The sequence below is a fragment of the Maribellus sp. YY47 genome, assembly GCF_023111095.1.
Classification (GTDB): Bacteria; Bacteroidota; Bacteroidia; order Bacteroidales; family Prolixibacteraceae; genus Draconibacterium.
The window spans coordinates 7,446-238,131 of sequence record NZ_JALGYW010000003.1 but is presented as its reverse complement, the minus strand read 5'-3'; the positions used below and the strand labels follow the sequence as shown (position 1 = coordinate 238,131).

Genomic DNA, 230,686 nt, shown 5'->3' with positions numbered 1-230,686 from the left:
TTGTTGAGCAACCCCGAGCGCGATTCGTATCCCTCGCAATTGCAGAATTTATTGGGCGACGCTTACGAGGTGCAGAATTTCGGGCACAGTGGAGCCACACTTTTAAGCAAAGGGCACCGTCCGTATGTGGAAATGCCCGAGTATCCCGAGGCCCTGAAATTTGATGCCGACATTATCGTTATTCATCTTGGTTTAAATGATACCGACCCACGCAACTGGCCCAGCTACCGCGATGAGTTTGTGCCGGATTACATGGCGCTGATTGATTCGTTTCGCACACACAGCTCCAACAAACCACAGGTGTACATTTGCAAAATGACGCCTATTTTTAATACGCATCCACGTTTTAAATCGGGTACACGCGACTGGTTTTGGCAAATTCAGGATGCCATTGAACAAGTGGCCAAAAACAGTAAAACCGGGTTAATCGATTTGCACCCGGCCTTGTACGGCCGTCCCGGATTATTTCCCGATGCTATTCATCCGAATGAGGAAGGAGCCGGAATTTTAGCGCAAACCGTTTACGAAAATATTACGGGCGATTTTGGAGGATTGAGCCTGGCGCCGGTTTTTATGAACCACATGGTGCTGCAGCAAAAAAAGCCCATTCCGGTTTACGGAAAAGCCAACAGCGGAACAAAACTTACGCTGACTTTTGCAAAGCAAAAAAGAACCTGTACGGCCAACGAACACGGCGAATGGTCGGTTACTTTCGATGCGGTAGCTGCCGGGGGGCCTTACGAGCTAAAAGTGAGTAGCGACAGTAACGAATCAATTTTGCTTGAAGATATTTTAGTGGGCGAAGTGTGGCTTTGTGCCGGGCAATCGAACATGGACTTTGAAACAAAACACGCAGTTAATGCTTCAACGCTGATTGACAATGCCGCCGACTTCTCCAATCTTCGTCTGTACAAGTTAAAAGGCCTTGCCCGTACCGATAATAAAAACTGGGACTTAACCACGCTGGTAAAAGTAAATCAGCTCGATTTTTTTGACGGCGAATGGGAACCGAGTAGTTCCGATGATGCAGCCGAATTTTCGGCTATTGGTTACACATTTGGCCGACAGCTGAATGAAAAACTGAACGTTCCGATTGGGCTGATACAACTCAGCGTTGGTGGTGCACCGGCCGAAGCGTTTATCGACCGCAAAACGCTGGAGTTCGACCCGTACATGGTGGACGTGCTGAATAACTGGAAACAGAACGATTTTATCCAGGGTTGGTGCCGCGAGCGGGCAGCTACCAATACCGAACTGGCCAAAAACAAACTGCAGCGTCATCCCTACGAGCCGGCTTACATTTACGAGGCTGGTATGTCCTTGGTGCAAGGAATTCCGGTGGCCGGAGTCATCTGGTACCAGGGCGAATCGAATGCCCACAATGCCGAACATTTCAGGCATGCTTTTTCGGCGCTGGTAAAATCATGGCGCTCGGCGTTTAACAATGCTGAAATGCCTTTTTATTTTGCGCAACTTTCAAGTATCGACCGTCCATCGTGGCCGTATTTTCGCGAAACCCAGCGGGAACTGGCACTCAGCATTCCCAAAGCGGCAATGGTAGTAACCAGCGATTTGGGCGATTCGCTGGATGTGCATCCGAAGCATAAAATCGAAATTGGCGAACGTTTTGCCAACCTGGCCTTGTCGCGCAATTACGGGATGCAAGATGTTCCGGATGGCGGACCACAAATTAGCACGGTAACGCAGGAAAAGGATAAAGTGATTCTTACTTTTTCACATGCAGCGCAATTAAAAACATCGGATGGCGAAGTGCTTCGAGAACTGGAAGTGGCCGGAGAAGATGGCCTGTTTTATCCCGTTGCAGCAACCTTGAAAGACAATAAAATTATTATCAAATCAAAAGATAAAAAGATTGAACAGGTTCGCTATGGCTGGAAACCTTTTTCCAGAGCTAACCTGGTAAACGAAAACGGGTGGCCGGCATCTACTTTTCGGGTAGCCTGTCCACTTTAGCTTGACTTATACAGAATTATTGAATATAAAGAGAAGTATCTCGAAAGAGATTTTAAAAAAAATGAAAACATGAATAGATTTAACGGCCTTATCGCAGCACCCTTCACTCCAATGGACAACAAAGGAGAAGTGGTTTATGGCAAAATTCCGGATTACGTCGGATTACTGGAGAAGAATAAAGTGGTTGGCGCTTTCGTAAATGGCTCAACCGGTGAGGGAGTTTCCTTGTCGCAAAAGGAAAAGATGCAAATTACAGAGGAGTGGGTAAAAGCGGCTTCTGGTAAAAAAGAACTTAAAATTATTAACCTGATTGGCGGTACTTCCTACAAAGAATGTATTGAAAACGCCAAGCATTCGGAAGAGTGTGGAGTAGATGCCATTGCTATGTTGGCACCTTATTATTTCAAACCCGGTTCGGGTGGTCAGTTGGCCGAATATTGTGCAAAAGTAGCAGAAGCGGTTCCTGATGTACCTTTTTATTTTTACCATATTCCGGTACTCTCAGGGTGCTTTGTGCCCATGTACGATTTCCTGCAGGAAGCTTCAGGTATGATTCCTAACCTGGCAGGTATCAAGTACACACACGAAGATTTTATGGATTTTCTGAGTTGTATTCACTTTGCAGACGGAAAATACGACATGCTTTGGGGACGCGACGAGAACCTGTTATCGGCATTGGTGCTGGGAGCACGCGGTGGAGTAGGAAGTACTTACAACTATGCAGCGCCATTGTATTATCAGCTGATTGATGCTTTTGATAACGGCGACCTGGCAAAAGCACGTAAATTGCAACAACAATCCATCGATATGATTCGCTTGCTGGGCAAATACGGCGGTATCGCAACCGGTAAAGCCTACATGCGCTATATTGGTTTTGAATGCGGAGAATTCCGTTTACCTATAAAAAATATGAGCAGTGAAGCCTACCAAAAGTTTGAAAAAGATGTTCAGGGACTACAAATTCAGGAACTTTTCAGTACGCTTTAAGCGAAAAGCAAGAATATTTTCAATCATCATTTTAGGGGGAGCGCTGTTTCAATGCTCTCCCGTTGAAAAAAAAGAAGCTATGAATATCAAGTGGGGAAGTTTGCCGGATATTCCGCCAACTGCCGGGCAGCAGGAACAAAAAGGGCTTGCAGGTGCATTGGCCGGAGTATCTTCAGAGATGTTGGTTGTTGCCGGAGGTTCCAACTTTCCGGATTCCTTTCCCTGGCAGGGAGGGACAAAAACCTATTACGACGATATTTTCTTTTTTAACCTGAAGGAAAAGGACGCAGCATGGCAGGTGGCCGATCAAAAACTTCCGGCTCCCTTGGCCTATTCAGCCTGTGTGTCGGTGAATGACGAGGTTATTTGCATTGGAGGTGAAAACGTGAACGGACCGGTTTCCGACGTTTTAAAACTGAAGTTAGAACAGGGCGACGTGCAAATCAACAGCCTGACCGATTTCCCGGTTGCCGTTTCAAATTGTGGCGCGGCAACTATCGGATCGGTGGTTTATGTGGCCGGAGGCTCAGGAACTAATGGAAATATCTCGTCGTTGTATTGCGCCGATGTGGCTAAAGCTGATTTCGAATGGGAAGCACTTCCCAACATGCCCGGCCCGTTGTCGAATGCCGTGGTGGTAAGTCAGAACGACGGAAACGAGGAGTGTATTTACGTTTTGGGAGGCCGCAACAGAGCCGGCGAACTAAGCACATTTTTTAGCTCGGTGCTGAAATATTCACCTTCGAAAAAAGCGTGGGAACAGGTTGGAGATATAACCGGTGCTAAAAATAAACCGGTACCTCTTGCGGCCGGAACAGGCGCTGCCGTGGGTAGAAACCACATCCTTCTTTTCGGAGGAGACGATGGACTGCTGTTTAACAAAACCGAAGCGTTTCTGAATGCAGTAGCTGCAGCCGAAACTCCCGAAGAAAAACAAACAATAAACAACCAGAAAATAAAGCATCTGGAAGGACACCCGGGGTTTAGTCGTCAATTGTTTTTATACAACATGCTTACCGGAGAATGTGTGCAAGAGGGAGAACTTCCTTTTCCAACACAGGTGACTACCCTGGCGGTAAAATTCAATAACCGGATTTACATCCCCAACGGAGAAGTAAGACCAGGGGTGCGTACTCCAAAAGTTACTTTTGCCGAGATTTCTGTAAACGAACAGGAATAATACATTAAACTGAAAGAAATGGATTTTAAAGTTTTATCGGAACAATATAAAAACGAGCTGTTAAACAAAGTGGTTCCCTTTTGGGAAGCCAATTCGCTCGACAAGGAATTTGGCGGTTATTTCACCTGCTTAGACCGTGAAGGAAAGGTGTTTGATACCGATAAATTTATTTGGCTGCAAGCCCGCCAGGTGTGGATGTTTGCCAAACTGTACAACGAAGTGGAACAAAAGCAGGAATGGTTACAGATTGCCCTCGATGGCGCTGCCTTTTTGCAAAAATACGGACACGACGGTAACCTGAACTGGTATTTTTCGCTTACCCGCGAAGGACAACCGCTGGTACAGCCGTACAATATTTTTTCTGACTGTTTTGCTACAATGGCATTTGGTCAGCTGAGCAAAGCCACCGGAAGCGAAGAGTTTGCCGCTATCTCAAAAGATACCTTTCAGAATATTTTAAAACGAAGCGATAATCCCAAAGGCAACTACAACAAGCTGGTGCCCGGCACACGTCCGTTAAAGAGCTTTTCATTGCCCATGATTATGTGCAATCTCGCGCTGGAAATCGAACACCTGCTGGAGCCCGAACTGGTGAACAGTACGGTTGAAAAAGTATTGCACGAAGTAATGGAAGTTTTCTATCAGCCCGATTCGGGATTGATTCTGGAAAATGTAAATCCCGACGGAAGTTTTTCCGATTCGTTTGAAGGACGCCTCTTAAATCCGGGGCATGCCATCGAAGCCATGTGGTTTATCATGGACCTGTCAGAACGCTTAAAAAGGCCGGAGTTGGCGCAAAAAGCAGTTGATATTGCCTTGCGAACGCTGAAATATGGCTGGGATGAAAAATACGGCGGAATTTTCTATTTCCTCGATATAAAAGGAACCCCGCCGCAACAACTTGAATGGGACCAGAAACTTTGGTGGGTGCACATCGAAACATTAATCACACTGATAAAAGGATACGCGCTTACCGGCAACGAAGAATGTCTGGCCTGGTTTGAAAAAGTACACGAATATTCGTGGGCGCATTTTGCCGACGCCGAGTTTGGCGAATGGTTTGGCTACCTCAACCGTCAGGGAGAAGTACTGCTTAACCTGAAAGGCGGCAAATGGAAAGGATGTTTCCATGTTCCGCGCGGTATGTTCCAGGTTTGGAAAACGCTCGAGAAAATACATAATTACGGATAAACATAACGGATACTAAATATCTAAAAAGAATCAAATCGAAATAAAATGAACCAAAGCAAAATAAAATCAATATATCCCTGGGTGGTAGTAGGACTTTTATGGGTGGTTGCCCTTTTGAATTATATGGATCGTCAGATGTTATCGACTATGAAGGTGTCGATGATGATCGACATAAAAGAGCTGGAAACGGCTGAAAATTTTGGCCGTTTAATGGCGGTGTTTCTATGGATATATGGTTTTATGAGTCCGGTCGCCGGAATTGTGGCCGACCGGGTAAACAGAAAGTGGTTGATTGTTGGAAGTTTAGCCGTTTGGTCGGCGGTAACGCTGTCGATGTGCTACTCCAATAATTTCCAGGTTTTATATGTACTCAGAGCCCTTATGGGAATTAGCGAAGCCTTGTATATTCCTGCTGCTCTCGCACTGATTGCCGATTACCACGAAGGGCGAACGCGTTCGCTGGCCATTGGTATTCACATGACCGGTTTGTATCTCGGTCAGGCCATCGGCGGCTTTGGAGCTACCGTAGCTCACGAGTTTTCGTGGCAAACCGCTTTCCATTCTTTTGGATTGATCGGGATTTTGTACAGCGTGGTGCTCATCTTTTTCCTGCGTGAGAAAAAGGACCGTTTTGCTGCTCCGCCGGTCGAGCAGAATACAAAAACGGAAAAAATCAGCGGTTTTGCGTCCATTACCCAAAGTTTGGGAATGTTGCTCGGGACAATGAGCTTCTGGGTGATCCTCTTCTATTTTGCTGCGCCGAGCTTCCCCGGATGGGCGACCAAAAACTGGCTGCCTACCTTATTTTCTGAAAGCCTTGGTATGGATATGTCGAAAGCAGGACCATTGGCTACCATTACGATTGCAGCATCTTCGTTTATCGGTGTGATATTTGGCGGTATCCTGGCCGACCGCTGGATTGGGAAGAACGTCAGAGGACGAATTTATACCGGCGCCATTGGGCTTTCGCTTACTATTCCTGCCTTGTTGTTACTGGGCATGGGACACGGCTTTGCCGGTATTATTGGTGGTGGAGTTTTGTTCGGAATCGGATTCGGAATGTTCGATGCCAACAATATGCCTATACTCTGTCAGTTTGTGTCGCCACGCCATCGTGCAGCGGGCTACGGATTAATGAACCTCACCGGTGTTTTTGCTGGTGCTTTTGTAACCGAATTGCTGGGTAAATCAACCGATTCAGGCAATTTGGGCAGAGATATGGCCATGCTGGCTATTCCTGTGGCAGTGGCAGTAATCCTTCAGCTGGCGGTATTGAAACCAACTACAGCAAACAAGGAAAACGATTAAAGAGGATAGCGCATTCAATCTAATTAATAGTAAAATATAGAAAGGAAGGATTAGCTTAAAAACGATTTTTTTAAACCATATCATTCCATAAAAAGCACAAAAGGTACGACCAAGATTTACCAATAAAAACAAATAGAACGCTGATAACGATTCTACTGATTTTCGCTGTTTTTTCGTGACTATCGGTTAAAATCAATGTGATCAGCGTTCTGTTTTTACGTTTTATGTGTAAGTACATAACTTGTATATTTCAAATAGAAAACATCCCCATTCTGAAGCCTAATTGAAGATATTATCCGAATGGTATTACTTCATCTTCTCCACTTTTGCATAAACCTGGTCTTTGAAGTAGTCTTTCACAACCTCGGGCATGGAGTCTGCCACACTATTGAAAGCTTCGCTGTCGTGAATTATTTTATAGTTTTCCGCATTGTTCCAATTGCCTTTGATGAAATAGTTGTAGGTGTCGTTGCTGTTTTCCTCAATATTGAAAAGGGTATAACCGCAATTCCAATACCCCATCGATGAAATGGCGGCATTCAGTTTTTCGATGTTCTCCTTAAGTTTCTCAATACTCAGGTCTTCGGGAATTTTTAGCATATGAACGCTGGCATAACCTGTATCTTCCGGATTGGGTAGATGCGAGCTGTGGAAATAATTGAGCAACCACTTGCCGTTTTCTTTTTTCAGGACATAATTTTCATAGGTTGTAAAATGAATCACTGCCGGATCTTTGGTAAAATGAGCATCAAATTCAACCACCGAAGTGGCCATATTGCCGGACACCTCTGTTTTTACAAAATTCAATTTCATGTCAATGGTAGCTCCTTCCAGCGATTTGAAAACATCGATAAATTCGTTGATGTTGTTGAAAAACATCCCGTCTTCAAAAGCTGTAAAGTCAGAGGTGCAAAAAGTCGGGATCGCTTCGTAATCAAATTTCTGGGCAGCAGCATAAAACTCGTTGATGGCTTTTTCCACGTTTGCTTTCTCCGTTTCAGGATCGGGTGTGGTACATCCCAACACAAAAAGTGCAAGAACGGCAATAAAATACAGTCTTTTCATATCAGTTTTATTTATGGATTAATACTAAAAGTTACAAAATAAAGAGCTGATATACAAGTTGGTATAGGTGTGTTTGTGTTGTGCAGCGAACACCGGTTGGGAGTTGGATAGAAGGGCGATAAAAAGCAACAACACTTTTCACGCAAAGTAGGCCGGGGTATAAAACAAAGAATTCAAAAACAGATGCAGAGATGAGATTCTGTGCCGTTTACGCTTCTCTATATTATATCAAGCAGCTGACTTTCTCAACGTTTTGAACAACCTTATTTGCCAAATTCAGAAATGATTAGCGGATAATATTTCCAAAAAATACCGAATTGGTAAAAAGCTTGGTGGTTCCCAGCCACGTTCCTCTGAAATTCATGTTGTCGTAATAGCTGATCAACTTTCCTTTGCCAACTGACTGAACCGACACTACGGGAGCGTTGGCAATACGTTCCAGGTTTTTTCCCGACACCCAGCCGCTCAAATACGGAGATGCGGTAAACTGAACCGGTTCAACAAATTTTCGATCGAGCGAATTCGCAACCCGTGTGGTTGATCAAAACGTTGATCAAACAGGTGCCAGATTTCGCCTGCATCCAAACTGCTGGTGCTGCCGCCAACAAAAAGCAAAATTTGGGGGCACGAAAGTTTTTCGAAATTGTTGCTGCCCAGGTCAATTCCCTGCGGCGATAATCCGGTAGAAAGCGCATAAAAGTCGATCCCAGAATTTTGAGCCACCGACGATACCAGGCTTTTTAGTTGATCAGGTGATTTTGGCTGATCATAAACCGAAACCAGGATGGTGCCGTTTTCAAATTTTTCTTCCTTGCTGTCTATCTTAAAACTAAATTTGGCGGAGGCAACTTTGGTGGTTAATCCTGCGGCCTGTAACTGGTACAATGCTTTTGGTGCCGAATATTCGTTCCACCTGAAAACATAGGCAACCGGATGGCCACTTCCAATTATTTTTCCTTCGGGTTGAAGTGATTTAACCGGGTTATTTGACAGGCTGATACCGGACAAACTGTTTAACGATGCACTTGGCAGACCATAGGCGCGTGTGAACGTCCAGGTAGAGACATCGTAAAACGTAGTGTCGGTAAAATCGTGGGCTTCTCCGAAAATAGAAGTTAACAGCCGATACTGCTTTTGCCCGACAGGAACAACAAAACTGCTTCCGGCCTTGAATTCTTTTCCATCAACGGTGGCATCTTTGGTATTGGCATAAACATCTATTTGATGACGATTTAGCAGATCGACAAACAGTTGGGTTTTCACCTTGTCGGTTTCGCTTCCAAAAATATAGGCTTTGGTTTTGCTTTGTTTTCCCAGTTTTATCGCATCGTTGTAAAAATCCTTTTGCATGTCGAGCAATTCATCGTGCAAATTCATGGCTGCGTCGAGTGTTGACAAAGAGACAGTGAACTGGTTGCGAATGCCGTAGGCCAGTTTTCTGATTCCGTTGGATGTTTCGCGCACTCTTCCCTTGAACCCGGCCTGTTCAAACAAAATGCCGATGCTTCCATTGATGTCGGGATAAGAGGACCCTTTTCCAAAATAGAAGTCGTCGAATTGTTCTTCTGAAAAATAGGGAGCTCCAATTTTATCCAGGTATCTGGCATGGTACGCGGCAATTTTACGAGTCAGCTCATAATTGCTTTCCGGCGTAAGCGGATTGTTTCGCGTGTGAACTCCGGGCTGAAAAAAGAAGGTGGAGTTGGCTCCCATCTCATGGTGATCGGTAACAATATTGGGTTTCCATTCGTGAAATTTCTCCACGCGTCCTCTGCTTTCGGGGTGAACAAGCAAGAGGTAGTCGCGGTTCAGGTCGAACCAGTAGTGATTGGGACGCCCGCCCGGCCAAACTTCATCAAATTGCCGCGAGTTGGAATCGCCATCGGATACGTTGCTTTGGTGCATATTGGCCCAGGCGCTGTGCCGGGTAAATCCATCGGGATTTAAACAAGGATCCACAATCACAATCGTATTTTTTAATAGCTCGTCTATCTTTTCTCCTTCGGCTGCGGTCAGGTAATAAACAGTAAGTACCGAGGCATTTCCGCCGCTCGATTCGTTGCCGTGAATATTGTAGGTAAGGCTAACCACCAATGGAACATCTTCTGTTGTGATTTGGCTGCCCGGTTCGGAATATTGATAATGGCGTTCTTTTAGCTGATCAAGATTTCGCTGGTTCTCTTTCGATGTAAATACCACGTGAAACAATGGACGGTTTTCGTACGAACGGGCATATTCATAAACAATTGCACGGTCAGAAAGCCGCGCGATTTCTTTTACGTACGAAAGAAGCTGATCGTGCGAAAGATGCCATTCTCCGATTTGCTGATGAAAAAAATCTTCCGGTGTCGGAATTGCCTCGTTGTACGAAACATCGTCGGGTAAAAAATAGGAAAGTTTTTCCTGCGCCACCGAAAATAAAAAGCCGGCAGCAAGAACAAAAGACATCAGCAATTTCTTCATAAGAGACTTTTTAGGTTTTGTATACAAGAAGTATTAAAAACCTAAAGGTTGTAAAAAAGTTTTTTGGATGATGGAATTGCAGGTAAAAAGTTGAGCCTATCGAATTTATTCCGGCTCTTTTCAATAACTCGGTTTATCGTTTTTCTATGATTCGGGCTTTTCATGCATGTCGTTTACTTCTGAAATAGTGGCGAAAAGACCTTTTGACGCTTTTCATTCGGTACTTTTAGCAAGGTTCAGAACATTTGTTTGCAATTAGGCGTTTCAGAGGTAACGGGTAGCATTTTACTTTACAACTTTTAGCTATTCTTCAACAGGTGTTATTTCTGAATGCAAATTATTTAGTATATTGATAATTCATTGATTACTTAACTAGTAGAACAATCCTATGGCAATTTTCAATCTTAAAATCAACAAAAAAGAATACCAGGTCGATGTTGATCCTTCTACGCCCGTGCTTTGGGTGCTTCGGGATCATTTGAACCTGATGGGGACCAAGTTTGGCTGCGGAATGGCACAATGCGGTGCCTGTACCATTCATCTCGACGGGAAAGCGGTGCGTTCCTGTATTACGTTTGTCGATTCGGTGGGCGACAAGGAAATCACCACCATCGAAGGCCTTTCTGAAAATGGTGATCACCCGGTACAAAAAGCCTGGCTCGAACACGACGTGCCCCAGTGCGGGTATTGCCAGTCGGGGCAGATTATGTCGGCTGTGGCTTTGTTGAATGAAAATCCAAATCCAAGCGACGAGGAAATTGAGACGGCAATGAACGGCAACATTTGCCGGTGCGGAACCTATACCCGGATTAAAGCGGCCATCAAAACTGCGGTCAATTCGTAGTGTTTTTTCAGAGATAACTGGTTAAACTAAAATCACAAAACATGACACTTGTAAAAACGACATACAACCGACGTTCTTTTTTTAAAACTTCGCTGGCAGCGGGTGGTGGACTGCTGATCGGTTTTAACTGGCTGGCTTCGGCCTGCACCTCCGACACGCCCAAAGGTCTGGTGATACCCGACGAGTGGTTTGACGTGAATGCGTACCTGAAAATCGGTGAGAACGGTGTGGTGACGATTCTGTCGCCCAACCCTGAAATCGGGCAGAACGTAAAAACTTCGATGCCCATGATCGTGGCAGAGGAACTGGATGTGGACTGGAAAAATGTAATCGTTGAGCAGGCGCCGCTTAATACCAAAAAATATACGCGGCAATTGGCCGGAGGAAGCGATTCCATCCGAACTACCTGGACACCGCTCCGCACGGCAGGGGCTTCTGCTTGTTACATGCTGAAGAAAGCAGCTGCTGACGCCTGGAATGTTCCGGTAGAGGAAGTAACCACCGAAGTGGGGGTTATTCATCACAAAGGAAGTGGTAAAAAAGCCGGTTATGGCGAATTTGCTTCGGCTGCCGCAGCGGTTTCTGTTCCGGAAGAAGTGGAACTAAAAGACCTGAAAGACTTTCGGATTATCGGAAATTCCCAGAAAAATGTGGACGGGCTTGGGATTGTTACCGGAAAACCATTGTTTGGCCTCGATTACAAAGTGGACGGTATGTTGACCGCCATGATCGTTCATCCGCCGGCATTTGGTATGACGCTGAAATCGTTTGACGCAAGCGATGTAAAAACCATGCCCGGCATCAAAGATGTTTTTGCGCTGAAAGTGTACAACGACGATTATGCCCGTCAATGGTGCGATACCTCTTCGTTCACCGAACTGGTGGCCATTGTGGGGAATTCTACCTGGGAAGTGATGACGGCCAAAGTAATGCTGACGGCGGAATGGGAACCTTTTTCCGAACAAAAATTCGCTGCAGCCGGGTGGGGCGGAAATACGCAGGATGTAACCGTACCCGGAGGATTGGAGAGTACCACTGAGCATAAGAAAAAGATGATAGCCGAAGCTGCCAAAAGCGCCCGCGTTGTCCGTAAGGATGGTAACCCGGAAGAAGCATTTAAAAAGGCAGCTAAAATAATTGAACGTACTTATACTGCACCATTTCTTGCACACAGCCCGATGGAGCCCATGAACTTTTTTGCCGATGTAAAAGAGGACAGTGCATTATTGGTAGGCCCCATTCAGTCGCCCGAATACATGGCAAAAACAGTTGCCGACCGGCTGGGATTTCCGCTTGAAAAAGTAGAGGTGCAAATGACCCGGATGGGAGGAGGTTTTGGCCGGCGTTTGTACGGTCATTTTATGGTGGAAGTGGCGCTGATTTCGCAAAAAATGAAAGCACCTGTAAAACTGATGTACTCGCGCGAAGATGAAATGACTGCCGGTATTTACCGTCCGATGTACCACGCCATTTACCGTGCTGCATTGGATGGCGATAATAAACTCACGGCTTTCCATGTAAAAATGGGAGGAATACCGGAAAGTGCGCTGCACGCGAACCGTTTTCCGGCAGGGGCATTGGATAATTACCTGGCCGAAAGCTGGGCGATCGAATCGAATATCAGCGTGGGAGCAATGCGCGCTCCGGCGTCCAACTTTAATGCGGCAGCTGAGCAGTCGTTCCTCGATGAACTGGCCGAAGAAATGGGAGTGGATCCGATTCAGTTCCGCCTCGACCTCTTGAAACGTGCGCAGGAAAACCCGGTGGGCGAGAACAACGATTACGATGCAGCCCGTTATGCCGGAGTGCTGGAATTGGTGCGCGAAAAGTCGGGATGGGATACGGATAGCCAGGGAAAGCACCGCGGAGTGTCGGCTTATTTCTGTCACAGAAGTTACGTTGCACAGGTGCTCGACATTGTGATGGAGAACGGAGAACCCAAAGTGGATCATGTATATAATGCAGTTGATTGCGGAATTGTGGTCAATCCCGACGCCGCGGTGAACATGACCGAAGGATCGGTGGTTGACGGAATTGGTACCGCCATGTTTGGTGAGCTTACATTTAATAATGGTGAACCCGAACAAAGTAATTTTGATGGTTACCGTTTGATCCGTCATGCGGAGGCCCCAAAGAAGATTGATGTTGCTTTTGTTGAAAACGACATACATCCGACAGGATTGGGCGAACCGCCTTATCCGCCGGTGATGGCAGCGCTGGCCAATGCGCTGTACAAGGCAACTGGAACACGGTATTATCATCAGCCGTTTATCAAAAATACCTTTGAAGTTTAAAGTCTACTTTAACTAAAGACCAGAAAATGACACACGAACTGAAACTTCTTTTCCATACCCTCGCTACCTGGCAAGAGATGGGGAAAAAAGCCGTTTTTGTTTCGGTGGTTGCGCTTGATGGCACTTCGTACCGCCGGCCCGGAGTGCGGATGCTCATCGATGAGGACGGTGAAACGGTGGGAGCCGTAAGCGGTGGTTGTGTGGAGAACGAGATCGTGAGACAGGCAGCCAATGTATTCCGAAGCGGCAAGCCAAGAATCATGACCTACGACGGCCGTTTGCGTATTGGTTGCGAAGGAATTATTACCCTGCTGATCGAACCGGTGTTTATCTCCGATGAACTGCTTCACGATTTTGAAAAGCAACTCGAAAGCAGATTGCCTTTTGAAATGGAATCGTATTTTAATACCGAAGTAGGAGAATACGAAAATGCGGGATCGGTTATCAGCCTGGGCGGAAAGAAATATACACTTCGTCCTTCTTTTGAACCCAAAGATGATCTGCAGGTTTTCAAACAGACTTTTGAGCCCTTGTTTCAGTTGTATATTTTCGGTGCCGAACACGATGCGGTAGAACTGAGCAAGGCTGCCAAATTATTGGGTTGGGAGGTAACCGTGGTCGCTTCACCCGATGAGCAGAAATCCTGTGACTATTTTCCCGGAGCAGGTGCCCTGATTACTCCTGCCTACGAAGAAATCAACCGTCTCAGAATTGACGGGCAAACAGCCGTTGTGTTGATGACACACAGCTTTAACAAAGACGTTCAATACCTGATGGCTTTGAAGGACAAGCAACCGGCTTATCTTGGTTTACTTGGATCGGTTAGCCGCCGCGAACGGGTGCTTTCGATGGTGCTGGACTATATGCCCGGTATTCCACCCGAATTTCTGGATCAGATCCATGGCCCGGCGGGGATCAATATCGGTGCCGAAAGCGCTTCCGAAATATCGGTTTCTATTTTAGCTGAAATCCTAAGTGTGATCCGTCAGCAGCAACCCGTTTCCCTCCGTGATAAGGTAGGGGCGATTCATGGGTAATAAGTTGAAATGAATAAAAGCAAAAACCGGGGCGCTCCCGGTTTTTTTTGTATCGTTTTTACTGCGGAAACTAAAGCATTGATATGGTCTTGTTGATGTCAAGGAAACGATCGGCGATTGGAGTGTCCCTGGCTTTGCGAAACCGTTTGGTAATAAGAATCCAGAGGATTCAAATGTATGTAGCTGGAAAATGTGCCAAACGAACATCCGACTCCGGCCGGAGTCGTACATAGAACAAATGCATTTTTTCTACAAACATTTAATCCCGCAGGGATTTTGTTATTTGGCTATGCCTAGTGTCACTATAAACAAGAACAGAACGGTGCTCTGCACCTTCACTTTTTCTTATGCTACCTGCAACTACAAATGTTGGTGGTGCGCTGCACCTACCTGCTTTTATCTTGTTTTTTTCGAAACGATGGATGCTAACGGTGCGCTGCACCTCAATATCCATTCCTGGATAAAAGGTTGGTTTTAGCAGCAGCGCTGCCAAATATTTATAGCTCTGGAAAATGTTCCAAACGAACATCCGACTCCGGCCGGAGTCGAACCGGCAACGGGCGATTCTGTCTTTACAGACATGCAATCCCTCAGGGATTTTAACAAGCTCATTTTATAGAAGCATTCGCTAATGTGTTTGTCAGCGTTTAGTCAATAGCCATCATTTTACACTTTTTTTGTTGTTCCATTTCAGGATAACGATCATCAGCAAAAAGATAAAAGGCAAGTTGAGCAACAGCAATACCTGCCAGCCCACAGCAAAAATAAACCACCCGGCAGAAAGCGAGGCAACCGCCTGTGTTCCAAAAATCACAAAATCGTTTACCGCCTGTACTTTGAAGCGCTCGCCGGCACGATAGGATTGCGGCAAAAGCGTAGTACCGCCAATAAATAAAAAGTTCCAGCCAATGCCCAGCAGCACCAGCGATACCCAGTAATTCATCAGATCGTGCCCGGAAAAGGCAACGACAATGCAGGCCAGATAAGCCACCAATCCAATCAGCATCATTAAGGGGATGCCCAGTTTTCGGATGATCCAGGCTGTAATCAGCGAGGGCAGAAACATGGCGATAATATGACTTTGAATCACCCATTTGGTGTGTGCGAGCGAATGGCCTTCCATTACGTGCATGTGGACCGGTGTGGCGGTCATAATAAAACTCATTACCGCATAACCAATAGTGGCGCTCAGCAAAGCCACCCAAAAAATACGCTGCCGGAAGATGGCTTTCAACGGGCGTTGCGGACTTTCAGATTTCTCCTCTCTCATCACCGGATTTTTAAATCCGAGCAAAAACAACATCGCCACTACAAACAAACCACTCAGCATGATAAATGAACCGGCGAATTCAACATCCAGCAGGTCTTTCCCAATTACTGCAATCTCGGGGCCCAGAAAAGCCGCCGCAATTCCACCCACCAACACCATGGAGGCTGCTTTGGGAATCAGCGCCTCGTCAACGCTTTCCATCGATGCAAACCGAAACTGCATGACGCAGGAGTAGGTTCCGCCAAATAAAAAGGTGCTGAAACAGAAAAGGTAAAAGTTGGATAGGAGGATGGAATAGCCCGCCAGAAAAGCAACAGCGACTGAATACGAAACCATAATAAAGAATGATCGCCGGCGGCCGATGGTATTCATCAGTAAAGTAACCGGCGGAATGGCAACGGCTGTCCCCACTACAATACTTGCCACCGGAAGCGTGGCCAGGTTCTCTAATGGTGCGAGTTTGGAGCCAACCAGTCCGCCCACAAATACAACCAGCGAACTTACCGATAAAATTAAAGCTTGTGCAACTGTCAGTATCCAGACATTGGAAGGGAGGCCGGCAATTGTTCTTGAGTGATTCATTGGGTGATGTTATGATCGAAAGTTGTTTTGTTCAATATTAAGCTGAAGAACAAACGGGAACCGGTAATGTTTGAAAATCAGAAAAACGGAATTTATTTCCCTTACTGGTTAAATTGATCAAATGCCCGGGAATAAATTTTCGCTATTGGAGGGGATGCGTTTTAATGATTTTTATGGTTTAACTTTAATTGTTTGAATATTAGATATGTATGTGTTTGGGGTGTGTCGCTCTAAGTCGTTTGGAAAAAGTGTATCACTTGAATCAAAGACAAATCTTTTGTAAATTGAAATGTTTCGCTCCTGAAATTAGATTATAAGCAGTGATTATGATAGTATGAAATCTATAAATATTGATTATTCTATCTTTAGATTAAACAAATTTTAAAACATCGAAAATGGAAAATTACAATCATCCTGAATCTTCTGAAGCTAATGAAAGCAAGTGCCCGTTTCATGGTGGCGCAGCAAAACACAGTGCCGGTGGCGGAACTTCAAACCGCGACTGGTGGCCCAATCAATTAAAAATAAACGTACTTCGTCAGCATTCAGCTTTGTCTAATCCGATGGGCTACGATTTTGACTATGCCGAGGCGTTTAAAAGTCTTGACCTGAAAGCTGTAAAGAAAGATCTGCATGCTTTGATGACTGATTCACAGGACTGGTGGCCGGCCGATTTTGGGCATTACGGTCCTTTGTTTATTCGTATGGCCTGGCACAGTGCCGGAACCTACCGTACTGGCGATGGTCGCGGAGGAGCAGGCGCCGGTCAGCAGCGTTTCGCGCCGCTTAACAGTTGGCCCGATAACGTGAGTCTGGATAAAGCACGTAGGTTGATTTGGCCGATTAAACAAAAATATGGCAAAAAAATATCGTGGGCCGATCTGATGATCCTGGCCGGTAACGTGGCGCTGGAGTCGATGGGATTTAAAACCTTTGGATTTGCCGGGGGACGCGAAGATGTTTGGGAACCCGAAATGGATGTTTACTGGGGGAGTGAGAAGATCTGGCTTGAAGACGAACGCTATACCGGTGAAAGGGACCTGGAAAACCCACTGGCAGCCGTGCAAATGGGCTTGATTTATGTGAATCCGGAAGGCCCGAACGGCAACCCGGATCCGCTGGCCGCGGCTAAAGATATTCGCGAAACTTTTGCCCGGATGGCCATGAACGATGAAGAAACAGTGGCATTAATTGCGGGAGGACATACTTTCGGAAAAACCCACGGTGCGGGAGATGCTGCACATGTAGGCCCGGAACCCGAAGCAGCACCCATCGAAGAACAGGGTTTGGGCTGGACAAGCAGTTTTGGAACCGGAAAAGGAAAAGATACCATCACCAGTGGTTTGGAAGTTACCTGGACCAATACACCCACGCAATGGAGCAACTATTTCTTTGAAAACCTTTTTAAATACGAATGGGAATTAACCAAAAGTCCGGCTGGCGCTCATCAGTGGGTAGCCAAAGATGCAGGAGATGTAATTCCGGATGCTTTCGATGGTTCAAAAAAACACAAACCGACCATGTTGACGACCGACTTGTCGTTGCGTGTTGATCCGGTGTATGAAAAGATTTCCCGTCGTTTTTACGAAAATCCGGATGAGTTTGCAGATGCTTTTGCACGGGCATGGTTCAAGCTGACACACCGCGATATGGGACCCCGTGCCCGTTATTTAGGCCCCGAAGTGCCGGCTGAAGATTTGATCTGGCAGGATCCGATTCCGGCTGTTACCCACGAACTGGTAAATGAGCAGGATGTTGCTGATTTGAAAGGAAAGATATTAAGTTCAGGTTTGTCGGTTTCACAATTGGTATCAACTGCCTGGGCATCGGCTTCTACTTTCCGGGGTTCAGATAAAAGAGGAGGTGCGAATGGAGCCCGCATTCGTTTGGCACCTCAGAAAGACTGGGAAGTGAATAATCCGGCAGAGCTGGCCAAAGTATTGGAAACGCTGGAAGGAATTCAAAAGGAATTTAATGCGCAGTCGGGCAGTAAACAGGTTTCGATGGCCGACCTGATTGTGTTGGCAGGATGTGCCGGAGTGGAGCAAGCCGCCAAAAGTGCGGGTATTGATGTTACCGTTCCGTTTTCTCCCGGACGAGGAGATGCACTGCAGGAGCAAACCGATGTGGCGTCATTTGAAGTATTGGAGCCGCTTGCCGACGGATTCAGAAATTATATGAAAAAGAAATATACCATTTCGGCAGAAGAAATGCTGATCGATAAAGCTCAGCTTCTGACGCTTACTGCTCCGGAACTAACGGTTCTGGTTGGGGGTATGCGCGCTCTGAATGCTAATTACGATCATTCGCAGAACGGAGTATTTACCAAAAATCCGGGTGTTCTTACCAACGATTTCTTTGTAAATCTGCTGGATATGTCAACCGTTTGGAAACCTTTATCAAAAGAAGGCGACTTGTTTGAAGGCCGCGACCGGAAAACCGGAGAACTTAAATGGACCGCTACCCGCGTTGATCTTATTTTTGGATCGAACTCCGAGTTACGCGCTTTGGCTGAAGTGTACGCATGTGCTGATTCAAAAGAAAAATTTGTCAATGACTTTGTTGCTGCCTGGAATAAAGTGATGAACCTGGATCGATTTGATTTGAAATAAATAATACAGAAAGAAGAGAGTAAAAAGAGGTGGTTCGAAAGGGCCATCTCTTTTTGTTTGGCTATAAAAGTGTACCGTAAGGAAAGAGTTTGTAGCGAAATTAGCGTATTTTCGGCGTCCAATAACCAACTATTGTATCCGATGAATAAAATCAAACACCTGATTCTGACTGCCGTTTTTGCCTTGCTGGCGGTTTCTTTTTGTTTTGCCCAATCGATCATTCTGAAACAAAGCAACGAGAGTGGCATTTACGATAAAGGCGAAAAGGCAAAAGTAACGCTGCTGGTCAGTGAGGTTGATGGCGACTCAATCCAGGTAAAAATCGATAAAAATTTTTCGAACAAAGCGGAATGGAAATGGATCGCCACTCCGGCCAAAGAACTTGTTTTGCTGGATGAGAAATTTGATGAGCCGGCTTCAATCGTTATTAGTGTGAAAGCGGGCGGTGAGGTCGTATCCACCGGGTTGGTGGCCGATATAAAAGACTATACTCCCGGCACGAAACGTCCGGCTGATTTTGACCGGTATTGGAAACGGCAAAAGAAGGAATTGAGGGCCCTTCCGTTGGAAATCAAAAGTGTTCAGGCAGAAACGCAGGCTGATGGTTTTGAATGTTCGGATGTAGAACTCAATTGCGTGGGCCCGAAACCTGCGCGCGGATATTTTGCCAAACCCGAAAATGCTGCTCCGGGATCTCTTCCCATTGTGCTGAATTTACATGCTGCCGGAGTAAAAGGCCACTGGTGTCTGGCAAGAGCCGAAACTGCGCTTAAGTATGCTCAAATGGGGAAAGGAGCTTTGTCGTTCGACTTAAATGCACATGGGATGCTTAACGGGCAGCCGCAGGAATATTACGACCAGTTGGAAGAAGGAGAGTTAAAGAACTACCGGGAAATAGGAGCTGAAAACCGCGAAGAGAATTATTTCAGAGGAATGTACCTTCGTCTTTTGCGGACGCTCGATTTTTTATGCAGCCAACCCGAATGGGATGGAAAACGAATTCTGGTGATTGGAGAAAGTCAGGGCGGGGGACAGGCGCTGGCGGCTGCCGGATTGGATCACCGGGTGAGCGCTGCCGTGGCAATTGTTCCTGCAATGTGCGATTTTGGCCGCACCTTGAACGGCGAAAAAGGAGGTTGGCCCAATCCGTTTGCTCTTTCAAAAAGCAAAGAGAAAATGTTGGAAACATATCCGTATTTCGATGATGCTCATATTTTAAAGGGTTCAAAAGCCACATTGGTAGTGGAAATCGGTTTGGTAGACTATACTTGTCCGCCCCCCGGAATCTATGCTGCACTTAATCAGGCTAAAGGTGAAAAGGTCATGCTGGTAACACCTTATCGCGGGCATCAGCTGGAACAAAAGAAATTTCAGCAACAGTGGGAAAAAACAATATACCAGCCCCGAATCGATTTTATAAGCGATTATTTGAAATAAGGATAATCAGGAGTGTGATTTTGGGAATTTTTGAATTGTTCCGCAGGAATAATTGAGGTGATTGCCCGCCATATGAATGCAAGCTTTTCGCAAGATACAACCGTCGATGGATGGAACATCGCGACCATATCCCGGAATTAACGGTGTAGCTGAATCATTATTACCCTATCAAAGGCGGTTTACAAAAAGAGAGGTCGAGTGTGATACCGGCCTCTCTTGGTGTGTAATTCTCTTTGCTTTAAACTGATTTTAGTCCGCAGTTATTTTGAGGGATCAATAAATATTTCTTTCATCTTGCTGATTTGTTGGGGGATAAAAGTTATTTCAAATGTATTTTATGCTAACTTCGTTCAAAACTAAAATCTCCCTTTTAATCATGAAAAAACTTAATCTTCTCCTAATTATCGTTTTTCTCAGTTTGATCTCTTGTTCAACCCGGGAAAAAAGCGATGAAAAACTCTCCGTTCCTTACGAACAGTATCAGTTGGATAATGGCCTTAGTGTTATTCTGCATCAGGATAAGTCTGATCCGATTATTGCCGTTGCCATTATGTATCATGTTGGTTCAAACCGCGAAGTGCCCGGGAAAACCGGATTTGCCCATCTTTTTGAACACATGATGTTTCAGCAGTCAGAAAATGTGGGGCAGGATGAATTCTTCTCAAAAATTCAGTCTGCCGGTGGTACGCTCAACGGAGGTACCGGAAACGATCAGACCATTTATTACGAGGTGGTTCCGCGCAATGCCCTGGAAATGGTTTTGTGGATGGAATCAGACCGCATGGGCTATCTGGAGAATACGGTTACAAAATCGGCTTTCGCCAACCAGCAAAACGTGGTTCAAAACGAAAAACGGCAATCGTACGACAACCGCCCTTACGGATATAACAGTTGGTTGATTGCTAAAAATCTTTACCCGGAAGGACATCCTTACAGCTGGACCGTAATCGGGGAAATGGAAGACTTGTTTAATGCTACGGTTGACGATGTAAAAGCGTTTCATTCAAAATTTTATGTTCCAAACAATACGACCATCGTACTGGCCGGCGATTTCGAAGTGGCAGATGTGAAACCTTTGCTGGAGAAGTATTTTGGCGAAATACCGGGCGGCGAAAAAGTGGAAGACATGGAACCTCAGCGGGTAAGTTTGTCCGAAACCAAAAAGTTGTATCACGAAGATAATTTTGCGAAAACGCCCCAGTTAACCATGATTTGGCCATCGGTTGAGGAGTTTTGTGACGATGCATATGCACTCGATTTTCTGGCGCGTGTTCTGGGCGATGGGAAAAAATCGCCGTTTTACAAGGTGATCGTAAAAGAAAAGAAATTAGCTCCGCGTGCCGGGGTGTACAACAACTCGATGGAACTTGCAGGACAGTTTACCGTGTCGGTAAATGCCAATGCCGGAACAAGCCTGGCAGAGGTAGAAAGTGCCGTTTTTGAAGCATTTAAAAGATTTGAAGAGGAAGGAATAACGGAAAGGGATCTGGAAAAACACAAGGCCGGACTTGAAACTCAGTTTTATAACGGCATGAGTTCGGTATTGTATAAGTCGTTCCAGTTGGCGATGTACAACGAATTTACCGGCTCGCCCGGTTATATCGAGCAGGACATTGAGAAGATAAAAGCGGTAACCATCGACGACATTAAACGGGTGTATGAAACCTATATAAAAGATAAGCCTTACCTGGCAACCAGCTTTGTGCCGAAAGGACAGGTTGAGCTGATTGCTGAGAATTCTGTTGATGCCGGTATTGTGGAAGAAAATGTACTAAACGCCACACAGGTCGATCAGTCGGCAATTGCAGAAGAGGAAATAATTGAAAAAACACCTGCCGGTTTCGACCGCTCGGTTGAGCCCGCAAAAGGTCCCGATCCGGAGATTACGGTTCCTGCAGTTTGGACCGGTGAAACGACAAATGGAATAAAAGTTTATGGAATCGAGCAAAATGAGCTTCCGTTGATTCAGTATTCGATGGTTATCGACGGAGGGCATTTACTGGAATCAAAAGATAAAGCAGGCGTTGCCAGTTTTCTGGCCAGTATGCTTACCGAAGGCACCGCAACAAAAACGCCCGAAGAACTGGAAGAAGAAATTGATTTGCTGGGCGCCAGTATTAACGTTTATGCCGGAACTGAAAACCTTACGGTGTCAGTCAACTGTTTGACCCGAAACTACGAAAAAACGCTGGCATTGGTCGAAGAAATTCTGTTGCAGCCGCGTTGGGACGAAGAACAGTTTGAACTCACAAAACTGCGGATGATCAACAACATTAAAAGCAACCAGGCAAATCCGAATTATTTGGCCAGCCTTGCTTTGGACAAGTTGATTTATGGCGACGAAAATATATTGTCGGTTCCCGGAAGCGGAACCATCGAGTCGCTCGAATCAATTACCATGGACGATTTGAAAGATTTCTACAACAAAACCATATCGCCTTCGGTAGCGAAAATGCATGTTGTAGGAAAAATAGGACAAGACAGGGTTTTGGCCGGACTCAATGAAAGTTTGGTCGCCAACTGGAAGCCATTTAATGTGGAAATTCCCCGGCTCGATGCTCCTCAGCTACCCGAAAAGTCGGCCATTTATTTTGTTGATGTTCCCGGTGCCAAACAATCGGTTATCAATATCGGGCAGTACGCCGTTCCCCGGTCGTCAGACGATTTTGAACGGGCAACCGTCGTGAATTATAAACTCGGGGGAAGTTTTAACGGAATCGTGAACCTGATTCTGCGCGAAGAGAAAGGCTACACTTATGGGGCAAGAACCTATTTCTCGGGAGGAAAGAACTTCGGAACCTTTGAAGCCAGTTCAAGTGTGCGGACTTCGGCTACCGAAGAATCGGTTCAGATATTTAAAGACGAAATCGAAAAATACAGAAAAGGTATTTCAGATGACGATCTGCAGTTTACCAAAGATGCATTGATTAAATCAAACGCCCGCGAATTTGAAACGCTTGACGCACTTCATTCCATGCTGGTCAATATCAGTGCTTACGATCTGCCTTTCGACTATGTGAAAAGAGAGGAAGCCTTTATAAAATCGTTAACGCCCGAAAAGCATCAGGAGCTGGCGCAACGTTTAATCGATCCGGATCATATGTACTATGTGGTGGTGGGCGATGCCGAAACTCAGCTTCCGGTCTTAAAATCCATCGGATTGGGCGACCCGGTTCTTCTGGAACTGTAAACAAAAGAACGTTTACTGGTTAGTATAAACAATCAGTAAGGTTCGACAAAATAAGTAAGCATAAAAGAATAACAGCCTGTTAGGTTGTTTGAAGCCAGGGAGAGGGTGGTTTGGAATTCTGCAGCCAAACCATCCTCTCTCAAATTATAGCCACAAAAGCCTGTCAGCCCGATGCTCGCAGCTCGATACTCGTAGCTTGCAGCTTATCCCTTGTCGCTCAAAGTTCCATACTCTTTGCAATTTACCAGTTTTACAATTTAGCAATAGCTTGCAGTTCTGTATTGCCGTGCTGCTGTTTTTTACTCGTAGCTCGCAGCTCGCAGCTCGATACTCTAAACTTTGAACCCTGAACTCTAAACTCTCTGCTCCCTGCTCTCTGCTCTTTTCTCCGCGCAGTTATCTTATGTTTAAAATTCTTTTGCTACATTAGAGCCTGTAATGTGGTGACACCCCGGGACGATCAGCAGCGATAGATATTGCCACCCCAGAAAATAATAAAGGATAATTTCCGATTGTAAGTGCTTGTATCCGTTTATAATTAATTGAAAACGGATATGGCTGTGAGCATGAATAAGTTGGAGATATAACTAAACATTATTGCTAATAGCAAAATAAATGTAATACATATACACGTACGTTAGCACCAATTTTAATGAAGACTGCGATTATCATAGGAATAATAATTATTGGAATAATCTTATTAAGATTCATTTCCAAGAAAAATGCCGACAAGAAAAAACTAGAAACGGTGATGAAAAAATTGGTAATAACAGAGTTTGTAGACAATTACAATAAAAAACAAGGACTGAAAGAAGGTGGTTCACTATGTTTTTATGGACATTGGTTTGGCAGACCTTATGACAATTTCCACCAACTTGAACTCGTGTCCTATGACAATTCAACAAATACATTGACTTTGACTTTCGATGAAAAAGAAACTTTGACAATTGTAAACCCAAATGACATTGCTGAATCTGAGTCTAAGTTGACAATAAATTCCGCAGACAAAATAATTTGGAATTGGTTTTCTTATGGAAAATCTCAAACTGGCGAAAATTTATATTTCATTGAGATTAACAGAAATGGAGACGAGTTAATTGGAAAATCAAATGTTGACTGGTATAAACCAAACTTTAAAGATTTGACAGTAAAAAGTCCAGCGTTATTATGGGCTTAACCGAGAAAATAAATGTAAGGTGAGTAAAATAAAAATTCTAATAATATTGATTTCAATGGGACTATTTTCATGCTTCTCTAAAAAGGATTTAGACAACAATTTGATAAAACCTGAGATTAATGAATCGTTCAAAGAATTGATAGAAATCTCATATGATTATTTAAACGCACAACAAGACTCATGTAAAACCATTTATGATTTAGGCTCTTACGCACGATGGGATTATAATCAAGAAACAGGATTCATTGAGTTCTCAGATAGCGGAGTAGTCAAGATTAAAATAAAATATGAGGAAGTTGGTTCAATTTCGACAACTTCAAATACATGGCTTTGGGCTTGGAACAACGAATCTTTACTTCCTCAAGTCAAAAGTGAGATTGGAAAAATAAAAGAATTTGGAATTCAAAATCAATACCGACAGTTATTTAAACCTAAATGGTATGGAGATGAATATGATGGATGGGCAATGACCGCAATTGCAGCCAAAATCATGAAAGCTAAAGGAGCATACCGAATTCCAACAGAAAATTTATACTCGTTTGTAATTTTTAAAGAGATTGAGGATTTACGAAAAAAATAAAAAAAACTGGTGCTAACACATTGTATATGGCAGGCGGGGGTTTTAGCGGTCTGACAAGTCAGACCTTGCGCCCACTCTCCTGCGGGTCTGACACGATTTCTTCCAGAAATCCCGCCCGACCACATACAAGTGACCGTTAGCCACAACCATAAATTAAGAAAGTGCATATACAAGAAATCAAACTGAAAAATTTCAAAGGGTTCAAAGAACTTGCTTTTGATTGCAACGATAAATTCAATGTAATTATCGGAGAAAACAATATTGGTAAAAGCACAATTTTTGAGGCATTATTAATATGGGAAAGTTGTTTTAAAAGGATTATTAATTCAAAGAGAACTGGTTTCTACAAAGCAGACGGAGGCAATACTTACATACCTTTTGGTGACTTAACATTCATTAGATTGATAAATGATACTGATTTATTTTTTGACACACCAAATCAAGCTCGAATTACTGTAGTAATTGCAAAAGGAACTAATCAGTTTTCATTGACTTTTGAACTTAGCAAACCCAAATCCATTAATAATTCATATTTAAGATTTAAAACAGTAAACCACAAAGAGTTTGAAAAGTTTGCTGTTTACCTGAAAGCAAATCAAATTAAACTTGACGAAGTAATTTTCATATATCAAACAAAACCTGTGTCTAATATTCTTAGTAAAGAGCCGTTTATGAATAAAGGACAGGTATTAAAGAAAATATCTTTGGGTAAATCTGGAGAGGTTCTTAGAAACAAAATAATTCAAAAAAAATTGGACAAGAGGAAAAATCTCGAAACCCAAATTTCAAAAGTTTTAGGGAATAACATTAAGTTTATTTGCTCAAATGAATCAAAATCTAATGTAGAAGAATATATTAATTTAAAAGTAAGTAGTGCTCATCGAAATTTAGATATTCATTTGCAAGGCAGTGGTTTTTTGCAGGTTGCTGAGATATTTTCAACAATTGATTATTTGGAAAATGCAATTAACATTTTATTAATAGACGAACCAGATTCTCACATTCATGCAAAACTGCAAAAAAAATTACTCCAAGAATTAAGACAAATCAGTAATACACAAATCTTCGTAATTTCTCATAATGACAATTTTGTGAGCGAGTTAAAACCCAAAGAATTATTCTATTTAAACCAAGAAGCTAAAACCCAAGGACGAATTCAGAAATTGAGTATAGAAAACTTTGACAAGATTAAAAAGGAGCTTGGCGGTATAATCATTGCCCTTGACAAATTGAACTATACTGATAAAATTTGTTTTGTAGAAGGTGATGATGATATTCAATATATCAAATCATTACTTCAAAAACATTTAGAATTTGAGCCTGAGAATTTACCAAAATGTGAAATTGTTTTTTACTATTTACGCGGTAAGGATTATATCATAAACAAATTAGACTACAACAAAAGACTACTAAGTCAACTTTTTAAGGATAAAAGGTACTTCGTTATTTTTGATAAAGATTTTTCTACTCTAACTTCCTCGGCTGGATTTGAAGATTCTATGAAAGCCAAATTGGGTGGAACCTCAGCAACATTTAAACATGATGGTTATTGCATAGAGTCTACATTGTTTGGAGAGACTGATAAATTAGTGGATTTTCTCAGTGATTATTATAACATTCCAAAGCTAAAAGTAAACTATTTTGTGTTAGACTATTTTGACACAATACTAAATGATATTAAAGTTCATACATCAAATTTATATCAAGACTTTGAGAATAAATTTAAAGGGCAAAAAAAAGAATCAAGACCGGAATTACATCCAGTTGAGTATAATGACTTCTTAAGAGAAGCGTTAACCCCTGGAAATGTAAAAATTGCATACCTATTCAACAAACATTTAATCGCCTCATTTATTAAAGACATTGAGAAATATTTTGATTTAAGCTTTATTTATTCGGATGACTCAGACGAATTCTATGCTTCCAACATTTTCAATAAATACATTGAATGGATTAAATCTGTGGATGATTTTCTGTTAGATAGCATTCATTTGTTGAAAGAATTATATGAAATAAACTAAATGGCAGTGGCTAACACGTGGTATAAGGCATGGCTGGGTTTGTGCGGATTCGACAAGTCGAATCTCGTCCCAACCTCAGTTTTCGGTCGGACACTAAGACCCCGCTCCCGCGCGATTGCATCGCGTGGTAATGAAGTAGCAAGTATTTTTTTATTGTTTAACCATACTAATCCCAATAAATTATGAACCTGATATCGATTGTTTTGTTCCTTGTTCCCTTTGTTTTCCTTATTGCATTTTTCATCGGACTTGTAAAGAAAAACAAACGACTTTGGATTACCGCTTTGATTTTATTTACCGTGATTTTACTGGCAGAAATTGCCTACTTTAACTTTACGGTGTAAACGCGCTAACATCGCGTGGTAAAGAAAAAAGCTACAGGCCACACGCTACCATCGTTCGGCAGCGAAGGAAGCTTTTACCGGTCTATTTTTTTTGAAAGATTCTGAAGGGAGTTCTGTATTATTTTATTCCATTGCGGCTTTAAAAACCACGCATCCATATAGTTGCCAATAATGGGAGTTGAAATTGAATATTCAAGTCCATAAGTAAATTTCGTTTTTCCGTCGATTACTTCAAAGTTCCAAAAGGATTTATAGGGTGGGCCTTTTATTCCAACAACTTTAAAGCCCACATTTTCGGTATATTCATAAACCTCCGCCTCTATTTCGTATTTAAACATCATCATTTTTGCCTTATACCTGTATTTTGCACCCTTCCCTTTTTCAACTTCGCTTATTGATTGAAAGTCAGATACTCCTTCAAACCATTCCTCCCATTTCTTCCAGTCAGAGGCATATTCAAAAACTTCTTCCAAAGGAGTGTTTAATAAAACACTATGAGCGATTTTGGTCATGACACATGGATTTTAGTTTTAGAGAAAGGTACAAAAATGGGGGTAAAAAACGAAGCTGCGAGTTACGGGTATTGGGAGTTCAGAGTTTAGAGTTCAGAGTTCGGTGACCAGTATTCAGTCGCAGTATTCAGTCGCAGTAATCAGTCTCAGTGTTCAGTCACCGCGCTGTCGTGCGATTGCATCGCGTGGTAAAGAAGTTCGGAGTTCAAAGTTCAGGGTTCGGTGACCAGTTTTCAGTCGCAGTGATCAGTCGCATTGGTTGATCCATAATTCAGTTTACTCTGTGTGTTCTCTGTGTCCTCTGTGGTTAAACTGATTACGACCGAAGTCAAGAGCTTCGGGTATCAGGTGCCGGTGCATGGTGCTGACGACCGGGACTAAGCTTTTATGTTTTTCCGGGGCGCTGTGCCTGAAACTATCTTGCGAAAATTAGTTGTTGGTCAAATACATTCCCACGCCCAAACTAACCGTATTTAACAAGGTGGATACACCGGCTTCTTTGAAAACCGTTCGGTAAACCCGTAAATTGGTGAAAAGGGTTTTATTATTGAACATCTTGTAGTCGCATCCTGCCTGTATTACGATTCCAAAAATATTGGAAGCCAAAGGTGTTCCCTCCAATTCATATATAGTTTCAGGAGTATCGCTAACCGTTCTTTTGAAGACCTCCTCACTGGTCGAAAAGATATAGTTCATGCATAGTCCGGCCGATAGGGTTGGTTTTATATCGTTTTTCGAGAAAGTGTATTTCAAGGAAATGGAGGGCTGAAAGGCCCAGAAATTAATATCTGCATTATAGTATTCGGTTTGAAAGCTGGAAACCTTGGTATAGGTTCCATGATTTTTTAGTTTACTAAAATCAGTTTCAATGTCAAACGATAGTTTTTGGTTCCAGTAGGGAAGGGAAATACTAAAAAGCATCCCGGCGGTAGGAAAATAGCTTTTATCAAATTCGTAATTAGAGAACAGCCCTTTGTCAAAATGGAGTTGCCCAATTCCTCCTGATATAACCGGTGCAACTCTCAATTTGGCTTTAGGAGCAGATTTCTCGTAAATAATACATGCGGTATCAGAACATACACAATCGTGGTATTTGTTGGTAATATCAATTAACGATTTATGATTGAGTCCCACTTTATTAATTTCACTTTGTATTTCGTTACAATCAGAAAAAATGGCTTTTAATAACCCGATGTGTTTCGAAATTATTATACCGTTATTGTCTTTTACATTTTTTGTTAACTCATGAATTCTGCCGTCTTTTTCAACCAGGTACATGTAGTTATTCACGTCGCGGTAGAAATAAAGATTTATAATCCCGCTTACCAGGAATTCGACAAAAACCGGTTTTGAACCTTCGTTGGGAAGCTGCAGTGTTTTGGATACATAAAACTTATCGTCGATAAATCGGTAAGATTGAATTTTATCCGCTTCCAGTTTTATGATCTCTGCATTTTCATTTTCCCTGAATTCGCATATTCTTGAATTTCGGATTTCTCCACGGTAATCAATCAGGCCATAGACTGTATCATTATCCCAGGTGATGTAATACCCCGGGCGAAAGTTAGTTTGTCCGTTTAAAGGGGTACTGCTAATGAGTAATATAAGAATGAGAAAGTTAAGAAGTTTAGTTCGTGGACTTCTGGTTAGCATAATTGAGGTGTTGATTAAGTTGTTTTATTTTGATGTTGAATATACAAACAATCAGTATGGTGTTGATATGAAATAATATGTTAAAAAACAGTGGGTTCGGAAATGTTCCGCGCTGCCGCGCGATTGCATCGCGTGGTAAAGAAGTTCGGAGTTCGGAGTTCGGAGTTCAGGGTTCAGGGTTCAGTGACCAGTTTTCAGTCGCAGTGATCAGTCTCAGTGGTTGATCCATAATTCAGTTTACTCTGTGTGTTCTCCGTGTTCTCTGTGGTTAAAGGAAAAATGAATTACGACCGAAGTTACGAGCATCAAGCATCAAGCATCAAGTATCCAGTATTCAATTCAAACGGATAGTACAGTTCTTTGTAACTCAACCCATACATGAATCTCACGAATGCACTAATGACCATTGACCGATGGCTGATCGCCAACAAGCTGGTGGCTCTCAGCTCATAGCTTGAACTCTAAACTTTGAACCCTGAACTCTGAACGAACTTACCCTTTTGGAACTTTTTCTCCGGGGAAACGCTCGGCGTATTCTTTCCAGAACGATTTTACTTCGTTTTTCATTTCTTTCGACAGCGCCAGGATTCCAAACAGGTTCGGGATGGTCATCAGTGCGATGGTGATTCCCGAGAGGGTCCAGATAATGGTGGTGTCGGTGAATGAAGCGAGAAAAAATCCGATTACATAAATAATATGGTAGTAAATTACTTTGCCCGAGCCAAAGAGATAAGTAATGGCGCGGTCGCCGTAATACGACCAGCTGATGGCGGTGGAAAAGGCAAACATCAGCAAGCCAAACGAAACAATGTATTTTCCGTAATCGCCAAACCAGCTGCGGGTAAAGGCGACAGTGGTAAGTGGTGCACTGTGTAACAGCGACTGCCCTTTTAGAACGAATTGCTGGTTATTGACGAGTTTACCGCTGTTGAATTCGATTGGTCCGGAATAAAGTTGGTTGTTCACCCAAACTTTTACGTCTTCGGCTACCGAACGGGCATGAAGCATGGTGGGCTGGTCGGCAATCACCCCATTTTCAACGGTCAAAGTTCCCGAAAATAAAGGCAGATCTGCTTCTCCCACGAGGTAATTGTGCAGCTTATCAACGTCCTGCTGATTTTGTTCCGAGTAGGTTCCGTCGAGCATTACCAGGTCGGCCTCCTGAAACTGGTTTTCGTGTTTTTCGGTCCACACTCCCGACGAAAGCAGCACCAGTCCGGTAAGCGTACAGATAATGATGGTATCGATAAACGGTTCGAGCAGGGCTACCAGTCCTTCCGATACGGGTTCGTGGGCGCGGGCTGCAGCATGGGCAATCGGCGCCGATCCCTGTCCGGCTTCGTTCGAAAACAAACCACGGTTTACACCCCGGTTAAAGGCAAAAGCTATGCTTCCTCCAAGGAAACCTCCGGCAGCAGCGGTTCCGGTAAATACATCGCCGAAAATGGCTTCGAGCGACGGGATAATGTTTTCGTAGTTATAGAAAATGACGGCAATGGCCCCGATAAAATAAACGATGGCCATAAAGGGTACCAGTCGTGAAGTGACCTGTGCAATACGTTTGATGCCCCCGATAATCACAAAGCCAAGTAAAAGAGCAAGTATCCCGCCGGTAAGCATGTGGTTGATGCCAAAGGTTTCGAATAGCGAGTTGGATATGCTGTTGATTTGCGGAAGACTTCCGGTGCCAAACGACGACAGAACGGTGGCGACCGCAAAAATCGCGGCCAGCCATTTCATGTTGAGGCGGTTTTTCATGTAGTACATGGGGCCCCCGGCAATGGAGCCGTCTTCGGCTACTTCGCGGTATTTATGCGAAAGGGTTACTTCCACAAATTTGGTGGTCATACCCACGGCTGCGGTAACCAGCATCCAGAAAAGTGCCGCCGGTCCGCCCAGGTGAATGGCCAGTGCCACGCCCGCAATGTTTCCGGTACCCACCGTTCCCGAAAGCGCAGTGGTTAAGGCCTGGAAGTGGGAGGTATCTCCCTGGTCGCCTTCCTTGTCGAACTTTCCGCGAACGATATGCAGCGAATGTTTCAGGTAACGAAATTGAGGAAATTTCAGGTAAAGGGTGAAAAAAATACCGGTTCCCAACAGGAAAAATACGAACCATTGCGATCCGCCGATATAGCTGTCGATCACCGAAAGAATGTCATTTAATTTGTGCATCAATGTCTGTGTTTTTTCATAATGTTAAACCTGCTTACCCAATGCGGGCTGATTTGGTCTGCCTTCGTTTGCCGGTAATCAGGCCGGTCGACCATAAGCTGATTTTTTTGGTTTGTTTCGGATATGGTGTTAAAATTAATAATCTCATTCAATTTGCTAAAAAAAGAGGATTTTATTTTTCAATTTATTACCAAAAGGTGATTAATGTCAGTGTCGAGGTTCGAGTCGGAACGAGAATATTGACTTTTACAGTGTGCAATTTCTTGCTTTAATTCTCAAATTCTACGCAAAACTTTTTTTGATGAGGGTTAGTTAGATGCGTTATTTAAAGTTGTAAATTAGCGAAGTAAAACTCAAAAGCAATTAAGCATGTTACCAAAGTTTTTATTAGCCGACAACTCGTTGGAAACACCCGATACCATTTTTGTGGTTCATACTGAAACTCCGCGTTTTATTGTTGAAGCTGACCTGGATGATTTCTGGAACAATCAGCAGGTACACTGGATCGATGGAGAGCCGGGAGACGAAGAGCTTATCTCGGAACTGATTGACGCAGCCGAAGAATTTCTGGAAAAGGAGTTTGAAAACGAGGAGCGTCTGGCGGAAGAAGACGACGAGGAATAGGACCCGAATATTTTTCGAAATTCAGGATAATTAGCAGCTGGAAAGTTTCTGAGAAGTGAACGATTTCCTGTTGCAAAGTAAAAGATGCCATCTTTTTAAAAGGTGGCATCTTTTTTTTGCAGACCGCTTATCGCTGAATGACTACTGTCGTTAGTGGTGCGGAATTTTTACCTCATTGAAAATCAATTTCTTTAATCCTCACGCAACCTTTTTGCTGGCTGTAACATCATTAAACTGTTCAAGTTTGACAATTGCATGGAATGGAGTTTTTAACCCCCGCACCAATGTTGAGTGAGTAAGAGGTGTCATCTTTTTTTGATGGCACCTGTTTTTTTGCTTCTACTCCTGATTCATCCCTTTCATTGAAAGCTGAATACGTTTTCGTGGAATATCCAGTTCTTTTACCCGCACTTTTACATGTTCGTGGAGTTTTACAACTTCGTTGGGATCGGAAATAAAACGGTCGGCCAACTCTGAAATATGTACCAGGCCCGATTCCTTAATGCCGACGTCGACAAAGGCACCAAACTTAGTGATGTTGTTGACAATTCCCGGTAAAACCATGCCCACATGTAAATCGTTGATCGAGAAAATTCCATCGGCAAACTCAAAAACTTTAATCGGTTTTCGCGGGTCTCGCCCGGGTTTTAGCAGTTCGTTTTTAATATCGTTGAGGGTGGGGAGGCCCACTTCTTCGGTAACATATTTCTGCCAGTCGATTTTGTAAACCAGTTCCTCGTTACGAACCAGGTTGCTGAGTTCGCATTTCAGATCTTTGGCAATTTGTTTGACTATTTTGTACGATTCCGGGTGTACGCCCGAGTTATCCAGCGGATTTTTTGCATCGGGAATACGCAGGAAGCCTGCAGCCTGTTCGAAGGCTTTTGGCCCCATACGGGCTACTTTCTTTAACGCATCCCGCGATTCAAACGCCCCGTTTTCTTTCCGGTATTCCACAATGTTCTCAGCCAGTTGCGGCCCCAATCCCGAAATGTAGGTAAGCAGGTGTTTGCTGGCGGTGTTCAGGTTTACACCAACCGAGTTCACACTCAGTTCTACCACCGAATCCAGACTACTCTTTAATTTTTTCTGATCCACGTCGTGCTGGTATTGTCCCACTCCAATGCTTTTCGGGTCGATTTTAACCAGCTCCGCCAGCGGATCCATCAACCGGCGGCCAATCGAAACGGCTCCGCGAACCGTAACATCGTATTGCGGAAATTCCTGCCGGGCCACGGTAGAAGCGGAATAAACCGAGGCTCCGTCTTCACTGACCACATAAACACGTACCTCGCGGTTGTAGCGCAGGTTTTTGATGAAGTGCTCGGTCTCGCGGCTGGCGGTTCCGTTTCCGATGGCAATTGCATCAATTTTGTAAATCTCCACCATCGATGTGATCTTTTTGGCGGCCATTTTCTTTTCTTCCTGCGGCTTGTGCGGGTAGATGGTTTCGTTGTGAAGCAGGTTGCCTTGTTCGTCGAGACACACTACTTTACAACCGGTGCGGTAGCCGGGATCAATGGCAAGCGTACGTTTTTGTCCGAGTGGCGGCGCGAGCAACAATTGTTTCAGGTTTTCGGTAAAGACTTTTATTGCTTCTTCGTCGGCCTTTTCTTTTGAAAGGTTGGAAAATTCGGTTTCAATCGATGGCTGAATCAGGCGCTTACACGAATCTTTTACGGCCAATGCCACCTGCTCCGAACTCGGGTTGTTCCCTTTAACAAAAAAGCGCTCGAGGTTTTCCAATACCCGGTCTTCGTCGGGCGTCACGCTTACACGCAAAAAACCTTCGTTTTCGCCACGGCGCATGGCTAGTAAGCGGTGCGAAGGACATTTCTTCAGCGGTTCGTTCCACTCAAAATAATCGCGGTATTTGGCAGCTTCCTCTTCTTTCCCTTTTACCACTTTGGAGGATATAACTGCTCCCAGTTCAAAACCACGGCGGACAATGTTACGGGCGCGTTCGTTTTCGCTTACCCATTCCGCAATAATGTCGCGGGCACCCGCAAGTGCATCTTCGGTGCTGGTAACTTCTTCGTTCAGGAACTGCCCGGCGCGGAATTCGGGATCGCGTTCCATCTGTTTCATCAGGATTTTTGCCAGCGGTTCTAGCCCTTTTTCACGCGCCATGGTGGCTTTGGTGCGGCGCTTGGGTTTGTACGGTAAGTAGATATCTTCCAGTTCCACCGGATCAAAGCAGTTTTCGATGCGTTGCCTTAGTTCAGGTGTCAGTTGCTCCTGCTCTTCGATGGTTTTCAGAATGGTTTCTTTTCGCTTTTGCAGTTCGTTGAATTTTTCGTTGAGCTCCTTAATCTGCAGCACCTGCACTTCATCGAGACTGCCGGTGCGTTCTTTCCGGTAACGCGAAATAAAAGGAACCGTAGCCCCTTCGTTCAGCAAGGCAATGGTGTTGCTTACCTGAACCTGTTTAATCTGAAGTTGCCCGGCGATTAGATCTGTTATGTTGTTTTGCATGGTATTAATTTTTGCGGAACGCAAAGGTAATAAACATCCAGAGGGTGGCATAAAAAAGACCGGTTTAAAGGCCTTTAAAATATCTGGTTTTTTATTTAAAAAACAATCAGTTGAATCCACCCCTGAATGATTTCTCCGGTTTCAGGGTCTAACTCAGAGCCGTACATGCTGTGCGGAATGGAGTAAACCAACAACATAACCAGCGCTGCCAACACCGTATAGCCGGGGCGTACTTTGTTTCGATTCATGGCGAAGGCCAGGAGCCAGAATAAGAAAGCCACCAGCGTTTTGTTGTCGGTAAGGTCCCAGGCAAAAGGAACTCCGGCCCATGCTTCACAAAAAGCGTATAATTGAACCAACGGGCCCAGAATCAGTCCCCCGATAAATAATGCGATTAGGGTAACTGTGGTATAAAACTTAACCTGTTTGTGACTAAATATTGCCATTATTCCGGCCAGGTTGCCCAGCAGCATCGCAAAAAACATCAGGAATATATGCGGAATAAGAATTCCGGCCGGAACGTCTCCTTTAAATCGAATTATAACGGGCATTCCGCCGTTTAGCGGAAAGGATTGATCATTTGTGGTTAGCGTGATTTTGTACTCGTATTTTCCGGCCGGCGGCAGGTGGGGCAAAGTGGCAACAAGGTGTTCTCCTTCACGAGTCAGCTCTTGCTCAGTCCAGGAGTTTTTTGTTGGATATAATTTAAAAAACATTGTTCCGGTAACCTCAGCGTCGTTTATCGGTAACGAAATTTTGCAGTCGCTTTCTCCTCCGTGACTGCGCGTAAGTTGTAAATTGTATTCGTTGTTGTTGATATTGATTTTGTCCCGTAGGGGATAAGTTGGGCCCGTAGTGCGCTGGTAAACCATTGCTGTGAGCGTAATAACAACGGCAATCAGCCAGTAATAGACAGTTTTCATAAAGTTAAGTTAGATTCTGTTATAATTATAACCAGATTCCAGGACTCTGCAAAACAATCCTGTTTTTTCAGGAGTTGAAACTCATTGATTTAATGCATTATTTTCGTGCTGAAGGTTTAACTTGTCATGGAATGTTAATCATGTAAATAGAGAAGGGAGAATGGAATTCTTTGTTTTATGAGCAAGAGATTTCTATTTTTACGATGAATTGACGGGATAGATAATTATCTTCATCCGCATACAATGTCAGAGAATTTACAATAAACCGTATGGCTTTAAACTACCTCTTTATATTCTTCTTTTTAATTGCGTTTGTTATTGGTTTGGTCAAGTTGATATTTATGGGAGATACTGGTGTTTTCCCCGAAATGGTGACCGCCACTTTTGATATGGCCAAGACAGGGTTCGAAATTTCACTTGGATTAACCGGCGTGCTGACGCTCTGGATGGGAATCATGAAAATAGGGGAGAAAGGTGGAATTGTACATGTGTTTTCAAAGCTGATCGGGCCTTTTTTTAATAAGCTGTTTCCGGAATTGGGGAAAGAACACCCGGCACACGGTTCCATCATGATGAACATTGCTGCGAATATGCTAAATCTCGATAACGCGGCAACGCCCATGGGGCTTCAGGCGATGAAGGAAATGCAGGAAACCAATCCGCATAAAAGTACCGCTTCAAACGCGCAGATTATGTTTTTGGTACTTAATACTTCGGGACTTACTCTTTTGCCTATCAGTATTATGGTCTACCGGGCTCAGCTCGGGGCTGTAAATCCTTCCGATATATTTATTCCGATTTTGCTGGCAACTTATTTTTCAACGCTTGCCGGTTTGATTTCTGTGGCGTTTTACCAAAAAATCAATCTGCTCGACAAAGTCATCCTTTCTTATCTGGGAGGACTAACCGCCATTATTGGCGGAATAATCTGGTATTTTTCGAAGCTCGATCAGGAGGCGATAACCAATATATCCAACATTGCGAGTAATTTTATTTTGTTCTCGGTGATCGTTGTTTTTATTCTGATGGCACTGTTTAAAAAGGTAAATGTTTATGAGGCTTTTATCGACGGGGCCAAAGACGGATTTAAAACAGCAGTGAAGATTATTCCCTACCTCGTGGCGATTTTGGTTGCCATTGGTGTTTTTCGCGCATCGGGCGCAATGGATTGGGTAGTTTCCGGATTCTCGTGGACTTTTGAGAAAATGGGACTGAACACCGACTTTTCTGCAGCGCTTCCAACTGCACTAATGAAACCACTTAGCGGAAGCGGCGCACGTGGAATGATGGTGGATGCCATGACCACTTACGGAGCCGATTCTTTTGTCGGGCGCGTTGCAAGTACAGTTCAGGGGGCCACCGATACCACTTTTTACATTCTGGCCGTGTACTTTGGTTCGGTGGGAATCAAAAACACCCGTTACGCAGTTGTTTGCGGATTGTTCGCGGATTTTGTCGGTATTGTTGCGGCTATCTTAATGGCCTATCTATTCTTTCACTAAGCGAAAGGAATTATTTGATCGGTTTATCTACCGAGTCGTAGACCACAACTTTGTTCCATAAATGCTGGTTCTTTTCCACAAAATTTAAATGGATAGGATCAACCTGGTAGGCGTCTTGCCCGGCCTGGTCGTCGAACATAACCATGTACGAAACGGAATAGGAATGATCTACCACATCACGGTTTTCAGTGCCTGCCGGAAAACCAATATGGCTCATTTTGATGGTTTTTACTTTTAGCAATTCCTGCAATGCAGCCACCAATTGCTTTTTGTGGGCTTCGTTATTCGGTTCTTTCAGCCAGAAAAAAACGTGGTGGATAAGCGCACCGCTTATTTTAACTTCACCGGCCGAGGCTGTTTTTACAAATGGTAATAATCCGGCCAGTGTTGCTCCGGCTACTGCTTTTTTCAAAAAAGATCTTCTGTTTTTCATTTTTTATCAGGTTTTAGTAGTTCTTCAATTTCTGAAAGATGTAATCTGAAATGTCTCGGAAAATCATCGACCATATCCCGGAGGCTTACTTTTTGATCTTTATCGGCCACCCATTCATTCTGCAATTTCTCCGGATTGATCTGCTGAATGACATAAATGATATGCAGGTGCAAATATTTCCAGAGATTTACGAGGTTTTCCCAATTTTCATTTTCATAATTCTGAATCGATATCCAGCGGTCGTTGTTTCCGTGAGTTGCATAATTCGGAAATATCAGCGGTATTTCGTTGTATTGCAGATGAACGATTCGGTGTGTATTGTTTGAGGCAGAATCGACCATGTGTCCCACGATCTGGCGGATGTTTCGACTTTGTCCGTTACAGGGTACAGAAACTTGTTCTTCGGACAGAAGAATTAGTTTGTTCTCCCATTCAACGAGCAAGGTGTTCAATTCATTGGCGATTCGATCAAACATACAGTAAGTTTTAATGATTTTTATCTAAAACCGTTCACCGTTTTTCTGATGGCAACTAACCTGGTCAGAAGTGATTCGAGTAAATCCAGTCTCAGCATATTGGCGCCATCCGATTTTGCTACAGCCGGATTCGGGTGTGTTTCAATAAAAATGCCATCAACACCTACGGCGATTGCTGCACGTGCCACTGTTTCTATTAATTCGGGTTTGCCTCCGGTAACACCGCTCGATTGATTGGGTTGCTGCAGCGAATGCGTAATGTCCATCACTACCGGAACATTCATAGCCTGCATTTCAGGTATTCCGCGGTAATCCACCACCAGGTCCTGGTAACCAAAGGTTGTTCCCCGTTCTGTAAGGACAACTTTAGTATTTCCGCTATCGATTACCTTATTGACCGCAAATTGCATGGCTGCCGCCGAAAGAAACTGGCCTTTTTTTATGTTTACTACTTTCCCGGTTTGGGCCGCTGCTACCAGAATATCAGTCTGGCGGCACAAAAATGCCGGAATTTGAAGCACATCCACATATTGAGCTGCCATGGCTGCTTCTTCTGCGCTGTGAATATCGGTTACCACCGGAATATCAAAAGTGTCAGCTACTTTTTTAAGAATCTTCAGGGCTTTTTCATCCCCGATACCCGAGAATGAGTCGATGCGCGACCGGTTCGCTTTTCTGTACGACCCTTTAAAAATATAGGGAATCTGAAGTTTATCAGTAATGGTCTTTATTTTCTCTGCAATTTCCATTGCCATTTCTTCACTTTCAATGGCACATGGGCCGGCCATCAGGAAAAAGTTGCCGGAATCGGTATGTTTAAGTCTTTCTATCGATGGAATCATACTTCGTTTATTAATCGGAGTAAATGTAGTAAGAATGTTTGGTTTCGATTTTTAGCAGGGGTATAAAAACACAAATGGGAACTATTCTTTGACAAATAGTTCCCATCCACTTCCAGACAACCGAAGTTGTCGTTGGTGCCAGGCTACGGTTATTACGACTGGCCGCTGCTTGTTCTTTCGAACAAACCCTGACCCTTTACCTCCCGGTTTAGCTTTCTACGGCTGAACCTTTGGGTAGTTCATTCGGCATTCGCGTTTACCTTCCTGAACGAAGTGTCTACAGTGTCTTCCTGTCTTCTTCCTTGCGGATTTGTACAGGTTCATCAGTAAACTTCGGTTTCCCGGTTGTACTGAGCAGTGCTGCATTGAAAAAACCGAGGTTTTTTTGGCATTCTGCCTGGAGACCCAATCTTGAAAGAACTTCTGGAAATTCTCTCAGATGATTGCCTGAACTTTGACATTCCAGATTATCTTGTTCAAACTTCGGCTTTCCATTGTGCCGTCCCGAAGGTCGGTTCGAATTGGCTCCGGATTCAGCTAAGAAACTTTTGCCTTTTCCACAATTTCCGGCGGTCATTTATCGCTCACCTGATATTTCAAATTTACAACGAAAAGCGAAAAAAGCAAGTGATTTACAATGGTTTATATTCACCTTGAATCAACCGGAGATATTAACAATTGTTGATAACTGGTCTGTTCTCCGAAGGACTTATTTTATCCATATCCATTGGAAATTTAGCGGTTCATTTGCGACTGGTTCTACTTGCATTTCTATTTCATAAAGGCCCGGTTCCGGAAAATGAATGCTGCCGAACCGGTGCGATTTGTAAGATTCTACATGCCAGTTTTCGTTTGGTTCACCTACGGTTAGTCCGGTGGGGTGTATGTTTTCTTCAAGGGTTGATTCGGATGCGAGAATAGAGATCTTTCCCTTTGTGTCTTTTCCCTGAAAACTATAGGAAACATCCACTTTTTTTTCTCCCGCTTCATCCACAAATATTTTCCATTTGAAGGTTTCTGGTTTGGAGACCATCACATGTGCGGGTATCGTTTCGTATTTCGATGGAGCTACAATTTCAACATTTTGCGGTTTTGGACTTTGATTTCCCGGAAGCAGGGAGTAACCGCCATCAACGGTTTTGGCGACAATGCCGTCTACCGTTGCAGGGCGCTGTTTGTATTCGAGCACTACCACCGAAACATACGGATCGGGCTGGTCGTAGGGTAACGAAATTTCAGTGTAAACACTGTTGTGGGAGAAGCTCAGCGATGCTTTGTTTTTATCGGCCAGAAGATAGGCATTCTCCGGATTTCCGCTTACGTCGGTCAAATAAAGCTTTTTGTTCAGTGGCCAGTTGTAAACGTGCAGGTAAAGTTTGAATACATCGTCTTGTTGTTTACACGTGATCTTTCCCCAATCGTGCTGCTCTTTGTTCAAATCAAAAGCCTGGGTGCCATAAACTGCTTCACCGTTCACTTTTAGCCATTCGCCCATTTCGAGCAGGCGTTGAGAAATTTCGAAGGGCACTTCTCCGTTGGCGCGTGGACCAATATTGAGCATGAAATTGCCGTTGAGGCTGGCATTCCCAATCAGTGCTTTTAGCAACGATGAGGTTGATTTCCATTGCGTGTCGGAAGAATGAAAACCCCACGAATGTGCTACGGTGCCGGGCGATTGCCACGGAAAGTCTTCTTTCTTGTCACCCAGTTGATTGTCGCCGAGTGTTTTAAAATCAATGTCGGGATCTTCTTCCATGGATAACCCAAGTCGGGAATTGACCAAACAATTGGGTTGAAGTTCGCGGATCATGGTTTTTAGCTGTACGAGCTGCTCTTTGGTAACGATCGATTGCGAGTGGTTGATCCACATGTCGAACCAGATCAGAGATATTTCACCGTAATTGGTAAGCAATTCGCGTATTTGCGGTATTACCTTTTCCTGCCAGTAGCGGTCGTATTCTTCTGCACTGATGTTGTAAATTTCTTTGCTGTGATCCCAGCCTCCGGGATGTTCCCAGTCTACCCAGTGCGAATAATAAAGTCCGAGTTTAATGCCGTGTTTTTTACAGGCTACCGCCATTTGCTTAATGATATCACGTTTGGGAGAAGTATGATCACCCAGGTCATAATCACTCACCTGGCTGTCCCATAATGCAAATCCGTCGTGGTGTTTGGCCGTGATGGTAATGTATTTCATCCCGGCATTTTTGGCCAGAATCACCCACTTTTCCGGATCAATGCTGTCCCAGTCGAAACGATCGAGCAATTGCACATATTCGTCGCGGTTGATCTGATTCCGGTAATAAATCCACTCAGCATAATCGTTTGCGTGACGGAGTTTTTCACCTTTCCAGTAACCTTCCGCAGCACTGTAAAGTCCCCAGTGAATAAACATTCCAAATCGGGCATCGGTAAACCATTGGGCACGTTCGTTGGTATCCTTTTGCGCCAAAAGCTGAAGACTAAAAACAAATAGTAGTCCGGTTATAAAAGCGGTTTTCATTGGTTTTGGTTTGATTGTTTTATTGGTTTTACGAAAGCCGGGATTTAAAATCGTGGTAAGAAAATTTCCGAACAATTTTCAACTCATCGTTTTCAGTCCAAATAGCAATCGCCGGGTGATTCACCCCATTGAACATCGTGGTTTTTACCATGGTGTAATGAATCATATCAAGGAACACCAATTGTTCGCCTATTTTTAGCTCGCGGCCAAAATCATACGCTTCCATAAAGTCTCCGGCCAGACAACTTCCACCACCTAAGCGGTAAAGATATTTGCTTTCATCTGAAGGCTCGCTTGCGCCGATTATTTTTGGACGGTAAGGCATTTCCAGGGTATCGGGCATGTGTGCGGTAAACGAAACATCCAGGATGGCGGTTTTTACGCCCTTGTGTTCCACAATGTCCTGAATGGTGGAAACAAGCACCCCGGTTTCCCAGGCAATGGCACTTCCCGGCTCCAGAATAACTTTTACATCGTATTTTTCGCGGAAAGCTTTCATCAGTTTGATCAGGTGTTCGTGATCGTAGCCCTTCCGTGTCATTAAATGGCCGCCGCCCATGTTTACCCACTTCAGTTGGTGGAGGTATTTGCCAAACTTGGCTTCGAATTTTTTCAGCACTCTTTCCAGACTGAACGAATCCGATTCGCACAACACATGGAAGTGAATTCCGTCGATTCCTTCGGGCAGTTCTTCGGGCATATTTTCGATGCCCACTCCCAATCGTGAGCCTGCTGCACTTGGATTGTAAAGATCGGTGGCAACATCCGAGAATTCCGGATTTACACGAATTCCACACGATATTTTGTGGTCGGCCTGAGTGGTTTTGGTATAGTATTTTTCAAATTGCCTGAAGGAGTTAAAAACAATGTGGCTGCTGTAGTCCATCAACTCGTCAAACTCTTTTTCGAGATACACCGGCGAATAGGTATGCGCCCGTGTCTGCATTTCCTCAAAACAAAGCCGTGCTTCGTTGAGCGAACTGGCAGTGGCGCCTTTCAGGTATTCTCTGACCAGAGGGAATGCACTCCACATGGCAAAACCTTTAAATGCAAGGATAATTTCAATCCCGGCTTCGTTTTGCACCCGGTTAATGAGTTCGAGGTTTTTCCTCAGTAATTTTTCGTCCAGCACAAAAGCCGGGGAAGGAATTTCTTGGTAGTTCAATGTTTCAATTTAAAAGTGTAAAGTAAAAAGGCAAAAGTATATTTGTTCAGAATGGAGAGAAAAAAGCCCCAAGCTTTTGACTCGGGGCTCGAAGCTTCTATCTTAATTAAAGTTCCAGATCGCCGTTTATTTCTTCCTGCCACGGAAGTCCGAATTCTCCGATGCGTTCCATGAATGGATCCGGATCGAAATCTTCAACGTTAAATACGCCTTCACCTTTCCATTTTCCGGTAAGCACCATCATGGCGCCTAACATGGCCGGTACTCCGGTTGTATAAGATACGCCTTGTGTTCCGGTTTCTTCGTAAGCTTTTTGGTGGCTGCAGTTGTTCCAAACGTAATAGGTTTTTTCCTGTCCGTCTTTAATCCCTTTAATGCGGCAACCAATCGAAGTTTCGCCGGTGTAGTTATCGCCCAGATCGCCCGGGTTTGGAAGTACTTCTTTCAGGAATTCCAGCGGAATAATGTCAACTCCTTTGTATTTAACAGGGTCGATGCGCGACATGCCAATGTTTTGGATTACGCGAAGATGAGTTAAATATTCGTCGCCAAAAGTCATCCAGAAACGGGCACGTTTCAAACTCGGGAAATTTTTCGTCAACGACTCCAGCTCTTCGTGATAAAGAACATACGAATTACGTGCGCCGATATTCGGGTAATTCAAGGCTTTCTTGATTTCAAATGGTTTGGTTTCCACCCATTGGCCGTTTTCCCAGTAGCGGCCGTTCTGCGTAATCTCGCGGATATTGATTTCAGGATTGAAATTGGTGGCAAATGCTTTACCGTGGTCTCCGCCGTTGCAGTCAACGATGTCGAGATAATGCATTTCGTCGAAATGATGTTTGGCTGCATAAGCGGTGTAAATGCTGGTTACTCCCGGGTCGAAACCGCAACCCAGTACTGCCATAATTCCTTTTTCCTTGAAGCGGTCGTGGTAAGCCCACTGCCAGCTGTATTCAAATTTGGCTTCGTCTTTGGGTTCGTAATTGGCGGTATCAAGATAGTTAACGCCGGTTTCCAGACAAGCATCCATAATAGGCAGGTCCTGGTAAGGAAGCGCCACGTTAATAACGAGTTCCGGTTTGAAAGATTTAATCAGGGCAACTGTTTCAGCTACATTGTCAGCATTGAGTTGCGCAGTTTGAATCCGGCCTTTCCCCACTTCTTTTGCAATTACATCGCATTTCGATTTAGTACGGCTGGCCAGCAAAATTTCTGAAAAAACTTCCGGATTGTCGGCGCATTTACTGGCAACAACACGGCCAACACCCCCGGCTCCGATTATTAATACTTTACTCATTTTAATTTCCTGTTTTAAAAATTCCTTTAAAAATACTGAACTTTAGTTGAATGCCGGAATGATCCTCACGATTTATTCCAACAGGGGGCAAATTAAATATTTTTTTTAATGCCAAATTCATCTGTTTTTGAATGAATAGCATAAATTAGACATGGAATTAAAATGTAGCTGAAGTTGAACCGGGAATGAAGAGGCTGCGATTTATTGAAATATGAAATGTGAAGTTTTGGTTGTTTTTATTTTGTGCTGAACATCAGGTTTTTATCTTTGTGTGAGGCCGTGTTTTCCGATTGTAATCTACAGTTTTCAATTTTTAAGAATTCACATAATATTTCTCGGAAAAAAATGATTTAATTTGCGGTCAAAATAAAAACGAATAAACTCTTTATGGTTACGTAGAATGAAGAATAGCTATTTTGATTTGATTGAACAAAGCTACTACTTTCCGCAGGAAGGCTTTGATTTAAGAGACAATTACCTGACGTTTCACGGCATCTCTTTAAAGTATCTGATTAAAAAATACGGAACGCCGTTTAGGTTCATATACCTGCCTAAAATTGGCGATCAAATCAAAAAGGCGCGTAACCTTTTTAATAAAGCCATAAAGAAGAGCAACTACAAGGGGCGGTATTTTTATTGTTACTGTACCAAATGTAACCACTTTTCGCACGTGGTTGCCGAGGCTTTGAAACATAACGTAAACCTCGAAACTTCCTCTTCGTACGACATCGATCTGATTCTGTACCTTTTTCACGAAAAGAAAATCGACAAGAACCGTATCATCGTTCATAACGGCTATAAAACCGAGGAATACCTGACGAAAATTCTTTCGCTGCAAAAGCTGGGTTTTAAAAACAACATCATCGTACTCGACAGTATCAACGAGTTAAGCCGTATTGAAAGACTGGCTAACGGTGAAAAAGTAAAAATCGGTATCCGAATGGCGATCAACGAAGAATCGCAGTCGGCCTACTATACCTCACGTTTGGGAATTCGTAATACCCAAATTCTCGATTTTTTCAATGAAAGCATTAAAGGAAAGAAGAACATCGAATTAAAGATGCTTCACTTTTTTGTTGATTCGGGAATCAAAGACAGCCTTTATTACTGGGGTGAATTCCAGAAAGCGCTGAAGTTGTACATCGACCTGAGAAAGCAGTGCGATACCCTCGATTCGTTCAACCTGGGCGGAGGTTTTCCTATTCGTAACCACCTTGGCTTTGAGTACGATTACGAGTACATGATCAAGGAGATTGTGTCGAACATCAAAACCGCCTGTGAGAACGAAAATCTTCCGGAGCCTGATATTTTTACCGAATTCGGGAAATATACTGTGGGCGAAAGCGGTGCGATTATTTTTGAGGTGCTGGAGCAAAAACAACAAAACGATACAGAAAGCTGGTACATCATTAACAACAGTTTGATGAACACCATCCCGGATGCTTGGTCGATTTTCGAGAAGTTTATCCTTCTGCCCATCAATAAATGGAACAACGAATACAAGCGGGCAAACATTGGCGGTATCAGTTGTGATCACTCCGATTACTACAACTCTGAAGACTTTAACCAGGAGGTTTTGCTGCCTTCGTATTCCGATAACGACAAAGAACCGCTTTACGTTGGTTTCTTCCACACGGGAGCTTATCAGGATGCCATTAGCGGTTACGGCGGTATTAAACACTGTCTGATTCCTTCTCCGAAGCACGTAATTATCGATCGCGACGAGAAAGGAAACATTATCGACTTTGTTTACCGGAATGAGCAATCGGCGCAGGATATGTTTAAAATTCTGGGATACGCTAAAGAAATCGAGGAAAAGAAGGGCTCAGACAAGCCAGCTTAAGGTTTCATTCGGGTAATATTCATTCAGTTAGTTGAACAAGGAAATAGTTGGGCAAAGAAAGGTCCTGACCGGGTGATGTTTTGTCTTTTTTATACAACTTTTTCACGGGTACTGTGTTTTTCTGTTTTCAACTAACTTTATTATGAATTACAAATCTATTTCTGAAATTATAAAGGCACGAAGGGCTACACCTCCCGGGATGCTGATGAAAAAAGAGATCTCAAAGGAAGTCATTGAAGAGCTGCTGGAGAATGCTTCGTGGGCGCCTAACCACAAGAAAACAGAACCCTGGCGTTTTAAAGTTTACACAGGGGAGTCGAAGCAAAAAATGGCGGAAGATTGCCACCGGATTCTGGAAGCAAAACATGGGGAAGGTTACCCGGTTGCAGAAGATAAAATTGCCAAGTTTGTGGGAAACCTGCAGAAAGTGCCGGTTGCTATTGCTATTATCGTTCAATTTGATCCTTCTAAGCGATTACCCGAGTGGGAAGAAGTTGCGGCAGTATCGATTGCGGTTCAAAACATGTGGTTAACGGCTACCGAAAAAGGTCTGGGCGCATTTTGGGCAACACCCGGTTTTATGGAGTTGTTTGATGAGGTACTCGACATTCAGTCGGGACAGAAAATACTCGGTTTCTTTTATGTTGGCGAAATCATGATGGAGTATCCTTCACCGGGAAGGGGAGATGTGCGTGCCCTGACGGAGTGGAAATAATAAAATTATGGTATGAAGAAGCTTGTTTTTGCAATATTGACGTTGTTTTGTCTCTTTCATGCATCAGCACAAGATCAGGGAAAAGTGGATGTTACTGTTTTTTCTGATCCCGTTTTTGTAGCGCCGCAACCTCCCAAAGCTATTAAGGGATGGACTTTTATTGAGAATTCCCCATCAGTAACCGGCAATGGTATAGCAGGAGCTGTTTTGGTGGGGGAGTATCCCGGTAAAATCGTTAAATTTCAATTCAGCGGAAATGCTGTGGGCATTTCGGTTTCAGAACGGAGTGAAGGTGCAATGGAGTTTAGTGTGGATGAGGCCGATTGGGAACGACTCGATTTGAAGAGCGAAAGGACTTCTGAAAACAAACTTTGGTATTTCACGCTGGAATCCGGCTTGAAAAACAGAAAGCATACCTTGCAAATCCGGATGGTTCCGGGAAATAACTCTGGAAAGTCAAAATGTATCTTGCATTCGCTTTATTTCAATAAACCGGATTAAGATTATTTGGCTTTCACAAGCTCCCCGTTTACCACTACATTTTTCATTTTCAGTCCTTCAAAAACCGAGGTTTCTATCTGAGGATCTTCTGCGTCGATTGTCATGTTTTCAAAAGTAAAATTTTTGAGGTGGTCGTTTTCGGTCATCCCGATTTTGGTAAAGCTTTTAACCTTCATAGTAATGTATTTGAAGGTGATATTTTCGGAAACCGATGGTGGTGGTGTTTTGCGGTCCTTCAAATCGTAAAACTGAGTCCACGGTCGAATGTAGATGCAATTGTCACCACTTCCCGTGATCCGTTCCAGCGTAATGTATTCGTACAACTGTGGCGTGTCCGGCCTCATTTTTAAATGAATTAAACGTGCAACGTCCTCCACTTTGCAGTCGCGCATGATAATGTTCCGGTTGTGAATCGATTCACTTCCGCAGGTAAGCGCTGAATGGCAAAATCCAAAGGTGTTGTTTTGAATCAAAATGTTTGTATTGGGTCCGTTGTTGGGATCTTTATCGGCCCACGGTCCTTTCCCGCCTTTTAGCGCAATGGCATCGTCGTTTACCGACATGTAACAGCCGTTGATCAACACATCGGAGCAAACATCCAGATCGATGGCATCTGAACTTGGTGCAGGAATGGGCTCGCGTGGTGCAAAAATATAAGCGCCGAGTATTTTAACGCGATTGCACTGGTAAAGATGTGCCGTCCAGAACCCTGAGTTTACCAAATGTACATCTTCAATTCTCACATCATCACATTCGCGGATAAAAACCAGTCGTGGCCGCGAAACTTCGAGGTTGGTGCATTGAGGATTTTCCTGTCGGCGTTGCCAAAAAGCTTCCCAGTATTTTTTCCCGTTTCCGTCGATCGTCCCTGCTCCGGTAATCGTGAAGCCCGGAACTTTGTATGCATTTACCAGTGCCGGGTAGTAATCCAGGTTTTGGCCTTCCATCCGCGATGCTTGTATGGGGTAATCTTCAATATTGTCAGAACCCTTGAGCACAGCGCCTATCTCCAAACGCAAATGCGTATTGGGCTTGAAAAACAGCGCCCCGCTTTTGTAGACTCCCGGAGTGAACACAATTACTCCACCTCCACTCGACGAAACACTGTCGATGAGTTGCTGAATGATTTTGGTGTTCATGGTGAAATCGTCACCAATGGCGCCGGCGTCGCTGATGTAATATCTTCTTCCCAGGCCAATGGGATCGGTTTTCGTTGTATCGGCCAACCAGGCGGGAATCACTGTCCCGTCCGGAAAAGTATCTTCCATCCGGCACGACACTCCAATGATTGTCATGAAAATTATTGAAAGAATGAGGGGCGTCCGAAAGATTCCTGGTTTTTTCATCTGTTTAAATTTTTAATCTTTACACGGTAACAGATGGAATTCGCATGAGATTTAATCATGTAGTTTGGTGTGAATCTCATTATCATGCTCATTTCATACTATTAAAATTGTTTGTTTTCAACGGCCCGTCAGCTGACGGACGGGACTCGTGTGTATTTTTAATAATTCTCTAAGATGTAGTTGTTTAACATGCTCGTTTCATTTGTTTCTGGTTTATATCATGCAAATCATCGTATTGTACTTTAAAAATAAGCAACTTTGTTAAAAACCGGTAGTTTGTGGGTTACGATTTTCTACTTTTGACCGTCCTTTCGGTGTAATGAATTCTCGTTTGGAGGTACTAAAAATGCATGGATTGGTAGTTTTAGTGTATGTGCTGGCAAATGAATGTTTATTATGATCAGTATTATTTTATTCTGTAAATTGCCTGTTATAGTTTTAACATAAACTCAAAAAACACTCAAAAACCAAGATTAACTTATGAAAAAGAAAATCATTCTGCCCGTTGTCATTATTCTGATTGTTGTCGTTTTTGTCGCTAACGGAATTTACGGGAACAAAATAGCCAAAGAGATTGATACACAACTAAAGGCTAAAATTTCGCAAAGCGAAGCTCCGGTATCAGTCAGTTATGCTAAAGTGAAAGTAAATCCACTGTTTTCAAAGGTGAAAATGATCGATGTTTCAGTTTCTGACCTGAATAGAGAAAATATGTTTCGATGCAAAACTATAGCCATTGATATTCCGTATGGTGAGGCACTTAGTATGCTGGATAGTACCGAATTTAAAGAGATCAATTCATTTGGATTAACCCTGGTTCAGCCTGAAATTCTGAGAAATGATTCCGTTTTACTGGCCATGCTTGATGACATCACAATCGATTTTAACGGGCATCTGACAAAAGCTGATTTTCAAAATCTGGCAGAACGTTTTCCTGATCAAAATCAAGAACTGCAACTTTCATTTTCGGGATTAAAAGCTCATATGCCCGGTGATTTATACAAGCAGCCCGCGGTTTCCGAATTGCTGAATCAGTTTACTGAGATTGATAAGGGAAGTTATACAATTGTTTATATGGCCGATTCGGGAGAACTGGATATTAAGGAATTTTCGATTAAATCGCCGGTTCTTTCCTACACGGGAAACGCGACTTTTAAATTTGATGGGAAAGGCATGTCGGATTTTATGCCCGAAAGAACTAAAATGGAGGCCAGCTTGATTTTGCATCCAAAAGATTTTGAATGGGAAGATAAAAATGGGAATAAGGGGAAATTTAGCATGGATAAACTGCGGTTCGACACAAATTCAACGGTTTTATTCGCGAATAAAGGTTTTCCGGAAGGTGAAATGAAACTGGAGGTTGTAAACTTAAGTGTACACAATAGTGGAGGAAAGGAAAATAAGGGTGCATCCCGGTCGAAAATATCCTTCAATAATTTTGATATTGAAAAGCTGGATGTCAATTATCGATTAAACGATAAAAAACTAAGCATAACAAATACTCAAATAAAAAGCTCCTTACTGGACGCGGATGTTTTTGCCGATGTGGATATGGATCCGTTAAATCCGGCCAATTCTGCGATAAAAGAGGCAACCGTAAAAGTAAAAAACCTGGCGCCCGAATTGGAAGAGATGCTGAAGACTTTTGAACAGTATGTGGGCAAAGATGTTCCGCGAGAAGACGATGTAATCGTTTTGGAATTAAGCGGAAAACTTGCCCGACCTACCATAAAAGGGTTTGAATTTTAGATTATTGAAGTGGTTGGGAGTTGGTAAATAAGGTTTTTCAATATATGGAATAAGCGCCTGGCGGCTTTAAGCCGCTAAGCGCATTATGAAATTCGGTTTTATTTCAGGCAAATCATTGAATGTTTCCCAATACATCCACCAGGTGTTTCCAGAATTTGCCAGTGGTTTCAATGTCCAGCCGTTCGTCGGGCGAATGGGCTCCGCGAATGGTGGGGCCAAACGAAACCATGTCGAGATGCGGGTATTTTTCGAGGAATAAACCACATTCCAAACCGGCATGGATCGAGCGCACGATGGGATCGGTGCCGAATAGTTTTTTGTAGGAATCCACGGTAATCTTTAACACTTCAGAATTCGGGTTGGGAGCCCAGCCCGGATAACCATCGGAATGACTAACCGTTGCGCCTGCCAGTTTGAAAACCGCTTCGATGGTCTCTGCGGCATAGTATTTCCGGCTTTCCAGTTCACTGCGCTGGCTGGTCGTCACTACAATTTGATGGTTTTCCTGAAATTTTACAGAGGCCAGATTGGTTGATGTTTCCACCATTCCGTCCATGCGCGAGCTCATTTCCAGCACGCCGTGCGGACAGGCATAAATCGCATTCAGCAGGTTCGATTGTGTTTGGCTGTCAATCACGCTTTCTGGAATACTAACATCTTCGCATTTGATCTGAAGCTTGCTTTCCGCAAATTCAAATTCATTTTTAATAGCTGAAGAAAGATTTTCAAAAGCTGCAAGCACATCTTTTTGCTGACCTGCAGGAATGGTTACAATTCCGAAAGCCTCACGGGCAATGGCGTTCCGCAGGTTTCCTCCATTAAAATCGGAAAGCCGGGCGTTAAACGCATTGGAGAACTTCCACAAAAAGCGATTTAGAATTTTATTGGCATTCCCGCGGTTTTTATGAATGTCATCTCCCGAATGTCCTCCGAGTAGTCCGGAAACGGAGATTTTTAAAGCTACCGAACCTGTGGGGACTTTTTCCGGCTGGTAACTGAAAACAGCCAGGGTGTCGACACCACCGGCGCAACCGATAAAAAGTTCGCCTTCGTCTTCCGAATCCAGGTTGAGTAAAATATCGCCACTCAAAAAGCCCGGTTGCAGCGCAAAGGCACCGGATAAACCGGTTTCCTCGTCAACCGTGATCAGGCACTCAATCGGGCCGTGTTGAATGTCGGTGGAAGTCAGCACCGCCAACTGAGCGGCTATTCCAATGCCGCAATCGGCACCCAATGTGGTACCGTTGGCTTTTACCCATCCATCTACTACCATGGGTTCAATGGCATCGTTATCGAAGTCGAAAACCTTGTCAGAGTTTTTTTCGCAAACCATGTCCATATGAGTTTGCAGAATTACCGTTGGTGTTTTTTCTCTTCCGGGAGTCGCCGGTTTCAAAATCAGCACGTTGCCAATAGTATCGGTTTTACTTTCCAACCCGTTTTTCGAGGCAAAGTCGAGCAGGAATTGCCTGATTTTTTCTTCTTTTTTTGACGGCCGCGGCACCTGGCAAATCGCTTCGAAATAATTGAACAGCGGTTGCGGTTCTAATTGTGACAATGTTTTCATGAATGCGTTTTTTCGTTCTGTTAAAAATCAGTTGAAGGTACAATAAAATGGGCAAAAAACAGGATGATTCAGATAACTGAGTTTGCTGTTTTTATCCGATAATCAAACCAACGGAACTGAAAGCCAACTAGTTTGATTTGATTGTTTGAAGTAGGAAATTCTATTGTGTGTCGTTTGCCGTTCCGTTCTGACTGAGTAAAATGGCGAAGGGCTTTGTTCCCGGAAATTCAGACATAATGATGATTAAGATTACAGTTATCGGAACACTGAGCAACATCCCCGAAATTCCCCAGATCATGCCCCAAATGGCCAGTGTAAGGAAAACCACCAGCGGACTGATGTTTAATGAATTACCCATCAGGCGAGGTTCCACCACGTTTCCGATTACCATCTGGATGACACCAACCACGGCCAAAACCCACAAGCCGGGACCCAATTCTCCAAATTGCAAAACCGCAAAAAGTGTAGGGAAAGCTGTCGCGATCAGCGAACCGATGGTGGGGATAAAATTCAGTACAAAAATCAGGAAAGCCCAAAAGAGCGGTGCATCTACACCGATAAGCAGAAGTGCGACGTAACTCATCACACCGGTCATGATACTGGTAAGTGTTTTCAGTGCGATGTAATTTCCAATCGAATGATCTATTTTATTCACCAGTTCGTTCATGTGTTGGTACCTTTTTTCGTCGGGATACATGGCCCTCAACTTTTTTGGGAAAATGGGCTCTTCGAGCAACAAAAAGAGGAGGTAAAGCAACACCGTAAATGCGTTGCCAAACAGCGATGTCAGCGTTGAAAGCAACGACGATAACATGGTTCCGAATTTTATGTCTTTCGAGAAATCGCCAAGTAACGAAACCAGGTCAATATTAAACGTCTGGTTGATAGTTGCGGTGATTTGTTTTACGTTGGCTTCGTATTGCGGAAGCGTTTTTGATAATTCGGAGATATTGCTTGAAATCATGGTAACCGTGAGAACCAAAAAGCCGATCAATACCAGCGATGAAAAAAGCGTGAGGATCCATCTTGGCAGGCGGCCAATAAATCTTACTCGTGAAAGTAGCTTTTTGATCACCCGAATCAGGAACCAGAACAAAATGGCAAGCACAAACGGGATGATGATCGATTGGGCATAAATACACACAATCACTGCGATGACAAGAATCAGAAAAATGTAAATCTTTTTGCTGGTTTCCATATAAAGTTGTTTAGAAAGCCCAAAATACGAATGATTTCTCAAGAAGTAGAGTGGCTTTCTATAATTTGTTTTTTGTTGGGGAGAAACGGAAAGTTTAAACGGACAGTAAGGACTAAAATCGATGGACGAACTCCTGTTCTTCCTTGCCGGTTTGTTTCATCCGGAAAGGCAGGAGTTCGACACAATTTTATTTGTGAAAATCAGGAATTCAGTGGTTTAGATCTTCCTGCCGATATAAAAAACATAACCGTAAAACGCTTTGTATTTATTATATAACACGGTTTCGTGCCGCTGGTTAGCAATAAACTCTTCTACAGGTTTACTTCCGGCGTGTTTTTTCAGAAAATTCTTCTGAGCTTCAACTTGCGGTGCAAAGAAATGATCCGTCCAACAGTTTTCGGGTAAAATAAAGGTTGCAACAGGAATGTATCCGGCTTTCTGCATTTGCATTACTTTTTGCGGGATAGTGTCAATTTCAGGATAAGCATCCATCCAGAAATCTTCGATTTCCTGCGGACGGTGGTCGGTAAACCACGTTCCTTCCGATACTGCGATGTAACCACCTGGTTTGAGAAATTTGCGCCATTCGTTAATTCCCCTTTCAAAGCCAATGTTGTAAATCGATCCTTCAGCCCAAATAAGGTCTAACTCCTCGTTCTGAAAAGAAAGATTGTCCATTGAACCCACTACACCTTTCACTCTGTCGTGAACGTTGTTTTTTTGTGCGTTCTCGTTAAAAAGCTGAATGAACAGGGGAAATAAGTCAACTCCTGTGATTTGTCCTGAGGTGTTTTTAGCTAGTGTCATCGTTTGTCCGCCTGTTCCACAGCCTATGTCGACGATACGCGATTCAGGTGTAAGCCCTTCTATGAAACTCAAAGCTTTTAAGGTAATTTCCGGACTACCCGGACCCTGTCTTTCCACAGTGGCGTAATATTCGCAGATGATATTTAAGTCAAACTCGTGAATTGATTTAATTTCGTTACTCATGGTATTTAAAATTAATTGGTACCCGAAGCATTCTATTTTCTTAATTTTATTATTGCTTCGTGTTTGTTAGAAAATATATAAAATGAAAATAGTCCGGGGCAAGAATATGCCCGGATAAAATAAGTGATAACTCCTGATTATTACCCGGAGTTATTTACTTCACCAGATCCGAATTAATTTTAAACATCCAAAATTTTTAGATGGTGCAAAGATAGAAATAATATCCTTAGGAATAAGATCCGTATTTTGATTATATGTTCGTTTTGTTAAGTCGATTTAGAAGAAGTGATCTTTTAACTTTTGATTTATATCCTAAATATCTACTTTGTCAGGAAGTCTTCCGGTATCTCCAGATAGCCAGGCTTAGGAAAGTAGTTCCCAAAATGAGTAATGAAACAAATTCCTGGAGCAAATCGAAAAATCCGGAGCCTTTCAACACCACATGCCGCATAATCCGCATGAAGTAGTAAATGGGGTTTGCCCGGTCGAGCATTTGAGCCCAATGTGGCATGCTTTCTACCGGTGTGAAAATTCCACCCATCAAAATAAATATCATCATAAAGAAAAAGCTGATAAACATGACCTGTTGCTGAGTGTCGGTAACAGTGGAGATAAATAAACCAAGTCCGAGTACACTGATGAGGTATACGCTGGCCAGCCCAAACAAAAGCCATAGACTTCCGACAATCGGCAGATCAAAAACCAGCCAGGCAATGAATAATCCGAAGGCAAGATCGAAAAGGGCGATTACCCAAAATGGCACCAACTTTCCGATGATAAACTGGTATTTCTTTACTGGTGTTACATTAAGTTGTTCGATAGTGCCAATTTCTTTTTCGCGCACCAGGTTCATGCCCGACATAAACATTCCGATAATGGTAACCAGAATGGCTAGAATCCCCGGCGCCATGTACCATTTGTAATCAAGCTCGGAGTTGTACCAGTAGTTTTCTGTTATAGTGACTTCAGTTGGTGGAGTGAATTTTGGCAATCCTTTCCATTCCGCAATCAGATTTTTATTGAAGTTTCCGATAATTTGGGATGAATATGAAAATATGAGTTGCGCGGTATTTCCATCGATGGCATTTACCAGCAGCTGAATTTGCGCTTTATCGTCACGTACCAGGTCTTTCTCCATGTTGGGAGGGATGACCAATACTACATCAGCATCGTCAGTGAGCAGCATTTCTTCTCCAAACGTCGCATCCGGAACAGCTGTTTCAAGATGATAAAAGGGAATGCCATCGAATTTGGCAATTAGTTCGCGTGAGGTTTCCGAGAGATCTTTGTCAACCACGACCATGTCGATTTTTTTCATGTCGAAGGTGGCTGCAAAAACCAGCACCAGCATTTGTAACAAAGGCACTCCAAAAATCATCGGCAGCATGGTGCGGTTACGGAAAATCTGCCTGAATTCTTTTTGTAATATGTATTTAATTGTTTTCATAATTAAAGCTTCAAGTTATTAGCTTCAAGCTACAAGCCTATTTTATACTTTTTTGTAAACCTGTAATCATTTTTTGTTCTTCCTGAATATCATCAGTCAGTTCTTTAAATTTCTCGTCGTTAATGAATGATAGCTTGTGCGCAATGATGATTTGTGTTTCAAGCTCAAATGATGATCCCAAGGAAATATCAAGAAATCTGCTAAAATCTTTGTCTGAATTTCTTCCGGAACCTTCTGCAATATTTGATGGTATTGATACAGCTGAACGTTTCATCTGAGATGTCAGACCGTATAATTCTTCTGTTGGGAAATTTTGAGATGTCTGGTAAATATCAACTACGAGATTGATTCCTTTTTGCCAAATTTTGAGATTTTTAAAGTCTTTCATCCTATTTTGTTTTAAGGTTCATTATTCATGTTTACTTGCAGCTTGTAGCTTAATTCTTTTAGCTATTCTACTCTAGTCTAATCTTAAACTTATTCACACTTAGTGCAATAAAAAATAAGGTCATTCCGATTAGAACCGCTGTTTCTTTCCATACAAACAGAAGTCCCGTACCTTTTAACATGATGGCACGAACAATTGAAATGAAATACCTTGCCGGCATAATATGGCTGACAACCTGCAGTACTTTTGGCATATTCTCAATCGGGTAAATAAAACCGGAAAGAAGAATGGTGGGTAGCATCAGTACAATCATTGAGATAAACATGGCTGCCATCTGGCTTTTGGCAACTGTCGAGATAAAGATGCCCAGACAAAGCGCCATTGTTATAAAGAGAATGGTTTCGAGCATCAAAAGAACAAAGCTTCCAAGTACCGGAACTCCAAATACAAAATGTCCGATCAGCACAATTACAAAAGCATTGGCAACCGACAACAATAAATAGGGAAGTACTTTCCCGACGATGATCTGACTTGGGCGCAAGGGAGATATAAGTAAAATTTCCATGGTGCCCAGTTCTTTTTCACGGGTAATGGAAATAGAGGTCATCATGGCAGAAATCAGCATCAGGATCAGTGCCATTACTCCCGGAACAAACATATAAGCGCTTTTCATTTCTTCGTTGAAATACATGCGAATTTCCGGCTCGATTTGCAGGGGCATCTGAAGATTTGGGTGCATTTTTTTTACATAGTCATTTATAATTCCGGAAGTGTAGGAAATGGCCAGTCGGGCCATGTTCGGATCCGATGCGTCGGCAATCAGTTGCAAGTTCGCTTTGCCTTCTTTTATGAGTTTATCACCAAAATTGCTTTCGAAAACAATTACCTCTTTTACTTTCCCTTTTCTGAATATCGACTCTATATCGTTGATGTTTTCAAGGTTCTTGTCGAGAATAAAATAGCCCGAAGAGAGAATCTTGTTGGTAATTTTCAGGGTGGTTTCATCTTTCGCCTGATCGTAAATGGCGATGTGCACATCCTGTATTTCGTTTTTGATAACGGTACCAAAAATCAAAAGCTGTGCAATGGGAATAAAGAAAAGTACCATGATCGTTCGCGGATCACGAAAAATGTGGTAAAATTCCTTTTGTATAAATGACTTTAGTTGTTTCATATTTTTAGTTTTTAGCTTCTGGCTTCAAGCTTTTTTTCTTGAGGCTCGCAGCTAGAGGCTTGCAGCTCACAGCTATCTTGCTATTTTTAAAAACACCTCATCCATATTCTTTGCACTGTACCTTTCCTTTAGCATTTTGGGGGTATCAAGCGCTTCAATTTTTCCGGCATCCATAATGGAAACCCGGTTGCAATATTCTGCTTCGTCCATGTAATGAGTGGTTACAAACACTGTAATTCCGTTATTTGAAGCCTCGTAAATCAGATCCCAGAATTTTCTTCGCGTAACCGGATCCACTCCACCGGTGGGCTCGTCGAGAAATACGATTTTCGGTTCATGGAAAATGGCTACCGAAAATGCGAGCTTTTGTTTCCAGCCGAGTGGTAGTCCGGCAATTAGTTTTTTTCGGGCGTCACTCATTTCCAGTTTTTCAAGAAGTTCTGCTTCTTTTTCTTTTGCCTTTTTTAGCGGAATTCCATAAATGCCGGCATACAATCGTATGTTTTCAGAAACGGTCAGGTCCTCGTATAACGAGAATTTCTGGCTCATGTAGCCGATATTCTTTTTGATTTTTTCTGTCTCGTTATAAATGTCGTAACCTGCAATTTTTACTTCGCCTGAAGTAGGTGCTGAAAGGCCGCACAAAATCCTAATGGCTGTTGTCTTTCCGGCGCCGTTTGCTCCCAGGAATCCGAAAATCTCCCCTTTGTACACATCAAAAGTGAGGTTGTCGTTTGCTATAAACGATCCGAATTTCTTCACCAGATTCCTGACTGTTATTATTGGCCCCCTTTCCCTTCCGGGATTTCCCCCAAAGGGGGCAAGATCGTTATTTTGTTGTTTGTCGTGCATTGTATTTTACTTCTTTTCTTAAGAGTCGTTTTTCAGTTCCCCTCTTTGGGAGGGGGCAGGGGAGGCTCATACTCATAAACACATCTTCAATTCCGGGATGTATCTCTTCCACAATAATATTGGTGTGTTTCCGGTTGGTCAGGAATTTATCCAGTTCCGTTATTTCCACCTCGTCATCGATGCCTGTAAAATGCACAAACTGCCCGAATGCAAATACTGATTCCGCTTTGGGAAATGACCTTAAATCCTGAATCAGCCGGAACATTTCTTCGGAATGTACCTGGATGATTTTTCGCGGGAATTTTTCGGTAATGCGGGAGGGTGAATCCACATCTAGCATAACTCCTTTTTGAATCAGTGCAACGCGATCGCAAAGCGAAGCTTCGTCCATGTACGGTGTTGAAACCAAAATGGTAATTCCCTTTTGCTGCAACGATTTCAGCATTTCCCAGAATTCCTTTCTCGAAACCGCATCCACCCCCGTTGTTGGTTCGTCCAGTATCAGAATTTTGGGTTTGTGAATGAGTGCGCAGGATAAGGCTAGTTTTTGTTTCATTCCGCCCGAAAGTTTACCGGCCCGTCTGGTTTTAAAAGGCTCAATCTGATAATAAATATCGCGGATGAGGTCGTAGTTTTCTTCAATTGTCGTCCCAAATACGGTTGCAAAAAAGTTGAGGTTTTCTTCAACACTCAGGTCCTGGTACAGAGAAAAACGTCCCGGCATATAACCTACAATATGTCTTATCTTTTTGAAGTTTTTCACTACATCCAGATTGTCCATTTTTGCTTCTCCAGAATCGGGCAGAAGCAGCGTCATCAAAATGCGCATGAGGGTTGTTTTTCCGGCGCCGTCAGGACCAATTAACCCAAACAGTTCGCCTTTTTCAACGGTAAGTGAAATCTCCTTCAGTGCCTGGATGTCGTTGTAGGATTTTGATATGTTTTTTATTTCTATCATAGCCTCCCCTAACCCCTCCAAAGGAGGGGAATTTGAAACTTTTATCTGTTCATTTTTCATTGAATAATTATCTGCGCTTTCTAGAATTACTCCTCCCTTTTGGGGAGGTTGGGAGGGGCTTGCCAACTCACTTCTCCCGGCATTCCAATTTTTAATGTTCCGTCGTTTTTCACTTCCACTTTTACCGCGTAAACCAGTTTTACCCGTTCTTCTTTTGTTTGAATGATTTTGGGCGTGAATTCTGCTTCCGAAGAAATCCAGGTAATTTGTCCTGAAAGTGTTTGATTTTCAGTTGCCAATTTGTCAATCAGAACATTTACTTTCTGGCCGATTTTGACATTTGGGAGTTGTGCCCCGCTTACATAAACTTTTAGTGTCAAAACATCCAGGTCAGCAATTTTGAACAGGGGTTTCCCGGGGGTAGCCAGTTCTCCCTGCTCCACATATGTTTCCAGGATTGTTCCGCTCACAGGCGATTTAACAGTACACCTGTCCCGCAAATCTTCAGTAGTTACCTTTTGGGTTTCCAATACTTCCAGTTCTTTGTTCACCGAAACAAACTGCGTTTTGGTACTTTCAATCTGCTTCTGAATAACACTGATCTGGCCGCTAATATCATCCAGTTGTTTTTGTGTGGCTGCCTGGTCTTTTACCATTTTTGCCACGCGCTCCTCATTTAATTTCAGGGTTTTAATCTGTTCTTCATAAACACCGATCTGCGACTGAATCGTTTGACGTTTGGCGACCACAGCTGCTTTCTGTGCCTCCAGCTGCTGGAGCTTTAAATGAACCTGAACAGTATCGATCACAGCCGAAATAAAATCCTTGTCGATCTTCTGACCTTTTTCAATATTTAACTGTAGAATTTTACCTGATGATTCGGAAGAAACAATTACCGGATCGGCTTCAAAATTGCCGAAAGCGTCCGATTTCTCGTCGTTGCTGCTGCAACCGAAGAGCACGACTGAAATCAATATCATTAATAAATTTCGTTTCATATTATCCTGATTTATTTTGTTTTTTATTATTCCTGAAAACTGCAATAGAGAACTGTGACTGAAAACTGCGACTGCTTACCAAAGGTTTTTTCCCAGAATAAGTTGATACTTCTCTTTGGCTTCGTTCAGCTGAATTTGATGAAGTTCCCGATTCAGTTTGGCAATGGTTTCGGCCTGCACATCCTGGATATAATCTGATATTGTAATTGTTTCGTTTTCCAGCTTTGAGGCGGATGTTTGTGCAATTTCAGTACGTAGTGCTACAATTTTTGAATCGGTCTCCATCAATTTTTCCAGCTTGTTAATCTGTTCATTCTGCAGAACAATCAGCAACTGAATATTTTGATTAAATGTTTCTTCCTGGAGAGCGATCCTGTCGGATTGCAACACGAGCATCTGTTTTTCGCGATTGGTTTTCTTCCAGTCGAAGACGTTCCACGACATACCAACACCGACCATGTAGTAGGAGTCAAATTTATCGTTCAGCATATTTAATCCGGGGCGTCCGTAACCTGCCTGTCCAAATCCGAAAAGTTTTGGATTCCGGGTTTTGGAAAGAAAATCCGACTGTTTATCCAATTGGTTTTTTTGAGCCATAAAAAGCGCCAGTTCGGGCCGCGTTAGTTCTCCGTTAAATTCAACCGGGGCAGAGTTGTGCAAAAGTTTTGAGTCATCGGGGATGGTTTTTCCGGTTAAAACGGATAACATTCGGATAGCCGTTTTTTTTGCTGCATCCAACTGTAAATCATTTTGATCAAGGTTCAGGATTTCTGCTTCCAGTTGCAGAGCAGCCGATTTTTCAATCACCTGGTTTCTGACACCCGATTCAACCTTTTTTAGTTTTTCCTGCAACACTTTCTTTTGTTGGGCCAGCACTTCTTTTTGCTTTTCAACCGCAAGCGCAGTAAAAAATGCTTGCGAAACCTGCTCATTTAGTTGGTACACCTCCACTTCCACCTGGCTAAGATTACTTTGCAGAATTGCATCTACCAACTCAGCGTTTGCTTGTGTAATTCCACCATCCCAGATACTTTGCTTTACTTCAGCATAGGCTTTGTACTGGTCTTTCGCTACTGTTGGTATTGATACATTGGGCAGCGAAATGCCAATGTGGGGCACATCCGATTGATAAGTGGCCTGACCGTTCAGCGTTACGGTTGGCAGGTAGTTGGTTTTGTTATTCTCCTTCTTAAGCGAAGTAATTTCCGTCCATATTTCTGCCTGCTTCAGATTCGGGTAATTCTCGCGGGCCCAGCCGTAGCAATCGTTCAGCGAAACCTCATTCTGTGCAAAAGCAAATTGTACGGGTAAGAATAATAAGATGATCAGCTTCTTCATTTTAATAAAATTGAATCTAATACAAACTCGGTGATTGTTTTTTTCCGCTTTTCAATGAATTCGTTGTAAGCGGTTTTATCATTTTCAAAAAACATAACGGAGATGAGTGGCCCTGCAGCAATCGGGAAAATGCTCAGCGCGATAATGTTTATAAGAACTTCCCTTGGATCCATCCGCTTGATTTTTCCGGCCTCCATTTCCTTTTTGAACATATTGGATATTTCCTGCGGATTTACTCCGCTACCTTTGATTACACTTGCCAGGAAATCGGGATTCCGGTTCATTTCCTTTAAAATAAAAGTGGGTAGAAACGGATTTTTTTGCAGCATATCGATGTAGGTTTCAACAAAAGCGCCAAGTTTTTCTTCCAGCGGTAAGTCAGAAAGAACCATTGTCATCAGGTTCGGGAAAATTTGCGAGAATACTTTTATGAAAATCGCATTAAATAGTTTTTCTTTTGTCCTGAAATAGTAGTGAAGTAAGGCCTTGTTGATTCCGGCTTCGTCGGCAATGGCCTGCATTCGGGCTCCATCCATTCCTTTTTCGATGAATACATTTTGAGCGGCAATCAGAATTTTTTCTTCGGTATTGTCTTTTTTAAGGTCGTTCATTGCGAAATTTGTTTAACTGTTTAATTTAACCAATTGGTCAAAATTAGATTAAATATTTATATTGACCAAATAATTTAACCAAATAGTTAATTTCGGTATTTTTAAAAATCTTATACCTTTACTCAATAAGTAATCTAACAAAATCAAGCGAAAATGAATTCAATAAAAAAATTGGGAGTTTTATCAGTGGTGGCATTGGCAGTTGTGCTTGCTGCTTGCACCTCGAAGCCGAAAGTGCAGAAGGTTGAAGAGACAAAATCGGCTGAAAAATGGATACAGTTGTTTAACGGGAAAGATCTGAACGACTGGGATATCAAGTTTAAAGGTGAAGAACTGGGTGTAAATTACAACAATACTTTCCGGGTTGAAGACGGATTACTTCGCGTTTCGTATGATAACTGGGACGAGTGGAATGGCAAGTTTGGTCATATTTTTTACAAAGGCGAGTTTTCGCACTATAAGCTCAGGGTTGAATATCGTTTTGTTGGCGATCAGGTAAAAGGAGGCCCCGGTTGGGCTTATCGCAATAATGGTTTGATGCTTCACGGACAAAGCGCCGAATCGATGGAGCTGGATCAGGATTTTCCAACTTCTATTGAAGTGCAATTGCTGGGGGGAAACGGAACGGATGATCGCCCCACACTGAATGTTTGTACACCGGGAACCAATATTGTAATGGATGGAATTCTTACCGAGCAACATTGCATGAGTTCGGACTCCAAAACTTTTCATGGCGACCAGTGGGTTACGGTTGAAGTGGAAGTGCACGGAGGCGATGTAATACGGCATTTAATTGACGGACAGGAAGTGCTTTCATACGAAAAACCACAATACGATCCCAAAGATCAATACGCGCAAAAACTGATTCCGGATAGTGGCGATCTTATCATCACCAAGGGAACAATTTCACTTCAGGCTGAAAGTGGACCCACTGATTTCAGAACAGTGGAATTGCTGATGCTGGAGGAATAAAGATATTGTATACAACGTGGAAGCCGGTTTCGTCAGGAGCCGGCTTTTTGTTTTTGTGCCCGTCGGTTGGCATAGTTAAGCGACAACAACGATAAGGCGATAATGGCCATTCCGGTTAATGAAAGGGTATCCGGATTTTCGTTTTTCATGATTATCCAACTGAGTGTCGCGCCCGAAACAGGAATAAGGAATTTCCAGACATTAAGAAGGGATACTTTTACGCCCGGTCGTTTTAAAAGCGAATTCCAGATGGTAAAAGCGGCAGCCGATAAAAAACTAAGCCAGGCCAGTGCATACCAGTATTCGGGTGGAAACGGTCCTAAATGAATGCCTTCCACCGGCACCGAAACAACCGACAACAGTACTCCGCCAATCATTAATGAAGTGGAGCTTATTACGGCCGGCGATATGCCCTGTGAATGTTTGGCAACCATGACGTTGGAATAGCCCGCTACCATGTTGTTGACCAGCAGCAAGGCAATTCCCAGGTATTCAAGACTTCCTTTCATTTCCACGCCCGATCGGCCAAGTGTAATCACTGCAATCCCTGCTACTCCTATCAAAATACTGCCTGTTTTCAAAGGCGTCATTTTATCGTTATGAAACGAAAAGTGTGCAACCAGTGCAATGAACATGGGTTGCGAGCCAATTATCATGGCAGCAAGTGAACTGGGGACCAGGTTCAGACCGCTGTAAAAAAGCGAATACTGAATAAAGGTTTGCACCAGCGAAAGCTTGAGAATGAATTTCAGGTTTGCTTTCAATTCCGCGAAATACCTTGCAGGTTTGCCGAAATACAGAAAGATGAGTATTCCGGAGATAAAAAAACGTACGCCGGCAAACTGTAGCGGAGTATGATAGGTAAGCCCGATTTTAACACCGACAAAAGCTGTTGACCAAAGCCAGCACGCCAGAATCGCCAGAAATGTGGTGCTTTTTATAATATTTCTCATATAATTTTATGAAGCGCAAAGATTAGAAAATTAACAGAATAATTGGGTTTATGTTTAAAATTAGAACATGGAGTAAAAATATTCTATAAAATGAGAGGGCGTGATTTTAAAATGTGTGGATTCGTGAGGTAAATCTTTTCTTACGCTTTTAAAAAAATTTAAATTGGCAGCTCAAATTACAGATATGGCAAAAAGAATCATCAACAACTACGAAGAATTTGAAGCCCTCCTCGGTCAGGTGATCGGGGTATCAGACTATGTTCAGATTACACAGGAGCAAATCGATAAATTTGCAGATGCTACCATGGATCACCAGTGGATTCATACTGATCCGGAACGTGCAGCCAAAGAATCACCATTTGGAAGTACCATTGCACACGGTTATCTGTCGTTGTCGATGTTAACGTATTTGTGGTATAATGTAGTGGATGTTCGTAACGTAAAAATGATTGTGAATTACGGCATCGAGAGTCTTCGTTTTCAGGCGCCTGTGAAGGTGAATGATCGCATTCGGGCGACAGTTTCGCTAAACGATATTAAAAACCTAAGGGGAATTGCCCGTATCCAGGTGCAAATAGTGGTGGACATTGAAGGAGAAAAAAAGCCGGCTTACGATGCTTTGGTAAATTTTCTCTACCATTTCGAATAGCTAGAATATTTTAATTGACAGCCTATAGACAATGAGATCTAAGCTTTATGCCTAGATCTCATTCTTTTTTATGTGTGCCAGCAATCCTTCGCAAGAATCTTCCAGTAAATCCAAAACCAGCTCAAAACCATCGGCGCCACCGTAATACGGATCGGGTACTTCGTCGTAATCAAAGGCTTTGCTAAAGTCTGTCATTTTGTAGATTTTACTCAGGTCGGCAGTCCCATTGGCCATTCGTTTCAGGTTTTCCACGTTGCTGTCGTCCATTCCAATAATCATATCGAAATAGTCGAAATCGGTTCGTGGATCAAACTTGCGGCTAAGGCTGGTTAGGTTAAAACCGCGTTTTATGGCATGCGACTGCATTCTTTGGTCGGCAGGCTCACCTGCATGCCAGCCCGAGGTACCGGCCGAATCCACTTCGAATTCAGCAGTCAAACCTTCGCGTTTGATAAGGCCATTGAAAACTGCCTCGGCACTGGGCGACCGGCAAATATTCCCAAGGCAAACAAATAATATCTTTTTCTTTTCCATTTTTTTGAGCTACGTGCTATGAGCTATGAGCCGCGAGCTTTTTGAAAATTTAGTTTTTACACACTGTGACTGTATACTGTGACTGCACACTAATCTTCCGTGTTCCAGATTTGGTATGAACGGCGGGCCTGCCCGAGTAACATATCGTACCCGTTTTTCACCGTCGCGCCTTTTTCCTTTCCTTTGGCCATAAACTGCGTTACTTCCGGATTATAAACCAGGTCGAAAAGAAGGTGTTTATCGGTGATGAATTCGTAAGGAATGCTGGGGAAAGTATCCACTTTCGGGTAGGTGCCCAGCGGAGTGGCGTTAATGATGAGTAAACGTTCCTGCATCATTCTTTCGTCGATGTCATCGTAACGGATTTCATTTTCTTTCAATTCCTCGATAGAGGCGGAAATATATTCTATACCCAGTTTATTCAGCACATATTTTAAAGCTTTGGAAGCTCCACCAGTGCCCAGGATCAGCGCTTTTTTATGGTGTTCTTTCAGCAAGGGCGATAATGAAGATTCGAATCCGTACGTGTCGGTATTAAAGCCTTTCAGGTGCACCGAATCGCCGCTTCTTGTTACTTTGATGGTGTTAACGGCGCCAATTTCGCGGGCTGCGTCGTTCAAATCATCGAGATAGGGAATTACCTGTTCCTTGTAGGGAATGGTTACATTGAAACCAATCACTTCCGGATTGTTTTTTACCACTTCCGGAAATTTGGTAATGCTGTCGATCTCAAAATTATCGTAAGTAGAATCGATCTTTTCGGTTTCAAACTTTTCTGTAAAAAAACGTTTTGAAAATGAATGGGTAAGTGGGTATCCTAGTAATCCGTATTTCTTCATGTTCTTACTTTTTAATTTCCAATTCAGAATATTCATTTATCAATGTCCAACATAAAAAACGAGTTTGATCTGAATGTTGGATATTCATTGATTGAGCATTGAATATTGGTTATTAATATTTTTCAGGATCAAAACTGTCAAACTGAAAACTGCAACTGCTTACTTCGAAAGTTTTTTTCCGATTCCTTCCACTACAAATATCAGCACAAAACCAACGATCACCAGTGCAAAGGCTCCCAGCATCCATGCTTCGTGCCCGGTAATCTGTTCGTAGGTTCCCGGAAGGATATTTCTTTCAGCAATCGGTTTTAGTTCTCCATGACGGTCGATAATGGTTTCTGTCACTTCTTTCCACGGCCAAACCTTGTTCAGCGAACCCACCATAAAACCTGCCAGCATCGCAATTGTCAGGTTGTGGTATTTTTTGAGTAGCCATGAAAGAACGTTGGAGAACGAGATAATGCCGATGGCTGCACCTACCAGAAACGTAAAGATCACGGCAATGTTCATATCGCCAACCGCCCCCAAAATAAATTTGTACATGCCGAGTAGTACCAGGATAAAGCTACCTGAAATTCCAGGGAGGATCATGGCGCAAATAGCGATCATTCCCGAGATAAAAACAAACCAGTAAGCGGTGTTGGCTTCGGCCGGGCTGATAACGGTAATGGCATAGGCAATTGCAATCCCGATCAACCCTGAAATAATGGTTCCGGCATTCCACGTTTTAATCGAGCGGGCTACATAAATGGCAGAAGCTACAATCAATCCAAAAAAGAACGACCACACCAAAATCGGGTAGTGGGTGAGTAAAAACTCGAGCCCTTTTGCCAGCGAAAAAACGCTGATCCCGATTCCGGCAACCACACTCAAAAGGAAGGTGCCGTTTATGGCTTTCCAGAATTCGGCGAACTTGCCGGTAAAAAACAGTTTCACTGCTTTCAGGTTGATTGATTTTATCGAGTTGATCAATTCTTCGTAAATTCCGGAAATAAAAGCAATGGTTCCGCCCGAAACACCCGGTACCACATCTGCTGCGCCCATGCCCATTCCCTTGAGCACTAAAAGGAAGTAATCTTTTGCTGTTCTGTTCATTTTAAAACATGATTATTGGAAATTGAACATTGGTATTTCACTATTCAACAATGAATAATCCGTATTCAATGCACAATTTAAATGAGGTGCCAAAATACAAAATATAGGGTATATGGAAAGGGGAAGCGGCTATTTTTCTCCCTTTCTGAATTCGTCGACTACTTTTTTCAGTCGTTTGCTTTTTAACGATTTCGGATAAATGTCGAAGAGATAGTTGATGTTGCCAAAATCCTGCTTCATGGCAACCTTTAACCAGGAAAAAGCTTCTTTTTGGTTTTTATCTTCGAGCAATAAGGCTACCAACCGGTATTTCAGCATGGAGTCGTCGTTTTTTGCGATGGCTTTCTTAATTACCTCGATCGACTGTTCTTTTTCGCCCTCTTTCCGGTAAAGTTCGGCCCATGTTAACCAGATCTCAGAATTTTCCGAATCGATCTTTGCCCCTTGTTTAAAGGCTTTCACGGCTTCCGGAACTTTTTTTGCGTCGGTGTAAACCTTGCCCAGCGTGAGCCAGTATTCTGAGTTGTCTTTATCGAGTTTGATGGCTTTCCGAATAAAGACGATAGCTTCGTCAAACTTTTGCTCGATCCACATAATCAACCCGATCCCAAACCACGCAGTATCGTTTTCGGGGTTCATATTCACGGCTTTCTGGTAATAATACTCCGATTTCTGACTATTGTCGAGGTTCAGCCAGCATTCGCCAATATAGCAATAGGCATCGTCGTTATCGGGCTCCAGCTCAAGGTATTCGTGGTATTTTTCAATGGCCTCTTCAAAGCGATTGGCGTTGGCCAGTGCATTTCCGATATTGAAAAGTGCCATGTTGAAACTCTCGTTGATCGCCAGAGCATACTCATAAGCTTCGATTGCCTTATCGTGCATGTCGGCTTTATTGAACACAATCCCAAGGTTAAACCAGGCCGTGTAATTGTAGGTATCGTTATCGATAAAACGATTGTAGAATTCAATACTGCGGTCGTAATCGCCCATCTGATCACAGAAAAAAGCAAGGTCGTACAAAACCATTTCGTTGTTTGGATTGTATTCCAGCGCTTCTTCAAAATAAGAAACCGCTTTTTTCATTTCGCCGATCTGAACATAAGCCGATCCAATGTGATACAAAATCTCATCTTCTTCGCCATCAGCAAATTTTACGGCTTTTTTGAACGATTTCTGAGCCCTGATTTCATTGCCGGTGATCAACCACGCTGATCCTTTCAACAGGTGAACGTCCGGATTTTGGGTTTCGACCCGTTCTGCAAAGTCGAGGTACTGGTGAGCCAGGTTGTATTTTCCTTTGCTAATCAGTATTTGTGCATATTTTAGCTGAAGCGGAATGGCATTCGGATGGATCTGAATGCCTTGCTGTATCGCTATTTCTGATGAATTGAGGTCACCTTCTTCCATTAGAACCTCTGCAATTCCTTCGAATTCAGCAACATCAAAATATTTTTTTCTTCCGGAAATAAGTGAGCTTTTAAACTGCTGAACAGCTTCGCTCATATCCTCTTCCCTGTAATTATCTCTTTCCTCGTTCATTGCTCCAAATGAGTTCGCGAAATTAATAATTAAGCCGTAAACACAAAAACAGTATTAAAGATGTTGTTCGCGCAACAAATCGTTCACTGTTTTTACGGGGTTAAATGTTTCAATCGGTACTTCAACAAACAGCGTGTTCCAATTGCTCATGGCGCCGTTCCAAAGTCCCGGAAGCTCTTGCGCTTTCAGTTCTTTTCCGTCTTTCGATTTTTTTGAAATAAAACCGGTTTCCGGATCAGTATAGTTTCTGAGATCGTACTTTTCGCCTTTGTAATCTTTAACCGCACAAACCAAATCAACCGGATTAAAGTGTGTGGCATTTTTGGCAATGCTTTGTTGCTGTACACTATCGGGATCGATCTGCGAACTCTCCACCACCTGCAGCGAAACGGTTCCGTCGGGGTTCATGGCCCAGAATGGCCCTCCTCCGGGTTCACCTTGGTTGCGTACCATTCCGCACACGCGCAACGGACGATTTAGTTTTTCTTTCAGGTAATGGTATAACTCGTCTTTTTCGGTGTAGTAATGATTGGTCTCCGGCTTGGTGTTCAGCGTGTTCTCCAAAAAATTGGCGACTTCTGCCAGGAAGCCACTTTGTAAGGCTACCGGGTGTTTTTCGTTTAGCTCTTTTTGGTAGATAAACAGTTTTTGCTGATGTTTTAACAGTACACCTGCCAGCGCTTTTTTGTAGTCGATCGTTGCCTGTTTTAAGCGGTCGGGCACCACATTGTCGATGTTTTTGATGAAAATGACATCTGCGTCGAGATCGTTCAGGTTTTCGATCAGCGCTCCGTGTCCCGCCGGCCGGAAAAGTAAACTGCCATCCGGATTCAGGAACGGTTCGTTTTTTAAATCAACGGCAATGGTATCGGTAGCCGGTTTTTGCTGACTGAAACTAATGTCAAACCTTACTCCGAGTTCTTCTTCGTACTTTTCTTTTACATTGTTCAGCAGTGTTTCAAATCCTTCCTGATGTTCGGGCGAAACCGTAAAATGTATTTTTACCTTGCCTGTTGCATCGCAGGCATATTTTGCACCTTCCACCAAATGTTCTTCAAACGGTGTTCTGGCTCCTGATTCGTACGAGTGAAATTTCAGCAGCCCTTTGGGTTTTGATCCGTAATCAAGCCCCTTGTCCGAGAGCAGGTACTCCACTTTTGTTTTGGCGTTTAATGCTGCTCCGTCAGCTTCAATCGCTTCTTTTAATTCATCGGCAAAAGCAAATTTATCCAGTTCTTCGAGGTATTGCTTTACGTCTTTGTTGTTGGCTGTTACTTCTTCTTCCGATGCTGTTTCAAACGCTTCCAAACCTTCGAAAAGCGCTTTGAACATGCGGCTGGCAGCTCCCGACGCAGGTACAAATTTTAAGGGTTTGATACCTTTGGCTACTTTCTCGTCGTATAATTCGATTCGTTTTGCCAGGTTTTCCGGAGTCAGCTGTATGATGCCGTTGCCGACAGAAGCTGCTTCCCTGATAGGAAGAAAGGGAAAGCCTTTTTTGAAATTTTCGATTTGTGTCAGAACGGTATGTAATTCACTCCCACGTTGCCTGATCTGTTGTTTATCCTTTTCTGAAAACATAATCCTTCAATTAACTTAAAATAAAAATAGGCATAAGAATTTTGAAACAAAACGGAATTGGGAGAAGAATGGTTTAAAGTTTTCAAGAGCTGTTGATAAGTTTTTCTCTTGTGGAGGCTCCTCCCAAATTTTATCTACTTTTGCGGCATCAATCAACTGCCAATGGGTGAAACAGTTTATAGTTGGGGGCACGGGCGCCGGTACAACGATTTTCCTACATATTTCAGAATGCTTTTTTCGGAGCGGGTGCAGAAGGTATCGATCGATGCCGGATTTACCTGTCCCAATCGTGATGGCTCAAAAGGGTTGGGCGGATGCACGTATTGCAACAACAAAACCTTTAAGCCTACCTATTGCAATCTGGAAAACAGCGTAAGCAGCCAGGTGCAGAAAGGAATCGATTTCTTTGCACAGAAATACGAGGCCATGAAGTTTTTGGCCTATTTCCAGGCCTACACTAACACTTATGCGCCACTCGACGATTTAAAACGTTTGTATGAAGAGGCGCTGGAGCACCCGAAAATTGTGGGTCTGGTCATTTCAACCCGGCCCGATGCGGTTTATCCTGAGTTGCTGGATTATTTGGCCGAATTGAGCAGGAAAGTATACGTAATGGTTGAGCTTGGACTGGAATCGCATCTCGACCGTACTTTGGAAAGCATCAATCGTGGACATAGTTTTTCTGAATCGGTATGGGCGCTGGAAGAAACCGCCAAGCGGGGAATTAACAACTGTGCACACATGATTCTGGGACTTCCGGGCGAAAGCCGCGATGAACTGCTTGATCAGGCGCGAACCGTCTCAGAATTGCCGGTAAAAAACCTGAAGTTACATCAGCTTCAAATTCATCGCGGTACTATTCTGGAACGGCAATACAACGAAAACCCCGGACAGTTTAAGCTTTACACTGCAGAAGAATACATCGAACTGGTGGTGGATTACCTCGAGTTGCTGAATCCGAAAATTATTGTAGAGCGCTTTATCAGCCAGGCGCCGCCCGACATGCTGATCGCACCCAAGTGGGGGCTTAAAAACTTTGAATTTGTAGCCAAAGTTGAAAAACGCCTTGCTGAGCGAAATACCTGGCAGGGGAGGTTGTACACGTCATAAAAAAATCATGATTCCGGGGAATCACCAACAGGAATGAAAGTGAAGATGGTTACTCTTATCCAGAACATCCAATGTAGAATTCCCAAATTCCAATTTTCCGGATTTTGTTGGATATTTTACATTCAAAATTGAGAATTGGATATTTTTAAAAGTTGACTTTCAGAAAAAAACGGCTCCATTTTTAGGTGAAGCCGCTTTTAAAGTATGTTAAGTATCTTTTAGATCTTTGGTTTGTCGCTCATGTAAAACTTCAAGTCGCCTCCATTCACAATATCGCTATGTTTGATCGAAAGGGAGTTTAAAAGCTGACCATTCAACTCTACTTTTTCAACATATACATTTCCCGGGCTTTGATTTATGGCTTCAATTTTTAGAATCTTTCCGTTGTCAAGCTTGAGTGTTGCCGATTTAACCATGGGGCTTCCCAAAGCGTATTCGTCTGAACCTGGAAGTACTGGATAAAAGCCCAGCGAACTAAAGATGTACCAGGCACTCATTTGTCCGGCATCGTCGTTTCCGCAAAGTCCGTCCTCCTTGTTTTTGTACATGGTATCCAGGATCATCCGTACCCGCTCCTGTGTTTTCCAGGGCTGGTTGGTCCAGTTGTACAAATACGGAATGTGATGTCCGGGCTCGTTACCGTGTACATAATTTCCGATCATTCCATCGCGGGTAATGTCTTCGTTCTTTTCAATGTATTTATCGGCTACCTCGGTAGTAAAAAGCTCATCAAGTTGAGCTGCAAATTTGTCTTTCCCGCCCATCATTGCCACCATGGTGTCAATCTCTTGCGGAACATATAAACCGTAGTTCCACGCATTGCCTTCAATAAAACCCTGGCCTTCGGTGTCCATTGGGTCAAATTCTTCTCGCCAGCTTCCGTCGCGGTGTTTGGGCCGCATAAAACCGATCTGGCTGTCATATACATTTCTGTACGATTCCGAACGTTTTATGTATTCGTCATAAACATCGGTTTTTCCGAGTTTTTTGGCAAGCTGTGCAATGCACCAGTCGTTGTAGGCATACTCGAGCGTAAGTGAAACCGAATACGGACTACCTTCTTCAGAAACATAACCTTCCTCCATGTACTCACCAATTCCATTAAAGTACGCCACTTTTGAAGTGCTGATGCAGGCATCGAGCGCTTTTTCGAGATCGGCGTCGGTGGTTCCTTTGGCAAAAGCATCGGCAATTACCGAAACCGAATGGTAGCCGATCATACACCAGTTTTCGTTGGCATAATGGCTCCAGATCGGGAGCATGTGATGAACACTTTGTTCCTGGTGGGCCAGCATCGATTTTACCATGTCGCTGTTACGTTGCGGATCGAGGATGTTAAACAGCGGATGCAGCGCCCGGTAAGTATCCCAGAGCGAGAAGATGGTGTAGTTGGTAAAACCATTGCTTTCATGGATATTCTGATCGAGGCCGAGGTATTGTCCGTCCACATCTTCGTAAATAATCGGGCTGAGTTTCGAGTGGTAAAGCGCGGTGTAAAAGGAATACATTTCTTCCTCAGTAGAAGTCTCCACTTTCACTTTTGCCAATTCTTCATTCCACTTTTGGCGTGCTTCCGTTTTTACTGCTTCAAAATTCCATCCGGGTATTTCGGCAGCCATATTTTTCAGGGCACCTTCAGTGCTTACAGATGAAAGCGCAAATTTTATCTTGATTTTTTCATCCTGTTTTGCATCGAAATTGAAGTAGGCACGAATATTTCTGCCGGCCATTTCGGGGAAGTTTTCATCCTCTTTAAAGCGGCGGTAAAATCCGTTGTAGCTGGCCGGATCGTATTTTTTGTGCCCGTAACTTTCAAAAGGCTTTGAGAAAGCCATGGCAAAATAAACTTTGCGGTTGCGGGCCCAGCCTTTTGTTTGCCTGAATCCGGTTACCAGCGAATCATTTTCAACGCGGATAAAGGTCCACACATTTTTCTCGGGATAATTGTAGATGTTGTACACAAGATCGAGCAGAATGTGTGCATCACCCGGTTTTTCAAAAGTATATTGATGAAATCCCACGCGGTCGCTGGCGGTTAATTCTGCTTCAATATTATAATCGTCGAGGTAAACCTTGTAATAACCCGGCTCGGCAGTTTCAGTGTCGTGCGAAAATTGCGAGTGATAACCACTTCCCGGTTCAACGGCTTTTCCGGGCTCGAGGTTCAGCTGACCGGTGGTCGGCATCACCAGAAAATCGCCCAGATCGGAATGACCGACGCCGCTAAAATGTGTATGGCTGAATCCAAAAATTGTATTATCGTCGTATTGATAGCCCGAGCAATAGCGGTAAGCTTCTCCATTGTACTGGCCGTCGATTGAATAAGGTTCCTCATTCGTGTCAGGACTGAGCTGCACGCCGCCAAATGGCGTGGTAACACCGGGATAGGTATGTCCCATATTTTTGGTGCCGACCATCGGGTTGACGTATTTTGCAAGGTCGGGTGCGGGTGTATTTTCTTTTTCTGGTGGCGATTGCGTAGGTTGGCAGGAAAACAAGGTAATTACTGGAATAGTCAGCAGTGCAATTTTCTTAATCATAAGATTTGTTGTATCAGGTTATTTATTCGAAGCTATTTCGAAACGCCTGTAAAGCTATCAAATTTAGGGGAAAGGTATGATTTGAAGATTCAAAAATTCCGGAGTTTTGATCCGGAGATATACTTCAGTCAATCTTGTTTTTTACTGTCCGGTCGTCAATCACCATCAGGCGGTATTTGTGTCCGTCCATCACCACCCGATGTGCATCGATGTGCAGATGCTTGGTTTTTACCTGGTTTTTAATTACAAAATCGCGAATCAGTTCCACTTCCGAAAGGTTGGAGCCCGAAAGCAGATCGCGTAACTGGCAATGACTGCACAGATCTTCTTTCCTGTCCAGCATTTTTTCACGCTGCGTGCATCCCATAATCTCACAAAATTCATGATCAAGAATGTCGCCCTTGCTACTTTCGGTAAGTACCTGGAACGATTTGTTGTAATACTTCACCCTGAAATCATGATCGGTCAGGAAAATAGCATGGGGATGATGTTCAATAAGCTGATTTAACAAGCCGTTGGCTTCTTCCACTTTGCAAAATTCGAGTCGCATGGCGTTTATGTTTTAAGTTTATACCAGCCTTTGCTTTTTTGAACCTTCACTGCGAAAGGCATATTTAATTTAAGAATTATTCATGTAAAACTCAATTAAATATGTCGAACAAAATAAAAAGAAACGATCGTTTATGCATCAACCGAACCGAACACGCGTTTCAACAGGCTGGTAACCCGTGCCGCCGGATCTTCCCGAATCAGTTTTTCTTCTCCTGCAATTTTTAGGAAAAGGCCGTCGAGTGCTTTTGTGGTCAGGTAGTCTTCCAACTCGGTGTTAACCGGTTTTAATCCGGCAATTTTACCGGCTACACTGTTGGCAAGGGTGTTCCATTTTCTGGTCAGGCTATCCCAACTTTCTTTTGTGGAAAGTCCGCCCACCAATTCTTTTTCTACCGAACTTTTAATTTTGGGTTGGTAAAGTGCAAAAAGCTGGTCGTAAGTCGTTTTGTGGAGGTATTGCGTAGCGGCATTGTCTTGTCCTTTTAAAATGCCCACGGCATCAGAAATGGTCATGCTTTTAATGCTGTTCACAAAAATGGGAGCGGCTTCTTTGGCTGCATCTTCCGCAGCGCGGTTAATGGTCAGCAGAACGTCTTCCACCAGTTTATCTCCTCCCGGAATTTTGTTCAGGTTGTCGACAATTACATTGGCTTCGGGGGGAAGCATGATTTTTACCAGCTCGTCTTTGTAGTAGCCGTCGGTTTTCCCCAGCAACTGAGCCGATTTATTGGTGCCGGTAACCAGGGCTTCTTTTAGTCCGGCTACTATTTCATTTTGAGTTAGCGGAGCGTTTGCATCGAGGGTTTGCTGGGCCAGTTGGGTCAATTCGGCACAGCTTGTCAACAAAATCAGTAACAGCGGTAAAAGTTTTTTTCGGATCATTTTTTTGTGTTTTAAAGTGTGTTATTTTTTGAACAGTTTTTTTACAAGATCCTCACGCCCTTTAGCTTTTAAGTCGTTAATGATCTTGTTTTTGAATTCTTTTTTGTACCAGAAAAAGAACTGGCGTTGTTTTTCCTTGGCGTCACTGTTTTTGGCCGTGTAAATTTCTTCCATGGTATAGGGGTGGTAGCCCGAATAATAAACGACGGTGGCCAGTGTCATCGGCGTGGGCGTAAAATCCTGCACCTGCTCCAGCCTGAAATCCATATTTTTTGTCTGAATGGCCAGATTAGCCATGTCTTCCGATTTACTGCCGGGGTGGCTCGAAATAAAATACGGAATCAACTGCTGGTTTAAATTTTCTTCTTTATTGATGCGTTTGAACTCCTCGTTGAGTTCCTCAAACAATTTGAATGACGGTTTTCGCATAAATTTCAGCACTTCATCCGAAGAATGTTCAGGCGCTACTTTTAAACGTCCCGAAACATGGTGTTTGATCACCTCGCGCAAATATTCGCGGTTGGCTTTGTTCCATTCCTCGTTGTTGGTTTTTTCGAGGATCATATCGTAACGGATGCCACTGCCCACAAAAGCTTTCTTGACTTTAGGATGCTGACGCACCTTTGCGTACAAATCGAGCATTGGTTGGTGATTGGTATCCAGATTTTTACAAATCGAAGGAAAAATACACGAGGGGCGTTTACACTTTTTGCAAATTTCTTCGTGAATGCCTTTCATTTTGTACATGTTGGCTGAGGGGCCGCCCAAATCGGATATGTAACCTTTGAAATCGGGCATTTGCGTTACCTTTTCCACTTCTTTCAGGATGGATTTTTCGGAACGGCTGGCAATAAATTTCCCCTGGTGGGCCGAAATGGTACAAAAGGTACATCCCCCGAAACAACCCCGGTGAATGTTAATCGAATGACGGATCATTTCGTAGGCCGGAATGGTTTCCTTGTTGTGGTAACGCGGATGAGGAAGGCGGGTATAAGGCAGGTCGTAGACCCGGTCGATTTCACTTTCCTTAAAGGTTGGCCATGGCGGATTAACGATTACTTTTCGTTTGCCCACACGCTGAACGAGCTTTTTGGCTTCCATTTTATTCGACTCTTCCTCGATGTGCATGAAGTTTCGTGCATACTCTTTCTTATCGGCCAGACAGGTTTCATGAGAAGCCAGTTCCAGTTCATCCCAGCCTTTTTTTGTGGCGTAGGCTTCATCGGCCCCGACCATAAAGGCGGTTTGCGGAATCGATGTAAGACTTTCTACCGGAATACCTCGTTTTACCAGTTTGGCAAATTCCACGATTGTTTTTTCCCCCATCCCGTAGAACAAAAGATCGGCTTTAGTGTCCTCCAAAATCGAAGGCATCAGTTTATCCGACCAGTAGTCGTAATGCGTAACGCGTCGCAGCGAAGCTTCAATCCCTCCCAGTATAATCGGAACATCAGGGTAAAGTTTCTTCAGAATATTGCAATAGGTTATCGAGGCATAGTCGGGGCGCTGTCCCGATCTTCCTCCGGGCGTATAAGCATCGCTCGAGCGTTTGCGCTTTCCCGCAGTATAGTGGTTGACCATCGAATCCATGTTTCCGGCGGTAACTGCAAAAAACAGGTTGGGTCGTCCCAGCTTTTTGAAATCGCGCAGATCGTCTTTCCAGTTGGGTTGCGGTACAATGGCCACACGCAATCCTTCGTGCTCCAAAACTCTTCCAATAACGGCGGCGCCAAACGACGGATGATCGATGTAGGCATCGCCCGTAAAAAGGATCACATCAATTCCATTCCATCCCAGCTGCTGTACTTCTTTTTTCGATGTGGGAAGCCAAAGGCTTGTATCTGTTTTATTTTCCAATGTTTCTTGTTTTTCTCCACTTATAACAAATCGAGGGCAAATATGATCAAAAAAAAGCACTCGATTGTACTATCGTGTTGTTTATCTGATGAATGATGAAAAGGCAGTGTTGCCGCGGTAAAAAAACAGGTATCCAAAATGAAAAATCAAAAAACATCCTATTTTTGTAAGTGAACTACTTGTGGTTTTTATACCGTTAGCAACAAAAAATGGACTTACAAAATCCGAAAGATCTGTTTAGTGATCGTCCTGCCATTCTGGCCAGCGGAGATTATTTCGCTAAATTTCTCATGTATATTCTTCGTTTTAACAAACTCAATAAAATGTACCGTCAAATTGCACAAAAGCAAGGAGTTGGTTTTATTGACGAGTTGATAAAAACGTTGGAAATTAACATGGTCTTTGATGAAAATGAATTGAAAAAGATTCCGAAAGAAGGCCCGCTGGTAGTTGTGGCCAATCACCCGCTGGGAGGATTCGATGGCTTGCTGCTGATCAAGTATCTTTCGATGGTGCGGAGCGATGTAAAAGTGTTGTCGAGTTTCCTGTTGAAAAAGATTGAACCGGTTTCGGAGTATTTTTTATCTGAAAATCCTTTTGAAAGGAAAGAGGAAAATATGGCCGGTTGGCAAGAAGCGGATACCCATTTGAAAAATAACGGGGTGTTGTGTTTGTTTCCGGCGATTGATGCCAGCGTGAAAGATTCGTTTGCCGGAGTAACCGATACCGTTTGGCAGATTCCGGTGGTTAAGTTTATAAAGGAGGCGCAGGTTCCGGTAGTACCGGTTTTGTTCCAGGGCACCAATAGCCGCTTTCTTCATTTTGTTGCAAAAATTCACCCGTCGTTGAAACATGCAAGGCTTTCTTCTGAATTGCTGAGCAAACGGCACAAGAACATTAAGGTGAGGATCGGAAGCGCGATTTCGGTAACCGAACAGAATCATTTTCGCGACATTTACCAGTTTGGCCGTTTCCTTCGTGCAAAAACCTACAGTATGGAGTCGGATATTGAAGTGCGGCGCTTTTTTAATTACTCGCTAAAACCCGAGGTAAAACCGCAGCCGATTATCGATCCGGTTCCAAGAGACGTGATCATGAAAGAGATTCAGTCGATCAAATCGGAATATACCCTGTTTAAACTTAAAAACTATATTTCGTACTGTGTCCCTACGAAGTTGATCCCGAATATTCTGAACGAGATTGGACGCCTGCGCGAGATTACGTTTCGCGAAGTGGGGGAGGGAACGAATCTCAGCATCGATATCGATGAGTTTGATTTGTACTACAATCAAATGTTTATCTGGGACGAAGAAGAAGAACGAATTGTTGGCGCTTATCGTATCGGGCAGGGAAGAGATATAATGGAGCAGTACGGGAAGCGGGGATTTTACCTGCAAACATTGTTTCGCCTCGATGACAAACTGAAGCCGGTTTTGGAAGAAAGTCTAGAACTCGGGCGTTCGTTTGTAATCAAGGAATACCAGCGAAAACCAATGCCGCTGTTTTTGCTGTGGAAGGGAATTTTGTACTTCCTGCTGAAAAATCCGGAGTATCGTTATCTGATCGGACCGGTGAGTATCAGCAATAACTATTCAAAGGTTTCGAAAGATATGATTGTTCGTTATATTCTGCGAAATCATTTGAACTGGCAACTGGCAAAATATGTCCGCTCCCGAAACAGCTATACTTTCACGAGCGACAATACCGATCTTAACCTGCTGATGGAAAACATGGACAGCATCGACCGGCTCGACAAAACCATTGGCGATGTGGATGAGCTGAATTCGGGCTTACCAGTTTTGCTCAAAAAATACATTAAACTGAATGCCAAGATCATCGGTTTTAATGTAGATCCGAAATTCAACAATTGCCTCGACGGACTAATTGTGCTGGATGTGTACGATGTTCCGAAAAATACGATCGAATCACTATCGAAAGAAGCAAACGACGGTTCTATTTTGGATCGTTTTTATGGCAACCGGGAATAGCTCGTACGTTCAGAGTTCAGGGTTCAGCGAAATGAGCGTATTGAATGCTTTTCGGATTTTTAGAAGCAATTTATCAGTCACAGTTTTCAGTTTATTTTTCGGAGGCTAATGACCGATGACTTTTAGCTGACAGCTGGTACTTCAGTTTGTCTGTATAAAAAAAAGGATGGCATCCGTTTCTGAATCGACTCAGACGGATGCCATCCTTTTTTCCGGACAGAGAATAGCTCGTACGTTCAGCGAAATGAGCGTATTGAATGCTTTCAGATTTTTAGAAGCAAGTTTCCAGTCACAGTTTCCAGTTTAATTCTCTGATGACTAATGACCGATGACTCTTCGTTCGAAGTTCAGAGTTTGTTCCTTGACCGAAAGCACAGGTCGACGGAGAATCATCATTTATTATTACCTGACTCGTGGCTCGAAGCTGATAGCTCTTAGCTCTCTTCTATAATATTTTTAACGCGTCCCACTTGTCCGTCATCCAGCATCACTTTAATGCCATGTGGATGATTCGGAGATTTGGTAAGAATTCGTTTTACAAATCCTTCGGTCAATTCCCCGGTGCGCTGGTCTTTTTTTAAAACTATTTCGACCAGCATTCCTGGCTGGATATTTTTACGTTGCCTGCCGTCCATTAAGTGTTGTACATTTTAGCACGTTGATCCCTGATCTTTTCGTCGGTGATGTAATCGTCGTAATTCATCAGCTTGTCGATGATTCCGTTGGGTGTAAGTTCGATCACGCGGTCGCAAACCGATGAAATAAAAGTGTGGTCGTGCGACGACATGAAAATATTCCCCGGGAATTTAACCAGGTTGTTGTTGAAGGCCTGGATCGATTCGAGGTCGAGGTGGTTGGTCGGTGTATCCAGTATCAATGCGTTGGCATCGAGTAACATCATTTTGGCGATCATGCAACGCATTTTTTCGCCTCCCGACAGTACACTTACTTTCTTGTAAATTTCTTCTCCCGAAAACAGCATCTTTCCAAGGTATCCGCGAATGTAAATCTCAGTGGTATCGTTGGTAAACTGACACAGCCAGTCGAACAGGGTCATGTCGCCCTGGAAAAACTCTGAGTTATCGATAGGCAAATAAGCAGTAGTAATGGTTTGTCCCCACTGGAATGTTCCTGAATCGGCATTACGATGTCCGTTGATGATCTCAAAAAGGGCAGTCATTGCACGGTGGTCGCGCGAAAGGAAAATGATTTTTTCATTTTTCTGAGTAGAGAAAGTAACATCTTTAAACAAGGTAGTTCCGTCAACACTTGCGCTCAGGTTTTCAACATCCAGAATACGGTCGCCGGCTTCGCGCTCGGGTCTGAAAATAATACCGGGATACTTACGGGTTGAAGGTTGAATTTCATCCACATTAAGTTTTTCCAGCATTTTTTTACGGCTGGTCGTTTGTTTCGACTTGGCCACGTTGGCACTGAATCGTGCAATAAATTCCTGTAATTCTTTTTTCTTCTCCTCGGCTTTCTTGTTTTGAGCCGCCTGTTGCCTTAGGGCAAGCTGGCTACTTTCGTACCAGAACGTATAGTTTCCGGCAAACAGTTTTATGGCTCCGAAGTCGATATCGATGGTGTGGGTACTGATGGCATCAAGGAAATGTCGGTCGTGGGAAACTACCAAAACGGTGTTTTCGTAATTCGACAGGTAGTTTTCCAACCAAACAACGGTTTCAAGGTCGAGGTCGTTGGTCGGCTCATCGAGCAAGAGGTTGTCGGGATTACCAAAAAGCGCTTGTGCCAGCAGCACTCTCACTTTCTGATTACCGCTCATGTCTTTCATCAGGGTGTAATGAAATTCTTCTTTTATCCCCAGGTTGCTGAGCAGGGTCGCGGCATCGTTTTCTGCGTTCCATCCACCCATGTCGCCAAATTTTTCTTCCATTTCGGCCGCTTTAATGCCGTCTTCTTCCGAAAAATCAGGTTTGTTGTAGAGCTCGTTTTTTTCCTGCATCAGGTCCCACAACTCGGAGTGCCCTTTCATAACAGTATCGAGCACAGTAAAATCATCAAATGCGAAGTGATCCTGGCGTAACACCGAAAGCCGCTCTCCTGATCCCAGAGTAACTGAACCGGAGGTGGCATCTATGTCTCCTGAAATGGCTTTCAGAAAAGTTGACTTTCCCGCACCATTGGCGCCAATAACTCCGTAGCAGTTTCCGGGTGTGAACTTCAGGTTAACATCCTGAAACAACACTCGCTTTCCAAATTGAATACTTAAATTCGATACTGTAATCATATTCTAATCCATTTTTCCATTATACCCCACAAAAAGGGCTTGCAAACCTAACTAATTATTTCTGAATGTTTTCAATGAATTTTAGTCGAAGGTAAAACCAAAACCTAAACTTAATAAAGAGGTTGGCTTGTGTTTATTTATTTGTGTTTCAGGTACAAATTACTGTCTCCGTAACTCAGGAAACGAAAATTATTCGCCAGTGCGTATTTGTATACCTTTTTCCAGTCATCACCTAAAAATGCACTGATCAGTAAAAGCAGCGTACTTTGTGGTTGGTGAAAATTGGTAAACATGCCGCTGATCAATTTAAAGTTGTAACCCGGCAGAATAATGATCTGGGTGGAAAAACGAATGGCTTTTTCGTTGTTTTCTGCCAGAAAATAGATGATGTTTTGCAGTGCTTTTTCAACGCTGATGCTGGCTTTATTTTCGTAAGGTTCCCATTGTTTTACCTCGGGACGAAAGGGATCGAAGCGCTTTTCTTCGAGCTGCAATCCAATCCAGTATAAACTTTCAACTGAGCGCACCGATGTGGTTCCCACCGCAATGATGTTGCTTGTGTCCTCCAGAAAAGCTCTCAGAATTTCGATCGGAATTTCAACCTGTTCGTGGTGCATGGTGTGCCCGTCGATGGTTTCCGATTTTACAGGCTGAAAAGTACCGGCTCCCACATGAAGGGTCACTTCACGGGTTTGGATATTCTTTTTGCGGAGGTTCTCAAAAACATTTTCGGTAAAGTGCAGTCCGGCAGTTGGTGCAGCCACCGAACCATCGATTTTGGCATAAACGGTTTGATAGGTTTCTTCGTCCGAATCTTCCGTTTCGCGGTTCAAATAAGGCGGAATCGGCAATTGCCCGATGTGCTCAATGATCTCTGAAAAATGAACGCCGCCGTTCCAGATAAACCGAATGTGAAAAGTGTTTTCCTCCTGTGCAATTTTTGCGGCAGTCAGGTTGATTGTTTTGCCTTCCAGTTCAAACGTATGTGTTAGAAATCCTTCTTTCCATTTTTTTGAATTTCCCACCATGCATTTCCAGGTTACTTCTTCGGTTTGCTGAAAAGCGAGCTGGTGATCACCGGGTTCAACCGGCTCCAGGCAGAAGATCTCAATTTTGGCCCCGGTTTCCTTGAAAAAGAATAAACGGGCGTGAATAACACGGGTGTTGTTAAATACAAGTTGTGCATTGTCAGGAAGATAGGAGATGCAGTTTTCAAAGATATCTTCTCCTGTTTTGCCATCTTTCCAGGTAAGTAATTTCGACTTGTCGCGCTCCTTTAACGGGTATTTTGCAATCCGTTCATCGGGCAGATCATAAGTGAAATCACTGATTTTTATGTCTTTGTATGAAGTCAAACCAAAAATTATTTGCGGTGCAAAAGTAATATTTTCTTTGGTAGTGCTGTTCTTACTTTGAAAACCAAAAACGCAAAAGTGCTGAGAGAAAGTTTACCTTTGCACAAAACGATGTAACATGATTAAAGTAGGAGACAGAGTAAAATTCCTGAACGACGTAGGTGGCGGTGTTGTAACCGGTTTTATCAGCAAGAGTATGGTGAATGTGGAGGGCGACGATGGTTTTGAGGTACCGTACCCCATTTCGCAACTGGTAAATGTAAATGCACCTGAGCTAAATGCCAAAGGCACTGTTTCGCAAGCTGCTCCTGTTGTTGAGACAAAAGTTGTTGAGCCGGAATACATCGAGCCGGAAGGCGAAGTGATCAACGGGAAAGATGCACCAGATTTTTATTTTTGCTTTGTTCCGAAGGATGCCAAAAATCCGTTGTCGGGAGAAATAGAGGTTTTTCTGATTAACGACAGCAACTTCAAAATTCTGTTTACCTATTCGTATTTAACCGAAAGTGATGTAAAAACGGTGGAAACCGGAAACCTGAAATCAAATTCAAGGCTAAAGATCGATTCGCTGACGCAGGAAGATTTAAGCAGCCTGCCGGATTTTGGATTTCAGATACTGCGTTTCAAAGACACGGGAAATGAGTGGTTTCAGCCGGTAATCAAACGTTTTAAAGTAAATCCGGTAAGGTTTTACAAGGCTTCTACCTTTCAGCAAAGCTCTTATTTTAAACGGCCTGCAATGGTTTTAAAAATTACCGCCAATCCGTTAACCGATAATCTGGATGCGATTACCGAAGCTGAATTCAAGCAGTTGGTAAAAGAAAAATCAGAGGTTGAAACTCCTGTAAAAATTCAGAAAAAGAAACCTTCTGATGAGGTAGTTTTTGATCTGCATATCAACGAATTGCTGGATCAGCCGGAAGGTTTGAGCAACCGCGAAATTCTGGAAATTCAGCTTGAAAAAGTGGAATCGGAAATGAACAATGCCATTCGCGATCACGTAAAGCGGATTGTATTTATTCACGGAGTGGGACAGGGCGTTTTGAAACAGGAAGTGGCCAACGTCCTAAACCGCAAATTCAAAAAGTATTACTTCCAGGATGCTTCGTTTAAGGAATATGGCTATGGAGCAACTATGGTAATTCTGAGAAGGTGATGCAATAACGCTGAAAATTAGTTTCGGTCGCAATTTATTCCCTCCACTTATCCTTTCCTGTTTGCAGCTGCGCTGTAGACATCTTTTTTTCATTGGAATTTGAAAAAAACAGAAACGGTTTTAAATAAGAAACATGAAATAAGGAATAAAAATCAGGAAATATTGGCTCAAATTATTCCTTTTCAACACTTTTTTATTCGTTATTCCTTATTCTCTATTTTTTATTTCAGACTCAATTATGTTTTAAAAAATAGCATAGGGAGAAGAAGGAACCGTCCCGACAAAAACCGAAGAGAGTAGTTATCTGAGAGTTAAGACATTTCATTTCTGTGAATGTAGCCAGGAAATGATGTTTTGCTTCTTCAGAAAATAATTTTGCGGTACTTGTTGTAAAGAAAAGAAACCACTAGCAGCAGGGCTCCGACTAAGACAAACACAATGGTTTTTGGAATGGTTGCCAGATTGGAAAGATCGTAAACAAACAGTTTGACGATGGTTCCGCCAAATAAAATAATCGATGTGAGCCGCAGGTGTTTCTTCTTTTTCCATATTCCGTAAACAATCAGCAAAAAGGAGAGGATGCCCCACAAAATGCTGAGACTGTAGTTATATACATTGACAGAATCGGACAAGTTTAGCCAATGGATTAGTTCGCTACTACAAATTACGATCAGGGTGATACTCAGAAATACCTCGAATGCATTCACAATGCATTCCTGGTTAATTTGTAAGAGTGAAAACTTATAGATCGAATAAAAGAGCAAAGCCAGGAACAAATAAGCCACGTATCTGATCAGCAGGTAATAGGTCGTGACATGGTAATTGTCGGCCAGATCGGTTGCCAGGTAGCTGTCGCGAAGCGATCCCAGCGCATTTAATCCGCCAGACAGAAATATCAGGATAACTAAAAAGCCCATCACCAGAATGAATCCGTTCAGGAGCATGTTTTTAATGCGTTTAAAATTGATAGATGCCAGGGCTGAAAAGAACAATATGGTATAATTCATCATCCAGATCGTCTTAAAAGTGGAAATGTCGTTGTTGAGATTTTCGTATGTCTTTACCCAGGTTCCGTCGTAGCTCATCTCATAGGTGGTGTAGATTTGCCGGTTGTTCCAGTAGAGATCGATTTGATTATAAAAAGAGAGGAAAATAGTGAGGAGAAACAGCCCTCCGAACAGGATGTTAAACACTTCGAGCCAGCTTTTCATCTTACCTTCTTCCGGCGACCATTTGTTGTTGATGTAGTAAACAAATGCATATGATCCGGTAACGATCAGCGAAGCCAAAAATGTGAGATTGAGGAGTGGGGTGAATACTTCTGAGATCGAGTCCGGATAGAAATTGTAGGACACCGAAAACCAGTTCACCGTAAGTGCAAAAAAAGTCAGGAGCATCAGCGATGCCGAAATATAATCGAACAATTGAATTTTCTTACTGCGCCCCAACCAAAACAGGAAAGCTGCTTCTGCTGCCCAAAGCATGGTTATAAGGTGAGATTCAAACTGAATGCCGATAGCGATGGTAACCAGTAAAATGACCAGTCCGATGGTCCAGTAAAAAAGTTCTTTCTTTTCCGAGCGGTAAACAAGATAAGCCGTGCTCCCGTGTACAATGGCATTGATGAACGTGAAAAGTCCTCCGTATGTCTGGCTAAGATCGTTCATATCGAGCGCAATCATGCCAATGGTAAAGTACATTCCTGCATTCAGTATAAGAAAAATGATATCGTCGATGGCAAATTTTTCCTTCAAAATGAGTTTGTAGGATAAAAGTACCAGGTAAAAGATGACGAAAAAAAGTGAGGCAAAGGTAAGTGCCGTGCCGATTTGATGACCGTAATCTTTTGAGGCAAACCATGAAATAAAAATACCCCAGGTAGCGAGAAAGGCAATGTAGTTGAGCGGCTTCCATTGTTTCTTCGTGGAAATGAAGAGTATCCCCAGGTTAATAATTGCCATGTAAGTGAACAGAACAAGCGCACTCGAAACAGGGCTGTGTAGAATAAAGGGCACAATGTAAGCGCCGGCCAGACCAAAGTGTGCGATCACCTGGCGGTCGTAATACAGGGCAAGTGCCACGGTGAAGACGGTAAACAAAACCATAAGCAGAAAAGCTACTACATACGGGAAGAGGTTGTAGTAGGTGTAGGCGGCATAACTGATAAAGTAAAAAATGGCCATTCCGCCGCTAAAAAGAACTGCACTGAAATTGAAATATTTTTCTTTTAAGCGAACGGCAAAAAAAGCCAGGATTCCCCCAACGAGGTAGCCAAGGGCGATGCGCATTAAAGGAGAAATCAGGTTGTTGTCGATAGCATATTTCGCACCGATCCCCACTCCGATGATAACTACGATCATTCCTATTTTGTTAATGAGGTTAGTCCCAATAAACTGCTCAAATTCGGTGGTAATGCCACTTTTCCCCCAGAAGCTTGAAGCTTTTTTACTTTCCTTTTTTATGAAATGCTCTGCGTGTCGAGGTTGCTCTTTTGGTATTTCCGGTTTTTGAACAGCGGTGGGTTGCTGGGGCGTGAACTCCCGGGTTTCTTGGGTAACAGGTTTCGGTTCTTCAACTTGTAAACGGATAATGTGCCGTTGCAGCTCATTTATTTCCTGCTGGAAATCTGATTGCTTTTTTAGTAACTCGTTTAATTTTTGGAGGAGTTCCTGTTTTTCCGATTTTGATACATTCATAAGGAATGGTTCTTTGGATTTGACTTTTGGTTTAAACAGCAGTTCCGGTTTTCAATGTAAACGGTTTGATCAGAACGGCAAGGTAAAAATCAATTTACGAAAATATACGCCAGATGAAAAACATATTGATTACTTTTGCAGCGGCAGGCCGCTTTATCGCTCTCCCGAGTTTTCGGGAGGGAGGAAAGTCCGGGCAACACAGGGCACCGTGCTTCTTAGCGGGAAGATCTTTGAAAGGGGATAGCAACATAACAGAAAATAACCACCTTGCAGTGGCGTGTCTGCAGCAGGGTACGGGTGAAAAGGTGCGGTAAAAGCGCACCGGTGGTGGTGGCAACATCGCCAGCCGTATGTCTCACGGGTTGCAAAGCCATGTATATCCCGGTTGTTTGCCGCTGTTGCGGTACAGCAGAACGGCCCGTTTTGTTCCTAACGCACAAAGGAACCGGGAGGGGTAGGCTGCAGGACCCAGGTAGTGATACCTGGGCTAGATAAATGATAAAGCTTTCCCGAGTAATCGGGATTGACAGAACCCGGCTTACAGGCCTGCCAATTTTTCTTTATTCTAATCGATAACGCTTTCTGGAAAATTTAAATGATTTTGTAGGGCATGCATGGTTGTTGCTCCGTTAAATTGCAGTTGTCTATTTGGAGAACGTAAATGGTTTTCCCATTTTTGCCCTCACAATTCGAATGAGAAAAAAGAAAGAAAATACGGATGTTGAGATTCTGAAAACGAGGGAAATAAGAAAAACCTTTGTGATGAATCAGCCATTTGTGCCTTCGTACAGTGCGCTGTTGGCGGTAAAACAAGGCATGTTAACAGTTCGGTACCGTTTTCGTGAATACGTTGTGCAAAGTAACAGCGTGATGCTCCTGAACCGGCTGGTAGTATTTGAGTTTTTAGAGATTTCTGAAGATGCGGAATTGTTGATGGTGGTGATCGATAACGATTTTCAGAACAGGGTGCCTATGCGGTTTAGTAAGCTTGATATGATTCAGTACTTTGCAACATCGCCCATTTTGCAGATCTCCTTTCCCGAAAATGAATTTGAAGAAGTTTGGGAAATTGTCCGGATTATGGAAAAAAGGCAGCATCAAAGTCAGTTTCCTTTTACGATCGATTTGTTGCACACCTTGTTGGTGGCGGTTTCTTATATGATGGCCAAGCAGATCAACGAGAACATGCCGTTGAAGAATCCGAACGAATCGAGACGCGAAAAGTTGACCGTGGAATTTATTCGTTTGTTGCATGTTCATTTCCGCGAACAACATAATCTTAATTTTTACGCCGAGCGTTTAGGGGTGACATCAAAACATTTATCGGAGAACCTGAAAAAAGTAACCGGGTTTACCGGTCGGGAGCTAATCAATATGGCGTTGGTTTGCGAAGCAAAAGTGTTGCTAGTAAATGATAATGTGAAAGTTGCAGTGGTTTCCGATCAGTTGAATTTTTCCGATCAGTTTGCCTTTAGTAAGTTTTTTAAGCGCTTAACCAATAGTAGTCCCACCGAATATAGCAGCAGTTTTTCATCGATTTAATCCGTAATTCAGACATGCTTTCCCGAACATAGTCTATTCTTAGACCATTTCAGAATATGGATCTTTGTGCCTTGCCGAATGAGCAGCAATTTAAAGTCATGAAAACAATTAACCGCGGCAGAAAATGTAAGACGCGATAGAAAAAGAAAAGTGCTGTTGGCTCATTACTGGCTTTCTGAAATCCGCGTTTTTATGTCAGATTGGTTTATTTTAGATTTTTTGTTTTAGTGGCTGGTGTGTAATGTGTTGGATATCATATTGCTAAAAAAAGTACTTTATGTTGAATTGGATAATAAATTGTATTTTTGAAGCAGGAAGGTAAAACAGCAAAGTTCACCAGATGAGCCTGGTAGTTATTTTTGTGAAGATACCGGATCTGTCGGGTGATTTGAGAAGAGAGATTAGACAAAGGGAGTAAAGAACAATCGACTTGATATGGGAAATATTTACACGCAGGGAAGCAAAAGAAAAATCAGTAAAATGATTGAAGAAGTAAAAGGTAAGCAGATTCCCCTTAGCGGAAAATGTTAGGTACATTTCTCTTAATTGTACTTTTGAAGTTTTGAAAATAAGTACAACAAGTTGCACTAGGATTATTATATGAAATATTTGGCTGGCCTTTTATTTGTCATTTTATGGATTAATTCATCATTCGCACAGGAGGAACAAAGTGCCCGGTATAATATATGGGTATTTGGGATGAATATCGGGGAGTTCTCGGTAACTCAAAAAGAAAAAAACGGAAATATAGACATACAAGCCGTAACTGATGTGGAAGTAAAACTAATTGTTCCGTACCGGGTAAAATTTATCCAGAATAGTGCATACAAACAAGGAAGTCTGGCCAATTTTCATGTGCAGACCTTGAAGAACGGAAAAATAAATTCAGATACCAGGCTCGAGCGGGAAGGGAACGCCTATGTGTTGGTGAAAGACGGTGATTCGACCGTGGTGAACGAAAACATCACCTTTAGTGGTAGCCTGCTGTACTTTAACGAACCCAAAGGAATTTCAAAGATATTTAAAGAAAGGAGTGGCGAGGTTCAGAAAATTGAAAAGATAGCAGACCATTCCTACTTAATTACCGACGAGAAAAACAAGAAAGCACACGAGTACAGTTACAAGGATGGAATTTTGCAACAGGCAGAATTAAAACATCCTTTGGCAACGATTTATTTAAAACGAGTAATATAGACATTGGTACGAATGATTGTATATTCTGACATAGAACCTGTTTATTACCTGTTGCCGATAATCGGCTTTATAGTGGGGTTGTTCGGGACCATGCTGGGCGGCGGCGGAGGTTTTATTTTTCTTCCGGTGCTCTCCATTTTAATCGGTGTTCCGATGCAGACGGCCGTCATTACCTCGTTGGTGGCAACCCTGCCAATTGCTATAGTCGGAACGGTCGGGCATTCGCGGAAGTCGAACATCGATTTCAGAACAGGCTTTATGTTTGCCGTTGCCGGAATTATCGGGGCTTTTATTGGCGCCGGAATTACCAGCCTGGTTAGTCCAGATCAGCTGAGGATCAGCTTTGGAGTATACTCGGTTTTGATTGCCGTCCATATTGCCTATGGCACTGTTAGGAAGGATGGATCGAACGGACAGAAGCAGGAAGAGGGGCAGCACCTCGATTTGAAAAAGAAAGCCAAAGGATCGTTTTTCGGATTGTTTGCCGGCATTATAACCGGAACATTCGGAACGAGCGGAACAGCGCCGGTAATCGCCGGACTTTTCTCGATGGAAATTCCTTTGAAATTAGTAATCGGAACCTCTTTGCTGGTTATTCTTGCCAACACGGTTTTTGCTATTGGGGCTCATTTCCTGGTCGGACAGATCGATTTTACTTTGGTAATGTTTCTTACCGGTGGTTCAGTGATTGGTTCTTTACTGGGACCCAATCTTTTGTCAAAAATGAAAACGGATAAATCAGAAAATAAAGCGAGATACATATACGCAGCAGTAATGGTGCTGATTGGCGTATTGATGATCGCAGGGTTGAAAAAATAAATTTATGTATAGAAGATGATTCAGGCTATTTACTATATTATCCTTATTTACTTCCTGCTGGGTGGGATCGGATTCTATTTTATTAACCGAAAGAAAGATCCGGCGGTTGCAAAAGAGAGTTATACCAAATTTGGTGTTTACTTTCTGATCATTAACGCCTTGTTTTTTAGTATCACCATCAATTCGTCCATTTTTCATCTCCTGACAATAGTTATTACCGTTGGCGGACTTTTCGAACTGCTGAAATTATTTAGAAACAGTGGTTTTCAGAAGAAAGAATTCTTTGCAATATCGTTGCTGATTTTTGCTATTCTATCTGCAGGATTCATTGCTTTTGGCGGATTGGAGAAAGGCTTGATTTTATTTGCCTTCCTGGTGCTTTCCATCTTCGATAGTTTTAGTCAGATTATCGGTCAGTTGTGGGGGCGGAAAAAACTGTTCCCCGAAATAAGCCCTAAAAAAACAGTCGGTGGACTGGTTGGCGGTGCTTCGGTAGCCCTGGCGAGTAGTTATTTGCTGAAAGATTTGTACGCAGGAGAAACATTGGATGCACTTGTTTTAGCTATTGGTGTGATTGCATTTGCTTTTGCCGGCGATTTGTCGGCTTCATTTTACAAAAGAAAATTTACTGTAAAAGATTTTAGTCGCCTAATTCCGGGGCACGGTGGACTGCTCGATCGGTTCGACAGCCTGATTGCCGGCGGAGCTTGGGTGGCATTATATATTCTGGTTTTTAATTTTTGACAGGAACTATAAAAGATATGGGAAATATTATTGTTTTATCGGTTGTTTACCTCGTCGGGATTGTGTTGTTGCTGGCTTTTAATGAGTTAAATTACAGAAGGCTCAACCTGAAAGGCGAATTCACACGTAAGTTTGCTCATTTTGTAGCTACATTGGCCGTGGTGCCTTTCCCCTACATTTTTCCGTCGCACTGGTACATTTTGGTACTGGCCTCGCTGTTCTTTTTAGCGCTTTTTGTTACCCAGTACAGTAAACAACTAAAATCAATTCACGATATCGAGCGAAAATCTATAGGCAGTTACTTGCTTCCCCTCTCAATTTATGTTACCTTTTTAATAGCAAACTTGCTTGACAATAAGTTCATTTACATTTTGCCCATGCTGATTCTGGCCATTTGCGACCCAATTGCGGCTATACTAGGGATCAATATTAAAAACTATAATGGTCGCATAGTATTATTTGGGCACAAATTGAACAAAACATGGTTGGGATCGGGGAGTTTTCTGGTGACCAGCTTTGTAATCAGCTTGATCGCACTGTATTTTCACAGACATGTGTTTGATCTGAAAACATTTTTATTGGCGCTTTCGGTTGCTGTGGCAACCACAACCGGCGAACTCGTTAGCTGGCGCGGATCTGATAACCTAACCATTCCACTTAGTGCGGTGTTGATATTGGTATTATTTCTTTAATCGGATAATTTGGAAAAAATAGATATACGGTAGTAGATATTCTCAAGAGAAAACAAGAAACATGAAAACGATTGTCATTAACGGAGCAAATGGCTATGTAGCGGCCAATTTTATTAACGAGCTACTTTTGGAGGATTTCAAGATCATTGCCCTCGTGCGAGCGGGAAAAATCCCGGCGCAGGAGAGAATGATCAATATGCTTTCCGATCTAAATGATGGGAAGGAATTTAAATCTGACAAACTTAAAGTATACGATTACTCGCTGGTCGACGAAAATTTTTCAATTGCTGAAGAGCAGCTAAACGAGATCTTTGGCAGCGATGTGGATTATTTTCATTTTGCAGCAAGTTTGAAGTACGATTTCAAAGCAAAAGATGAGATTTTTCAGACAAACCTCGACGGTGTTCAGAATTCAATGCGGGTATTCTCAAAATTTGCATCAAAGAAATCGCGCTTTTTCTTTATCAGTACAGCGTATTCGAGCGGAATAATGGAAGGAAAATTTGAAGAGAAATTCTACGATAATGCCGATATCTCCATGTTCCGCAATTATTACGAGCAGTCGAAACGTTTTGCCGAAAATCTGATCAGAAAACAAATTGAAGAGGAGGGACTGAATGGACATATTTTACGTTTATCGCAAGTAGTTGGGAACAACAAAACGGGAGTAACCAAAACCGATTATGGCATTTTCGACTTTGCGCGCCGTATTCAGAGCATGGCCAACCGGCATCCGTACCGCAAAGTGCGTGTAAAGGTAAATCCCGAAACCACACAGAACCTGATTCCGATTGATACTGTAGTAAGCTACCTGATGCAGGTTGTTAAAATTTCGGAGATCCCCGTAATTATGAATGTGGTAGCTAAGCAGGGAATTCGGAATGGTTTTATATTAAGCTGTTTGAGCGAGTTGGTCCCGATTTCACTGTTGTCTCTACCTGAGCTGGAAGTTTCGGAAATGGATTCCTATGAAAGGATCATTTCTATCGGGATGTCTTTTACGGCCAGTTACACCGATACAAACATGAATTTTGATACCACCAAACTGGATGAAGTGATGCAGTTGGAAGCAAATGAAGCCAGCGAGGAATCGATTCGGAAAATGTTGGAATATTTTTTGGATAAGGCATCCGATAAAAAGGCGCGGATTGCCAGTTAACAGAGAATGAAAAGCAGAATCAGATAAGGCGTGATTGATTCTATCGGAACGGGCAATTATATTGCCGGAGGATTGAATCAATCACGCTAAAACACCCGGTTTAGGCCGGGAATTAACAATTTTTACAAATGAAACAGATTACAGTAAGAGGGGAAAAAATAATAAACGTGCCCAATTTTATTAGCCTTTACAGGCTTTTGGCATTTCCCCTGATATTTTATTTTGCACTTACCGGACAGGAAAAATACTACGTTATTTTCTTGTGCATTAGCCTGGTGAGTGATGTGCTGGATGGAAATATAGCGCGTTTCTTTAAACTTCAAACCAATTTTGGCGCAGCGCTTGACAATCTGGCAGATATATGTACATATGCCATGGCATTGCTGGGATTATTTCTGTTCAAATGGACAGAAATTGAACCGCATGCGTGGATCTTGTATTTGTTCCTGACGGTTTTTGTATTAAGTTACATTATTTCATTTTACCGTTTTGGTAAAATACCGGGATTGCATTTATACTCGGCTGTTTCGGCCGGATACATTCAAAGTATATTCTTTTTTGTACTCTTCGTTTTTGGCTTTTATACCTGGATGTACTACCTCGCAGTAGGTTGGGGAGTATTTGCCTACATCGAAAAGATTTTTGTATTGCTTCGGCTTAACGACATTCGGATTGGAGTAAAAGGACTGTACTGGTTAATTCAGAGTGAAAAAAGGCAGTCTTTAAACTAACCAAAATGTTGAGAAGGATATTTACAACTGCCACGCTTTTGCTTGTGGTAAGTTGGTGGGGTGCCGCTCAGGAGATTTCCGGAATTGTGCAGGATGTGGATACAAAAGAAGCCATTCCGTTTGCCAATATCTGGATAAAAGGAACCATGCAGGGGACCCAGTCAAATGCGGAGGGGCGTTTCATCCTGAAAAAGACACAGGGAGACACTCTGGCGATATCTTCGGTTGGCTACCAGCAAAAGGAAATAGTACTTAACGGTAAAAACGAGCAATTCACGGTTGAATTAAAAAAAGTAGTTCAGAAAATCGAAGAGGTTACCGTTAAGTCGGATATTCCTTTTGCCAAAGTTGTTTTCAACCTGATACAAAAACACAAAAAGGATAACCACGACAAGCTGCATCAGGTTCGCGATTACAAACAGCTGGAAAACACTACCGTTTACATTGCGGTAGATACCACGGCTAAAATCAATCGCTTTTTTGATAACATGGAAGAGGTGACCATGGAAATGGAAGGACAAAATCTCCGTTTCTCTCCGATTTATCTGTTGGAGGAAGCGGAGCTTGTTTCGCCCGATTCGATGAGTGTGGTTTACACGAAAAAAGATGGAATATTCCCGCGTTTAAATCCTGCCATCGAAAGTCTGATTCTGAACAACGTTGTGGTGGATCTGGATTTCTACAAGGAGCAGATTCGCATCCTCGATCGTGGTTTTATTTCGCCGATTGCCAGCACGGCCTGGATGTACTACAACATCTTTTTTAACGACAGCGTTTACGAAGGTGATCACACCTACTATCATATGACCTACACCCCAAAGAACCCGCTGAATCCCTTGTTTTCGGGTAGCTTTTTGGTCGATAGCGAAACATTTGCCCTAAAGAGTATTGAAGCCTTTATTTCGGGTAAAGCCAACCTGAATTTTGTTAACGGTTTCAGAGGTACAGTAAACTACAAAACATTACCCGACGGACAATATTTTTACGATGCACAGAACATTGGAATCAATCTTTCGATCAGGCTGAACAAGGATTCTACCTCGTACAGCTCGCGGCGAATGGACCAGATTGCCAGTGGAAACTGGCTGATCAATAAAACCACACAGTATTCGAATGCCGAACGCTTAGGTGAAATAAAACCGGGCGAATGGAAAAATCAGCCCGAGTTTTCAGTCGATCATTTGGGCGAAGAAACCTATTTTACCGTAAATAAGCTCAAAGAGCAGAAAGTGGTAAAGGGGATTGATAAAGTGGGAGGAATGGCGCTTTCCAGCTACTATAACGCGGGAAAACTCGATGTGGGGCCGGTGTTTGATATTTACACCACCAACCGCATTGAGGGAACACGACTGACAGTGCCCCTGCGAACCAGCGAGCAAATGTTTAAGCGCTTTTCGGTGGGCGGTTTCCTCGGATACGGTTCCATGAGTAAAGAGTTTAAGTACGGTGGAAACTTAATCTACCAACCCGGCACTACCGATAAGTTTTTGTTGCGCTTCAGGTATTACAACGATTACAACCTGATTTCGCAGGATAAGTTTTTGCGGTTCATAAAGAATAATCCCAACAATAAAGGAAATGCCAACTTTATTGCATCTTTTACTACTCGCGAAAAAAATCCCTATCTGAAAGAGGAAAAATATGTAGAATTCCGTGTGGATTATAACGGTGAAAAAGATGTGCATCTGGAAGCCTCGCCTTATGTGCTTTGGAACCGAAATACGCCTTTTGTTCAGTTTGTCAGGGATGGAATTTCGTATCCGAAGTATAATAACTATGGTGTGTTGTTTGATTTGCGTCTTGCATTTCGCCAGCACTACGACAAGTATTTCTTCGAGCGTGTTTATTACATCACCCCGGTGCCGGTTATTAACTTAGGTTGGGATGTGGGAACAACCACCATTCCCGGCGTAAACAAAAGCGATCTGGGTTATTATTCGCATTTCCACGGATCGATTTCAGGGCGCGTGTTGCTGGGGCAGCTTTTTGTCAATTATATGCTGAACGGCGGTTATTTGTTTGGCGATGCCCCTTACGATTTGCTTGATCAACCGGTGGGTTCCATGTCGCTCGGATTTGCCAAGTACCGGTTTAACCTCTTGCATCATGCGTCGTTTGCCCACAATGCGTACACCAACTTTCATGCACATTTAAATGGTGGCGGTTTTATTTTGAACAAGATACCGGTAATCCGGTCGTTTAAATTGCGTGAAATTGTTTCGATAAAGGCCCATTACGGAAGCCTGACCAAAGCGTACAACCCGATTTTTGATTTGCCTGGTTTTTACGACAACAGCAAAAACGCGCCGTATGCCGAAATCGGATTCGGGGTAACCAATGTGTTTAAAGTGCTTCGCGTGGAATACGTAAGACATTTGGGCGGTACATACCGCAATGCCCATTTCACCGACAAAAACGGTATATTCTTCCGGACTGAAATGAGTTTCTAAATCGATAATAAAGAACCGCAACCAGGAGCATAAGCTGTTTTTGCTTGCGGTTTGTGTTTTGAAAAGAGATGTTGTGCGGAAAGAAATCAGATGCTGTAATAGCCGTTTTTAATTGCAAAAACAACAAGGTTCGCTGTATTTTTTGATTGCGTTTTCAAGAGCAAATTCTCCCGGTGTTTGTCAACGGTTCTTTTGCTGATCGATAAAATATCGGCAATTTCCTGGTTGGAGCAACCTTTACAAATCAGGCTTAGTACTTCCGTTTCACGTTCGGTGAGTTCGTAGTCGGTTTTCCCGGCAGATCTGTCATTCATGCGGTTTACGATCGACTGAAGGATCTCCATCGAAAAATAGTTCCTTCCTTCCAATACATCGGTAATGGCCTTTTTCACTTCCGTGAAATTGGAATTTTTCAGAAGAAATCCGTTTGCTCCCGCTTCAATCATGGTGGCATAATAGCTTTCGTCGGAATACATCGATACTGCAATGATTTTTATTCCGGGATGAATTTCGAGTGCTTTTTTAGCGGCTTCGGTGCCGTTCATTCCGGGCATTTCAATGTCCAGAAGCGCCACGTCAACATTCTTTTCTTTTATGCCTTTCAGGAAATCCAATCCATTTTCGGCTTCATAAATTTCATCGACAAAATCGAGCTGCGAAAGCAAAAACTTTAATCCTTCGCGAAACAGCGAATGGTCGTCAATCACATAAATGTTTATCTTTTTCATTTCAGGGGAATTTGAATCGTCATGTTCATTCCTTTTCCCGGTTCCGAATCGAGGTAGTAAACACCATTCATCGATTTTATGCGCGAACGGATATTCTCGAATCCCATACCTTTGCCTTTCAGTGAGTTGGGTTGATTGTTCATTTCGAAACCCACTCCGTTGTCGGAATAAGTCATTTTTAAAAGATCTCCGGTTTCAGTTATATTCAGTGAGATTTTATCAGGGGCGGCGTGTTTTAGGCTGTTGTTCAGAAGTTCGGAAATTACCCGAAACAAGCCAATCTCGATATCGTAGCGGAAACGTTTTGCTTCAATATTGCCACTCAGGTTAAAAGCGATGGTAGAGTTGGCAAGCATTTGACTGCTGATGGTTTCCAGCGACTTTGTCAATCCATAATTTTTTAAAAGATGAGGGCTCAGGTGGTTCGATATTTCCTTTAGGGCAACAATGGCTTCGTCGGTTGCTTTGCAGGTGAGTTCAATCATTTTCTGATTCGATTGGTCCATTTTGTCCGAATCAATTGCGCTCACCGTCATTTTTATGGATGAAAGAACGGGGCCCAATCCGTCGTGCAGATCACGTGCAATCGATCGTCGAGCTTGCTCTTCTCCCTGGATCACAGCTTTTAGTAAGCGCGATTCATTCTCTTTTCGAAGCAGTTCGATCCGGTCCTGTAAATTGAAAATCTGACGGATAAAAATTACACCGGCCAGCATAAGGATGGAGATCATAACTCCGATCCAGCTGCTGAATTCAACTTTTGTGATCAACTGTGTTTCCCAGAAAAGAGATGAAAATTCAAACAGTCGGCGCAAAGCCATCAATACGAATCCTGCAGAAATAAGGATCCACGAGATATTAAAACGCGTACGCCGAATGAGACTGACGGCTGTAATGGCTGCTCCCAGCTGAATCAGCATCGAGAGCAACAGGGCTATCTTGAGTACCATTTGGTTTTTTGGTAAAGGTAAGGTTTTTGGACGTTGGGTATTCTGGAATTTCGGCTAGTTTATTGGCGATAAAATTGAAACGAATAATATCCCAATTTATGGGGGTTGTGTGTGCTGACAACGTCCCCTTATTTTGTAAAATAGGTTCAAATCGTCAACCATGACCTGTCTTATTGATAATATCCCGATTCAAAAGTTTAGTGACTATAGCAATAACTCACACGGATTTTTTATTCGCAGTATAGAAGATATTCGGAAAAAAGCTAAGCAAAACCTTTCAGTTCCAAGAAAACTGGAATTCTATAAAATAGTTTATGTTATCTGAGGATATGGTTCGCATAAAGTAGATCAGGATAATGTTCAGCGTTGGCCGGAAACATTCTTGCTGATAAGCTAATCACAATTTAATCCCTGATCCTACTTTGTCCAGATGTTAGGTGGATATGCGTAGTTTCAATAGGTTGGGAAGATGCAAATGCACAGGATTATTGAGAAGAGCAGACCAGGAAAACTGAAAGAGTAAACAGAGCAGAAGGATGGGACAAATAGCAAAAAACTACATGAGGATATACAGGGGTTTGAATAACAACCCGATGTAATGGATAGAAATACATCGGGTTATAATTTATAAGCGTGCCCAGAACCGGATAAATCTTTAAAAAAAGCGGGAAGATATCCCCGCTATTTATTTATTTTCTTTTTACAGACCATCCTGTTTTCAGCCCAAATACAAACCAGCCAAGATACAATGCGCCCACCGCAAATATTGTATCACCGATTACCCGTAACCAACGAACTGTTTCCAGCGTTGGCGTTTCCAGAAATTCGGCCGAACGGGCGTACCACAATCCGTGTTTCACACTGGCAACGGTTTGAGCCAAGCCAACAGGAAGCACGCTTAAAACAACCATTAACAGTAGTCCAACATTCAGCATCCAAAATGAAAGGCGTATATTTTTTTCTTTCCACGTTACATTCAAATCCATATCACGCAAAACAAAGAGCATAAGCCCGATCCCCAGCATTCCGTAGACCCCAAACAAGGCTGTATGTCCGTGAACCGGTGTTGTATTCAGCCCCTGCATGTAGTAAAGTGCAATGGGCGGATTGATAAGGAAACCAAAGATACCGGCGCCCAAAAAGTTCCAGAAAGCCACCGAAACGAAAAAGTAAATCGGCCATTTGTAGGCTGAAACCCATTCCTTCGCCCTGCTCATTCGTATGTTATGGTAGGCCTCAAAACCCATTAGTACCAGCGGCACTACTTCGAGCGCACTAAACGTTGCCCCAAGAGCGAGCACCGCGGTTGGAGTTCCTGTAAAATACAAGTGATGAAAAGTCCCTAAAATTCCTCCGGAAAGGAAAATAATGGTCGAGAACAACACACTGGAAGTGGCTATTTTTGCCTGAATCAACTGCATCCGAACAAACAGGAAAGCAATGGCCACGGTAGCAAACACCTCGAAGAAGCCTTCCACCCAAAGGTGCACCACCCACCAGCGCCAGTACTCGGCAATGGCCAGGTGCGTTTGCCGACCCCACATTAAACCGGCGGCATAAAAAGCTGCAATGGCTACTGAAGCAATCAGGAACATCGTCAGCAAATGACGGTTCTCGTTTTTTGCCTTTATGGCCGGCCAGATCGCTCGTCCCATCAACAACAACCACAAAACCAGTCCGATAAACAGGAATATTTGCCAGAATCGTCCGAGGTCAACATATTCGTATCCCTGATGCCCAAACCAGAAGTTTTCGATCAGGCCCAGTTTCTGCATTACTCCCATCCATTGTCCGGCCAGCGAGCCCACAACAATAATCAGCAATGCAATAAACAAGAAGTTAACTCCGAAGCGTTGAAATTTTGGTTCTTTCCCCGAGATTGCGGGAGCAATAAACAAGCCGGTAGCCAGCCACGAAGTGGCGATCCAGAAAATGGCTAACTGAATGTGCCAGGTGCGGGAAATGGAGTACGGTAATACATCCGCCAGTGGCAGCCCGTAAAAACCGAGCCCTTCCACTCCGTAGTGTGCCGTAATAACCCCCATTAATATCTGCACCAAAATAAGGGCTGTTACTACCCAGAAATATTTTAAGGTCGCTTTCATTGAAGGGGTGAGTTGGGTCCCCGATAAAGGATTCACCTTGGGTACAACATGGTCCTCTTCCTCCTCGCGGTTGGTGGCGTAATACCAGCCAAGCAGGCCAATGCCAAACAGCAAAATAATCACACTAAAGCCAGTCCACAGAAGCAGCGCCCCCGTTGGTTCGTTGCCCACCAGTTTTTCGGGCGGCCAGTTATTGGTGAAGGTGATTTCCATGCCGGGCCGCTCGGTTACTGTTGCCCACGAAGCCCAAAAGAAAAAGGCGTTCATTTTCCGCATTCTTTCCGGGTCTTTTATTGTGTTGGCCGGAATGCTGTAGGCTTCACGTAAATGTGCAAGCTCCGGATCGTTCATAAACAAACCGCCATAATGCGCACTGTTGCTTTGGATAGCTTCTGCGCGCACCTCCGAAATGATCGTGTTCTTCGACTGCGTGTCGTAAGTATTTTTTCGTAATTCGTTTTGCAAACGTTTTTGCAACTGGGCCTGGTTTTCATCCGGCAGGTCGTCGTACCTTTTTGAAAAATCGTCCAACGACCACTTATTCAGAATAAAAACAGCCTCGCGGTGCAGCCAGTCGGCGGTCCAGTCGGGAGCTTTGTAGGCGCCGTGCCCCCAAACAGTTCCGACTTCCTGCCCTCCCATCGATTGCCAAACATTTTGGCCATCCTTGATATCTGCAGCAGTAAATACCACCGTGCCATCTTCGGTGACCACTTTTTCAGGAATGGGAGGTGCTTCGCGATAAATTTCCCGGCCATAGTATCCAAGTATTCCAAACGAAATAACCATAACCAGGATAAAACCGATCCAAAGTTTCTTTGAATTCATAAGATTGATTTTTATTGTTTCTGGGAGCAAATATAAAATAAAATCATAAAAGGACCCTGCTGTCCTTTTATAAAAAAAATTATACCTTTGACAAAAAATAGAATTATGGAAATTAATTTGAATACTTCAGTGGGCGAAATTGTAAAAGGAAACTACAAAACAGCCCGGATTTTTGATCAGCACAAAATTGATTTTTGTTGTGGCGGAGCCATCAGTGTTAAAGATGCCTGTTCAAAGGCAAATGTTTCGCAGGAGGTTTTACTTGAAGAGCTGGAAACGGTTTTTCTTACGGATGATCCCGATTCAAAATACATCGACAGTTTAGGTCTCGATCAGCTAAGTGATTATATTGTGGCACGTCATCATTCGTATGTAAGCCAGAATATTCCCTTTCTTCAGCAAAAGCTTCAAAAACTTTGCGATGTACACGGCGAAAATCATCCGGAGCTTTTCAAAGTAAAAGACTTGTTTAGCACAGCAGCCGGCAACCTGACCATGCACATGCAAAAAGAGGAGTTGGTACTTTTCCCGTACATCCAGAAAATGGTTCAATATAAAAACGGCGACACTAGCATTGCGAACGAATTTGGAGGCGTTAACGGCCCGATAGAAGTAATGTTGCAGGAACACCAGGCCGAGGGCGAGCGCTTTTTTGAAATAGCGGACCTAACTTCTGACTATACCTGCCCGCCCGACGGATGCAACACCTATCGCATTACTTATCAGACGCTAAGCGACTTCGAGCAGGATCTGCACCGACATATTCATTTGGAAAACAACATTTTATTTTTGAAAGCATTAGCTTTGGAAAAAGAAATTATTTCCAAAAACTAAAGACATGTTAGCAAAAAGTACCGAATATGCCATACGGGCACTGGTTTATGTTCAGCTTAAAAACTGGGAAGGAAAGCGACCCGGAGTAGTTGAAATTGCACGCGAGATTGAAGCGCCCGAGGCATTTTCGGCCAAAATTCTGCAAACCCTTACCCGGCATCAGTTGCTCGACTCGGCAAAAGGACGAGGCGGAGGCTTCTTTTTCAACGACGAACAAACCGAACTTTCGCTATATAAGATCATTCATGTAATGGAAGGCGACGGCTGTTTCCACCGCTGCGGATTTGGGCTGAAATCGTGCAACAACGAAAATCCATGCCCACTGCACGAGCAGTACAAAGTGGTTCGCGACAGCTTTTACGACATTGTTCGAAAAGAAACCATTCAATCTCTCTCTGAAAAAATTAAAAAAGGCGAAGCTGTTCTAAAACGCTCGATTACTTAAACCCAAAAAATAACCGTTTTGAAAACAATTGGAATAATCGGGGGCCTGGGACCCGAAGCAACCATCGATTACTACAAGGAAATCATCCACCATTTCAATCTGAAGAATCAGACCGGAAATGCTGTTTATCCCGAAATTGTGATTTACAGTGTGGACATGTGGAAACTGGTGGGGCTTTTGGGACAGAAGAAATACGATGAGGCCATTGACTACCTGGTTCTCGGCGTTAACAGCCTTGGAAAAGCAGGAGTTGATTTTGCTGCCTTAAGCGCCAACACTCCACACCTTTTATTCGATGAAATTCAACAAAGAGTAAGTGTCCCGCTCATTAGTATCGTAGAAGCCTGCGCAAAGAAAGCTCAATCACTGTCGGTAAAAAAGTGCGGACTGATCGGCACCAAATTCACCATGCAAAACGATTTCTACCGTAAAGTGTTTTTCAACTATAATATGGATATAGTGGTGCCCGGCCCGGAACAAATCGAGTACATCAATCAGAAAGTATTCAACGAAATTGAACTGGGAATTTTTAAAGAAGAAACCAAAAACGACTTTCTCGAAATTGTTGGCAACATGAAAAAGGAGCACGAAATTGAAGCAGTTATCCTGGGGTGCACCGAATTTCCGCTTATGTTCAGGGAAGAAGCTTATTTGGGAATGCCGTTTCTGAATACCACAAAAATTCATGTGGAGGCTATTTTAAAGGAATGTTTGAGTGGGAATTAAACGAGTTTGGAGAGACGATAGTGTGAACCAGTGCATAGCCTGCAAAATTTGCCAGGCATTTGCCCCGAGGGTTTTCAAGGTGTTTGATAAAATGATTGTAGTGCCCTGGCCCGACTACGATTTATACGAACAGGAAATCAAAGAAGCGGCAGAAAACTGCCCGGTACAAATTATAAAATTTGAGGAACAGAGTAATTGAGTTGATTACGATTATGTCAGAATTCACAACAACCAACGAAAAAAGACTGGCGAAATTACGGGAAGTTTCAAAAATGATTCTCGAAACAGGAAATGCACATTCTTTTGTGATGGCCAACAAAAGCTTTATTCCAACCGTTGTTCCCTCCGATTTTATTGCGCTGTTCGATTTTCTTGTTCAGGAAGAAATTCCGGTTGACAAACTGAAAATGCTTGCCAACAAGGTTTTGAATATTTTTCACATCCCGATTGAAAATTATCTGCGGATAGAGCCACCCGCCGGTTCATTTTTGGATGTTCTGGAACAAAACAACCGCCATATGGTGCAGGTTCTGGATCAGATACGGCCCGTTTTTAAGGCCTTCGCCAAAGATACTCGGGATAAGACTTTGAGGGCAGAATTACTCCAACACTTCAGGAAGCTCGAAGTATTTGTAAAGCACTACACCATCAAGGAAAATGTTTTGTTTCCGGTAATTGAGAAAACCTGGCCCGATTACCGCTGTCTGCAAATTATGTGGTCGATTCACGACGACATCCGCAAAAATCTGAAAACAGTTACACAACAACTGGAAAGCGGACAGGTGGATGCCCGGCAATTTAACCGCTGTGTGGGGGATATCTACTTCAACATGCTGGCCATCAAATTCAGGGAAGAACACATACTGTTTCCGGCTATTCTCTCTACCATCAGCGACGAAGAACTGCAGTCGATGAATCGACTGGGCTTTGAAATGGGTTACCCCTATATTCACCCCTCCCACGCAACAGCAGGGAAAGAGGAAGTAAGCAGGGGCGATGGTTTTATCAACCTGGGAACCGGTGTTTTAAGTGTCGAACAAATCAGCTTAATTTTTAACCACCTGCCGGTTGACATTACTTACGTGGATGAAAACAATAAAGTGCAGTATTTTTCGACTCCTCCCAAAAGGATTTTTCCGCGCACCACAGCCATCATCGGGCGTGAGGTAAAAAACTGCCATCCGCCTGAAAGTGTTCATGTGGTAGAGAGAATTGTTGAATCTTTCCGCTCCGGTGAAAAAGATCAGGCTTCTTTCTGGATAAAAATGAAAGGCGAATTTATTCTTATTCGCTATTTTGCGGTGAGAGATCAGGCGGGACAATACAAAGGCGTAATTGAAGTTTCGCAGGAAATATCCGATATCCAATCATTGGAAGGGGAAAAAAGGTTACTGGATTGGTAATTTAGATTTGCTTTTCAGCTTTTTGCAGTTTCATAGAACATTTCCTCAATAGTACTTTGTCCAGATGTTCGACGGATGCTATAAACGAAAAAAGCAGTTCGTTAGAACTGCTTTTTGTTTGGTGACTCAGCTGGGGCTCGAACCCAGGACCCCATCCTTAAAAGGGATGTGCTCTACCTGCTGAGCTACTGAGTCATCCTTTGTATGTTCCTTTGTTTTTCAAAGGCGGGTGCAAAGGTAGTATTTATTTTTTCACAGTAAATTATTTCATGCAAAACTTATGCTTTATTTTTCGATTGGCTGATAAAAACAAAAAAGCTCCGAATTTCTTCAGAGCTTTTGTTTGGTGACTCAGCTGGGGCTCGAACCCAGGACCCCATCCTTAAAAGGGATGTGCTCTACCTGCTGAGCTACTGAGTCATCCTTTGTATGTTCCTTTGTTTCTCAAAGGCGGGTGCAAAAGTAGTATTTATTTTTTTCCACACAAACGCATCTTCAACTTTTTTGATTTTTTTTGATGCTTCGTTCTTTTTGTCTCACGGAAATTTAGCTCTTTTTTAGAAATAAACCACTGATTTTTAGTTTTTTGAATATTTAAAATTAGTGTGCCGGCCGATATGAAGAAAAAATCAAAGATTTGAAGGGAAAAAATTTAATTGTAGTTTTGAGTCATTCTAAAAGTAAACTTTCGTTGAAGGAGCCGGTATATATTTCAATTTAGCTTGGTTAGTACAGAAGGATATATTGTTATTGCGGTCGTGGTACTCACGATCGTTGCCCTGGCGAAAGAACTAATGCGCCCCGGGCTGATTTTATTTTCCGCGTCTACCATTTTGCTGGCCACCGGCATTATCTCAAGCGAAGAAATGCTGGCTGGATTCTCCAATAAAGGGATGCTCACTGTTGGGGTACTTTTCCTGGTTAGTGAGGGCGTTCGACAATCCGGCGTTTTAAACCGGGTGGCTCAAACCTATCTCCCGCGAAAAAGACGAAAGATGGTGTCGATGATTCCACAGATTATGGTGCCGGTTTCCATTATGTCAGGCTTTTTGAACAACACTCCTGTGGTGATCATTTTTGCTCCCATTATCAAAAAATGGTCGGAGAACCTGAATCTATCTTCGAAGAAATTTCTGATTCCGCTATCGTACGCTACAATTTTTGGAGGGATGTGCACCTTAATCGGCACATCGACCAATCTTGTGGTGCACGGATTGATTCTCGAAAATGGCTATGAAGGTTTCAGTATGTTTGAGTTGGCTAAAGTGGGTGGTTTTATTACGGTAGCAGGTACCATTTATATCATACTCTTTGGGAATCTGCTTCTGCCGGGTGAAAAAATTGTTTTCAACTCCAAAAGTTCGACGGAATACAAAGATTACTATTACGATGTGATTGTTACTGAAAACAGCAGTCTTGTCGGGCAGGAGATTAAAAACGGGCGAATCAAAGAGCTGAAGGGACTTTTTATTCAGTGCATAAATCGTGGGGGAAAGGTGATTGAGGCCCGCAAAGGAACGTTTGAGCTGGAAGCCAACGATAAGCTTTTGGTGGCCGGTAAATCCGATCGTCTAACCTACATTCTTGGCAGCGATAGTATCAAGTTAAGTGGAATAGATCTGTTAAAGGGAATCTCAAAAGATAAGTTAAAGCAATACGAGGCGGTTATTGCTCCGCGTTTTCCTGCAGTTGGGAAAACGATCCACGAATTTAATTTCTATGAGCATTACCAGGCTGTAGTTTTGGCCATACATCGAAATGGGGAACGTATCACCTCGAATATGGATAACCTAAAGCTGAAAGCCGGGGATAATCTGGTGTTGCTTACCACCGAAAAATTTGCACAGAACTGGGGCGAATCAAAGATCTTTTATCTTACATCCTATATCCGGGATTACAGAACTACGGGGTCTTTCTGGAAAAAGTGGTTAGCTTTTATCATCCTTTTGCTGATGATATTGGGAACTACGTTTGGCGATTTTTTGCAAAAACCGGGCAGGATTGAACCCGATATGTTCTATTTTGCTTCGATAGCTGCCGTATTACTGGTTTGGATGAAAATTATGCCCCACCAAAAATACACAAAGGCCATCAGTTGGGATGTGTTGATCACCATCGCCTGTGCCTTTACCATTAGCAAAGCGATGCAAAGTTCCGGAGCTGCAGAAGGAATTGCGCGCACCACCATCGAATTTTCCAAAAGCTTTGGCCCGGTGGGGGTGCTGGCAGCCCTGTACATTATCACCACTATTTTTACCGAAATTATAACCAACAATGCCGCCGCTGCTCTGGTCTTTCCGATTGCATTGTCGGCGGCACAACAAATGGGGATCGATCCAAAACCTTTTTTTGTTGCCATTGCCATTGCAGCTTCAGCCAGCTTTTCTACTCCTGTCGGTTATCAGACAAACCTTATTGTACAGGCGATTGGAAACTATAAGTTCATCGATTATGTTAAAATTGGCCTTCCGCTTAACATGATTGCTTTCCTGCTTTCAATGTTATTAATTCCTTATTTCTGGAGTTTTTAGTCCTTTATTTTTGGGTTCCTCGAAGCTACAAATCGGTGAACGGAATAAAATTCTATCTTTGCCACACTATTGAAAGTTTATAGCAAAAAAAACGAACAGCTACATAACCATTCCATCTTCGTGGTATGCCTTGGTAGCTGCTGAAATAAGATTATTGACATGAATGAATATTCGTTGACCAACCTTCGTGAACTGGAAGCTGAAGCCATTCATATTATTCGCGAAGTTGCTGCCGAATTCGAAAATCCCGTAATGTTATATTCCATTGGAAAAGACTCTTCGGTGATGGTTCGTCTCGCAGAAAAAGCCTTTTATCCGGGCAAAGTTCCCTTTCCGCTGATGCACATCGATTCCAAGTGGAAGTTCAAAGAAATGATTGAGTTTCGCGACAATTACGCCAAAGAGAACAACTGGGATCTGATCGTTCATTACAATCAGGAAGGATTCGAAAGTGGTGTGGGACCTTTTACGCACGGAAGTAAAGTGCACACCGATATCATGAAAACACAGGCCCTTTTGCAAGGCCTGAACAAATACAAATTTGATGCTGCATTTGGTGGTGCACGCCGCGATGAAGAAAAATCGAGAGCAAAAGAACGTATCTTTTCTTTCCGCGACCGGTATCACCAGTGGGACCCCAAAAACCAGCGTCCCGAGCTTTGGAACATCTACAATGCGAAAGTTCACAAAGGTGAGTCCATTCGTGTATTTCCTATTTCGAACTGGACTGAACTAGACATCTGGCAGTACATTCGTTTAGAGAATATCCCAATTGTTCCGCTCTATTATGCAAAAGAACGTCCGATTGTTGAAATGGACGGAAGTCTGATCATGGTAGATGACGAACGCATGCCTCAGGAACTTCGTGATAAAGCCAAAATGCGCAAAGTTCGTTTCCGTACCCTGGGCTGTTATCCTTTAACCGGAGCCATCGATTCTGATGCGGATACCATCGAAAAGATCGTTGAAGAAATGATGACCGTGACCGTGTCGGAACGTACCACACGTGTGATCGACTTTGACCAGGAAGCCTCGATGGAGCAAAAGAAAAGAGAGGGATATTTCTAGAATCCCGGTTTTGGACGTTTGATTCCCGAGCCATGAAGTATCGGGGATCAGGTATCAAACATCAAGTATCAAAAAAAGATGACAACAGATAAATTAAACATACAGGAATTCCTGGATCAGGACCAAAAGAAAGACTTACTGCGCTTATTGACTGCCGGTTCGGTGGACGATGGTAAATCGACCCTGATAGGCCGTTTGATGTTCGACAGTAAAATGTTGTACGAAGATCAGCTGGCAGCGCTTGAACGCGACAGTAAACGTGTGGGGCATGCCGGAGAAGACATCGACTATGCCCTTTTACTCGATGGCTTGAAAGCCGAACGCGAGCAGGGAATCACCATCGATGTGGCTTACCGTTACTTTTCGACCGCCAAACGTAAGTTTATTATTGCCGATACGCCCGGACACGAGCAGTACACCCGTAACATGATCACCGGGGGATCAACGGCAAACCTGGCTATTATTTTGATTGATGCGCGTCATGGGGTGATTACCCAAACCAGACGGCATACTTACCTGGCTAATCTGCTCGGAATTAAGCACGTAGTGGTGGCTATCAATAAAATGGACCTGGTGGATTTCAGCCAGAAACGTTTTGAAGAAATTAAAAATGAATATGCTGCTTTTGTTACGCAGCTTGATGTGCCGGATGTAAATTTCATTCCATTGTCTGCCTTAAAAGGCGATAATGTGGTGGAAACATCTGATAAAATGCCCTGGTATCATGGTCCAAGTTTGCTGGAGTTCCTGGAAAACGTGCATGTAAGTTCCGACCGGAACTTTGACGATTTGCGTTATCCTGTTCAGTATGTGTTGCGTCCCGACACTAAATTCCGTGGATTCTCCACTTCGGTAGCTTCAGGTATCATCAAAAAAGGTGACGAAGTGATGGTGTTACCGTCGTTGAAAAAGTCGAAGGTAAAATCAATCATCACCTACGACGGAGAGTTGGATTATGCTTTCCCTCCGCAGTCGGTGACGGTTACTTTGGAACACGAGATCGATATTTCGCGGGGAGACATGTTGGTTCATCCCGATAACCTTCCGCGAGTGGAACGTCAGTTCGAGGCGATGCTGGTTTGGATGGACGAGAAAGACATGAACCTTTCCACACAGTTTTACATCAAACACGCCAACAACACCACGAAAGCGCGTATCGACGATATCCGTTACAAAGTGGATGTAAATACGCTTGAAAAATCGAACATCGAGAAATTTAAGCTGAATGAAATTGGCCGGGTGGTTATTACCACTACCAAGCCGCTTTTCTTCGATCCTTATAAAAAGAACAAACAAACCGGTTCGTTTATTCTGATCGACCCGGTTACTCACAATACCTGCGCGGTGGGGATGATCATCGACAAACTGAGCAGCAAGAACTTGCCTTCGCGTATCACCGATACGGACAAGGAGCGGATCGCAGCCGGAAAATCGCTGATCAAATCAGACGAACGCCAGCAGAAACTTAACCAGAAAGGTGAAACCATCTGGATCACAGGCTTGCACGGATCGGGCAAAAACGAGCTGGCTTTCAGTCTCGAACGTAAACTGTTTGATGAAGGCGCATCGGCGGTATTGATCGATGGAAGTTCGCTGCGTTCAGGATTGAGTCGCGAGCTGGATTATTCTCCGGCAGACAGAGCTGAGCATTTGCGCAGGGTGGCACACATTTGTAAAATGCTGAACGACCAGGGCGTGATCACCATCTGTTCGTTTATTTCGCGTAATGAATCGCTGCGCGAGCAGGTTGCCGAGGTGATTGGCAAAGATCGTTTCCACCTGTTTTACATGGATGCTTCGCTCGAATTCTGTAAAGAAAATAAACCGGAGCTGTATGTGAAAGCAGAAAACGGTGAGGTTGAAAACCTGCCGGGTGTTGACCTGGAATACGAAGTTCCGCAAAATGCAAAACTGGTATTCAAACCCGAAGAAAACGAGAATAACCTCGACGCGATCCTCGATTACCTGGCCAATAATAAAGTTTTCCCTATTCATTAAAATAGAAAATGAAGATACTGGTAACAGGTACTGCAGGATTTATTGGATTTCATCTGGTTAATCAACTGGTGAGACAGGATGTAGAAGTGGTGGGAATCGATAATATCAACGATTACTACTCTCCAGACCTGAAATTCGCACGGTTGGCTGAAGCCGGTGTTTCTGATGAAGCAGCTGCCTGGAATAAAAAGGTCGCCAGTTCAAGGTATCCCAATTATTCGTTTGTTCGAATGAAGCTGGAGGACCGCGAGCAGCTTAACCGGCTTTTTGAAACCGAAAAGTTTGACCTGGTTTGTAATCTGGCTGCTCAGGCTGGAGTGCGTTACAGCATTGAAAATCCGCAGGCTTATATCGATAGCAACATTGTTGGTTTTGCCAATATACTGGAAGCTTGTCGGCACCATAACATTCAGCATCTGGTGTATGCCAGTTCTTCGAGTGTTTACGGCAACAGTTCCAAAATGCCGCTTTCAACTACCGATGCGGTGGATAATCCTGTCAGTCTTTACGCTGCTACCAAAAAAAGCAACGAGCTGATGGCGCATACTTACAGTCACTTGTACGGTTTTGCAACCACCGGATTGCGCTTTTTTACGGTGTATGGACCGTGGGGAAGACCTGATATGGCCTATTTTTCATTCACAAAAAATATTCTGGATGGGAAACCCATAAAGGTATTTAACCAGGGGGAACTCTACCGCGATTTTACCTACATCGACGATATTGTGGATGGGATCATTAAAATTCTGAATTCAAAGCCAAAAACTCCCTATAAAGTATACAACATTGGAAACTCGACTCCGGTGAAACTGGTGGATTTTATCGGGACCATTGAAACGGCGTTGGGGAAGGAAGCTGCTAAAGAATACGTGGAGATGCAACCCGGCGATGTGTACAAGACTTTTGCCGATGTTAGCGACCTGGAGAACGACTTTGGCTACGCGCCCGATACACCGCTCGAAAAGGGTATTGGCCAGTTTGTAAAGTGGTACGTGGACTACTACCGTTAACGATTTGAATTCTGATCTTCAAATAGAAGTTTTCAGAAAAACATAATTTTATTATACCGAAGACGATGGCTTTTAAAGTACATCGTCTTTTTTTATAGCTTCCGGATAAAAAGTGCCCCGCGAATAATTTTATACGTCCATTTAACTTATACCTTTATTATTCTAAATTGTGAAGTGATATTATTGGCTTGATTAGCTGCGAATCAAAAGAGCTTAATTCATTCGTTTTTGAAATATTCAGATACTAAATGAGATAACTAAACTGTATGAAAAATCTGTTTCTTTTGTGTGTTCTTGCTTTGATCGTGTTTTCATGCAAGAATGAAAAAAATTTCGATCCCTGGGTGGCAATTTCACCTGCAGGAAGTCGTTTTGTGGAAATCAATCAACAGGGAGAAACTGTAATTCCAAACGGAAGAATCCTGACGCCGACAGGCAAAAGTATTGTAGTGGCGCCGCATCCGTTTGGACTGACCTTAAGTCCCGATGGAAATACCGTGGTAACAGCCAACTCAGGAATCAGTCCTTTGTCGATCACGATTATCCGGGATGTTTTGTCGGAAAATCCCGAGGTTCAGCAAATTCCGCCCGGACCGGCCACCGACCGGGGAGTACTGGCCTCTGTTTTTATGGGGCTGGCGGTTTCGAAAGATAACAGCGTAGTGTATGTTGCCGGCGGACAGGAAAACAAAGTATTTATTTTCGATCTGAAAACGGGCGATAAAAAAGGAGAATTCAATTGTTCTTTTGTGAACGATTCGGTTGATTACTCGCACGGATACATTGGCGACCTGGTGCTTTCCAGCGATGGCAAAAAATTGTATGCAGTCGATCAGATCGGTTTCAGAATGGTAATTCTGGATACAGAAACGGGTGAGCTGGAGCAAAATGTTCCGGTAGGCCGGTATCCGTTTGGCATTTGTCTTTCTCCCGATGAAAAGAAAGTGTATGTCGCCAATGTGGGGATGTTTCAATACCGCATGATCAAAGGGATTACCGGAGAAAATGCCATTGAGAAAGCCATAAAATATCCGGCTTTTGGCTATGGAAGCGAAGAGATGATAAAAGGAACCACAGTGGACAGCATGGAAATCCCGGGTCTGGGAGAGATGAATTCGCCCGAAGCTTTTTCGGTTTTTACGGTCAGTCTTGAGAATCCTGAACAAGCTGAGGTAACAGCCAAAACGAAAACAGGCCATTTGGTAGGAGCGATGGTTGAAGATATTCCGGCAGTAGGCGGCGCAAGTCCCAATTCGCTGGTGGCAACCGACGATTATGTGTTTGTGACCAACGGGACCAACGACAATATTTCGGTGATTTCGATGGAAAAAGATACGGTTGTCAGCACTATTTACCTGAAGCCCGATCCGCGAATGAAACAATTCAGGGGGGTAATTCCCTTTGGACTGGTATTGTCGCCCGATCAGCAAAAGCTTTTTGTGGCCTGTTCCGGAATCAATGCAGTAGCCGTAATTGATGTCAAAAGGCTGAAAGTGGCAGGTTATATTCCCACCGGATGGTTCCCGGCAAAATTGAAAGTGAGTAACGACGGCAAAAAACTGATTGTTACCAATGCCAAAGGATTCGGAAGCGGTCCGAACGGGGGAGCCGATTTTCAACGTGGTCCCGAAGGAAGTTACATTGGTTCGCTGATGAAAGGTACAGTGCAGGTGCTTGATATTCCCAACGATGAAGAGTTAAAGTCAATGACCGAACAAGTTGTTGCAAACAATTTTGACTTTGAAAAAGCGTCTTCCGAAAAATTTGCGTGGCGAAAAAATAACCCGGTTCCGTTGTATCCGGGAGAAAAAGAAAGCCCGATAAAACATATCGTTTTTATCTCGAAAGAAAACCGAACCTACGATGAAATTTTCGGACAGGTTGAAAAGGGAAAAGGAGATCCCACTTTGGCGCGTTACGGCAAAGGTGTTTCTTTTCATAACCGCGATAAAAGTGCGGAGGTTGAGAATGCGGACGTGATGGTGAATCATCTGAAATTAGCCAGCGATTTTGCAATTTCAGATAATTTCTATGTCGACTCGGATGTTTCGGCCGACGGACACCGCTGGCTGGTGAATACCTATCCAAACGAATGGACCGAAACCTGCACTGCAGCCAGCTATGGCGGAAACCGCAGCTTTAAGTTCGATTCAAAAGCTCCCGGTGTTTATGCCATGAACGGCGCTGCCGGCGCCATTTATCCGGAGGATTACAACGAAGCCGGCTCGATGTGGGATCACCTGGAACGGAACGATATCGACTTCTACAATTTTGGCTTTAGCATTATGTTTGAGCCCGGGCTTTACGAGCAGAAATACAAATACGAAGGAATCAGACATTACATCAATTATCCGTTACCACAACCCATCTGGGAACGCACTTCGAAACGCTACCCAACATACAACACTGCTATTCCCGATCAATTCAGAATCGATCAGTTTCAAAAAGAATTTAACGAGAAATGGATGAACGGACAGGATACAATGCCTTCGTTGATCACGGTAATTATTCCGAACGATCATGGAGCAGGGGAGCGTCCCGATGCCGGGTATCCGTTCCGCGAAAGTTACATGGCCGACAACGATCTGGCAGTGGGTCGGATTGTTGAGTTTTTATCGCACACACCGTATTGGGAAAATATGCTGATCGTAATTACCGAAGATGACGCGCAAAATGGCGTGGATCATGTGGATGCTCACCGGAGTGTTTTAATGCTGGTATCGCCCTGGGTAAAACGCGATCATGTGAGCCATGTGCATTACAGCTTTGGAAGCATCTTTAAAACTTTCTGGAATATTCTGGATTTACCCTACCTGAATCAGTACGATGCGGGCGCCAACGATCTGGCTGAGTTCTTTACCGAAACACCCGACTTTACTCCGTACAATGCGCTTCCGGTGGATTCGCGCTTTTTTGTGCCACAAAAAGCGCTCGATCCGTTTGATGAGAATTTCGACTGGAAAGCTTTGGAAGAATCGCCGGAAATGGACAACAAGGAAGACATGATCCGCGAAAGCAAAGAACGCGATGAATACCGGCTCGAAAACCGGGAGACGAAAAAGTAAAACGAATTATAGAAGAAAGGCTGTCGGTGTATTTCCGACAGCTTTTTTATCAATTCAGGTTAATTGGCTTTAATTACATAGCGTTTGAATCAGGCGCCACAGATTTTTTATTATTTTTCGAATCGCAATTTAAACGAATATCTGATACCTAATCCGACGGACTTGACGCTCGTGTTACATGTATAGGAGCTGCAGTTTTTAGTCTGATTCTGTTGATGAAGAACGCTGAATTTGCGGATTGATAAGCTAAAACTACTATGATTACATTTTCTGTTTCTCTGATAATTTTAATCCTTGGATACATTTTATATTCCCGAATTGTCGAAAGAATAGGCGGCATTGATCCGGCCAGGGAAACTCCTGCTTATTCGATGAAAGACGGGGTGGATTACCTTCCGCTTCCGTGGTGGCGTATCTTCCTGATCCAGTTTCTGAATATTGCAGGTTTGGGGCCCATTTTCGGAGCCATTGCAGGCGCCATGTGGGGACCGGTTGCCTTCCTTTGGATTGTGTTGGGATCGGTATTTGCCGGAGCTGTGCACGATTATTTCTCAGGAATGTTGTCGATCAAACACCGGGGATTGAGTATTACCGAGATTGTCGGAATTTATCTGGGAACAGGAGCGAAACAATTCATGCGCGGATTTACCGTGATTCTGATGATTATTGTAGGCGCTGTATTTATTATGGGGCCGGCAAAAATCCTGGCAGGGTTAACTCCCGGTGTGCTTTCCATGACATTCTGGGTGTGGGTGGTATTTGTGTATTACTTGCTGGCCACGATGTTACCTATCGATAAGATTATTGGCCGGCTTTACCCGATCTTTGGTTTTGCCCTTGTATTTATGGCGCTGGGATTAATCATTGCACTTTTTGTGAAAGGCTATCATATTCCGGAATTGAACCTGGCGAGTATTACCAATTTTCATTCGGAATCGGATAAATTTCCGATTTTCCCAATGTTGTTCATAACCATAGCCTGTGGTGCGATCTCCGGATTTCATGCAACCCAGTCGCCATTGATGGCTCGATGTCTTACCAACGAAAAATACGGAAGAAGGGTTTTTTACGGGGCAATGATCACCGAGGGAGTTGTTGCCTTAATCTGGGCTGCCATTGGTATGAGTTTCTTTGGAGGAATCAGGGAGCTCAACGATGTTATGAATGCCAATAACGGTAATGCTGCTTTTGTGGTGAACGAAATATCCAATTCGCTGCTCGGTACTTTGGGTGGAGTGCTGGCTTTGTTAGGCGTAGTGGCAGCTCCTATCACCTCGGGAGATACAGCGTTCAGAAGTGCGCGTTTGATTGTTGCCGACTTCCTGAATCTTAAACAGAAATCGATCGGGAATCGCTTGCTGATCAGTATTCCCTTATTTCTAATCGGCTTTTTGCTGACTCAAATCGATTTCAGTATTATCTGGCGGTATTTTGCATGGTCGAACCAAACGCTGGCAACAGTGGTGCTTTGGACCATAACCGTTTATCTGGCAAAAGAACAGAAATTCTACTGGATGACCTTGATCCCTGCCGTTTTCATGACCGCAGTAATTACGACTTACCTGATGTTTGCTCCGGAAGGATTTTCGCTTTCAAAAGAAATCTCCTATTCGGTTGGAATGTCCATCTCAGTAATTAGTTTGGCTGCGTTTTTTGTTTACCTGCGAGCGCTTAAAAAAGAAAAAGTGAAACAAACTGCGTTTTAAACAGGTTGTTTCACTTTGGTAATTATTTCAACTAAAAATTGAGGCTTTTAGGAAATTGGTGTGATACCAATTCCGGGCTGGTCGATCAAGGTGATTTTTCCATCAACCACCTGAACGCCGCTAAATACGTCGTTACTGATGAGCAGATTACCGTCAAGATCGGCCCAGTCTACTTTTGGAGCGAGTTGTGCCGCGGCAGAAACTGCGCACGACGTCTCGGTCATACAACCGATCATTACTTTCATGTCGAGTGCGCGGGCCAGGGTAATCATTTTATGAGCCTCGCGCATACCTGTGCATTTCATCAGTTTAATATTGATCCCGGAATAAATTCCGTGGGCTTTTTTTACATCGGGTAAACGTTGCAAAGCTTCGTCAGCAATAATCGGCAGCGGACTGTGTTGCGTTAGCCAGGCAATATCGTCGATGGCGGTTTTGGGCATGGGTTGCTCCACAAATTCGATCCCTTTTTCTTTCAGCCACTGCGTCATTTCCAGCGCGTGTTTTTTGTCGGTCCAGCCCTGGTTTACATCCACACACATCGGCACATCGGTCACCGAGCGAATGGTTTCGATCATCTGTTTGTCGTTGTCACGTCCAAGTTTTACTTTCAGGATTTTAAAACCTGCGGCTTCTTTTACTTTCTGGCGAATCACTTCATCGGTATCAATTCCAATGGTGAACGAAGTATTTGGTGTGTCTTCAGCATTAAAACCCCAGATTTTGTACCACGGTTGGCCCATAATTTTCCCGAGCAGGTCGTGCAACGCAATGTCTACCGAAGCCTTGGCAGCGCAGTTGCCTTCGGCTTTCTGATCGACGTATTCGAGTATTTCATCCAAACGGAAAGGATCGTTAAACTGGCTTAAATCGAGTGAACTCAGAAATTTTGTAGCCGTTGCATGGCTTTCACCCAAATAGGGCGGCATCGAAGCTTCTCCGTAACCAACAATACCGTCGTACTCAATTTCAGTTAACATCACCGCTGTGGTGGTACGCGAACTTCCGGCAAGCGTGAAAGTGTGTTTCAGTTGCAGATCGTAAGGTTTAAACCGAAGTTTCAACCCACTTTTTATTGCTTTTGACTGATTTTTGCTCATTGCTGCAAATGTATTAACTCCTGTCATTCCGGCAACCGATAATAAACCGGCTGAACGAATAAATGTCCTTCTCGATTGTTCCATGATAAAATTAAAGTTTTAGCTCGGTTTTCTTTATGAATAATCTAATTGTACCAGGGGTGATCTTTTATCGGGATAATGTGCCCGGTATTTAATGAATTCAGAACGCGGCATGCTGCCACCAGGCTCTTTTTTCGTCCCTCCTCGTAATCTTCATCATTCGGATTGAAGCTGTTGATTCGAACGCGTCCCGATGAGTGAATAAAGTGATCGTCGCCGATGTACAATCCCACGTGCGTGATTCGGTCCTTGCTTCGGCCAAAAAACAATAAATCGCCCGGTTGAAACTGAAAGTTGCTCACGTTGAGCTGTTCGCCATAAAGTGCCTGCTGCGACGCATCGCGCGCCAGCATAACCCCTTGCGAGAAGTAAGCTGTTTTGGTAAAGCCGGAACAGTCAATTCCTTTGGTGGAAGTTCCTCCCCACAGGTAAGGACTTCCCAACATTTTCTTAGCTGTTTCGATGATATTGTTCGCTTCCGGTATTCTGGTTTTCCATAGGTCAAAATCCATACAATCAGCAGAGCGAACAAAGCCTTTACGCCCGTCCGGAAGCGTTATTTTCAGAAAACCGTTGGCAGTTTGTTCTGCTTCAAAGATATTCCCAAGGACAAGGTCTGAAACCACTGTTGCATCGTTTTGCGGAGCTTCCACTGCTGATCCGTTCATGGAAATAAAAATATACCGGTTGGAGGATTTCCATGCATTCAATTCTGATTCGGTCAATGCAACAATTCCGCTACTGTATACCCAGCCAATGTATTGATCGGGAGTTTGAACCAGGTACCAGCCACCTTTTTTATCCAGCAATTTTATGGGTGTTCCCATAATGGTTTGCGAAACCATCTCAGCTGAATATGCATGGTTTTTGCGCATCGGAATGACCGAAAGCGTGACCAGGCCCCAGGTTTTATCTCCCAGTTTGGCATCGGGAAGCAGCCGGATTGAGTCGGTCACCGAAACATTCATCGAAGCAAGTTTATCAAGCAAAAATGTGTGCGCTTCCTGCAGGTTTGTTTCTCCTTTCAGAATAACTGTTCCCTGTTTCGGCGTTTCAATTTCAAGATTTAAAACCGCCACTCGCTTGTCTGGTGCAAATTGGGTGGATGTTTCGTTCACTAAGGTATCAAATGATTCTTTTTGCTGCGGAGATTGGCAGGAAAAAACAATCAGGCTTAGCCATGCAATAAAAGACGCCAGGCTTAAGAAATTGCATTTTTTTGAAAACTTGTGATTCATCTTTTTTTCGTTTGGATCAATACCAAAATTATTTAATTATCAGATCAATATTTTAAACACACGATTTTTCCATCCAGCAGCGAAACCAACACCTGGTTATTTTCGATCGGAAGAATGTAATTTACCAGCGCATTTGATGCTTTGTATTTCCAGGCCACTTCGTGTGTTGTTTTGTCAACCGCACACACAATTCCTTCAGTGGTTGGCACAAACACGAAATTTCCGGCCTCGGTAATCGGAGAGGGGGCAATTTCATAGCCCAGTTCGGCTTTGCATTCCCACGCCAGTTTTTGTTCATCAGCCGAAGTATAAAAGGCATCCACATTTCCTTCGTGCATGTTCTTGATGTACACCAGTTCACCGTCTTTTGAAATACCAATCGATTCGCGGCAGGAATATTCTTTTGAATCCCAGATTTCCTTTCCGGTTTGGGCATCCAGTGCGGTCATGCGCTGATCGGGCGCTACAATAAATATTTTTCCGTTGGCAGCCACCGGCCAAACCGCGGCAGGCGACAACATCCGGTTGCTGTATTTTTCACGCTTCCACTTCAGCTTTCCTGTTTTGGCATCCAACGCATAAAAAGTGTTACCCCACGATCCGAAATAAACTTTGCCTTCATAAACCAGCGGTTTACTTTCCACAAAGTTGTTTACTTCATTGAATTCCCAGTTAAGTTTGCCTGTTTTCAGGTTAAGGGAACGGAAGATTCCTTCAGATGATCCGATAAAAAACGAATTTTTATCGATTGCTGGTGAAGCTACGATTGATTTCCCGGTGGCGAAACTCCAACGTTTTTTACCGCTTTTCAGGTCAACACAGTAAATATTATTGTCGGTAGAAGCGCAAACTACTTTGTTTTTTGTAATCGCCGGTGTTGAATAGATTTTTCCTGCAGTCTGGAATTGCCAAATGGTTTTGCCCGTGTTCTTGTCGAGAGCGACAATGGCTCCGGCAGCATTCCCGTAAACCGCGATATTCCCTTCGGCAGTAAGTCCGGTTCCGATATCGCTAACATCCTGAACCTCCCAAACTTTAGAAACGTCGGGATATTTGTCATTTATCGAATAATCCGGACGAGGGTATTCTGTTTGGTCAGTAGCAAAATGGTGATTAACCAGAGGTATTTTGCACCAAACTTCGTTGGTTTTTATGCCCGGAGTTCGTTCTGCATAAAACATGGTGTCCTGTTGAATGGTAACAAGGTTGTACCCGCCAATTTCTTTTTTTGCCCGCAGATTGGAACGTCCCATTACTCCGGGGATTCCTTCAAAATCAAATACCTTGTTACTGTGCCCATGTCCCAAAAGGTCAGCCTGAATGTTGCGGGTCTTAAGCAGATCGATGATTTTGTACCAATTGGATAGTGAATTGTCGAGCGGGTAATGATTCACAAAAATGATCGGCTGATCGGGATCTTTCATGTTGTTTAGAACCGAGTCGAGGTAAACGATTTGTTCGTGCGGAACCAGGCCCGGAGCCATTCGCATGTTGGGGCCGCTGGCAGTTCCGATAAACAGATAGCCGCCGGCTTCGAAGGTAAATTCTTCGCACCCGAAAATGCGGACAAAACTGTTGTTCCCGCTTTCCGACCATTTGGAATCGTGATTCCCCGGCACAATGTACCATGGTTTATTGAGTTTTGAAATGATTGATTTCGCTTCGTTTAGCTCTTCATCAGAACCGAATTCCGTAATGTCTCCCGAAAGAATTACAAAGTCGATGTCGTCCTGCGCATTGATATCGTTCACGGTGATTGTCAGGTCTTCGGCACCGGTGCTTCCTCCCACATGAGTATCGGTAACATGCGCAAAACGAAATGTTTGTGCTGAAAGTATTCCTATTTGAAAACACAGGAGGAAGAGGATTGCAATTTTTCTCATCGATTGAATAAAATAGAAATGTTTATGATCGTGTTTCATTGGTTTACCGGTTTTCTTTTAGCCAGTCGATTATTCCTTTACGAATTTTTTTCGCAGCTTTCTTTTGAAAATGTGGATCGCTTATTCGTTCTTCATCCGCCTCGTTGCTCATAAAAGCCACTTCAACCAGGCAATTGGGAAATTCCGTAGGGCCGTTCAACGAAAAGTTAAAACTGCCAATATTGCCGAAGTCATTTAGCCCGAGCTCAAGCATTCTGTTCAAAATGGTTACTGTAAGTGGCCTAAATCCGATATAACGGTAGTAGGTGCTTGCCCCGCTTATCGTTGGATTGGAAGAGGCATTGTGATGAATGCTGATTAAGAGATCCGGATTTTCTTCCCGTAACATTAATGTTCGATCCGTCATGCTTATATCTTCATCTTTATCCCGGGTCATAAAAACATCTGTTCCGCGGCGTTTCAAATAGTTTTCAAGTTCTTTGGCTACCTGGAGGTTACAATCTTTTTCTTTAATACCGGTTTTTATTCCAACCGCACCGGTGCTTGAGCCACCATGCCCGGCATCTATCGCAATTTTCATGTTTTTTAATGCAAGGCGAACCGGTTGGCGCTTTATCGAAATTCGTAAGGATTTATCTTTATAGGCGATCGAATATCCCCAGATTTGTTGATGTTTTAGTTCGATAATAACGCGGAAAACATCGTCTTCTATCTGTTCGTAAAACACATTTTTTATTTCAGTTGCGGTTTGGTGTTGCGTTATCCAGTTCGAGTTGTTGGTTGCGCCGTAAATATCTACAACTATCCGCGAGGGATTAATCATCTGGATACTTTTGTAGGGGAGCCTTTCGTCCAGTCGTATCGCTACAACGTCATTTTTATCGTCTCCACCAACATTCCAGGAAGATGTAAGGTAGTACGAAGGTTTGGATTCCATCCCCGAAAGTTGAACATTTTCTTTTGGTATAAGCGCTTTATGATTTTTTGATAGTTGTACAATATAGTCATCACCAAGACTATCAATAACCTGTAAAACAACCGCAGTATCCAGATAAGTCATCTTTGCCCCGCCCAGACGGTCAGCCCCGGGGCCATATTTAAGGTAGGGCAAATCTCCAATGCTTGTACCTTTCAGAACAAGGTTATTATTGTTTGTTTGAACACTGTCGGTTTGTGCATGTAGCCCCGAAAAGCAATAAATACCAATGAGGAATAAGAATCTAAATTTCACTTGAATATATTTTAGCTAATATTTTGTAATTCAAACAACTATAGTGTAAGTCTTAATTTTGTGCCTTGATGCCCATGGAACTCGCATGGATAAATTATTCGTATCTATTGTGTTTGCGTGGCTATGCTCCTTTCATCGTATAAAAGATAATTTTTACGCATTAGTTTATACTTGTCCAGATCTTTCTGCCAACTGGCCCTGATTTGTTCTTCTGTTTTTCCTTCGATGATTTGTAAACGTAACTGGTCAGTTCCCGCAAGTTTATCAAAAAACGAGGTGAAGAAATTCTCTTTGTCGTCGCATTTATTGTAGAAATCGATTACGTATTTTATTTCGAGCTGTTTGATGTCCTGAAGTTCTTTTAACGACATTCCTGATAAGTCGTAACCGTAACAGGTTTCACCTTCGAATTTTGGATGAAGTGCAAGTACCGGTATTGACTTTGGAACATAGGAAAAATCCTGTGGCGTATAATACGGCGCCCCAAACTGTTGAAAAGGTTTGTAGGTTCCGCGACCTTCGTTCACATCGGCACCTTCGAACAAACAAATAGACGGATAAAGATAAATCGATTTCATTTCTGCCAGGTTTGGCGACGGGAAGACAGGCAGCTGGTACTTGGTTTCATGCGTATAGTTTTCAATTTTAATAACTTCAAGATCGCATTGAATACTATCCTTTAACCAGCGTTCGCCATTCACCATCATTGCAAACTCACCAACGGTTAAGCCGTGCACTACCGGAATGGGATATAAGCCTATGCCGCTTTCAAATCCTGGCTTTAGCATTGGTCCATCGACGTAATAACCAATAGGGTTAGGACGATCGAGAACCAGAACTTTTATGCCATTTTCGGCAGAAGCTTCCATTACCCTGGTCATTGTATAGATATAAGTAAAGAATCGAACACCAACATCCTGCATATCAAAAACCATCACGTCAATATCCTTGAGTATTTCAGGCGAAGGTTTATGGTTCTTCCCGTATAAAGAGTATACCGGAATTCCGGTTTCAGGATCGGTTGTTCCATCAACATGTTCGCCTCTTTCAACATTGCCTTTATATCCATGTTCAGGGGCGTAAATACCTCTTACATCAACGCCTTTACTAACCAGAAAATTGATTAAGTGAACTGAATCAACCATTGAACTTTGATTGACTACCAACCCGACTTTTTTCCCTGCAAGCATCGGAAGATAAATCTCAGAGCGTTCAGCACCAACTTTTAATTTTGGTTCTGAACGTTCAGTTGAACTGCTGCATCCGCTTGTTAAAATATAAGCCAGAAGTAATGAACAGAAAGTTAAACTCAGTTTCATATGTCAAATTTATTTGTATTGTTGAAAAGCGAAAAATATTGGATTAAAATTAAGAGAGGCTGCCATGCTATACCAGCAGCCTCTCTTTTATGGATTATAATCTAACGTTTTTAATTAGTTCCAATCCGGAGATTGAGTTAATGTATATCCTTTATCCAGGTATTCATTAATTTGAGCATTTCCAATTGGGGCCAGATAAACGCGCTCGGTAAAGTTATCACGTTCTGCAATACTTTCCGGAACATAATAACCCACCATTTCAGCACCGTTGGTGCCATTGTAGGTTACAATTGTTCCGTTTTCATTTTCCACTTTTAGTACACCCTCTTTTTCTTCGACCAACCAGGCAGGGAATTCGGTTGGGAAATCAATCCAAAGACCACGCAAGATATCCGGGTTTTCCGATGCTTTCATGTAGTCTATTTTATTCCAACGCTTAATATCAAGCAAACGGGTGTGTTCAAACACAAATTCCATTCTGCGTTCACGTCTGATTTCCCATATCAATGCAGGTACGTCGGTGTCGCGATCAGGGTCGTCAGGAATAGCATTGATCATTAATGGATCTGTTGGAGTGATACCTTTTTCAGTGGCAACAGCATCGAGCGGACGTTGGCGAATGGCATTAATGGAAGCATCGAGGTCGGCCTGTGTTATCGCAGTCCCACCCATGGTCGCCATTTCTGCCTTGGCCTCAATCCAGTTGAGAACGACTTCTGCCAAACGCATAACAGGAGCGTCATTGGTATTTGTATTCGATCCATACATCGCAGGGTAGCTTGATCCATAAAGGGTCGGACCAAATCTGTCTATAAATTTGTCTGCATACAGCAAAGTAGCAGACTCTTTCATTGGAGCATCCCAGAAAGTAGCTTCAAAACGCGGGTCGCGGGTGGCAACCATATTTTGAATGTCTAATTTATCAGCATCTGTAACGGTTGAAAGTTTATATGGCTTCCCGTCGATGCAAATAAAGGCTTTTGCCAGCGAAAGGTTCGGAGCAGTAGCCTGGCCTTCAGTTAAGTTTGAATAAGAAGCAACATGGTGTGTAACTCCAAGGGCTCCATCGTAGTGCCGGTACATAATCACTTCTTTGTTGCTTGCCAAGTCCTGAGATCCGAAAAGAGAGCGGAAATCACTGGTAAAAGAGTATTTACCGGAGCTCATTACAATATTGGCAGCTTTCACTGCTTGTTGCAGGTATTTGTTGGCTTTTGTGGTGTTATTCAGGTGATATTTTTGCCAGGTTCCTTCAAATAACATGAAACGAGAAATAAAACCCGCAGCGATGTAACGGTTGAGGTACTGCGCATTGCCGTCCGAAGTTCTCATATTCTCCAATACGTATTCAAAGTCTTCGTATACCTTGTCCATCACCATGGTACGATCGTCCCTGTCTTTGTACAATGTATCCAGTTCTGAGTCTTCAATTACCCTGCCGTAATAAGGAACGTCTCCGAAAACACTAACCAAACGACTGTATTCGTATCCTCTGAAGAAACGAGCAACTGCGCTCCAGTGATTGTAAGACTCTTCATCCAGAACACTTCCATTCATTCCATCTATACGGTCGAGATACAGGTTTGACTTTCTAACCCAGGAAAAATTCCAGCTCGGACCAGCATAGGTTGTTTCCATATAGGGAGTTGTGCTGGTACTTGCTCTTGTAGCTGGTGCTTGAGTTTCGAAACCACTTTGTTTTCCTCTTGAGGTAAAATCGTCAGAGAAATAATATCCGCGTAGGGGAGCATAAGCAGTTCCCCAGGCTGAATTATATCCGACAAAATAATTTTCGTAAAAACCATGAGAGAACAGGCGTAGGTTATTTTCTGAAGTCCAGTAGTTCTCGTCGTTCATCTCGGTCAGCGATGGCCTGTCCAGAAAATCGTCGCAGCCAATAAATACAAGCAGGACCAAGGTCATTAAAATTAAATTATACTTTTTCATGATTGTGTCGATTTTAGAAATTTAACTGTAGGCCGATTGAAGCACTTTTGAAGGTAGGAGTTCCAACCCCTGTGCGGCTTAAATTATAGTTACTGCTGTTCCACATGGAGTAACCGGCAATTTCTTCGGGATCGATTGGCAGGTCGCGCAAATGATCAAACGTAAAGAAGTTCTCAAGCGATACATAAACCCGTAAGCTGCTTAAGCTGGCTTTTTTAACGAGTTCTGTTGGAAGGGTATAGCCAAATGTGATATTCTTGATTCTCAGGTAAGACATATCAAGCAAATATCTTGATTGAGGTACCATATTGAGGGTTGTATTGCTTCCTGCCAGGTTATATGGACGGGGGTAGAAAGCGTCGGTACGGTCTTCCTTCCAGAAATCGCTGGCCATTGCTTCCGGCATTGCACCATCAGAGGCTTGAAAACCTGGAATTGCCAGGAATCCACTACCCCAAACATCTCGTTTTCCAACACCCTGAATAAATACAGATAGATCAAAACCTTTATAATCCGATCCAACTCTAAAACTATATTCGTAGCGAGGGGTGCTGTTCCCGATTATTTTTAAATCACCATGGTCATCCAATGATCTTTTTCCGTCATTAATAACCCCATTTCCATCCAGATCTTTGAATTTTACATCGCCGGGGCCAAATGTGAAATTGCCTGACTGCAGGTATCCCTGAGTTGCGGCTTTGGGATCAGAAAGCTTATAAATTTCCCGTCCTTCGGGCGAAGTTGTTTTTACCAACTCTCCGTTTTCATATACAAAATCCTCTTTTTGGTACAAGCGATCGGTTTCGTAGCCCCAGATATCACCATATATTTTACCAACATAGTTTTCGCTAACAATTTGAGTAGTTCCATATTTGGTAATTTTTGTTTTTGCGTCGGCCAATGTAGCCACTATGTTAATTCCGATACCATTTCTGAAGCGGTGGTTGAAATCCAGTTGAACTTCATAACCGTTGGTGCGCAACGAACCAAAGTTTCCTTTAGGTGCTAAAGTTCCATATGTAGTGGGTAATCCTTCCTGTGGAACGATCATGTTTTCAGTATCACGTTGGTACCAGTCGAATGTAAGTCCCAGTTTATTGTCTACAAAACGGGCGTCGAATCCTAAGTCAAGGGTGGTAATATCCTGCCAGGTGATAGAAGCTGCTACCGATGCAGGAGTTCCAAATTGATAAGGTTTTGCCCCTCCGATGATCCAGTTATTGTATGCTCCGCTCATGGTTGGAACATATAGCGAGTTATCAACGGTCTGGTCTCCGATTGTACCCCATGAACCTCTTATTTTTAAAGAGCCGAGTACGGGTTGCAAGTTTTGCATCCATTCTTCTTCACTAACTCTCCATCCTGCAGAGAACGATGGGAACCAGCGCCATTGAAGGTCTGATGGAAATTTTGATGTTCCGTCGTAACGAATGTTGGCTTCCAAAAGGTATTTTTCTTTCAGGCTGTAGTTTACACGACCAAAAAAGCCGAGTTGAGATTCCCAGTATTCGTCGCCTCCGGATGTTTGAACTCCAGTAGCCAAATCAAATTGAGGGTTACTGTAGTCAATCAACGTAGTCTTAGTTGATTCATTTTCTGCCAAATCGTAGGTTACCCTGTTCATCCCTGCCATGAAATTAAACTTATGAATCTCATCGAGAGTAAGCGCATAAGTAGTGTTTAGGTTGATTGTAGACCATTTTTTGTTCTGAGCAATACGATAAATATGGTCGGGGTTTGATCCTACCCCGGTATAGGTTAGCAAGTCAAGCTGATATGCCTCCATTGCTCCCGCCGCTGTTGAAGATACCTGTTCTCCTGCACTGTTAACGTAAATTCTATCCCCGTTCTCATCGTATTTTGGTAAAGCTGCACCCCAGCTGTTACGCGCGGTATAGCGTGTCCCTGGTCTTTTATTCATATATTCCTGATTGGCATAGGTATAATCAAAGTTGATATCCCAGTCTTCAACCGGAGTAATCACGAATCCACCGTTCATACTGGTATAGTTGGTTTCCTGAGAAGCTGTGTTTGCCTGGGAAGTTTCAGAAACGGGGCTTCGTACAGGATCACCATCTTCAGTCGTTAACGGATAAATTGGTGCCCAACGGTACAAATACAACCAAGGGTCGGCAGTTGTTGATGATGTTGCGTACGGATATCTTTTTATCCTTTTTGAAAAGATGGATCCGGCATGAACTCTCAACCAGCTGTTCACTTCTGTTCCAACTCTGATTGAACCATTGTAGCGTCTGAAATCGTCTTCTTTTGCTGTTTTCATCATACCAGTCTGATCCAGATATCCAAAACCGATGTTATAATCTGTCTTTCCTGATTTTCCGCTAACTGACAGGTTGTGTTGATGTGTTGGAGTCCATTCTTTGATCATGTATTCGTACGGATCATAAGTACGCAAACCCAGTTTGAAATTGTTGGCATCAACGTACCAGTCACGTCCGTAAACCATCGGATCATTTGGTTTTACCACGTCGCCATATTGCTCTTCCCATTGGACAGCTTTTTCATAGCTATCACGAGTAACTTTCCAGAATGCACCGATTGAAGTGGAACCGACTCTTTCAGCAGCCAGAATAGAATATTCCAAAGCGTCAACTCCTCCCATTTCAATTTTTTTGGAGATGTTCTGGAAAGAGAGGTTGGCGGAGTAGGAAACATTTACGCTTTCAGTAGAAGCACCTTTTTTAGTGGTGATAAGGATTACCCCGAAAGCACCTTTTGCGCCGTAAATTGAAGCAGAAGCTGCATCTTTTAAAATAGAGATAGATGCAATATCGTCAGGGTTAACCAGCTGTATTGACGGAATTTCCACGTTGTCCATCAAAATCAGAGGTGCACTTCCTCCTTCGATCGAAGCCAACTGTCCACGAATTTTCAGAATGGGATCTGATCCGATTTCACCACTGGGAACAACAACGTTCAACCCGGGTGTCAAACCTTGCAGTCCACGACCAACGTCCGGAATTGGACGGGCTTCCAGTTCTTTCGTATCAACAGAAGCAACAGCTCCTGTTAAGTTAGTCTTTTTCTGGGTTCCGTAACCAACTACAACTACCTCATTCAATTCCGCAGAAGTCGATTCTAATAAGATATTGTAGTTAGATGAACTGCCTACAACAACCTCCTGAGACTCCATTCCGATGAAACTGACCAATAAAGTAGCATTGGCTTTGACAGTAATAGTGAACTTACCATCAATGTCGGTAACCGTTCCATTAGTGGTTCCTTTTTCAAGTACTGATACCCCCGGCAACGGTTCATTTGTCGACTTTTCCCGGATAGTGCCGGAAACTTGACGTTCCTGTGCAAAAACCATGTTTAAGCCCAAGCACAGAAAGAAAATAAGTAATAAGCCTTTTTTCATAATAGATGAGGTTTAGAAAATTAATCTAATTTTACGTTTGAATTCATAATACTTTAGTTTACTGAGTGTACAAGTCGAGCTACATCTCCTGTTTGTAGACGTATTTCTATTTGTATACAATTATTAATTGCATATTAAAGTTTTTAATGCAGTGGCGTTCTCTTTCCTATTTCATCATAAAACACCTGTAGAATGTTGGTGCGAACATTTAGTTTCCCAAGCATATTGCTTTCACGCGTTGGATAAACACGATTACTCAGGAAGATGTAAATGAGGTTGTGAGAGGGATCGGCCCAAACAAATGTTCCGGTAAAACCGGAATGCCCGAAACTTTCGGGGCTCGCCCCCGGACACGGATAACTTTGTGCCGGGCTTATTTCGTTGTTATTCAGTAGAGGTTTATCAAAGCCCAGTCCCCTTCGGTTGTTGTTGTCGGGGAACTGAACACGCGTAAATTCTTCCATGGTTTCCCTGCTCAGGTATTGCATCCCGCCGTAAGATCCCATTTGCATGTACATCTGAATCAGCTTAGCCAGATCGTTGGCATTGGCAAAAAGTCCGGCATTGCCTGCAACACCGCCAAAAACAGCCGCCGCTTCGTCGTGTACCGTTCCCTGAATTTGCCGCTTCCGGTAGTAGGAATCATATTCGGTAGGAACAATCTGGTCTTTGGAAAATTTGTTGAGCGGATTGTAGGTGATTTTGGATGCTCCGAGAGAGCGGTAGAAATTATTGTCCAGAAACTCAGTGTACGACTGTCCGGAAAGATTCTCGGTGATTTGTGGAATGAGCAGGAAGGAAAGCCCGCTGTACACATATTTTCCGGGAGGATTTAATTTTGATTTCCGGATGTCTTTGTATATTCTGTTTTTGAATTTATTCTTGAGGAAAAGCCCGGGCGCTACTTCCAACGGGTAATCATCTGTTTTTTGAACAGAATACCAACGGTCTTCCAATTTTCCGTCTTTTACGGTTTCTGTCCAGTAATTGAGGTAAGGAATCAATCCAGACTGATGGGCCAAAATTTCGCGCCAGCCTATTTCTTCTTTGTCTGAGGGATGAAACAATCCCTTTTTCCAGTCGGGCCAGTTTGCTGAAAATTTGTTATCAAGATTAATTTTTCCTTCGTCGGTCAATTTAAGGACAGCAGCCAAAGCACCGGAAACTTTGGTGACCGATGCCAGGTCGTATAAATCGTCTTCCGAGACCGGAATTCGTTGATCGTACGTATGGTAGCCATAGGTTTTTCTGAATATAATTTTCCCGTCTTTTGCAGCCAGAACACTGCATCCGGGTGTGGCTTTTTGATGGATGGCATCCGACACAATTGAATCAATCTTTTGATTCAAACGCTGACCGTTCATCCCCACTTCTTCCGGAATGGTGTATTTCATACGAACATTTCCATCGATTTTTAGCCCGTCGCCAATTTTATAGTAATTGCCAATACTCACAGGTAATTTTCCGGATGCGCCCACTCCGCCGCAGATGAGCTGAGCCGATAGTTCCTGCACCAGCGAATCGTTTTGATAAGCCATGATCAAACCCGCAGATGGTGTAAAATTGTTCACTTCAGCCAATGCGTACGGACTAGAGAAAAACACTACTATTGATCTGTTCTCTTTTGCCAGGTAATCCAATAAATTCTCGGTCTCATGGGTTAAACCATAGGGCCTCTGAGGTCTGACTTTCTGCATGTTGCCTACCTGCATCGAATGCCTTGTTTTACTTTCGTACAAATGAAGGCCGGTTACTACAAGGTTGTAGTCCTTGAGTTTTATTTTGATTTCATTAAGTTCATCAGCCGTAAATTGTTCCGGAAGGAAGAAGTTATCGGTTGGTGTATATTTTGAAAGCATCGACTGAAAAGGTGTTGTTTCAGTGCGACCAACAGCCAGACAAGCCACTTTCAAGGTATCCAGTCTTTGAAGAGGGATTAATTCGTTTTTGTTCTCAAGTAATGTTAGAGAGGCTTCTATCATTTTTCGTTTTACAAGTTCTGCCTGAGGATTATTCAGGTCCTGTTTGAGGTTAGTACGCGAAAGCGGCTTAATTTGATTCAAGCCCGCCCAATATTTTGCCGCAAGAACTTTTTTACATTTGATATCGATCTCGTTCTGTGAAAGGAATCCGGATTCCACGGCATTCTTGATTCCGGCAATGGCTTTTTCCACGTCTTTGGGAAATTCAACCACATCGTTACCGGCTTTTAAGGCCAAAGCTTCAATTTCTCCCGGTTCGCCAAACGATTTGGCGCCGGCCATGTTCATGGCATCGGTTATGATTAGCCCGTCGTAATTCCATTTGTCGCGCAATATCCCGTTAAGTATTTTTGACGAAAGACTGGAAGGAATACCTTCCTGGTCGTCCAGCTCCGGGACATTGAGGTGCGCGCTCATTACTCCGGCAATTCCTTTTTCAGTTAGTTTCTTAAAGGGATAAAGTTCAACAGATTCAAGTCGTTCGATTGAATAGGGGACAATCGGCAAAGTGTGATGCGAATCCGTTTGTGTGTCACCATGTCCCGGAAAATGTTTGGCAACTGCCAATATATTATTTTCCTGTAAGCCCTGCATGTAGGCCAGTCCGCATTGGGTAACCCACTCCGGGGATTCGCCAAACGAACGCATCCCAATGATCGGATTTAATGGCTGCGTGTTAATGTCGACCACTGGCCCGAGGCTTACCTGAACCCCCAATCGTTTCATTTGAAGGGCCATTTCGCGGGTGGTTTGTTTAATCAGCTCAGGATTGTATGAAGCTCCCATCATCATATTATATGGAAAGGAAATGACTCCCGGTAGTCGCATGCCAACGCCCCATTCTGCATCCATAGCCACAAATAGCGGTGTTTGAGCAGCAGCCTGGTAAATGTTGGTAAGATCGACCTGTTTTTCGGGGTCGCCGGTAAAGAAAATTACTCCTCCGAGGTTATACTTTTTGATCAGCTCGGTCACTTTCAGCTGACCGGCAAGATCGTTGTTGGCTGCTGTGTTGACCCAAACCAGCTGGGCAATACGTTGATCGGGGGTTAAAGACTGAAATACAGAGTCAACCCAGGGATTTTGAATGAACTCATCCATCCTGAACTGAGCCATAGATTTTCCCCACGAAGCCAAAAATATAAATAGAAAGAGGAACGCTTTTTTCATACGATTAAAATTGTTTATTTATAAGGCATCGTATGGAACTCGCATGAATTTTAATTATCCTCTTAGGTGTAAATATTTTACATGCTCGTTTCATACTACTTGTCATTACAATAATTCGTTTAATGAGATCGAAAAGGGATGAATTAAATTTTAAACTTTTATAAATATTTTTTTGCGGTATAAAATCCAGCCAATCAGCCAAAACAGGCATACGTGTGCCACTGCGAAAAGAAGGGACCCATTTAGCGGACCCGCGATCGGTTCAAATATATGGTGGTAAAGCCAACTGTAACCATTGGTCATTTCTCCTTCACCGTTGTGGAATCGGATAATACGCGAGATCGTGATTGCCCATAAACCGGATAAGGCAAATATGAAAAGTGGATTCATCCCAAACACGACAAAAAACGAGGTCCACTTTTTATACAATTTAATATCGATTATCCAGATTAAAGCAGCTAATACAACCGAGGCCCAGCCTGCGCTGTATAATACGTATGAACTGGTCCACAAAGGTTTGTTGATGGGAAAAAACAGCCCCCATATAAATCCGGCGGCGATGGCGGCAATCCCCCCAACTAAAAGTCTTTGGGGAATTTTTTGTTTTTCCATTTCTTTGATCATCGCGCCGGCCATGTAACCGAGCAAAGCAGTAACAATGGCAGGAATTGTACTCAATAAACCTTCCGGTTCGAACGGAATTCCAAATCCTTTGTACATATGGTTTTCTCCCAGTATCATCCGGTCGAAAGCGACGGTGGCATTTCCGTTCAGGCTGTAGGGATCGTCGGAACCAAAATAGGCGAGAATACCCCAGTATAATAATAGTATAGCAGCAGAGATGTACGGTAACCATGTTTTTCTTACCGATAAAACAATCAGCGAAGCAATACCATATACAATAGCAATGCGCTGAAGCACGCCAAGTATCCGTAATTTTGAAAAATCCTTAGCCCATTGAGGAAAAGAATTCAGGAAAAGACCAATGGCAAAAATCAAAATCGTTCGTTTTGCCAGCCGAATAAATGATTCACGATTCAAAACATTTCCGTATTTTGAAAACGAGAAAAACATGGAAACACCAACAACAAACAGAAAAAACGGAAATACAAGGTCGGTGGGGGTGCATCCGTGCCAGGCAGAATGTTTAAACGGTGCATAGATATGCGACCAACTGCCCGGGTTATTCACCGTAATCATGGCGACAATCGTAAGTCCGCGAAGAACATCAAGTGCCAGGTATCGATTCGCTGTTTTCATTCGTTTTTAAGTTTTCTCTGTGATTCTCGGTTATAATCGAATTTGTCAGTTTCAATGTAAAAAGCACACTTCCAAATATAAAGTATTTTTGTAAGATGTATGACATCTTTAGTTGATAATGTTTCTTTTTAATATTCTTTTCATAATTACATTAAAACAGATAAAATATATGCAGGATGATCTATTTATGGTTGTAATTATAGATTAGTTATCGAAATATAGCCAATAAAAAATCAATATGAATTTGTATGATAGGTTTTGTTTTAGAGGAGAATCATATGTTGTACAGAATAAAAAGTAAGATGTATTACAAATTTGGGAGATATTTACAAAAAAAACTGGAATTAAACACAGCAAATGGAGTTATATATTGGAATCATGTCGGGGACAAGCATGGATGGTGTTGATGCCGTTGTAGTTGACTTTGGTAAGGAACAAATTAATAGCGTTCAGATGAATTCTATGGATTTCCCTGAGGACCTCAAAGCAGATTTGACAGGATTAATAAATGGATACCACACAAATATTGAGAAGATAGGGGAGATTGATCATCGGCTTGCTTTGTGTTATGCGGAAGCAGTACAGCAACTTATCCGGAAAGCAGGAATAGAAAAGGAGAGGATTGCAGCCATTGGCTGTCACGGACAAACGATGTTTCATGCTCCGGTTTCCCGATATCCCTTTACCATGCAACTGGGCGATGGTAATTTACTCGCATCAAAAACAGGAATACCTACAGTGGCCGATTTTCGGCGGATGGATATGGCTTTTGGCGGGCAGGGGGCGCCGTTGGTTCCTGCCTTTCATCAGGCTTTTTTCCATAGTGAACAGGAAAAGCGTGTGATTCTTAACCTTGGGGGAATTGCGAATATTACGATTCTTGCCGATGATGATGAAAAAGTTCTTGGCTTTGATACCGGTCCGGCCAACTGCCTGATGGATTCATGGATTCAACGGGTAAAAGGTGAAAAGTTCGACCGTAACGGAGACTGGGCTGCTTCCGGAAAAGTAATTCCTGCTTTGTTGGATGAAATGCTTGGCGATAATTATTTTAGCTTGCCGGCCCCGAAAAGTACGGGGCGTGAATTGTTTCATCCGGAATGGATAAAAAAGCATCTCAATACTACAAAGGAGTTCAAAAACGAAGATGTACAGGCGACTTTGTTGGAACTAACCGCTGTGAGTGTTGCAGAAGCGGTTCAGAAATATGCACCCGAAACTGAGGCCATGTATGTTTGCGGAGGTGGCGCTTTTAATACATATCTGATGAAAAGACTGGAGACCCATTTATCTAATGTCCGGGTTGCAGGTACAGATGATATCGGAATGCCTCCACAACAAGTTGAAGCCATTGCCTTTGCCTGGCTGGCCATGCGCAGGGTCAAAAATTTACCGGGAAATCTTCCTCAGGTTACCGGCGCTCGTAAAAAGGTTTTGCTGGGTACTATTTACGATCCGAAAACATTTTAATTACTGTCCGTTTTTTTATGCGACAGAATTAACAGGCCGGTGAACATGATCATTCCATTCAGAAGCAAAAGTTCGAACCCAAATTTGTAGCCGCCAAACAACACTTCTGAATACGCATTAATAATGTAGGTCAGTACCGGCGACATGAGTCCAACTAACGGAACAAAGCGGTCTTTTACCAGTCGCTTGGTAAGAATACCGAATGCAAACAAGCCCAGCAGTGGGCCATAAGTATAACCGGCCACTCTGAAAACAGCCGAAACTACGCTTTCGTTATTGATAATTCGGAATACAACAATTACCAGAAACATCAGCAATGAAAAACCTACATGCACCAGCATGCGGGTTCTTTTGCTTTTGGGCGCCGCCGGATCGAGGTTCAGAAAATCGATGCAGAAAGATGTTGTTAGTGCAGTTAATGCTGAATCGGCGCTGGAGTATGCAGCTGATAAAATTCCCAACAGAAACAAAGCTCCTGCAAATGGTCCGAAATATTTAATAGCAAGCAGCGGGAAAAGATCATCGGTGCGCGAAGGCAGGTCCACGCCTTTTAGCGCTGCGTAGTAATACAGCATCACTCCCAGCGAAAGGAAGAAAATGTTGGCAATAATAAAGGCAAAACTAAACCAGAAAATATTCTTTTGTGCATCTTTTCTTGTTTTACAGGTCAGGTTCTTCTGCATCATGTTCTGATCCAGTCCGTTCATGGTCAGTACAATTCCGACACCTGCCATAAATTGTTTAAAGAAATTTGTTTTTGATTTCCAGTCCCAGTCAAAAATGCGGCTAAACGGATGATGGTCAATCACCGTAACCATGTCGGCAAAGTTTAAATCGAGTTGGTTTAAAATCACCCAAATGGTAATACCGACAGCTCCCAGAATAAAAAACGTTTGCAGAGAATCGGTCCAAACCACGGTTTTAATTCCCGCACGATAGGTGTAAATCCAGATCAGGAAAAGAGTAATCAAAACGGTGAGCCAAAACGGGATTCCAAAATCATTAAAAAAGGCGATTTGTAAAACTCCGGCTGCAAGGTATAATCTGAATGAAGCTCCGATGGTTTGAGAAACCAGGAAAAAGAAAGCTCCTGTTTTGTAAGAACGCAGCCCAAAGCGCTGATCGAGATAGGTGTAAATGGAAACCAGGTTCAACCGGTAGTAAAGCGGAATAAGTACGAGTGCAATCACCCAGTAACCCACAAAGTTTCCGAGAAGGAATTGGAGGTAAGTCCAGGCCGAAGTGCCCACCTCGCCGGGTACCGAAATAAAGGTAACACCCGAAATGGTCGATCCGATCATCCCGAACGCCACGAGGTACCACGGAGAGCGACGGTTGCCGGTAAAAAAAGTTTCACTGTCGGCGTTTCGCGAAGTAAACCACGACACACCCATTAATACTGCAAAAAACGACAAAATAATGATAGCAATCAGCAATGTACTCATTTCAAAATCAGTTTTCAGAAGCGTTCGTAAAGATGTAAAACTTAAGTGAATAATTTATTGATAAGTAACATCCATGTCCCAACTCCATTGGTCAAAATATAGGTTTCCTCCGTTCCATTCCATTTCGCCGCGTTGAAAATCATAAGGTTCGCTGCGCGGATGTTTTTTCTCCGGATATAGTTTTCTTCCGTAATCGTCGTTGACTATCAGGCGATAGGCATCGATTCCATGAAAATAAAAATTGTGAACTTGTGGGTCGTCTGTTGGCTGCAGTTTAAACGACTGATCGAGCGGCACCCAACCAATTCCTTCGTAATATACTTCGGCCCAGTCGTGCAAATTCTCGAACCCGGGATGAAGCATAAAACCGCTTTGCCATTTTACCGGAATACCCTGTGATCGGGCCAAAGTCATAAAAAGGAGGGTATGCATTCCGCAATCGCCATGACGGTTGCTTAACACATAGTGCGGAATGTTCGGAATAGTTCCGTATTCCAATGCACTTGCCCAGGGAATGGAATTGCTGATCCAGGTATAAATCGCCTCTGCCTTTTTTAGTGGATTGGTTTCATTGCCAACGATTTGCCCGGCGAGCCCGACCATCTCAGGTGAGAAAACAATATGCGGTGGGCGTTCGGCCGTATTATTCCTATAAACTTCACTTGTAGTGTCGTAAGGCTGAATATTTTCGGGTTTCAGATCGAAATACTGTGCCCGGGTTTCCATCGAAAATTTAACCGAAAATTCCGTTGGCTCATCTTTTACCGCTTTTTTCTCCATGTAAAAAGTACGTTGCAGGTAGTTGTTTGGAGCCAGCGTGCAGGCTTCAGGATTGGATTCCAACAGTTGAAAATTAATTTGCCGCGGATTTCCTTCGCGTGGTGCAGGCAACCAGCAACGAACCGTTTCTCCATCAGGTACAGCATTGGGTCTTACAGTAAGGGTGTAGGCAAACGTAACGCGTTGCGGAAGAACCGTGTTGGTATTTTCGTTACAGGCTTCGATAACCTGTTTCGTATGCGCCAGACGAAAAGCAGTGAGCGAATTTGGCTCGACAGTAAATAGGGTATCCTTTTGGGCTTTCAACTCATCGAACGTAAGTAAACGCTGTAAGTTGGGTACTGCATTTCTGAAGTAACGCTTTTCTCCGTCGATTACACGCATTTCAAGTTGGCCCGATTTTTCCCAGTTGATGATGTCTGAATCGGTAGCCAACGGGAAGTCAATCTGGAGTTGCTTTTTAATTTCCTGTTCGCTTCGCGAAAAATCACGGCGGATGGCGTGGATTAATAACTCTAAAGAATCCAGCTCAAAATTGGTCCACTGAGGTGATCCCGATTTTTTTAGCGAATCGATCTTTGTCTGAAGCTGGGTGAAATTTCCATCATTCAGGTATTGTTCAAATGAAATCTCGTCAACCCGCGAAGAACAAGAACAGATAATCGTTGCAAGCACCACGATTAAAAGAAGGCTCAGTTTGTTATATTGGTTTGATTTGTATGACATGTTACAAATATATAAATTCGGTTTACTTTCAACGAAATAAAATTAAATAATGATCAAAAAAATGCTCATCAGGTTTTTTATGCCGAGATCAACCAAGCGATGAGGTTTTGATGATGTGTTTTCACTCATGAATTACAATCGCTTGAGTTGGTATCCTTTGTTTTCCAGAAAATTGATGAGGTCATCGAGGCGGTTGTATAACTTATCGGTACGTTTCTCGCTGGTTCCGAGATGAACCAGAATCAGGCTTCCGTTTAGTTTTCCCGGATGGGTATTTTCTTTTTCTTTCAGATCGTTCAGGATCCACTCCGATGATTTGTAATTCTTCATATCTGGTGTAGTATAATCGGCATTGGTTCTGATTCCCGGGGTAAAATTTACAAGCGACAAGCCCAGTTGTGCCGACCAATCGGTAATACTTTGGTTATGCCACTCGTAAGGCGGTAAAAAGTAGTTGGCTGAAGTTATCTCTATTCCCGCGTCTTTCATTTTGCTGTAGTTGGCCTTTAAGTCCGATTCAAATTCGTTGCGGCTAACCAAAAGCGAATCGCGTTTGGTCCAGTCGGCATACAGTAAATGTTTATCGGAATGTGCGCCCAGGTAATGGCCGTCGTTGATTAATTTTTGAATCAGCTTCCGGTTGGCTGGATTTTCATAAAAAGTTCCGGTGAAAAAAAACGAGGCTTTTACCTTGTGCCTATCCAATGTTTTGGCGATGATTTCGCCTCCGTCGTTGTAATCGTGCGCCGAAAAGATGAGGTATACATTCGGCTGATTTGTATTCATTTGTATGATGGCCCCTTCACTGTCTTTCACGCCATTCGATAGCGATTCCTGGTTTTGGCCATCCTTTTCCAGCGATGAAAGCAGAAAACTCAAACTGGCGGTTCCATCCATTGTAGGTTCATTGGTTGAATAGTCTCCGATGTCGTCGTGATAAACGGCTTTACCCTTTTGGTAATTGGCATACACGTCTTCTTGGGTCAGTTCTATTCCCCGCAGATTTTCGAATATGTAGCGATATACTGGTCCGTCAACTAAGCCGCCGGTAGTTGTTTGGTGCATTAGCACGGTGATGGATGAATGGGGATTCTGCGGATTATCGCCTCCTTCGGGGAAGCCACAGATCATACTCGTGCCCCACGGATTACAGCCCCAAAGCCAGTCGATAAGCGCCGCTTCCATTTTTTCGAACGACCTGTCGCCGGTTAGTTGGCGGTAAAGGCGTGCCTGCGTGGCTGCTGCCACAACAAAATTATTGGAGCACCACACGAACGGAATCCCCATCTGAAAAGGATCATTGCCGGCGTACCGTTTGATATCCTCCAGTCCCTGTTTCATTAAAGCCTGGTATTTTTTTGCAACAGCCGAATCTTCGGATTGGGCCAGCAGATAATGTCCCAGGTTGACAAAGGGGTAATACTGATAATGCCGGGCTCTGTGCAACTCCATCCATGGGGTTACCGGTTCCAGTTCGCCCCAGTAATCTGCCTGCCGGCGGAAGGTTTTATCTCCCGATTGGTTGTAAAGCGAGGCAGCAGCCAGCTCCATGTCGTCGATGTAGTTTCCTTCTTCATAAAAATAGGGCGAAACAACACAGGCGGTTTGGCATTCTCCCGGATCTGACATGGCAAATTCCCAGGCATCGGTGGCTTTGGTGTCTAATTTTTCTGCAAAACCGGAATCAATGTTTTTGAAAAGTTCAGAACCTAAAGCAAAAGCCGAAGCATATTTAGCGGCAGTGGAGGCTACCCCGGTACTGCGGTTCTTGTGTTTTCCAAGCCCCTGTGGTTTCCCTGTTACGAAATAAACCGGGCGGGCCTTTCCCAGTCCGTACGAAACGGTGTCTTTGGTCGGAAGGCGATATCCCCGGTGGTCACGGTCGTCGGCTATCTGGTTGTACATTTCATTTTTTGCCGGATTCATTTTTACGAGCCACTCCAACCCCCAGCGTGCTTCGTCAAGAATGTCAGGGATTCCGTTTTTGCCGGGTAAGCCGTTGGAATTGTAGAAATCACCAAAAACGCCTGGATTCTGCCGGTAGGCGAAAAGCATTTGGTAAGTGGCATTTGCCGATGTGGTGACGTATTGAAGATAATCAGAAGCATCGTGCCAGCCTCCTGTTACATCAATTTGTTCACCGCTTCGCGTTGGATGGTCAACAATAACTCCGTCGTGTACATGGCATGAATCGTTGAAAAAGGGATTAAAGCCACACCGTTGCTGGCGCATATAATTTAATATATAGTCTGCTGTTCCTCTGTAAATGTCGTTGGCGATCCTGAACGACGGTGATTGTGTGGAACCCGCTACAATGTAATAACCTCCCGTTTTTTTGAAATCGGAGAAGTCAAGTTGGTAAGCGGTTTGTTTTCCCCATAGCTCAGCGTTAGCGGCGATTGCTTTCCCTTCAAAGACCACCTCGTTGGACAATGCATGATAGATCTTGAAGGTTTGAATGTTCTCTTTTTCATCACTGAGGAATACGGCTGTTTTAGCTGCTTCGGGGAGATATCCCAGTTGGTTGATGCGGATCGTATTTTCAGCGTTAGCTTGAAAAAAGCTGCAAAAGAAACTCAGAATTACGAAGGAAATGATCGATATTTTCATAAAATAGATGTTATTAGGCTCCTCAAAATTAACTTTTAGAAAAGAGAAAAACAATATTTGTAATACATGTTACATCTTGTGCAGTGAAAATATTATATTTGTGGTATGACAATTTTAATTGCTGATAGCGGATCTACAAAAACAGATTGGTTGTATACCGATGCTGAAGGTAATTCCTTGTTGATTCAAACCAAAGGATTAAATCCGTTTTTTAGATCGAGCGACGATATTTATCAGGAACTTAAAGGCACATTGTTTTCAAAAGTACCTGAAGTTGACAAAGTGTTTTTTTATGGCGCGGGTGTCATCAATGCCGAACGTGGCGATGTAATAAAAGCCGCGCTGGCTCCTTTATATCCTGATGCGAAAGTTGAAACAAACAGTGATTTGCTGGCAGCTGCAAGAGCCTTGTTCCAACATTCGAAAGGAATCGCCTGTATTTTAGGCACCGGATCGAATGCCAGTTTATATAATGGCGAGAATATCGAATATGGAGTTCCTCCACTTGGATTTATTCTGGGGGATGAGTGCAGTGGTTCGGCATTAGGTAAAAAGTTGCTGGGCGATTATTTTAAAAATGTAATGCCGGAGGACCTGAAGGAACGCTTTCAACAAAAATATAAAGTAACGCAGGCAGAGGTGTTGGACAAAGTTTACCGTACCGAACGCCCCAATAAATATTTGGCCGGATTTGCACCATTTGTTTCCGAAAATATTTCAGAGAAATACTGTGAAGATTTGGTGAAAGCTAGCTTTTGTGAGTTTGTGGATCGAAATGTATTACAAATTCCGGATGCGACACAATACCCTATCGGTTTTTCAGGATCGATTGCCTGGAATTTCAGGGCAATCATTGAAAGCACGGCCAGGGAATACGGATTTCAGGCTACCGTAATTCTGCAAAAACCAATTGAGCATTTACACGATTACCATACTAATCCCAAAAAATAATTTTACAGAAATGACCAATCAAAGCATAACCGAGTCGGAATCGTTATATAATGACCTTGACCAAATGTCTGTCAGGGAGCTGTTGGAAGGAATTCATGAAGAAGATAAAAAGGTATTGCCTGCCGTTTATAAAACCATTCCGCAGATTGAAGAGTTGGTGTTGAAAACGGTTGAACGGATAAAAAAAGGAGGACGGCTTTTTTATGTAGGCGCCGGTACCAGCGGGCGTTTGGGTATTTTGGATGCTTCTGAAATTCCGCCTACTTATGGCGTTGGTTACGACGTGGTAATTGGTTTGATAGCCGGTGGAGACCAGGCCATCCGAAAAGCGGTGGAAGCCGCTGAAGACAATGTTGAACTGGGCTGGCAGGAACTTCAGGCATTTGATATCAATGAATTGGATACCGTAGTTGGGATTGCTGCGTCGGGCAGAACGCCTTATGTTGTTGGCGTGGTGCGCCAGGCCAGAGCACATGGGATTCTCACCGGATGTATTACCAATAATCCGGAGAGTGAATTGGCTCAAAATGTGGATATTGCCATTGAAGCCATTGTGGGACCCGAGTTCGTGTCGGGGAGTACGCGAATGAAATCGGGAACGTCGCAAAAACTAATTCTCAACATGATCACTACCACTTTGATGATTAAATTGGGCAGGGTAAAAGGCAACCGGATGGTAAACATGCAGCTTACCAACCAGAAGCTGGTTCAACGGGGCACGCGAATGATCATGGAAGAACTCGGCTTCGATGAAGAAATGTCAAGACGCTTACTGCTCGTTCACGGTTCGGTGAACAAAGTCCTGGAAAATTACAAGAAGTAAGTAAGGCTTACGTATTTGAATTTTTAAGAAATTTATTGTATACCTGCATGTTACGTCCGATGTGGGCCTGCATCTTTTCGTAGGCACGGTCGGCATCTTTTTCGCGAATGGCATTCACAATTTCTTTGTGGTAACCCAAAGTGATTTCCTTTTCACCTTCAACGTTGGCATAAATATAATTACGCATACGTGGCAACAAATTGTGCACGGGTTCCATCGTAACAATTACAAAAGGATTGCCGGTAGCACGCGCCACGGTTAAATGGAATTTGTTATCCAGGTCAGATTCCAACTGGGTGTTGTCGGGATCACAGGCCGCAAATTCGGTCAGGTTTGTGGTCAGATTTTTCAGATCGTCTTCGGTACGGTTCACAGCAGCCATTCGGGCAATTTCCGGTTCAAACGCCAAACGCAGTTCAATGATCTGGGTAATCAGATCCATATCAAACTTCAGGTCGTAATAAAGATTCAGCGAGTCGATCGCATCTTTCATGTTGATCTTTTTAACGATCATGCCGCTTCCTTTACGGATCTCGATCAATCCGCGGGCGCTCAGCCGGCGAAGCGCTTCGCGTAAGGCTGTACGGCTTACGGCAAACATCTCGCAAAGTTCACGTTCCGAAGGTAATTTCGAACCTACAGGTAGTTTCTTCTCCCTGATGGCACGTTCAATGTTTCGCTCAATCTTTTGACTAAGCGTTTGCGTAGTGCCAATCTTTTGAAAAATATTATTCATTTCTGCCATATGCGTATCCGTCAGATGCGGCAATTTAAGCTTATTTTTCGGGTTATCGTTTGATCGATCCGGGGTTTTTGCATTTTCGCTGCCCAATTCGTTTCCGGTAATACGAAAAGCCGCTGGATTTGTGGCCTTTTTAGCTGTCCACTGTACAAAACTTCGAATCATTTAATAGTTGAAGTTAACGCTTTTGGGAGACCTTTCAGTTTTATAAGCCAGTGTGATTAGGAAAGAAATTGACCCCAATTGCCAGTTATCAGGATAGTTATTGTACTGATGAATCATATTGACAGCGCATAGAGACTTGTTTTTTCAGCTATGTGACCCATTCAAAATCAGCAGCCTTCCGGAATTACAGTTTGAGCTGAAATTCAATACATAAGAAAGGTCATGTTCAACAGAAATATCAATAATATAAAAGTCAATCGTATTAAAATTTGCTCAACGAGTGTTTAGAAGTTAATTGATTTCGGGGTTGAATGAGCGAAAAATCCTTTGCGAAGTAACTATGCCGGAAAATGAAAATCCCCATTTATGGGGATAGTCCTCAGTAAGTGAAGATCTATTTTTGCCTTCAGAAAACAATAATAAAAGAAGCTGTTGCTTAAAAACCAAAGCAAAAAACCTGGAGGACAGTAAATGTTCATAAAAATATGTACCCAAAAAAGAAAGACGACAACTACAATGAAACCTGGCGGAACACGAATGATACCAATGCGAAACTTCAAGGTTAACCGGATTAAAAATGAATAGTAATCATTCCTAAACCATCGTTGAAAAGAAGGTATTTCTATCCCCAGTCTCTTAGACTTAATCTTAATTAATATAATATTAAAAATATTTTGAATGGGCAAATATTCCCTGATCTTATTCTTTTTGGCTGTAGTATCGGCATACGGCCAGAACACGAAAAACAGTTCGGTTTTTGGCAAAATTGTAGCAGAAGATGGTAGTCCGTTGGTATTTGCTTCGGTAGTAATAAACGGAACAAAACTTGGAACACTAACCGACGAACAAGGAAAGTTTGAAATTAGCGCTCCCTTTGGCGAACATACAATTTCTGTTTCGTTTGTTGGGTATGCCAAAACTTCGAAAACCATTAAAACAAACCCCGCCAATAACAGGGTAAAACTTGATATTGTTTTAAAAGAAAACACCGAAAACCTGAATGAAGTAACAGTAAAAGGGAAAACAAAAAAAACGGAGCTTGAAACACAGGGGTTTGCCGTAAATGCTGTGAAAACAAAAGAAGCGAGCCTGCGCAGCATACAGGCAAACGAGTTATTAAACACTACTGTGGGTGTTAAAATTCGTCAGAGCGGGGGACTGGGATCAAGCGTTGAATATTCATTGAACGGGTTATCCGGAAGCGCTGTTCGTATTTTTATCGACGGCATTCCCATTTCAACCTACGGATCTTCATTCAACTTAAACAGTATTCCCCCGTCGATGATTAAGCAAATTGAAGTGTACAAAGGAGTGGTACCCGGGCATCTGGCAGACGACGCGCTGGGAGGCGCCATTAATATTCAGCTTCATAAAGAGGCAAAAAACAATTTTAATGCTTCTGTTTCCTACGGGTCTTTCAACACTTTTCAGGCAAGTGTAAACGGTACCTATCGCTCTGATAAATCAGGACTTACTTTTAAAACCTCCTTTTTTCATAATTATTCTGATAACGACTATAAGGTTTCGGGCAGAAGTGTTGTGGTTACCGGCATTGGCGGAGTGCAAACACCCATTACCGCCCGAAGGTTTAACGATGCTTACAGATCTTCCGGCGGCATGGCACAAATTGGTTTTACCGATGTAAAATGGGCCGATCAGTTTTTTATTGGCGTAACAGGATCTGACGATTACAAAGAAATTCAGCACGGTGCTTTTATGACCATTACCCCCTACAAGGACAGGTTTATGGAATCGGATGCCTTGCTGGCCAGCCTCACCTATAAAAAAACAGATCTTTTTATGAAAGGACTGGAAATGGATGTGCACGGCTTGTTCGGAAATCGTAACCGTGCCGTAACAGATACCCTGGCCTGGGCATATAGCTGGAATGGACAGAGAGCGGTTGATTTCAGAGGTAATGAGTACAAGTATTCCTGGGGCTCGCAACAGGAAGGAGGCCCTACACTGTCTAAAATTAACAGGAACGTATCGTCTGTTCGTACGGGTTTATCATACGCCATCAACAATAATCACCGGATTTTGCTGAACCACGTTTTCAGCAGAGTAGACAGGGAAGATAGTGATGAAATGAGATCGGTACTGGAGAATACATTTAGTGGAACAAGAGATCTGCGTAAAAACATCTATTCTTTGACGTATGAATTTAATGCTTTTGACAATAGGCTAAAAACCAGTGTATTTGGAAAACACTACCAGCAAAAAACAATTAGTGTTGACCCGGCCATTGAAACGGATACTGATGGAAACAATAAAATAATAAATGAAGTGGTAAGCAGCAATAAGGAACACAACGGATATGGTTTTGCTTTGTCGTTTGCCCCTTTTTCAAACCTTACGCTGTTAACATCGGCAGAAAAAGCGATACGGCTTCCGAATGAAACCGAAGTGTTCGGTAACGACGGGGATAACGTAGTTGCCAACTCAAGCATTAACCCGGAACAAAGCAACAACTACAACCTTGGCTTTCGGCTGGGAACTTTTACTTTCAGAAAGCACAATTTTAGTGTTTCAACCAACTTTTTCACACGAAATATTAAAGATAGGATTGGCCTGCCCATTGAAACATCGCTTAATATTAATGACGAACTCATTCTGTATGTGAACCAGGGAAGTGGCACGTCAAAAGGCGTGGATGCGCAGTTGGATTATTCCTACAACAACAACCTCGGCCTTAATTTTAACATCTCGCGCTTCGACTTAACCATCGAAAACAGAGGCGTGCAAATTGATGTTCCCAACACGCCATTTTTCACCATGAATGGTAGCCTGAGGTATTCTTTCAAAGATTTGATACAAAAAAATGCGAGAATGAACCTCTTCTATACCATGTATTTTACAGAGGAGTTTTCATACCTGGTTCCGCAGGGGTCGAACACCGTAGGCGACGACTTTTTTAAAGTGCCCGAACAATTAACACAGGATATCGGGCTGAGTTATACCTTCCCCGGCAACACGTTTACCATGAGCTTTGATGTCAAAAATATATTCGATAAACCGGTTTACGACAATTTATCGGTACAAAAAGCAGGGCGGGCCGTTTACCTGAAATTGAATTACAGAATAAATACATTTTAATTACTTAAATATTTTATAACATGAAAAGTAACTTCTTAAATATTCGAATTTTATCCTCCGTGTTTATGATTGCCGGACTACTGGCCTCTTGCAGTAGTAGCGATGACGATGATATAATTTTACCGCCTGAACCGGCAGAAACACGATGGATTACCGTGGCTGCAGCCAGAATGGGTGAAGATCCCGGAGATGGAAACGGGGGAACATTAATTTATGCAATTGACAGCGAAAAAGCAAAAGACCCGACAGTGTCTATCGCTCCTTTTGATAATGGTTTTATCGTTCCTTCAAACAGAACAGCCCGCTTGCAGGCTTCTGAAGACGGTAAAACAATCTTTAATATAAGTTATGCCGGGGATACAGGCGGTAACTATACCAAATATACCGTAGAAGGTGGACAAACCTTCACGAAAACAGGTACCGAAATCAGTATTGCTCCCTACGTAGGAGCTGCTCCCAGATGGATTAAACTATTTGACGGAGACAAAACAGGCGCCGCGGTATATGTTTCTACAGAACACGAGTTTGATGAAAACAACAACTATATTCGTACCGAAGCTACCATGGGGGTACTAACCTTAGATTTGGTGAATTCACAAATTAAAGAATTTCAGGAGCACAGCATTGCTTTAAGCGAAGAGGAAGAAGCCAAAGGTTATTATATTTCCAGAATCGATATGCCCGTGTTGAACGCTGCCGGCGATAAATTGTATATCGGGGCCCGTTTAAGCAAGGTAAATCCAGCAACTGCAGAAAGCGACAAAGGCTATGAAATCCTGGGTTCAAAGACCATCATCCTGGATTATCCATCGTTGTTGAACCCTTATGTAATCACTTCAACCGCAGGACATGGTAACACTAACGGTTACCGCAGCATCAATGCTTTTCTTTATAACGGTAGTGTTTATCAGGCCAACCAGGACGATCCGGAAGGTTCACACATCCTTAAAATTGATGCGGACAACGAATACGACAATTCCTATGACTTTAACCTGGACGATGCTTTAGGTGTAGAAGGTGCTTACGTTTTGGCCTGGAGGCCTGCAGCAAACGGGAAAGCCGTTTTAGCATACCGCCATGCCGGTTCTGAAGAAGGAGCAGCAGGAGCTCAGGGCTTTTTTGCTTTGGTGGACCTGGAAGCCAAAACTGCAGTGCGTATTGACGAAATTCCGTATGACCCCGATTTTTATTTGTTCCAATACCAGGGTTTTGCCGTTGATGGAACAGAAATCTATGTAACCCAGGCTCCTGTGGGCGAAAACGGAAATATCTATGTAATTGATACCGAAACCGGAAAAGTTACCAAAGGCGCCGAATTGGTGAACGTGGCAGGAAGTCATTTCATAGGGACATTCTAACCCTTTGAAAAATGATGATATGAAGTAAACTCTGTGGGAAATTTTCTCTCACAGAGTTTACTACTGTAAGAAGATTTTATTCAGGAAATTCAACAGAATTAAAAATGAAAACACAGACCATAAAATTTATCTTTCTCTTTGTGGTTGCCGCACTCGTTTCTGTAACAAGTATGGCACAACCGGAAAACAGTGAAAATCCGTTTCTGGACAGGCAATATTGGGCTTCACACCCCAGCCTTGAGGAAATTGACGCCAGAATTGCCGAAGGGCATTCCATAACAGAATCCAACGGGGCCGGGTACGATGCCGTTACCTTTGCTATTTTTAGCGAAAACCCGGCAGCCACCATCGATTATCTTATTGAAAAAGGAAACGATGTGAACAAACGTACACACGATTCAAGAACCTATATCTTTTGGGCAGCGTCGCGGGGAAACCTTGAAGTTGTAAAGCTTTTGGTAAAAAAAGGCGCCAGAACCGATTTAAGAGATTCTCACGGAAATTCGTTAACCCAGTTTACTGCTGCATCGGGGCAGGATAACACAAAAATTTACGATTTCTTTATTGAAAACGGAGCCGACTTAAAGAATGAGAAAGACCACGATGGCCGTAATGTGCTTTTAGCAGCTGCCCCAAGGGTAAAAAACCTCGGGTTAATTGATTATTTCATCAGCAAAGGGCTTAGTTTAAATGCTACTGACGACCATGGCAACGGCATATTTAATATTGCAGCCCAGGGAGGAAATATTGAAGTACTGAAAGCTTTGGCCGCCAGAGGGGTTTCTACCAAGAAAAACACCAACACCAACGAAAATGCCGTTCTTTTTGCCAGCAGAGGAGGAAGAGGCAGCAGCAATAGTTTGGAGGTTTTTCAATATTTGGAAGGATTAGGACTTGAGCCGAATATTACTTCAAACGATGGAGTAACGCCGCTGCACAATCTTTCGCGCTCTACCAACGATTTGGCAATTTTCCAGTATTTTATCGATAAAGGGGTAAATCCAAATTCGGTTGACAAAGAAGGGAATACGCCTCTTTTAAATGCCGCATCGCGCAACAAACAGGAGGTTGTAAAATATTTGGCCGAAAAAACAGAGAACATCAACCATACCAATAACGAAGGACACTCAGCATTAACTCTTGCTATTCAGAACAACAACGGAAATGTGGTAAATTACCTGATATCAGAAGGCGCCCAAACGAATATTCTGGATAAAAAGGGAAATAACCTGGCTTATTATCTTTTTGACACACGTGGCAATCCCCGCGATTTTGATGAGAAGGTAAAAGCATTGCTTGCGGCTGGTTTTAATTTCAAGACAAAACAGCCCGACAATAGCACCATCTGGCATTTGGCCATTGCCAAAAACAATTTGGAACTGCTTAAAAAAGTTCTGGATTTTGGGGCCGATATCAACGCAAAAGACAAGCAGGGAAATACTGTTTTGCACTACACTGCCATGAAATCGAGCAATGCGGAAGCCCTTAAATTTCTGATTGCCAACGGCGCCGACATCAAATCAACTACTGAATTTGGTGAAACCGCTTACGACTTGGCGCAGGAGAATGAACTTTTAATCCAAAACAACGTGAATTTAGACTTTCTAAAATAAAGCCCAATGAACAGAATAATAAAACGGACAGCTTCAATTTTTGGCCTTATCCTGGTTCTTTTTTGCACCTCTTCTTTTGTGCAAACACCTTCAACCGTGTCCTACAAGTGTATGATACAAATGGCCAACTATTCAGGAGAAAAAGCCTATGTGGCTGTTTCTTTGATGGATGCCAGCGGTAATTATGTAAAAACCCTGTATGTGCAGGGAAATGACCCCGAATGGTTTCCGGATTTAAAAAACTGGTGGGCTTTCAGCCATGGTAAAAAAGAGGACATTGATGCGCTTACCGGCGCAACAGTTGGAAATGGGGAAAGAAACATTATTTCGCTGGTGTTTGATTCTTCACAAATTGACAAAGGCTATAAAATACGTTTCGAATCTGCTGTCGAAAATCAGAAATACTACTCTGTTGATGCAGAGCTTGAGCTGAACTCAGCCACTATCAGTAATAAAGTTGACGGAAAAGGATATGTCCGGTATATCCGAATGATACCCAATTAGTAAAACATGGTTCTTTCGATATGGCGTTACAGCCATTTAATTCTTGCAGTAGTTTCCTCCTTGTTCTTGTTGGTCGCATCGGTTACGGGGGCGATTTTGGCTGTTGAGCCTATATCGAACAAGGTGCGCCCCTACAGCATTAAGCATGCAAACGAACTTCGGTTAAGCGAGACATTAACAAATTTGAACGCGAGATACGACGAAATTCTTTCGGTATCAAACAACCGCGACGGATTTGTTAGTGTCTCTGCAATTGTTAACGGAAAAAACGAGCAGTTTTATGTGAATCCTTTTACCGGCGAGAAGTTAGCGGCACTGATTGAAAAAGCGCCGGTTTTTCAGTTCAGCACCAATTTGCACCGTTCGTTGTTTCTTAAAACACCGGGGCGTTTTCTTATTGGCCTTGTTTCTTTATTGCTATTTTTAATTGCGGTATCGGGTGTTGTACTGATTGCTAAACGGCAGGGCGGCTTTAAATATTTTTTTGCGCCTGTGGTTCGCGAAAACTTTTCGCAGTTCAACCACGTAGCGTACTCCCGCATTACTTTATTGCCCATTATTGTGTTGTCATTAACTGGAGTATATCTGTCGCTGCTGCGTTTTGGCCTGATTCCTGAAAAACAGATTGTCCACGAAGTGGATTACGATTCATTAACAGACGAACCGAAAATACCTCTACACAACTTTGAATTCCTCAATAATACCAGGTTGGGAGAATTGCGGGAATTGGAATATCCTTTTTCAGAATTTGCGGAAGATTACTACACCATTCGCCTGAAAAACAGGGAAGTTTTGTTGAATCAGTTTAATGGGGATATTATTACAGAAAAAGAATATCCTTTAGTAACTCTTGCCTCATCCTGGGCAACGGTATTACATACCGGCGAAGGAAGTATTGTTTGGAGTGTAATTTTGGCAGCCGGAAGCTTGGCCATTCTTTTTTTAATGCTTACGGGCTTTGTTATTTATTTTAGAAGACCACGGATTCGTATCCAAAATAAATACTCCCCAAATGAATGCACTCATATTATTTTGGTGGGTACCGAGGGAGCTAGCACCCTGCAATATGCCCGGGAATTTCATTGCCAGCTGCAAAAACTGGGTATAAAAAGTTATTTAGGGCTGATGAATGATTATGGCCGGTTTAGGAAGATGGAACAACTCATGATTTTTACTGCCACCTACGGACAGGGAGAATCGCCTGCCAGCGCCAACCGGTTTCAGGAACTGATAACAAAACATCGTCAACTTCAGCTATTTTCCTATTCGGTTGTCGGATTTGGTTCTACTGCATATCCAAATTATTGCCAGTTTGCCTACGCGGTTTCCGAGCGGTTAAAGGAACTTCCAAATGCCGAAAGCCAGGGAGAAGTTCACACGGTAAACAACCAGTCTTTTGAAGCTTTTTCGAATTGGGCCAATACCTGGGCGCAGGCGACGGGACTAAACCTTCAGCTTGAGAAACCCAAAATGGCCCTTACTAAAAGTCATATTTCTGATTTTGAAGTGTTGGACCGGGTTGATATTGAAAAAGAAGATACTTTTTTACTCACACTAAAAAATACGAATGGAACAAGTGTCGTTTCAGGTGACCTCTTGTCGGTTATTTCCGCTGAAGACGGATGCGAGCGGTTATATTCTATCGGAAACTTAGCGAACAACACACTGGCCATAAGCGTAAAAAAACATCCTAACGGGATTTGTTCAAATATGCTGGGACAACTGGAAAAAGGGAAAATACTATCTGCCGGGATAGCCCAAAACCGGCATTTTCATCTTCCCAAAAATAAAAAGGATGTTGTACTTATTGCCACAGGAACGGGCATCGGGCCTTTTTTGGGAATGACGGCAACCAACACTTCCCGAAGAAAAATCTACCTATACTGGGGCGGTAGAACACCAAAATCTCTTGAGCTTTACAAAACCTACATCAACGAAGCACTCTTTCAGAAAAGGCTTCATCAGTTTACTCCTGCGTACTCCCGTGTGCAAGCGGAAAAAATATATGTACAACATCTGATTAAAAAAGACGGAGGCAAAATTGCCGATGTTTTAAGCAGGGGAGGGTGTGTAATGATTTGCGGATCGATTGCTATGCAGCGTGAAGTAATGCAGGAACTAAAAAACATTTGCAATACCTATCTGAAAAAAGACCTGAGCCACTATCAGAATCGCAATCAGATTAAGATGGATTGTTATTGAAATATTTTGGTCAATAGTTACAATAAGGTATTATATCATTCAAAATTCCCGACGGGACTCGTGTTTTGTACATAGCTGTTTTATTGTTGATTGGTGTTTTTTTGTTGAGAAGTGTTTCGTTTTAGTTCGAACACAAAAAAGCCCCGCAATATCTATAATTACGAGGCTTTTGATTTCTTAACGTGACCCCTACGGTACAAAATTCGAACCATTTAATAACAGAATTAAAGTTACTGGGAGATGTTGGATTCGATGAAATAAGCTAGACAATCTTTTAAACTGTCTTTAGGTACACTACCTTCATTTATATTAAAATGTTTTTTAATAGCCACCTTGTTTCCTAAATTGTTATTAACCGAGCTTACAAGATCAGTCATTTGCTGATGAATCGTTCCGTCTGGATTAAGTGGATCAATCAAAACAATTTTAATCTTGTTCTTTGGGTATGATTTTTCGGTAATGGCTCACGCTTTAAATGGCTTTTGCTAATAGATGTTCCGCAATGGTGGTTTTATACAGATACCTATTCTTATCATAGAGGTATACTGATTGTACTCCAAGAGTCTTTCTCCATATCCGTTATACCATTGCACAAATAGGTACTGATTGAATTTAGGAGCGATTTTAAAATTGAGTTCTAGCTGCGTATTAAAGCTGGTAAGATTATTTAACGGATTGACGATGGCTGAAATCCACAAGCGGTCACTCTTGCTACGATAGTTAACTGCTACCAGTCCATAGCCCCGATAGGCCAGTAAGTCCGGATTATCGTCACTAACCCCCCCAGCCCACACTTTTGCCTGAACAGTAAAATACATATTATAGAAATAGGTGCCTGTAAACACAAAATAGTTCCAACTGCGGGATTTCAAGCTGTCTCCTATACCGTTAGATTCATGTTCAAAGGCTAATATCCCAATACCTCCCAATTTGTTATTGACAACTATAGGTTTTGCCAGAGCCAGTCCCGGATTATAGTTGTTATCGGCAAACGGATAAGAATCCTGATAAATATCCCAGAACGACTTTTGAGTATAAGTCAGCATTAAAAGAGAATTAAACGGCAGTACGGTTTTGGTTAACCGCTGACGGATACTGATCTGAAACTTGGCATCAGCCGAATATTGGTCTATCTTTTTATTGGTCGGAACCCCAGTGGTAAAGTAATTATCCTTGTACATACCAAAACTGGGTTGCCGGTCCAATAAATCCAATACCTGCTGCTCGTTAATCTCCAGGTACATCGACTTTGTAAAAACAACTCTTCCGGTATCGATTTGATTTTTCCAAAGTTCCTCTACTTCCTTATCCTGTGCATGCAAATTGCTCACCGAATAAATTGAAACCAAAAAAAGTGAAATTATGTAGTTTCTCTTTCTCATTGTCCTTCCTTCTCTTGCAAAAGATTGGCCTTACCGGTTAAAGCAGTAAGTACGAAGCTTACTGAATTAACCGATATTGGCGTTTATCTAGGTTCTTCCCTGAACTTTTCAAAATTACACGCCCTACTAACAGGCACTTGTTGTAAAAATCATTTATCTGGCTTCAACATATATCAACCCGTTCTTTTCAATAAATCCTATTTTTTCGTTATTCATCAGCCACCTCAGGGCCTTGAAAACTTGCTTTTCATTGTAACCTGTAAATTCTTCAAGTTTCCCAAAAGTCATTAATCCATTGGTCGAAAGTGTCAAGCAAATTACATCTGCGCTATTCTTGATATCTTCCTCGCACATATCCTTTTGTTTTATGAGTTAGTTGTGAATACATGTTATGCAAATATCGTTTTATACAAAATCGGACTCTGAGCATCGCCGTTACTATTATTTCGATGTTTCTTATGACAATCGAAAAAAATGAACGATGAACTCCTTAATATGTTTTGAGACTCTCCATCCGGGGTTATGCGCCCGGAGTAGCCCCCATGCCGAACACCATGGTAAGCAGCGCAACGGTTTCGATAACGCCCATGGCTGCAATGTACATACCTGCTCCTTGTTTGTCATCTACCGCTAAGTTTGAACAGGCAGCTGCACCAACTTTTCCCTGCATGATCGCCGAGGCAGCTATGGCAACCCCAACAAAAAGGGCGAAAATCATTTGGTTCAGATAACTGTCCGGGTTCAGTTCAGCCCCTTTTAACGAGTTCATAAAAATCATCCCGTAAATAACCTGGCTTAACGGCATACCAACCATGGCCAGCGCCAACGACGGAAGCTTCTTTTTCTCTTTCAACGACTGTTTCCAAAGCCCTAAAGCTCCCATTCCGGCGATTCCTGTTCCGATGGCAGAACCGACTCCTGCCATACCTAAGGCGATGGCATGTCCGCCAAAGCCTGTAACTGTTGTTGCTAAAATTGTAGTTAATGTCATTTTTAAACGCTTTAAATCTTTTTATTATTCATTTTCAAATTCATTGTATTTCAAAAACATACCCGGTTTCGTGATGGTCCCTTTGCACAGGAACAAACCAATGCTTTTTGCCGATGGTTGACACGAAATTGCATGCTGTACTGTTATTGGCTCATCGCTTCAGTTTCCATATTTTCTCGCAATAGTCGCTAATGGAACGGTCGCTAGAGAATTTCCCCATCCGCGCCACGTTCAGGATCGCTTTTTCATCCCACACGGAAGTATTTCTCCAGGTTTGAGATACGATTTCCTGACAAGCCACATACAGCGGGTAGTCAGCCAGCAGCAGATAAGGATCGTTCCACAGCAGATTATCGACAAGGGGGCGGAACAAGTTGGTATCGCCATGCGACAATTGCCCGGAATAAATAAAGTCGATGACTTTGCCCAACTCTTCATTGTGCGAGTAGATAAAGTAAGGACTATACCCGTTGCGTTTGGTTTCTTCCACCTGATCGGCGGTGAGACCAAACAGGAAGAAATTATCTTCGCCCACTTCGTTTCTTATTTCAATATTGGCGCCGTCAAGCGTGCCGATCGTCAGGGCGCCATTCATGGCAAATTTCATGTTGCCTGTTCCGCTGGCCTCCATTCCTGCTGTCGAAATTTGCTCAGAAAGGTCGGCGGCGGGATAAATATTTTGGGCATTGGCCACATTGAAGTTTGGAAAGAAAACCACCTTGAGCCTGCCGTTTACATCCGGATCGTTATTCACCAATTCGCCTACCGCATTAATTAACTTGATGATAAGCTTGGCCATGTAGTACCCGGGCGCGGCTTTACCGCCAAACACAAAGGTGCGGGGAACCATATCGATAGCCGGATTGGCCTTAATGCGCAAATACAGGGTAAGGATGTGCAATATATTCAGGTGCTGGCGCTTGTATTCGTGTATGCGTTTAACCTGCACATCGAACAGGGAGGACGGATCGGTTAGGATGCCGGTGCGTTCTAGTATGAGGGCTGACAGCTGTTTTTTGTTTTCCAGTTTTACCTTTCGGAACTGTTCGCGGAATGCTGCATCGCCGGCAAAAGTCTCCAGTTTGCGTAGTTCGTCGAGTTTTCCGGGCCATTGGTCACCAATAGTTTCGGTGATGAGCTGGCTTAAGCCCGGATTACTTAAAACCATAAACCGGCGCGGGGTAACCCCGTTGGTAACATTGAAAAATCGTGCGGGGTACATATCGACCCAGTCGGGCAGGACCAGCTTTTTCAAAAGTTCGGTATGCAAGGCGGCCACCCCGTTGATGGCGTAGCTGCCCACACAGGCCAGGTTGGCCATGCGAACATATTTTTCGCCCGACTCCTCAATGAGAGACAGCCTCGACAGTTTTTCCGTATCGTTCGGGAACTGCCGTCCGACTTCCTGAAGAAAGTGGAAGTTGATTTCGTAGATGATTTCCAGTATGCGGGGCACTAAATATTGCATAAGCCCAACCGACCATTTTTCGAGCGCTTCGGGCAGAAGCGTATGATTGGTGTAGCTAAAGGTTTTACGGGTGGTACTCCAGGCCGTATCCCAGTCCAGTTTATATTCATCCAGCAGCCGCCGCATAAGCTCGGCCACGGCAATACTCGGATGCGTATCGTTGAGCTGTATGGCAAAGCGTTGATCAAATGTTTCCGGTTTGCCGCCATAGCGCAGGTGCATCCGCATCATATCCTGAAGCGAGCACGACACGAAGAAATATTGCTGTTTCAGGCGCAACTTTTTCCCGTCGATCATTTCATCATTCGGATATAAAACCTTGCTGATATTCTCAGACTTCACATTGTTTTCCACCGCTTTATAATAGTCGCCCCGGTTGAATGACGAAAAATCGAATGATTCAACAGCCTCAGATTTCCACAAGCGTAGAAAGTTACAGGATGATACTTTGTATCCCATTTCGGGGGTGTCGCAAGGAATTCCTTTGACCTCATAGTCGGGAATCCAGCGGTAACATGTCCGGCCTTCGTCATCGGTGTATGGTTCGGTGTGGCCGCCAAAGTTGACATTTACCGAAAGCTCGGGCCGCTCGATCGCCCAGGGGTTGCCTTTACGCAACCATTTGTCTGTTTTTTCAACCTGCCAGCCATCGCTAATTTCCTGGTCGAAAATACCAAACTCGTAACGGATTCCATAGCCAATGGCCGGTATGCCAAGGGAGGCCATCGAATCGATATAGCAAGCGGCCAGCCGGCCTAATCCGCCGTTGCCCAGCCCGGGCTCCACTTCCTGGCTAATCACTTTATCAAAATCGAAGCCCAGCTCGGTGACGGCCTGTTTCGTTTGGTCGTAAATATCCAGGTCAATCAGGTTGGCGCCCAGTTGCGGTCCCATCAAAAATTCGGCCGACAGGTAGCTTACCAGGCGGGCATCACCTTTCATCAATACCGATTCCATGGTGATCAGCTCCCGCAGCTTAAGCCGGTCGCGGATGGCTAACGCAACAGCCAGATAAACGTCATTCAGCGAGGCATCTTCTATTTTTCGCCCCTGCTGGTAGAATAAAATTTCAGCAATGTGGGTCTTCAGGGATTGAACATCCATTCCGGTCCGCACTTTATTTTCTAATATTGAAATGTTGGGACGGGAACCTTGAACTGTTTGATTATTTTTTGCCATAATTTGTTGTCTTTTGTGAAACACTTGAACGCTCTTGAAAATTAATAGCCATTTTATTTTCGCTATTTTTGAGTTGTTTCCCGGTTAAAAAGATTGCTTACAAATCGGTGCTTTACGACTTCGTAAAGCGGTAACGTGCCTGTTTTAGCCGTTGAAGTTGTTGTTTGAAGCCATTGTTGTTTAATCAATTTTACTGTTTATTGTTTTGTTAGTTTGAAGGGTTTGTATTCATTTCCTGAAAATTCGACTCCCGCGTGCCCTGCATATTCAAGCATATTTAGGCGCACCCCATGGACCAAAACCGCCATGGCAGCCAAAACCATGTTCAAGCCGTGTCCCAAAAACAGGATCAAAGCGGCACCAATTCCGGAAACCAGCGTGGTAATGCCGTCGCCGATAGCCATCTGATTGAAGCTGGAAGCCATTAAAACGGTGGAAAGACCGACGGCATAGAGCCGGATATAAGAGATAATATCGGAGAATCCGTTGATGATACTCAGCGGCAAATTTCCCAGCGAGGAGAGCATGCCTTTCAAAAAGCTGGCTCCCGGGTTCGAAAATAAGCCAACGAGCAAGATGCCGCCAATAAACAGCCAACTCATTATTCCCGGGGCTGCAATGCCCAGGAGCATTTGATTGACAACCAGATATAAGCCCCAGATAATGGCAACCCAGCCCTGCTGGCCCATGGCTTTCACACTGTTACTATATCGCCAGGCCACTTGCAAATGCCCAATGGTTAGATGAATGGCGCCAACCAGGAACATAAATTTCTGCACAAATACATTATCGCCCCCAAAGCTGGCCAGTTTTTCAACCTTCAATTTATTCAGGAACGAAATGTTGGCGATCGATTCAGCGCCAAAATAGGTTCCGGTAAGGATTCCCCAAAAAAGAATGGATGCTGAAAGTGTGTACATTAACTGGAATTCGGTTTTCCTGGCAAAGCCCGTTTTTCGATGTACAAAAAAGGTAATTACCAGGAAGATAAGCCCGTAGCCGGCATCGCCAACAAGAATCCCGGTGAAAAAGGTGAAGAAAATCATAAACACCAGCGACACATCCAGCTCTTTGTAACCCGGTACAAGCCCCATGAAATTCATCACCGGGCGGATACGTTCAACCCATCGTGATGTGCGCAGAAGCGTTGGCACTTCATCTGTTTCCTCGGCTGAGGGCTCTTCAATAATGTAGCCCCAGCTATTCTTTTCGGCTTCCTTGATAAGCTTTTCAACGGCATCTTCAGGGATAAAACCTTTCCAGCAACGTAGCTGCTTGTCGATCGAAACGCCACTATATTGAATATTTCGAACGTTAAGGCGCCGGATGCGTTCATCGAGCGCTTCCTGCAACAAGCTTTTTTGGGCGCAAAGTTGCGTTAACTGGTTTTCGCATTCCCGGTGCCCGTCTATCGCTTTTGCCAAGTCCGACCGTAGTTCATGCAATTCCGCCTGCGGCAGCGAGACTTCCGTACAATTTAACCGGTTATCGCTGTCGGTAGATACCAGCACTGCCTGCGTCAAATTGTTTATTTTGCCAACAATATGAATATCATCGCGTTTGTTGATATTTTTTAATTCCTGTTCGCTAAGCAGGTAGAGTTTCACAAATACCCCGGCTTGACGAAGTTCGTCGATGTCGCCGGCCGAAACCTGCCCCCAATTGGCGTAACTCGCCAAGGCTGCATTTAGTTCGGCCTTGCGTTTTTCAAGTTGAGCACATTTTTTATCCAGTTCGAGAACCTTGTCCATCAGCACAATTTCGCCCCGGTCGATGGTTCGGTAATCCACAAAATCAGCCGAGGCCGATTGTTGATCGTCATCCTTATCCAGAATTGAAATTGCTTTTCTCAGCTGCCCAATCCGGGCATCAACGCGCTCAATAGAACTATCTTTGGGCGTTTGAAACGGTGTGACATGCAGCACCCCCAGTTGCCCTAAAACAGAAAGATTGGCATCCACCTCTCCATCCGGGCCTGCCATAAAGAGCAACAGTTTTTTCATTTTAGTAATCATACGCCACCTCCATTTGTTTATCTGTTTTTACAACTTTGGCGGTCGCGATCGTCAGGCGATCATCATCCTGCAGTTTTTGCCCGATTTTTCGGATCGCGATTTTCGCGTTCGGAATGCGCCGGTTTTCAAACAGTTTCACCCGGGCACGAACATCGAGCAGTTCTTCCTCGAGCAGCTCAATCTGATCCAGCAAGCATTTAATTTCGGCCTCCAGTTGCAGCTGCTCGGCTACCAGCTCAATGGCGTCGTCGACCCAAAGCGGCGTGTTGGCCGAGGGTTCCACGATATTGAAATCGACACGCTCGAACTGTTGCACCCGAACACCCGCTACATCCACAGGCTTCGTGATCACTTCATTCACCGAAATAAACTCCGCCAGCGATCCCCAGGAGTCGCCCATCACAGCGAGCCAGGATTTGGAAGCTTCCCGGTTCTTCTCGATGGTTTGCCGAATGTCGTCAATCCGCTCAGCAATGGTATTAATCGTCGACATCAACGATTTCTCCATCGCTTCGAAAAGCGGCAGCATCCGTTGCGAAACCTTCAGAATCTTCTTTTGCTTTGCCCGCTCGGTTTTGGTGTATTTAATTTTTATTCCTGCCATTTTTTAACCTTTCCTTTTGGCATCGTTTATCACCGATTCAAAAACTTGTTTCCCGCTTTCCGTCTCCATCGACTGAAGACGATGCAGAATCTGCAGTTTCAGTTTGTAAACGAGTACATTCACCAGGGAAAATGTGTTCCCTGCTTCCAGATCATCCAGTCTATCCCATTGCCAGCGCATGATTTGCTTTTCGCGTTCCAGCGGATTCCCGTCGGCCAGCGATTTGGGCAAATGAGCCAGCCGCACCGGACGTTTCTCCGTTTTGGCCGTTCTCAGTTCCGTCATGTCGCCGAGCAAATCAGCATAAAGGCGGGCAAAGTGTTTCAATTTACCGTGTTCATCAGAGTCCATTTTCCGGAGATCTACCGTTTCCAGCATGCCAAAATCTTTCTTCGACAGCTGTTTCTCTGAATCCTGGTAGAACTCGTCAAACGAAATGGGTGGCACCTGTGCGAAATTCAATGATGGTAAACTGCAAAGTAGGTATACCATATTCGACATAGGCTAATTCTCCGTGGTTTGAGTAATTCGTTTTACAAGATCCTTGTTAACCAGCGAGAACAGGCCTTTCTCCACATCATCCGAGCTCAGTACAAACTGCAGCCCGTTATTCCCGGTTGGTTCAATAATGATGGTGGGATGCGATCCTGCCAACGGTTTCAGCTCTACTTCCTTGTTCAGCGACTCACTGATCAGGAATTCCTGCATATCCTTCATAATAGGCTCAGGTACAGTTACTTTTTTCTGACCGGAAATACTCTCCAGAGTCGTTTTTAGCAATACCTCCATGTATTCTTTCTGTGTGAACAGATTTTTACCTTGCTCGCCAAACACCGACTGCAGATGTTTGATGATCGCCACTTTTGTGGCTTCGGTGATATCGCGCGAAGCCTGTGCCAGAGCGGTGCGGGCGTTGTTTCCCAACTGCTCCGTTTTTGCTTTGGCCTCGTCAATAATATCTTTCGCTTGTTTGCGGGCCTCCGCCAGAAGAACTTCAGCTTGCTTTTTAGCGTCTTCTATAATGCGTTGCTTTTCAGCTTCGCCGGCCTGAATACCGTCCTGCTTCAGCTTCGAAACAATATTCTCCAGGTTTTCTTTATGATTATTCATAACTCTTTGTTTTTAGTTTTGATTGTCCCAATACTCCTCGATCAACTTTTTACTCAACCCGGTTTCGGTTGGTTCGAAATGTCTTTTCAGAATTTCCCAACACCGGTCTAAAGCGGCATCCAATTCAAGTGGGTCTCCAAAGGGCTCTTCCATGTTCGCAATAAAATCACTGCGATAAGCGAGCAACTTTTGCGAGAAGGCATCGTTGGCGGCACCTACTTCGGCGGCTTCATACGCTTTCTCTGCATCGGCCAGCAAAGAGGCCATGGCGGTCATAATCGGACGGTGGTCACTACGGGTATTGCCATTCACCTGTTGCTTCAAGCGCGACAGCGAACGAGCCAGCTTCAGTTTTCCGTTTTCCAGGAAGAACTGTCCTTCGGTAATATAACCGGTGTTATCCGGCACAGGATCTTCCAGCGACTCGAGCGTGGTAGCCCCAATAATGGTAATGGAACCGGCGCCCTCAATATCGGCAGCCACCTCGTAACGACGAGCCAGTTCGGAGTAAAGCGACCCCGGGTAACCTTGCAGCGATGGAATCATATCCTGGTAGTTGGCCACATTCCGCAGAATGTTCGACCAGTTGGTCATGTCGGTCAACAGCACCAGCGCATCTTTTCCCTGGTCGGCAAATTCGCGGGCCACACTCAGGGCTACATCCGGCAACGTCAAACCTTTAATCTGCGACTCACCCGCCAGGTGAACAAACATGATGGTTTTGTCGATATTTCCCGATTGCGACAACTGATCTTTGAAGTAGTGGTACTCGTCGAATTTCAACCCAATACCGGCAAAGATGATCACGTCGGCCTGTGCTCCCATCGCAATTTGCGACAACAAGCGGTTGTACGGCTCTGTTGGCGAAGCGAAAATTGGAATCTTCTGCGACTTCACCAGCGTATTAAACACGTCGATCATCGGAATCCCCGTCCAAAGCGGTTGCTTAGGCACCAAACGTACGGTTGGGTTCAGGGTATCCAAACTGGTTTCCAGTTGTTTTTCGAAAATAACTTCCGGACCATTGTCGGCTACCTGGCCAATACCGTCGAAGGTACGGCCCAGCATGTTGTATGAAAAACCAGCCGTGAGCGGCACTTCGTGCATGCGAAGCTTGGTTTTTGTTGAAAGGCCCCCGGTACCGTTAAATACCTGGAAGCGTGTTGAATTTTCGCTAATGTTAATAGCTTTCGCGAACGAAAGACTTTGGTTGGTATCAGTGTCGAGCAACTCGACCACGTGGTTAAGCGCTACGCCTGGATTCCCTTCTACCGAGATCAGTGCTTTCCCGACTTCGCTGATTCTGTTTATCTCTTTTTTAATCATAAAACAGGTTCTCCTTCAAATACAAATTGGTCAATATGGCTTGGTAGCGCAGCGATTTGCTCTTCGGTTTCGGCGCTCATGTTCCAATCGCGCCACCATTGCCGAAGCTCATCAAATTTCGCACGGATCACTTCCTTCAGTTCATCGTCGTCCATATTCGGATCAGGAATGGCAATTTCACTGTTAATCAGCTTTTGAACCGCTTCGTTAATCACATTCAAACGTTCCGGACGCGTACAGGCATCCAGATCGTGGAAAGCATTTTGCTGCAAGACACAGAAGTCGATGGTTTGTCCTTTTTGAAACAGGATGTACTTCTCAATCGGCACTTTTTTCAACCCGATGGTGCTGATTGTTTGATCGATACCATTGGCCTCGTGCAGGGTCGACAGGATTTGTTCCCGGTCTTTCCACGGAATGAAGCTATCGTAAACCGAAGTCGTGTAAGCCAATGGATCAATGGCCGGGTATTTTTTCGCATCGGCACGATCCTGGGACAAGCCCCAGAAACCACCGGTTGCATCCATGGTTGCCTGTGTTACCGGCTCCTGGAAGTTACCACCTGCCGGCGACACGGTTCCGATAAAAGTCAATGAACCACCCGAGCCACTGTCGGCACCGGCACGTTGATACATCCCTTTAATTTGGTCCGGAATATCCATTGGGAAGGCTTCGGGGCCTGGAATATCGCCCTGCCGTCCGCTACGCTCGCGGAGCGCCTGCGCCCATCTCGACGTAGAGTCGGCCAACAGAATGACGTTGTAGCCCTGGTAGCGGTAGTATTCGCCAACAGTCAGCGCAATAAACACACTGGCCTCACGCGCAGCTACAGGCATGGAACTGGTATTTCCGAAAATACACATCCGGTTCATCAGCGATTCGCCAGTTGATGGATCTTCCAGCTCGGCAAAATCTTTGAATACTTCCACGGCTTCACCGGCACGTTCACCACAAGCTGCCATGATAATCACATCGGCAATAGCGTATTTACACAGCGTGTGTTGCATCACTGTTTTTCCGGCTCCGAACGGTCCCGGGTTTCCCACAGTACCCCCGTAACTAACCGGCGCTAACAGGTCGATTACCCGCACACCTGTCGAGATGGTTTTTCGTGGGATAGAACGCTCTTTAAATGGAATCGGCTGCTTCACCGGATGGCGGAAAGCCAGTTTCAATTCCTGTTTTTGATTATTCTCATCGGTCACAATCGCCACCACTTCAGTGATATTGACTGATTTTTGACCGATTATTTCGTTGACGGTACATTTTTTAATTCCGAACGGTACCAATATTTTATGCTCGAAATGTCCTTCGGGAACCGAGCCAATCGTATCGCCACCTTTGAGCACATCGCCCACCGAAACGGCGGGGGTGAAATCCCACAGCTTTGTTTCGTCCAGCGCCGGAGCATGCATACCCGGTCGCAGGTACGGATCCTGTTCACTAAGTTTGTAGAGTGGATTTTGCAGCCCGTCCCAAATACTGGTGAGCAAACCCGGGCCAACCAATACCGACAAAGGAGTGCCTTTAAATTCGACTGAATCGCCAATTCTCGCACCGGTTAAGTCCTCAAAAACCTGCATCTCGGCGATGCCGCAGCCCGGATTTTTAAAGTCGGGGCTAATCTGCAGTACTTCGCCTTGCAGAAGTTTACCTTCCACCGAAATTTCGGCCGTTTCTCCCATAATCACATCATCTTTAAAGCGGACTTTAACCAGCGAGTCCTGGATGCTTATGAGATTTCCTGTTCTCTCTTTATTCCGAATATTCATCTTTCTTATTTTATCTGTTTTATAGCCTGATTGATTTTATCATAAGTTAAATATTTCACATGTATCCTTGTTCATTCTTCAAATTTCGACTGATTATAGAGGCGTTGCATCCGCAAATCAGTCTCGGCAATAATTTGGGCGCAATCTTTTAATTCTTGCGCAATTTTTTGGTTTTTCCTGCTAACCTGTTTATAATTCAAATGGTGTTCCAAAGACGCCCAAAAATCCATCGCGATGGTTCTAAGCTGAATCTCAACATTCACATATTCTATCCCTGTTGAAAGAAAAACAGGAATCGCCACAATTAAATGATAACTGCGATAGCCATTCGATTTGGGTTCTTTAATATAGTCCGATATGCGGACAACTTTTATATCCTCGTCAGACGTAAGTAGGCTGGCTATAAGATAGATATCCTCGATATACGAACAGATAACACGTACGCCAGCAATATCAGTAAGATAGAGTCTTGCTGAACGAATGGTGGGTTCATATCCTCTTCTAACTAATTTTTCTATAATGCTTAGGGGAGATTTAACTCTTGTTCGTATCTGATGAATTGGATTATGTTGCCTATTATACGTAAAATCATCGTTTAGATTTTCAAGCCTTGTTCGGATTACTCTTGTTGCTGCCATGTACAGATTCTCCGTTTTCAGGAAAGTATTCATAACCTCAATTAAATCTTCGGGTATATCTATTAATCTATAATCCTGCACGATATATGATGTTTCTATAGTTTTCCTATCCCTTTTTGTTGTTCTTTTCATAGCTTTCCTTTATGTTCGTCACTATAGTATTGAAATGTTAGGCGAGTAAATACAAATTGGATTCAGCCTTTAATAAACGTTGTACACAAGTGTACTAAAAATGAACAAGACAGTCTGCCGGTTACCCTAAACCCAAATTGGATAGAATTTATTCGCCGTGAAAATTTAACTGCTCCATGTTTAATGCCGGAATACGCTTTACTCTTCTTAAAATGATAACACATATTCCGGGTTTATCTAATGGCCTGACTTATCCAGCAATTGTGTTATTTCGTGGTATGCATGGCCAGAGATTTCCGGTATTTTCTATCATAGATTTTCTTAGTCAGTTCATCGAGCTCCTGCCCATAATCGATCATGATCTTCTTGTATTCTTTGTCGTGTAGAGATTCCTTAGCTTCCCGATCTATCCCTTTTGCTTCAGGGGTGAGGATATTTTTTCTAAAATTTGCATAATTGTCGCGGATGGAACAAGGTATCATCAGATAGTCGCCCTTGTGTTCTTTCTGGTCGAATCCTCTCTCTCTTTGCCAATTTCTTCCATTCTTGAAGAATTGAGATTGAATGGCATCAGCCAGATTTCCACCATTGTCGTAAATATCCTGTATTTTATCTACGTAATACGGAACAAACACACAAGGTGCCACTTTCCCGTCGAAATCAATATAGAAATATCCATTCCATCTACCATAGGCAATACATCCGGTACAAAGCGAAGACGAGTTCCAGAAATCTGCCATTGGATACCGTAATTCCCGTGTTACATATTCCCCCTTTTTATAAAATTCAACCCGTTGTTGCGGAGTTATCATCAGTTCCATCACATCTTTCCCCTTACCGATGGGCATCAGCTGAAACTGCCACATATGAGTAGCCCCCATTTCATCAAAATAGTATTTGTAGAAATCATCAGTAAGGAGGATTTCGTAATTTTTAGTTGTAGCTGTTACCGAAATTCCAAAGGGCACTCCAACCTCACGAAGATTGGACATAGCCTCTCTAATTTTTTTATGCACTCCTTTTCCCCGTCGTTCATCCGTTTCTTTTTCATAACCTTCTACCGAAATTAAGGGTACCACATTACCTAATTCGGCGAGCCTGGACGCAATTTGCTTATTGATTAATGTACCGTTGGTGTACATCAGGAAAAACATATCGCTGAATTCCTCAAAAATATCCAGTATAGTTTTTCCCTGACTGCTGTACATAAGGGGTTCGCCACCACTGATAGTAATAAATCGGCTTCCAAGTATGTCGTGTGCTTCCCGAACGATTCGTTGTGTCAACGTAAAATCAAGATGGGTTCCCTTTCCAGGCGTACAGGAAGCATAACACCCTACACATTCAAGATTGCAGGCTTTTTCCGGGGAGAGTACCAGGAACTTGGGCGGATATTCGTTATATTTTTCCTTATATTCACATTTTACATCGGTCAGGTGAGCTTCCCTGTTAACTTTAAACGAATCGCTCATAAATACCTTAAGCATTCTGCGGGCTACATTCTTACTAATATAACCTTTGTCAATACAATTACTGACCTGTTTAACCACGTTGCTAACAAAATAATAGCGATCCAGTTTCTCTTCTTCAAAAAGAAGAGAATTGTCTTCTAAGATTGAATCGTGGATTTTTTTGTCCAGTTGTCGAACAGCCAGTTTTCTAACTGTTTTATTTGAGATTGCCTGATTGATCACTTCGGGAATGAGATTTTGAACTAAACTTTTCATAACTAATCAAAATTTTGTTGTTTTTCTGTTTTTCTGTCTTTATACCCTGATTTACTATGCTTTAGTGATAATTTAGGCTCTTTATGCTTCCATGCTTCGACATTAAAAAAATACCATGCTCCAACCAGCATTTTCATCAATTTGTAAGTAGTCCTTATCTTTGCGAGCAAATTGGCTCACCATCCTGCACAACTCTTTTTTAGTAAAGTATTTATCATGTAGTAAATCCAAAACCGCTACGATTACTTCCGGAGTATGATGTATTCGCCTGGATTGATTTATGTTTTCTAGTCGCATTCCTATATGGTATTTTAAATCTGTAATATTTCGTATTAGCAATGTCATCATGGCTTTTAGTTTAAAAATTATAAAAATATTTTAGAGCAGTAGGACATTAGCCTTACCGGTTAAACAGAAAATCCAAAATTTCCTGAAAACCGGTAAAGGCTTCTCTCTGTCCTTCCCCACAAATATTAAACTGATGTCATTAAGTATCTCATTTAAAAATACATTTCAGAGTAGTCACTTTTCAATGATTCAACATACAGAATACCATGTTTTTCTGTAAGAAGTATCTTGTTTTCTTTTAATAGCCATCCCAGCGCCATGTAAATGAACTTTTCGTTATAGCCGGTAAGCTCTTCTATTTCCTCAATACTTAAAGCATTTACATCTGATAGCAGATTCCATATGAGGTCTGAATTAATTTTAATATCCTGTTTATACATTGTTCTATTATATTTTCATGACTTTGTGAACAAAATTCGCGTTAACTATTTTCTTTCATAGCAAGAAAGAAATGCTGACAGCAATAATCAGTCATTCTAAAACTGCTTCGGATCTATTTCGGCAATAGCATTAAAATGCTTCAGGTAATAGATGTTAATCTTTCTGCCCACATCCACACTCCTGTAAATTCGTTCCTGAGTTTTAATTAACCGGATACTATCGGCAGAATTAACTATTGCTGCTGGAAGTGGCTTTTTAGTTACATATATAGCATCATACCCTTTATTTTCAAACTGTTCTATTCCGGGCCAGAGATCAAACTGATTCATTCTCCGTCCCACATTTACACAGTATGTTTGGGGATTTCCATTAACATAAAAAGCCAAAGAGGATGCCATCTGGTAACTATCGCTGAAAATAAAAATTGGGGCTGAATCCGTTTTATTTAGTATGTTGGTTACACTTTCGCCAAGCTTGTCTAGTCCAGCCTGTTTGCTATACATATCAATAGAAGGGGAATACAATGCTGTTAAGCCCATTTTATCAAAAATTTTAGGTTGCATAACCAGAAAAACTAATAAGGAGGTAATTCCGATATAAAACATGCCTTGTTTTGTATTAAAATAATTAACGATTGAGTAAGCGATTAAAATTGGTAATGAAGAGAAGGCAAAGAATGTCCAGTTAATTTCATTTTTTTGAATAGAAAGAATCAAGAAAAATCCCCAAACAAATAGCAACGGCAACAATAAATATGTAACCGCATTGTGGTGTTTGCCAAGTTCCTTATTTTTCCAGCTCCTGTATAATTTAGCCAATGCAGGGAGGAAAAAGGGGGATACACAGAGCAACTGTCCACCTAAAAATTCGAAAATCCGTTCGATGGAACGTTGCCAGTTCCCATGCGATTTATAGGCACCTGCCAGGCCAAATATATGTTTAGCTCCTACAAAATCCTGAGATACATTCCATAATAAAACAGGTAAACAAATTAAAGAAGCGATAACCAGTGTAATATAAAACTCTCGCATTTTCAGCAAGTTCTTTTTTTGCGATCTCGCAATCAACAACCAAATAGGAATCCATAGTATCATCACATATTTACTGATAATTCCTAATCCTAAGGTAATCCCTGAAAATATCCAGTATTTTAATTTGTTCCGTTGAAACGCATATAGACAAAACAGCATATTGGCTGACCAAAACAACAAAAGAAGGGCATCTGTAGTAAAAACTTTATATATGTAGTTGTAGTGAGGCAATACAAAGAGAACTATTGTTGACCAGAAAGCTATTCTTTTATCCTTAAACAAATGCTTTGCCAGCAGATAATTGATAAACGGTAATATAAATCCTACTATCAGAGAATTAATCCTGATACCGATAACTGTATCTCCGAGCACCATTGTCGACAAATAATTCATCCACGCAATAAGAGGCGGTTTTGAATAGTAAGACCAATCGAGATGTTTCGACCAGAGCCAGTACTGTGTTTCTTCACTATTAAGCGGAATCGGCGTGTTAAGTATGTCGATAAAGTGAAAAAGTAATATCGCAACATTGATTAATGAGAGGATTATAATGGGTGATTCAACTAAAATGTTCTTTTTCGCGAAATTGTTTTTAAGTAAAACAACACCAGATGAATCTCTTAATATTTTGATTTTTGACTTAAACATAATGTCAGGTTTTTAGACTTTCAAAACCAAAGTCCAACATTTGCTGAAAATGTTGGCTTCTCATATTTTTGTGCGTATCCAACTTCTATATCAATAGGCCCTATTACTGTTTTTATAGAATATTTTATGCCTCCTCCTCCTGTAGTTTCAAAGTCATCTAAGCTATTAATATCTTCACCCTGTGCCATCATATTATATAGCAGTGAAACATACTGGTTTTTGTTTATCCTTGTGCGAACACCCAACAATGCAATATTTACATAACGATCGCCAACAGTCACAGGTGGAAGACCAACAAAAGGTAGATGATAATCAAAATATTGCGAATAAGATTCACCTCCTACAAACGTGGTTTTCAAAAGAGGAAAATCTTCGGTTAGGTGCATTCGACTATAGTAATCAAAAAGGACAGCCACATTTTGCTTAAGCGGAATAATTTTATTTAACTTAAACAGTAAAGCAGGATGCATTCGACTAAAATTTTTAGTTTTTGTATATGCCGAAACCCGCACATCTAGGCGAGTACCCTTGCTGGGAAAATAAAAATCATCCCAATCATCAAAAGTAAAATACGCGTAAGTCGCAGTTATTAATTCATTGGTTTCAATAGAGGAGATTAAAGAACTGCTATTCCTTGAAAATACATCACCATCAAAATACTCTTCCTGAATACCGACTCCAAGATTAAGCGTATTCAAAAACGATTTGTAGATATAACAATCGAGTGCCGTATAAAAGAAATCCGCACTATACAGCTTCTTTCCTTCTTCGTAAATACTATATTCTTGATATTTTCCTTTCAATTCAATTCCCAGCCTGGGAAAATCACCTCGATTCGTTTCCGCTACAATATTTCCCCCAGGATTTGCAGACAATTCAATACTAGCTGACAGATAGTCAAAGGGTTTTTCAAAATTCTTCCTAGTAAAATTAAGTTGGATTGCTGCAGCATCATTAGTATTCACCTTAAAACCGATACGCTGCACAAATTCTTTTTGTGGATTAATATTTAAGTGCAAAATTTTACCGTTTTCACTATCTGTCAAATAGAAATAAATGAGTTCAAAGCCGCCATAACCATACAGATGGTCGATTGCATCTTTTATTTGCTCGTAAGAATAGTCTCCTGGAATATCCATATTAAGCTTATCCATTAGAAAAGTCTCGTTAAGAAAGCAATCGCTATGGAACTTTACTTCTGAAACCAACCATTTGCTTATAACTACAAACTGCCTATTGTATTCTCGGGGTTTTAGATTATATTCCTTTTTTAAAGTGTGAATTTGCTCTATAACGTTTCTCGTAGCTTCTTCTCCTCTTAAAATTAATGTATCAGCCGCATCTCCTGAGAAGCTTCCAACAGAGTACCCAGTTATATTTGGTCGAATAGAAATATCACATAAGCTTTTATTCACTGCATTCTTTTCCTTGCCCATGAACCCAATAATTTGACTGGCTATTTCATCAATTGAATTAAGCTGATCCTGAGATTTAAAGTCTCCTCGAAGATCAACGCCAATAATGATGTCAGCTCCCATTTCCTTAGCCACATCCGTCGGAAAATTGTTTACAATACCTCCATCAACCAAAAGTAATCCATCACGACTTATAGGTTGAAATACTCCGGGGATGGCCATACTTGCAAATAATGCGGTAGGGAGAAATCCATTCTTCATTATTACCTCTTCACCTGTTTCCATATCTGCTGCAACACAAGCATATGAAATAGGCAATTTGCTAAAATCAGTATCTGGATCGAAATTACCGGATAGTCCACAAAATAAGTTCATTACATTTTGTCCTCTTATTATTCCCTGTGGTAAGCCCACCGATTTTATATCGGAAAACGAAAGACTAAACAAATACCTTTGTTTTAACTGTTGTTCATTGAACGATAGCTTTTGTCTTTCAACTTTATCAGAAAGTAACTGTTCCCAGTTTTGAGCTTTTACCAGTTTCTCAATCTCGTCAGCGTTATAACCTAATGCGTAAATTCCTCCAATCAAACTTCCCATGCTTGTCCCAACAATAATATCTATAGGAATACCTTCTTCTTCTAAAACCTTCAAAACTCCAATATGAGCAAAACCTTTCGCTCCTCCGCCACTTAAAACTAAAGCAATTTTGGGTCGACTCTCGTCTGTTTTTCTAGCATAAGTTTGTATAGGAAACATGTTTAGACCTATAATAATTACTAACACAAAAAGTATTTTCGGTGACACCCGAATCGTTCTTTTTAAACCTCTTACTCTAATCGTAATCCTACTATGTTCTTGCATTGCCTAGAGAGTTATTTTTTAAAAATATCTGTGCTACATCGTGTAAATTGCCGTACAAATAATTAGAATGGTTCGATTATTTTATAACCAAGCCGTTTAATTTTGCAGAATCTACGTTCAAAAATACCCCCTGTATCCATTCCAATGATGATTTTATAACAGGGGGTCACTCTTATCCCGATTCCAAACACTACTGTATGCTATTTAAATATTGGGGTATTTATATACGTCTCAATCCTCAATCAAATGCGATCAAAACATTCCATCCTTACATTAAAATCAATGATCTTCTTATTCCAAAGACTGAATTAATTTCATCTTGATTAAAAAGTTTCCATACTCGAAAGCATTTTTACAACCTTAGGTTTTATCATTCCTATTATCTGTATATTTCATAATTAGCTTTTACTGTAAATCATCAAAAAATGGCTTATAACAAAATACCAACATTAAAAACCAAACTCTTATTTCGGAAATCATTATCATAATCAGCAATTTTACTCAAACCCATATCATAGCTGATTGATAATTGTAATTCTGTTTTTGAAAATATTATTGTACTATAACCCATTTCGAAAGTTAATCCAAAATCGAAATCATCTATTTCGTCATTTATCTTAGTTCGGATGCCATTCAGTTTCTGATTGGCATATAATAATATACCTGTATATGGTCCCGCTCCAACGAATAGCTTGTCTTTTTCCAACGGTATATAATGTTCTACTTCAAAAGGAATCACCAAGTAGCTTAGCTTATTCTTTTGCTCGGAAAATTCACCATTTTGTTTAATATTAAAAGTTCTGCCTTTTGCTGCATATAATAGACTTGTCTTTAATGAGAAGTTTTCAGCAAAATAATTCCTTGCAAATAGTCCTGTGTTAAAACCTATTAGCACGTCATCATTATCGTAAACATTTCCAATAGCAGACTGAGTCGCTCCGCCAACACCTCCTGTAATTCCAATACGAAATTGAGCAGAGGCAACTTTAACCGATAGACAAGCAACGACTATAAGGATTATTTTTATTGTATTCTTCATATCTTCCGTTTTTTAGCTTTTTTAGTCTGATACGAAATTTTGCGAGTATCCTTAATGTTTTCTGAACATTTATGATCTGTATTATAAAATGCCACACTAAAAATTAATACTCATTTCGATTGACGACCCAGTATTACTTACATGCATTTAAATCAATCTTGAAAGTTTTCTTAATCAAGCAATCTGTACCCCAATTCTGATAGAATTTATTTACAAAATTGTTCCCACATATTTGTTATTTTTCTGTTTATTAATAGATTAGATTGTTAACAGCAAATATAAGGGGTTATTTTTGTCATTAAATTGTCAAAACAACTTCAAATATGTTCAAAAAGGCACTTTTTAGAATAGAAACTTATATAGTCGAATCAAGGACTATATTGTAGAAATAGAAACTCATTAACTATGAGTACTCAGGGGTTAGGGCACTGCGACTATCAATATATATATAACCGAAACAGTGTCGAATAGGATGGGAGGGAAAGTGAGAATGAATAAAAATTATAACTCTCGGTATTGTAGTGGAGACAAATTAACTCGTTTTTTAAAATAAGCACCAAAAAAAGAGGAACTGCTAAAATTCAAGTCATCAGCAATTTGGGCAGCGGTCATATCTGAACCTTTTAACAGAGCCTTGGCTGTCATGACGACCATCTCTTCTATCCATTCTGAAGGCTTTTTATTGCTAACTTCAAGAACTACCCTGGAAAAATACTTTCGAGTGAGGTGTAACTGATCCGCATAAAACTGAACGCTTCGTTCAATTTTGTATTTCTCAAATAGCAACGTCATGAATTTCATATAAATATCTTGTTTCCGACTGAATGCCTTTTGCTGACCCTTGTTAGCATTGACAACATATTGCTGTAAAAGCTGATATACCAGCGCATATAATAAATTTCTGACGATTTCGTCCCTGTAGGAATCACTGGATCCGTATTGAAGATTGATGAGTTGCTGAGTCGCAAGAAGTTTTTCAAAATCGGGTTTGCTTGGGTATAGGCATGGTTGTGTTTCTATGGTCTTTGCAATGTCTCCTAATTGTGTCGGCAGTCTTATGCTGGAGAAGAAATCAAACGTAAAGAAAAGAAAGCTGATCCTGAAGTCGTCACTATGGTCCAGAATCTGAACAATATTATTATGCCCAAGGATTGTAACCGAGTCTTTGTGCACCTCATAATCGATGAGGTTTATTTTGATTTTGGCATTTCCCTCTAAACAAAATACAAAAGCGATTTCTTCTATTATGTTAGGGAACTGGTAATTGATTAAAAGTTCGCCAATGTCCATCTCTTCTTTTGAAGAAATGAATCCACTTGTTGCATCTATTATTTTTTCATGCTTCTGTTTGGCGATATCATTAACTCCAACCTTACTCTGAATATCGTTTTGCATCTAACTAGTTTTCTGTTCTATGACAAATGTATAAAAAAAGGGACTTTTTGACCATTCTTGTGGACTAATTAATTCCTATTACATAAACTTTTACCCCGAAATTTGTCCAGTCATAAATTAAACAGTATAAGAAGATGATGAAACTATTATTCACATTGGTAAAACATTCAAGCATTTTATCCTTCATATTGGTCGTTTCTGCTTGTTCTCACTCTAAAGTAGAAAGTAAAGACAAAAAGATTCGTGTTAAAACAAAAGTGATTAGACAAGATAGTAATCTATACCCGCAGGAATATATTGGGACAGTAGAGGGCGAAAATACGTTCGATCTGAGTTTCCTTGTTCACGGAACTATCGAGCAATTAAATGTATATGAAGGGCAAGGTGTCTTAAAAGGCCAATTATTGGCCGTGTTAAATACCACCTCACTTATGAATGCACATGAGTTGTCTTTGGCTAAATTAAGACAAGCTGAAGATGCTTATAATCGTATGTCTGCTATGTATGATAATAAAAGCTTACCGGAAATACAATTTGTAGATATAAAAACGCAATTGGAACAGGCACAGGCAAGTGAGGCTATTGCCAGGAAGAATTTGCAGGATTGCTATATGTATGCTTCTCAAGACGGGGTTATTGGTAAGCGCTATTTGGAGCCAGGGGCCAACGTCATGCCTGGCACGCCGGTTCTAAATTTGGTAAACGTCAATACCGTAAAAATCAAAACGGCAATTCCGGAGGGGGAAATCTCTGCAATCAAAACCGGAACGATTTGCCATATACAGATTTCGGCTCTAGGCAATGAGACCTTTGAGGGACGAATAGTTGAAAAAGGAGTACTTGCCAACCCTATTTCGCACACCTATGACATAAAGGCAAAGGTGGACAACCCTCATGCCAGAATTATGCCCGGTATGGTTTGTCGTGTCTATCTCCAAGATACTGGGGAAAATGAGAATGTCAAAATAATAATACCGATAAAGTCGATACAGGTAGACTACTCCGGCAATCGGTTCGTCTGGTTGAGAGACAAACAAAACAAAGCTATTTACCGGGAAGTAACCTTGGGTAAGTTATTTGAGAATGGCGTACAGATAATAGGTGGATTGGAAACGGGTGACGAGCTGATTGTTTCCGGCTATCAGAACATCAGTGAAGGAACAGAAGTCTTGGTCAATAATTAAAACAGTTTCCAAGATGAAAGAAAATAAAGGACTCATAGCAATGGCTATGCAGTATAACAGGATTGTGCTGCTACTCATCAGTTCGCTGATACTTTGCGGCATTTTTGCATTGTATAAGATGCCCAAACAGGAATTTCCCGTGTTTACCATTCGCGAAGGTATTGTAGTGGGGGTATATCCGGGAGCAACTTCTTCGGAAGTGGAAGAACAACTCGCAAAGCCACTCGAAAATTTCCTTTTTACGTATAAAGAAGTAAAGAAATCAGGAACTTACTCTCAATCTAGGGATGGCATTGTCTACATATTTGTAGAACTGAATGATGACGTGAATAATAAGGATGAAGTCTGGTCAAAAATCAAGCATGGACTGTCTACTTTTAAGCCACAATTACCACTGGGCGTGGTGGCTTTGATTGCCAATGATGACTTCGGCGATACCTCAGCATTGCTAATTGCACTGGAGTCCGACACAAAGACATACTGGCAGTTGAAAGATTATCTTGAAGCGTTGGAAGATAAGCTTCGCACCGTGGAGTCGGTATCCAACCTCCGCCGCTACGGTTTACAGAATGAACAACTGAGTATTTACATTGATAAAGAAAAAGTTGCCAGTTATGGCATAAACGTGTTTAACTTGTATCAGACTTTGTTGAGTAAGGGAATGGTCGGTGTTTCCGGCAAAGTCGACAATGAGCAAATGTTGATTCCCATTCACGTTTCCCGGCCTTTTGACACAGAGAGGGACCTGGAAGAATTAATAGTATACTCCGATCCGCAGGGTAATCACATTCGTTTGAAAGATGTGGCCAAAGTGGTTCGCGAATACCCCAAAGCATCAAATTACACGATTAGTAACGGGAAAAAGTGTTTAATACTTTCGACAGAAATGAGGGAGGGATACAACATTGTTCAATATGGGAAGGATGTTGAAGTTATTATGAAAGAATTTGAAAAATCTTTGCCTGATGATGTGAAGGTTTTCCGAATTGCCGACCAGCCACGAGTAGTTGATGACTCAATTAAAGCTTTTTTGAAAGAGCTCGGAATTGCAATTTTAGCAGTTGTTTTGGTTGTAATGGCACTGTTGCCGTTCCGAGTCGCCGGGGTTGCTGCATCAACTATACCCATTACCATTTTTATATCGTTAACAATCATGTTTGGCTTTGGTATCGAATTGAACACTGTTACCCTGGCGGCGTTAATTGTAGTGTTGGGAATGATTGTTGATAACTCTATCGTTATTGTGGATAGTTATCTTGAAAAGCTAGATGAAGGAATGCCACGACAGGAGGCTGCAACTAAAAGTGCTGGGGAATATTTCAAAGCAATCCTATCTGCAACTTTGGCGATCAGCATTACCTTCTTCCCTTTCCTTGCTACATTTACCGGGCAATTCTACGATTTCTTAAAAGCATTTCCCTGGACGATACTTATCACACTGGGCATTTCATTGGCAGTAGCTGTATTGTTTGTACCTTTTTTGCAATATGTCGTAATTAAGAAGGGTTTGCATGCTGATCAAGACAAAAATGTTCCCCGCAAAAGATCGTTTCTGGATTATGTACAGTCATTTTATAATAAAGTGTTGACTAAAGTATTCCAGCATTCTAAATTGACGTTTATTATCGGCATTTTGTCAGTTGTTGCAGGGGTTACTCTATTTCTCAAACTTCCGCTAAAACTAATGCCTGTTGCCGAACGAAACCAGTTTGCTGTGGAAATATTTCTTCCGCAGGGGAGTTCATTGGACGAAACAGCAGCAGTGGCGAACGATATGAGCAGTATATTGAAAAAAGATGGGCGTGTAAAATCGGTAACTATTTTTATGGGGAGCGGCTCACCTCGTTTTCAAACTACCTATGCGCCAAAGATCGGTGGTTCTAACTTTGCGCAGTTCATTGTAAATACTGTCTCGAACGAGGCAACCATCGAAATACTTGATGAATATGCAACAAAATATGCGCACCACTATCCGGATGCTTTTGTGAAATTCAAACAGTTGGATTATCAAAGTGGCGTTGACGCGGATATTGAAGTCCGGTTAAGCGGCGATAATATTGGTGACCTAAAAAAGGCGGCGGAGCAAGTTAAGGAGGTAGCTTCTACTTTGGATGAACCACTCCGAATATATACGAACTATGAAGAAATTCTTCCAGATGTTCGCGTAACCTTGGATCCGGTCGAGTCAAACCGATTGGGGATTAGTGAAGGGCTTTTGGGAATTGGTCTGGCTGCACGATTTGGCGGGTTGCCCATAACTACGGTTTGGGAAAACGATGACAAAGTTCCGGTTGTACTTAAATCGAAATGGGAAAATAAGGATCCGTTTGCCTCGGATATTGAAAACGAATATGTATCCGGCCTGTTTTCTCCCGCAGTACCTTTGAGGCAGGTAGCTAAGGTTACTACAGACTGGAACGAGGGACAGATTGTTCGCCGAAATGGTGTTCGTACGCTATCAGTCTATATCGATTTGAAAAGAGGAGAGCGAGTGGAGCCGGTACAAAAGAAAGTTGAAAAATTGGTTGATAACCTTTCCAACGAAATCACCAGCAAGCACATTCAAATTTCTTACGGCGGGGTAAAAGAAGATACAGAAGAGACCTTACCTGAGATAATTAACGGATTGCTCATTGCCGTGATAATGATCTACTTTATACTGGTATTTCATTTTAAGAGTGTTGGTTTGGCAACATTAGTATTTGCGTCGACTACCTTCAGTTTCTTAGGGGCGGCTGTAGGTTTGTGGATTATGGATATGGAATTTAGTATAACTTCAGTACTTGGCTTGGTGAGTTTGATTGGCATTATTGTCAGGAATGGGATCATTATGTACGATTACATACAGGAACTTCGACATAAGCATAACATGCCTGTGATGGAGGCTTGCCTGAAGGCCGGTGAAAGGCGAATGCGGCCTATTTTGCTTACCTCGCTTGCTGCCTCCATGGGAGTTATCCCGATGATTATTAGTAAAAGTCCGCTTTGGGCTCCGATGGGAACGGTTATCTGTTTCGGCACGTTGATATCCATGCTATTTATTTTAATCATGCTCCCGCTTCTATATGCATTGGCATACAGGAATGCGGATAAACATCAAAATCCCGAAGCTGCGAAGTAAAAAATAAAAAAGAAGATAATGCAAAAAATTATTATAGTTGTAATGTACATGCTGGGTGTTTCTTTTCATGGATATGCCCAGACGCAACTTACGTTGGAAAAAAGTAAATCGTTGGCGTTGCAAAATAATGCTAATGTAAAAAATAGTACTTTGGAACTGGAGGCTGCCAGGGAAATTAAAAAAAATGCCTTCACCAAATATTTTCCAAGCATGAGCGCCTCTGCCATGGGAATGCAGGCAATTGACCCTCTTCTGGAGACCTACATGCAAGGCGGTAATCTGCCCGTGTATGACGGCAACCCTGCTAACCTTGCCACAGCCACACAGTTTGCATATATGCCTGATGTTAGTTTGGGGCTGCTTAACCAAATGGCAGTTGGTTATGTGGATGTGAAGCAACCTGTATATGCCGGTGGTCGAATCAGGACGGGAAATAATCTTAGTGAACTCAATATTGAAGTCAAGGAAAAACAACAAAAGTTGTCGGAGAACGACATTTTACTGAAAACTGAAAAAGAGTATTGGCAAGTAATTACCCTTCAGGAAAAACAAAAGACACTTGACAGCTATATCCGTTTTTTGGATACGCTTTATGTTCAGGTGTATAATGCATATAAGAACGGACTGGTTATTAAAAACGACTTACTGAAAGTAACAATTAAGCAGAGTGAATTGCAGGTAAACAATACCCAGTTACAAAATGGGAAAAAACTTGCCCTGATGCGACTCTGTCAAACCATCGGAATAAACTATAGTTCAGATATTGTTTTAGAAGGTAATCTAGATGATTATTCGCTTCCTGAAACATATTTTGTACCTAACGCGGAAGTTCTTACAAAACGCGCCGAATACAAACTTTTAGAGAAGTCAGTCGCCGCTTCAAAACTGGAAACAAAGATGAAAAGGGGCGATTACCTACCCTCTATCGGTGTTGGTGTGACAGGATATTATCTTGACCAGTTTGAAAATAATATCGATGGGAATTTCAACGGCATGGTATATGCTTCTGTATCTGTTCCTATCTCAGACTGGTGGGGAGGCAAGCATAAATTAAAAGAAATGAAATTCAGAGAAACAATGACACAAAATGTAATGGAGGATGCCTCTGGATTACTTAACCTGCAAATGGAAAAAGGATGGACAGACCTAAAGGAAGCCAACGACAAGGTCGAGTTGATTGAAGAAACATTGGAACAAACGACCGAAAATCTCAAGGTAAATCAGGATAGTTATAACAATGGTTTAATCCAATTGTCAGACTTATTGGAGGCAAGAGCACTGAAGGCTGAAACAGAGGACAAACTAATAGAGGCGAAAAATCAATACAAGGTATCTATTACCAATTATTTGCAGGTTACTGGGAGATGAGTTAGCTACAATCGATATGCCGCAAAGGTTTTTAGTAATTAAGCATGAGTTATTGGTGACAGTTCAATTACGCTAGTTCAAGAAAATCAGATTCTTATGGCTCGGGTAAAAAATGATATTGTGAAAGCTGAAATATTAAATCAAACAGAGATACTTTTCAGCAATTTAAGTTGAAGAGAGAACAATAGATGAGGCCATTTCAGCTTTCTTAAAAACTAGTTTTATTGAGTCGATACTCTTTCCCATGAGATCTTTGATGATGTTAGACATTGAAGAAAATGCTGGCTTTAATTAGATGTTTATGGTGGAGTGATGGGAATTCGCTTAAGAAAATATGTTTCAGTGAAAAGCAAATATTGCTGTATGTGGAATCAAATCAGAGCAATTATACCGAAATATATTTCTGGGAATTGGAATGAGATTTTGTAGTTTCTATATATTAAAATAATTAAAAACTAATTAGTCAAAATGGAACCCAATTAGTAATAACAGTTGACCAGTTCAGTCGACAAACAGGAGCGAAGCCTTGACCGGTTATCAGGAAATTTAAAATTCCCTTTTTAACCGGCAAGGCTAATTCGCTAAAGTTCTGCAGTTTATTGTTTATGGGTTCAGAGTTTTGATAATAAAAATCTGAAGGTAATGATTAAAACGCAAATTGAAAATAACGCGAGAAAGATCCGGAGCTTTCTGGATGAAAGTCAGATTAGTTCTGTTTTTGAGATAGAAAAACAATTATCAATGCAAAGGCAGGATATTTTAATGGCACTTGGATGGTTAGCCCGTGAGGATAAAATCTATTTTATTGGACATGAGAATAATTATAAGATAATGATAGTAGATGATAGATATGATGAATAGTTTAAAATCAATTGAGAAATATCTGTTATGGAATGTGATTTACTCAGGGGTATTATGCTGAACCAATGAGGGACTTTTTAAATTCTACTAACTATCAGGTTCTTTTTGATTTGGGAGAATAGCTTCTGCTGCCTCATTACCCCAACAGAAACAGCTTCAACCTATCATAAATAACCAGAGATGGACAAGGCTTATACAAAACAAATCAACATAATCATGATGGAAATAAAAATAAATGATTTGAAAATATGCAGTTTCTGGATGAAAACCGATTAAGTTCAGTTGCAGAGGCTGAAGAAAGTTTATCGATGAAGGAGCAGGATGTGTTAATTGCCTTAGGATGGCTTGTGAGGGAAGACAAAATAACTTCTGCAGAGATAAAGAAAATAGTAAACTCATGACTATCTATTAATCATTTGGGAACAAACAAAGTACTTTGATATCTTTTGTTTATATATAATTACACGTGAGATGAATAAGACTATTACTGTATCGTATGAACATAAAACAGGAAATAATTGGAAATAGATTCGTTATAAGTTTATTGCATATCATTTGCTTTTTTTCTTCTGTTTATGCTGAATCCCGAGAAATAAGATCCAAATACGATATTGAGATGTTTGGTGGCAAGGTTGGAGAGTTTTCTATTACTCAGAAAAACGAAAATGGAATTCTTGAAATAGAATCTGTTTCAGATATAAAAGTAAAACTTCTTTTCTCATATAGAATTCAATATGTTCAGAATGCTATATATAACCGGGGCATCCTGGAAAGTTCTCAAATTAAAACTTTTAAGAATGGAAAACTCAACTCAGATACCAGACTGAAACTTCAAAGTGGCTCATATCTGATTATTAGTGATGGAGATACAACTACTGTTAATGATTCAATAACCTACAGTGGAAGCCTGATTTATTTTAATGAACCCAAAGAAATCAACAGAATATTTAAAGAGAGAAACGCAGAAATAGAATATATAAGCCAAATAAATGAGCACGAATACATTATTAAAGATAAAAAAGGCAGGAAAACCAATAAGTATTTCTACAAAGACGGCATATTACATTTTGCAGAAATGAGACACTTCATGGGAACTGTTGAATTAAAACTAATATCAAAACAGTGTAGGTGATTGAATTTATGGATCCGTAAAATTTCTGTTTTATCGTACTAACTACTGAGCTGATCATTCGCTGCTGGTTACCCTTTACTTTCAATTCATGACAAATTAAAAAGACATTACAAATGAAAAATTTACTTGTATTATCATTGATCTATTTAGTCGGGATTAGTTTCTTGTTGATATTTAACGAATTAACGTATCGTCGACTTAGCCCAGCAGGAGAAGTGACGCGAAAATTTGCTCACTTCTCTTCTGTTTTGGCAACGGTACCGTTTCCTTATATTTTTCCTTCGCATTGGTATGTTCTGTTACTAGCGATTTTATTTGCAATTGTGTTATTTATTACCCAACACAGTAAGCTACTTGAATCGATACATGATATTGAACGAAAATCGGCAGGAAGTTATTTATTGCCAATTGCAATATACGCCACTTTCCTTTTTGCCGATTTGCAAGAAAATAAATTTATCTATATACTCCCCATGCTCATATTAGCTGTCTGCGACCCCATGGCTGCCATTCTGGGCATTAATATTAAAACCTATAATGGAAGAATCAAAATATTCGGGAGAAAGTTTAAAAAAACCTGGCTCGGAAGTGGTTCATTCCTTCTCTCAAGTTTTGTGATCAGCATAATAGCCCTCTATTTTCACAGGGGAGTATTCGATTTAAAAACATTTTGGCTGGCTATGCTTCTTTCTCTAATAACTATGGTTGCTGAATTGGTAAGTTGGCGCGGTTCTGATAATTTGAGCATACCATTAAGCGCTGCAATGATACTGGTATTATTTCTATAAAGAAATAGATAACTATTTAAACAAAAAGTAATGATTGAAAAAACACAAAAATATGAAAACAGTAATTATTAATGGAGCCAATGGATATGTAGCATCAAATTTTGTCCGCAATCTCCTAAAACAACACTATCACGTAATTGCATTAGTACGTGCGAATAAGCAAGATGCAGAAGAAAGGATGAATAATGCTTTAGCAATTATGAATGATGGAGAAAATATTAATACGAACAATCTTGAGGTATATAATTATTCGTTATGCGATGACGATTATTCTATGGATAAAAATATACTGAAAAGCATTTTCAGTAGTAATATAGATTATTTTCATTTCGCAGCCAGCTTAAAATATGATGAAAAATCAATGGATGAAATTTTTTCTACCAATATAGAAGGAGTTGAAAATTCAATAAAAGTTTTTTCAAAATATGCAACAACGAGTTCCCGATTTTTTTACATTGGAACGGCTTATTCATGTGGCAGGCTAGAGGGAGTATTCAAAGAACAGTTTTACCAAAATGAAGACATATCGGCTTTTAGAAACTATTACGAACAATCGAAACGATTTGCCGAGAATATTATAAAAGGAAATATTGAAAAAAACGGATTAAATGCGCATATTATCAGATTATCTCAGGTAGTTGGAAACCATGAAACAGGCATAACAAGAACAGATTATGGTATTTTCGATTTCGCTAAAAGGATTTCTAGCCTGGCAACCCGTTTCCCGAATGAAATAGTAAGAGTGCGTGTTGATGCTGATTCCACTCAAAATTTAATCCCTGTTGACACAGTAACACAACATTTAACACGGGTCGTTGAAAAAAATAGTGTTCCTAGAATAATGAATTTCGTATCGAACAGATCAATTCAAAACAGCCATATTATTGAAACGCTTAATCAAATTTTACCATTGCATCTAATTCCTATGAAAGGACTGGAGTGGAAAGACATGAATCAAATTGAAAGATTGGTTTCTGTTGGGATGTCATTCACCGAAAGCTATACTTCAACTAACATTCACTTTGAAACTGTTCGACGGGATGAACTATTGAAGAATCCTGAAACTGGCCCCGATGAAAAATCTATTTCTGAAATGCTAAGATATTATATTGAAAACAATTTAGCGAAAAAGAAAAGTAAGAAATATGAAGCGGCCTGAACTATAACTAATAATTCTGATTTTTTTAAAAGCGTGAATAAATAATAAAAGCATTCAGAAAGATGAAACAGATTACAGTAAGAGGAGAAAAAATAATAAACGTGCCCAATTTTATTAGCCTTTACAGGCTTTTGGCATTTCCCCTGATATTTTATTTTGCACTTACCGGACAGGAAAAATACTACGTTATTTTCTTGTGCATTAGCCTGGTGAGTGATGTGCTGGATGGAAATATAGCGCGTTTCTTTAAACTTCAAACCAATTTTGGCGCAGCGCTTGACAATCTGGCAGATATATGTACATATGCCATGGCATTGCTGGGATTATTTCTGTTCAAATGGACAGAAATTGAACCGCATGCATGGATCTTGTATTTGTTCCTGACGGTTTTTGTATTAAGTTACATTATTTCATTTTACCGTTTTGGTAAAATACCGGGATTGCATTTATACTCGGCTGTTTCGGCCGGATACATTCAAAGTATATTCTTTTTTGTACTCTTCGTTTTTGGCTTTTATACCTGGATGTACTACCTCGCAGTAGGTTGGGGAGTATTTGCCTACATCGAAAAGATTTTTGTATTGCTTCGGCTTAACGACATTCGGATTGGAGTAAAAGGACTGTACTGGTTAATTCAGAGTGAAAAAAGGCAGTCTTTAAACTAACCAAAATGTTGAGAAGGATATTTACAACTGCCGTGCTTTTACTTGTGGTAAGTTGGTTGGGTACTGCGCAGGAGATTACCGGAATTGTGCAGGATGTGGATACGAAAGAAGCCATTCCTTTTGCCAATATCTGGATTAAAGGTACTATGCAGGGAACTCAGTCGAATGCAGAAGGTCATTTCATTTTGAAAAAAACACAGGGAGACACCCTGGCGATATCTTCGGTTGGGTATCAACAAAAGGAAATAGCGCTGAATGGTAAAAACGAGCAATTCACAGTTGAACTAAAAATGGTCGTTCAGAAAATCGATGAGGTTACCGTTAAGTCGGATATCCCTTTTGCCAAAGTGGTTTTTAACCTTATACAGAAACACAAAAAGGAAAACAGAGAAAAGCTGGAAAATATACCGGCCTATAAAAAGCTGGAAAATACGACTGTGTACGTAGCCGTGGATACCACTGCGAAAGTGAGCCGTTTTTTCAACAATATATCGGATGTGACGGTAAGTCTTGAAGGGCAGGATATGCGCTTTTCGCCCATCTACCTCAAAGAATCAGCCGAGGATGTGAAAGGTGATTCCTCTGAGGTGGTTTTTGAAAAGAAAGATGGTATTTTTCCGCGTTCAGAGTCGTTTATTGAAAGCTTTATTCTTAAAAATGTGGCTGTCACGATGGATTTTTACGACGAACACATTGTCATTATGGACCGGGGATATGTGTCACCTTTAAGCCGAACGGCATTACTGTTTTACGATATCTATTTCAACGATACCATTTATCAGGACGAGCAGAAATACTATCATATGACCTACGCCCCGAAGAACCCGCGAAATCCGCTATTCTCGGGCAGCTTTACCGTTGATGCGAAAAATTACGCACTCTCGGAAATAGATGCCTTCATTTCGGGTAAAGCTAATCTGAACTTTATTAATGGATTTCGGGGAAGTGCCAGCTACCAGGTTGATCAGGACGGAAATTACTTTCTCGGTTCGCAGCAAGTGGATATTAATATGTCGCTGATATCGAATAATGATTCGACAACCTATAGTTCTCGACGACTGGAAAACGTAAACAGCGGCAACTGGCTTATCAATAAAACGACAAGTTATTCCACATCGCAGCGTTTAAACGCGGTGAAAACGCGGGATTGGAAGTCGCAGCCCGAATTTGCAATCAATTCGTTGGACGACGAAACCTATCAACGGGTGGATCGATTGAAACAGGCACCAATTATTAAAAATGTCGATAAAATTGGTGGCGTAGCTTTAACCGGTTTTTATAATATGGGCAAGATTGATCTTGGTCCGATCTTCGACATTTACTCAACCAACAAGATTGAGGGGAACCGCTTCTCTATTCCATTTCGTACCAGCGAGCATATGTTTAATCGTTACTCCATTGGTGGATTTATTGGTTATGGGACAAAGAACCAGGAATTTAAATTTGGTGCCAACTTCGATATGCAACCCGGTAAAACCGATAAACTTGTGTTGCGGTTTCGCTATTACAACGATTATAACCTAATATCGCAGGATCGCTTTCTTCGGTTTATCAAGCATAATCCCAATAATAAAGGGAACAGTAATATTATAGCGGTTCTTACCACCAAGGAGAAAAATCCGTATCTGAAGGAAGAGAAGTACCTGGAAGCACGTATTGAGTATAACAGTCCGAATGATTTTCACCTGGAGGCTTCGCCCTATATCAATTGGAATTATAACACACCCTATGTGTCGTTTACCAAAAATGGATTGCCTTACGAAAAGTACACCAATTATGGTGTTTTGGTGGATGCCCGCTTTGCTTTTGGCCAGCACTACGATAAGTATTTCTTTGATCGGATTTACTACGTAGATCCAATTCCGGTGATTGATATCGGAGCTGACTTTGGACGTTTATCGGTACCTGGAATGGAAGGGAGCCAAGGATTTTATGCCCGCTTTCACTCCTCAATTCAGGGGCGGCTTTTGTTGGGACAGATGTTCGTTAATTACATGCTCAACGGGGGCTATTTGTTTGGTGATGCCCCCTTTGATCAGCTGGATTTACCGGTAGGGTCAATGTCGCTTGGCTATGCTAAATTTCGTTTTAACCTGTTGCATCACGCTTCGTTTGCACACAATGTTTACACCAACCTGCATACGCATCTGAACGGAGGAGGGGTGCTGTTCAATAAAATCCCGTTGATACGAAAATTGAAATTACGAGAGGTGGTGTCATTGAAAGCCCATTACGGAGATCTGACAAAGTCTTACCATGGAGTGTTCGACCTCCCCGACTTCTTTCATAATGAAAAGAATACACCATATGCTGAAGTTGGCTTTGGGGCAACCAACCTTTTCAAAGTTTTGCGGGTAGAATACGTGCGCCAGTTAGGTGGTACTTACCGCAATGCCGATTTTGCCTATAAAAATGGCATTTTTTTCCGCGCAGAAATGAGTTTCTAAATTTGAAAGTATTATTATGATGATAAAATATACAACCAAACTACGGAAAGAAACAGATGAATTAGTCGATAAAATTGAATCATCAGAAAGTAATATTCTGAAAAAATCGATAGAGGCCTCTCACGTACTTGCAGACGCATTCAATCAGTTGAAATCATTTATTGCTTCTTACGAATTTAAAAATGAAGAAGAAGAGATAATATTCTTCAAAGAAATTAAACCTAAATTCTGTTACCGGCTGATTTATTATAGGAAGCTTTACAATATTGAGATGAATCGTCCCGCAGGATCGGATAAACAAAAGGAATATTTGAACGGAGAACTAGACGAGATAAATAAATATAACAATAAACGCTTGGATTTTATCAGATATTATCGTTCTGGTGCCAGCCATTTAGATTCTTTATATTTCTTGCGAAGAAAGATGGATACGGAACAATATCTAGAAACGTTCTACTATGAACTAGACCCGAATTTTTCCACGAATTACGATTTTAAAGTAGCAAAGATATTATCAAATGATGTGCTCCTGACTTATTTGATGCAAAAAATAGAAGAATTAAACCATGATGGAGTGTCTCTTCCAACAGGATTTCCTCCCACTAAACTAACCTGGAACGGTACAAAAACGGAACTAATGGAGCAGCTTTATTCATGGGACAGTAACAATACTTTTGGGAATGTCCCCCTTACTCAGCTGTCCGATTATATTCAAAATGTATTCAATATTCAGCTGGATAAAAATCTATCGCGGACATTCGATTCCATGAAGATTCGAAATAATCCGACACCATTTCTGGATCTCTTGAAAGACTCGCTGTTAAAGCGTATGGGAAGAAAAAATAACGAATAAATAGGGAGTATCTCTCTAATTAATTTGTGGATTTCTAATTGAAATATTCATTTCAATCTACTGATTACTAATGAATAATAAATTTCTTACAAGAAAGTGATACCGACTTCCTTATCAGCGGGAAGGATAGTCCCTAATTTTACAGTAATTCAATGAGTTACTGTAATGTTTATAGATAAGGAATATTTTGAGAGCTGGATGCAGCGTGTTTTGTCAAGACTGGATGAAGTTGTTGACAAGCTGGACGATTCCGGGGAGGAAGTTCCTTTATTTGATGGAGAAAAATTACTTGATAATTACGATGTATGTCAGATGCTCAATGTTAGCAAACGAACATTGCAACGCTACCGTTCCTTAGGAGAACTTCCATATCAAATGATATACCATAAGACTTTCTACAAAGAATCCGATGTCATGAAATTCATTGAAACTCATTTCAGTCGTTTTCATACACGGCGTAAACGAAAAGATAAAAAATGAGTTGTGTGTTTTTGCTTTACCCGCTTCGTTGTTAAACGGTGCGGGATGAGAGTTAAAAGAAAAGTGCCGGTATCAATTATAAAGTACCGGCTCTTTTTGTTGTAAACTATATTTTCAAACTTCTAGAAACAATGGGATTATCCTGTTTTGCCGAATAACCAATACCAGCAATAATAACTTTTCCGTTTGAAGCTTCAGCGATTTTCTGTAAATGTTCCGGTATCTTAGTTGGTGCTTTCAGATTTTGCTCAATGGTTCGGAGTATTTTTTTATTTGTAGTTTCATTCCCCTGAACAGAGACCTGCTCTTCCATTTCACATGTCGATTTCAACGACTGCTGGATTTTCTGTTCCAGCTTTGCCAGTTCCGATTTTAACTCAACCAATTCTGGTTCCCTTCTCCAGGTACTTTCCTCCACTTCTTTGAGTATAGGAATATCTTTAGACAGTTTTTCGTTATCTCTTTTGTACCGCTCTAACAGCCGTGGCATATTTTCCACTAAAGCATGCAGAAAGTTCTGGGAAGCCAACTTTGGGTCAACGGCCATCTGCCCGTTGTTGTAATGATAATATATTTCTCCCTCCCCACGAACAGAGAAGCGGTTTTGTATGAAATCAAGTCCGTCTTTATTGGTGTTTTCACTTTTCACATAAAGTGTGAAGCCATACAAGCTTCCAATTGGCTCATGTGCGCCATGTGTTTTAGCTGTGTTGGCAATTTCATTCAGCTTTTTGCCTATTACCTTGAAATCGATGCCGGTAACGCCATTCAATTTTACCGGATTATGGTAGGAACCGTTTTCGTTGGTTTGAACTTGGGATTTAAAGTTTTCTATATCTCTGGAAATTCGCTCAATAAGTCCTTTATTTCTTTCAACTGTTTGTGTAATGTTTTCCAGCTTGTACCGGCTCGATGACTTTCCCCTGACAAATGCCTGGCGTTCACTTTCCAGTGCGGCTATCTTCTTTTCCAGCCTTGCTTTTTCCAGCAGTTCCGTATTACCCGATAAAATGGCCACATATTCAGAAAAGTTCATTCCGTTTTTTTCGTCCATTGCCCCTTCGTCAATGGTACGGCACCCCAGATTGTTATTTTTTAACTGGCGGATAAAAAGCTGTTTATTATGCAGCAGGCCAAACTTATAGGCATCCAGCGATTTTTCCACGGCATAAAGAATAACATCCACCTGGTTCCCGGCAACCGTTTTGGCTATCTCATTGCCCCTCCGTACCGCCCGTCCATCGCGCTGTTCCAAATCTGACGGACGCCACGGGCAGTCCAGATGATGAACAGCCACAGCACGTTTTTGGGCGTTTACACCTGTTCCCAGCATTTCTGTGGAGCCAAACATCACCCTGATCCTCCCGTTGTTCATATCGGCTATCATCATCTTCCGGGCTTTTTCTGTTTTTGCTTCCTGTATAAAACGGATTTCATGTGCCGGAATGTTGTGGTTTTCCACCAGTTTACGTTTAATTTCGCTGTAGGCGTTCCATTCTCCCGGTTTATAGGTTCCCAGGTCACTAAACACAAACTGTGTCCCTTTATGTCCGTTGTATTTCCTGTAATAGCCGTTAATCATACGGGCGCAGTGGCTTGCTTTATTGTCGATATGGTCGTCAAAACGGGAATCGACCATGCGCATATCCAGCGACATTTTTCGCGCATAATCAGTTGCAATCAGCATTTTTGCCTTTTCTTCCCGTTCATTCAGGGGGGCACGGTACAACAATGTTGCATCACCGGTTTTTGCAAACTGAACCATGCGGTTGATAAAATCAACCTGGTCTGGTGTTGGCGGGATATTGTACAGGATTTCATTCTTTTTCGGGCGGTCGATACCAATATCGGCAGCCGTCCGGTAATCGGTAATCTCTGCATAGAACTGCGCCAGTTCAGGTACTTTAATGAAATAACGGAAACGTTCTTTTTGAACGATTTCATTGGTTACCGAAAATTCGTAATCGATACTTTTCTTGGCAAAAATGGCTGCCCATGCATCGAATGTTTTAATGTTCTGCCGCTCCAGTTCCTTCGGACGGAGGTATTTAAACAACAGATACAGTTCAGTTAAAGAATTGGAGATGGTGGTACCGGAAAGAAAGGTTGCTCCTAAGTCCCTGTCGTTACGCTCCTGGATGGTACGAAGTGCAAAGAGCATATTCAATGCCCGTTGGCTTCCCTCAGGATTGCCCAGTCCGGCCACCCTGTCGTGCCGTGTATTGAAGGTCAGGTTCTTGAACTTATGCGATTCATCCACATACAAATGATCTATCCCCATCAGACGAAAATCAACCGCATCGTCCTTCCGGTTTTCAATGTTGAAAGTAATCTGTTTGAGCTTAGCTTCCAGGTTTAATTTGCGCTTCACACAGCCTTTCAGCATGGCACGCGAAACTTCTTTACCCTGACGTTTGAGTACTTCAAGGTTTTCTTCCACACTGTCGAGTTCTGCCTGTAAGATATCGCGCTGTACCTCCGGTGACTGGGGAATCATACCAAACTGTTCATGTGTCAGGATTACAGCGTCCCAGTTGTTGTTCTTAATCTCGTTGAAAATCCGCTGCCGGTTCTTGGGCGTAAAGTCCTCCTTGCCCGGATACAGGACACGGGCATTGGGATAGGCCGTACAGAATGTTTTGGCAATTTCATGGATATTGGCTTTCAAACCTGTAATCATCGGTTTGTTGACCAGCCCAAGGCGTTTCTTTTCATACGCCCCGCAACACATGATGAGTGTTTTTCCGCCACCGACTTCGTGGTCGCAAATACCTCCTCCGTTGAGTTTGTCCATCCATATAGCATCTTTCTGGCTACGGTAAAGGCTGTCAATGCCCAACCCTTTCAGGTCAAGTCCCGGAAAACTCTGGTGTGAGCCGTCATAGGCCGGGCGGACAAAACAATTGAAAGTGCGGTTATACAAACCAGCCAGCCGGTCTTTGAACTCCGGCGACTGTTCCCGGAGCCAGTGGGAGAAACCGTTTCGCATTTCATCGATACGGGTGTTGGCAAGTTGAATGGCTTCCCCGTCACGAACTTTTGCTTCTTCACCATCCACTAAGATTGTTTTGGTAATGTTTGGCGAAGTATTCTGCAAGGCGTGCTTCATCAGGGCGAGCCCGTTGTAGGTACGGTTTTGTGATTTTACGGCATACTGGTCTGTAATCTTAACATTCGAATTGTAGGATTGAACACTAAACTCATCACGGCTGGAGGCGTAATGGATGTTGACTTCTGTATCAAAAAGGTGCGAAGCATATTTGTTATAAATACCTGTCGGAATCCAGCGTTCACCAAAATTAAAATCAAGGTCGTCGAAGGCAATGGGTTTGGGAATGGCTTCCCGTAGGGCACGTAACGATTCTTCAGCCTCATGGTGTCCGGGATTATGTTCCAAAAAACGTTCTGCTTCTTCTGCTTTGGAAATAACATTGCCCGAGATAAATTTATCCGCCACCTCGTACACTTCGGTCATTGGATTGAAATAGACCGTTCCTTTCAGTTCTTCCTTCAAGCTATCCACCGTGTTTCCGGTAAGCGATGCCATATAACCCAGGTCTATTCCGGCATATTTGTTTAGTGAGGCTGCTAGCGCCTCGTGAGGGGTATCAACCGAAGTGAGCTCATTTGGATTGAACGCCACCGGACGGTTGAAAATATCGGCTTTTACCGCTTTCCCGTCAATGTAGCGTTCCAGTGATAAAATTTCCGTCCCCCGTGCATCCATTTTAATCAGGTCAAGGTTTTTCTTGTCGTTAAGCAGCCCGAACCGGCGTGAAAAATCATCATACAGGTGGTTCAGCATTTCACGCAGGGCAGGATTGGCTTCCAGCCGTTCGGCTTCGTTGCGGTACAGATGGTGATATGTGTCCCGTATTTCTATGTATAGAGATACTTTTTGCTTTTGAACGGTACTTATGTCCAACGGATAGAACATCGGCTGCAAGCCTTCGATATTTCTTAAATGCCCAATACGGTTGGTCTCATCAGATACCAGTGAATCTTCCCGGTAATGAGGTAACAATTCGCCTTTGAACGGTACTGGTTTCATCGCTTCCTCACGTTCGAGATGCTCCTGCTTCTGTTTTAAGTCCCCAGGCTGTTCTTCTTTTCCTGTAACGTTTACAGGATGTACTTTCCTGTTTTTAAAGGATTCTTTTTCCTGCTGCCTTCTCTTTTGCATTCCTTCATAATGCAACCGCTCCCGCCATTCCATAAAAGGAGCTTCCTGTTGTTCCTGTCTTGGGGGCTGCTGGTTCCTTCTCCGGTTAGAATGTTTCTGCCCTTTTCTCTCTTCTTCTGAAAGGCCAAATAAATCGTACAAATTGATTAACGGCTTCTGTGTAACAGCCTGCCGTGATTTCGTCTCCGTTGCAGGCTTTTTCTGAATGGCCCTATCGTCCATATCGAAAAGCGTACCCTGTCCCGAATATATCGGTTGTTGTTTTTTGGGGTCGGGTTTATTTTCTATTGTAGGTTTAACTGCTCCGGTTTGATTATCGTTGGGGAACCAATTATCCTCAATAGCTTGCCAAAAGGGATCGAGGTCATTGGAATCTGATTCAAGCGCCGGTTTGATTTCTACGGTGACAGCTGTCTGGTGTTCCGGTGTGTCCTGTGCATGGGATTGATAACGCTGCAAATCCAAATGTCGGCAGAAATCTTCTTTCAGCATTTTCCGCAGGTCTTTGGCAATTCCTTCAATCCCTCCTTTGTGGGTAAACACCATTGCCGGTTTGCCGTAAGGATCGGTATCGGCTTTGGCATCGGTATGAACCACCCTGTCAAAGGTTTTAAAGCTGTTGTTAACCGTTATACCATTGGACAAGGTGCGTGATTCGATAAATGCTTGTTTCTCGGGATTGGAAACAGACTGGTCTTTTTGTTCCCGTTTTTGAAGGACTATCAGGTCACTGCCAACCTCAGTTCCCGCATATTCGCTAAACAGGTTGTTTGGGAGCCGGATAACGGAAACGGGCTCGCAACGGGACATCAGAAATTCCCGCACAGGACGGTTTGCCGGGGTATTCAGTACTCCCTGTGAGGTTATGAAAGCTACCAGGCCTCCCGGATGTACCATATCCACTGATTTCAGAAAAAAGTAATTGTGGATGGAACGTGAGGCTAGCTTTCTTGCCGGGTCGCTGTCGGAGAAGAAAGCCGGGTCGAACACTGCTACATCACCGAAAGGGATATTGCTTGTCGCGATGTCATAGTAACCTGCATATTTCTTTTCAATGTTTTCAAAACCCTGCACCCTTACTTTGTCTTCAGGATGAAGGTGTTTGAGTATCATTCCGGTAATCGGGTCTTTCTCAAAACAGGTTACTTCCATGTCGGGAGAAAGCTGTTTAAAAGCCTGGGCAAATACACCTGTTCCGGCACTCGGGTCAAGCAGACGGGATGATTTGATTCCGTTGTCAATAAGCGCCCCTACCAGCGCATTTACTACTTCGGGTGGTGTGTAAAATGCTGTAAGTATAGAATCTTTCAGACCGTCGAAACAGCGTTTGTATTCTTTTTCATCACGGGTATTTTCACGTAAAACATCATGCAATTCATTTATCAAGGGATTGACTGAGCCGTTAGCCGGAAGGGGTTCGAGTATTTCCTTAATGGCACCGAAACCGGAATAGCGGGCGAGTATTTCTTTTTCTCCGGCTGCTGCAAGCCTGTTCTCCCGTTCAAGGATAAATGCCGTTTTTATCGCATCGATATTTGCCCGCAGGTGTAACTTTTTATTGTAAGCCATCTTCGAGCAGTATTTCGACGGTCCCCGTCAGTTCAGTATATAATTCATCGTATTGCGAAGTGCTTTCAAAATCATCGGTAAGGGTATATTTATCCAGAACTTCACTGCATAGAGGTAAGATTTGAAGGGCAATCTCTTTTGCCCTTTCCTCTGGTATTTCTGCTGAAAACTCGTTCCAAAGAATGTGAACAAGGGTGTTATAAGCAGAAAAATGCAGGCCCTGGAAAAGTGCAATTGAAGCCAGTTCTTCGGCCTCTATATGTGTCTGCCCGTTTTTAACAGCATTGCAGTACGTTTTTGCTCCGGCATCAGCACGTTCCTCTATAAAAGTGGTATCTCCGGTACGGTGGGGGTAATTTTCTTTGAGGTAAGAAAGGAGGGAAAACCCGTAATAGGACAATTCCTGTCCGGTTTTATTTTTTTTGTTTCTCATGATAACGGATATTTAGTGGTTGAAAAAGGGAGAGGTTATCAGGCAAAAACGCCCCGGGTTCCCACCCGGAGCGCACCACTAAAATATCCGTCACCGACAAACAATAAACAAAGAAAAGTTATGCCTATTGAAGAAAGCAGCGGTATATTCAGTGGTAAATATAACTATTCCCGGTTGAACTTGTCTTCAGTGATTTCAGCCGGAACTGTTTAAAACAGAACTCAGATTTTAATCCCGCTTTTCTTTGCAGCAGGCTTGCGTGCTTCTTGCTTAAACTGGCTTTCGGTGGGTTTTTGCTGTCCCTGTTTTAATGGCTCTTTTACATTTTTGGTCGCTTCATTGGTTTTGCCATCGTTGTTGACAGCTACCTGAGTTTTGCTTTCTTCAGCAGGTTTCACTTCTGCGCCCTGCTTTTTAGCCTTGTCTGGATTCCATTTGAAAAAATCGAATTTCATTTTTTCAGGATTAGGTTTTACCCACGCGTTGAATGGTTCCCCCTTATCATCTTTCAGCATTCCCCTGATGTAAGTGGCCTGGCCTGCTTTAAGGAATTCCTGCTGTTTTTCAGTCAACTCAACGCCAAGCAATTTTTTGGGGATGAAGAGTTGCTTTTGTTTTTCTGATTCCCCTTCCGGTGCATTTTCTTTTTGCTGGCGGCGGACTTTATTCTCTTGTGAATAGCGGTTACGGTCGAGCCCTTCATACGAAAAATCAAACTTTTTGTCCGACGCATTGATTTGGATATATCCGTCAAAAAATCGGTCTGTTCGGGAAACCATTTTCTCTATCAGCACTTTTTCTCCTGCTCCAAGCCTGAGTTGCTGGTCTTCAGAAAGGTCTGCCCCCTTTATTTTATTGGGAATGGAGATGTTCTCCACGGGTAGGGCTTCGAGTTTGTTGGTAAGCCGGTCGAGCGAAACAAAAGCCGGAGTTTTCTGTCCGGGCGAAGGTTCCAGTTCAATCACCCGCCCAGCATTTAATGATTGCCGCAGGTTTTCCTTATCCTGTTCATTAAGAAGGACACCGTGAAAAGGGGCATCCAGGTTAGGCTTTTCCTGCCAGTAATGCGGTATGATTTTGAGCGAGCCATCGGTTTGCTCTTCCAACGATACACGTCCTTTGGTAGGAACTCGGATACCCGGTTCCAGTTCAGGGTTTAGAGGAATCATTTGCGGTGATTTGTGACAGTAGGACATAGCTTTGAGATGAGGTTCCAAATCGGCAGCGTTGATCCCGTATTTTTGAAGTTCCTGCCGGTCTATTTTACTGACATCCATCGGCTGGAAAGTGCCCTGGGAAGTTTCATCACCGCCACCCTGTGTTTGTTGCGCGTTCTGTTTCTGTACCTTTTCAAGATACTCTACCGGATTTATACGGTGTAGTTCCAGTTCGTGAGGGTCGAGGTCGATTTTGACAAGTTTATCCAGCATTTTTTCTGTCATCAGGAAAAATCCCGTGTGTGTGGGTTGCTGCGCCTGTTCGACCATCTTTTTGAAAAACGCCTCCAGCATGGGCTCGTTCGTATTCACGGCAAAAAGGCTGTTTTGATTTTTTGCTGAAGGTTCCTCTGTTTGGATGTTGCCTTTCTCATCCATCCCGGTGACGGCTTTTACTTTGCCATCATTTACATCTTTGACGAGTAATACTTTTTTGTCGTCGTTACTGATTTTTTCGTCCATCTTACGAATGTTTTAGTTGTTGCACCACTATTGATGCATGGACGAATTTATGCGTAACTGCATGACAAGTAAAGGGATGTGCGGATGGTGGCAGCTTGAGGAACTGTGTTGGTGGTTTGTGGCGTTTCTGGGAAGTTTGTATGATTCAGATAACAACAAATAGAAGTTCTGCTACTGAAACAGATAATATCATTGATGCTGTGTTATCTTTAACAAATAGCCTTTGTAACGCGTTGTTAACTCTCCTCTTGGTAATAAATCTTGTAGTACTTTCGCCCATTTTCATCAACCCCTTGCTCTATTAAGTTGCGGTTACCATGAATATAAATATGAAAATTTTTATCAAGTTTTAAAACGCTTTTAAATACCCGAGCCTGTTTTTTTACTGCCTGAGATGAAATTTCAAAGTTATCGGATAGTTCAACTTTATTTTCCTCGCGGTATGAGTTGTTAAAGTTTCTGAAAGAATCAATTACGCTTTCATCCTGAAAGACTTCATTCTCAAAATCCGATTTATCAAACTTTTCATGCGTTTTAAAATAGTTAACAGAACGGTTCAATATATCAATCTGGTCGGCTTTTGAGACTTCAAAATCGTCCGCAATTTGTTTAGTAACAAATTGCTTAGTAATTCCTAAAAATTGATTTGTCTGATGATAACCGTTATTTACTGGTCGAACGCCTAAAAAATCATCTTTCCAATATTGTGCTTCATAACCTTTATTGGTATTATCGACAACGGAAACAGTATAGCCGTTTTCTTTATCGGTATTAAATATTAAACATCCTTTATCTAATTTATTGATGTTGATTCCTTTTACACCTGATAACCCATACCCGTTTTTTATTGTATCTATTTTTAGAACTGTTTCTTTATTTTCAGACTTAAATATCCCGATACAATCAACCGTTTTATCATTGAGTTGACAATCCTTAAAATATGCTATGCAAAGTTCTCCCGGTTTTATTTGAGGATGGGTGCTTTTATCGTATAGATAGCGTGCTACATTCTGGGATTGTCCGATAAATGCTTCCTTATCCTGAAAAACAGATTTAATGAATTGATAAATAGGATTAAGCTCTAAATCCGGACTAAAATAGAACTGAAACAATTCCTCAGATTTAAAGCTATTGCCTATCAATATTTTGACGTATTCTTCTGTATTTCCGTAATCAGTTAATTCATCGGAAAACCGTACTCCATCTCCATTATTTTTATTTCCTACAAAATGGATTATTAATTTGTCCATTTTACCGACAATAGCATTCATCATACATTATTTGTTATAAACTTCACTTGGAATTAAACCTTTTCCATCAATAAATTCGTCAACAGTGTGAAAATATGACAAGTCATTTTCTTCCCAATATTCCTTTGAGGCATGTTCAACCATGAAAATTTGAAAGTGTTGTTTTTTCTGTATCAAAATATAATCGACAAATGAATTTAACAGAGTGAACGCATCAAGCAATTTTATCTTGTCATCATTTTTACCTTCATAATATGGAGTACTGGGTTGGTCGATAAATAAAAACTTCGGAATATGATTTTCCTGAATTTTAATTACGTGTTCATGCAGCCCTAAATAAACACATAGGTGCATAAACATGTAATTTGAAGCACTTCCAACATTTTCCAATGGAAATTGAAGCTGGTCTGAAGGGGGATATAATTTTAAAATCATTTTAGAATCATCGAAAACAGTCCTGTAATCATCATATGCTGTTAGCGATTTTAGTTGACTATAGTTGCGTTGAATGCTTTCATTCAACAATGTTTTCATTGTGTATTTTATCTGTTCTGTTTCCGCCGGAACACTGGCTAAACGACTCTTTTCTTCGTTTAATTTATTTAGCTTTATTGTATCTATGGGGGTAATTAATTTTTCTTTTTGTATTTGCTCAAATTCATGTTTTATTTCGCCTAAAGCAATAAATTTTTCACCTTCTGCCAGATAGTTCTTTTTAATTTCATTCAATTGGGAAATCCTTTTATCGATGTCCTGTAATTGCCCCCTTAGTTCTTTAATATCTCCTGATACTTTTAACGGTTTTGTAATTTTTTGGGAAAGGTTTTCCTTAATATTTTTTAAAGAACTTTCCAGAGATTCCATAAACATTTTTGTTTCGTATGAATCGATTAATTGGTCTGACAGTTTTTGATTCAAAAACTCGATTGGTTGCAGGCTATCAGCCGATTTATCCAAGTTCTTTTTGTATAGGTCAAATTCTTTTTGGTATTGATTGATAGCATTAATTTGAGCCTGTACCTCATTTTTTCTTTTATATAAATTATCTATCTCATTAAATAATTGCGCATTTTTTGCAACTTTCCTGATATTAGCAATAACGTCCTGAATTATTGATATTTCCTCATTCACATTTTCAAAATATTCTGAATAGTCGATGAAGTTGTATTTTTTGCATTTTTCAATTAGCCTTAAAATACCCAGTTCAAAATTTTTAGTTTTTCTCTGGTTCTTTGTTTCCTGATTTTGTATTTTCTTTAGCTCTGCTTCTATTTCTTTCAATTTTTCTTTGGCTTTGATATTTTTCAAATCATTGACTCCAATAACTAAATCGAAAATATGCCCCAAAGCTTCATCGTATTCATCTTTACCATAAAATGTAGTGTCAAAATAGGTCTCAGGTGCATCTATAATAGTTTGTGTTAACGAATTAAAGAGTAAGAAATGCCTGTATGAGAGGTTAAACGTTGATTTGTCTGATTCTTTTCCATAAGGAAATCTGAGAGCATCCGTTATTCCGTATTCTTCGTCAAGCTTTGACTTTATCTCTGACACCGTTATGTTGCTTTCAGGCTTGTCCGGTAAAGCTCCTATATTGAAATATACTTCAGAAGAAACAGCCCCATTAATCGGTGTTTTTCTGACTATTGATATTTCTTTGTCGTTTATTGTAAAACGAATGCCAAACCACAGTACTTTTTCAATAATTGTATTTGCAATAGTTACTTTTCCTGATAGGAGGCAATAATCTATTATATTCCAAAAGCTGGTTTTTCCAGTAGTTGAATCACCAGTAACAACATTTATTTTATTCGCTAAGAAAAAATAACTTTTAGGTTCTGCATTTTCATCTTTGAACCAAAGCTTTATTTCGTGCAGTATGAATTTCATAGTTGAATATTTAGCATTTTATACAATTGAGATGTTGAATATTTCTCTATTACAGACAAAAACTTTGGTGTGATTTTTTCTATTTTTTGAAATCTTGTCCCCAAATTTTGTCTGTCGAAAATAATATTTCCAATAGACGAAATCTGAGTGTCAATTTTTATTTGATTGCTCTTACTTAATAATAGTAACGAATTAATAGTTACGGGCAGTAATGATAAATACCTTTTATTAAAAGAAACAAATAAACGGGGCTGTTCCTTTATAATTTGCACCAAGTCAGTTTCAATATGCTTGTTTCTATCTAAATAATTTACGGTTCTGTCGTCCAGTAAAAAAGGTAGGATTAAGCAGGAACGAGCAATATCTAATTCATCAGTATTATTCAGTATTGATAAAAAGATGCAACTGGCGATTGCCTCATTATTATAGGTGTAGTATATTTCTTTCATCCCTTTTTATATTTATTTTCCCAATCATAGTGCCAGCCAATTTCCAGATTATCTGATAAAGCATAATAGTGCCCATTGCTAAAATCTATTCCAAGAGAAGAATAGCCCGGTATAGATAAATTTTGCTCTCTCACGTATTCAACCAGTTTAATTGCCAATTTTTTTATATCCTCTTCAAATTCAACGATATCAGAGCCTGAATTTATTTTATTTTCAATTTGTCGGTATTTGGATTTAAACTTGTTGGCCCATTTTGAAATGCTTTCTTGTTTAAATTCTTCTGCTTCGGTAAGTAAAATAAAGTTTTCTTCATCTGACCAATAGGTAAAATGCCTGAGAAACTTCAACATTAGTGTTGTATATTTTCTAATGTCTTCTGAACCGCTTTGAACTTCCCCAATATCAAGAAGTTGTTTTATAAAAATCTGGCTTTCTAAATCTTCTGGCAATAATATTGGAAAGTTTCTTCTCGGTAGTGGTTTTGTCTCGGAAGCAACTTTAAAACACCTGCCAAATTTTTTATTAAAATCATCAAATGAAATATCAAATTTATTACTGTCTTTAATATCTAAATATTTTGTTGCTTGCAGGTTTGAATATAAACTGTCAAAAATTGCTTCTGCTATACGAGGGTCTTTGTATAACTCAATTAATCTGTTTTTTATTTTCTCTATAATATGGTCAACTCCGGTTTCGATGGTCAGTTTCTGCAAGAATTGTTTTAACCCAGTTTTTCCAATAGAACGTACATTTTTAATATATTTTGTTAATGTTTCGTCCTCTGTTTTACTTTCTAATTCTTTTAACTTTTGTACTACATCGTCAATGTTTTTGTCCGTTTTGTGCTGAATTATTAAATTGATGAGCTCATTATTATTCTCATTCTTATTGGTTACCAGTATAAATGAATGTGTTTTTAGGAAATTTTTATTTTTCTTATTAGCTTTTATTAAGTCAGCCCAAATGTTCAGTGTCTTCCACAAATCAGAATCTAATGTGGTCAAATTTTTTATCGCACCACTCGAACTTTTAAGGATACTATGTTTTGCTTGAAATAATATTGTAGTCTCGTCTTCTTTATCGATATGAATATCGTCTTTAACCTCAAATCCAATTTTTTGTCCCATTTTAAGGTCAAGTGCTAATAGCATAAAATAATAGAATTGATAATCAAAACCTATTGATTGTGCACCTGCGGTATGTTGTTCCTGGATTGTTTGTGCTTTATTCATATCAAATAATCTATTTGTTTCCGTCCAATTCCCTGATATATAATATATTTTCTGTGTGCTTTAAATTGATTTCAGAATTTTTTATTGGGTGAAACTAATAGTTCCCTTGCATCAACATTTAAGGCATTAGCAATTCGAAAAAGGGATTCCATTGTAGGCTGAACTTCGTTTGTACACCATTTTGAAACGGTCGTCCTGTTCACTTCTAATTTCGCTGCCAGCCATAAGTTTGTTTTTCCCTGTTCAGCTAATACTGCTTTAATTCTATTATAAACACGCTTCTCTTTGGCCACTTTTTAAGTATCTTTTGCTATTAAAGTAGCAATATAAGCATATTTTTAGAAATAAATTCAATGTTTTAAATGTTGTGAGCGGAGTACGGTATACAATTAGAAAATTATATGAAAAGTTATTATCACAAGGAAAATAATCTGAATTGTTTTTTCTATTCCTTTTTCGGTAACAAATAAGAAAGTGCTGGGTCATTTTTTATCCGTTCCAGTTCATCGACGACGATTTGTTTTGTTTCTTCTTTGATGCGGTTGTAATTGTCCTGAATCATTTCCTTTATGCGGTTAACACCGCTTTTGTCCACGAAATTAGTGATTACCGGAATCTGCTTGTAGCCTCTAGTTTCGGAGGCAATCTTCGCACTATCAACAACAATTTCGGCATGAAAAATCTTTTGCTCGATGCGTTCATCAAAATTGTCGGCAACCGCCCCAACGAACATGCCCTGGGTAAGCGTGGAAATTTTACTGGCCGGGATAAGGCTGTCCAACTGGGTACTGATAGAAGTTGATTTATCATTGCGGTTGATGGTCATGGACTGGCGTTTCTGTAAAACCTTCCCGAAACGTTCCGACAGGTTTTTAGCCGTATCACCCACAACCTGGCCGGAGAAAATATTTCCGACCGTATTCATGACTACAGCAGCTTCCTTATCGCCGTAATCGCGTTTCAACTGTGAGAAATCCTGAAAGCCGAGCAATACCGCAACCTTGTTGCTACGGGCGGTTGCAATCAGGTTATCCAGTCCTTTGAAATAGATGGTTGGCAACTCATCGATGATAACCGAGCTTTTTAACTGACCTTTTTTATTGATAAGTTTTACGATACGGCTGTTATATAGCCCCAACGCTGCTCCGTAAATATTTTGACGGTCGGGATTGTTACCCACTACCAACACTTTTGGGTCATCGGGATTATTAATGTCCAGCGTAAATTCATCTCCAGACATTACCCAGTACAATTGCGGTGAAATCATCCTCGAAAGCGGGATTTTAGCCGATGCGATTTGCCCTTGTAACTGGTCCTGCGCCCCAGACATCCAAGCATCCATAAAGGGAGAAAGATAATTTTCCAGTTCGGGGTAACTAGTCAGAATCGGGAAAATATCTTCATACCGCTTGTTCAGGAACTCGATGGCATGGGGGAATGTGCAATACCGACCTTCCTTGTATATGCGTAAATACCAAATGATGGCTGCAAACAGGATAATAGGTGATTCTACAAAAAAGTCGCCTTGCTTTTGCACCCATGTCCGGTTCAGGTTTAGCATGATGGTATAGGCACTTTCATAGGCATCGGATATATCGCTCATAAACGAAGGATTAATCGGGTTGCACCGGTGTGAGCGTGCCGGGTCGTCGAAATTGATTACATAAAACGTCGGTACTTTTTTGTATCCACGTTGGTTTTTCAGCAGGTGGTTATAGGCAATCGTTGAGAGGTCGGGAAACTTAAAATCATAGATATATTGCGAATATCCTTTTTCTATTTGCTGCTTTATAAACTGGTTGATTACCGCATAACTTTTCCCGGAGCCGGGAGTTCCCAATACAATACCAGCACGAAAAGGATTTACAACGTTAATCCAGCCACTGTTCCATTTCTTTTTATAATAGAAACGGGTTGGAAGATTCACTGAATATTCATTTTCAATTAGGCGTGTTTCCTGCATAAAGGATTCGTTTTCGGTATTGAAGACATCATCCATCATATTGTTTTTCAAAAGACGGCTCATCCATACGCCGCCAGCCAGCAGGCAAAGATAACCTGTAGTCATTGTAAAAATATAGAAACCTGTTTTGGCAACTAATAGTATCGGCAAATCTAGCAACCACCAGTTGAAGAAGAAAAGGACAAAGCCAACAAAAAGGAATACGATAATTTTGTTCCATGTGATTTTTTCCTGTTTTACCCCTCTTGTTCCGAGACAGGATAAGGCCAGAAACACCAATGCGAAAAGTTTTGTGTAAAGAATGTTGCCAAATAATTTAGCAGTACGATTGAAATTCAGAAGTATTTTATCAACTACACCAATATTGATGCCCCATTCGACCATCGACTGGTAACAAAACCAATAAATATTGATGGTCACAAATAGAATACTCAGGGCACGCATAAAGTCCATGATCTTAGCCAGTGCCCTTAAATCGTCTTCCTGTTGCATATTACTTTGCTTTTAGATGTTCGAAAAACGAAAGTAAAAAGCCAGATAATGGAAAAACCTGATTTTAAAAGGCTGGCAGCTTATGGCGTCGTAATGATAGTTTGTGTCTGTTATCATTCTGAAGACAAAGCAAATATTCAAGCTGTTTCTTACTTTTGATAGAAAAAGAATTTATGGGTGTATTTATTAGTTATTCTTCGAAGGACAAGGCTTTTGTAGAAAGGTTATCAAAAAAACTAGTCGAAAATCGAGTTGGGGTGTGGTTGGATAAATGGGAAATGAAACCGGGAGATTCATTAATTGACAAAATACAAAATGGTCTTGATGATTCTTCCTATTTACTGGTTGTGCTTTCCAATCATTATGTACAGAGCGAATGGTGCCGAAAAGAACAAAATGCAGGACTTATAAAAGAGATAAATAGTAAAAAAGTTGTTGTTATTCCAATATTGTTAGAAGACTGCCCTATCCCTATATTTTTACAGGAAAAAGTGTATGCCGATTTCAGGGGTAACTTTGATGATGGATTTACAGAGTTGTTTAGGTCACTTTCCATCATTGCCAATGACCATATGGGACGGTTTTATAATCAGGGATTGACAGTTGATTTTGCATTTAACTGGGGAATGCTTGATGATTCGTTTTTTGTCTGGTTGGATTTTATCAATTTTCATAATAAAACTGAAAGAACATTCTTATTGCAGGTTGAAATTGAAGGAAATGATGTCGCAACTAAACGATTTGAGGAACATCTCCAAAATAACAGGGAATGGATAATGCCTGAAACTGTTCTTTTAGGACTTCATGAGCACCCACAATTAAATTCTCTTGAAATCCGAATCAGTAATGACCTGCCTTATTACAATCGAATAGCAATCAAAGACATTTCCTCAGAACAAATCTTTTATGTTACAATCAGAGGCGTTTTAACTGGAAAAGATGACGGAAACGATGTCCTAATTCATTTCAGTGATTATACAACTTGTTTGATGGAAGATCGACATGAAAGATTTTCCGGATACAGAAAGTAAATAGTCGCAATATTATATCATCCCGAAATGCCCCTTCAACCTATCCACCTCCTGCCGGTGCTTTGCTGGATTCTGAGTTTTCAATTTGTTAACATTGAGCAGTTTCCATTGCACGGAAGGAAAATCCCTGAAATCTGAGTAAGCTGATTTTTCCCATTGCGTGTCGTCTTCTTCAAAACTAACGAGGAATGCTTTGTCTTCTTCGCTCAGCATTGAGTTGACAAAAGCAATAAGCTGTTTACGTGCTGTTTCGTAGTTCTCATAAGTAAAAGGAATGTCAGTCATGCCACGAAACTGGTTTTCCAGGGCTTCCTGCTGGTTTATCGCGTGCGGAGCTAAGGATTCAATAAACGGTTTGTCGCTTCCCAGCAGGGCGAACATAAAACCCCGTTTCAAATTGTCGATTTTATCAGGTTCCATATAATTGTAATCGAACAAATCGCGTGGGTGTTGGCGGCTGAGAGCTGCTGCAATTTTTCCACCGTACAACTGTTCAACAGGTACGATTTGTGCTTTGCAGTACATCCCAAATTCTGCCTGCGCTTTATTGCATAATGGCATTTCAGTTGTGGGCCCGATAATGCCCCGTTTAATCCCGTTAACTTCAATTTTTACCGTGCTCCGCCCCAATGTGCATAAAAGCTTATTGGGTACCGGACGGATATTTATATTCGGCACTGCCCGTTGCAGTTGCTGACTAATTGCAGCCAGCTTTTTATCGATTTCTGTAAGGCTTTCGTCCCGCGGACCAAGTGGAATATAAGTTAAGTCCACATCCACCGAATAACGCGGAAGGTCTTTGATAAACAGGTTTATGGCCGTACCACCATGAACCGCAAAATTTTCCTCGCGATAGATTACAGGTAATATGCGGAGTAAAAGCCTGACCTGTTCTTTATAGAGGTTATTCATAATTTTTCAGTTCTTCGGGTATTACTATCTGGTATTTGCTGTCGTAAACACCGTTCGGTACAATTTCCCGTTTACCTCTCCCGGTATCTATTTTCTGCAAGTCCAGATCGTTGAGCCAGGCATGACCGGCTTTTTCTGCCATAAACAGGAATAAACGTTTCATTTTTACTGATGTAATTTGTTCCAGAAGGGCCTGTATGGTGCCGGGGCGAAGTGCAGTTAATTGTTCCATCACATAGTACAAGTCCATGAGGTTGTACTGCCGTGGAGAAAGGTTCAGGCATTCCATAAATGCGCGTTCCGGGGTGGAAACCAGTATTTCAAATGCACCTTGTATCATCGGGGTTATGCCGGTATCTGTATCGAAATATTCCGAGGTAACAAGTAATAAGTCCACACCCCAGTCATGTTTTTTAAGCCAGGACGGAACCCACTCGTCTTTAGGATGGCCGACATATACAACCGGTCTCCCCATAGGGACATAATGTGTGTATCCAGCCAGTTCCAGGGCTGATAACCCACCAACATAAAAGTGCTTGCCCGTTTGTTTGTTCAATGAATATAAAGCCCCGTATATGGTTGGGCTATCACCGGTACGGATCATCACACCTGCCCCTATAGAGGTCAGCCATTCGGAATCGCGGTAGCGTCGTTGCAAATCATAAGATATGCCGTTCTCTCTCATCCACGATGAAAAGAACAGACTCCCCGAAGGCAATTTCTGAAGTAATTGGTTTATTTTTATTGGTGTAACTGTACTCATAGTACAAATATACTCAAAAAAATAAACCAAAAATAATATCCGATTGGAATATATCATTTATGTCTGTCTCCCATATCTCCGTTTTTTCTTTTTCCGTTTTTTGCGAACCTGTTGCTGGTTTTCGTAGTAGGATTCCGGCTCCGGCGAGAAAATTGAGAACAGGCTACTGATTGCGGATTCAATATGCCCGGCTTGACTGTTAGCCTGTGAGAACGGTTCAGCCGCAGGCGTGAACGGTTCTTTTTCGCCCGCCTGTTTTGTGTGTCCTTCGACTGCCGGGGACTCTCTAAACAGGTCATTAAATACATTGGCAGAAAACTCTTTGCCCAGCCTGGAACCGTTCAGTACACAACGGCTTTGATGGTCGATAAAAGTTACTCCGGTAATCCGCCCTGTATTGTTTCGCCGGAGATATAAGTCAATATCTTTTCCCTGTAACTTTTGACGCAGTTCCGTTTCATTCCCGGTTTCTTGCATTACACCTGCAACCAACGGGCGCAGGCGTTCGCGGTATCCCTTTTCTTTTATCAGGGTGGTGGATTTCTCCATCCGCTCTTCAAGCGCACTGACCCCGACTGTTTTCCCGAAAGCAGATGATTTGATAGGTGTTCCGGCTTTGTTCCCTTCAACATCCAGCGCGGAATAGAGCAATCCGCGATAAGGCTTTCCGCTTCGAGTTCCCTGTACTTCTTCCACACCGATGTTGTAGAGGGATAACAAGGCCCGGTATTCTCCCATTGTCTGGAACCGGTACATTGCAACTGTCGGTTTAATGACTGAACCGATTTGCTTTTTTAAATCACCTTTCTCTGCATCCACTGGCTTAAACTGCCATTGTTCCAATTGTTTTTGCTCTTTGGCGCGGTGCAGGCCGTATTTCTTTTCCAGCTTTTCAGTCGCAGCCACACTTCGTAAATTGCGTTTGCTGTCATTGATTTTTTTACCCTCACTATCCACCTGTAACGAAACGATATGGATATGTTCCCGACCGATATCTGAATGTTTGAAAATCAGGTATGGTTGAGCACCGTACCCCATCAACTGCAGATATTCGCTTCCAATGTCTGCAAGTTGTTCATCCGTCAAATTGTCATCCGGGTGCGGATTGAGCGATATATGAATGACCGGTTTTTCAGTGCGGTAATGCGAGGGCAACCAACGGTTAAAGGCTTCGGTACACGTAGCCACACTAAAGCGGCCATCCTCCGGTTCGGGGATAATATTCGATGCGAGCACCTTTCCCAACCCTTCGTTTACCTTCTCCTGGTTGTAGGCAAGAGCACCGTAAATGTCTTTTCCGGTGGTTATTTTGGCAATCATACAAGGCTATTTCTGTAAATATCTTTCTTCAAATTCTTTCGACAGGGCGATAATTTGTTGCCCGGTTACAGCTAATTCGGTGGTCAGTTTTTCCAGTTTAAAGAGCAATGCCAGTGCTTTTTTATGCGAAAAATTGCTGTGCAGTTCTTTTACCACCTGGTTGTAATTGGTTCCTACTCCCCGAAACTGGGCATAAAAAGTGGTCAGCTTTGCCACGTATTCAAGTACCGCCCGGTCGGTTTTCACCACGCGGAACGGCTGGCCGAATACCCTCGCTTTGATAAAAACAGCTTTTGCTTTTACCCCCGATTGTTCAAATAATGTCAGAAAACGGGCATATTCACGGGCATTAAAGCGTACCATAACGCACTCTGTTACGGGGTCGCTTTTAGCAGGGCGTCCCCCTTTTCGCCTTCGGTGATTTGTATTTTTCTGTTTCATCTGTCGGATATTTCAGTGTTTCAAAGATCCGGTACCATAACACAGTCATTGTTACTGTCCTTATCAAAAAGCAGCGACTTCGGAGCCTGCTTTTCTCCCCTTGCGGGCAAGCGGTTTTGGGTTACGTGAAATGAAATGAGTAACTCAAAACACAGCTTGCTATTTGCCACATTGCAAATAAAATCTGTCCGCCATCCGGACAGATAAATTGACGGGCTGCAAAAATGATGGATAGCAGTCTGACCTGTTACCGGTATCGAACCGGAGGCAAAGTTAGCGGTCATTGTAACTGACTGTACAACATGTATCTACGCCAAAAGATGCCATTCCAATGCCACAAGATGCCACCTGCTGCAAGGCCCGTTTAATCAGAATTTTATTGGCTTTTATTTGCATGAGGTTTTTAAAATATGACTGATTATGCAACTGATTGATGGTAGGATAAAATGGCTGAAAGATATAATGAACAGAAAGCCGAATGAATGGCTTTCCAAAAGACCGGACATAACACTGTATAGCTGGATGATTGATAAAATAATCAGGTGTATGATTCGACATGTAGCCAGCCAGTCATTCAAGCATTCATACGTTAAAACGGCCAATCATTCAGGAACCCAAACAGCTACACGTACTAACGGATGTTTTTGTGGCCGGTTATCCACCCAATCAGTTGGCAAATCAGATGTATAATCAACTGTATGTATAACTTATTAAATGATTAAAAATGAAAAAGAAAAATTTATGCATTGCCTTCTCCACTCAAAAAGGAGGGGCCGGAAAAACAACCCTGACCGTACTGGCAGCTTCATACCTGCACTACGTGAAAGGTTACGATGTGGCAGTAGTGGATTGTGATTATCCGCAATACAGCATGGCTGAAATGCGCAAGCGCGATTTAAAAATGGCTACGGAGGATGATTACTACAAGTCACTGGCATATGAACAGTTCACACGGCTGCAAAAGAAAATGTACCCGGTGGTAAAGAGCCTTCCCGAAAAAGCCCCGGAAACTGCCGAAGCGTTAATGGCTAAAGGGAAATATGACATTATCTTTTTTGATTTACCGGGAACAGTCAATAAGGAAGGGGTAATTTATACCCTGTCTCTGATGGATTATATTTTTTCACCCATCAGCGCCGACAGGGTGGTACTTGAAAGCACCTTACGTTTTGCGTCCCGTCTGAATGACAACATCATCACCACCGGAAAATCCAGGGTTAAAGGCTTATATCTTATATGGAATTTAGTGGACGGACGGGAAAAAACGGAATTATACGAAGTCTATGAACAGGTTATTGCAGAACTTCACCTTCCCCTGCTGAAAACCTTTCTGCCTGACAGCAAACGTTTTCGCCGTGAGCTTCCCTCTTCTCATAAAGCCCTGTTCCGTTCGACCATGTTCCCGGCCGGTAAAGCATTGCTGAAAGGAAGCAACCTCGATACCCTTATTGAAGAAATTTTGGAAATCATCAAAATATAATGCAATGGCAAAAACAATCAAAAAAGAGGATATAAATGAAAAAGCAATTATCGCTTCTTTCCTGCAGGACGTACCGGTGGATCATGAATCACTGGTGAGGGAAAATAATGAAAGTCCCGGAGAGCCGCCTGCTCAGAAAACGGAACCACCTAAAGATGAAATCCGGCGCAGACGAAGCAAAGAACATGATTATGAGACGCTTTTTGTCAGAGAATCTTCAATTACTGCCCGAACAGGCAAAATGGTTTATATCCGCCGGGATTTTCATGATACGATTCAGACGATATGCCGTGTAATTGGAGACAACGCGGTATCGCTCTCCGGGTACATCGACAACATACTGGTCCATCACTTTGAAACTTTTGGCGGAGAGATAACCCGTTTGTATAACGAAAAACATAAAGGGATAAACATTATAAAAGACTTGGAAAAATGAAACTATTCAGTAAAAATCGAACTGCAGCAAAGCAACCATCAGACAAACGAAATGCAGAAAGTAACCCTCGCAACGAGATAAACTACGGGGCTTTCTTTTTCAAAGAAGCAGAAATCAAAACACGTAATGGGAAAGTGGTTTATATCCGCAAAGAGTATCATGACCGCATCCTGAAAATAGTCCGGGTAATCGGAGAAAACGAACTGTCGCTGTTCAGCTACCTGGACAATGTGCTGGAACATCACTTTGCCATGTTCCAGGAGGACATTACCAAACTGTACAAGAAAAAGAATACTGATATTTTTTGAAACCAGTGAAACGATTCAAATTTCAGCAGCAGATGATAACGATTACATCCAATACCGTGTTGGCACTGCTAGTTACTTTTGCCATACTTTATGCGCTCTGGACGATGTACTTCTTCATTTCGGAAAACCGGCGTTTTCGGAAAGAAAACAGCGAGGCAATGCTCCTGGAACAGGACCGAAAAAAGAACAAAGGTGACATTGTAGGTAAAAGCCAGTTTGTCCTCAAGGAACGCATCCCTGTGCCACAAACGGCCACAGAACCGGACAACGAAAAAGATAAGCGGAAAGAAAATATATTTGTCCCGTCAGATGTACCAAAAGAACATTCCCGGATAATTCCAGTGAGCGAACTGGATGAAGTTTTCGGCGAAGTTCCTCCCGGCGAAGCCAACCCGCCACTCGACATTGACTGCCCGATACCGGAAGAACCGGAAACGGGGGATGAAGAGGAAGAATACGAAGCCTTACAGGTTTCAGGCCGTTCACTGGCCGAGGGAATCAGTTTTGAACAAATGGGCGAAGCCTACCGCACCGTGGTACACAATCCGATTATCACAGAGGAGAAAAAAGAAGAAACAGGACGAGTTCTTCTGCACCTGAAACATACCGATATGTTTGAAGCAATGGTTTCAGGTGAACCCGAGAGGGAAGACAGGGTCGGCGGATTAATTAATTCGTACCTGAAAGCTTTCCATCAGCGGAAAGCCGGAGAGTCAGGAGAAAATAAGCCTTCTGCGACCTCTGTTCCCAAAGGGTTTGATGTCAGAAATTATGTATAACGCATTAAAAATGAACGAATGAAAAAACACGATTACGGATAGGAAGACTCATTTCATACGACCACTAAAATATCCAAAACAACAAATATTTTATTTACCCGGTGCGGGGCTTAAATAGTTCCCGCACCATAAACAAAGAAACCAATATGACAAAAAAGAAGATTTTGATGCAGGCAGCTTTCTTAATGGCTGCTATTTCAACCGCATTTGCACAGGGCGATGGCACCGCCGGGATTACAGAAGCTACCAATATGGTTACTTCGTATTTTGATCCCGGAACCAAACTGATTTATGCCATTGGCGCAGTGGTAGGACTTATCGGCGGAATCAAAGTTTACAACAAGTTCAGCTCGGGAGACCCGGACACCAGTAAAACTGCTGCAAGCTGGTTCGGGGCATGTATTTTTCTAATTGTTGCTGCTACCATTCTGCGTTCCTTCTTCCTTTAATTGATTTCCCGAAAATTTTTATGGAGTACAATATCAACAAAGGAATTGGCAAAAGCGTGGAATTTCGCGGTCTGAAATCGCAGTACCTGTTTATTTTCGCTGCCGGGCTGCTTGCCGTGTTCGTGGTGTTTATCATCCTGTACATGGCAGGGGTCAGCCAGTGGGTTTGCATCGCTTTCGGTGTAATTGCCGCTTCGGTGCTTGTCTGGCTGACTTTCAACCTGAACAACCGTTACGGGGAATCCGGACTGATGAAGCTCATGGCCAAAAAACAGCATCCCCGTTACCTGATTAACCGGAAAGTTCCCCGTAGCCTTTTCCAAAAAATAAGAAAGGAGAATGCAGCATGAGGAATACAATGAAAGCAACAACTATTGAAGGTAAATTCCCACTGTTGAGTGTGGAACATGATTGTATTATCAGTAAGGATGCTGATGTAACGGTAGTTTTCCGTGTAAGCCTGCCGGAACTGTTTACGGTAACTTCGCCCGAATACGAAGCCATTCATTCTGCCTGGGCCAAAGCGGTCAAAGTGCTTCCCGATTATAGTGTAGTACATAAACAGGATTGGTTTGTCCGGGAAACTTACCAACCTAAATCAGAAAACGGAGAAATGAGTTTCCTCTCCCGCAGTTACGAACGTCATTTTAATGAACGTCCGTACCTTAACCATGAATGCTTCCTTTTCCTGACCAAAACGACCAAAGAGCGGATGCGGATGCAAAGCAACTTTTCATCTCTCTGCCGGGGCAATATCATCCCCAAAGAGGTCAATAAAGAAAGCACAGTCAGGTTTCTGGAAGCTGTAGGACAGTTTGAGCGGATTATCAACGACAGCGGTTTTATTAGCTTTATCCGGCTTAAGACCGATGAAATTGTCGGAACACCGGAAAATGCCGGGTTAATAGAGAAATACTTTTCACTTTCACTCGATAACACGACCTGTCTGGAAGACATAGAACTGGGAGCGGACAGCCTGCGGATTGGCGATAAACACGTTTGTCTGCATACCTTGTCCGATGTGGAAGATTTACCCGGAAAGGTCGGGACGGACATGCGTTACGAAAAACTGTCCACCGACCGGAGCGACTGCCTTTTGTCGTTTGCCGCCCCCGTGGGATTGCTCTTGTCCTGTGACCATATATTTAACCAGTATTTGTTCTTGGATGACAGCGCAGAAAACCTGCGGAAGTTTGAAAAGAGTGCAAGAAATATGCAGTCGCTATCACGGTACAGCCGGGGCAATGCCATTAACAAGGAATGGATTGACCTTTACCTGAATGAAGCCCACTCTCACGGGCTGACTTCTATCCGGGCGCATTTTAACGTGATGGCGTGGAGTGAGGATGAGCAGGAACTAAAGCATATTCGTAACGAAGTTGGTTCGCAGTTGGCATTAATGGAGTGCAAGCCCCGTCACAATACCGTGGATGCAGCCACCCTTTACTGGGCGGCTATTCCGGGTAATACAGGCGATTTTCCTTCGGAAGAAAGCTTTTACACTTTTATCGAGCAGGCACTTTGCTTCTTTACTGAAGAAACCAATTACCGCTCGTCGCCATCGCCTTTTGGGATTAAGATGTGTGATCGCGTAAATGGGAAACCTATCCATCTGGATATTTCTGATTTACCGATGAAAAAAGGGATTATCACCAACCGGAATAAATTCGTACTGGGGCCAAGTGGAAGCGGAAAGTCGTTCTTTATGAACCATCTTGTGAGGCAGTATTATGAGCAGGGAACCCATGTTGTGCTTGTGGATACCGGTAATAGCTATCAGGGACTGTGCGAAATGATTCACCGGAAAACCAAGGGAGAGGACGGCGTTTATTTCACCTATACCGAAGAAAGCCCGATTTCATTCAATCCATTTTTCACCGACGATTATGTGTTCGACGTGGAAAAGAAAGACAGCATCAAAACTCTGCTGCTTACGCTGTGGAAAAGCGAAGATGATAAAGTGTCCAAAACCGAAAGCGGTGAGCTGGGTAGTGCGGTATCGGCTTATATCCGCCGCATTCAGGAAAACCAAGATATCACACCCTGCTTTAATACTTTCTATGAGTATATGCGCGATGACTACCGCCGTGAACTGGAAGAAAGGGAAATCAAGGTAGGCAGGGATGATTTTAATATCGACAATATGCTGACTACCCTGAGGCAATATTACCGGGGCGGAAGGTTTGATTTCCTGTTGAACTCGGATAAGAATATCGACCTGCTATCCAAACGCTTTATCGTATTTGAGATTGATGCCATTAAAGAAAACCGCGAGCTTTTTCCCGTGGTGACCATCATCATTATGGAGGCTTTTGTCAACAAAATGCGCCGTCTGAAAGGGGTCAGGAAACAATTGATAGTGGAAGAGGCATGGAAGGCAATTGCTTCGGCTAATATGGCTGAATACCTGCGATATATGTACAAAACCGTCCGTAAGTATTTTGGCGAAGCCATTGTCGTTACGCAGGAAGTAGACGACATTATTTCCAGCCCGGTGGTCAAGGAAAGTATTATCAATAATTCGGATTGCAAGATACTGCTCGACCAGCGCAAATACATGAACAAGTTCGACCAGATACAGGCTTTGCTGGGACTGACAGAAAAGGAAAAATCGCAGATTCTTTCCATTAACATGAGTAATGCACCAAGCCGTCGTTACAAAGAGGTCTGGATAGGATTGGGAGGTGTTCAAAGTGCGGTTTATGCCACAGAAGTGTCGGTTTCAGAATACCTGACCTACACTACCGAAGAATCGGAAAAAATGGAAGTGATGCAGCTCGCGGGAAAACTGAATGGCGACATTGAGCTGGCCATTAAACAACTTGCTGAAAGCAAACAGCAATAACACGCAACCCATGTATTCAGAAACTACCGGGAGCAATCCATTGGGAACAAAAACTGAATTTGCCCTGGAGGAACTAACCGGGCGATGGAAAAGCCGGGAAGGTGCGCCGGATATCCGGATATACAGAAACAGTGATAAGAAAAATGGCTGCTTCTTTATGGAGTTTGCCTTCAATGCCGGAGAAATGTTCCGGTGTCCTGTCAAAAAACATCAGGGTATCCGGTATGTCAACCTTTACGGAGTGATGAGCCTGTCCTACAATACCGACAATGACGTACTGCAACTTTCCGCTTACGGAAAATACTACAGGGTTGAGGATTAGAATCTTTGAGGAACTAATCCCGCCCTTCAACCCAAAGTATCAATCAATAAAAGCAAAAAATATGAAACGAATAGTTTTAATCGTGTGCATAGCCCTGATCAGCTTGTCTTTTCAGGCTAAAGCGCAATGGGCGGTGATTGACCCGTCCAATCTGGTACAAAATATTCAGCAGGTGGTAAAGTCTTCGTCCACTTTGACGAATATGGTAAAGAATGTACAGGAAACCGTGAAAATTTATGAGCAGGGTAAACAATATTACGATGCCCTAAAATCAGTAAACAACCTGATTAAAGATGCCCGCAAGGTGAAGCTTACCATTGAAATGATTAGCGAAATCAGCGATATCTATATCACGGGTTTTAATAAGATGGTTGCCGACCCCAATTTTACGGTGGACGAGCTGGCTGCTATCTCGGCTGGTTATGCCCGGTTAATGGAGGAAGGAGGTGCATTAATCACGGAACTGAAGAATATTGTCACCAGCAGTAACGGGCTTTCCATGTCGGATAAGGAGCGCATGGATATGATTGACCAGATTTATAACCGGATGCTGGGTTACCGCAACCTGACGAGGTATTATACGCAGAAAAGCATCTCCGTTTCGTTTATCCGGGGCAAAGCAAAAGCCGATACTGACAGGGTGTTGGCGCTTTATGGCAGCCCTTCGGATAGATACTGGTAACAGGTAAAATACGTAAACTATGGATTTTGAAAACCTGCACCAGGTTCTAAGGAACCTTTATGAAGATATGATACCTCTCTGCGGTGACATGATTGGCGTAGCGAAAGGACTGGCCGGATTGGGAGCTTTGTTTTATGTGGCATACCGGGTATGGCAGGCATTGGCAAGGGCTGAACCCATCGACGTGTTCCCATTGCTCCGTCCTTTTGCTATCGGTTTGTGCATCCTCTTTTTCCCTACTATTGTTTTGGGGACTATCAATGCAGTGATGAGCCCGATTGTCAGGGGGACGCATAGTATTTTAGAAACCCAGACCTTTGATATGGAAGCTTACCAGCTACAAAAAGAAGAACTGGAATACGAAGCACGTATGCGGGAAGGGAAAGCATGGCTGGTGGATGACGAAGCCTACGACCAGAAACTGAAAGACCTTGGAATCTGGGACACCCCTGAAATCATCGGGATGTGGAGCGAGAGGTTCTGGTACGACATTAAAATGTGGTTACGTCAGGTGGTAAGGGATTTACTGGAACTGCTGTTTAATGCAGCGGCATTGATAATTGACACTTTACGGACTTTTTTTTTGGTGGTGTTGTCCATTTTGGGGCCTGTTGCGTTTGCCTTTTCCGTTTACGACGGGTTTCAGGCAACGCTTACCCAGTGGCTTGCCCGCTACATCAGCGTTTACCTGTGGCTACCGGTTTCCGACCTTTTTTCAGCGGTACTGGCGCGAATTCAGGTACTAATGCTGGAAGCAGATATCAAACTGCTGGAAGACCCCAATTATATCCCTGACGGTTCAAACGGGATTTACATTGTATTTATGCTCATTGGTATCATTGGATACTTTACAGTTCCGACTGTGGCTAACTGGATTATCCAGTCGGGCGGCATGGGTAGCGCCAACCACGCCATTAATAAAACCGCAGGGAAAGCAGGAAGCTATGCCGCAGGTATGGCCGGTGGCGCTGCCGGGAATATAGGCGGCCGTCTCGTCGGGCGATAATCATAACACTCAAAAAAACAAAAGAATTATGGAGTTTAAAAGTTTGAAAAATATAGAGACATCATTCCGTCAAATCCGGTTTTTCGCACTGGTATTTCTTTGTCTCTGTGCCGGGATAACCGTTTATTCGGTATGGAATGCTTTCAGTTATGCGGAAGCGCAGCGACAGAAAATATATGTGCTTGACCAAGGGAAATCGCTTATGCTTGCGCTCTCCCAGGACATGGACCAGAACCGGCCGGTGGAGGCGCGTGACCATGTGACCCGCTTTCATGAGCTGTTCTTTACTCTTTCGCCCGACCGGGAAGCTATTGAAACCAATATCACCCGCGCACTGTTTCTTGCCGACAGGAGTGCCTATAACTATTATCAGGACATGCAGGAAAAAGGGTATTTCAACCGGGTGGTCGCGGGGAATATCCAGCAGGTAATACAGGTGGACAGCGTGTCGTGCAACTTCGTAAGTTATCCCTACACGGCTGTTACCTACGCCCGGCAAAGGATTATCCGGTCGAGCAATATAACCGAACGCTCGCTTGTTACCCGCTGCAACCTGATTAACTCGGTCAGGAGTGATAATAACCCTCACGGGTTTACCATTGAGAAATTCGAAATCCTTGAAAACAAAGACATCCGGGTTTTGGACCGGTAAAGTGTTATGGGAAAAAAACGGAAAAGAATCACTGTCATTGGAAAACAGTTGGAAAACCGTCTCCGGCTGTGGTGCGGGAGGATTCCTCCCGGTAAAAGGCTTACCGTAATACTTACCCTTCTTTTCCTTTTTGCAGGGCTATCGCTTTACATCACATTTTCGTCCCTGTTCAATTTCGGACATGATGAAAAAGAGAAGTTGAACTTCAAGCATATCGAAGGCCTGCAACTGGAATTAAGGGACAGACGGAACAAAGTGGATAGTTTAAAACCATCAAATGAAATTTATTATGAAAGAAAAAGAGAATAACAACGGGGAAAAGCTTGCGGCGAAAGAAAAAAAACAGCTCTCGCCCCAGCAGTTACAAAAAAGGAAGAAAATGGTGATTTTTCCCCTTTTCTTCCTGCTGTTTGCTGTCAGTATGTGGTTCATTTTTGCACCGTCAGGCGACAAAACGGAAGAGACCGGGGATGTTTTTAATACCAACCTTCCCACACCAAAGAAAAGCTGGATTATCACCGATAAGCGGGATGCCTACCGGCAGGAAGCAATGAGGGCAAAGGAACAGGAAAAGATGCGTTCCTTACAGGATTTTGCTTTTATGTTAGGCGATGAAACACCGGAAGAAAAGGTATCATCTGGAAAAATTGAAACTCCTGAAGCCCCTAAACTTACTGAAAACACTCCTGAATCTTCACGTATAAAAAACAGTTCGGAAACCAGCTGGACCAGCGCGTTCCGCTCATCAGCCAGTCAGTACCAGGACATCAACCGGCAATTGGGGAATTTCTATAAAGAGCCTGAACCCGAAGCAAATGGTCAGGAACAAGCGGCGCTGGAAGAACGCATCGGGGAACTGGAGCGACAGCTTCAGGAAAAAAACGAAGCAGAGCAGCAACTTGCCCTGGTAGAAAAATCCTATGAGATTGCTGCCAGGTACATGCCTGCGGATAAAGCCGCGACAGAAACGGTAGCTGCACCTGTACGAAATGCTTCGGAAACAGAAAAGGAAACTGCATCTATTCCGGTATCGCAGGTGTCCACCAAAGTGGTTTCGCTTCTCGCTGCTCCCGTACCTGATTCTGTATTTATGAGAGAATATGCAAAACCCCGCAACCTGGGTTTTCATACGGTTGCCGGGGAGGAGACAGAATCGACAAAGAACACTATTAGTGCCTGCGTTGATAAAACGGTTACCGTTACCAACGGGCAGGAAGTTCAGGTACGCATCCTGGAGCCAATACATGCCGGAAAAATACTGGTCCCGGAAAATACGCTTGTGTCCGGTTCTGCCCGGATTTCAGGAGAACGGATGAACATCTCGATAAGCAATATCCAGTTTGCCGGGAACATCATTCCGGTTAAAATGGAGGTTTTCGATATGGACGGTAATCCGGGAATTTCGGTGCCGGGTTCGGAAGAACTCAATGCCGTAAAAGAAGTCGCTGCCAACATGGGCACATCAATGGGGAGCAGTATTACCATTACCGACGATGCCGGTTCGCAACTGCTGGCAGATTTGGGACGAAGTGTCGTCCAGGGTGCATCGCAATACGCTGGTAAAAAGATGCGGGCAGTAAGGGTTACCCTTAAATCCGGGCACCGGGTATTACTGCTCCCATCCGTGCAGTAAACAAGATTTTTCACCACTAAAATATCCAAAACAAACAAGTTCAATTAAAACAATCAGAGTATGAAGAAAATTATTTTGATGCTTGCTTTTGCAGCAATGCTATTTGCGGTTAACGCACAGGAAAAACCCACAACCGGGGATTATTACAACGGACTGACACGTCCGCTGACTTTCGACCGGATGATTCCGCCTTATGCACTGGAAGTAACCTTTAACAAAACAGTACATATTATTTTCCCGTCGACTATCCGGTATGTGGATTTAGGTTCATCGGATTTACTGGCTGGCAAAGCCGACGGCGCAGAGAATGTACTGCGCGTAAAAGCTGCGGTTCGGGACTTTTCACAAGAAAGCAACCTTGCTGTGATTACCGAAGATGGGGCTTATTACACATTCAACGTAAAATATGCCGATGAGCCGGGGAAGTTGTCCGTAGAAATGGCCGATTTTATTCACGACGGTGAAGCAGTTAACCGACCCAATAACTCGCTGGATATTTACCTGAAGGAACTGGGGCAGGAATCGCCGTTGCTGGTCAGGCTGATTATGAAATCGGTTTACAAAAACGATAAACGGGAAATCAAACACATCGGTTCCAAACGTTTTGGGATACAATACACACTCAAAGGATTGTATGCCCACAATGGGTTATTATACTTCCATACACAACTGAAGAACGCTTCACATGTGCCTTTTTCAGTGGATTATATCACTTTTAAAATTGTGGATAAAAAGGTCGCCAAGCGCACCGCTATTCAGGAGCAGGTCATATATCCCCTCCGCGCTTACAACAATGTTCTGGAAGTTGGAGGTAAAACCACTGAACGCACGGTTTTTACGCTTCCAAAATTTACTATACCCGACGATAAACATCTGCTGGTGGAATTGCACGAAAAGCAGGGCGGTCGGCACCAGTCTTTTTTTGTGGAGAATGCAGATCTGGTTCGCGCCAAAGTAATTAACGAATTGAAAGTGAAATAATGAGAGCGGCAGTAATTTTTTTATCAGTGGCGTTGTGCTTTGTCCTGAGTGACAAGGCACACGCCCAGCGTGCCCTGCCTGGGATGCAGGGTTTGCAGATAACCGGTGGAATGGTTGACGGAATTTATTCAAAAGATAACAGCAATGAATCAGGTTATTATTTTGGTGCAGCTATAACGACTTATAGTAAAAACGCAAACAAATGGGTTTTTGGGGCGGAGTATCTAAGAATAAATTACTGTTTTGAAAACGGGCGTATCCCGGTGGAACAGTTTACAGGAGAAGGTGGGTTTTACTACAATTTTCTGTCAAGCCGGGGAAAAGCGGTTTTCTTCTTTATTGGTGCATCGGCACTGGCAGGATATGAAACCGTAAACCGGGGAGAAAAATTACTTAACGACGGGGCCATGTTGCAAAATGAGGACGGGTTTCTTTATGGAGGGGCAATTACGTTGGAAATGGAGAGCTACATAACCGACCGGATTGTGTTGCTTTTAACTGGCCGGGAGCGGATACTCCAGGGAACAACAACCGGGCATTTTCATACTCAGTTCGGGATAGGATTGAAATTCATAATCAATTAGCCTTATGAAAGAGAACGATGAATGGTACACACCAGCGGAGATTATTCGCTCGCTGGGTGATTTTGATTTGGACCCGGCTACCTCTGTGGAAGCTTACCGGATAAACCAATCAGCAAAGCATATTTATACTTTGGAAGAAGACGGGCTGAAACACCCTTGGAATGGCAGGGTATGGCTGAACCCTCCTTACTCCAATCCTCTGGCAAAAAGATTTCTTGAAAAGATGGCAGAGCATAACAATGGCATTGCATTAGTATTTTCCAAGATTGAGGCTAAATGGTTTCACGATGTGGTGCTTGGCCATGCAACGGCTGTAAAATTCCTGTATGAAAGAACCCGATTTTTTCGGCCTGACGGGACAAAGGGCATGCAGCCCCGGAACGGGTCGATGCTGGTGGCTTACGGTATCGAGAATGCTGTGATACTTATGAATAACACGCTGAAAGGCAAATTTGTATTCCTTTAAAAATATTCTAATGAGAAAATTAAAAAGAACACTTATGATAGTGACAGGACTGGCAGCAATGGCGCTGCTGGTCAGTGCCTGCGATGACATGCTGGAAGTATTTCAGGCGTATAGTTTTGATTTGGTTACCATGCCGGTACAGGAAAGCCTTCGGAAAGGCGAAACCGCTGAAATTCGCTGTACTTTATCCAGGGAAGGTGAATATAAAAATGCGGAGTTTTTTATCCGTATGTTCCAGCCCGACGGGGAAGGTGAATTAAAAATGGACGACGGTACGGTATTTCTGCCAAACGATTTGTACCCGCTCGAAAAAACAGAGTTTCGGTTGTATTATACCTCACACTGTTCCGACCAGCAAACAATAGATGTTTATATTCAGGACAATTTTGGTCAGGTGGTGCAGAAAACATTTAGTTTTCAGAATAAAAACACTGACGAATAGATTCTAAACAAATTAAAACGAAGAGGTGATTTGGGTTCCTGGTAATTCAATCATCTCTTTTTTGTTTCGGCAAGAAAGCGCTACTCTTTCAGGGCAGTTTTACATTTTTATGAGTGTGTAAAATATAGTTCACATTTTTCGCTGAAGAGGTAGTTCGTAGCTCACCGGTAAAACCTTTGAGGTTTCTATTAAACAAAGTGGTGAAAAACAGAAGATTTAATCGGTTTTATATTTAATTTTAAACACATAAAACCATAACTAATGGCTAAACAACCCAAAATATCGCGAAATAAGAAATAGAAAAACTTTATAATAAAAATTATATACCGTTTTATGAGAAGGCTTTTCAAAATAACCTAGCTATAGGCAATAATAAAACCCATGAATAACAAACAAGCTGAAATATATAAAGGACTAAAAACGATAGGAAATGAGATTGCTGCTTTCTACGCAACAGGAATAAGAGTTGCAGACTCAGAATATGAGGCTAAAGCATACTTGTTGGCACATATTGCCAGAGAAATTGAAGGTGGTTTAAGAGACGTACTAATATTAAAGAAAGAAGATATTCAAGTTTGTCCAACTTGTGCCAAACCGACAAGAAAAACAACTCATAAAGATACGATTACCGCAATAATAAAGGCGTTGGGTATTGAGAAAGAAGAGGAATTCATAAAAAAATGGTTTGATGTTGCTAACAAATTTCACAAATACGCTCATAGACACGGTGCATGGAGAGAACCAAAAGAAAAAGAAGCATTTACAAATCTGTGGAATGATTTTACGGTTATCTTAGAAAGACTTGTAGGTAACTATTATTCTATTAGTTCATTATTAGATATTTATCTTAACACTGATTTTCCGGAAAATAATACGACAAAAAAGGGAGTGTTAGGGACTTTAAATAATGTACTTACACTTGACGCGAGGTATGTATATTTTTTTAAAAATCTAACAAATAGAACATGGCTTAAACCATTATATGACGAAGGTTATTTCTCTGGTGATAAAAATCCATTGCCACAGGAATCTGAAGAAAATCCAGGATATTTTACAGTACCATATTGGACTATTTTTGAGTTTTTACTAAAGGTGGCAGAAGACAACTTAAAACAACCTGATAAAGAAACAACGCTTATTTTGCTTGATATAATAGATGACATAAATACATACTGCATTGGTGAAGAGCGAATAGTAAATTTCAGAACAGACCATTCATTGTGTCAACTAATAGGATTATTACCATCTGAAAATATCGACGAAAAACATTTTAATTTAATAAAAGAAGCATTGGTTTCAAGTTGGGGAAACTCATTAATCTCATCGGACCTAGATAAAATATTTATGGACCGTTTCATCAGAGAGAAACATACTATTTTTATTATGAGGCTCTTAGATATCATACTAAGTTATGTTGAAACTAATGGTTTTGGAAATGATAAAGTGGTTTCTTTAATGGACGAATATTGGTTTGGACAATTATTAGCTAATAGGAAGGACGATTTTTTAAGTATTTGCCCAACTGAAATATATGAGTTGGTTACTGAAAAAATTAAAGAAATAACAGCTAAATATGAATATGTTTTCGACAATATTTCAACTCCAACCATAGAAGAACATACACAAAATTTATTCCCCGAAAGATATACCTCACAGGTTACATTTTTACTACGTGATTGTTTACATAAAATTTCCAATGAAGAGATTCTTGAAAAAGTTAACAAACTCCTCGAGAGCAAAATACCAGTATTTAACCGTGTTGCTATTCATACTATAAATAATAGATATGATATACTAGGAGACTTATTTTGGAATTGGAAGCAAAATCCACTGATTGGTTCGTTTGAAGGGCAGTACAAACATGAATTGTATGAGCTGTTGAAAAATCATACAGATGAATTTAATGAAGACCAAATAGGAAAAATATTAAAGTGGATTGAGGAGAAAGAATATTATGTGTCGCCTAGAGCAGATGAAGAACTCTCTAAGAAAATTGTTGCTTATCAAAAGAAAGAGTGGTTGTCATCAATTCTGAGTAATAAAGACAAAAGAATTAAATCCCAATTTGAAGAATATCATTCAATTAATGATTCTGAACTAAGCCATCCTGGGTTCGATGTATGGCATGGTGAAGCTATAGTGGGATACGAATCACCGTTAACTCAAGAACAAATAGATGGTTTTTCACTAGCTGAAACAATAGGATATTTCGAAAAATACCGTAATGAACCAAAAAGTTTTAGTGGGCCTTCAATTGAAGGATTATCCGAAATAATCGTCTCTGATATTAGAAATAATCCTGAAAAATACTGTAGTGCTGAGCTTATTATAAAATCATCTTACCAATTCCAGTATTCATGGATGCGTGGTTTAAGAGAAGCTGAAGATGAAAAAGTTTTCGATTTAGAGTGTGTGTTACAGGTTACAGAAAACATTTTTAAAGAAGAAAGATTCTGGGAAATTAACAATACAACCGAGCACGAGAATTTCCCTAATCTTTACATAACAGAGTTTCTTAGATTAGTTGATTATAGTTTAAGTAAAGACCATAAATCATTAGGCGATAATAATCTTCAAAGGATAAAATCTCTTTTAATAATGATTCTGATAAAAGATGAGAAAATACCATTTGACTTTGATGAACTTTCAATGAAAGCACTAAATAACTCAAAAGGGGTATTGTACAATGCAATTTTTCAGTATTTATTAAAATTTAGTAGAGATAATGAGGATAAGGAAAAGTTACATAATGAATTAGAAGAAGTGGTTGGTGCTTTATTAACAAATAACGTTAGTGAAGATTTACTTTACTTTTCTTTTGGTCGTTTTCTACCATATATAAATATTGCACACCCAGATTGGGTGAATGCTAATGTCTCTATTTTTTTTAATAAAGACAATATCCCAAAATTTAATGCAACAGCATGTGGCTATTTCTTTTATAATCCACGCTTCTATTTGAACGAATTCAAACTTTTAAATGAAAAAGGTATATATGAAAAAGCTCTTGACTATGATTTTAGCCAAGAGGAAAGAGGTGCAATTAATAACTTAGTGCACCATGTAGTGGTTGCTTTGGTTGAAGACATTATTCCGATTGATGACATATTAGTTAATAAGCTAATTCAATCAAAAATTGAACAACATCAATCATCCCTAATTTATAAGTTTTGGAGTCCGAAGAGAACATTAATAGAAAAGGAAAAGCGAAAAGTTGTACCGCTATATATTAAAATAGTTACTACCGAATTAGAGAAAAATGAAACGGAGCGAAATGTCGCCTTACTTTCAGGCATATCCAAATGGTTTAATTCTATGGATAATATCGATGAAGAAGTTTATAAATTACAATTATTGATTTCAGATGTTTTAAATTCATCAGACAGGTACTCCTTTATTGAAAGTTTACAAAAGCATGTGGATGCTCAACCCGAAATGGTAGGCAATCTACTTGTTTCCCTTTTTGAAAATCATGTTGAATACGATATATCTCGCGGTACAATCACCAAACTCACTGAAAAGCTATACCAATTAGGATTCAAAGATATTGCAGATAAAATATGTTTATTACATGCTGAAAGAGGTATTGATATTTTAAAAGAATTATATAAAAGAAATCAAAATTAAAGCCTATAACAAAGAACTGAGCTTAAAAACAAGTAAAAATACATTATGTATTCGACCAAAAAAGGGCTATAAAAGCCCTTCATCGGCGAAGCTCATGTAACCTTCGCCGGTTATAATCAGGTGGTCTAAAAGTAACAGGCCAACGGCTTTGCAACCTTCTTTCAATTTTTGTGTAATTGCAATATCCGCCTGGCTGGGTTTCCTGCTGCCACTCGGATGATTGTGAGAAAGCATTACCGATGAGCAGTTCGCTTTTAAAGCTGTTTGCAGGATAATCCGTATATCAACCACAGTACCGTCGAGCCCGCCTTTGCTGATACAGCTTATTCCAATTACCCGGTTGGCACGGTTCAGGAACAATACGTTCACTTCCTCGTGGTGTTCCATACAACCTTTATGCGCCTCGGCAAATATCTGCGAAGCATCTTCTGAACATTTAACAACAAAACGTTCTGAAGCTTTTACGTTGTCTTTATACGACACTGTAATTTCCGGAATGGAGAAATAATTAACTTTCATAATGCAAAAATTTTAATGGTTCAACACTAATTTTTTGCTTTCACCACCACAGGTAATCAGAGACTTCGCGCAAGGTTTTTGCAAAGAATACTACCCGCAGGTGTGGAGATTGTTTGTAAAACCCACAGGGCATTGACCTTGCAGCTTGTCGGTGATTTACCTGTATCTTCGCCCGAAAATTAGAGGGGAGAAACCGTCATTAAAGGGCTTTTTGTTACTTTTTCTCCCGCTATGGTTATCGGCTCATGGAAAAAGTAACAGGCGGTAAATGCCGCCTGCCTCTTCATTTTATCTGTTTCATTTTCTCAAGTTGGGATAACATATGCCTGTAGTTTTCTCCAACCGTTTGTCCCGATGGCATTTTGTACGGACTATCCTTGCAAAGCTCACATTGCTCAATAGCCTTGTCTAAATCCGTTACCTCAATGCTTGCTCCTGTAATATCTCTTATTGTTTTTTTCATTTATGTATCCTTTGCGATTTAAACGAGAATTTTTCTTACTCATTAAATATTTTAATCCAGTCCGAAATAGCAGGCTAAACGCTGTTCTTTTGATTTGGGAAATATCCAGCCTGCTATTTTTTCTCCCTTAAAAGTCAATCGGTTGTTAAACCGTCCGCCCATCGCTTTGAGTTCGTCTTTGATTGGCTTGGTATTTCCGAAAACAGCGACCGCTTTGGCTGAATATTCCACCATAGTACAATTGGCTTTATCTTCCAACTTGGGGGTATCAGTCGGTGTTCCACCCGGCTTATTTATGCGAATGTTATCTTCATTCCCTGCGGTGTATGCGAATTCCTCAATCGTTTTGGAGCGGTCATATACAGGCACTTTTTCAATTATCCACCCGTGATATTTGCTTTCTCCCAGATAGTAACCTGCGCCCATGCTGTATTTTTCCCGGTGTTCGTAATCCTGATTGAATTCCGAGAGGTAAGCCGTTTCTTCAAAATTGGGGGCATGTTTGCGCATCTCCGAAAAGATGTCCCTTTTGTGTGTGGAAAACCCTAAAATGACGGTGCGCTGTGTGCTGCTTGCAAAGTAGTCGGTCATGCTGTCGCTTTCGTCCTGTTTCAACCGTGCCACAATAACTGCCTGTGCATCTTCCGGAAATATCTCAGTGAAACGTTTGCGACCGACTGCTTTTACTTCGTCAATCCTTATCCGCTCTTTTTCGGCTTCGTCCTCCTCTGTTTTGGCTTTCGCCTGTGCTTCCTGAAGGAGTATGGCCACCTCAAAAGCATCTATAAACTCCGGTTTTACATCATCGTAGTACCTGCCAATGCCGAATTTTTTGGATAACGGGTTTATTATGTCGGTCCTGTCCATAGCTTTGGTGTCGGTATTGATTAGATGATACATAAAACCCCGGTTGTTGATGTGTTCAACCTTATAAACCACATACCGGGATTCACTCATTGCATAACCATACCCGATAACAACCTGATTTTCTTTCACCACCTGTACTTCGGTATCGGTGGTAGCTTTTCCGAATAGTGAATAATACTTTGCCATTGTTTTTCCTTTTAAAAGATTAATGAAACCAGCAAAGCCAGAATGATTATGAGAACGATAAGAGAGACAAGGCAGGACGCCAGTTGTTTGATAACTGCCCAACCGAGGTATAAACTCAACAGCACCCAGATAAATTCAGTTCCCCAAACATAGAAACCCAATACTATCAGAGCGATTTTCACAACCAGTTTTATGTTGGTTGGAAGGTAGGTGGATCGTTGTTTCCTGTTTTTTACTGTGCTTCTCATAATTTCTGACTTTTTTTTTATGCCGTATCGGAGCCGGTGAGGAGTGACCGTGTTTCAGGGGCATGGGAAAGTAGTGTTTAGCCGATGTCAGATTTTTTGCGGGAAATACACTCGTCAGAAAAGAAAGAGGAAGATTTTTCGCAAAACCGTCAGGCTTGAATTTGCGTCGGCGTAAAGAACACGGAAATACTTTCGCTCCTGAACACGGTCGCTCAGGGGCACCAGATACACCGCTTAAGGGGAAGAAATTTCAGGAGAGAAGTACAGTAAAAACTAAACTGTAAATATCCGGCGATTTCACAATGTAATTGCAATTTGAAAAAATTGTTTTTGCGCCAAAAGCTGCCATTATCAAGACATAAAATGTCATCACATGATTGGCACACAAATCGTTAGTTGACGTGCCATATTTTTATGGGAAAGGCAAATGGACCATGAATAATAATGGACAAAAATTGATGACCGGATACCAGGAGAAACGCAATGGATTGTGAAGGCGGACATAAAATTTCACCTGAACGGGCAGTTAAACTTTTGAAGGAAGATGGGATTGATGTTACCATAGAACAGGCAGAAGTTATACTTGATTTCATGTACGGAATGGCAGAGATTGTTGTAGAACAATTTCTGGATACACCGGGATAATTTTTTAAATTTACAGGAACAAGAATAACAAGCCATGAGAATTGCCGATTTATATATTCGTGTCAGCACCGATGAACAAGCCGATAAAGGCTACTCCCAGCGTGACCAGGAAGAACGGCTGACCAAGTATTGCGAAATAAACAATATCGAAGTCCGCAAAGTCGTTTTTGAGGACCATTCAGCAAAAACATTCAAGCGTCCGGCCTGGACAAAGTTATTGGGTGAATTGCGAAAACGCCGTGGACAATCGGATTTAATTCTTTTTACGAAGTGGGATAGGTTTAGCAGAAATGCAGGCGATGCCTATCAAATGATCAGTACGCTGCGCAGTCTGGGTGTTGAACCGCAAGCAGTAGAACAGCCGTTGGACTTATCCATTCCGGAAAATAAAATGATGCTTGCTTTTTATTTGGCTGCTCCCGAAGTGGAGAATGACCGCAGGGCACTAAATGTGTTTCATGGAATGCGGCGTGCAAAAAAAGAAGGAAGATGGATGGGGACGGCTCCAATAGGGTATGCGAATAAAGTTTCTGAAACCGGGAAAAAGTATATAGCCCCGAAAGAGATTACCGGAAAAATCATGAAATGGGTATTTGAAGAACTAGCCCGTGGCCAGTTTAATACAGAACAGGTATGGAAAATGGCCAAAGCTAAAGGGGTGAAATGCAGTAAAAACGCATTCTGGTTGGCGATTAGAAACCCACTTTATTGTGGAAAGATATTTATTCCAAAATACAAGGATGAAGAAAGTTACTTTGTAACCGGTCAGCACGAGCCTTTAATTACCGAAACTTTGTTTTACAAGGTACAGGACGTACTTGACGGACGCAAAAAGGTTCAGCGGACAAAAATACTTGTCGATGATAATTTGCCATTAAGGGGTTTTCTCATCTGTCCACAGTGCGGACGGCTGTTATCGGGGAGTGCATCAAAAGGACGGACGAAATATTATCACTATTATCATTGTACGGGAGGTTGTGATTTCAGGCACAGTGCAACTGATCTAAACAAAAAAATTGTTGATAAAATAGGCGAATATGTACGCCCAATCCCTAAGTTGAAATTGTATAAAGAAGTTATCGTAAACCGTTATAACGAAAAAACGAAAGCACAAAAGGGAGATATCCAACAAATAAAGCTACAGTTACAGGAAGAAAATAAACGCCTTTCCAAAGCAAGGGAATTGCTTTTATGCGGCGATATTGAGGCCGAAGACTATCGCATAATGAAATCTGAAATTGAAACGCGAATTACCAGACTTGAAGCGAAATTAACTGGCTCCATAAGTGATTTTGAAAACATAGAACCCTTATGGGACAAGGCGATTAGCAGTATTTCCAACCTTGATTCATTATACGAGAATGGCAGCATTACCCAGAAAAGAAAAATCATTGGTTCGGTCTTCCCCGAAAAATTGACATTTGACGGTATTCAATTTCGAACCACAAGAATAAATGAAGCACTGAAGTATATTTTGCTGATAGACAATAAAATAGGAGGAAATAAAAACGGGACAAACTCATCAATTTTGAATTTGTCCCGTAACGTGATCCCCACGGGACTCGAACCCATATCGTCAGAACCGGAATCTGAAATTCTATCCATTGAACTAGGGGACCGATTCGTGGCGCAAAAATAACAAAATTCCCCAATGAAACAGAAAAATTATACGCGATAATATTCTTTTTGATCGATTGACGATTCCGGTCATTCTCTGTTAAATGTTGATAAAATATTGACCGGGTAGTAAAGGCCGAGAGGCGATATCATTACCTTTGCCCGTTCAAAAGTTGGATTTATGGAGAAGGGAACAGAGCTTGCACAAAGGAATTTTCAAGGTTATTTCGATTCATTTTCAGGATTATCGGAAGAGCAACGCAATAACTTTCAGATAAAATATGAGCATTCGTTGCGCGTGGCACGCTTGTGTGCTGAAATTGCGCAAAGTCTGGACATGACAGAGGAAGAACAACAGCGGGCTTTTTTGTGCGGAATTTTTCACGATGTAGGCAGATTCAAACAATTGGCTGAGTTTAATACCTTTAATGATAACCAATCGGTTGATCACGCTGATTATTCGTTACAAATTGTGAACGAAAACGGATGGCTGGACGGATGCCCGGAAGGGGAGAAGAGCCGAATTTTGCTGGCCATAGAATATCATAATAAAAGAGAACTGTCCAAAGAGTCGGCTGAAAAAGAACTTCTGTATGGCCGCATTCTTCGCGATGCCGATAAACTGGATATTCTTCAGGTTATTACCGATTATTACACCAATCCAAAAGCTGTTCCCAATCATACCCTCACGTGGGAAATGCCAAAAGGAGGACCGGTTTCGGCCGACGTTGCCCGACAGATTCTTTCCGGCAAACTCGTAGAAAAGGCCGATGTTGCTAACCAGATTGATATCAAAATTATGCAGCTTTCCTGGGTATTTGATATTAACTTTAAGGTTTCTTTTGAGCTCATGATGAAAAAGCGTTTTATGGAAAAAATATACAGTACGCTTCCCAAAAACGATACTGTAATTGAAGTTTACCGAAAGGTAAAAGTATTTGCTGAAAACAAAATATTAGGTTGAAGCAGAAAGCCACCTGAATAAAACAACCACGATAATGATTTAGTGGATATTACAGACGATGTAAAAGCCATGGTGCAAAAGGCGCCATGGTCGGACTGTGGGAAGTAATTTCTGTTATTAACCGAAATATGGGCTTAAGTACCAGGCTGAGTATTTTAATGTGTGAATTAGGTGCTCCCGAGACAAAACAAGTATTGTAGTAACATTTTAAGCACGACAGATAATGGCACGGAAACTGGTTTGCATTTGTAATTTGATTGAAGAGAGTGAAATAAAATCGGTATTAGCAAAGGGAGCTGAAACAACTTCACATATTCAGAAGTTTACTCGTGCCGGAACATCATGTGGGCGTTGTTTGCCCGAAATAGACGCTATTGTTGAAGAGCACCAAAAGAAAAAACCCAAGAACCAGCAAGGAAAGCTGGAACTCGGGCTCTAAAAAACACAACATTATTTCTTTTAGAAGTATCGTGGCGAAACCACTTCTTCTTTTTTGAATCTAAGTTCGTACGACACCATAATCTCGTGTGTTCCGTTGTTGTGGTGTCTGATGTTGTTCGTGGCAAAGTCGATGGCATAACCAACCCTCAACTTTTTATCGAATATCCACTGCGCAATAAAGCCGTAAGACGATCCTGTCCGGTACATGGCTCCCAGCCACAGTTTTTCTTTAATCAGGAAGTTTCCTGAGAAATCCAATTGAAGGGGAGCTCCGGTTTCAGAAGTAAACGAAGCTTTGGTGAACATGGTAGGTTTGAACTTAACGTTTTCACCCATATCGAAAACGGCACCGGCAATCACGAAATAGTGCCTTAATTCTCCTTCTACTGAAAAACTTTCCATGTCGTTTTCGAAGTCGGTGCTTACCAGTTTCGGAATGGATATACCAACATATGCCCTTTTGCTGTAAAGGAATGCTCCAATCCCGAAGTTGGGTTTAAAAGCATTTTTCACTTCGCCCACAAAATTTGGGTCATTCGGATTGATAATATCGTATTCCTGCAGGTTGTTCGAATAGTTGGTAAAACCTCCTTTTAATCCTAAACGCAGACTTGTTTTCTCACTAATCGGAAGAAGGTAAGAATAGTCGGCAAACATATAGAAGCGTTTTTCCAATCCTACTTTATCATTTATTACGTTCAATCCTAAGGCCACTCGTTCGTTTCTTAACGGTGCCTGAAGAGAGAAAGTATAAGTTTCAGGAGCTCCGTCCCAGCCTGTCCATTGGTGACGGCCGAGGGCCATAAATCCTACCGATTCCCATGTCCCTGCATAAGCAGGGTTTATGGTTTGCGTATTGAACATGTACTGGGTGAACATCGGGTCCTGCTGGGCGTTTGATGTAAACGCGGTAAACACAATTGCCAGGATCCCTAAAGCTTTGATAATATTTAATTTCGTTTTCATCGTTTTTTCCTTTTTTGAATTCAACATTAGATTAATCATTACCATTAATTATTTAGGAATATTGATCCTGTAATTGGGTCGTTCCCATCACCAAGGTATAGAATGTAGAAGTACGTTGCTGTTGGTAGCTTGTCTTTACCAACCTGAAGATCGTTTGTTGAAGTCCCATCCCACCATGCATCCTGGTCATTCCATTTCGCATAGTTTCCATAATTCGATTTACCGAATACTTTATTTCCCCAGCGGTTGAAGATCTCAATCTTCGCATCGGGATAGGTTTCCCCAAATATATCGTGGATCGTACCAAATTCATCTTTCATTACAATCTGGAAATAGTCGTTAAAGCCGTCCGTATTCGGAGAGAATCCATTTGGTATGAATATGATACTTGCAGCTATTGGTGGTTGCGGAGGTACCGGAGCATAATCATCTCTCCAGTCACGTACCCCAATAATACTGTCAGAATCCTGTAGCGGAGCATTTGAGCCAATGGCGTTTAGTCCATGCAACCATTCAGTGATGGTGTTGTAAGAATCGTATGCATCATCCAAACCGTCGCCGTCTATGTCAGTTCCTGCAAAATCAACGTCTGCAATTGTATCATGAGGTGTGAGATCCCAACCTTCAATGTAGTCTGCGATACCATCTCCATCAGAGTCATCATCCAGGTAGTCCGGTATTCCGTCCATATCCATGTCAACAGGAGTATAATAAACTCCCAAGTCATCGTATTGGTCATCCCAACCATCTTGGTTTGAGTCCGTTCCAAGTGGAGGATAATAATCATAACCTGCATCAACTCCACCATTTTCAGCGTATTGAATACCTTCTGCAGTAGTTTGTTGCCATTCGATATTATCCGGAATTCCGTCGTTATCTGAGTCGATATCTAATCTGTCAGGTATTCCGTCGCCATCCGAATCCAATGTTTCCTGATTCAACGCATTTTGATTTTCGTGAATGTCAAGGATACCGTCGTCATCGTCGTCAATGTCAGTTACATCCGGAATGCTGTCACAGTCAGTGTCAATTAGCACATTGATAGTAACAAGTGCTTCAGAGCAGTCGTTTGTATAAACGTTGTGACAGATAGTATAGGTAAACTCGATAATACTTTCAGTGATGGTTTCACTATAATAGGTGAGATCACCAGTGGTCATATCAAGTTGAACCCCTTGTGGAAGATTTTCAACAGAAAGATTAATGTTTCCATCGAGTAAATTATCATTGGCAAGAATATTCATACTGCCAGCAACCTCTCTTCCTTTGCAAACTACTATTTCCAGAACATCAGGCTTAGCTTCGATATTTACACAGTTGGCTGCACCAGATTCAACAGTTACAGTTGCGGTGCAAGAGGAAGTGTTGCCACAATTATCGACTACGGTCAAGATTACGTCATTTGGTCCCACGTTGTCGCAGGTGAAATCGTATTGGCTAACGTATATGGTGTCGATACCACAGTTGTCAGTAGAACCTCCGTTTATATATTCAGCCGTGATACTGGCCATACCATTTTCGTCTAACTGGATGGTGGTATCCTTGCAAACTACGATCGGATCTTCAGTGTCCTGGGTCCAGGTGTAAGTAATGCTAACCGGAGCAGCAGGATTATCGCAAGCATCGGTATAGTTCGCAGTCCATGTTTGAGAATAGCTGCAACCGATGTTGGTAGAACCTTCAGTTGTAACGTTCGGTTCGAATTCACCTTCGCAGTTGTCTGATCCTGTGAAAACAGGAGCTACTACTTCCGGATTACAACCCAGTTCTGCGCTTTCA

Annotated in this window: 178 protein-coding genes, 3 tRNA genes and 1 other RNA gene (1 of these 182 running past the window's edge); 86 read left to right on the top strand and 96 right to left on the bottom strand. The window is 42.3% G+C overall.

Features of this window, described 5'->3' with window-relative positions:
• From MR764_RS03745 to MR764_RS03725, 5 genes are all read left to right on the top strand, one after another.
• Window positions 1–1,974: the 3' portion of a GDSL-type esterase/lipase family protein gene (locus MR764_RS03745; protein WP_247978053.1), read on the top strand. 147 nt of this gene lie to the left of the window's left edge; 1,974 of the gene's 2,121 nt are visible here — the last part of the coding sequence; its start codon lies off the left edge, out of view; the stop codon is at window positions 1,972–1,974.
• A gap of 69 nt (window positions 1,975–2,043) precedes the next feature.
• The gene (locus tag MR764_RS03740) at window positions 2,044–2,961 is read left to right on the top strand and encodes a dihydrodipicolinate synthase family protein (protein ID WP_247978052.1); all 918 of its coding nucleotides are present in this window, start codon (window positions 2,044–2,046) and stop codon (window positions 2,959–2,961) included.
• Between the two features lie 79 nt (window positions 2,962–3,040).
• Window positions 3,041–4,141, top strand: a complete 1,101-nt coding sequence (locus tag MR764_RS03735) for a kelch repeat-containing protein (RefSeq protein WP_247978051.1) — start codon at window positions 3,041–3,043, stop codon at window positions 4,139–4,141.
• Window positions 4,142–4,159: 18 nt separating this feature from the next.
• Entirely contained in the window at window positions 4,160–5,332 is a 1,173-nt protein-coding gene (locus MR764_RS03730; RefSeq protein WP_247978050.1) for an AGE family epimerase/isomerase, read from the top strand.
• A gap of 45 nt (window positions 5,333–5,377) precedes the next feature.
• Window positions 5,378–6,640 carry an MFS transporter gene (locus MR764_RS03725; protein WP_247978049.1) on the top strand — a complete coding sequence of 421 codons (1,263 nt, stop codon included), beginning with the start codon at window positions 5,378–5,380 and terminating at the stop codon, window positions 6,638–6,640.
• A 306-nt stretch (window positions 6,641–6,946) separates the two neighbouring features.
• Here MR764_RS03725 and MR764_RS03720 read toward each other — a convergent pair whose 3' ends face one another.
• The 3 genes from MR764_RS03720 to MR764_RS03710 all read right to left on the bottom strand — a co-directional run bounded on the left by MR764_RS03720 (window position 6,947) and on the right by MR764_RS03710 (window position 10,168).
• Window positions 6,947–7,705, bottom strand: a complete 759-nt coding sequence (locus MR764_RS03720) for a nuclear transport factor 2 family protein (protein ID WP_247978048.1) — start codon at window positions 7,703–7,705, stop codon at window positions 6,947–6,949.
• Window positions 7,706–7,991: 286 nt separating this feature from the next.
• Window positions 7,992–8,162 carry a hypothetical protein gene (locus MR764_RS03715; RefSeq protein WP_247978047.1) on the bottom strand — a complete coding sequence of 57 codons (171 nt, stop codon included), beginning with the start codon at window positions 8,160–8,162 and terminating at the stop codon, window positions 7,992–7,994.
• 8 nt (window positions 8,163–8,170) lie between these two features.
• Entirely contained in the window at window positions 8,171–10,168 is a 1,998-nt protein-coding gene (locus MR764_RS03710) for a M14 family zinc carboxypeptidase (RefSeq protein ID WP_247978046.1), read from the bottom strand.
• Window positions 10,169–10,562: 394 nt separating this feature from the next.
• On the opposite strand from MR764_RS03710, the gene MR764_RS03705 reads away from it, so the two are divergent.
• The 3 genes from MR764_RS03705 to MR764_RS03695 are packed head-to-tail and all read left to right on the top strand — an operon-like array spanning window position 10,563 to window position 14,343.
• Window positions 10,563–11,012: a (2Fe-2S)-binding protein gene (locus MR764_RS03705; protein WP_348773068.1), complete on the top strand. Its 450-nt coding sequence runs from the start codon at window positions 10,563–10,565 to the stop codon at window positions 11,010–11,012.
• A gap of 41 nt (window positions 11,013–11,053) precedes the next feature.
• Complete coding sequence (locus MR764_RS03700) at window positions 11,054–13,306, top strand: molybdopterin cofactor-binding domain-containing protein (RefSeq protein WP_247978044.1); 2,253 nt, start codon at window positions 11,054–11,056, stop codon at window positions 13,304–13,306.
• A 26-nt stretch (window positions 13,307–13,332) separates the two neighbouring features.
• Window positions 13,333–14,343 (top strand): XdhC/CoxI family protein, encoded by a 1,011-nt coding sequence (locus MR764_RS03695; protein ID WP_247978043.1) that lies wholly within the window; start codon window positions 13,333–13,335, stop codon window positions 14,341–14,343.
• Between the two features lie 661 nt (window positions 14,344–15,004).
• Here MR764_RS03695 and MR764_RS03690 read toward each other — a convergent pair.
• Window positions 15,005–16,195, bottom strand: coding sequence for an MFS transporter (locus MR764_RS03690; protein WP_247978042.1), 1,191 nt, complete (start codon window positions 16,193–16,195; stop codon window positions 15,005–15,007).
• 395 nt (window positions 16,196–16,590) lie between these two features.
• On the opposite strand from MR764_RS03690, the gene katG reads away from it, so the two are divergent.
• The 7 genes from katG to MR764_RS03655 all read left to right on the top strand — a co-directional run bounded on the left by katG (window position 16,591) and on the right by MR764_RS03655 (window position 27,556).
• Window positions 16,591–18,807: a catalase/peroxidase HPI gene (gene katG / locus MR764_RS03685; RefSeq protein WP_247978041.1), complete on the top strand. Its 2,217-nt coding sequence runs from the start codon at window positions 16,591–16,593 to the stop codon at window positions 18,805–18,807.
• 141 nt (window positions 18,808–18,948) lie between these two features.
• Entirely contained in the window at window positions 18,949–20,244 is a 1,296-nt protein-coding gene (locus tag MR764_RS03680) for an acetylxylan esterase (protein WP_247978040.1), read from the top strand.
• A 376-nt stretch (window positions 20,245–20,620) separates the two neighbouring features.
• Window positions 20,621–23,434 (top strand): pitrilysin family protein, encoded by a 2,814-nt coding sequence (locus MR764_RS03675; RefSeq protein ID WP_247978039.1) that lies wholly within the window; start codon window positions 20,621–20,623, stop codon window positions 23,432–23,434.
• A 751-nt stretch (window positions 23,435–24,185) separates the two neighbouring features.
• Window positions 24,186–24,611: a hypothetical protein gene (locus MR764_RS03670; protein ID WP_247978038.1), complete on the top strand. Its 426-nt coding sequence runs from the start codon at window positions 24,186–24,188 to the stop codon at window positions 24,609–24,611.
• A gap of 19 nt (window positions 24,612–24,630) precedes the next feature.
• A complete protein-coding gene (locus MR764_RS03665) occupies window positions 24,631–25,191 on the top strand; it encodes a DUF6882 domain-containing protein (RefSeq protein WP_247978037.1) in 561 nt (186 codons plus the stop codon).
• Between the two features lie 161 nt (window positions 25,192–25,352).
• Window positions 25,353–27,212, top strand: a complete 1,860-nt coding sequence (locus tag MR764_RS03660) for an AAA family ATPase (protein WP_247978036.1) — start codon at window positions 25,353–25,355, stop codon at window positions 27,210–27,212.
• 182 nt (window positions 27,213–27,394) lie between these two features.
• Complete coding sequence (locus MR764_RS03655) at window positions 27,395–27,556, top strand: hypothetical protein (protein ID WP_247978035.1); 162 nt, start codon at window positions 27,395–27,397, stop codon at window positions 27,554–27,556.
• A gap of 74 nt (window positions 27,557–27,630) precedes the next feature.
• Here MR764_RS03655 and MR764_RS03650 read toward each other — a convergent pair whose 3' ends face one another.
• The 3 genes from MR764_RS03650 to MR764_RS03640 all read right to left on the bottom strand — a co-directional run bounded on the left by MR764_RS03650 (window position 27,631) and on the right by MR764_RS03640 (window position 31,893).
• A complete protein-coding gene (locus MR764_RS03650) occupies window positions 27,631–28,068 on the bottom strand; it encodes an SRPBCC family protein (RefSeq protein ID WP_247978034.1) in 438 nt (145 codons plus the stop codon).
• Window positions 28,069–28,497: 429 nt separating this feature from the next.
• Window positions 28,498–29,721: a hypothetical protein gene (locus MR764_RS03645; protein ID WP_247978033.1), complete on the bottom strand. Its 1,224-nt coding sequence runs from the start codon at window positions 29,719–29,721 to the stop codon at window positions 28,498–28,500.
• Window positions 29,722–30,213: 492 nt separating this feature from the next.
• A complete protein-coding gene (locus MR764_RS03640; protein WP_247978032.1) occupies window positions 30,214–31,893 on the bottom strand; it encodes a sodium:alanine symporter family protein in 1,680 nt (559 codons plus the stop codon).
• A gap of 369 nt (window positions 31,894–32,262) precedes the next feature.
• Between MR764_RS03640 and MR764_RS03635 the strand changes: the two genes are divergently transcribed.
• A complete protein-coding gene (locus MR764_RS03635; RefSeq protein ID WP_247978031.1) occupies window positions 32,263–32,517 on the top strand; it encodes a hypothetical protein in 255 nt (84 codons plus the stop codon).
• A 339-nt stretch (window positions 32,518–32,856) separates the two neighbouring features.
• On the opposite strand, the gene MR764_RS03630 is transcribed toward MR764_RS03635, so the two are convergent.
• The gene (locus MR764_RS03630; RefSeq protein ID WP_247978030.1) at window positions 32,857–34,992 is read right to left on the bottom strand and encodes a Tex family protein; all 2,136 of its coding nucleotides are present in this window, start codon (window positions 34,990–34,992) and stop codon (window positions 32,857–32,859) included.
• Window positions 34,993–35,087: 95 nt separating this feature from the next.
• Window positions 35,088–35,915, bottom strand: coding sequence for a hypothetical protein (locus MR764_RS03625; RefSeq protein ID WP_247978029.1), 828 nt, complete (start codon window positions 35,913–35,915; stop codon window positions 35,088–35,090).
• A gap of 269 nt (window positions 35,916–36,184) precedes the next feature.
• On the opposite strand from MR764_RS03625, the gene MR764_RS03620 reads away from it, so the two are divergent.
• Window positions 36,185–37,417, top strand: a complete 1,233-nt coding sequence (locus MR764_RS03620; protein ID WP_247978028.1) for a spore maturation protein — start codon at window positions 36,185–36,187, stop codon at window positions 37,415–37,417.
• Window positions 37,418–37,427: 10 nt separating this feature from the next.
• Here MR764_RS03620 and MR764_RS03615 read toward each other — a convergent pair whose 3' ends face one another.
• The 6 genes from MR764_RS03615 to MR764_RS03590 form a co-directional block, all read right to left on the bottom strand.
• Window positions 37,428–37,850, bottom strand: coding sequence for a Dabb family protein (locus MR764_RS03615; RefSeq protein WP_247978027.1), 423 nt, complete (start codon window positions 37,848–37,850; stop codon window positions 37,428–37,430).
• Entirely contained in the window at window positions 37,847–38,326 is a 480-nt protein-coding gene (locus tag MR764_RS03610) for a hypothetical protein (RefSeq protein WP_247978026.1), read from the bottom strand. The genes MR764_RS03615 and MR764_RS03610 overlap by 4 nt, the downstream gene beginning before the upstream one ends.
• A gap of 20 nt (window positions 38,327–38,346) precedes the next feature.
• Window positions 38,347–39,168, bottom strand: coding sequence for a 3-deoxy-8-phosphooctulonate synthase (gene kdsA / locus MR764_RS03605; RefSeq protein WP_247978025.1), 822 nt, complete (start codon window positions 39,166–39,168; stop codon window positions 38,347–38,349).
• 709 nt (window positions 39,169–39,877) lie between these two features.
• Window positions 39,878–41,671, bottom strand: a complete 1,794-nt coding sequence (locus tag MR764_RS03600) for an alpha-L-fucosidase (protein WP_247978024.1) — start codon at window positions 41,669–41,671, stop codon at window positions 39,878–39,880.
• Between the two features lie 28 nt (window positions 41,672–41,699).
• Window positions 41,700–42,836: a carboxynorspermidine decarboxylase gene (nspC, locus tag MR764_RS03595; protein ID WP_247978023.1), complete on the bottom strand. Its 1,137-nt coding sequence runs from the start codon at window positions 42,834–42,836 to the stop codon at window positions 41,700–41,702.
• A gap of 106 nt (window positions 42,837–42,942) precedes the next feature.
• Window positions 42,943–44,136 carry a saccharopine dehydrogenase family protein gene (locus MR764_RS03590; RefSeq protein ID WP_247978022.1) on the bottom strand — a complete coding sequence of 398 codons (1,194 nt, stop codon included), beginning with the start codon at window positions 44,134–44,136 and terminating at the stop codon, window positions 42,943–42,945.
• A gap of 400 nt (window positions 44,137–44,536) precedes the next feature.
• Between MR764_RS03590 and MR764_RS03585 the strand changes: the two genes are divergently transcribed.
• The 3 genes from MR764_RS03585 to MR764_RS03575 all read left to right on the top strand — a co-directional run bounded on the left by MR764_RS03585 (window position 44,537) and on the right by MR764_RS03575 (window position 47,195).
• Window positions 44,537–45,979 carry an arginine decarboxylase gene (locus MR764_RS03585; RefSeq protein ID WP_247978021.1) on the top strand — a complete coding sequence of 481 codons (1,443 nt, stop codon included), beginning with the start codon at window positions 44,537–44,539 and terminating at the stop codon, window positions 45,977–45,979.
• A 142-nt stretch (window positions 45,980–46,121) separates the two neighbouring features.
• Window positions 46,122–46,694: a nitroreductase gene (locus MR764_RS03580; protein ID WP_247978020.1), complete on the top strand. Its 573-nt coding sequence runs from the start codon at window positions 46,122–46,124 to the stop codon at window positions 46,692–46,694.
• Between the two features lie 12 nt (window positions 46,695–46,706).
• Window positions 46,707–47,195 carry a hypothetical protein gene (locus tag MR764_RS03575; RefSeq protein WP_247978019.1) on the top strand — a complete coding sequence of 163 codons (489 nt, stop codon included), beginning with the start codon at window positions 46,707–46,709 and terminating at the stop codon, window positions 47,193–47,195.
• 2 nt (window positions 47,196–47,197) lie between these two features.
• Here the strand turns inward: MR764_RS03575 and MR764_RS03570 are convergent, their stop codons facing one another.
• A complete protein-coding gene (locus MR764_RS03570; protein ID WP_247978018.1) occupies window positions 47,198–48,490 on the bottom strand; it encodes a glycosyl hydrolase family 28 protein in 1,293 nt (430 codons plus the stop codon).
• A 531-nt stretch (window positions 48,491–49,021) separates the two neighbouring features.
• Here MR764_RS03570 and MR764_RS03565 point away from each other — a divergent pair.
• Window positions 49,022–50,290, top strand: a complete 1,269-nt coding sequence (locus MR764_RS03565) for a hypothetical protein (RefSeq protein WP_247978017.1) — start codon at window positions 49,022–49,024, stop codon at window positions 50,288–50,290.
• A gap of 112 nt (window positions 50,291–50,402) precedes the next feature.
• Here the strand turns inward: MR764_RS03565 and MR764_RS03560 are convergent, their stop codons facing one another.
• From MR764_RS03560 to MR764_RS03510, 11 genes are all read right to left on the bottom strand, one after another.
• The gene (locus MR764_RS03560) at window positions 50,403–51,857 is read right to left on the bottom strand and encodes an aminoacyl-histidine dipeptidase (protein WP_247978016.1); all 1,455 of its coding nucleotides are present in this window, start codon (window positions 51,855–51,857) and stop codon (window positions 50,403–50,405) included.
• 160 nt (window positions 51,858–52,017) lie between these two features.
• Complete coding sequence (locus tag MR764_RS03555; RefSeq protein ID WP_247978015.1) at window positions 52,018–53,055, bottom strand: AI-2E family transporter; 1,038 nt, start codon at window positions 53,053–53,055, stop codon at window positions 52,018–52,020.
• Window positions 53,056–53,271: 216 nt separating this feature from the next.
• Window positions 53,272–54,045, bottom strand: a complete 774-nt coding sequence (locus MR764_RS03550; protein WP_247978014.1) for a class I SAM-dependent methyltransferase — start codon at window positions 54,043–54,045, stop codon at window positions 53,272–53,274.
• A gap of 328 nt (window positions 54,046–54,373) precedes the next feature.
• Window positions 54,374–55,492, bottom strand: a complete 1,119-nt coding sequence (locus MR764_RS03545) for an ABC transporter permease (protein WP_247978013.1) — start codon at window positions 55,490–55,492, stop codon at window positions 54,374–54,376.
• A 37-nt stretch (window positions 55,493–55,529) separates the two neighbouring features.
• Entirely contained in the window at window positions 55,530–55,880 is a 351-nt protein-coding gene (locus MR764_RS03540; RefSeq protein ID WP_247978012.1) for a four helix bundle protein, read from the bottom strand.
• A 67-nt stretch (window positions 55,881–55,947) separates the two neighbouring features.
• Entirely contained in the window at window positions 55,948–57,054 is a 1,107-nt protein-coding gene (locus MR764_RS03535) for an ABC transporter permease (RefSeq protein WP_247978011.1), read from the bottom strand.
• 72 nt (window positions 57,055–57,126) lie between these two features.
• Window positions 57,127–57,906, bottom strand: a complete 780-nt coding sequence (locus tag MR764_RS03530) for an ABC transporter ATP-binding protein (protein ID WP_247978010.1) — start codon at window positions 57,904–57,906, stop codon at window positions 57,127–57,129.
• A complete protein-coding gene (locus tag MR764_RS03525; RefSeq protein WP_247978009.1) occupies window positions 57,884–58,864 on the bottom strand; it encodes an ABC transporter ATP-binding protein in 981 nt (326 codons plus the stop codon). The genes MR764_RS03530 and MR764_RS03525 overlap by 23 nt, the downstream gene beginning before the upstream one ends.
• A gap of 86 nt (window positions 58,865–58,950) precedes the next feature.
• A complete protein-coding gene (locus tag MR764_RS03520) occupies window positions 58,951–59,862 on the bottom strand; it encodes an HlyD family efflux transporter periplasmic adaptor subunit (RefSeq protein ID WP_247978008.1) in 912 nt (303 codons plus the stop codon).
• A 75-nt stretch (window positions 59,863–59,937) separates the two neighbouring features.
• Window positions 59,938–61,200, bottom strand: coding sequence for a TolC family protein (locus MR764_RS03515; RefSeq protein WP_247978007.1), 1,263 nt, complete (start codon window positions 61,198–61,200; stop codon window positions 59,938–59,940).
• Window positions 61,197–61,811 (bottom strand): TetR/AcrR family transcriptional regulator, encoded by a 615-nt coding sequence (locus MR764_RS03510; RefSeq protein ID WP_247978006.1) that lies wholly within the window; start codon window positions 61,809–61,811, stop codon window positions 61,197–61,199. Before MR764_RS03510 ends, MR764_RS03515 begins: the two co-directional genes overlap by 4 nt.
• Before the next feature lie 153 nt (window positions 61,812–61,964).
• On the opposite strand from MR764_RS03510, the gene MR764_RS03505 reads away from it, so the two are divergent.
• A complete protein-coding gene (locus tag MR764_RS03505; RefSeq protein ID WP_247978005.1) occupies window positions 61,965–62,783 on the top strand; it encodes a DUF1080 domain-containing protein in 819 nt (272 codons plus the stop codon).
• 32 nt (window positions 62,784–62,815) lie between these two features.
• Here MR764_RS03505 and MR764_RS03500 read toward each other — a convergent pair whose 3' ends face one another.
• On the bottom strand, window positions 62,816–63,736 hold the full coding sequence (locus MR764_RS03500) for a DMT family transporter (RefSeq protein ID WP_247978004.1): 921 nt from the start codon (window positions 63,734–63,736) through the stop codon (window positions 62,816–62,818).
• A 184-nt stretch (window positions 63,737–63,920) separates the two neighbouring features.
• Between MR764_RS03500 and MR764_RS03495 the strand changes: the two genes are divergently transcribed.
• Complete coding sequence (locus MR764_RS03495) at window positions 63,921–64,385, top strand: MaoC family dehydratase (RefSeq protein ID WP_247978003.1); 465 nt, start codon at window positions 63,921–63,923, stop codon at window positions 64,383–64,385.
• Between the two features lie 51 nt (window positions 64,386–64,436).
• On the opposite strand, the gene MR764_RS03490 is transcribed toward MR764_RS03495, so the two are convergent.
• The 5 genes from MR764_RS03490 to MR764_RS03470 all read right to left on the bottom strand — a co-directional run bounded on the left by MR764_RS03490 (window position 64,437) and on the right by MR764_RS03470 (window position 69,976).
• Entirely contained in the window at window positions 64,437–64,919 is a 483-nt protein-coding gene (locus MR764_RS03490; protein ID WP_247978002.1) for a low molecular weight protein-tyrosine-phosphatase, read from the bottom strand.
• 89 nt (window positions 64,920–65,008) lie between these two features.
• Window positions 65,009–65,758, bottom strand: a complete 750-nt coding sequence (locus MR764_RS03485; RefSeq protein ID WP_247978001.1) for a shikimate dehydrogenase — start codon at window positions 65,756–65,758, stop codon at window positions 65,009–65,011.
• Between the two features lie 159 nt (window positions 65,759–65,917).
• Complete coding sequence (locus MR764_RS03480; protein WP_247978000.1) at window positions 65,918–66,853, bottom strand: DUF368 domain-containing protein; 936 nt, start codon at window positions 66,851–66,853, stop codon at window positions 65,918–65,920.
• Between the two features lie 129 nt (window positions 66,854–66,982).
• Window positions 66,983–68,395, bottom strand: a complete 1,413-nt coding sequence (locus MR764_RS03475; RefSeq protein WP_247977999.1) for a tetratricopeptide repeat protein — start codon at window positions 68,393–68,395, stop codon at window positions 66,983–66,985.
• 54 nt (window positions 68,396–68,449) lie between these two features.
• The gene (locus MR764_RS03470; protein ID WP_247977998.1) at window positions 68,450–69,976 is read right to left on the bottom strand and encodes a DUF4301 family protein; all 1,527 of its coding nucleotides are present in this window, start codon (window positions 69,974–69,976) and stop codon (window positions 68,450–68,452) included.
• A 162-nt stretch (window positions 69,977–70,138) separates the two neighbouring features.
• On the opposite strand from MR764_RS03470, the gene MR764_RS03465 reads away from it, so the two are divergent.
• Window positions 70,139–71,086, top strand: a complete 948-nt coding sequence (locus MR764_RS03465) for a TIGR01212 family radical SAM protein (protein WP_247977997.1) — start codon at window positions 70,139–70,141, stop codon at window positions 71,084–71,086.
• Window positions 71,087–71,304: 218 nt separating this feature from the next.
• Here MR764_RS03465 and MR764_RS03460 read toward each other — a convergent pair whose 3' ends face one another.
• From MR764_RS03460 to MR764_RS03445, 4 genes are all read right to left on the bottom strand, one after another.
• A complete protein-coding gene (locus MR764_RS03460) occupies window positions 71,305–73,626 on the bottom strand; it encodes a GH92 family glycosyl hydrolase (protein WP_247977996.1) in 2,322 nt (773 codons plus the stop codon).
• 124 nt (window positions 73,627–73,750) lie between these two features.
• On the bottom strand, window positions 73,751–74,176 hold the full coding sequence (locus tag MR764_RS03455) for a PAS domain-containing protein (protein ID WP_247977995.1): 426 nt from the start codon (window positions 74,174–74,176) through the stop codon (window positions 73,751–73,753).
• Between the two features lie 131 nt (window positions 74,177–74,307).
• Window positions 74,308–75,060: a DUF4197 domain-containing protein gene (locus tag MR764_RS03450; protein ID WP_247977994.1), complete on the bottom strand. Its 753-nt coding sequence runs from the start codon at window positions 75,058–75,060 to the stop codon at window positions 74,308–74,310.
• A 21-nt stretch (window positions 75,061–75,081) separates the two neighbouring features.
• Window positions 75,082–76,917, bottom strand: coding sequence for a YgiQ family radical SAM protein (locus tag MR764_RS03445; RefSeq protein ID WP_247977993.1), 1,836 nt, complete (start codon window positions 76,915–76,917; stop codon window positions 75,082–75,084).
• A 209-nt stretch (window positions 76,918–77,126) separates the two neighbouring features.
• On the opposite strand from MR764_RS03445, the gene MR764_RS03440 reads away from it, so the two are divergent.
• Window positions 77,127–78,905, top strand: a complete 1,779-nt coding sequence (locus MR764_RS03440; protein WP_247977992.1) for a GNAT family N-acyltransferase — start codon at window positions 77,127–77,129, stop codon at window positions 78,903–78,905.
• A gap of 434 nt (window positions 78,906–79,339) precedes the next feature.
• Here MR764_RS03440 and MR764_RS03435 read toward each other — a convergent pair whose 3' ends face one another.
• The 3 genes from MR764_RS03435 to MR764_RS03425 form a co-directional block, all read right to left on the bottom strand.
• The gene (locus tag MR764_RS03435; RefSeq protein ID WP_247977991.1) at window positions 79,340–79,540 is read right to left on the bottom strand and encodes a YwbE family protein; all 201 of its coding nucleotides are present in this window, start codon (window positions 79,538–79,540) and stop codon (window positions 79,340–79,342) included.
• Window positions 79,540–81,156, bottom strand: coding sequence for an ATP-binding cassette domain-containing protein (locus MR764_RS03430; protein ID WP_247977990.1), 1,617 nt, complete (start codon window positions 81,154–81,156; stop codon window positions 79,540–79,542). The genes MR764_RS03435 and MR764_RS03430 overlap by 1 nt, the downstream gene beginning before the upstream one ends.
• 137 nt (window positions 81,157–81,293) lie before the next feature.
• Entirely contained in the window at window positions 81,294–82,511 is a 1,218-nt protein-coding gene (locus tag MR764_RS03425) for an S-adenosylmethionine:tRNA ribosyltransferase-isomerase (protein ID WP_247977989.1), read from the bottom strand.
• A gap of 118 nt (window positions 82,512–82,629) precedes the next feature.
• On the opposite strand from MR764_RS03425, the gene MR764_RS03420 reads away from it, so the two are divergent.
• Window positions 82,630–83,667, top strand: a complete 1,038-nt coding sequence (locus tag MR764_RS03420) for a DUF2027 domain-containing protein (RefSeq protein ID WP_247977988.1) — start codon at window positions 82,630–82,632, stop codon at window positions 83,665–83,667.
• Between the two features lie 362 nt (window positions 83,668–84,029).
• Here the strand turns inward: MR764_RS03420 and MR764_RS03415 are convergent, their stop codons facing one another.
• Complete coding sequence (locus tag MR764_RS03415) at window positions 84,030–86,363, bottom strand: DUF2339 domain-containing protein (protein ID WP_247977987.1); 2,334 nt, start codon at window positions 86,361–86,363, stop codon at window positions 84,030–84,032.
• Between the two features lie 140 nt (window positions 86,364–86,503).
• On the opposite strand from MR764_RS03415, the gene rnpB reads away from it, so the two are divergent.
• From rnpB to MR764_RS03370, 9 genes are all read left to right on the top strand, one after another.
• An RNA gene (rnpB, locus tag MR764_RS03410) (RNase P RNA component class A) lies at window positions 86,504–86,920 on the top strand.
• Between the two features lie 136 nt (window positions 86,921–87,056).
• Window positions 87,057–87,905 (top strand): AraC family transcriptional regulator, encoded by an 849-nt coding sequence (locus MR764_RS03405; RefSeq protein WP_247977986.1) that lies wholly within the window; start codon window positions 87,057–87,059, stop codon window positions 87,903–87,905.
• A gap of 600 nt (window positions 87,906–88,505) precedes the next feature.
• Complete coding sequence (locus tag MR764_RS03400; RefSeq protein WP_247977985.1) at window positions 88,506–89,099, top strand: DUF6134 family protein; 594 nt, start codon at window positions 88,506–88,508, stop codon at window positions 89,097–89,099.
• Between the two features lie 12 nt (window positions 89,100–89,111).
• Window positions 89,112–89,918 (top strand): sulfite exporter TauE/SafE family protein, encoded by an 807-nt coding sequence (locus MR764_RS03395; protein WP_247977984.1) that lies wholly within the window; start codon window positions 89,112–89,114, stop codon window positions 89,916–89,918.
• 15 nt (window positions 89,919–89,933) lie between these two features.
• A complete protein-coding gene (locus tag MR764_RS03390; RefSeq protein ID WP_247977983.1) occupies window positions 89,934–90,662 on the top strand; it encodes a phosphatidate cytidylyltransferase in 729 nt (242 codons plus the stop codon).
• Between the two features lie 17 nt (window positions 90,663–90,679).
• Window positions 90,680–91,354: a phosphatidate cytidylyltransferase gene (locus tag MR764_RS03385; protein WP_247977982.1), complete on the top strand. Its 675-nt coding sequence runs from the start codon at window positions 90,680–90,682 to the stop codon at window positions 91,352–91,354.
• A gap of 61 nt (window positions 91,355–91,415) precedes the next feature.
• Window positions 91,416–92,513, top strand: a complete 1,098-nt coding sequence (locus MR764_RS03380; RefSeq protein WP_247977981.1) for an SDR family oxidoreductase — start codon at window positions 91,416–91,418, stop codon at window positions 92,511–92,513.
• Between the two features lie 128 nt (window positions 92,514–92,641).
• Complete coding sequence (locus MR764_RS03375) at window positions 92,642–93,244, top strand: CDP-alcohol phosphatidyltransferase family protein (RefSeq protein WP_247977921.1); 603 nt, start codon at window positions 92,642–92,644, stop codon at window positions 93,242–93,244.
• A gap of 5 nt (window positions 93,245–93,249) precedes the next feature.
• A complete protein-coding gene (locus MR764_RS03370; protein WP_247977980.1) occupies window positions 93,250–95,694 on the top strand; it encodes a DUF5686 and carboxypeptidase-like regulatory domain-containing protein in 2,445 nt (814 codons plus the stop codon).
• Window positions 95,695–95,780: 86 nt separating this feature from the next.
• Here MR764_RS03370 and MR764_RS03365 read toward each other — a convergent pair whose 3' ends face one another.
• From MR764_RS03365 to MR764_RS03355, 3 genes are all read right to left on the bottom strand, one after another.
• Entirely contained in the window at window positions 95,781–96,422 is a 642-nt protein-coding gene (locus MR764_RS03365; RefSeq protein WP_247977979.1) for a response regulator transcription factor, read from the bottom strand.
• The gene (locus MR764_RS03360) at window positions 96,419–97,372 is read right to left on the bottom strand and encodes an ATP-binding protein (protein WP_247977978.1); all 954 of its coding nucleotides are present in this window, start codon (window positions 97,370–97,372) and stop codon (window positions 96,419–96,421) included. The genes MR764_RS03365 and MR764_RS03360 overlap by 4 nt, the downstream gene beginning before the upstream one ends.
• Window positions 97,373–98,061: 689 nt before the next feature.
• Window positions 98,062–100,305 (bottom strand): nitric-oxide reductase large subunit, encoded by a 2,244-nt coding sequence (locus MR764_RS03355; RefSeq protein ID WP_247977977.1) that lies wholly within the window; start codon window positions 100,303–100,305, stop codon window positions 98,062–98,064.
• Window positions 100,306–100,410: 105 nt separating this feature from the next.
• Between MR764_RS03355 and ric the strand changes: the two genes are divergently transcribed.
• From ric to MR764_RS03330, 5 genes are read left to right on the top strand one after another with little or no spacing between them, the layout of a single operon-like run.
• The gene (ric, locus tag MR764_RS03350) at window positions 100,411–101,139 is read left to right on the top strand and encodes an iron-sulfur cluster repair di-iron protein (protein ID WP_247977976.1); all 729 of its coding nucleotides are present in this window, start codon (window positions 100,411–100,413) and stop codon (window positions 101,137–101,139) included.
• A gap of 4 nt (window positions 101,140–101,143) precedes the next feature.
• On the top strand, window positions 101,144–101,584 hold the full coding sequence (locus MR764_RS03345) for an Rrf2 family transcriptional regulator (protein ID WP_247977975.1): 441 nt from the start codon (window positions 101,144–101,146) through the stop codon (window positions 101,582–101,584).
• An 18-nt stretch (window positions 101,585–101,602) separates the two neighbouring features.
• Window positions 101,603–102,310: an amino acid racemase gene (locus tag MR764_RS03340; RefSeq protein ID WP_247977974.1), complete on the top strand. Its 708-nt coding sequence runs from the start codon at window positions 101,603–101,605 to the stop codon at window positions 102,308–102,310.
• Entirely contained in the window at window positions 102,300–102,509 is a 210-nt protein-coding gene (locus tag MR764_RS03335; RefSeq protein WP_119437166.1) for a ferredoxin, read from the top strand. Before MR764_RS03340 ends, MR764_RS03335 begins: the two co-directional genes overlap by 11 nt.
• Window positions 102,490–103,713, top strand: coding sequence for a PAS domain-containing protein (locus MR764_RS03330; protein WP_247977973.1), 1,224 nt, complete (start codon window positions 102,490–102,492; stop codon window positions 103,711–103,713). Before MR764_RS03335 ends, MR764_RS03330 begins: the two co-directional genes overlap by 20 nt.
• 119 nt (window positions 103,714–103,832) lie before the next feature.
• On the opposite strand, the gene MR764_RS03325 is transcribed toward MR764_RS03330, so the two are convergent.
• Together MR764_RS03325 and MR764_RS03320 are read right to left on the bottom strand one after the other, a co-directional pair.
• Window positions 103,833–103,908: transfer RNA gene (locus MR764_RS03325), tRNA-Lys, on the bottom strand.
• Window positions 103,909–104,057: 149 nt separating this feature from the next.
• Window positions 104,058–104,133, bottom strand: a tRNA-Lys gene (locus MR764_RS03320).
• Between the two features lie 302 nt (window positions 104,134–104,435).
• Between MR764_RS03320 and MR764_RS03315 the strand changes: the two genes are divergently transcribed.
• From MR764_RS03315 to MR764_RS03290, 6 genes are all read left to right on the top strand, one after another.
• Window positions 104,436–106,244: an SLC13 family permease gene (locus MR764_RS03315; RefSeq protein WP_247977972.1), complete on the top strand. Its 1,809-nt coding sequence runs from the start codon at window positions 104,436–104,438 to the stop codon at window positions 106,242–106,244.
• Between the two features lie 159 nt (window positions 106,245–106,403).
• Complete coding sequence (gene cysD, locus MR764_RS03310; protein ID WP_247977971.1) at window positions 106,404–107,312, top strand: sulfate adenylyltransferase subunit CysD; 909 nt, start codon at window positions 106,404–106,406, stop codon at window positions 107,310–107,312.
• Window positions 107,313–107,390: 78 nt separating this feature from the next.
• Window positions 107,391–109,310 carry a sulfate adenylyltransferase subunit CysN gene (gene cysN / locus MR764_RS03305; protein WP_247977970.1) on the top strand — a complete coding sequence of 640 codons (1,920 nt, stop codon included), beginning with the start codon at window positions 107,391–107,393 and terminating at the stop codon, window positions 109,308–109,310.
• An 8-nt stretch (window positions 109,311–109,318) separates the two neighbouring features.
• On the top strand, window positions 109,319–110,320 hold the full coding sequence (locus MR764_RS03300; protein WP_247977969.1) for an NAD-dependent epimerase/dehydratase family protein: 1,002 nt from the start codon (window positions 109,319–109,321) through the stop codon (window positions 110,318–110,320).
• Between the two features lie 266 nt (window positions 110,321–110,586).
• Entirely contained in the window at window positions 110,587–113,385 is a 2,799-nt protein-coding gene (locus tag MR764_RS03295) for a bifunctional YncE family protein/alkaline phosphatase family protein (protein WP_247977968.1), read from the top strand.
• A gap of 257 nt (window positions 113,386–113,642) precedes the next feature.
• A complete protein-coding gene (locus tag MR764_RS03290) occupies window positions 113,643–115,091 on the top strand; it encodes a carbon starvation protein A (protein WP_247977967.1) in 1,449 nt (482 codons plus the stop codon).
• Window positions 115,092–115,138: 47 nt separating this feature from the next.
• Here MR764_RS03290 and MR764_RS03285 read toward each other — a convergent pair whose 3' ends face one another.
• The 9 genes from MR764_RS03285 to MR764_RS03245 all read right to left on the bottom strand — a co-directional run bounded on the left by MR764_RS03285 (window position 115,139) and on the right by MR764_RS03245 (window position 131,684).
• Window positions 115,139–116,275, bottom strand: a complete 1,137-nt coding sequence (locus tag MR764_RS03285) for a dipeptide epimerase (protein ID WP_247977966.1) — start codon at window positions 116,273–116,275, stop codon at window positions 115,139–115,141.
• 41 nt (window positions 116,276–116,316) lie between these two features.
• Entirely contained in the window at window positions 116,317–117,510 is a 1,194-nt protein-coding gene (locus tag MR764_RS03280) for an NlpC/P60 family protein (protein ID WP_247977965.1), read from the bottom strand.
• 44 nt (window positions 117,511–117,554) lie between these two features.
• A complete protein-coding gene (locus MR764_RS03275; protein WP_247977964.1) occupies window positions 117,555–119,432 on the bottom strand; it encodes a PQQ-binding-like beta-propeller repeat protein in 1,878 nt (625 codons plus the stop codon).
• Window positions 119,433–119,436: 4 nt separating this feature from the next.
• A complete protein-coding gene (locus tag MR764_RS03270; RefSeq protein ID WP_247977963.1) occupies window positions 119,437–120,624 on the bottom strand; it encodes an N-acetylmuramoyl-L-alanine amidase in 1,188 nt (395 codons plus the stop codon).
• Between the two features lie 104 nt (window positions 120,625–120,728).
• The gene (locus tag MR764_RS03265) at window positions 120,729–121,943 is read right to left on the bottom strand and encodes a DUF1343 domain-containing protein (RefSeq protein WP_247977962.1); all 1,215 of its coding nucleotides are present in this window, start codon (window positions 121,941–121,943) and stop codon (window positions 120,729–120,731) included.
• A 114-nt stretch (window positions 121,944–122,057) separates the two neighbouring features.
• Window positions 122,058–123,890, bottom strand: a complete 1,833-nt coding sequence (locus MR764_RS03260) for a RagB/SusD family nutrient uptake outer membrane protein (RefSeq protein WP_247977961.1) — start codon at window positions 123,888–123,890, stop codon at window positions 122,058–122,060.
• Between the two features lie 13 nt (window positions 123,891–123,903).
• Window positions 123,904–127,272: a TonB-dependent receptor gene (locus tag MR764_RS03255; RefSeq protein WP_247977960.1), complete on the bottom strand. Its 3,369-nt coding sequence runs from the start codon at window positions 127,270–127,272 to the stop codon at window positions 123,904–123,906.
• Between the two features lie 143 nt (window positions 127,273–127,415).
• On the bottom strand, window positions 127,416–130,424 hold the full coding sequence (locus tag MR764_RS03250) for a glycoside hydrolase family 3 N-terminal domain-containing protein (protein WP_247977959.1): 3,009 nt from the start codon (window positions 130,422–130,424) through the stop codon (window positions 127,416–127,418).
• 150 nt (window positions 130,425–130,574) lie between these two features.
• Window positions 130,575–131,684 (bottom strand): DUF5009 domain-containing protein, encoded by a 1,110-nt coding sequence (locus tag MR764_RS03245; protein ID WP_247977958.1) that lies wholly within the window; start codon window positions 131,682–131,684, stop codon window positions 130,575–130,577.
• Window positions 131,685–132,041: 357 nt separating this feature from the next.
• On the opposite strand from MR764_RS03245, the gene MR764_RS03240 reads away from it, so the two are divergent.
• The gene (locus MR764_RS03240) at window positions 132,042–133,154 is read left to right on the top strand and encodes an anhydro-N-acetylmuramic acid kinase (protein WP_247977957.1); all 1,113 of its coding nucleotides are present in this window, start codon (window positions 132,042–132,044) and stop codon (window positions 133,152–133,154) included.
• Here the strand turns inward: MR764_RS03240 and MR764_RS03235 are convergent.
• The 3 genes from MR764_RS03235 to MR764_RS03225 all read right to left on the bottom strand — a co-directional run bounded on the left by MR764_RS03235 (window position 133,151) and on the right by MR764_RS03225 (window position 138,715).
• Complete coding sequence (locus tag MR764_RS03235) at window positions 133,151–134,599, bottom strand: sodium:solute symporter (RefSeq protein WP_247977956.1); 1,449 nt, start codon at window positions 134,597–134,599, stop codon at window positions 133,151–133,153. The genes MR764_RS03240 and MR764_RS03235 overlap by 4 nt on opposite strands.
• Before the next feature lie 54 nt (window positions 134,600–134,653).
• Window positions 134,654–136,105 carry a transglutaminase domain-containing protein gene (locus tag MR764_RS03230; RefSeq protein ID WP_247977955.1) on the bottom strand — a complete coding sequence of 484 codons (1,452 nt, stop codon included), beginning with the start codon at window positions 136,103–136,105 and terminating at the stop codon, window positions 134,654–134,656.
• Window positions 136,106–136,237: 132 nt separating this feature from the next.
• Entirely contained in the window at window positions 136,238–138,715 is a 2,478-nt protein-coding gene (locus MR764_RS03225; RefSeq protein ID WP_247977954.1) for a glycoside hydrolase family 9 protein, read from the bottom strand.
• A 105-nt stretch (window positions 138,716–138,820) separates the two neighbouring features.
• On the opposite strand from MR764_RS03225, the gene MR764_RS03220 reads away from it, so the two are divergent.
• Window positions 138,821–139,666, top strand: coding sequence for an ATPase (locus tag MR764_RS03220; RefSeq protein ID WP_247977953.1), 846 nt, complete (start codon window positions 138,821–138,823; stop codon window positions 139,664–139,666).
• Between the two features lie 10 nt (window positions 139,667–139,676).
• On the top strand, window positions 139,677–140,489 hold the full coding sequence (locus tag MR764_RS03215) for an N-acetylmuramic acid 6-phosphate etherase (protein WP_247977952.1): 813 nt from the start codon (window positions 139,677–139,679) through the stop codon (window positions 140,487–140,489).
• 7 nt (window positions 140,490–140,496) lie between these two features.
• Here the strand turns inward: MR764_RS03215 and MR764_RS03210 are convergent, their stop codons facing one another.
• On the bottom strand, window positions 140,497–141,396 hold the full coding sequence (locus MR764_RS03210; protein WP_247977951.1) for a FadR/GntR family transcriptional regulator: 900 nt from the start codon (window positions 141,394–141,396) through the stop codon (window positions 140,497–140,499).
• Between the two features lie 678 nt (window positions 141,397–142,074).
• Between MR764_RS03210 and MR764_RS03205 the strand changes: the two genes are divergently transcribed.
• From MR764_RS03205 to MR764_RS03185, 5 genes are all read left to right on the top strand, one after another.
• Window positions 142,075–144,492: a TonB-dependent receptor gene (locus MR764_RS03205; RefSeq protein WP_247977950.1), complete on the top strand. Its 2,418-nt coding sequence runs from the start codon at window positions 142,075–142,077 to the stop codon at window positions 144,490–144,492.
• Between the two features lie 20 nt (window positions 144,493–144,512).
• Window positions 144,513–145,850 (top strand): hypothetical protein, encoded by a 1,338-nt coding sequence (locus MR764_RS03200; protein WP_247977949.1) that lies wholly within the window; start codon window positions 144,513–144,515, stop codon window positions 145,848–145,850.
• Between the two features lie 104 nt (window positions 145,851–145,954).
• A complete protein-coding gene (locus MR764_RS03195) occupies window positions 145,955–147,463 on the top strand; it encodes an ankyrin repeat domain-containing protein (RefSeq protein ID WP_247977948.1) in 1,509 nt (502 codons plus the stop codon).
• 6 nt (window positions 147,464–147,469) lie between these two features.
• Window positions 147,470–147,967, top strand: a complete 498-nt coding sequence (locus tag MR764_RS03190) for a DUF2271 domain-containing protein (RefSeq protein WP_247977947.1) — start codon at window positions 147,470–147,472, stop codon at window positions 147,965–147,967.
• 6 nt (window positions 147,968–147,973) lie between these two features.
• Window positions 147,974–150,169: a PepSY domain-containing protein gene (locus MR764_RS03185; RefSeq protein WP_247977946.1), complete on the top strand. Its 2,196-nt coding sequence runs from the start codon at window positions 147,974–147,976 to the stop codon at window positions 150,167–150,169.
• Window positions 150,170–150,654: 485 nt separating this feature from the next.
• On the opposite strand, the gene MR764_RS03180 is transcribed toward MR764_RS03185, so the two are convergent.
• The 17 genes from MR764_RS03180 to MR764_RS03100 all read right to left on the bottom strand — a co-directional run bounded on the left by MR764_RS03180 (window position 150,655) and on the right by MR764_RS03100 (window position 171,634).
• Window positions 150,655–151,551, bottom strand: a complete 897-nt coding sequence (locus MR764_RS03180; RefSeq protein ID WP_247977945.1) for a phospholipase A — start codon at window positions 151,549–151,551, stop codon at window positions 150,655–150,657.
• Between the two features lie 520 nt (window positions 151,552–152,071).
• Window positions 152,072–152,542 (bottom strand): hypothetical protein, encoded by a 471-nt coding sequence (locus MR764_RS03175; RefSeq protein ID WP_247977944.1) that lies wholly within the window; start codon window positions 152,540–152,542, stop codon window positions 152,072–152,074.
• Between the two features lie 151 nt (window positions 152,543–152,693).
• Complete coding sequence (locus MR764_RS03170) at window positions 152,694–155,114, bottom strand: glycogen/starch/alpha-glucan phosphorylase (RefSeq protein WP_247977943.1); 2,421 nt, start codon at window positions 155,112–155,114, stop codon at window positions 152,694–152,696.
• A gap of 272 nt (window positions 155,115–155,386) precedes the next feature.
• Window positions 155,387–157,192 carry a hypothetical protein gene (locus MR764_RS03165; RefSeq protein ID WP_247977942.1) on the bottom strand — a complete coding sequence of 602 codons (1,806 nt, stop codon included), beginning with the start codon at window positions 157,190–157,192 and terminating at the stop codon, window positions 155,387–155,389.
• Window position 157,193: 1 nt separating this feature from the next.
• Entirely contained in the window at window positions 157,194–157,808 is a 615-nt protein-coding gene (locus MR764_RS03160) for a V-type ATP synthase subunit D (RefSeq protein WP_247977941.1), read from the bottom strand.
• Between the two features lie 3 nt (window positions 157,809–157,811).
• On the bottom strand, window positions 157,812–158,300 hold the full coding sequence (locus tag MR764_RS03155; RefSeq protein WP_247977940.1) for a DUF2764 family protein: 489 nt from the start codon (window positions 158,298–158,300) through the stop codon (window positions 157,812–157,814).
• Window positions 158,301–158,312: 12 nt separating this feature from the next.
• Complete coding sequence (locus MR764_RS03150; RefSeq protein ID WP_247977939.1) at window positions 158,313–158,918, bottom strand: hypothetical protein; 606 nt, start codon at window positions 158,916–158,918, stop codon at window positions 158,313–158,315.
• Between the two features lie 12 nt (window positions 158,919–158,930).
• Entirely contained in the window at window positions 158,931–160,244 is a 1,314-nt protein-coding gene (locus MR764_RS03145; protein WP_247977938.1) for a V-type ATP synthase subunit B, read from the bottom strand.
• Window positions 160,241–162,016 carry a V-type ATP synthase subunit A gene (locus MR764_RS03140; protein ID WP_247977937.1) on the bottom strand — a complete coding sequence of 592 codons (1,776 nt, stop codon included), beginning with the start codon at window positions 162,014–162,016 and terminating at the stop codon, window positions 160,241–160,243. Before MR764_RS03140 ends, MR764_RS03145 begins: the two co-directional genes overlap by 4 nt.
• Before the next feature lie 71 nt (window positions 162,017–162,087).
• Window positions 162,088–162,786 carry a GTP pyrophosphokinase family protein gene (locus MR764_RS03135; protein ID WP_247977936.1) on the bottom strand — a complete coding sequence of 233 codons (699 nt, stop codon included), beginning with the start codon at window positions 162,784–162,786 and terminating at the stop codon, window positions 162,088–162,090.
• Window positions 162,787–163,052: 266 nt separating this feature from the next.
• Window positions 163,053–164,513, bottom strand: coding sequence for a radical SAM/SPASM domain-containing protein (locus MR764_RS03130; protein ID WP_247977935.1), 1,461 nt, complete (start codon window positions 164,511–164,513; stop codon window positions 163,053–163,055).
• 102 nt (window positions 164,514–164,615) lie between these two features.
• Window positions 164,616–164,861 carry a hypothetical protein gene (locus MR764_RS03125; protein WP_247977934.1) on the bottom strand — a complete coding sequence of 82 codons (246 nt, stop codon included), beginning with the start codon at window positions 164,859–164,861 and terminating at the stop codon, window positions 164,616–164,618.
• Window positions 164,862–165,013: 152 nt separating this feature from the next.
• Window positions 165,014–165,241, bottom strand: coding sequence for a winged helix-turn-helix domain-containing protein (locus tag MR764_RS03120; protein WP_247977933.1), 228 nt, complete (start codon window positions 165,239–165,241; stop codon window positions 165,014–165,016).
• A gap of 96 nt (window positions 165,242–165,337) precedes the next feature.
• Complete coding sequence (locus tag MR764_RS03115) at window positions 165,338–166,921, bottom strand: glycosyltransferase family 39 protein (RefSeq protein ID WP_247977932.1); 1,584 nt, start codon at window positions 166,919–166,921, stop codon at window positions 165,338–165,340.
• A 20-nt stretch (window positions 166,922–166,941) separates the two neighbouring features.
• Window positions 166,942–169,122: a patatin-like phospholipase family protein gene (locus MR764_RS03110; RefSeq protein WP_247977931.1), complete on the bottom strand. Its 2,181-nt coding sequence runs from the start codon at window positions 169,120–169,122 to the stop codon at window positions 166,942–166,944.
• Window positions 169,123–169,630: 508 nt separating this feature from the next.
• The gene (locus tag MR764_RS03105; protein WP_247977930.1) at window positions 169,631–170,239 is read right to left on the bottom strand and encodes a porin family protein; all 609 of its coding nucleotides are present in this window, start codon (window positions 170,237–170,239) and stop codon (window positions 169,631–169,633) included.
• A 501-nt stretch (window positions 170,240–170,740) separates the two neighbouring features.
• Window positions 170,741–171,634, bottom strand: coding sequence for a helix-turn-helix domain-containing protein (locus MR764_RS03100; RefSeq protein WP_247977929.1), 894 nt, complete (start codon window positions 171,632–171,634; stop codon window positions 170,741–170,743).
• A 134-nt stretch (window positions 171,635–171,768) separates the two neighbouring features.
• On the opposite strand from MR764_RS03100, the gene MR764_RS03095 reads away from it, so the two are divergent.
• The 11 genes from MR764_RS03095 to MR764_RS03045 all read left to right on the top strand — a co-directional run bounded on the left by MR764_RS03095 (window position 171,769) and on the right by MR764_RS03045 (window position 185,692).
• Complete coding sequence (locus tag MR764_RS03095; RefSeq protein ID WP_247977928.1) at window positions 171,769–172,818, top strand: efflux RND transporter periplasmic adaptor subunit; 1,050 nt, start codon at window positions 171,769–171,771, stop codon at window positions 172,816–172,818.
• Between the two features lie 13 nt (window positions 172,819–172,831).
• Window positions 172,832–175,939 (top strand): efflux RND transporter permease subunit, encoded by a 3,108-nt coding sequence (locus MR764_RS03090; RefSeq protein WP_247977927.1) that lies wholly within the window; start codon window positions 172,832–172,834, stop codon window positions 175,937–175,939.
• Between the two features lie 18 nt (window positions 175,940–175,957).
• A complete protein-coding gene (locus MR764_RS03085) occupies window positions 175,958–177,307 on the top strand; it encodes a TolC family protein (RefSeq protein ID WP_247977926.1) in 1,350 nt (449 codons plus the stop codon).
• Window positions 177,308–177,949: 642 nt separating this feature from the next.
• Complete coding sequence (locus MR764_RS03080) at window positions 177,950–178,168, top strand: winged helix-turn-helix domain-containing protein (protein ID WP_247977925.1); 219 nt, start codon at window positions 177,950–177,952, stop codon at window positions 178,166–178,168.
• 496 nt (window positions 178,169–178,664) lie between these two features.
• Window positions 178,665–179,300 (top strand): DUF6134 family protein, encoded by a 636-nt coding sequence (locus MR764_RS03075; protein ID WP_247977924.1) that lies wholly within the window; start codon window positions 178,665–178,667, stop codon window positions 179,298–179,300.
• A gap of 113 nt (window positions 179,301–179,413) precedes the next feature.
• The gene (locus MR764_RS03070; RefSeq protein WP_247977923.1) at window positions 179,414–180,088 is read left to right on the top strand and encodes a phosphatidate cytidylyltransferase; all 675 of its coding nucleotides are present in this window, start codon (window positions 179,414–179,416) and stop codon (window positions 180,086–180,088) included.
• A gap of 52 nt (window positions 180,089–180,140) precedes the next feature.
• Entirely contained in the window at window positions 180,141–181,247 is a 1,107-nt protein-coding gene (locus MR764_RS03065) for an SDR family oxidoreductase (protein ID WP_247977922.1), read from the top strand.
• Window positions 181,248–181,309: 62 nt separating this feature from the next.
• Entirely contained in the window at window positions 181,310–181,912 is a 603-nt protein-coding gene (locus MR764_RS03060) for a CDP-alcohol phosphatidyltransferase family protein (protein WP_247977921.1), read from the top strand.
• Window positions 181,913–181,917: 5 nt separating this feature from the next.
• Window positions 181,918–184,359, top strand: coding sequence for a DUF5686 and carboxypeptidase-like regulatory domain-containing protein (locus MR764_RS03055; RefSeq protein ID WP_247977920.1), 2,442 nt, complete (start codon window positions 181,918–181,920; stop codon window positions 184,357–184,359).
• 16 nt (window positions 184,360–184,375) lie between these two features.
• On the top strand, window positions 184,376–185,212 hold the full coding sequence (locus tag MR764_RS03050; protein WP_247977919.1) for an RteC domain-containing protein: 837 nt from the start codon (window positions 184,376–184,378) through the stop codon (window positions 185,210–185,212).
• 165 nt (window positions 185,213–185,377) lie between these two features.
• The gene (locus tag MR764_RS03045; RefSeq protein ID WP_247977918.1) at window positions 185,378–185,692 is read left to right on the top strand and encodes a helix-turn-helix domain-containing protein; all 315 of its coding nucleotides are present in this window, start codon (window positions 185,378–185,380) and stop codon (window positions 185,690–185,692) included.
• Window positions 185,693–185,798: 106 nt separating this feature from the next.
• Here the strand turns inward: MR764_RS03045 and MR764_RS03040 are convergent, their stop codons facing one another.
• From MR764_RS03040 to mobC, 9 genes are all read right to left on the bottom strand, one after another.
• Complete coding sequence (locus MR764_RS03040; protein WP_247977917.1) at window positions 185,799–191,444, bottom strand: helicase-related protein; 5,646 nt, start codon at window positions 191,442–191,444, stop codon at window positions 185,799–185,801.
• Complete coding sequence (locus MR764_RS03035) at window positions 191,431–191,877, bottom strand: DUF1896 family protein (RefSeq protein WP_247977916.1); 447 nt, start codon at window positions 191,875–191,877, stop codon at window positions 191,431–191,433. Before MR764_RS03035 ends, MR764_RS03040 begins: the two co-directional genes overlap by 14 nt.
• A 221-nt stretch (window positions 191,878–192,098) precedes the next feature.
• Complete coding sequence (locus MR764_RS03030) at window positions 192,099–193,556, bottom strand: DUF3945 domain-containing protein (RefSeq protein WP_247977915.1); 1,458 nt, start codon at window positions 193,554–193,556, stop codon at window positions 192,099–192,101.
• A 236-nt stretch (window positions 193,557–193,792) separates the two neighbouring features.
• A complete protein-coding gene (locus tag MR764_RS03025) occupies window positions 193,793–194,830 on the bottom strand; it encodes a nucleoid-associated protein (protein WP_247977914.1) in 1,038 nt (345 codons plus the stop codon).
• Between the two features lie 3 nt (window positions 194,831–194,833).
• Complete coding sequence (locus MR764_RS03020; protein ID WP_247977913.1) at window positions 194,834–196,696, bottom strand: DUF3732 domain-containing protein; 1,863 nt, start codon at window positions 196,694–196,696, stop codon at window positions 194,834–194,836.
• The gene (locus MR764_RS03015) at window positions 196,693–197,145 is read right to left on the bottom strand and encodes a three component ABC system middle component (RefSeq protein WP_247977912.1); all 453 of its coding nucleotides are present in this window, start codon (window positions 197,143–197,145) and stop codon (window positions 196,693–196,695) included. The genes MR764_RS03020 and MR764_RS03015 overlap by 4 nt, the downstream gene beginning before the upstream one ends.
• Complete coding sequence (locus tag MR764_RS03010; protein ID WP_247977911.1) at window positions 197,142–198,377, bottom strand: ABC-three component system protein; 1,236 nt, start codon at window positions 198,375–198,377, stop codon at window positions 197,142–197,144. Before MR764_RS03010 ends, MR764_RS03015 begins: the two co-directional genes overlap by 4 nt.
• Before the next feature lie 71 nt (window positions 198,378–198,448).
• Complete coding sequence (locus MR764_RS03005; RefSeq protein WP_247977910.1) at window positions 198,449–198,670, bottom strand: helix-turn-helix transcriptional regulator; 222 nt, start codon at window positions 198,668–198,670, stop codon at window positions 198,449–198,451.
• Window positions 198,671–198,822: 152 nt separating this feature from the next.
• On the bottom strand, window positions 198,823–200,832 hold the full coding sequence (gene mobC, locus MR764_RS03000) for a conjugal transfer protein MobC (protein ID WP_247977909.1): 2,010 nt from the start codon (window positions 200,830–200,832) through the stop codon (window positions 198,823–198,825).
• 173 nt (window positions 200,833–201,005) lie between these two features.
• On the opposite strand from mobC, the gene MR764_RS02995 reads away from it, so the two are divergent.
• On the top strand, window positions 201,006–201,863 hold the full coding sequence (locus tag MR764_RS02995; RefSeq protein ID WP_247977908.1) for a toll/interleukin-1 receptor domain-containing protein: 858 nt from the start codon (window positions 201,006–201,008) through the stop codon (window positions 201,861–201,863).
• A gap of 12 nt (window positions 201,864–201,875) precedes the next feature.
• Here MR764_RS02995 and MR764_RS02990 read toward each other — a convergent pair whose 3' ends face one another.
• The 4 genes from MR764_RS02990 to mobA are packed head-to-tail and all read right to left on the bottom strand — an operon-like array spanning window position 201,876 to window position 205,299.
• Complete coding sequence (locus tag MR764_RS02990; RefSeq protein WP_247977907.1) at window positions 201,876–202,775, bottom strand: nucleotidyl transferase AbiEii/AbiGii toxin family protein; 900 nt, start codon at window positions 202,773–202,775, stop codon at window positions 201,876–201,878.
• Window positions 202,768–203,538 carry a type IV toxin-antitoxin system AbiEi family antitoxin gene (locus MR764_RS02985; protein ID WP_247977906.1) on the bottom strand — a complete coding sequence of 257 codons (771 nt, stop codon included), beginning with the start codon at window positions 203,536–203,538 and terminating at the stop codon, window positions 202,768–202,770. Before MR764_RS02985 ends, MR764_RS02990 begins: the two co-directional genes overlap by 8 nt.
• A 57-nt stretch (window positions 203,539–203,595) precedes the next feature.
• Window positions 203,596–204,858 (bottom strand): conjugal transfer protein MobB, encoded by a 1,263-nt coding sequence (mobB, locus tag MR764_RS02980; RefSeq protein WP_247977905.1) that lies wholly within the window; start codon window positions 204,856–204,858, stop codon window positions 203,596–203,598.
• A 6-nt stretch (window positions 204,859–204,864) separates the two neighbouring features.
• Window positions 204,865–205,299: a conjugal transfer protein MobA gene (mobA, locus tag MR764_RS02975; protein WP_247977904.1), complete on the bottom strand. Its 435-nt coding sequence runs from the start codon at window positions 205,297–205,299 to the stop codon at window positions 204,865–204,867.
• Between the two features lie 724 nt (window positions 205,300–206,023).
• On the opposite strand from mobA, the gene MR764_RS02970 reads away from it, so the two are divergent.
• The 17 genes from MR764_RS02970 (at window position 206,024) to MR764_RS02890 (ending at window position 221,991) form a co-directional block, all read left to right on the top strand.
• A complete protein-coding gene (locus tag MR764_RS02970; RefSeq protein ID WP_247977903.1) occupies window positions 206,024–206,779 on the top strand; it encodes an AAA family ATPase in 756 nt (251 codons plus the stop codon).
• Between the two features lie 4 nt (window positions 206,780–206,783).
• Entirely contained in the window at window positions 206,784–207,215 is a 432-nt protein-coding gene (locus MR764_RS02965) for a DUF3408 domain-containing protein (RefSeq protein ID WP_247977902.1), read from the top strand.
• Window positions 207,212–207,523: a DUF3408 domain-containing protein gene (locus MR764_RS02960; RefSeq protein WP_247977901.1), complete on the top strand. Its 312-nt coding sequence runs from the start codon at window positions 207,212–207,214 to the stop codon at window positions 207,521–207,523. The genes MR764_RS02965 and MR764_RS02960 overlap by 4 nt, the downstream gene beginning before the upstream one ends.
• Before the next feature lie 32 nt (window positions 207,524–207,555).
• Window positions 207,556–208,302 carry a hypothetical protein gene (locus tag MR764_RS02955; protein ID WP_247977900.1) on the top strand — a complete coding sequence of 249 codons (747 nt, stop codon included), beginning with the start codon at window positions 207,556–207,558 and terminating at the stop codon, window positions 208,300–208,302.
• Between the two features lie 146 nt (window positions 208,303–208,448).
• On the top strand, window positions 208,449–208,751 hold the full coding sequence (locus MR764_RS02950) for a DUF4134 domain-containing protein (protein WP_247977899.1): 303 nt from the start codon (window positions 208,449–208,451) through the stop codon (window positions 208,749–208,751).
• Window positions 208,752–208,771: 20 nt separating this feature from the next.
• Window positions 208,772–209,101 carry a DUF4133 domain-containing protein gene (locus MR764_RS02945; protein WP_247977898.1) on the top strand — a complete coding sequence of 110 codons (330 nt, stop codon included), beginning with the start codon at window positions 208,772–208,774 and terminating at the stop codon, window positions 209,099–209,101.
• On the top strand, window positions 209,098–211,596 hold the full coding sequence (locus MR764_RS02940) for a TraG family conjugative transposon ATPase (RefSeq protein ID WP_247977897.1): 2,499 nt from the start codon (window positions 209,098–209,100) through the stop codon (window positions 211,594–211,596). The genes MR764_RS02945 and MR764_RS02940 overlap by 4 nt, the downstream gene beginning before the upstream one ends.
• Before the next feature lie 10 nt (window positions 211,597–211,606).
• The gene (locus MR764_RS02935; RefSeq protein ID WP_247977896.1) at window positions 211,607–211,918 is read left to right on the top strand and encodes a DUF3876 domain-containing protein; all 312 of its coding nucleotides are present in this window, start codon (window positions 211,607–211,609) and stop codon (window positions 211,916–211,918) included.
• 61 nt (window positions 211,919–211,979) lie between these two features.
• The gene (locus tag MR764_RS02930) at window positions 211,980–212,600 is read left to right on the top strand and encodes a DUF4141 domain-containing protein (RefSeq protein ID WP_247977895.1); all 621 of its coding nucleotides are present in this window, start codon (window positions 211,980–211,982) and stop codon (window positions 212,598–212,600) included.
• Window positions 212,601–212,619: 19 nt separating this feature from the next.
• Window positions 212,620–213,606 carry a conjugative transposon protein TraJ gene (gene traJ / locus MR764_RS02925; protein ID WP_247977894.1) on the top strand — a complete coding sequence of 329 codons (987 nt, stop codon included), beginning with the start codon at window positions 212,620–212,622 and terminating at the stop codon, window positions 213,604–213,606.
• 28 nt (window positions 213,607–213,634) lie between these two features.
• Window positions 213,635–214,258, top strand: coding sequence for a conjugative transposon protein TraK (gene traK, locus MR764_RS02920; RefSeq protein ID WP_247977893.1), 624 nt, complete (start codon window positions 213,635–213,637; stop codon window positions 214,256–214,258).
• Window positions 214,259–214,535: 277 nt separating this feature from the next.
• Window positions 214,536–215,891, top strand: coding sequence for a conjugative transposon protein TraM (traM, locus tag MR764_RS02915; RefSeq protein WP_247977892.1), 1,356 nt, complete (start codon window positions 214,536–214,538; stop codon window positions 215,889–215,891).
• Between the two features lie 60 nt (window positions 215,892–215,951).
• Entirely contained in the window at window positions 215,952–216,872 is a 921-nt protein-coding gene (gene traN / locus MR764_RS02910; protein WP_247977891.1) for a conjugative transposon protein TraN, read from the top strand.
• Window positions 216,872–217,456: a conjugal transfer protein TraO gene (locus MR764_RS02905; RefSeq protein WP_247977890.1), complete on the top strand. Its 585-nt coding sequence runs from the start codon at window positions 216,872–216,874 to the stop codon at window positions 217,454–217,456. Before traN ends, MR764_RS02905 begins: the two co-directional genes overlap by 1 nt.
• A 4-nt stretch (window positions 217,457–217,460) precedes the next feature.
• Window positions 217,461–217,922 carry a phage N-6-adenine-methyltransferase gene (locus MR764_RS02900; RefSeq protein ID WP_247977889.1) on the top strand — a complete coding sequence of 154 codons (462 nt, stop codon included), beginning with the start codon at window positions 217,461–217,463 and terminating at the stop codon, window positions 217,920–217,922.
• 34 nt (window positions 217,923–217,956) lie between these two features.
• Window positions 217,957–218,364, top strand: a complete 408-nt coding sequence (locus MR764_RS02895; RefSeq protein ID WP_247977888.1) for a DUF3872 domain-containing protein — start codon at window positions 217,957–217,959, stop codon at window positions 218,362–218,364.
• Window positions 218,365–218,745: 381 nt separating this feature from the next.
• A complete protein-coding gene (locus MR764_RS02890) occupies window positions 218,746–221,991 on the top strand; it encodes a hypothetical protein (protein WP_247977887.1) in 3,246 nt (1,081 codons plus the stop codon).
• A gap of 66 nt (window positions 221,992–222,057) precedes the next feature.
• Here the strand turns inward: MR764_RS02890 and MR764_RS02885 are convergent, their stop codons facing one another.
• The 4 genes from MR764_RS02885 to MR764_RS02870 form a co-directional block, all read right to left on the bottom strand.
• Window positions 222,058–222,510 (bottom strand): JAB domain-containing protein, encoded by a 453-nt coding sequence (locus MR764_RS02885; RefSeq protein ID WP_247977886.1) that lies wholly within the window; start codon window positions 222,508–222,510, stop codon window positions 222,058–222,060.
• A 283-nt stretch (window positions 222,511–222,793) separates the two neighbouring features.
• Window positions 222,794–222,973, bottom strand: a complete 180-nt coding sequence (locus MR764_RS02880) for an NADH-quinone oxidoreductase subunit F (protein ID WP_247977885.1) — start codon at window positions 222,971–222,973, stop codon at window positions 222,794–222,796.
• Window positions 222,974–223,024: 51 nt separating this feature from the next.
• The gene (locus MR764_RS02875) at window positions 223,025–224,026 is read right to left on the bottom strand and encodes a hypothetical protein (protein ID WP_247977884.1); all 1,002 of its coding nucleotides are present in this window, start codon (window positions 224,024–224,026) and stop codon (window positions 223,025–223,027) included.
• A gap of 11 nt (window positions 224,027–224,037) precedes the next feature.
• Entirely contained in the window at window positions 224,038–224,274 is a 237-nt protein-coding gene (locus tag MR764_RS02870) for a hypothetical protein (protein WP_247977883.1), read from the bottom strand.
• Window positions 224,275–224,757: 483 nt separating this feature from the next.
• On the opposite strand from MR764_RS02870, the gene MR764_RS02865 reads away from it, so the two are divergent.
• Entirely contained in the window at window positions 224,758–224,919 is a 162-nt protein-coding gene (locus tag MR764_RS02865) for a hypothetical protein (protein ID WP_247977882.1), read from the top strand.
• 1,547 nt (window positions 224,920–226,466) lie between these two features.
• On the opposite strand, the gene MR764_RS02860 is transcribed toward MR764_RS02865, so the two are convergent.
• Window positions 226,467–226,538, bottom strand: a tRNA-Arg gene (locus MR764_RS02860).
• A gap of 179 nt (window positions 226,539–226,717) precedes the next feature.
• Between MR764_RS02860 and MR764_RS02855 the strand changes: the two genes are divergently transcribed.
• Window positions 226,718–227,500, top strand: a complete 783-nt coding sequence (locus tag MR764_RS02855; protein ID WP_247977881.1) for an HD domain-containing protein — start codon at window positions 226,718–226,720, stop codon at window positions 227,498–227,500.
• 223 nt (window positions 227,501–227,723) lie between these two features.
• Window positions 227,724–227,939, top strand: a complete 216-nt coding sequence (locus MR764_RS02850; RefSeq protein ID WP_247977880.1) for a (2Fe-2S)-binding protein — start codon at window positions 227,724–227,726, stop codon at window positions 227,937–227,939.
• Between the two features lie 20 nt (window positions 227,940–227,959).
• Here MR764_RS02850 and MR764_RS02845 read toward each other — a convergent pair whose 3' ends face one another.
• Window positions 227,960–228,907 carry a type IX secretion system membrane protein PorP/SprF gene (locus MR764_RS02845; RefSeq protein ID WP_247977879.1) on the bottom strand — a complete coding sequence of 316 codons (948 nt, stop codon included), beginning with the start codon at window positions 228,905–228,907 and terminating at the stop codon, window positions 227,960–227,962.
• Between the two features lie 44 nt (window positions 228,908–228,951).
• Window positions 228,952–230,686, bottom strand: a 1,735-nt coding sequence (locus MR764_RS02840) for a gliding motility-associated C-terminal domain-containing protein (protein WP_247977878.1), incomplete at its 5' end; no start/stop codon positions are given.

Coding starts and splice junctions, on each gene's coding strand:
- MR764_RS03740 (WP_247978052.1), top strand. CDS start 2,044: ATGAATAGATTTAACGGCCTTATCGCAGCACCCTTCACTCCAATGGAC.
- MR764_RS03735 (WP_247978051.1), top strand. CDS start 3,041: ATGAATATCAAGTGGGGAAGTTTGCCGGATATTCCGCCAACTGCCGGG.
- MR764_RS03730 (WP_247978050.1), top strand. CDS start 4,160: ATGGATTTTAAAGTTTTATCGGAACAATATAAAAACGAGCTGTTAAAC.
- MR764_RS03725 (WP_247978049.1), top strand. CDS start 5,378: ATGAACCAAAGCAAAATAAAATCAATATATCCCTGGGTGGTAGTAGGA.
- MR764_RS03720 (WP_247978048.1), bottom strand. CDS start 7,705: ATGAAAAGACTGTATTTTATTGCCGTTCTTGCACTTTTTGTGTTGGGA.
- MR764_RS03710 (WP_247978046.1), bottom strand. CDS start 10,168: ATGAAGAAATTGCTGATGTCTTTTGTTCTTGCTGCCGGCTTTTTATTT.
- MR764_RS03700 (WP_247978044.1), top strand. CDS start 11,054: ATGACACTTGTAAAAACGACATACAACCGACGTTCTTTTTTTAAAACT.
- MR764_RS03695 (WP_247978043.1), top strand. CDS start 13,333: ATGACACACGAACTGAAACTTCTTTTCCATACCCTCGCTACCTGGCAA.
- MR764_RS03690 (WP_247978042.1), bottom strand. CDS start 16,195: ATGAATCACTCAAGAACAATTGCCGGCCTCCCTTCCAATGTCTGGATA.
- katG (WP_247978041.1), top strand. CDS start 16,591: ATGGAAAATTACAATCATCCTGAATCTTCTGAAGCTAATGAAAGCAAG.
- MR764_RS03680 (WP_247978040.1), top strand. CDS start 18,949: ATGAATAAAATCAAACACCTGATTCTGACTGCCGTTTTTGCCTTGCTG.
- MR764_RS03675 (WP_247978039.1), top strand. CDS start 20,621: ATGAAAAAACTTAATCTTCTCCTAATTATCGTTTTTCTCAGTTTGATC.
- MR764_RS03670 (WP_247978038.1), top strand. CDS start 24,186: ATGAAAAAATTGGTAATAACAGAGTTTGTAGACAATTACAATAAAAAA.
- MR764_RS03655 (WP_247978035.1), top strand. CDS start 27,395: ATGAACCTGATATCGATTGTTTTGTTCCTTGTTCCCTTTGTTTTCCTT.
- MR764_RS03650 (WP_247978034.1), bottom strand. CDS start 28,068: ATGACCAAAATCGCTCATAGTGTTTTATTAAACACTCCTTTGGAAGAA.
- MR764_RS03645 (WP_247978033.1), bottom strand. CDS start 29,721: ATGCTAACCAGAAGTCCACGAACTAAACTTCTTAACTTTCTCATTCTT.
- MR764_RS03640 (WP_247978032.1), bottom strand. CDS start 31,893: ATGCACAAATTAAATGACATTCTTTCGGTGATCGACAGCTATATCGGC.
- MR764_RS03635 (WP_247978031.1), top strand. CDS start 32,263: ATGTTACCAAAGTTTTTATTAGCCGACAACTCGTTGGAAACACCCGAT.
- MR764_RS03630 (WP_247978030.1), bottom strand. CDS start 34,992: ATGCAAAACAACATAACAGATCTAATCGCCGGGCAACTTCAGATTAAA.
- MR764_RS03625 (WP_247978029.1), bottom strand. CDS start 35,915: ATGAAAACTGTCTATTACTGGCTGATTGCCGTTGTTATTACGCTCACA.
- MR764_RS03620 (WP_247978028.1), top strand. CDS start 36,185: ATGGCTTTAAACTACCTCTTTATATTCTTCTTTTTAATTGCGTTTGTT.
- MR764_RS03615 (WP_247978027.1), bottom strand. CDS start 37,850: ATGAAAAACAGAAGATCTTTTTTGAAAAAAGCAGTAGCCGGAGCAACA.
- MR764_RS03610 (WP_247978026.1), bottom strand. CDS start 38,326: ATGTTTGATCGAATCGCCAATGAATTGAACACCTTGCTCGTTGAATGG.
- kdsA (WP_247978025.1), bottom strand. CDS start 39,168: ATGATTCCATCGATAGAAAGACTTAAACATACCGATTCCGGCAACTTT.
- MR764_RS03600 (WP_247978024.1), bottom strand. CDS start 41,671: ATGAAAACCGCTTTTATAACCGGACTACTATTTGTTTTTAGTCTTCAG.
- MR764_RS03590 (WP_247978022.1), bottom strand. CDS start 44,136: ATGAGTAAAGTATTAATAATCGGAGCCGGGGGTGTTGGCCGTGTTGTT.
- MR764_RS03585 (WP_247978021.1), top strand. CDS start 44,537: ATGAAGAATAGCTATTTTGATTTGATTGAACAAAGCTACTACTTTCCG.
- MR764_RS03580 (WP_247978020.1), top strand. CDS start 46,122: ATGAATTACAAATCTATTTCTGAAATTATAAAGGCACGAAGGGCTACA.
- MR764_RS03575 (WP_247978019.1), top strand. CDS start 46,707: ATGAAGAAGCTTGTTTTTGCAATATTGACGTTGTTTTGTCTCTTTCAT.
- MR764_RS03570 (WP_247978018.1), bottom strand. CDS start 48,490: ATGACAATCATTGGAGTGTCGTGCCGGATGGAAGATACTTTTCCGGAC.
- MR764_RS03565 (WP_247978017.1), top strand. CDS start 49,022: ATGAAAAAGAAAATCATTCTGCCCGTTGTCATTATTCTGATTGTTGTC.
- MR764_RS03560 (WP_247978016.1), bottom strand. CDS start 51,857: ATGAAAACATTGTCACAATTAGAACCGCAACCGCTGTTCAATTATTTC.
- MR764_RS03555 (WP_247978015.1), bottom strand. CDS start 53,055: ATGGAAACCAGCAAAAAGATTTACATTTTTCTGATTCTTGTCATCGCA.
- MR764_RS03550 (WP_247978014.1), bottom strand. CDS start 54,045: ATGAGTAACGAAATTAAATCAATTCACGAGTTTGACTTAAATATCATC.
- MR764_RS03545 (WP_247978013.1), bottom strand. CDS start 55,492: ATGAAAACAATTAAATACATATTACAAAAAGAATTCAGGCAGATTTTC.
- MR764_RS03540 (WP_247978012.1), bottom strand. CDS start 55,880: ATGAAAGACTTTAAAAATCTCAAAATTTGGCAAAAAGGAATCAATCTC.
- MR764_RS03535 (WP_247978011.1), bottom strand. CDS start 57,054: ATGAAACAACTAAAGTCATTTATACAAAAGGAATTTTACCACATTTTT.
- MR764_RS03530 (WP_247978010.1), bottom strand. CDS start 57,906: ATGCACGACAAACAACAAAATAACGATCTTGCCCCCTTTGGGGGAAAT.
- MR764_RS03525 (WP_247978009.1), bottom strand. CDS start 58,864: ATGATAGAAATAAAAAACATATCAAAATCCTACAACGACATCCAGGCA.
- MR764_RS03520 (WP_247978008.1), bottom strand. CDS start 59,862: ATGAAACGAAATTTATTAATGATATTGATTTCAGTCGTGCTCTTCGGT.
- MR764_RS03515 (WP_247978007.1), bottom strand. CDS start 61,200: ATGAAGAAGCTGATCATCTTATTATTCTTACCCGTACAATTTGCTTTT.
- MR764_RS03510 (WP_247978006.1), bottom strand. CDS start 61,811: ATGAACGACCTTAAAAAAGACAATACCGAAGAAAAAATTCTGATTGCC.
- MR764_RS03505 (WP_247978005.1), top strand. CDS start 61,965: ATGAATTCAATAAAAAAATTGGGAGTTTTATCAGTGGTGGCATTGGCA.
- MR764_RS03500 (WP_247978004.1), bottom strand. CDS start 63,736: ATGAGAAATATTATAAAAAGCACCACATTTCTGGCGATTCTGGCGTGC.
- MR764_RS03495 (WP_247978003.1), top strand. CDS start 63,921: ATGGCAAAAAGAATCATCAACAACTACGAAGAATTTGAAGCCCTCCTC.
- MR764_RS03490 (WP_247978002.1), bottom strand. CDS start 64,919: ATGGAAAAGAAAAAGATATTATTTGTTTGCCTTGGGAATATTTGCCGG.
- MR764_RS03485 (WP_247978001.1), bottom strand. CDS start 65,758: ATGAAGAAATACGGATTACTAGGATACCCACTTACCCATTCATTTTCA.
- MR764_RS03480 (WP_247978000.1), bottom strand. CDS start 66,853: ATGAACAGAACAGCAAAAGATTACTTCCTTTTAGTGCTCAAGGGAATG.
- MR764_RS03475 (WP_247977999.1), bottom strand. CDS start 68,395: ATGAACGAGGAAAGAGATAATTACAGGGAAGAGGATATGAGCGAAGCT.
- MR764_RS03470 (WP_247977998.1), bottom strand. CDS start 69,976: ATGTTTTCAGAAAAGGATAAACAACAGATCAGGCAACGTGGGAGTGAA.
- MR764_RS03465 (WP_247977997.1), top strand. CDS start 70,139: ATGGGTGAAACAGTTTATAGTTGGGGGCACGGGCGCCGGTACAACGAT.
- MR764_RS03460 (WP_247977996.1), bottom strand. CDS start 73,626: ATGATTAAGAAAATTGCACTGCTGACTATTCCAGTAATTACCTTGTTT.
- MR764_RS03455 (WP_247977995.1), bottom strand. CDS start 74,176: ATGCGACTCGAATTTTGCAAAGTGGAAGAAGCCAACGGCTTGTTAAAT.
- MR764_RS03450 (WP_247977994.1), bottom strand. CDS start 75,060: ATGATCCGAAAAAAACTTTTACCGCTGTTACTGATTTTGTTGACAAGC.
- MR764_RS03440 (WP_247977992.1), top strand. CDS start 77,127: ATGGACTTACAAAATCCGAAAGATCTGTTTAGTGATCGTCCTGCCATT.
- MR764_RS03435 (WP_247977991.1), bottom strand. CDS start 79,540: ATGGACGGCAGGCAACGTAAAAATATCCAGCCAGGAATGCTGGTCGAA.
- MR764_RS03430 (WP_247977990.1), bottom strand. CDS start 81,156: ATGATTACAGTATCGAATTTAAGTATTCAATTTGGAAAGCGAGTGTTG.
- MR764_RS03420 (WP_247977988.1), top strand. CDS start 82,630: ATGATTAAAGTAGGAGACAGAGTAAAATTCCTGAACGACGTAGGTGGC.
- MR764_RS03415 (WP_247977987.1), bottom strand. CDS start 86,363: ATGAATGTATCAAAATCGGAAAAACAGGAACTCCTCCAAAAATTAAAC.
- MR764_RS03405 (WP_247977986.1), top strand. CDS start 87,057: ATGAGAAAAAAGAAAGAAAATACGGATGTTGAGATTCTGAAAACGAGG.
- MR764_RS03400 (WP_247977985.1), top strand. CDS start 88,506: ATGAAATATTTGGCTGGCCTTTTATTTGTCATTTTATGGATTAATTCA.
- MR764_RS03395 (WP_247977984.1), top strand. CDS start 89,112: ATGATTGTATATTCTGACATAGAACCTGTTTATTACCTGTTGCCGATA.
- MR764_RS03390 (WP_247977983.1), top strand. CDS start 89,934: ATGATTCAGGCTATTTACTATATTATCCTTATTTACTTCCTGCTGGGT.
- MR764_RS03385 (WP_247977982.1), top strand. CDS start 90,680: ATGGGAAATATTATTGTTTTATCGGTTGTTTACCTCGTCGGGATTGTG.
- MR764_RS03380 (WP_247977981.1), top strand. CDS start 91,416: ATGAAAACGATTGTCATTAACGGAGCAAATGGCTATGTAGCGGCCAAT.
- MR764_RS03375 (WP_247977921.1), top strand. CDS start 92,642: ATGAAACAGATTACAGTAAGAGGGGAAAAAATAATAAACGTGCCCAAT.
- MR764_RS03370 (WP_247977980.1), top strand. CDS start 93,250: ATGTTGAGAAGGATATTTACAACTGCCACGCTTTTGCTTGTGGTAAGT.
- MR764_RS03365 (WP_247977979.1), bottom strand. CDS start 96,422: ATGAAAAAGATAAACATTTATGTGATTGACGACCATTCGCTGTTTCGC.
- MR764_RS03360 (WP_247977978.1), bottom strand. CDS start 97,372: ATGGTACTCAAGATAGCCCTGTTGCTCTCGATGCTGATTCAGCTGGGA.
- MR764_RS03355 (WP_247977977.1), bottom strand. CDS start 100,305: ATGAATTCAAAGAAACTTTGGATCGGTTTTATCCTGGTTATGGTTATT.
- ric (WP_247977976.1), top strand. CDS start 100,411: ATGGAAATTAATTTGAATACTTCAGTGGGCGAAATTGTAAAAGGAAAC.
- MR764_RS03345 (WP_247977975.1), top strand. CDS start 101,144: ATGTTAGCAAAAAGTACCGAATATGCCATACGGGCACTGGTTTATGTT.
- cysD (WP_247977971.1), top strand. CDS start 106,404: ATGAATGAATATTCGTTGACCAACCTTCGTGAACTGGAAGCTGAAGCC.
- cysN (WP_247977970.1), top strand. CDS start 107,391: ATGACAACAGATAAATTAAACATACAGGAATTCCTGGATCAGGACCAA.
- MR764_RS03300 (WP_247977969.1), top strand. CDS start 109,319: ATGAAGATACTGGTAACAGGTACTGCAGGATTTATTGGATTTCATCTG.
- MR764_RS03295 (WP_247977968.1), top strand. CDS start 110,587: ATGAAAAATCTGTTTCTTTTGTGTGTTCTTGCTTTGATCGTGTTTTCA.
- MR764_RS03290 (WP_247977967.1), top strand. CDS start 113,643: ATGATTACATTTTCTGTTTCTCTGATAATTTTAATCCTTGGATACATT.
- MR764_RS03285 (WP_247977966.1), bottom strand. CDS start 116,275: ATGGAACAATCGAGAAGGACATTTATTCGTTCAGCCGGTTTATTATCG.
- MR764_RS03280 (WP_247977965.1), bottom strand. CDS start 117,510: ATGAATCACAAGTTTTCAAAAAAATGCAATTTCTTAAGCCTGGCGTCT.
- MR764_RS03275 (WP_247977964.1), bottom strand. CDS start 119,432: ATGAAACACGATCATAAACATTTCTATTTTATTCAATCGATGAGAAAA.
- MR764_RS03265 (WP_247977962.1), bottom strand. CDS start 121,943: ATGAAACTGAGTTTAACTTTCTGTTCATTACTTCTGGCTTATATTTTA.
- MR764_RS03260 (WP_247977961.1), bottom strand. CDS start 123,890: ATGAAAAAGTATAATTTAATTTTAATGACCTTGGTCCTGCTTGTATTT.
- MR764_RS03255 (WP_247977960.1), bottom strand. CDS start 127,272: ATGAAAAAAGGCTTATTACTTATTTTCTTTCTGTGCTTGGGCTTAAAC.
- MR764_RS03250 (WP_247977959.1), bottom strand. CDS start 130,424: ATGAAAAAAGCGTTCCTCTTTCTATTTATATTTTTGGCTTCGTGGGGA.
- MR764_RS03245 (WP_247977958.1), bottom strand. CDS start 131,684: ATGAAAACAGCGAATCGATACCTGGCACTTGATGTTCTTCGCGGACTT.
- MR764_RS03240 (WP_247977957.1), top strand. CDS start 132,042: ATGGAGTTATATATTGGAATCATGTCGGGGACAAGCATGGATGGTGTT.
- MR764_RS03235 (WP_247977956.1), bottom strand. CDS start 134,599: ATGAGTACATTGCTGATTGCTATCATTATTTTGTCGTTTTTTGCAGTA.
- MR764_RS03230 (WP_247977955.1), bottom strand. CDS start 136,105: ATGTCATACAAATCAAACCAATATAACAAACTGAGCCTTCTTTTAATC.
- MR764_RS03225 (WP_247977954.1), bottom strand. CDS start 138,715: ATGAAAATATCGATCATTTCCTTCGTAATTCTGAGTTTCTTTTGCAGC.
- MR764_RS03220 (WP_247977953.1), top strand. CDS start 138,821: ATGACAATTTTAATTGCTGATAGCGGATCTACAAAAACAGATTGGTTG.
- MR764_RS03215 (WP_247977952.1), top strand. CDS start 139,677: ATGACCAATCAAAGCATAACCGAGTCGGAATCGTTATATAATGACCTT.
- MR764_RS03210 (WP_247977951.1), bottom strand. CDS start 141,396: ATGATTCGAAGTTTTGTACAGTGGACAGCTAAAAAGGCCACAAATCCA.
- MR764_RS03205 (WP_247977950.1), top strand. CDS start 142,075: ATGGGCAAATATTCCCTGATCTTATTCTTTTTGGCTGTAGTATCGGCA.
- MR764_RS03200 (WP_247977949.1), top strand. CDS start 144,513: ATGAAAAGTAACTTCTTAAATATTCGAATTTTATCCTCCGTGTTTATG.
- MR764_RS03195 (WP_247977948.1), top strand. CDS start 145,955: ATGAAAACACAGACCATAAAATTTATCTTTCTCTTTGTGGTTGCCGCA.
- MR764_RS03190 (WP_247977947.1), top strand. CDS start 147,470: ATGAACAGAATAATAAAACGGACAGCTTCAATTTTTGGCCTTATCCTG.
- MR764_RS03185 (WP_247977946.1), top strand. CDS start 147,974: ATGGTTCTTTCGATATGGCGTTACAGCCATTTAATTCTTGCAGTAGTT.
- MR764_RS03180 (WP_247977945.1), bottom strand. CDS start 151,551: ATGAGAAAGAGAAACTACATAATTTCACTTTTTTTGGTTTCAATTTAT.
- MR764_RS03175 (WP_247977944.1), bottom strand. CDS start 152,542: ATGACATTAACTACAATTTTAGCAACAACAGTTACAGGCTTTGGCGGA.
- MR764_RS03170 (WP_247977943.1), bottom strand. CDS start 155,114: ATGGATGTTCAATCCCTGAAGACCCACATTGCTGAAATTTTATTCTAC.
- MR764_RS03165 (WP_247977942.1), bottom strand. CDS start 157,192: ATGAAAAAACTGTTGCTCTTTATGGCAGGCCCGGATGGAGAGGTGGAT.
- MR764_RS03160 (WP_247977941.1), bottom strand. CDS start 157,808: ATGGCAGGAATAAAAATTAAATACACCAAAACCGAGCGGGCAAAGCAA.
- MR764_RS03155 (WP_247977940.1), bottom strand. CDS start 158,300: ATGGTATACCTACTTTGCAGTTTACCATCATTGAATTTCGCACAGGTG.
- MR764_RS03150 (WP_247977939.1), bottom strand. CDS start 158,918: ATGAATAATCATAAAGAAAACCTGGAGAATATTGTTTCGAAGCTGAAG.
- MR764_RS03145 (WP_247977938.1), bottom strand. CDS start 160,244: ATGATTAAAAAAGAGATAAACAGAATCAGCGAAGTCGGGAAAGCACTG.
- MR764_RS03140 (WP_247977937.1), bottom strand. CDS start 162,016: ATGAATATTCGGAATAAAGAGAGAACAGGAAATCTCATAAGCATCCAG.
- MR764_RS03135 (WP_247977936.1), bottom strand. CDS start 162,786: ATGAAAAGAACAACAAAAAGGGATAGGAAAACTATAGAAACATCATAT.
- MR764_RS03130 (WP_247977935.1), bottom strand. CDS start 164,513: ATGAAAAGTTTAGTTCAAAATCTCATTCCCGAAGTGATCAATCAGGCA.
- MR764_RS03125 (WP_247977934.1), bottom strand. CDS start 164,861: ATGATGACATTGCTAATACGAAATATTACAGATTTAAAATACCATATA.
- MR764_RS03120 (WP_247977933.1), bottom strand. CDS start 165,241: ATGTATAAACAGGATATTAAAATTAATTCAGACCTCATATGGAATCTG.
- MR764_RS03115 (WP_247977932.1), bottom strand. CDS start 166,921: ATGTTTAAGTCAAAAATCAAAATATTAAGAGATTCATCTGGTGTTGTT.
- MR764_RS03105 (WP_247977930.1), bottom strand. CDS start 170,239: ATGAAGAATACAATAAAAATAATCCTTATAGTCGTTGCTTGTCTATCG.
- MR764_RS03100 (WP_247977929.1), bottom strand. CDS start 171,634: ATGCAAAACGATATTCAGAGTAAGGTTGGAGTTAATGATATCGCCAAA.
- MR764_RS03095 (WP_247977928.1), top strand. CDS start 171,769: ATGATGAAACTATTATTCACATTGGTAAAACATTCAAGCATTTTATCC.
- MR764_RS03090 (WP_247977927.1), top strand. CDS start 172,832: ATGAAAGAAAATAAAGGACTCATAGCAATGGCTATGCAGTATAACAGG.
- MR764_RS03085 (WP_247977926.1), top strand. CDS start 175,958: ATGCAAAAAATTATTATAGTTGTAATGTACATGCTGGGTGTTTCTTTT.
- MR764_RS03080 (WP_247977925.1), top strand. CDS start 177,950: ATGATTAAAACGCAAATTGAAAATAACGCGAGAAAGATCCGGAGCTTT.
- MR764_RS03075 (WP_247977924.1), top strand. CDS start 178,665: ATGAACATAAAACAGGAAATAATTGGAAATAGATTCGTTATAAGTTTA.
- MR764_RS03070 (WP_247977923.1), top strand. CDS start 179,414: ATGAAAAATTTACTTGTATTATCATTGATCTATTTAGTCGGGATTAGT.
- MR764_RS03065 (WP_247977922.1), top strand. CDS start 180,141: ATGAAAACAGTAATTATTAATGGAGCCAATGGATATGTAGCATCAAAT.
- MR764_RS03060 (WP_247977921.1), top strand. CDS start 181,310: ATGAAACAGATTACAGTAAGAGGAGAAAAAATAATAAACGTGCCCAAT.
- MR764_RS03055 (WP_247977920.1), top strand. CDS start 181,918: ATGTTGAGAAGGATATTTACAACTGCCGTGCTTTTACTTGTGGTAAGT.
- MR764_RS03050 (WP_247977919.1), top strand. CDS start 184,376: ATGATGATAAAATATACAACCAAACTACGGAAAGAAACAGATGAATTA.
- MR764_RS03045 (WP_247977918.1), top strand. CDS start 185,378: ATGTTTATAGATAAGGAATATTTTGAGAGCTGGATGCAGCGTGTTTTG.
- MR764_RS03040 (WP_247977917.1), bottom strand. CDS start 191,444: ATGGCTTACAATAAAAAGTTACACCTGCGGGCAAATATCGATGCGATA.
- MR764_RS03035 (WP_247977916.1), bottom strand. CDS start 191,877: ATGAGAAACAAAAAAAATAAAACCGGACAGGAATTGTCCTATTACGGG.
- MR764_RS03030 (WP_247977915.1), bottom strand. CDS start 193,556: ATGGACGAAAAAATCAGTAACGACGACAAAAAAGTATTACTCGTCAAA.
- MR764_RS03025 (WP_247977914.1), bottom strand. CDS start 194,830: ATGATGAATGCTATTGTCGGTAAAATGGACAAATTAATAATCCATTTT.
- MR764_RS03020 (WP_247977913.1), bottom strand. CDS start 196,696: ATGAAATTCATACTGCACGAAATAAAGCTTTGGTTCAAAGATGAAAAT.
- MR764_RS03015 (WP_247977912.1), bottom strand. CDS start 197,145: ATGAAAGAAATATACTACACCTATAATAATGAGGCAATCGCCAGTTGC.
- MR764_RS03010 (WP_247977911.1), bottom strand. CDS start 198,377: ATGAATAAAGCACAAACAATCCAGGAACAACATACCGCAGGTGCACAA.
- mobC (WP_247977909.1), bottom strand. CDS start 200,832: ATGCAACAGGAAGACGATTTAAGGGCACTGGCTAAGATCATGGACTTT.
- MR764_RS02995 (WP_247977908.1), top strand. CDS start 201,006: ATGGGTGTATTTATTAGTTATTCTTCGAAGGACAAGGCTTTTGTAGAA.
- MR764_RS02990 (WP_247977907.1), bottom strand. CDS start 202,775: ATGAATAACCTCTATAAAGAACAGGTCAGGCTTTTACTCCGCATATTA.
- MR764_RS02985 (WP_247977906.1), bottom strand. CDS start 203,538: ATGAGTACAGTTACACCAATAAAAATAAACCAATTACTTCAGAAATTG.
- mobB (WP_247977905.1), bottom strand. CDS start 204,858: ATGATTGCCAAAATAACCACCGGAAAAGACATTTACGGTGCTCTTGCC.
- mobA (WP_247977904.1), bottom strand. CDS start 205,299: ATGAAACAGAAAAATACAAATCACCGAAGGCGAAAAGGGGGACGCCCT.
- MR764_RS02970 (WP_247977903.1), top strand. CDS start 206,024: ATGAAAAAGAAAAATTTATGCATTGCCTTCTCCACTCAAAAAGGAGGG.
- MR764_RS02965 (WP_247977902.1), top strand. CDS start 206,784: ATGGCAAAAACAATCAAAAAAGAGGATATAAATGAAAAAGCAATTATC.
- MR764_RS02960 (WP_247977901.1), top strand. CDS start 207,212: ATGAAACTATTCAGTAAAAATCGAACTGCAGCAAAGCAACCATCAGAC.
- MR764_RS02955 (WP_247977900.1), top strand. CDS start 207,556: ATGATAACGATTACATCCAATACCGTGTTGGCACTGCTAGTTACTTTT.
- MR764_RS02950 (WP_247977899.1), top strand. CDS start 208,449: ATGACAAAAAAGAAGATTTTGATGCAGGCAGCTTTCTTAATGGCTGCT.
- MR764_RS02945 (WP_247977898.1), top strand. CDS start 208,772: ATGGAGTACAATATCAACAAAGGAATTGGCAAAAGCGTGGAATTTCGC.
- MR764_RS02940 (WP_247977897.1), top strand. CDS start 209,098: ATGAGGAATACAATGAAAGCAACAACTATTGAAGGTAAATTCCCACTG.
- MR764_RS02935 (WP_247977896.1), top strand. CDS start 211,607: ATGTATTCAGAAACTACCGGGAGCAATCCATTGGGAACAAAAACTGAA.
- MR764_RS02930 (WP_247977895.1), top strand. CDS start 211,980: ATGAAACGAATAGTTTTAATCGTGTGCATAGCCCTGATCAGCTTGTCT.
- traJ (WP_247977894.1), top strand. CDS start 212,620: ATGGATTTTGAAAACCTGCACCAGGTTCTAAGGAACCTTTATGAAGAT.
- traK (WP_247977893.1), top strand. CDS start 213,635: ATGGAGTTTAAAAGTTTGAAAAATATAGAGACATCATTCCGTCAAATC.
- traM (WP_247977892.1), top strand. CDS start 214,536: ATGAAATTTATTATGAAAGAAAAAGAGAATAACAACGGGGAAAAGCTT.
- traN (WP_247977891.1), top strand. CDS start 215,952: ATGAAGAAAATTATTTTGATGCTTGCTTTTGCAGCAATGCTATTTGCG.
- MR764_RS02905 (WP_247977890.1), top strand. CDS start 216,872: ATGAGAGCGGCAGTAATTTTTTTATCAGTGGCGTTGTGCTTTGTCCTG.
- MR764_RS02900 (WP_247977889.1), top strand. CDS start 217,461: ATGAAAGAGAACGATGAATGGTACACACCAGCGGAGATTATTCGCTCG.
- MR764_RS02895 (WP_247977888.1), top strand. CDS start 217,957: ATGATAGTGACAGGACTGGCAGCAATGGCGCTGCTGGTCAGTGCCTGC.
- MR764_RS02890 (WP_247977887.1), top strand. CDS start 218,746: ATGAATAACAAACAAGCTGAAATATATAAAGGACTAAAAACGATAGGA.
- MR764_RS02885 (WP_247977886.1), bottom strand. CDS start 222,510: ATGAAAGTTAATTATTTCTCCATTCCGGAAATTACAGTGTCGTATAAA.
- MR764_RS02880 (WP_247977885.1), bottom strand. CDS start 222,973: ATGAAAAAAACAATAAGAGATATTACAGGAGCAAGCATTGAGGTAACG.
- MR764_RS02875 (WP_247977884.1), bottom strand. CDS start 224,026: ATGGCAAAGTATTATTCACTATTCGGAAAAGCTACCACCGATACCGAA.
- MR764_RS02870 (WP_247977883.1), bottom strand. CDS start 224,274: ATGAGAAGCACAGTAAAAAACAGGAAACAACGATCCACCTACCTTCCA.
- MR764_RS02865 (WP_247977882.1), top strand. CDS start 224,758: ATGGATTGTGAAGGCGGACATAAAATTTCACCTGAACGGGCAGTTAAA.
- MR764_RS02855 (WP_247977881.1), top strand. CDS start 226,718: ATGGAGAAGGGAACAGAGCTTGCACAAAGGAATTTTCAAGGTTATTTC.
- MR764_RS02850 (WP_247977880.1), top strand. CDS start 227,724: ATGGCACGGAAACTGGTTTGCATTTGTAATTTGATTGAAGAGAGTGAA.
- MR764_RS02845 (WP_247977879.1), bottom strand. CDS start 228,907: ATGAAAACGAAATTAAATATTATCAAAGCTTTAGGGATCCTGGCAATT.